A 224,973-nucleotide genomic window follows, 5' to 3' on the forward strand; every position below is an offset into this window, starting at 1 on the left:
TCCGCGACAGAAAACACTGGAACTCCGCCAATCTCCAGCCGATGGATCCAGTGACGCTCGGCCTGACGTCGCAGATCGACCTCGACATGGAAATCAACCGCGCCTCGCGCGGCCGCGAGCAGGCGCAGCCGGTCGGCGATACGCTGCTGCCGGCCGCCTTGACCGAACGGCTGGTGCCGGCGCCGGAAAAGCCGAAGGACGAGGACCGCGAACTCGACGCCAACGCCGTCTTCGCCAAGCTTTCGGCGCTGAAGTCGAAGGACAAGGATACGGACGAAGAGGAATAGAGGTCTCGCATCCAAAACAAAAAGCCCGCTTTCAAGCGGGCTTTTTTGCGATCTTCCGTGTCAGCTTCGCGCCGCCCGGTCCGGTGCCATGCCGTAGTGCTCGCTGCGTTCCACCGCGCGGTAGAAATCGGCGAGCTGCTTGCCGCGCTCCGGCTTGAAGGTGCGGCCGGCGATGACCACCGAGGCGATGCGGTCGATGCGGAAGGCGCGGAAATCGCCGCGCATCTCGCACCAGGCGACCAAGGTCCACACCTTGCCCCAGAACCACAGGCCGAGCGGGCGGATGTCGCGCGCGGTGCTGCGGCCGGCCTCATCCGAATAGTCGATGGTCAGCACCTGACGTTTCTCGATGGACCGCTCAATCAGGTCGATGGCTTCGCGGGCGGCGTCGCTTACCACCCACATCGGCGTGTGGATCTCGGTGCGGGCGATGCGGTCCTTTTCGGCGTCGGGCAGCACGGCGCCGATCTTGACCAGCGCCTCGTCGGCGGCTCGCGCCATGGCCGCGCCGCCAAAGGCGCGCACCATGCGGGCGCCGGCGACCAGCGCGACGATCTCGTCACGCGTGAACATCAGCGGCGGAAGGTCGAAACCCTCCCTCATCATGTAGCCGACACCGGCCTCGCCGTCGATCGGCACGCCGGTCGACTGCAGGTCGGCGATGTCGCGATAGATGGTCCGCTCGGAAACCTCGAGCCACGTGCCCAGCTTCTGGGCGGTGACCAGACGGCCACCGCGCAGGTGCTGCACGATCTGGAAGAGCCTGTCGGCGCGGCGCATCGTATGGTCCCTCGGCGTCTATTGCTCCAGCCCTTCGCGCTTGCGCTGCGCGGCGACGGAGGCCGCGCCGAAGGACAGTTTCCTCGTTGTCGGCGTGCTTGCGTCGAGCACCCGCCAGAACGGCGCAATGTCGCCCAGCGCCATGCCACGCTCAAGATCCTCGTTGGCGGCCTCGGCGACGGTACGCAGATGATAGCCGATGGTGACCGGACATGTCACCTCGGCACTGTGCTCGATGGCGAGCGCCATGCGCAAAGCCCGGATATCCATGTCCATGCCTTCGGGGATGGCGCGGATGAATGCATCGACCTGGCGAGTTGTAGGAACCAGCATCGGCTGGCCTTCGACGACATCAGCGATGGTGCGTGGCGACGGTGTTATGCCGTTGATGCCAGGCGTGTTCAGCCTGTCGGTCCAGCTTTTCATCGATCGTCCTCTCGGCCGTCCGTCTCTGACGGCCATCCCACTATGGCACGAGCCTCCTGACACCATACTGTCAGGAGGCTTCAGCATGCCTGTTTAAGCTCATCGCCGGGCCGCATCCAAACGCCGGGCAGAAAGATTGCCTCAGTTGCCGCCATTGTGGCGGTCGCCATACATGTCCGGCCAGCCAATATCCTTGCGGATGTCCGCCGGCAGGGTGTTCATGAAACGCTGGGTGCGGATCTCATTGCGCATCGTCCGGATCTTGCCGACATAGTGCTGCACGCTACGCAGAATGGTAAAACCGTTCATGGCTGGTCTCCTCTCTTTCGATGCAGGCACTATCGCACACCCCTACTGACAGCAGTCTGTCAGGAGGGTGCGGCTCTCATGACCGGCGTTCCAATTTGTCCACCGAAGTGATCGAACAGTACTGAAAAGAGGCGTGCCGCGGTGGAAAGACCGCGATCGCGGAGCCGCTTTGACAGCCAGCCGCGATGCTGATCAAAGGCTGCATGTCGAAACTTCTCGCGCTCGTCATCATCGCCATGATGGTCATCCAGCTCATCAAGCCGCTCGGCTGGCCGGGGCTGAAGCGGCGCAGCGATTTCTGGAAGCTGGCGCTGTTGGCTATGGCCGCGATTTCGATTACGGCGGTGCTCGGACACTGGACGTAATGCATGTCGCGCAAAAGTGTGCAGCGGTTTTGCGCCAACGACATACATAAAACAAAGAACCTAAAGCGCGTCGCATGAGGCCAATCGAACGCGACGCGCTTTAGTGCCGGCAGCCGCTACGCGACGCCCGGTTCGTTGGCGAGCACCAAGCCGGCCAGATGTTCCGCCCAGGCGCGGTAGCCGGCTTCCGAAGCATGAAATCCATCCGACGCAAAGCCGGCCTCGGCGTCAGTGATCGGCAGGCGGGGCGCCGGTATGGCGCCGCGCTCGAGGCAAAGGCGCTCGCCCATCCGGTTCATCTCGCCGGCGCGGATCTCGAGGATCTTGCCGAGCAGCGGCGGCATTGCCGGCGCCCGGGTGAACTCCAGCACCGGCGACCACACCACGCGCGCCTCCGGCCATTTGGCGCGCAGCGCGTAGAGCAGGCCGCCAAAATCGCGCTTGAAGCGCGGTACCGAATGAAAATTCTTGGTGTCGTTGGTGCCGATGGCGAGCACGATATGCGTCCACGGATCGGCCGACAGATTGGGCAGCACATGATCGCGGATCTGGCCAGAGGTTGCCGAGTTGAAGCCGGCTGCCCGCCAGCGCACGGTGCGGCCGGTGCGTTGCGCAATTAGAACGGCCAGTTGCGCGGCCAATCCGTTTTCGGAATTGCCGATGCCGACTGAGGCGGCGGAGGAATCGCCGAGCACCAGCAGCGAGATTGCCGGCGCCTGGCCTGATATCTCGTGCATGACCGGACCTTGTGCCGGCAGCATGCGGGTGGTGCGGCGACGCACGCCAAGTCCTTGCCAGACATAGACCGGAAAGGCGAGCCAGGTGAGAAGGGTCGGAAAGCGCCGCATGGCAAATCCCTTTTAGGGCACAGCGAACAGCACTTAGCGCATGTTGCACTGAAGGTGAACGACCTTGCAGCGACAGCCTGTCGCCTCAATGGCAGCAGTCATGCGTCCCGGATTGGTCTTCATACTCGTCATGCAGCCGCACCCAGTCGGCGAGGCTATGATGCGGCCCGGTTTCGTTGCGGCCTTTCGGCGTCAGGTCGAGATAGTGATAGGCGCCGATCAGCGGATCGCCGCCTCTGGAGCGCGAGATGAAAGTCAGGAAGATGTCGCCTTTCTCGTCGCGATAGAACACGCTGGTGCCGGGAAGGTCCTTCGATCTCCGCGCGCGCCGCTCGAAATTGTAGGTCGTGTCGCCGGCCGCGATCTGCTTGTCGGTGAATGACACCTGCATATCGAAGTTGAAGTCCGAGGCGTAGGACGACACCCAGTCGAATTTCCAGCCCATGCGCTGCTTGTAGGGCAGAAGCTCGGCCAGCGGCGCCCGCGCCACCACGACAAGCGAAACATCGTGGTGCCTGAGATGCTGGTTGGCGCCGTCGATGTGGTCGGCAAGGAACGAGCAGCCCTCGCAACGATAATCGGCGCCCGGCCCGAACATGAAATGGTAGACGATCAACTGGCTGTTGCCGCCAAACAGGTCGGGCAGTTTCTTTGGCCCTTGCTCGGTCTCGAAGACGTAGTCCTTGCGGATCTTCAGCCATGGCAATTCGCGGCGTTCGGCGGCGACGCGGTCGCGAAAGCGCGTCAATTCCTTTTCGCGCGCCAGATGCGCCTTGTGCGCCTGAAACCAGTCTTCCTGCGAAACGGTCTTGTTGTTTGGCATAGGTCTGCTCCTCTTTTCACGGAGGACGTTCGGCAGCGAGGAATGCCGACACCGAGCTGCATTTCAGTTGCGAGAAAATTGCAGCCCTTGCTGCTTTCAAGCAAAACCCGGGCACGTGGCCCGGGTCGGGAGAAACGCAAGATGGATTCGGTTAAGCGGCTTGCTCCAGCGACGGCTGCCATTGTCCAAGCGCTGCCAGATGGTTCATGTGGGCGCGATGGGCGAAGGCGGCCTGCGCGGCGGCGACGTTCGCCGCCTTGCCGCTCCAGGCCTTCTGCGGAGCGGCCTGCAAGGCGCGGCCGTAGGAGAAGGTCAGCTTCCACGGATGCGGGCCGATGGCGTTGATGGCGTTGAGGTTGGCGGTCGCTTGCTCGTCCGATTGTCCGCCCGAAAGGAAGGCGATGCCTCCGATCGCGGCTGGCACCGTCTCGCGGAACAGTTTTATCGTCCTTTCGGCGACCTCGTCGGGGCTGCTGACCTTGCCCGATTTCTTGCCGGCGAGAACCATGTTTGGCTTCAGGATGGTGCCTTCGAGGACGACGCGGGCCGCATAGAGCTCGGTGTATAGCTTTGTCAGTGTCGCCTTGCTGATCTCGTAGCAAGTGTCGATGTCATGAGCGCCGTCCATCAGCACCTCCGGCTCGACGATCGGCACGATGCCGGCTTCCTGGCAAAGCGCGGCGTAACGGGCGAGCGCATGGGCATTCGAGCCGATCGAGGTGGCGGAAGGCACCCCCTTGGCAACATCGATGTCGATTACCGCGCGCCATTTGGCAAAGCGGGCGCCAAGCTTGTAATAGTCGGCGAGGCGTTCGCGCAGGCCGTCCAGGCCTTCGGTGATGGTATCGCCGGGAAATCTTGCCAGAGGCTTGGCGCCGGCGTCGACCTTGATGCCGGGAATGGCGCCTGATGCCTTGATGATGTCGACCAGCGGCGTGCCGTCGGCGGCCTTCTGGTGGATGGTCTCGTCATAGAGGATAACGCCGGAAATGTACTTGGTCATTGCATCGCTGGCGCGGAACATCATCTCGCGATAGTCGCGGCGGCTGTCGGCGGTCGACTCGACGCCGATGACGTCGAAGCGCTTCTTGATAGTGCCGGAGCTCTCGTCGGCAGCCAGCAGGCCCTTGCCGTTGGCCACCATCGCGGCGGCAATGTCCTCGAGACGTTCGCTCATCGTGCTTCTCCTGAAAGAATTGACCCGTACCCAGCAGACCACCAGAGCAACGCAGGTTCAAGTCGAACCCTTTCGTCGGAGAAGCGCGAATCGATTGAAAATCGCGAGCGCACTGCTTCGCGCTGTTATTAACGCCGCGCTCAGCGCTTCAAGACGTCGACGCCGGGCAAGGGCTTGCCTTCCATCCATTCGAGGAAAGCGCCGCCGGCCGTCGAGACATAGGTGAAATCATCGCTGACGCCGGCATGGTTGAGGGCGGCCACCGTATCGCCGCCGCCGGCCACCGAGACCAGCCTGCCGGCCTTGGTGCGCGCTGCCGCGTGCCTGGCCGTCGCCACCGTCGCATGGTCGAACGGCTCGATCTCGAAGGCACCGAGCGGCCCGTTCCAGACCAGCGTCGCGGCACGGTCGATCCATTCGGCAATGGTTTTCACGGTTTTCGCGCCGACATCGAGGATCATGCCATCGGCTGGTACGTCTGCTATGGCGACGGTCTCGCTTGCGGCACCGGCCTTGAACTCCCTGGCGACAACGCCGTCAGCGGGCAGGATGATGGCGCAGCCGGCCTCGGCCGCCTCGATCATGATCTGCTTGGCGGTGGTCGCGAGATCGTGCTCGCACAAGGATTTCCCGACGTCGGTGCCGCGTGCCGCGAGAAACGTGTTGGCCATGCCGCCGCCGATGACCAGCGCGTCGACCTTCTTCACCAGGTTCATCAACAAGTCGATCTTGGTCGAGACCTTGGCCCCGCCGACAATGGCGACAACCGGGCGGACGGGATTGCCGAGGCCCTTTTCCAGCGCATCGAGCTCGGCCTGCATGGTGCGCCCGGCGAAGGCCGGCAGCACGTGCGCCAGCCCTTCCGTCGACGAATGGGCGCGGTGCGCAGCGGAGAAGGCGTCGTTGACGAAGATGTCGCCGTTGGCGGCGAGCTTTTCGGTGAAGGCCGGGTCGTTCTTCTCCTCGGCTTTGTAGAAGCGGGTGTTCTCGAGCAGCAGCACATCGCCGCTTTCCATGGCGGCGACGGCGCTCGCGGCCTTGTCGCCGATGCAGTCGGTGGCAAAGCCAACCGGACGGCCGAGCACGTCCGCCGTCGCCTTGGCGATCGGCTCGAGCGAGAATTCCGGCGCCGGTCCATCTTTGGGACGACCGAAATGTGCAAGCAGGATGACCTTGGCGCCCTTGCCGGACAGCTCGGCGATGGTCGGTACAATGCGCTCGATGCGGGTGGCGTCGGTGACCTTGCCCTCAGTGACGGGAACGTTGAGGTCGACACGCACCAGCACACGCTTGCCGCTGATATTGCCGATGTCGTCCAGTGTCTTGAAGTCGGCCATGCTGATCCCTTTCGCGAAAAATCGCGGGGACCTTACCCCGCATCAACGACGATGCAAGACCTGCCTGACGGTTCTGCTTAAGGGTTCACGGAAAATGTGATCGCGTGTCGAAGATGAAGCGCCCAGCGGGAGCGAGATGGGCAGCAATGGCGCGAAACGCGCCGACATATGGCTTTACCGGTTGCGCACCACAATGCATGCGCCGCCGACACTGTGCAGCTTCTGGCAAATATCGTCGGCCTTGGCTTTGGTGTCGGCGCCGATCCGCACCGCATAGATGCCGCGCCTGCCGATCGGTGTGCGCACCCGGCTGACCACCGGATTGCGACCGCTGAGCAAGGCTGGAAACCGCCGTTTCACATTGCTCCACTGATTGAGCGCCGCGGCGCGGCGGAAATTGCCGGCCACCTGCACGCCCCATGGCTTGATGTTGATCGACGACATCGGCACGGTTCTGGACATGATCACCGGCAGCGTGCGGCAGGCGGCAGCGAAGCTCGCCTTCTTGTCGAGCGGCCGGATGACGCCGGCATACGCGGCATCGGTGAACCTGTCGGCCGGCTCGCCCATGACGTCCAAAACGTAGCTTTCGGTCTCCATCGGCAAGAAGCCGCCGGAATTCAGCCAGCGCGTCACCCGGCTCTCGCCGGCATTGTATGCGGCTGCGGCGAGGCCCAGATTGCCAAAGCCGGTCTTCATTTCGGCGAGGTATTTTGCCGAGGCCGGGATAGCCTGCTCGATATCGAACGAATTGGCGAGCCCGCGCATCTTGGCGGTACCCGGCATGAATTGGGCGATACCCTCCGCACCGACGGGGCTGACCGCATTGGGATCGAAGCGACTCTCCTTCCAGATCAGCCGGGCAAAGAAATCCCGGGGCAGGCCGTTCTGGTCGGCATGCGTCTCGATAAGATCGCAAACTCGATCGATCAGCTTCTGCTTGGCCGGCCGCGGCGGATCGGCCTGGACGGCCGTCGCCCAGCCCAGCCCGCAAATGACAGCCAGCGTCGCCCCAAGCAAACGCCGCATCGAACTACTCCGCCGCGGCTTTGCCGTGTTGCCCAAACCGCCGTTCGATGTAGTCGGAAACCATTTTCTCGAAATCCGCGGCAATCGACGGGCCGCGCAGCGTCGCCGCCTTCTTGCCGTCGACGAATACCGGGGCGGTCGGCGTCTCGCCGGTGCCGGGCAGCGAAATGCCGATATCGGCATGTTTGGATTCGCCCGGACCGTTGACGATGCAACCCATCACCGCGACCTTGAGGTTCTCGACGCCGGGATATTGTTCGCGCCACACCGGCATGTTCTTGCGCAGGTCGGCCTGGATGTTCTGGGCAAGCTCCTGGAACACGGTCGAGGTCGTGCGGCCGCAGCCCGGGCAGGCGGCGACGATCGGCACGAACTGCCGGAAGCCCATGGTCTGCAACAGCTCCTGCGACACCTGCACTTCGCGTGTGCGGTCGCCGTTCGGCTCCGGCGTCAGCGAGATGCGGATGGTGTCGCCGATGCCTTGCTGGAGAAGGATGCCCATCGCAGCCGATGATGCGACAATGCCTTTCGAGCCCATGCCGGCCTCGGTCAGGCCGAGGTGCAGCGCATGGTTGGAACGGGTGGCAAGCTCGGTGTAGACGGCGATCAGATCCTGCACGCCGCTGACCTTGGCCGAGAGGATGATTTTCTCGCGCGCAAGGCCAATCTCTTCGGCCATTTCGGCCGACAGGATCGCCGACTGCACGATCGCTTCGCGCGTCACTTCCTGCGCGGTCAGCGGAAAGCCTTGGGCCTGGTTGTCGTCCATCAGCCGGGTCAGCAGCTCCTGGTCGAGCGAACCCCAGTTGACACCGATGCGCACCGGCTTGTCGTATCGGATAGCCATCTCGACGATCGCCGCGAACTGCCGATCCCTCTTGTCCTTGAAACCGACATTGCCGGGGTTGATGCGGTACTTGGCCAAGGCCTCGGCGCAGGCCGGATGATCGGCCAGGAGCTTGTGGCCGATGTAATGGAAATCGCCGACCAGCGGCACGTCGATCCCGAGCCGCTCCAGTCGCTCGCGGATGGCCGGCACAGCGGCAGCGCTTTCGTCGCGGTCGACCGTTATGCGCACGATCTCGGAGCCGGCGCGATGCAGCGCCGCCACTTGCGCCACCGTCTGGTCGACATCGGCCGTGTCGGTGTTGGTCATCGACTGGACGACGACTGGGGCGCCGCCGCCGACCATCACGCCGCCGACGTCGACACCGACCGACCTGCGGCGCGGGAAGGGTGAGGAAAAATATCCGGTCATGCCGGCTGCCTTTAATCTTGAAGGTCCGGGCATGAGGTGGAGGAGCAAAGATGGCTTGTCAATGGCGACTGGCGCGCAGACCTAGCAAATCGGAAATGGCAAGACGGCAGCTTGCCGCAAATCCATAAGCGTTTCCGGCAGCATAGAGACATGCCACCGGAAAGAAATCGCGCGCCAGGCGGCGCAGCTAGTCCTGGATGGGCGTCAATGCGTCGTCGGTTTCGCCTTCAGTTTTTCAATCTCGTCCTTGAGCGCCAGCTTGCGCCGCTTGAGATTCACGATTTCGAGGTCGTCTACCGACGGATGGGTCATCGCATCGTCGATTTCGCGTTCGATGTCGCCGTGTTTCCGCTGCAGCTCATCAAGATGGGATGCAAGAGACATGATTGGTTCTCCCTTTCATGGTTTCCTCGGATTGCAGCCGTCATGGCACGTCCACCGCAGGCTCGCTTCTGTGACGGCATAATGACAGTGTGCCACCATCGCGCACCGATGTCGAATGCTGCGTGGTAGCATTCCACGACAATATGAAATGTGGTATGGGCTGCGCGCCGGTGCAAGAAGACCCCCGGTCCCGCCCAATCAGGCCCATAGTTTGGGCGCCGCAGACGTGCAGACGGTAAAAATGTCCGATCAGGAACAGGCAGATATCCGCCTCGAATATTCCCGGCTGAAGCAGGAACACGCCGATTTCGACGCGGCCATCAATGCGATGATCGCCATGAATTGCGACCCGCTGCAGATCCAGCGCATGAAGAAAAAGAAGCTTTTCCTGAAGGACAGGCTGATGGCGCTGGAAGACAAGATCATTCCAGACATTATCGCTTGAACGGACGCCGGCGCTGGCCTGCTGGAAAGGCGGCCTATGCCGCGATCGAAAGCCGCGCGGCGCGCTCGAGCAACAGCTCTATCAGGTCATCGGTCTTTTCGGTCGAGGTATCGATGGGAACCACCAGGCACATCGTCGCCTCGACCCTGCCCGGCGCCGAAAAGACCGGCGCGGCCAGGCATTTCGTGTAGGCATCGACAAGGCCGGAGGTGACGCAGTAGCCGGCCGACTTGGCCACCGCGATATCGGCTATGAAATCGTCGAGCTGCAACCTGCGGCCGTCCGGCAGTGCGAGGTCGTCTTCCGAGACCATATCCTCGATCGCTGCCCTTTCGAAGCCGGCGAGGAGCAGTCGCCCGGAAGCTGTCCAGGGGAGCGGTATTTGCAGACCCGTCGCCGAGCTGATCCTGAATGGCCTGGTTCCCGGGCTTGAATGGACGATGGTGTAGCGGCCGCTTTGCAGCATGCACAGCTCCGAGGTCTCGCCGGTCTCGCGTGACAGATGGTCGACTTCCTGGCGCCCTCGCCTGAGCAGGTCGTTGCCCCGCACATAGTCCATTCCGTAGAGATAGAGCTTCTTTCCAAAATAGACCCGATTGCCGTCTCCGGCCATCTCCAGCAGGCCTGCGTCAACCAGCGAGCGCACCAGCGTATAGGTCGTCGACCGCGGTGCATTCACCCCTCTGGCAAGATCGCCAATGCCGATCGCGCGCTGGGTCGCGTGAAGAAACTCCAGAATCTGGAGGACCCGGTTGAGGCCCTTCTCCCGAGAACCCGAGTTCTTGTCTTCGTCCAGACCGGCGTCCGGTCGAGCGGCCAAGGCATTGCCTTCTTGCATTATCGATTCCTGATGTTAATCTGTCTTGTACAGAGTACAGGCGTCCTTTGTAAGGGACAAGGACGTCAGTTGCAACCGATGCCTGCGCTGCTGGTCCAACGGGGAACACAACACGAAGGAGGTCGCCGTGAACGACACATCCAAAAGGCGTGAATTTCTGAAACTGGGAATGGCCGGGCTTGCAACGGCCGGAGTGATGAGTGCCGCCACTGCGGTCGATGTCCAGAAAGCTGCGGCCCAGGCAGCGCCTGACAGCCTGCTGCGCACCGTTCTCGAGCGCGGCAAGGTGATCGTCGGCACCGGCAGCACCAACGCGCCCTGGCACTTCGAGAACGATGCCGGCGAACTGGTGGGCATGGACATCACCATGGGTCGCATTCTCGCCAAGGGGCTTTTCGACGATCCGACCAAAGTCGAATTCGTAATGCAGGATCCGGCCCAGCGCATTCCGAACGTGACCACCAACAAGGTCGACATCACCATCCAGTTCATGACCATGACCGCCCAGCGCTCGCAGCTGATCCACTTCTCCAGGCCCTACTATGTCGAAGGCATCGCCTTGCTGACCCTTCCGAACGCCGAGAATAAGACCTTCGACAAGCTGCTTGCCGCCGGTTCGGCGACCCGGATTTCCATCCTGCAAAACGTCGATGCCGAGGCAAACGTGCGCATCGTCCTGCCGGAGGCGCAGGTGATGCAGATAGATACGCAGGCCAACGTGCTGCAGGCACTGGAATCGAAACGATCCGACGCCGCCGCCGTCGATCTGTCGACGGTCCGCTGGCTCGCCTCGCGCAATCCGGACAAATACTTCGATGCCGGCAAGAGTTGGTTCTCGATGCTTTATGGTGCCGCACTGCGGCAGGGCGACCTCGACTGGCTGACCTTCGTCAACCAGACCTTCGCTATCGCCATGTTCGGCCATGAAACGGCACTCTACGACGCTGCGTTCAAGGATTATTTCGGACAGGAGCCGCCGGCCCGCCATCCCGGATTCCCGGTTATCTGATCCATCAGGCGGAAGGATGCCTCCGGCGCCCTTCCGCCTCGTTCCCGGACTGTCGGCACTAAGCAGGACGCATGGGCTATACCCTCAACTTCAACCTGATCTGGCGGCATTTCGACAAGCTCTGGGGCGGGCTGCTGCTCAGCCTTGAGCTGGCCGTCATCTCTATCGCGCTCGGCATCGTCATCGGGCTGCTTCTGGCGGTCTGGTACGTGTCGGCCGGGCGAGCGGTGCGGACCGTCATCGCGGGCTATGTCGAATTCATCCGCAACGTGCCGCTGATCCTGCTCGTCTACCTGGTCTTCTACGGCCTGCCGACCGTGGTCGATATCGCCTACAGCGCGCAAACCTCGTTCATTGCCACGCTGTCGCTCTACAGCGGCGCCTATCTGGTCGAGGTGTTCCGCTCCGGGCTCGAGGCGGTGCCGCGCGGACAACTCGACGCCGGCAAGGCGATTGGCCTGACCCCTTGGCAGAGACTGCTCCATGTACGCTTGCCGACGATGCTGCGCATAACGCTGCCGGCGCTTTCCAACACTTTCATATCGCTCTTCAAGGACACGTCGGTGGCGTCGGTCATCTCGGTACCCGAGCTCACCTATGGCGCCCAGTGGATCAACTTCAACACCTTCCGCATTGTCGAGGTCTATCTGGTGGTGACTGCGATGTACCTGTTGACCGGCTACGCGCTGCTTTTCGCGCTGCGGCTGGTCGAGCGCCGGTTCAAGGCGGCGCGCTGACATGCTGAGCCAGATCATCTATGCCTTGCCGTTCCTCGCCGAAGGCTTTGCCGTAACCTTGTGGGTGTCGCTGCTGGTTGTGGTGCTATCGCTTATCGCCGGCGTGCTGATGGGTGTCGGCCTCGTCTATGGTCCGGCTCCGCTGCGCTGGGCAGTGCGCGTCTTCAGCGACACCATACGCGGCATTCCGATCCTGGTGCTGATCTTCTTCGTCTATTACGGCCTGCCCGCGGTGGGACTGCATCTTGAGTCCTTTTGGGCGGCCGTACTCGCCCTCACCCTCTTCAAGACCGCACAAGTCGTCGAGTATCTCAGGGGCGCCGTCGGCTCGATTCCCAAGGGTCAGTCCGAGGCGGCGATGGCGATCGGGCTGACCTTCCGCCAGCGGCTGGCCTACGTCATTTTTCCGCAAGCGTTCAGGCGCTTCCTGCCGCCCTGGATCAACGGCGTCACCGACGCGGTGAAAGGCAGCGCGCTGGTCTCGCTGCTCGGCATCACCGACCTGATGCAAGCGATCAACCAGGTCATCGGCCGCACCTATGAGGCGATGCCGCTCTACATCCTCGGCGCGCTCGTCTACTTCGCCGTCAACTACGCCCTCTCCTTGGCCAGCCGGCGGCTGGAGCGGCGTTTCTCCTTCATCCGGGAATAACAAGATGTCCAAAGCCTCGCACGCAAATCCGGCGCTTCTCGATATCTCCGAGGTCTCCAAAGCCTTTGGATCCGTCGAGGTCCTGCGCTCGGTCAGCCTCAAGGTGACGCGCGGCGAGGTGGTGACGGTCATCGGCCCATCCGGCAGCGGCAAGACCACCCTGCTGCGCTGCGTCAATTTCCTGGAGAGCTATGATAACGGCTCGATCCGTATCGACGGTAAAGAGGTCGGCTACCGCGAGGCGGGAACACGCCAGCGACGCAGCGAGCGCGACCTTGCGGCGATGCGCGCCGAGACCGGAATGGTGTTCCAGAGCTTCAATCTGTTTCCGCATTTGACTGCGACCGGCAACATCATGCTCGGCCTGCGCAAGGTGCGCGGCAAGAGCAATGCCGAGGCCCGCACCATTGCCGAGCACTGGCTCGGCCGGGTCGGGCTCGCCCACAAGGCCGACAGTCTGCCGGCCGAGCTTTCCGGCGGCCAGCAGCAGCGCGTCGGCATCGCCCGCGCCGTGGCGATGGAGCCGAAGATCCTGCTCCTCGACGAGATAACCTCGGCGCTCGACCCCGAACTGGTTGGCGAGGTGCTCGAGGTCGTACGTAGTCTGGCCGAAGACGGCATGACGATGCTGATGGTCACGCACGAGATGGCTTTTGCACGCGACGCATCGAGCCGCATCGTTTTCATGGCGGATGGCGGCGTCAGTGCCGTCGGACCTCCCGCCGAGATTCTGGCTGCGGACTTCGACAATGAACGCCTTCGCAGCTTCCTGGCGCGGTTTCGCGCCTCGCATTTTTGACACCGGACGGCGAAAGCTGTCGCAAGGAGCTTTTATGACGCCTTACATCCGGCTCGCGGAATTGGGCCTGACGCTGCCCGAGCCGCCGAAGCCCATCGCCAACTTCGTCACCTATGCCGAGAGCGGACGGCTGATCTTCCTCTCCGGCCAGGGGCCGTTGCGCGCTGATGGCGCGCTCTGCACCGGCAAGGTTGGCGAGGATGTCTCCGTGGAGGAGGCCTATGGGCATGCCCGTCTCACCGGCCTGAACCTGCTCGCCGTCATGCATGCCGCGGCCGGCGACCTCGGCCGCATCGTGCGCGTCGTCAAGCTGCTTGGCTTTGTCAATGCAACGCCGACATTCAGCGAGCACCCCAAGGTGGTGAATGGCTGTTCCGATCTTTTCGCGGCCGTCTTTGATACGCTTGGCGGACACGCCCGTTCCGCGATCGGTGTCGGCTCGCTGCCGGGCAACATCACAGTTGAAATCGAGGCGGTCGTCGAGATCGCCGCCTGAAAACAGGATCTACAGAGATGACGACCTATTCCGCTGACCGTTCCAATACGACAATCCGCGAACGGCTCGGCCTTCGCCCGATCATTAATGTTTCCGGAACGATGACGGCGCTCGGCGCTTCGATCATCGTGCCGGAAGCGATTGCCGCAATGTCGGAAATCGCCTCGCAATGGGTCGAGATGGACGATCTGCAGCGCGCCGCAAGCACGGTGATTGCACGCCTCACCGGCGGCGAGGCCGGCTTTATCACCGCATGCTGCGCCAGCGGCATAACCATGGCGATTGCCGGCGCGATGACCGGAACCAGCCTTCTTGCGATCGAGCGGCTGCCGGACGACACCGAGGGCCTCAAATCGGAGGTCATCGTCCAGCTTGGCCACATCGTCAATTATGGCGCGCCGATCGACCAGTCGATCCGGCTTGCCGGAGCCAAGGCAGTGCCCGCCGGCACGGTCAGCGTTACGCAGGACTATCATGTAGGCGAGGCGATCCAGGACCGGACGGCGGCAGCCCTCTACGTCGTCGCGCACCACACCGTGCAATACGGCATGCTCTCGCTCGAAGAGTTCTGCGAGATCTGCCACGCCAAGGGCGTGCCGGTGATCGTCGACGCCGCCTCGGAATACGATTTGCGCGGCTTTCTGGCGCGCGGCGCCGACATTGTCGTCTATAGCGGGCACAAATTTCTCTCAGGGCCGACAAGCGGCATCGTTGCCGGCCGCAAGGATCTGGTGCGGGCCGCCTATCTCCAGAACCGCGGCGTTGCGCGCGCCATGAAGGTCGGCAAGGAGAGCATTGCCGGCACCATGGCGGCCCTGGAAGCCTGGGAACGGCGCGACCATGCCGGCATCCGCCAGCGGGAAGAAGCCGCACTGCATCTGTGGCAAACCGCATTGCAGGGCCTGCCCGGCATCGCAGCAAACATCATTCCCGATCCGACCGGAAATCCTCTCGAGCGCCTGCAGGTGTTTGTTGCGCCCGAAAGCCGGTTCACCGCCGCCGGGCTGGCCTCGGCACTGGCGGCGGGTTCGCCCCCCATTATCGTTCGCAACCACGAGGTCGAGCGCGGCCACTTCTTCCTTGATCCGTGCAATCTGCACCCCGGCGAGGCGGAGATCGTCGCCGAGCGCCTGCGGGCGGTGTTGAGCGCTGCTGAGCGGCCCGCGGATGCGATGAAGTCCGCTCGCAAGCAGTCTGCCGGGGCTTTGCGCTGGCCGGATTAGGTAGCGATGGCGCCATTCGCCCGAGTGCGGGACGCTCCTATCCTTGCGGCTCCCCTCGATTTCCGCTAATGCGCGCGTTTGCCGCCGGGGAGCAGAAGCTTGGACAATCACCGCGCCGACGTCGCCATCATCATGGGCAGCCAGTCCGACTGGGCGACGATGCGCCACGCCGCCGAAACGCTTGAGGCGCTTGGCATTCCGCACAAGCGGCTGATCGTCTCGGCCCACCGCACTCCCGACCGGCTCTATGACTTCGCCAAGGGCGCCAAGGGCGCCGGCTACAAGGTGATCATCGCCGGTGCCGGCGGTGCGGCGCATCTGCCGGGCATGACGGCAGCGATGACGCCACTGCCGGTGTTCGGCGTGCCGGTGGAATCGAAGACGCTGTCCGGCCAGGATTCGCTGCTATCCATCGTGCAGATGCCGGCCGGCATTCCGGTCGGCACTTTGGCCATCGGCAAGGCCGGCGCTGCCAACGCTGCCCTTCTGGCTGCCGCGGTGCTGGCACTGAGCGACGAAAAGCTTGCCGCCCGGCTGGATAGTTGGCGCGCCGCACAGACCGCCAAGGTGGCCGCCGAGCCCGTGGACACGCCGTGAGCCTGCCCGCCGGATCGACCATCGGCATCATTGGCGGCGGCCAGCTCGGCCGCATGCTGGCGATGGCCGCGGCCCGCCTCGGCTACCGCATCGTCGTGCTGGAGCCGCAGCCAGACTGCCCGGCGGCACAGGTCGCCAACCGGCAGATCGTCGCCGCCTACGACGACGCGGCCGCGCTCGGCGAGCTGGCTGCGGCCAGTGCCGTCGTTACTTACGAATTCGAGAACGTTCCGGTTGCGGCCGCCGCGGCACTTGCCACCACGGTCCCGGTCTATCCGCCGGCACGCGCACTGGAAGTGGCTCAGGACCGGCTGGCGGAAAAGAAATTCCTCAACGGCATCGGCATACCGACCGCGGATTTCAGCCCCGTCGACAATGACGAGGAACTGACGGCCGCGCTGAAAAAGTTCAACGGCAGCGGCATATTGAAGACGCGCCGGATGGGCTATGACGGCAAGGGCCAGCGTGTCTTCCGCAACATGGAAACAGGCGGCTTTGCCGGCACTTGCGAGGCGATGGGCAACGTGCCGTTGATCCTGGAATCATTCGTCGCCTTCGAGCGCGAGATTTCGGTGATCGCCGCGCGCGGCATCGACGGTTCGCTCGCCGCCTACGATCCGGCCTGGAATGTCCATCGCAACGGTATTCTTCACAGTTCGACGCTGCCGGCCGGGGTGAAGTCCGACACGGCGGCTGCGGCTCAAACGGCGGCGGCCGAGATACTTGCAGCGCTCGACTATGTTGGCGTCATCGGCGTCGAATTCTTTGTCCTGGCCGACGGTTCGCTGCTGGCCAACGAGATTGCGCCGCGCGTCCACAATTCCGGCCACTGGACGGAGGCCGCCTGCACCATCTCGCAATTCGAGCAGCACATCCGCGCCGTCGCCGGCCTGCCGCTGGGAAATCCCGCACGGCAGTTCGACTGCGTCATGGAAAACCTGATCGGCGACGACATCCGGCGCGTTCCTGAACTTCTCGCCGAGCCCGATCTGATGCTGCACCTCTATGGCAAGGCCGAGGCGCGGCCCGGCCGCAAGATGGGCCATTTCACGCGCGTGAGCCGCCGCAGCTAGAGCATGATCCCGAAAAGTGGAATCCGGTTTTCGGGAACGATCATGCTCAAACAAAAGTTAGAACCTACGCTTACTGGATGTCGCCGCTCTCGTCCTCGTCGGGGCTGGCGCAGCTCACATCGCCTTCCGCGCAGGTCGAATCGGCGGTGAGCTGTTTGGTGCGGTCGTCGGTCAGCCGCGTCAGGCATTCCGATATCAGCATCGGATAGATCGAGCCGCCTTCGCTGTCCGCGGCGGAATAGCTGCATTCCGCGTCGCGAAAGGCGATCCACGCGCGCTGCGCCGTCTGCAACAGCTTCCTGGCTTTTGCATCGCTTGCGCTGATGAGCTCTTGGTAGGCCTTGTTGAGTTTGGCGTCGGCGGATTTGTAGTCCGCGTCGGCGCAGATGTTCATCATCTGCTGGCTGTCGTCGTTGCGGTCGCATTCCTGCGCATGGGCAACAGAACCTGCCGCAAGGACGGCAAGACAGGCGGACACAAGAATTCGGCGCATGATGATCTCCAATTCGCAACCGCATCATTCCAGCCGTCTCAAGCCCGCGCAATGCCGCAAGGCGCCGTTGGCGGGTATTTCGATGATACGAAACGGTCCGTATCGTTTAGGCAACGCGCTTGCGGTTGACACGGGCAAGGCTCCTCGTCTATGAGCCACGCACAGTTCAAAGGCGCGTCTGTGGGCGCGCCTTAATAGTTCGGCCCGGGACCGGGCCCAGACCGACGGGCAAGACCATGAAGATCAAGAATTCGCTCAAGGCGTTGAAGGCGCGTCACCGCGACAACCAGCTGGTTCGTCGCAAGGGCCGCGTCTACATCATCAACAAGACCGCTCCGCGCTACAAGGCGCGCCAGGGTTGAGTTTTTGACCGGAGGCTGCGCGCCTCCGTGCGCATGATACGCCTCTCACGCTAAATTCAGTTGACGATCCGGCGTCGGGGGCTAGATTCCCGCGATGCGGATTCTTTTTGCATTTTTCACGGCTTTCTTCGTTTCCAGCGCTGTCTCGCTGCCGGCGTGGGCTGAAGATCCGACAGCAAATCGGCCGACAGCACCTCCGGTTGTGATGACGAAACAGGCGCGGCTCGATCAGCTGTTTGCCGATCTCAAGCGCGAACGCAACGAAAAGGCGGCCGAGCGCATCGCCGGGCGCATCGGCAGCGAGTGGTCCCAGTCGGGCAGTGCCTCGATCGACCTGATGATGCAATGGTCGCAAAAGGCGACTGAAAACCAGAAATTCGATGTTGCGCTCGATTTCCTCGATCAGGTGGTAACCCTGCAGCCGACCTATGCGGAAGGCTGGAACCGGCGCGCCACGGTTCATTTCATGATGAAGAACTACGGGAAGTCGATGTCGGACATCGACCGTACCCTGCAGCTCGAACCACGCCATTTCGGCGCGCTTTCCGGCCTGGCCCAGATCATGGCCGAAACCGGCCACAAGCAGTCGGCGCTCGAGGCCTGGCAGCGCGTTCTCGGCATCTATCCGATGATGCGCAGCGCCCAGGACCAGGTCGCCGCACTTTCCGAAGAGCTTGCCGGCGAAGGCATTTGAGACCAGTAAGGGAATAGGGGAGTAAGGCAGTATGTGAGTGGTGTAGATGCACTCCGGAACACATCCCCTACTCCCCTACTCCCCTATCGGCCCGATCTATGCCGCTTGCTTCCGTGACGAGTTTCTCCACAAGGGCGGCGGCCGGCATCTCCCGCAGCTTCGCAACGCCCTGCCCGGCCCAAATAGGCAAGAAGTCAGCCCGCTTGCTTTCATCCTTTGCCATTGAAAGCGGCATGACCAGACTCGCCTGTAGCGGAAACGCCAGCGCAGCATCTTCCTCACCAGCCATTTCCATCACAAACCGGTTGCGCACCACGCGCGCTGGGCGGCCAGTGAAGCAGCGAGTCACCGACGTGCTCTCGTCGTTGGCCGAGCGCAATGCTACGCGATAGACTGGCTGCACATTGGCTTCAGGACAGGCCAGGAAAGCCGTGCCGATCTGCACACCAGATGCACCAAGTGCAAAGCTGGCAGCAATGCCGCGACCGTCGAAGATACCGCCGGCAGCAATTACAGGCACCCGCACGGCATCAACAATCTGTGGTACGAGGGCCATAGTGCCGGCTGTGCCGATAGCAGGGTCGCCAGTGAATGTGCCGCGATGCCCACCCGCCTCGTATCCCTGCGCGATAATGGCGTCCACCCCTCCTGCCTCAAGCTGGCGCGCTTCCGAGACGGTGGTAGCCGAACACAAGACAGTACAGCCGGCCGCTTTCAACTGCTGCACAATTGCGGTGTCGGGTAGGCCGAAGTGGAAGCTGACCACCTTCGGGCGCAGCTCGAGCACAATTTCGAGACGCTCACGATCGAAGGTGGGGAAGGGCTCGCCCGGCTCGGGTACCGGTCCGAGGCCGACCTCCTCATAGCGGCCGCGAAGGCGGTCGCGCATACTTTGGGCTGCCGCATCATCGCGTGCCGGCGGCGGGTGCGCAAAGAAGTTGACGTTGATCGGACGATTGGTGGCGTGCTGCGTCGCCGTGAGCTGCTCGCGGATAGCCTCCGCAGGCAGAATACCGCATCCGAGCGAGCCTAGTGCCCCGGCATTGCTGACTGCCGCCGCGAGTTCCGGTGTGGTGATGCCGCTCATCGGCGCCTGGATTATCGGGTGTTCAATGCCGAGGAGTTCCAGAAGATCAGTGCGCATCCACATTGGATCACCCTCCTCTTTCTCCCAGGAGAGATTACCTTAACTGACTTCCAGCTCAAGTCGGATAGGGCCTTCGAACCGCTTCACGGCCGGCCACAGGCTGATGCAAGCTGGCGGAGTTCGGCGTCGATCCTAACCCGACTGCGGTCGACGCGCCGGGCTGGCGCCGCGTTTACGACGCGCCATGCAGCCGGCCCATCCGGCAGCCGCAGCCGACATTAGCGGCCGACTTCCGATCCGACATAGGCGATGCGCAGCATGTTGGTCGAGCCCGGCGTCCTCAGCGGCACGCCGGCCGTGATGATGACGCGGTCGCCGGGCTTGCCGAAGCCTTCGTCCAAAGCGATGCGGCAGGCGCGATCGACCATATCGTCGAGGTCGATGGCATCGGGAGAAACGACGCAATGCGTGCCCCACAGCAGCGACAGCCGCCGCGCCGTGTTGAGGATCGGCGACAGCGCCACGATCGGCACCTGCGGCCGCTCGCGCGCGGCGCGCAAGCCGGTTGTGCCGGACGCGGTATAGGTGATGATCGCCGACAGCTTAAGCGTCTCGGCTATTTCGCGGGCGGCGAGCGAGATGGCGTCGGCTCCCGTCGCTTCCGGTTCCGAGCGCTGCGCGTTGATGATGCCGGCATAGGTCGGGTCGGTTTCGACCTTGGTGGCGATCCGGTTCATCATCGCCACCGCCTCGACCGGATAGGCGCCGGCGGCGGACTCCGCCGAAAGCATTATCGCGTCGGCGCCTTCAAACACGGCGATCGAAACGTCCGACACCTCGGCGCGTGTCGGCACCGGCGCGGTGATCATCGATTCCAGCATCTGCGTGGCGACCACCACCGGCTTGCCGGCACGGCGCGCGGCGCGAGTGATCTGCTTCTGGATGCCAGGCACGGCTTCGAGCGGCATCTCGACGCCGAGATCGCCGCGGGCAACCATCAGCGCATCCGAAAGTTCAATGATCTCGGCCAGCCGGGCGACGGCCTGCGGCTTTTCGATCTTGGCCATGATCAGCGCCCGGCCGCGTGCGATCTTGCGTGCTTCGGCCAGGTCCTCGGGCCGCTGCACGAAGGACAGTGCCACCCAGTCGACGCCGGTCGCCAGAACCGCGTCGAGATCCCGGCGGTCCTTTTCCGTCAGCGCTCCGACCGGCAGGTCGGTGTCGGGCAGGCTGACGCCCTTCTTGTCGGAAATGATCGTGCCGGCGACGACGGTGCAGACGATCGCCTTGCCGTTGCTGCTGACCGCCTTGAGCTCGAGCTTGCCGTCGTCGATCAGCAGGCGATGACCAGCCTCGACCGAACGCAGGATTTCAGGATGCGGCAGGTAGACCCTCGTCGAATTGCCGGGTTCGGGATTGTCGTCGAGCGTGAAGGTCTGACCGACGGTCAGCACCTCTTTGCCGTTGGCGAACTTGCCGACGCGCAGCTTTGGCCCTTGCAGGTCTGCGAGAACGCCGATCGGCCGGCCGACCGCCTCCTCGACGGCACGAATACGGCCGACGAGCGTACGCATCAATTCATGGTCGGTGTGGCTCATATTGATGCGGAACACGTCGGCGCCGGCTTCGAACAGCTTCTTCAGCATCTCCTCGGACGAGGAGGCCGGACCGATGGTGGCGAGGATCTTGACCTTGCGGCTGCGTCTCATTGACTGTTTGTTCCCGGGGCGGCTGGAGCGCCATCCGTTGCGGGCTCGTCAGTCAGCTGGACCATCCAGCTTGCCTGCTCGCCCGTGTCATATTCCTGGAATCCGGCGCGCTGAAAGCCTCGGGCGACGCAATCGGTAACGCCGGCGATCTTGAACTCTTTTTCGGCCACGCACATGTTGATCGGGCCATCCCAGCGTCCGCCGCGCTCGGCGTCTTCTGCATAAAGATAGTAAAACCTTGATGACAACGGTCCCTCGATCAGCGTCTTGCAACTCGATCCTTCGATGTGCCACCAGCCTTCGGTGATCCAGCCGGCTTTGGCGCGATAGCCGATGCCGACGCCGACCAGGTTCTGCGTGGCATTGCAGACGCGGAAATCGGCGCGTGCCGGCGAGGCCGAAATCACCACAAAAAGGCCCATGGCCGGTATCAGGAGCGGCATGGCCAAGGCATGGCGCACACGCAGCCTGCCGGCGAAACCCATCCCGAAACCCCTCAAGAACCACATTTGCATCTCTCAACGCCCCTTTTCGGAAAAGTCCGTACGCATGTCAACGCGCCGATCTGTCCAATCCAATCGATTTAGAAGGCTCTGGCGCGCTTACGGTCGCCCCTGCTCAGTTTTTTGGCAGAAACCGTGGCCAAACAACGGCATTGCGCGAGCGTTCTCTTCGTGGAATGACGGTACCACCCTCCCCGGAAGCCAGCGAACAGACCTTTCCCGCCAATGACCCGATCCACAGTTTTCGCGCCTTTCGACATCGTCGAAGGCGATCGCAAGCGCGGCATGGTGCTTTTGGCCGATCACGCCCGCCGCGACCTGCCGGAGGAGTATGGCAGCCTCGGCCTGCCCGCGGCGGAGTTCGACCGCCACATCGCCTACGACATCGGCGTCGAGACTGTAACCCGCGAACTCGCAAGTCTGCTCGGCGTTCCGGCGGTGCTTGCCAATTTTTCGCGACTGCTGATCGACCCCAATCGCGGCGAGGACGATCCAACGCTGATTCGCCAGCTCTATGACGGCACCGTCATCCCGGGAAATTATCCCATGGCGCCGGAGGAACGCGAAAGACGGCTGGATCGCTTTTACCGCCCCTATCATGACGCCGTCGGCGCCATGATCGCCTCGGTGGCGCAAGCGTCAGCGCAGGCGCCCTTCATCTTTTCGGTGCATTCCTTCACACCGACCATGCAGGGCTTCGTGCGGCCGTGGCATGTCGGCATATTATGGGATCTCGACGATCGCGTTGCGCGGCCGCTGATCGACATGCTCGCCGAGGACAAGAGCCTCGTCGTCGGCGACAACGAACCCTATGACGGCGCACTGCGCGGCGATACCATGTTCAGGCACGCTATCGTCAACGGCTTTGCCCATGCGCTTATCGAGATCCGCCAGGACCTGATCGCCGACCGGAAGGGTGCGCTCGCCTGGGCCGAACGGCTGGCGCCGATCGTTGACGCGATAGATCGACGTGCCGATATACATGCAGTGAAAATATTCGGCTCGCGCACCGGGCCGGCATGATGGAGGCCAAGGAGGCCAACAAGCCATGACCGAACTCAGCGACGTACAAAAGCGCGATTTCGAAGCCGCTGCCTTCCGCCGGCTGGTCGCGCATCTGCGCGAGCGTTCCGACGTGCAGAACATCGACCTGATGAACCTCGCCGGCTTCTGCCGCAACTGCCTGTCCAACTGGTACCGCGATGCGGCGCAAGCCGAGGGTGTCGAACTCAGCAAGGACCAGTCGCGCGAGATCATCTACGGCATGGCCTATGCCGAGTGGCAGGCACTGAACCAGATCGAGGCCTCCGATGCCAAGAAGGCCGAGTTCGAGGCAAGACGCCCCAGGGACCACTAGAGCAATTCCAGGAAAAGTGTGAACGGTTTTCCGTCCGGAATTGCGTCAAGACAAAAGGATGGAACGGTTCGGCGTTTCCGTGAAACGATGAACCGTTCCAGGTCACAATCCATCGCACTGAACGACCTTCACGAATGGTTTTTGCCCCAAATGGGAGGACTGCCGTGCCTAAGATCGACGTCGCCGACGTACCCGGACGCAAGGGCTCATCCTATCCACCTCCGTTCGATGCACCCTGTGCCGAACGCGTGCGGCAGCGGCTGGGCAACGCCGGCGGGCTCACCGACTTCGGCATCAATCTCATGCGCCTGCCGCCGGGCAACTGGTCGAGCCAGCGCCACTGGCATTCGCACGAAGACGAGTTCGTCTACGTGCTCGAAGGCGAGCTGACGCTCGTCGAAGATGCCGGCGAGACGGTGCTGCGCGCGGGTGATTGCGCGGCCTTTCCGAAAGGCTCCGGCAACGGCCATCACATGATCAACAAATCGGGCGCAGTTGCGATCTATCTCGAAGTTGGTTCGCGTTGGCCCGCCGACGTAACCACCTGCTCCGACATCGACATGATGAGCACCAACGCTGACGGCCGGTTTGTGCACAAGGATGGCGCGCCTTATCCCGAGCCGTAGAGATTTTGGAGTGGACCACCGAGGTGGTTGGCCGACACGAGAGGACGTAGTGTCCACCGGCGCCTTGTGGCGCCGTCTGGTCCAAGCACTTTCGGCGAAGAGCGCTTGACTGTGAATTGAATCGATCTAATTTGCCGCGCAAAGCCATTTCCGGACCGGATTCTACCCGATGGACGCGCAGAAAATCACGCAAATCGCGATTCGTGGACGCTGGGCCGTGGCCGGCATCTTCCTCGCCAACGGCTTCCTGACCGGCAGCTGGGCGCCGCAGATCCCGGTGTTCCTGACCCGGCTGGACATCAGCAAATTCACGCTCGGCCTGCTGATCCTGTTGTTCGGCGCCGGCGCCGTCACCGCCATGACCTGGTGCGGCCATCTGATCTCGAAGCATGGCTCGCGCACCGTGCTGCGCTGGTTCGGACTTGCCGGCAGCTTCGGTCTTTTGATGGTGGCTCTGGCCCCCAATGTGCCCCTGGCGGCCATCGCCATGTTCATCTTCGGCGGTTCGATCGGCGGCATGGACGTCGCCATGAACGCCAATGCGGTGGCGGTGGAACGGCGGCTGTCCCGCGCCATCATGTCGTCCTCGCACGGTTTCTGGAGCCTTGGCGGTTTCGCAGGCGGCGCTTTGGGCGGTTTCGCCATCCAGAACTATGGTCATCTCGCGCATGCGACGATGGTGACGGCGCTTGCCTTTGCTGTCATCGCGGTAGCGATCCGCTACCTGATCGCCGAGGACAAGCATCCGGTCGCCGAGCATCACAAATTCGCCCTGCCGGCAAACCCGCTTGTCTATCTGGTCGGGCTGATGGCGCTGCTGACGATGATCTCCGAAGGCGCGGTGCTCGACTGGGCAGCGCTGTATCTCAGGCAGGAGCTCGGCGCCGATCTTGCTATCGCAGGCCTGGCCTATGCCGCCTTTTCCGGCGTCATGGCCGTCATGCGCTTTCTCGGCGATGGCGTCCGCAACCGTTTCGGTGCCGTTACGACGCTGCGCGCGTCGGCGCTTGCCGCTGCAGCCGGCATGCTGGTGGCCGGGCTGGCTCCCTCGCCGTGGCTGGCCATTGCCGCCTTTGCCTTTTGCGGCCTGGGTATTGCCAATATGGTGCCGATCATCTTTTCGGCCGGCGGCAACCAGGAGGGCATGGCGCCCGGCACCGGCATGAGCGTCGTCACCACAATGGGTTACTCAGGCATCCTGGTGGCGCCTTCGGCGATCGGCTTCATCGCCGAACACTCGAGCTTCGGCCCGATCTTCGTCGCTCTGTCCGGGTTGCTGATAGTCGTGCTGTTGATGGCCGGGCTCGCTCACCGCGCCGAATTTGCTGCCGAGCCTGCACCGGCTGAATAGCGCTTGAACTGTTCGTAGAGGAAATCCGCGACGCGGCGGATGCGGACGCTGGTACGCACGTCGCGGTGCATGGCCAGCCACACCGGCAGCGTCGGCAGCGGGAGGTCCGGCAGCACGATTTCCACCAGTGCATCGCGCTCGGCCAGCGGCTGCTGGCCAAAGCCGATGCCGTTTCCCGCCCGCAGTGCCTCCCACAAAACTATGTGGTTGTCGGTCCTGAAGCGGAAGGCATTGCGGTTGAGCGGAACCCCGAATTGAGCGAAGCCGCGAATGATTTCATCGCTGCGATCGAAGCCGACCAGATCGTGCTCGGCAAGATCGCGGGCCTCGCGCGGACGGCCACGCCGGTCGAGATAGGATTTTGCCGCGCAGGCGCGGAGCGGAATGTCGGTCACCTTGCGCGCGACCAGTTCATTCTGCGCCGGCTTGACCATGCGGATGGCAATGTCGGCGTCGCGACGCAGCAGATTCTCGACCTGGTTCGAAGCGACGATCTCAACCTCGATGCCGGGTTCCTCGACGGCAAGCCGCGCCGTCATCTCGGGTAGCACATAGGCCGCCACCACCTCGCTGGCGGCAATGCGCACCGTGCCCTCGATCGCTTCGACCGATCCCAGGGCCAGCAGCGAAAATGCGCTCGCCTGCTCGCTCACCGCGCGGCCCCGTTCAAAAAGCGTGCTGCCCGCTTCCGTGAGCGCATAGCCGCGCCGCCCGCGCCGGAACAAGGTGACGCCGAGCGCCTGCTCCAGCTCGGCGATGTGGCGGCCGAGTGTCGGCTGGCTTGCGGCAAGCTTTCGCGCGGCGGCCGACAGGCTCCCGGTCTCCGCCACCGTGACGAAACTCTTGATCAGGTTCCAGTCTATATCCATTCAAAATTGAATATCAGACCGCCAGCTTTCGTCAATTTCCATTCGTTTGCGAGGAGATCATATTGGGTCATACGCAAACATGGAGACAAACAATGACCAAGATGGCAATTCTCGGCGCCAATGGCCGGCTCGGCCGCACGGTGGCCAAGGCCTTCATTAATGCCGGCTACGATGTCCGTGCCGTCACCCGCAGCGGCAAGGTGCCGGCGGAACTCAAAGGCGCCACGGCGATCGCCGGCGACGCGCTCGACCGTGCTGCGCTGATCCGCGCGACCGAAGGCGTCGATATCATTTTCAACGGCCTCAACCCGCTCTACACCGACTGGAGCAAATGCCTGCCGATGGCCGAGAATGTGATGGCTGCCTGCCGGGCGAATGGCGCACTGCATCTCTTCCCGGGCACCGTCTACAATTACGGCTCGCCGATGCCGGCGGTGATCGCCGAGGACACGCCGTTTCGTCCGACGACGGAAAAGGGCCGCATCCGCGTTGCCATGGAAGACCTGTTTCGCCGCGAGGCCGACGCGGGTCGGGTGCGCACCATCCTGCTGCGCGCCGGTGACTTCTTCGGCGGCACCGGCAGCGGATCGTGGTTCGATCTGGTCGTTGCCGCCAAGATGACCAAGGGCGTCTATACCGCCCCAGGGCCGGTCGATCTCGTGCATGAATGGGCCTATCTACCCGACCTGGCCAAGGCTTTCGTCGGACTGGCCGACAATCTCGACAAGCTCGGCTCCTACGAGGCGCTGAACTTTCCCGGCCATGCGGTGACCGATCTGGAGATCAAGGCGGCCGCTGAGAAGGCGCTCGGGCGCACGTTGAAACTGACGTCGATGCCGTGGTGGGTGCTGCGTGCCGGCAGCCCATTTGTGGCGATGTGGCGCGAGATCGTTTCGATGTCCTATCTCCGCTTCGAGCCGCACCGGCTGGTTTCAGGCAGGCTTGAAGGCATTATCGGTGCGATCCCCCACACGCCGCTGGAAAATGCAGTGTCGGAAGCGCTTGAAGACATCGGTATCGCCACGGTGAAGGCAGCGCAGAAGCAATCTGAAAAAAGGCGGATGGCCTGACGGTCATCCGCCGCTTGTCGGGGACCAATGATTGCGGTCAGATCCGGCCCATCAACAGCAGCACCAGGACAACGATCAGGATGACGCCGACGATGCCGGATGGTCCGTAACCCCAGGACCGCGAATGCGGCCACGCCGGAACCGCGCCAATCAGGATAAGAATAAGGATAATGATGAGAATGGTGCTTATCGTCATCAGAAAATCCTCGCTTTGAGGTTGCAATGACGGAACAATGCAGAAGGCCGCCCATTGTTCCCGGGCGGCCTTTGCTTGATCAGGACGGCGATTCAGCCTCTATTCGGCGGCCTTCGGGAAGGCGATCGCCGGTTCGGCGCCCAGATCGGCCTCCAGGCCTTCCGAGGAGATCTCGGCCTTGCCGCGCCCGAACAGGCGACTGAACCAGCCCCGACGCGCACTGGGTTTTACTTTGGCGCGGGTGAACACCATCAGCATTGACGGCGTCACCACCAGCGTCAGCACGGTGGCGAAGGACAGGCCGAAGACGATCGCCGACGACAGCGAAATCCACCATTGCGTCGACGGCGCGTTGATCGTGGTCTCGTGATGGAAGATTTCGAGGCCGAGGCCGAAAGCGATCGGCAGCACGCCGAGGATCGCCGACACCGCCGTCAGCACCACCGGGCGGGCACGTTCGCGGCAGGTCTGCAGAACGGCTTCGTATTTGTCCCAGCCCTCTTCGCGCAACCGGTCATAGGTGTCGATCAGCACGATGTTGTTGTTCACCACCACGCCGGCCAGCGCGATGACACCGATGCCCGACATGACGATGCCGAATGCCTCTCCCGTCAGCAGCAGCCCTAGGAACACGCCGATCGTCGCCATGACCACGCAGGACAGCACCAGCCAGACGCTGGTGAACTTGTTGAACTGCGCCAGAAGCACAATGAAGATCAGGAAGATCGCGGCACCGAAGGCTTTGCTGAGGAAGGCCCCGGCCTCCGCGCTGTCCTCATTGGAACCGGCAAGCTTCCAGCGAATGCCGCTGCCGAGGTTCATGTCGGCGACAGCTTTGGTGACCTCCTGCTGGACGGCAGCCACCTGGGCGCCGGCAGCGACGTTGGCCTGGACGACCACCGTTCGCGCGCCGTCGATGCGATTGAGGATACCGACCGTCGGCTCCGGCTTGCGTACGACGAAGTTCGAGATCGGCACCGAGCCTTGCGCGGTCTGAACCCTGAGTTCGTCGAGCGTCGACAGCGTGCGCCGATCCTCGGGCAGGCGCAGTCTGATGTCGACGGCATCGTCGGCGCCGGCGGGGCGGTACTCGCTGAGCTTCAGCCCGTTGGTCACCAGTTGGACCACCGTTCCGACCGCGGTCGGGCTGATGCCGTACTGCGCCGCCTTGGCGCGATCGACCTCGAGCGCCCAATCGACGCCGGGCGGCGCCAGGCCATCGGAAATATCGATGACGCCGGGCACCTTGGCAATGCGCGCGGCGACGGCGCGGGCCTTGTCGTCAAGACCCTTCGGATCGACGGCCGAAAGCCTGATCTGGATCGGCTTGCCGGTAGGCGGGCCGGCTTCCGGCACGCGAACCTCGACGTCGACACCGGGAATGCCGGCCATCACGCCGCGCAGTTCGTCGAGGATTGAGTTCGCCGATTTGCGCTCGCGCCAGTCGACGAATTCATACTGGATCACGCCGACCACGTCTTCCGGAACGTCCTGGCCGCCGCCCTGCGTCTTGCCGACACGGGTATAGACAGACTTCACGCCCGGCCAGCCGAGCAGCCGATTTTCCGCCGTCTTGGTGGCCGCGTCCATTTCGGCAAGCGAAAGATTGCCGCGGGCGTGGACATAGAGCAGGCCGTAGTCAGGCTCGACATTCGGGAAGAATTCGACGCCGGCGCCGAATTTCGAATAGGCGTAGCCCACGCCAAACAACAGCGCGACGGTAAGGACAAGCACGGTGATGGGATAATGCACCGCCTGCTTGACCACGGCCATGTACCAGCCGTCGCGATTGTCGTCGGGGTGATGAGCCGGCGCCTTGGCAAATATGGCGCCCAGCGTCGGCGCGAAGACCAGCGCATAGAGCATCGAGGCCGAGAGCGTCACGATCAACGTGATCGGCATGTATTTCATGAAATCGCCGATGATGCCCGGCCAGAACAACAGCGGCGAGAAGGCGGCAATGCGCGTCATCGTCGCGGCGATGACCGGGCCGGCCATGCGCTTGGCCGCAAGCGCGAACGCCTGTTCCTTCGGCATGCCCTCGCTCATGCGTCGCTCGGCGAATTCGGTGACGATGATAGCGTCGTCGACCAGCATGCCGACCGCCAGGATGAGGCTGAACAGCACGATCATGTTGATCGTGTAGCCCATCATCGCCAGCAACAGGATGCCGATCAGGAAGGATGAGGGGATGGCCAATCCGATCAGTAGCGAGGCACGGCCAGACAGCGCGTAGAGAATGACGATGAACACCAGGATGACGGCGATCATCACGTGGTTCTGAAGGTCGCCGAGCAACTGGTTCACGAAGACGGACTTGTCTTGCGTGTAGGTGACGTGCATGCCCTCCGGCATCGTCTTGATGAAGGCGTCGGACACCTCCCTGACCTTGCCAATCGTATCGATCAGGTTGGAGCCGATGCGCTTCTTCACCTCGATGGCAATCGCCGGCTTGCCGTCCAGGCGGGTAACCGTCTCGGCGTCCTTGAAGGTCGAGCGGATGGTGGCGATATCCTTGGCCTGCACCACCGCGTTGGGGCCGGCGACGACCGGAAGCGCCGCCACATCTTCTGGTGTCTCGATAAGCGAGGGCACCTTGACTGCGTATTTGCCCTCGGATCCTTCGATGTTGCCGGCGGCGACAAGACTGTTGGAAGCGCCGACCGCACCGATCAACTGGTCGAGCTGCAGCCCGTAGGACGAAAGTTTCATCGGATCGATGACCACTTCGACGAGGTCGTCGCGCGCACCCTGCAATGAGCCCTCGAGCACGCCAGGCACTTCCTCGATGCGGTCGCGCAGCTCGCGCGCCGCCGCCGTCAGCACGCGCTCGGGCACCTCGCCCGACAGCGTCACGACCAGGACGGGGAACTCGGAGATGTTGACCTCGGAGACCACGGGCTCCTCAGCCGCTTGCGGCAGGTCGGCCTTGCCGTCCTGCACCTTGCTGCGCGTGTCCTGCAGCGCAGTGGCGAGATCCGTCTGTGGCTGGAATTCGACCAGCACATAACCGCCGCCCTGGAAGGCGGCCGAGCGCATCTCCTTGAGGCCCTTCAGGCTCTTCAGCTTGGCTTCCATCGGCCGCAGCAGGAGGCGTTCGGAGTCTTCCGGCGAGATGCCCTGATAGATCAGGCTGACATACATCATCGGAATCGGAACGTCGGGTTCCGCTTCCTTCGGCGTCGACTGGTAGGCGACCGCACCGGCAAGGATGAGAAAGACCAGGACCGCAATGGTCAGCCGGGCATTGCTGATTGCAAGTTTGACGATGTCCATGATTACTGCGTCCCGGTCGTCGCTTCGCCCAACAGCTTTTGAATGGTCGCCTGGTCGGCCTCGACCGGCTTGACCACTTCGCCTTCCTTCACCAGCTCCTGGCCAGCGACGATGATGCGGGCGTCGGCCGGAATGCCGCCGAGCACCAGGCCGGTCGGCGTGTCGTCGACCAGGTCGATCGGGAAGAACACGACCTTGTCATCCTTGTCGACGGCGCGGATGCCGAGGTCGCCCTTGTCGCCGAGCGTCACCACCGATCGCGGCAGCATCACGGCGTCGGTCGGCTGGGCGCTGAGCGCAATTTCTGCCGTCATGCCGGCCGGTACGGACCCATCGGCATTGGGGATAGCGACTTCAACCCGGAAGGTACGGGTTGCCGAAGATGCATCCCGGCTGATGTAGCGCACCGTACCCTTGACGGTCTGGCCACTGACCAGGCGCACATTGGCTTCGTCACCGATCTTCAGATAGCCGAGATCGCGCTCGCTGACTTCGCCGCGGGCGATCACCGGATCGAGCTTCAGAATGGTCGCCACCTCGCCGCCCTGCATGACGGAACTGCCAAGCTCCACCGGGACCCGGTCGATGACACCGTCGAAGGGCGCCTTCACCTCGTTGCGGTCGAGTTCGGCTTGCGCGGCGTCCAGTTGCGACTTGGCCAGCGTCAGGTTGGAACGGGCCGTATCGAGCTGCAGCGTCGGCAGATTGCCGGTTTTCATCAACCGCAGGGCCGCAGCCAGCTCGGCCTCACGTTGCACGACAAGCTGCTTGGCGTTGTCGACCGCCGAGATTTTTTCCTCGGCGGCAAGCATCAGGATCAGGTCGCCGGTCTTGACGTGCTGACCCTGCTTGACCGGCAGCTTGTCGATGACGCCGGCGACGCGTGTCGCCAGGACCGCGCGCTTGTCGGCTTCGGTCAGTCCGGAAATGCGGATAGCGCGCGCATAGATGCGCCGCGGCGGGGTTATGATCGCGACCGTCCGCAAGGCCGCTTTGGGCTGTTCTGCCTCGGCAGTCCCCGGCTTGGCAGCCCCCTGTTCGCCAGTTTGGGGCTTGCCTGAGTCGGCGGCCTTGGGCTGCTCGACCTCTCCTGCCTTGGGCTTGTTGTCGGCGGACGCGCTGCCGACGGACGAGAATTCGCCTGTCGCCATCCAGCCGGCGAACCCGATGAGCACAACAATGGCTGCAAGCTTGTGAAACCTGAATTTCGGCATCGTCATTTTTTCCAGTGCGCGGGGTTCGGCCAGGCCGCATCTTCTACTTGGGGCGCGTCGCCGATATGGGTGCGCGCGAGGCCGTATTCAAATTGCCGTGATCGGCGAAGCGCGCTTCTACCTTAAAGTTGCGTCGCAATATAGTCAGAAAAGTTGATGGATTGTTGCTTTGTCCGCAAAGATGCGGCTGCAGCATCGGCTGTTGATCGCCAAAACAGCGGTATGGCAGCAAGTGTCAGGATGATTGGACAGATTGCGATGTCATCTGCTTTGCGGGGGAGCCAGAACAATTCCAGGAAAAGTGTGAAACGGTTTTCCGTCCGGAATTGCGTCAAAAAAGATAGAGCGGTTCGGCGTTTCCGTGAAACGGTAAATCGTTCTAGGCCGGACGGCGGGCGGCCTCGGGCTGCTTGCGCGCCGCAAGAAACTCCTTGACCCGCCGGCCCGGCGCCGGCCCGCGCACCGGCTTCAAGCCGTCGTCGAGCTCGCCGGACAGATCGATCGTCGGCCGCTTGCCGACGGCGTCGTAATTTTCTTCCAGCCAATCACTGGCTGCGGTGCGGCCGAGGTCACGCAGATAGGCAAGGAACGCCCATTCGGCATTGACCTTGGACGATGCCGACAGATCCTTGAACGCTTCGTCGGCATCGATGCGGTGCATGCGGATGTCGCGATATTCGCCGTGCGGCAATCGGCCGGCGGCGATCAGTTCCTTGACGAAGGCGATCGAGCGGAATTCGCGCAACAGCCCGGCATTGAAGGTGATCTCGTCGATGCGGTTCTGGATCTCATTGGCGCTCTTCGGCGTCCCTTCGCGGACCACCGGATTGATCTGCACCAAAAGCACGTCCTCAGTGGCCGCCGTCTTGAAGAACGGGAACAGTGCCGGGTTGCCGCCATAGCCGCCATCCCAATAGGGCACGCCCTTGATCTCGACGGCGCGGAACAATTGCGGCAGGCAGGCCGACGCCATTACCGTGTCGAGGTCGATCTCGCCGTCCGAGAAGACACGCAACTGGCCGGTCTCGACATTGGTCGCGGAAATGAACAGTTCCATCGACTTGCAGGCGCGCACATTGTCGAAATCGATCTCACGTTCGACCACATCGCGCAGCGGATTGATGGCGAGCGGATTGGCGACATAGGGCGAAAATACCCGCGACATCGTATCGAACAGGAAATAGCCGGGCGTGTTCTCGATCGACCAATTGCCCCAGGCGACGTCCCACGGCATGCGCTGCACTGGGCTGAAGCGGCCCTTTGCCGCCACCGCACGCCAGAAATCATCAAGTTTCCGCCGTGCGCCCTCGACGCCGCCGCGAACGAAGCCGTCGGCCAGCGCGACGGCATTCATGGCGCCGGCGCTGGTGCCCGAAACCGCCGTTATATCGAGGCGCCCGTCCTCGAGCAGCCGATCGAGCACGCCCCAGGAAAACGCCCCGTGCGAACCCCCGCCTTGCAGCGCGATGTTGATCTTCTTTGGCTCCTCCGCCTTGCCGTTTTTCGGCATGGCGTGACCCTTGACCGCTGGACGGCTCACTGAGCGGTCCAGCCGCCATCGACAGAGATGTGCGTGCCGTTGATCTGCGCTGCCGCATCCGAGCACAGGAACACTGCCGCCGCCGCAACCTGCTCGACGGTGACGAACTCCTTGGTCGGCTGCTTTTCGAGCATGACCTCGCGGACCACAGTCTCGCGGTCCATCTTGTTGGCCTTCATCTGGTCGGGGATCTGCGCCTCGACCAGCGGCGTCAGCACATAGCCGGGACAAATGGCATTGCAGGTGATCTTGTCGCGCGCCAGTTCCAGGGCGACCGTCTTGGTCAGGCCCATAATGCCGTGCTTGGCCGAGACATAGGCCGACTTGAACGGCGAGGCCACCAGCCCATGGGCCGAGGCGACGTTGACGATCCGGCCGCCACCGGCCTGTTTCATCAACGGGATGGCGGCGGCGATGGTGTGGAAGGCCGATGACAGGTTGATGGCGATGATCGCATCCCACTTCTCGATCGGGAAGCTTTCCACCGGCGCGACATGCTGGATGCCGGCATTGTTGACCAGGATGTCGACCGAGCCGAATGTCTCGGCTGCCTTCATGACCAGAGCCCGGCACTCGGCCGGCTTCGACATGTCAGCCTTGACATAGGCGGTCTGGACCTTGTGGTGTTTCGCAATTGCGTCGGCGATGGCGTGGTCGTCGGCGGTGTCGGAAAAGGAATTGACGACGATGTTGCAGCCTTCGGCCGCGAGCGCGTGGGCAATGGCCAGGCCGATGCCCGAGGTGGAACCGGTGACGATGGCGGTTTTTCTGGCGGTCAAGGCGGCTTATTCCTTTCGAGGCGGGCTCCCGCGGAACCATGCTGCACTGCAGCATATAGGCTCTCTGCCACCCAAGAACAGCGGATGTGTGGAGCAATGACATGAAATTTTTGTCATGAGGACCTCTCTCACCTTGACGAGAGAGTGTCTGGCACCGGCTGTAGCGGGGCCGGTTTCCGCAAAGCATGCGGGGGAAAATCCTTAGGCGACGAGGTCCGGCACCGGCCCGATATAGCGCGACTGCGGCCGGATCAGCCGTCCGCTCGTCTGCTGCTCGCGGGCGTGGGCGATCCAGCCGGCGACGCGCCCGGCAGCAAAGACATTGGTGAACGCCTCTTTCGGAAAGCCCGCGGCCTCCAGCAGAAGTGCTGTGAAGAACTCGACATTGGTCTGGAGCGAGCGCGACGGCTTGGCGATGCGAAGCACTTCAAGCGCCGCTTGCTCCACGCTTTCGGCAAACGCCAGCCGGTGGCCGGCTTCGCCCTCGGCGCCGAGTTGCCGCACCACCGCTTTCAGCACGTCGGCACGCGGATCGCGCACACGGTAGATGCGATGCCCGAAGCCCATGATGCGGCGGCCGCGCGCGATCTCGTCGCGCAGCCAGATGGCGGCGTCGCCATGCGCCTCTATCGCATCCAGCATCTCGATCACCGGACCTGGCGCGCCGCCATGCAGCGGCCCCTTGAGCGCTCCGAGTCCGGCCAGCACCGCCGAAGTAAGCCCCGCCTGCGTCGAGGCGACCACGCGCGTGGCGAAGGTCGATGCGTTGAGGCCATGGTCGCAAACCGTCACAAGATAGGTATCGAGCGCTTTCGCCAACTTCGGCGAGGCCGCCATGCCGGTCAGCATCCGCAGCATGTCGGCGGCATGATCGGCCTTGCGATCAGGCGCAATTGGGCTTTCGCCGCGCTGCAAGCGCAGCAAGGCCGGCGTCAGCACGGCAGGTGCCGCAACCAGCCTGAGCGCGTCCGGCAATTTGTCGCCGTCCGGCAGTAGGGCAATGCCGGCGCGCATCGCGCTGTAGATATCGAGGGATGCGAGAAACGGCAGCAAGGGTTCGATCCGCTCGAACACTTCACTGCGCGCCCGGCCGATCGCTTTCGCCAGCTCCTTTTCGCCGGGAAGATCGTCGAAAGAGCCGTCGAACAGCAGCCGAACCACGTCGGCGTATTTCCAGCGGCCTGCCAGTTCCGGCAACGAATGGCCCCGGATGGTCAGGCGGCCGCCAAGACCGTCGACATCGGAGAGCACCGTTTCTGCCACCACCACATCATCGAGCCCATTCGCCATTGGTTTTCTCCTTGACCCTTTCCGGGTCGTAGATAAGGGTTGGCGGCTGGACCATCAATCTTGATCAACCGAATCAACGTGCCAGGTTTACATGACTGAGTGGCTGACGCGGGACGAAGCCCTGGAGCGCCTCAAGGTGCGCGCCCAGACGCTCTATGCCTATGTCAGCCGCGGACGCATCGGCATGCGGCCGGATCGGGCCGACCCACGCCGCAGCCAGTATCGCGCCGACGACATCGCGGCGCTGGCGAGCCGCCGGGCGCGCGGCCGAAATCCCCAGGCAATCGCCGAAAGTGCAATTGCCTGGGGTGAGCCGGCGATCGCCACCACGATCTCGACCGTTTTGCACGGCCGCCTCGTCTATCGTGGCCAGGATGCGGTTGCACTCTGCGAGACTGCCACGCTGGAGCAGACGGCAAACCTGCTTTGGGCATCTGACGCACCAGTGTCGTTCGTGTCGGCGAGCCGCCATGGCAACGGCGCAACTGGCCGGCCGGCTGCCTTCGCGGAATTGGCCGCGTTGGCGGCCAAGGGCCGGCCTTCGCTCGGCCGCAGGGCGGCTTCGCTCAACCACGATGCGGCCGGCGCCATCGCCGCTCTGGCCCAGGCGCTCGGCGCGGTTCGCGGAATCGGTGCCGTGCACGAACGACTGGCGCAGGGCTGGTCCCTCGATGCAGCCGGCGCAGACTTGATCCGCCGCTCGCTGGTGCTGTTGGCCGATCACGAACTGAACGCATCGACCTTCGCCGCGCGGGTCGCCGCGTCCACCGGTGCACCTGTTTCGGCCTGCCTGCTTGCTGGCCTCGCCACGCTCTCCGGTCCGCGCCATGGCGGCGCCGCGGAGGCGGTCATGATGCTGGCGGAGGATGCGCAGAGATTGGGGCCGGATGCGGCTGTCGGACGCTGGCTCGGTCACGACAGGCCACTGCCCGGATTTGGCCATCCGCTTTATCCCGACGGCGATCCGCGTGCGGAACCGTTGCTGGCCGCGATCGATGTCGATGATGGGCTGTTACGGCTTTGCGATGCGGCCTTTGCGGCAACGGGCATGCGCCCGAACGTCGATTTCGCCTTGGCCGCGCTGACGCGCAGCCTCCGTTTGCCGTCCGATGCGCCGTTTCGCTTGTTTGCGCTCGGCCGCAGCATCGGCTGGGCCGCGCATGCCGTGGAGCAGGTGACAAGCAGCGGCCTGATCAGACCACGCGCCCGCTACCAGGGACCGCTGCCGGAGTTCCATTAGCTGGCGACGCAATCGCGGGCCCTTTTTTTGGGTGCTGGCGGATTAAGCTTTAGATGGAATGGTCATCCGGCTCATGAAAAGTCGGAGAGCCCGCTGCGCGGCCAGGGCTGGCGGCTCGGACGGATGCCATTCCCGGAAATGACCATCGATCGCCATGCGTGCCAACCCATAAACGAGTGCACGCGCGGCAAGCACAAGATGATCAAAGTCGGTGCCGGGAGCAAGCCGACCCTGTTGTTGCGCTTGCGTCAGCAAGTCGATCATCGTCCGCCGAATAGCCTCATTCTGATCACGAAGGCTGTCCGACCCTTCAAAATCAATCAGGGTTCGGGAACTGATGATCTGGAAATGCGTGGGGTTGCTAATTGCCCATTCCAGATAGCCTTGTCCGATTGCTTCGAAGGCCTCAATGGGATCTGCGCTGTCGATTTTCGACCGCGCCTTGGCAACGGCCTTTGTCAGCCGATCCATGGCCTGTTCGGCGACCGCGGTGAGCAGCGCTGTTTTCGATCGAAAATGCCGGAATGGCGCGCCGGGCGAAACGCCGGCACGTTTTGCGGCCTCGCGTACGGACACATGCTCGGCTCCCCGCTCCTCGATGATCTCCACGGTTGCCGTGATCAAGGCCTCGACGAGATTGCCGTGATGGTATCGCTTGGCATCTCCGGCTTCGTCGGAATCAGTTGTCTTGGTCATCTCAGTCAAATAGCACGAGAGCGGAATGTAATCACTGATTATTTCCCTTGTGTTCGAGCGCTGCGTATGTAATCAATGTTTACATCGCAACGGAGGTTACCATGTTTCGCATCACCGCAACGACTGCCCTCGCTTTCTCCTTATTGTCGCTCGTATCTGCCGAGGCCGAGGATCGGCCCACCCTGGAAGTCGTCTGGCCGACGGCGGGTTCAGTTGTCGAACTGGGCAATTCTCCTGAGAAGGCGATAGGCGTTGTCGTCAGGAGCAACTTCAGGCTGCTCACTGCGGGTGAGTGCGGGGAAATCAAGCAATGCGGCCACGTGCATATGAAGATCGATCCCAACGGAGACACCTGCAACATCCCCGGCAAGCCGTACAACAGCATGAACAGCGACTTTGGCGGTGATCTTATCAAGGCCCGTTTCGGCCATTGCCCGGATGCCGCCGGCAGACACGTGATCGGCGTGCTTCTTGCCGATGATCATCACCGGCCCATTCTAGTAGACGGCAAACCTGTTACCGCTCTGGTGACGGTGACCACGAAATAGGGCATGCCACGAAATAGAGCGTGCCACAAAATAGAGCGTGGATGACATCTTCACCTTCGAGGCGAAGATGTTTTCTGACACAGGCCTGCTGAGGGAAATTTTGGGCCGGCGCTTCGCCGGCCGGCAGTCACGACATCGTGTCGAGCTTGCGCTGCATCGCGGCGATCTGCTCCTTCAGCTCCTGAAGGTCGTCCGGTTTTTCCGGTGTTTCTTTCCTGGCCTGTTCGGCCGGTGCTGCTGCCGGCGCAGACCCCGCAGGCGGGAACGGCGTGAACAGCCGCATGGCGTTCTGGAACATTTCCATGTTACGCCGAGTCTGCTCCTCCAGCACCTTGATCGGCGTCGCGATCTTCATCATGTCCATCGGCGACTTGCCGAGGGCATCTTTCATTTGCTCGCGAAAGCGTTCCTGCTCCTTCGAGAAGGCCAGCATCGACTGTTCGAGAAAGCTTGGCACGATCATCTGCATCTGGTCGCCGTAGTAGGCGATGAGCTGACGCAGGAACGGGATCGGCAGCATGTTCTGCCCGTCCTTGTTCTCCAGCTCGAAGATGATCTGGGTCAGCACCGGATGCGTGATGTCGTCGCCGGTCTTGGCGTCCTGGACAGTAAAGTCCTCGCCTTTTTTGACCATTTCTGCGAGATCCTCGAGCGTCACATAGGTGCTGGTGCCCGTATTGTAGAGACGGCGATTGGCATATTTCTTGATAACAATAGGTTCGTCTTTCGCGGCCATCTGCATCCTCCCCGGACACCGGCCGGCTTAAGTAAGCCGCCGGTAACGATTGCGCCTTGTTAAAGGATATGCGCAAAAGCGTCATGAATCCAAGCTGTTTGTGCAGTGCGGGAACATTTTATGCTGCGCAGCACGGATGGGCCGTCATCGCAGCGACGCGCGGCCTGCTTGCCGCGGAGGAACGCCATGCCCATTTCGGGTTTGACTCGGGTTGTGGAAAGGGCAAGAAAAGTCCCCGACGGCACCCGAAATCGCTCCCCGAAAGTCTGGAGAAGAACATGTCCGCTTCCAACGCCATCGTTGTCGCCAGTGCGGCGCGCACGCCTGTCGGCTCCTTCAACGGCGCCTTCGCCAACACGCCAGCTCATGAACTGGGTGCCGTCGCCGTCAGGGAAGCGCTTGCCCGCGCCGGCGTCGACGGCAAGGAGGTGGACGAGGTCATTCTCGGCCAGATCCTGACCGCGGCTCAAGGGCAGAACCCGGCGCGGCAGGCGGCCATGGCCGCCGGCGTGCCGCAGGAGGCGACCTCCTGGGGCCTGAACCAGCTCTGCGGCTCCGGCCTGCGCGCCATCGCGCTCGGCATGCAGCAGATCGCCCAGGGCGATGCAAAAATCATCGTTGCCGGCGGCCAGGAATCGATGTCGATGGCTCCGCATGCGCAGCATCTGCGCGGTGGCGTCAAGATGGGCGATTTCAAGCTGATCGACACCATGATCAAGGACGGCCTGACCGATGCCTTCTATGGTTATCATATGGGCAACACGGCGGAGAACGTCGCCCGCCAGTTCCAAATCACCCGCGACGACCAGGACCAGTTCGCACTGGCTTCCCAGAACAAGGCCGAGGCTGCGCAGAAAGGCGGAAAATTCAACGACGAGATCGTTGCCTTCACAGTCAAGGGCAGGAAGGGCGACACGATAGTCGACCAGGACGAGTACATCCGCCATGGCGCGACGATCGACGCCATGACCAAGCTCAAGCCCGCCTTCGACAAAGACGGCACGGTGACAGCGGCCAATGCTTCCGGCATCAATGACGGCGCCGCCGCCGTGGTGCTGATGACCGAAGCGGAAGCCGCAAGGCGCGGCATCACGCCGCTGGTGCGTATCGTTTCCTGGGCGACCGCCGGCGTTGACCCGCAGATCATGGGGACGGGACCGATCCCCTCCTCGCGCAAGGCGCTGGCCAAGGCCGGCTGGTCGGTCGGCGACCTCGATCTGGTCGAAGCCAACGAGGCCTTCGCCGCGCAGGCCTGCGCCGTCAACAAGGACATGGGCTGGGACCCGTCCATCGTCAACGTCAATGGCGGCGCCATCGCCATCGGCCATCCGGTCGGCGCCTCGGGCGCCCGCATCTTCAACACGCTGGTCTACGAAATGCGTCGCAGAAGTGCCAAGAAAGGTCTTGCCACGCTGTGCATCGGCGGCGGCATGGGCGTTGCCATGTGCGTGGAAGCATTGTGATGAGATAAGCGATACGAATAGGATACTGGCGCAAAGCGAGTAGGGAATAGAGGGCAAACCCTACCGCTTCAACGCTCAGTCATCTGCATTGCCCGGGAGGACACATGACAAAGGTTGCAATCGTCACAGGCGGGTCGCGCGGCATCGGCGCGGCGATATCGGTCGCCTTGAAAAGCGCCGGCTATTCGGTTGCCGCAAACTACGCCGGCAATGAGGAAGCGGCAGCAAAGTTCAAGGCAGCGACCGGCATCCCGGTCTACAAATGGTCGGTTGCCGACTACGAGGCCTGCGCTGCCGGCATCAAACAGGTAGAGGCCGATCTCGGTCCCGTATCGGTGCTGGTCAACAATGCAGGCATCACGCGCGACGCGATGTTCCACAAGATGACGCGCGAGCAATGGAAAGAGGTCCTCGACACCAACCTTTCCGGCGTCTTCAACATGACGCATCCGTTGTGGGGCGGCATGCGCGACCGCAAATTCGGCCGCGTCATCACCATCTCCTCGATCAATGGCCAGAAAGGGCAGGTCGGCCAGGTCAATTATTCGGCCTCGAAGGCCGGCGATATCGGCTTCACCAAGGCGTTGGCCCAGGAAGGCGCGCGCGCCGGCATCACCGTCAACGTCATCTGCCCCGGCTACATCGCCACCGAGATGGTCAAAGCGATGGACGAGAAGGTGCTCAACGAGCGTGTCCTTCCGCAGATCCCGGTCGGCCGTCTCGGCGAGCCGGAGGAGATCGCGCGCTGCGTCGTCTTCCTCGCTTCCGACGATGCCGGGTTCATCACCGGCTCGACAATATCAGCCAATGGCGGGCAGTACATCGCCTGACCGTTTATCTTTACGTTGAGATAGATACGCGCTTGGACGAACGGGCCTGCAAAACGGCCCGTTTCTATAGCGGTCTTCCCGTTGCAAGATCTCGATTCAGCACGCTGCCCCAATCCGGCACGCAAAGGTTAACGGCCGCTGCCCAGCCTGTGCAAAAACTGCCCGGCAGCCTGTGGATTCTCGGTGGAAAAGCTGTTCACAACACAACATGTTGCGGTGAACAAACCAAGAAACTTTGCCTATCGCTGATTCGTCGCCGATTCGTTCCGGCTTTGAGCGGAACGTTAACGGCGAGAGCCGAAAACACCCTCGAAATGATTAAAGCGGATTAGGAAACATCAATAATTTCATAATGTTGGGCGAAGCAGATTGGCCGGCCACGATCATTCACCGGCAAAGGTTAACGGTGGTGCTCGTTTGAATGCCGCCTGCATGAATCGGGCCAGTTTCTGTGATTCAGCATGTGGTGAGACTCGCCGGCAGAAATCCCAGATGTAGCCGTGAACAAAACCTGAATCAGCGCGAGTCAGTGATTCGTCGCTGATTCGTTCCAGACTCGTTCCAACTGTTAATCGGGAACAGATTTCTGGCTTCGAACCGACCAATCAGCCTGCCCTCGGCACATTCCGCTTTCGCTTCGCGCCCGAAATCCTTATGTGTCGCCTGTCATACGCGGCCAATATGGGCGCGCTCCCGACAATGCGAGGCAGAGAGCCTTATTTCCAGGCCGATGAACATCCATCCGAAACACATTGAACCGCTGATCCTGTCGGGTCGAGACGTGACGGCCGTGCTCGGCCCGACCAATACCGGCAAGACCCATCTCGCCATCGAACGCATGGTGGCGCATGAGAGCGGCGTCATCGGCCTACCGCTCAGGCTGCTTGCCCGCGAGGTCTATACGCGCGTCTGCGAGAAGGTCGGCGCCCATAAGGTTGCGCTCATCACCGGCGAGGAAAAGATCCAGCCGGCGGGCGCGAAATACTCGGTCTGCACGGTGGAAGCGATGCCGCGCGAGACCGACGCCGCCTTCGTTGCCATCGACGAGGTCCAGCTCGCTGGCGATCTCGAACGCGGCCACATCTTCACCGATCGCATCCTGCATCTGCGCGGCCGCCAGGAGACGCTGCTGCTGGGTGCGGCCACCATGCACGGCATTCTGCAGCGCCTGCTGCGGGGCGTGTCGGTGGTGACCCGGCCACGGCTGTCGCATCTTGCCTATGCCGGCTCGAAGAAGCTGACCCGCCTGCCGCGGCGCACCGCGATCGTCGCCTTCTCGGCCGACGAGGTCTATGCCATCGCCGAGCTGATCCGCCGCCAGCAGGGCGGTGCCGCCGTCGTGCTCGGCGCGCTCAGCCCGCGCACCCGCAACGCCCAGGTGGCGCTGTTCCAGTCGGGCGATGTCGACTACCTCGTCGCCACCGACGCCATCGGCATGGGCCTCAACCTCGACCTCGACCACGTCGCCTTCGCCCAGAATCGCAAATTCGACGGCTACCAGTACCGCAACCTGACCGCGGCCGAGCTCGGCCAGATTGCCGGCCGTGCCGGCCGGCATCTGCGCGACGGCACCTTCGGCGTCACCGGCCAGGTCGATCCGCTGGATGAGGAATTGGTCAAGAAGATCGAGGCGCATGATTTCGATCCGGTGAAAGTGCTGCAGTGGCGTACCGCGCATTTCGATTTCGCCAACCTCGATGCGCTGAAGCGCTCGATGGAGACCAACGCCCCGGTCGAAGGCCTGACGCGCGCACTGCCGGCCGTGGACGCGCAGGCGCTCGAGCATCTGTCGCGCGACGAGGACATCCGGGCACTCACCACCGACGCCAGGCGGGTGGCGCTGCTGTGGGAAGCCTGCGCGCTGCCCGACTACAGGAAGATCGCGCCGGCCCAGCACGCCGACTTGATCGCCTCCATCTACATGGACCTTGCCAGGCACGGCCATGTCGACGAGAACTACATGGCCGAGCAGGTGCGCCGCGCCGACACCACTGAAGGCGATATCGACACGCTATCGCACAGGATTGCCCAGATCCGCACATGGACCTTCGTTTCCAACCGGCCCGGCTGGCTGGCCGATCGGGCACACTGGCAGGAAAAGACGCGCGAAATCGAAGACAGATTGTCGGATGCGCTGCATGAGCGGTTGACGAAACGTTTTGTAGACCGCAGGACTTCCGTCCTCATGCGGCGCCTTAGAGAAAACACGATGCCTGAAGCCGAAATCAGCCCAACCGGAACCGTCCTCGTCGAAGGCCATCACGTCGGCGAGTTGCAGGGTTTCCGCTTCACCGCCGACCAGAGCGCCGGCGGCGAGGACGCCAAGGCGGTGCGGGCGGCGGCGCAGAAGGCGCTTGCCGCCGAGTTCGAGGCGCGGGCCGAACGCTTCGGCGCCTCGGCCAATGGCGACATCGCGCTGGGTTCGGATGGCACGCTGCGCTGGATCGGCGCGCCGATCGGCACGCTGGTCGCTGGCGAAGACGCTTTGAAGCCGCGTCTCGTTCTGCTCGCCGACGAGCAACTCACCGGCCCGGCCCGCGACAAGGTTGCGGCGCGCGCCGAGCGCTTCGTCAATTTCCAGATCGAATCCCTGCTGAAGCCGCTGGTCGATCTCAAGAATGCCGAGCAGATCACCGGCATCGGCCGCGGCATCGCTTTCCAGCTCGTCGAGCATTTCGGCCTCATCAACCGTCGCGACATCGCCGACGAGATGAAGTCGCTCGACCAGGAGGGCCGCGCGGCGCTTCGCCGTCTCGGCGTGCGCTTCGGCGCCTACCATGTCTTCGTGCCGGCGCTGATCAAGCCGGCGCCGGCCGGGTTGATAACGCTGCTGTGGGCGCTGAGAAACGACGGCAAGGACAAGCCCGGCTTCGGCGATGTCGTTCACGCACTGGCCTCCGGCCGCACCTCGGTGGTCATCGATCCAACCTTCGACAAGACTTTCTACAAGCTGGCGGGCTACCGCAATCTTGGCCGGCGTGCTGTACGCGTCGATATTCTCGAACGGCTGGCCGACCTGATCCGGCCGGCGACCAACTGGAAGCCGGGCCTCGGACCTCGCCCCGACGGCGCCTATGACGGTCAGTCCTTCATGGTGACGCCGCCGATGATGTCGATCCTCGGCGCCACCGCCGACGACATGGAAGAAATCCTGAAGGGGCTCGGCTATCGCGCCGATGCCAAGCCGGCGGCCGAGGTCAAGGCGCGGCTCGAAGCACAGGACAATGCCGTGCGTGAAGCGGCCGCTGCAAAGCAGGCGGCGGAAGAGGCAACGCGAGCCGAGCAGGCGAGGATGGCGGAAGCAGCTGCCGCGGCAGAGCCGCCGGCGGAGGTTTCGGCGGAGGCTTCGGAGCCTGTGTCGGATGCGGCTCCTGTTGCGGAGGCGGCCGAAGCCGTGACCGAAGCGGCGGCAGAGCCTGTCGCGGAAGACCAGCCGGAAGCTCCAGCCCCTGAAGCTGCGGCAGAAGTCACGCAAGAGACCCAGCCCGCCGCCGAAGCGGCTGCAGAACCAGCGGCTGAGCCAAGGACGGAACTTGGGGCGGAAACTGAGGCTACGGCACCGGCAGAGCCGCCGGTTTCCGACACTATGGAAGCATCGCCGGCCGAACCTGCAGCAACGGCGGAAGCCGTCGCCGGCGAAGCTGCCCCAGAAGCCGAGGAGCCAAAACCTGTGCTGTTGTGGCGGCAGGGTCGTTTCGACCAGCGCCCGCGTCATCGCCAGCATGACAACCGCCCCCGGGACAATCATCGGGACGGTCGCGCGCGCAATGGTCAAGCTGCGCCGGACGGCCGCAGCGATGCGCCGGTAGATGCCGGCGGGCAACCGACGCCGGGCGACCGGCCCGCCCGTCAAGGGCGCCACGATCAGCGCGACGGCGCCGGCAAGCCACGCTTCGACCGCAGCAAGTTCAAGCCCAAGCCGCAAGGCGAGGCGGCAGAGCAGCGCGCCGGCAAGCCGCAAGGCGAACGCCTCGACCGGCGCGAAAACCGGCCCGACTGGAAGGCTGGACGGCAGGACGGCAAAGGCGGCGCCCAAGGCGCAAAGCCCGCCTTCCAGCCAAAGCCGCGTGAGGAACGCCCGGTCCGCTTCGATCCGGACTCGCCCTTTGCCAAGCTCGCCGCGTTACGCGACCAGCTGAAGAAGTAAGCTGTTCGTCCGATGGTCACTGATGCCCGCCAGCGCATCGACAAGTGGCTGTTCTTCTCGCGCGCGGTAAAATCACGCACGCTGGCAGCCAAGCTGGTCGTCACCGGACGCGTCCGCATCAATCGCGACAAAGCAGCGCAGGCATCCGATACGGTCCGGCCGGGTGACGTTGTGACCATCACGCTCGAGCGGCGGATCTTCGTCTGGAAAGTCCTTGGCACCGGCGCACGGCGCGGCCCGGCCGAAGAAGCCCGCCTGCTTTACGAGGACATGTCGCCGCCCCCCGCGCCCAAGGGCGAGGCGCTTCCGGATGCGGTGCCGCCGTTGCGCGAGGCCGGCAGCGGTCGCCCGACGAAGAAGGAACGCCGCCAGACCGACCACCTGCTCGGCGACGATTGAGCAAGGTCGAACTTCCGCTTTGCCGGGCCTCTGGAATTCCATTCCGGAAACCCCGGCACCGCTGGGCAAGGGCTGCCCTTGCCAGCGGCGGACAAAGGCGTTACCTCACCAAAAAAGCCCAACAAAATGGGACGTCCCGGAGCCGACCAATGACCTATGTCGTGACCGACAATTGCATAAAATGCAAATACATGGACTGCATCGAGGTCTGTCCGGTCGACTGTTTCTACGAAGGTGAGAACATGCTCGTCATCCACCCGGACGAGTGCATCGACTGCGGCGTCTGCGAACCGGAATGCCCGGCCGACGCGATCAAGCCCGACACCGAGTCGGGCCTCGACAAATGGCTGCAGATCAACACCGAATATGCCGATAAATGGCCCAACATCACCGCCAAGAAGGAGCCCCCGGCCGACGCCAAATCCTTCGACGGGGAAGCTGGCAAATTCGAGAAATATTTCTCCCCGGAGCCCGGCGAAGGCGATTAACGAGAGCGCTGATTGCGGCAGCCTGACGCGGCGTAACAGACGTGATACATTAACGGCCTTGACGGGCGGCGATGGCGCATGGCCTTCGCGCGTGCAGCAAAACCTTGATTCTTCCGACTTTTTGTGTTATATCAGCCCAACATGCCGGTGACACAACGTCGATTTATGGCGCAAACGCCCCAAATCACTGAAAGGTGAATTTCTCAATCCGGACCAGAGCGATCTGGGGCAGGCGGTCGCAATGTTGCGATTTGCCGGTCCTGGCCTTCCGGTGAGTTCATCGTTGTGTGGCTAAGGACCGGTCACCTCGGTCGCACGAGTTCGGGCCGGCACGATGCCGGTACCACAACAAGGAGTTCAGGGCGTAATGGCAACGATCACCCCGCAGAAGAAGTCCACCGCAGCGCGCCACGGTTTCAAGACCGGCGAGTACATCGTCTATCCGGCGCATGGTGTCGGCCAGATCGTCTCGATCGATGAGCAGGAAGTCGCGGGCCACAAGCTGGAACTGTTCGTCATCGACTTCCAGAAGGACAAGATGCGCCTCAAGGTGCCAGTCGCCAAGGCGACCTCGATCGGCATGCGCAAGCTATCGGAAGAGGATTATGTCGAGCGCGCGCTGAAGGTCGTGCAGGGCCGCGCCCGCGTCAAGCGCACCATGTGGTCGCGCCGCGCCCAGGAATATGATGCCAAGATCAACTCCGGCGATCTGATCTCGATCTCGGAAGTGGTGCGCGACCTCTATCGCGCTGACAACCAGCCGGAGCAGTCCTATTCCGAGCGCCAGCTCTACGAGGCGGCCCTCGACCGCATGGCCCGCGAGATCGCGGCCGTCAACCGCATGTCGGAGACCGAAGCGGTGCGCCTCATCGAGGTGAACCTCAACAAGGGCCCCAAGCGCGGGGCCAAGGCCGACAACGAGGAAGCCGAGCAGGAAGAAGCCGCCTGAGCCTTTTCGCTTTCGAATTCAGAAAACCCGGCCTCACGCCGGGTTTTTTATTTTTGGGATCGGCGAATGCATATCTAACCTTCGCCACCGCCCTCCCTTTCCGCCTCCTGCTTCAGCGTCGCGATGAACCGCTTGGTCCGCTGGCGCTCCGGGTTGCTGAACAGCACCGCAGCCGGTCCTTGTTCGACGATGTTGCCGGCATCGAGGAACACCACTTCCCGCGCGATCTTGGAGGCGAGCCGCAGATCATGCGTCGCCATCACCATGGTCGTGCCCTCGCTGGCGAGCTTGCCGAGCACGTCGACCACCTCTTGCGCCAGTTCCGGATCGAGTGCAGAGGTCGGCTCGTCGCAGAGCAGCACTTTCGGCGACGGCGCCAGCGCCCGGGCAATCGCCACGCGCTGCTGCTGGCCGCCTGACAGCGTCGCCGGCCAGGCGTCGGCCTTGTGCGCCATGCCGACCTTTTCGAGCAGGACGAGCGCCCGTTCGCGCGCCCTTTCCTTGGGCCATTTCAGCACCGTCACCAGCCCCTCCATGATGTTCTCGATCGCGGTGCGATGCGGAAACAGCTGGAAATTCTGGAACACCATGCCGGTCTGCAGCCGCAGCCGCTGGATATCCCTGGTCGAGACCCTGCCGCCGGGGTGGAATTCGAGTGCATCGTCGCCGATTCGCACCGTGCCTGAAGTCGGCAGCTCGAGCAGGTTGATGCAGCGCAAAAGCGTACTTTTCCCGCCGCCCGATGGCCCGACAAGCGCGGTGACGCTACCTTCCTCGATGGTGACGGTCACACCCTTCAGCACCAAATTGTCGCCGAAACGCTTTTCGATGTTGGTGAGGCCGATCATGCGCGCGCCTCCAGGAAGCCACCATAGCGGTTAAGCCGCGTTTCCAATCGGGCCTGCAAGGCCGACAGCACGGAGCTCATGACCAGGTAGAGAGCCGCTGCCTCGACATAGAGGATCAGCGGCTCATAGGTGGTGGCGACAATGCGCTGCGCCGCCTGGAACATCTCGGGCACGGTAATGGCGGCGGCGAGCGATGTATCCTTGACCAGTGAGATGAAGGTGTTGGACAGCGGCGGCACGGCGACGCGCCCCGCCTGTGGAAGAATGGTGCGCCGCATTGCCTGGGCCCAGGTCATGCCGATCGAATAGGCCGCTTCCCACTGGCCCTTCGGCACCGAACCAATGACGGCGCGGATGATTTCCGACGAATATGCGCCGATGTTCAAGGTAAAGCCGATCAGTGCTGCCGGAAAAGCGTCGAGCAGGATGCCGACCGATGGCAGGCCGTAGAAGATAAGGAACAGTTGCACGAGAAGCGGCGTGCCGCGGAAGATCCAGACATAGAAGCGGACCACGGCGACCAGCGGTTTGGGACCGAACAGCCGGACAAGCGCCACGACCAGGCCGAGGACAAGACCGAATGCAAACGACAGCAGCGTCAACGGCACGGTGAAGATCAGTGCAGCCCACAGCAGCGTAGGCAGGGATTCCAGCATCAATTGCAGCCAGTGCGGCACGAAGCCTCCTCCTTGCCAGATTGCCGTCGCTCATATCACGCGAAAGCGGCGGGCCGTCAAAGACAGCTCGCCGCGACATGAACGACGCGGGCCGGCATTCGGCCCACGCGAGAAAAGCCGTTTACTTCGAAACGTCCTGGCCGAAATAGGTATCGGCGATTTTCTGGTAGGTACCGTCGGCCTTGATGTCGGCCAGCGCCTTATTGATGGCGGCCACCAGTTCCGGATCGCCCTTGCGCACGATGACGCCGGAATAGTCGGCGTTTTCTTCCTGCGCGGCAATCTTCACATTGGCGTCGGGCTTGTGCTTCTTGAAGTCGAGGAAGGACAGGCTGTCGTTGATGGTGGCGTCGGCGCGGCCGGTGAGAAGAAGCTGGATCGACTGGTCGAAGCCGTCGGTGCCGACGAGCTCAGCGCCATTGGTTTCAGCCAGCTTGCCGAAATTCGAGGTCAGCGACTGCGCCGCCTTCTTGCCCTTGAGATCGGCGAAACCCTTGATGTCGGTGTTGTCGCCGCGCACGATCAGCACCGCCTTGGAGGCGATGTAAGGATCGGAGAAATCATATTTGGCCTTGCGCGCCTCGGTGATGCCGACCTCGTTGATGACGGCATCGTAGCGGTTGGCGTCGAGACCGGCGATCAGCCCGTCCCATTTGCCTTCGAGGAACTGGGCTTTGACGCCGAGGCGCTCGGCGATGGCCCGGGCGATCTCGACGTCGAAGCCGACCAGCGCGCCGGAAGCATCATGATAGGTGAAGGGCGCATAGGTTCCTTCCGTGCCGACCTTGAAGACGCCGGACTGCTTGATCTGGTCGAGATTGGCGCCGGCATGACCGGCGGCGATTGCCAGAACCTGCAGCGTTCCGGCGATAATGAGCGATTTGAGCCATTTCATTTTTCTGTGATCCCGTCCTTGGCCGATGTCCGGCGTCGTTGCGAGTGCCGGAAAATGACAGATGCGCGATGCCAAAATAAGAAACTAAATTTCAAAAATCTCGCGCCCTTGAAATCCCATTCTCAACCAACACCTCCCGGCGCCACCCGGCTGAGTCAAGGCCGATGGCGAATCGCCTGGAACAGCGCAATCGGCATGACAGTCCGGGGGAACATTCCCCCGCATCGCACGTTCTTGGCTGTTGTAGGGCGCGGCGCCGCCATTTCAACCATCGGCGCCAACTCACGATTCAGCGATCGCACCGCAACGCCTGAAGCAGGAGCGCGGCATGATGCAAGACAGTGCAGGACGGACCATGGTTCGCGCGGCGATGAAAGCCCCTTACCTGGAGCGCGACGAAGAGCATCTCCTGGCGCTGCGCTGGAAGGAGAACAATGACCAGCACGCGCTGCACCGCATCACCGTCGCCCATATGCGGCTGGTCATTTCTATGGCGTCGCGGTTCCGCCACTACGGCCTTCCCCTGGGCGATCTGATCCAGGAAGGCCATGTCGGGCTGCTGGAGGCCGCGGCCCGTTTCGAGCCCGAGCGCGAGGTGCGGTTCTCGACCTATGCGACATGGTGGATCCGCGCCTCGATGCAGGATTATATCCTGCGCAACTGGTCGATCGTGCGCGGCGGCACCAGCTCGGCGCAAAAGGCGCTGTTCTTCAACCTGCGGCGCCTACGCGCCCGCCTGGCAAAAGGCGCCGAGCAGACGTCGAATGCCACGCTTTACCGCGAAGTGTCGGCGGCTCTCGGCGTTTCCGAGGCCGATGTGGCGATGATGGATTCCCGCCTTTCGGCACCCGACAGCTCGCTCAACACGCCGCTTGCCGACGATGCGGGCGCAACCGAGCGGATGGAGTTCCTGGTTTCGGATGACCCGCTGCCCGACGAGGTCGTCGGCGACACGATCGATGTCGAACGCCGCTCTGTCTGGCTGAAGACGGCGCTCGGCGCGCTCAATGCGCGAGAACTCAGGATTATCGAGGAGCGCCGGCTGAGCGACGAGGGCGCGACGCTCGAAGCGCTCGGCGAGACGCTCGGCATCTCCAAGGAACGTGTCCGGCAGATCGAGGCGCGCGCCATGGAAAAGCTCAAGGCGGCGCTGGTGAAGCAGAACCCGGAATTTCTCGCAGCCTGAATCGCGTCGGCTGCTATTTGTCGGTGACGATCTTGACCTTGTCGCCGGCCGAAACGGCGGCACCCGGCGACAGCGCGTTGAGCACCCTGAACAAATCCAGCTTGCGGTCGACGCCGACCATCTGTGCGGCCAGGGAGCCCATTGTCTGGCCGGGCTGCACCGTGACGATGCGGATACGCAGCGGCTTCAACGCCGCCTTCTCGGCAGCACTCAGGATGCGGAACGAGCCGCTGACGGAGCGCGCCACCGTGCTCAGCGAGGTGCTGGCCGAAGGCGCCGCGGTCAGCAAGCGGTAGACCTGGCCGCCGGCGCGGATCACCGCAATATCGAATTGCCAGCCATCGGCGCCGGCATGCGCGGTTGCCGCTTCGTTGCCGTTGATCGTTTCCTGGCGCACGCTGCTGTCGTCGAGGCCGGCAACCCAGCCGCTGCGGATGTAGTCGGTCAGCGAGCGGCCCTTGTCGATCGAAACGCCGTCGAAGCGGATCGCGATGTCGCCCGGGCCTGTCGCCGTCACCGCCGCTGCCGAATTGTCGATGATGAAGCCGTTGGGCACCGAGAACGACACGCCGAGGCCAGGATGCAGGAAAGTTTCGCCGCGCACATAGCCTTCCTCCGGTGTGTCGCCGTAAAGCAGCCCGTCTACGCCGGAAAGGAATGAATCGCGATCGCGCGACCCGACACCGGGCGCGCCGAACTGGCGGGCGTGGCGCTGCGCGAGGTCGATACGCTGCGGCGTGTTGGGGTGCGTCGCCAGGAAGTCGAGGCTGGCGTCGGTGGCGCCGCTGATCGAGCGGAAATCGGTATAGGCCGACATCGACTGCAAGAAGCGGCCGGCAGCGTAGGGATCGAAACCGGCTTCGCCGATCGATTTGATGCCGATGGCGTCGGCCTCCAGCTCCTGATTGCGCGAGAACTGGGCCAGCCTCAGCTTGCCGCGGATCAGCGCCGCCTTGGCCGTCGGGTTGTCGCCGAGCACATCCGAAACGACCTTGGTCGCCAACCCCTCTTCGGCTTCCAGCTGCTGGCGCTGCAGGCCGTGATTGGCCGTAACATGGCCCATTTCATGCGCAATGACGGCGGCAAGCTCGGCTGAATCGTTGGCCAAGGCAAGCAGGCCCCGGGTGATGTAGAGATAGCCGCCCGGCAGCGCGAAGGCATTGACGTTGGGCGAGTTGAGGATGGTGATGCGGTAGGTCTGGGTCGGGTTGGCCGACACTACGGTCAGTCTGCCGACGATCTTGGCCACCATGCGCTCGAGCTTGGGGTCGGAATATTCTCCGCCATAGGTGGCGAGGATGCGCGGGTGCTGCGCCTTCGCCAGTTGGGCGAGCTTGCCGTTGGCGGCGACGTTGTCGACCGTGATCGGCTTGTCTGAGGGCTGAAAGCCTGATTCCTGCACGTCGGGAGGCGTGAACATCTGGCAGCTTGCCAGCGCCACGGCAAGACCGGCCAGCGCCAGAAAGCGCGCCAGCGGTTTCACCCTCCGATTGTCGATGCCGGTCGGCAGATCGGCTTCCTTTCAAGTCCTGGCACGTGACCGCGAAAATCGGGCGCGATTTCCGGAAGCATCACGCGCAAAATCAAGTGCTACGGCGTCCGACAGATACGAGGCAGCAAGGGCAAATCACGGTCTAAGCCGGACCAGCTCCTGGCGGACCTAGCCACACTACCTCGACCATGGCAAGCAAGCGCCGCTTCGCCTTCCGCCGGTTTGACCATAAATTATGTCCGCTTCCGGGCAACATCTCGTGATCCAGCCGCAAACGGACCCGAGCCGATATAGCGTCGGAATGCCTCCGGTCCAGCCCCGACGAAAAAATCGGCCGCGGTGCCCGTCGCGGCAACCGTGCCACCATCCAGGAAAACCATGTTTTGCCCGATACGGCGCGCATCGTCCGGCTGGTGCGTGACGAATAGCACCGTCATGCGCTGCTCCGAATGGACGTCGGCGACCAGGTCGAGCATGTCGTCGCGCAGTGCCGGTCCGAGCGAAGCGAACGGCTCGTCGAGCAACAACACCGGCCGGTCGCGCACCAGGACCCGAGCGAGCGCGACGCGCTGCCGCTCACCGCCGGAGAGTTCGCGCGGCAGCCGGCTTTCCTTGCCGGCAAGGCCGACGCGCTTCAGCGCTGCGGCGATTGCGGCGCGGTCAGCCTCGCTCAGCATGAGCGAAGGCGAGCGGCCGAGCCCGACATTCTGCTCGAGGGACAGATGGGCAAACAGGTTGTTTTCCTGGAACACCATCGATACCGGCCGCGCTGATGGCGGCGCAGTGCTGACGTCGGCGCCGCCGATGAGCACGCGGCCTGACCGCGGCGCCTCGAAACCGGCCACCAGATTGAGCAGCGTCGACTTTCCCGAACCGCTCGGCCCCATGATGGCAGTGATTTCCGACGCCGGGAAATCGACATCGAATATAAGCGGCATTTCACCATAGCTGAACGAGACATTATCGAGCCGCACGGCCGCGCCTTTTTCGACCGAAATCGACCGTTCCGGGCTGATCGGCATCATGATTTCTCCCTCCTTCCCAGCCAGTCCGCGGTCAGCACAAGCGCCAGGCAGACAAGGCCGAGCAGCAGCGCCAGGCCGGCCGCATCCTCGGTGCGGTAGCTGCCCATGCGCGCCAGCAACAGATAGGGCAATGTCTGCACGGAATCGCTGCCGAACAGCGCAATGACGCCGAGATCACCGAGCGACAGCGCCATGGCGAAGGCGAAGCCGGTGGCGAGCGGCCGCCGCAGCGACGGCCAGTCGACCAGACGCAACCGGTTCCAGCCCGAGATGCCCAGCTGTGCACAGAGCCGTTCGTGGCGTTCGCTCGCCGCGTCATAGGCGGGGCGGATGGCGCGGATGGCGAACGGCATCGCCATCACCGCATTGACCACAACCACCATGACAGGGGCGATCGCAAAGACATCGCTGACGCTGCGCAGGAGCAGGAACCAGCCGGCACCGATGACGATGGGCGGCACCACCAGGACGAACCCCGCACCGGTGTCGGCCAGGTGTTCGAGCAGCGTCCGCCTGCCGGTCCGCCGGGTGAGCGCCAGCGCCCGGCGCGCCATAACCAGCGACAGCGACAACGCCAAGGAGAGCAGCGCCGATAGGAGGGAGAGCACGGCACTGGTCGCCGTCGCTTGCCGCACCGCGCTCTCGCCGGCCAGGCGGCCGAGATCGGCGCCAAGCCCGGCCGACAGCGTAGCCGCCATCGGTCCGGCGACAAACAGCAGTGCCAGCCCGATCACCAGTGCGTTCAGCACGGTCTCGGCCGCACCGGCTGAAAAATACCGGCGCGGGGCTACCGGCAAATTGGCGTCGCCGGTCATATTGGCGCCAAGCCGCGTTAGTGCCAGCACGACGACGAAGGTCAGGGCAATCTGCAACAAGGTCAGCGTCACCGCCCGCGCCGGGTCGAAGTCGAAACGCAGCGCCTGGTATATAGCAACCTCCAGCGTCGTCGCGCGCGGCCCGCCGCCGAGCGTAAGCACGATGGTGAAGGAGGTGATGCACAGCATGAAAACGAGCCCGGCAACGCCCGGCAGGGCCGCACGCAACGCCGGCCATTCGATCAGCCGGAAGGCCGGCGCAGCACCCATGCCAAGCTGGCTCGCCAGCCGCCATTGGTTAGCCGGCACCGTCTGCAACGCTTCCAGGAACAGTCGCGTTGCCAGCGGCAGGTTGAAAAAGACGTGGGCGACGAGAATACCCGATAGGCCATAGATGCCGGGCCAGTTCTGGCCGCCAATCGCACCGAGCAAGCCGGCGAAATACCCGGCGCGGCCATAGAGTGCCAAGACACCGAGTGCGGCAACAATGGCCGGCAGCGCCAGCGGCACGGCGAAAAGCTGCAGGACAAAGCCTCGCCCGAAAAACTGTGGATGCCGCGACAGCGCGCGCGCGACGAACAGCGCCGGTGCGACGGAGAGCAGGGTCGACAACAGAGCCTGCCAGAGCGTGAAGCGGGCAACACGGAGGAGATAGGAATCAAAGGCGGAGGCGGCGCCCGACAGGTCGCGCATGGCTTCGACGACGAGCCCGGCGAATGCCCCGCCGATCAGCAGCGCGATGGCGGCGAGCGCGACGATACCGGCAGCGACGCGGGTATCCGATGATGGCGCGCGTTGCACGCTAGACCACCAGATTCGAGATTCTTAGCGAGGATTGCGTTCCTTCGCGCGCCCCTCTGTCCTGCCGGACATCTCCCCCACATGGGGAGAGATTGGCAGGTTCAGCGCTCCGCTCATTCCGGCAATGTCGGAGATTGGCGAAAGCCGGCATGACGGCCAATCTCCCTCCTTGTGGGGGAGATGTCCGGCAGGACAGAGGGGGGCGCCGTAGGGCGATCATCTTTCTATCCGAGCTACTTGCTCATCACCGCCAGCCACTCGTCGACCCAGGCCTTGCGATTTGCGGCGACCTCTTCCGAGCTGAACAGCAAGGTTTTGGTCGGTTTGACGAGCTTGTCGAACGCCGGATTGAGCGGCTTGTCGGTTTTGCCGGCCGGGAACATCCAGTTGGTTTCGGGAATGACGTCCTGGAATTTCGGCCCGGTCATAAAGGCGATGAACTTTTCCGCCAGCGGGTTCTTCGCGCCCTTGGTGGTGATCCCAGCGACCTCGATCTGCAGATATTCGCCTTCCTCGAAGGACGCCGCCTGGTAGCGCGAGGTGTTTTCGGCAACCATGTGGTAGGCTGGCGAAGTGGTATAGGACAGCACCATCGGCGCCTCACCCTTGGTGAACAGGCCGTAGGCCTCGCTCCAGCCCGGCGTCACCGTCAGCACCTTTGCCTTGAGTTTGGCCCAGGCTTCCGGCGCCTTGTCGCCATAGACCGACTTGACCCACAACAGCAGGCCAAGGCCCGGCGTCGAGGTGCGTGGATCCTGGATGACGATTTTGTCGCCGGCATCGCCCTCGACCAATTCCCTGAGGCTCTTCGGCGGGCTCTTCAGTTTTTCGCTATCGTAGACGATAGCGAAATAGCCATAGTCGAACGGCACGAAGATATCGTCGCTCCAGCCACCCGGCACACTGACGTCCGTCACGGCGCCATGCGGCGAAAACAGGCCGGTTGCCTTGGCGTCCGCCGTCAAATTGGTATCGAGGCCAAGCACGATATCGGCCTTGGTCGCGGCCCCTTCCAGCTTCACACGGTTGAGCAGTGCCACGCCGTCGGCGACCGAGACGAATTCGACGACGCAGCTGCACTCGGCCTCGAAGGCCTTCTTCACCGCCGGTCCCGGACCCCAATCGGCGGTGAAGCTTTCATAGGTATAGACGGTCAGCTTATCCTGTGCCGATGCCTGCCCCGGTAGGGCAAGCACGGATGCCGCAAGCAGGATAATCGAGACAAGAGCGTGGAAAAAACTGCGCATCGGCGCCTCCTTCGTTCGCGTTGAAAGGAATTGAGGCGTCGGGCTGTCCGAAACGTCTAATCCCTCCGCCGGTACAAACCGGATCAGGTTCAGCGGGTTGGCAGTCTTGCCTCTCAGCCGGTCCGCGAAGATCGCGTCCGGCACCCCGTTAGAGCGTTTCGACACATAGGCCCGGCCGAAGTGCTGCGCAAGCGGAAGTTTGCCGGGCATCCAAAGCGCGGCGTCCTGTTTCATCTGCCGTTTCATCTTCCGTTTCCGGGGCAGGGCTGGTAAGGGCCACGAGATATGAGCACATTCACCATCCTGCTTGGCGGCGATCTCATCCGTACGCCGCTGCTCGACCGCCAGGTCGAAGGCTCCCGCGTCATCGCTGCCGATGCCGGTATCGGCCATGCCCTTATGCTGGGCCTGATGCCGGAACTCTGGGTCGGCGATTTCGATTCCGTGCCTGCCGATTTGCCGGAGGATCTGGCCGCCGTGCCACGGCAGGTGTTTCCCGCCGAAAAGGACAAGACCGACGGTGAACTCGCTATCGCCGCCGCGCTCGAACGCGGTGCGACCAGCCTTGTGCTCGCAGGCGCCTTCGGCGGCAAACGCACCGACCACATCTTCCTGCATTTGGCGCTCAGCGTCCGGCTGGCGGAAGGCGGAACGGAAGTGCTTTTGACCAGCGGCGCACAGGAAGGCATTCCTTTGCTGCCTGGAAAGACTGGCTTCGATTATGTCGACGGTACGCTGTTTTCGGTGCTCGGCTTTTCGGATCTCGCCGGCCTGACAGTCACCGGCGCCAAATGGCCGCTCGCCCATGTCGAGGTTGCCTTCGGCTCGTCGCTGACCATTTCCAACGAGGTCAAGGGCCGGCTGGAAATCGCGCTGGCCAGCGGCCGCGCGCTGCTGCTCGCGCATCCTTTTCCCCTACCTGAAAGCTGACATGGCGCCGCCGCTTCTCAATCTCGACGGGATAAAGCTGACCTTTGGCGGCGCGCCGCTGCTCGACGGTGCCGCCCTGACGGCGTCAGCTGGCGACAAGATCGCCCTGGTCGGGCGCAACGGCTCTGGCAAGTCGACGCTCCTCAAGATCGCTGCCGGGCTGATCGAACCGCAGGACGGCGAAGTCTTCCGCCAGCCCTCGGCGACCGTGCGCTATTTGCCGCAAATGCCCGACATGGACGGTTTTGCGACCGTTCGCGCCTATGTCGAGGCGGGGCTCGGGCCCGCCGATGATCCCTACCGCGCCACCTATCTGATGGAGCATCTCGGCCTGACCGGCGAGGAACGGCCGAACGACCTCTCCGGGGGCGAGGCGCGGCGCGCGGCACTCGCCCGCGTCATGGCGCCCGAGCCCGACATTCTTCTCCTCGATGAACCGACCAATCATCTTGACCTTTCGGTTATCGAATGGCTGGAGGAGGAGCTTGCCCGCACCTCCTCGGCCCTGGTCGTCATCTCGCATGACCGCCGTTTTCTCGAACGCGTGTCACGCGCCACAATTTGGCTCGACCGCGGCCAGACCCGCCGTCTCGATAAGGGCTTTGCCTATTTCGAGGAATGGCGCGACACGGTGTTGGAGGAGGAAGAGCGCGAGCAGCACAAGCTCGGCCGCCAGATCGTGCGCGAGGAGCACTGGCTGCGCTATGGCGTGACGGCAAGGCGCAAGCGCAACATGCGCCGGCTCGGTGAGTTGCAGACCATGCGCCAGCGCTTTCGCGGTCATCGTGGCGCCGAGGGTGCGGCGACGATGACAGCCAGCGACGCCGCCGAATCCGGCAAGCTGGTGATTGAGGCCAAGAACATCGAGAAGAGCTTTGGCGATCTGACCGTGGTCAAGGGATTCTCGACACGCATCCAGCGCGGCGATCGCGTCGGTCTGGTCGGGCCGAACGGCGCCGGCAAGACGACGCTATTGAAGATGCTGACCGGCGAATTGAAGCCGGACGCAGGCACGGTGCGGCTCGGCACCAACCTGGAGATCGCCACGCTCGACCAGAAGCGCGAGGCCGTCGATCCGCAGGAGACACTGGCGCAGTATCTCACCGACGGGCGCGGCGAGAACCTTGTCATCAATGGCGAACAGCGCCACGTCGTCTCTTACATGAAGGACTTCCTGTTCAAGCCGGAACAGGCGCGCACGCCGGTGCGCGAGCTTTCGGGCGGCGAGCGGGCACGGCTTATCCTCGCCCGCGTTTTGGCGCGGCCGGCAAACCTGCTTGTGCTCGACGAGCCGACCAACGATCTCGACATGGAGACACTGGAGCTGCTGCAGGAACTGGTCGCCGGCTTTGCCGGCACGGTGATCCTGGTCAGCCACGATCGCGATTTCCTCGACCGCACGGTGACCAGCATCATCGCGCCGGATGGCGACGGCCGCTGGATCGAATATGCCGGCGGCTATTCCGATATGCTGGCGCAGCGCGGCGGCACCAGGCTGGACGACCGCAAGGCGCGGCCGAAGGCAGAGACCGGCGAGGCGACGGCGGCAAGCAGGAGCGAAGCGGCCGCTAGCGGGGGCCCGGCCAAGAAACTGTCGTTCAAGCAGAAATTCGCGCTGGAAACCTTACCCAAGAAGATCGAGGCGGTGTCGGCCTCGATCTCGCGGCTGGAGAACAACATCGCCGATCCGGCCTATTATGAGCGCGACCCGGCGTCGTTCCAGAAGACGATTGCCGCGCTCGACAAGGAGCGCGCCATGCTGGAAGCGCTCGAAGAGGAATGGCTGGAACTCGAGATGCTGCGCGAAGAGATGGAGGGGTGAGAGGTTGAATGCACGCTCATATGCGCCTACATTATGCGCATAAATGGGAGCGGCTCATGCCTCGATCGAATCCAAAAACCCAAAGAAAGTCGGTTAATACATCGATCGACTCCGGATTGATCGAGGACGCCAAGGCGTTGGGCATCAATATATCCCGCGCTGCAGAAGAGGGTATCGCCAAGGCGATTTCGGCCGAAAAAACCCGGCGATGGCAGGAGGAAAACAAGGAAGCGATCGAGAGTTCCAATGACTATGTCAGGCGCAACGGCTTGCCTCTGGCCAAGCACCGGCTGTTTTGATGGCGCGTTATGATTTCTACCAGAGTGCCGAAGGCGACGGTTATCTTCTCGATGTCCAGTCCGACCTTCTGGGACGGCTCGACACTAAGGTAGTCGTCCCGCTGATGCCGGCCAATAAGGCCCCAGTGCCGGGCCGCCGGCTAAATCCTATCTTCACAATCAACGGTAAGGACCATGTCATGGTCACTCAATTCATGTCAGCCTTGATGACATCTGAATTGCCCATTGCCGAAGGAAACCTTTCTCGCCATCACGACGACATCGTGAGCGCACTCTACATGTTGTTCCAAGGCTTCTGAGCCAAAGAGGGGTTGGGCTGGTGAGCGGCCTCAACCCGCTGTCTTTGTCTGCCAGGCCTTCAGCGCCTCGTCGAACACCTTCTCGCCCGGAATGCCCTTTTCCATCGTCAGCAGCGCCCGCCGCCCGGTCTTGTAGACGACCGGCACGTCGATCCAGTCCTGGCCCCTGAGCAAGGTCAGATTGGCGTCTTCATCTGCCTTGGTATCGTTGAGCGCAACCAGGAAGAAACCGTCGGCGATCTTGGCCGGGATGCCGATCAGCGGGCTGCCGGCATCCTGCTCGGAGCCCTTCATGGCGACACGCAGGATGTTGTCGACGCCGCCGCCCTCGAAGCCGTCAGGCGTCAGGAAGATCATCTCGATGATATGGCTGGCCGGCAGTGTCTGGTCGGTGTTGCGACGGATCGTCATGCGCAACTGGATATCCTTGCCTGGAATGGTCGCCTCGGCGCGGATCGCCGGCTCGGGCGGCAGGTCGCCGCCGGGCGATTCCTGCACCAGTGACCAGACGATATTGCCGGGCTCGGCCGAGCCTTGAGCGGTGCTGGTGCGCTCCTCGTAGAAGATCGCTTTCTGGCCGACGGCCAGCGCGGCTTCCGGCGGAACTACCGTCGGTGCCGCTGCCGCCACGGGCGGTGTGGCGGCCGCTGCAGGCGCTGGCGGGACAGCTGCAGCATCGGCCGGCGCTGCCGCCCCGTTGGCGGGCGGCGTTGCGGGAGTTGGTGCAGCGGACCCGTCGACTGCTGGAGCATTGGCCGTGGCTTGCGCGTCTGTGGGCGCGGCCGGTGCCGGCGCGGCGGGTACCGGGCTGGTCGGCGTTTGTGCGGCCGACGGCGGCGTGGTCAGCGCGGCGACGGATTCGCCTTCGCCGATGCCCGCCTGCCCGGCCGCGGGGCCGGGATCGACCTCGTGGCCTTCGGGCGTCAGGCGCTGCGTGAACTTCGCGCCTTCGCCGGCCTCCGTCGGAGGCGCGGCGGCCGGGACGGCCGCATCGGCCACCGGCTTGGCCGGGGCTGGCTTTACCAGCGGTTCGGTGGCGACGGTTTTGGTCCCGTCGAGGCCGAGCATGCTGCCGAACGCATCCTTGTTCAGCCACATGCCGTAACCGCCACCGGCAATGACCAGCAAGGCGACGGCAGCGGCAATCACACCGCCATAGCTGCGCCTGCGCTCGGCAGGATGGAGCCGCTGGAACCTGTCCTCCGCGGGGTCGCCGTCGTTGGAAAAGTCATCGCCCCGAAAAACCCCGTCTTGGTCATCGGCTGTCGGAAGATCCATGTCGGACGGCGGCGGACCAGCGCGCTCCTGAGAAAGAGTGACGGGCTGCGGCTTTTGCCAGTTCGGCGCCGCCTTGGCGGGCGTGGGCTGCCATGCCGGCCCAGTCTGTGCCGGCCCAGTCTGTGCCGGCCCGGTCTTTGCCGGCTCGGTCTTGGCCGGCTCGGTTTTGGCCGGCTGGCGGACATGGCTGGGCTGGTTCTTGTTGCGGTCGATGGAGGAGAAGATGTCCTCCAGCTCCGCCAGCGGATCGGATGCCGGCGCCGGTTTGCCATACTCTCGCTCAATGCTTGCGATGGCATCTTCGAGTGCACGCTTCTGCCTGGCGACGTCCGACGGCGCAAGCGGTGGATCGCGTTCGGCAATCTTCTTTGCAATCGTCGAACGGGCCTTGTCGTAGACCCTGGCGCGCACCTCCGCCGACGGCTCGCCGAGATTGTCGAGCGTCTTTTTCAGAACAGAAACAAAATCTACCATGCTTCAGTCGACCTGCATTTTGTTTCTGGGCCGGCCCCCGCAAATCAGCCGCAATGCCCGGAAAGGCTGAGAAACTAGTCTTGAAACGGATCGGTCACAAGTATCGTGTCGTCCCGTTCAGGGCTGGTGGAAAGGAGTGCGACCGGCGCGCCGATCAGCTCTTCGATGTAGCGGACGTACTTCACCGCCTGGGCCGGCAGGTCGTTCCAGCTGCGCGCGCCGGCGGTGGTGCCTTTCCACCCCTCCAGCGTCTCGTAGACCGGTTCGACGCGCGCCTGCGCGCCCTGGCTGGCCGGCAGGTAATCGATCGCCTCGCCGTCGAGGCGGTAGCCGGTGCAGACCTTGATCTCGTCCAGCCCATCGAGCACATCGAGCTTGGTCAGCGCAATGCCCTTGATGCCGTTGACGGCGACAGCCTGGCGGACCAGCACGGCATCGAACCAGCCGCAGCGGCGCTTGCGGCCGGTGACGACGCCGAATTCATGGCCGCGCGTGCCCAGGAACTCGCCGATCTCGTTCTTCTGTTCGGTTGGAAACGGGCCTTCGCCAACGCGCGTCGTGTAGGCCTTGGTGATGCCGAGCACATAGCCGATGGCGCCCGGGCCGACGCCGGATCCAGCGGCGGCCTGGCCGGCAACCGTATTGGAGGAGGTAACGAACGGATAGGTGCCATGGTCGATGTCGAGCAGCGTGCCTTGCGCGCCTTCGAACAGGATGCGCTCGCCGGCGCGGCGCTTGTCATCGAGGATTTTCCAGACCCGGTCCATATAGGGCAGAATCTCGTCGGCGACCGAGATCAGCTCGCTCATGATCGCCTCATGCGTGACCTCGGCATGGCCGAGCCCACGGCGCAGCGCATTGTGGTGCGTCAGCAGCCTGTCGACCTTCAAGGGCAGCGTTTCCAAATCCGCCAAATCCATCACCCTGACCGCGCGTCGGCCCACCTTGTCTTCGTAGGCCGGACCGATGCCGCGACGGGTCGTGCCAATCTTCGTTCCGGAATTGGAAGCGGCGTCCTCGCGAAATCCGTCCAGCTCCCGGTGCAGCGACAGGATAAGCGCGGTGTTTTCGGCTATTTTCAGGCGGTCCGGCGTCACCTCGACGCCCTGCGCCTTCAATTTCGCCACCTCCGCGACGAAAGCGTGCGGATCGAAGACGACGCCATTGCCGATGATCGACAGCTTGCCTTGCCGCACCACGCCGGACGGCAGCAGCGACAGCTTGTAGACCTTGCCATCGACGACCAGCGTATGGCCGGCATTGTGGCCGCCCTGGAAGCGCACGACAACGTCGGCGCGCTCGGACAACCAGTCGACGATCTTGCCTTTGCCCTCATCGCCCCATTGCGAGCCGACGACCACCACATTGGCCATGCTTCTTTTCCCTTGAGATGCCGCGCCAGGCAGCTTGAAACGGTTCGAAACGACAGGCCTCTATAGCGTCAAGACCGGGCGAGCGCGACCATTCTTTGCCGCCCAAAACGCTCCGAGGCACAACAATTTTCGCCTTTGACATCATTTACTTGCGCGAGCTGCCGCAATAGGCCCGCATCGACCGCGCATTTCTCTCCGCCTGGCCGGGACTTCACGATGCATCGAGCCGCCTATCTGTTCCTGCTGTTCACCACCTTGCTGTGGGGCGGCAACTCCGTGGCGGGGAAGCTGGCGGTCGGTCATATCTCGCCGATGACGCTGGTCTTCCTGCGTTGGCTGCTGGCGGTTCTGATCTTGCTGCCGATCGGCTGGGCAACGCTGCGCCAAGATTGGCCGGTGGTGCGCAGGCACTGGTTGCTGCTTGGCGGACTCGGCGCTTGCGGCTTCGCCTTCTTCAACACGATCTTCTACACGGCGCTTAACTACACCACGGCAATCAACGTCTCGATCGAGCAGGCGGCGATCCCGATCGTCATCATCATCGCCAATTTCGTGTTCTTTCGCCTGCGCGTCAACGGCGTGCAGATCATCGGCGTCGTGCTGACCATCGCCGGCGTCGCGGTGACGGCGAGCCATGGCGATCCACGCCAGCTTCTCAGGCTGGATCTCAACTTCGGCGACGCCATCATGCTGATCGCCGTACTTTGCTACTCCTTCTATTCGGTGGGGTTGCGGCTGAAGCCAGTCATCCGCTGGCAGAGCCTGATGCTGGCGCTGTCGGTTGCCGCACTCATCACATCGCTGCCTTTCTTCCTGTGGGAGATTGCCGTCGGCAAGGTCATCGTCCCCGATGCGCGCGGCTGGGCGGTCGCGTTCTATACCGCCATAGGTGCCTCGGTCATATCGCAGATCTTCTATATCAGGGGCAACGAGCTGATCGGCGCGAACCGGGCCGGCCTGTTCATCAACCTGGTGCCGATCTTCGGTACGCTGCTGTCGGTGCTGATCGTCGGCGAGACATTCCAGCTCTATCAGGCGCTGGCGCTCGCGCTGGTGCTCAGCGGCATCAGCCTCGCCGAATACAGCGGACGGAAGATGGCGATATCCGCCGCTGAATGAAGTCGCTTGCCGCGACGTTTCACTGCGGTCCATCAACGACCGTGGAAGCGCCCCGCGTGCTGCTGCACACGGGGCGACCGAATTTCAGGCCGCGCCGACGTCGAAGTGCAGCCGCTTGGCGGAGTCGATCGACTTGTGCGAGCGCACCTGCGCCAACACCTTTTCCGGGAACGGCGCATCGAGATAGAGCAATGCGATGGCATCGCCGCCCGGCCGGTTGCGGCCGAGCTGGAAATTGGCGATGTTGACGCCGTTCTCGCCGCAGACCGTGCCGAGCAGGCCGATGATCCCAGGCGCATCGGCATTCGTCGTGTAGAGCATGTGCTGGCCGACCTCGGCGTCGAGATTGATGCCCTTGATCTGGATGAAGCGCGGTTTGCCATCCGAGAAGCAGGTGCCGGCGATCGAGCGTGTCCTATGCTCGGTCTTGACCGTGAGCTTGATATAGCCGTCGAACACGCCGGATTTGTCGCGCTTGACCTCGGCGACGATGATGCCGCGCTCCTTCACCATGATCGGCGCCGACACCATGTTGACGTCGGAGACCTGCGGCCGGATCAGCCCGGCAAGGGTGGCGCTGATCAGCGCGCGCGTGTTCATCGTCGCGGTCGAGCCGTCGAACAGTATCTCGACCTCCTTGATTGGATCCTCGGTGACCTGGCCGACAAAGGCGCCGAGCACTTCGGCAAGCTTGACGAAAGGTTTCAGCCGCGGCGCCTCTTCGGCGGTGATCGACGGCATGTTGATGGCGTTGGAAACGGCGCCCTTGATCAGATAGTCGGACATCTGCTCGGCGACATGAAGGGCGACATTCTCCTGCGCTTCGGTGGTCGACGCGCCGAGATGCGGCGTCGCCACGACATTCTCCATGCCGAACAGTTCATTATACTCCGCCGGTTCGACCTCGAACACGTCGATGCCGGCGCCTGCCACCTTGCCGCTTTTCAGTGCCGCGATCAGGTCGGCCTCGACGACCAGCCCGCCACGCGCGCAATTGATGATGCGCACACCCGTCTTCATTTTGGCGATCGCCGCGGCATCGATGATGTTGCGCGTCTTGTCGGTGAGCGGTGTGTGCAGCGTGATGAAGTCGGCGCGGGCGAACAGCTCGTCGAGTTCGACCTTTTCGACGCCGAGCTCCTCGGCGCGGCTGTCCGACAGGAACGGATCGAAGGCGATGACATGCATCTTCAGGCCGACGCCGCGCGTAGCGACGATCGAGCCAATATTGCCGCAGCCGATGATGCCCAGCGTCTTGCCGGTGATCTCGACACCCATGAAGCGGTTCTTTTCCCATTTGCCGGCATGGGTCGAGGCGTTGGCCTCCGGTATCTGGCGGGCCAGCGCGAAGACCATGGCGATCGCATGCTCGGCAGTGGTGATCGAATTGCCGAAGGGCGTGTTCATCACGATGATGCCCTTGCGGCTCGCCGCCGGGATGTCGACATTGTCGACGCCGATGCCGGCGCGGCCCACGACCTTCAGCCTGGTCGCGGCGTTGATCAGCTTCTCCGTGACCTTTGTCGCCGAGCGGATGGCCAGCCCATCATACTGGTCGATCACCTCGAGCAGTTTTTCCTTATCCTTGCCGAGATCCGGCAAATAGTCGACGTCAATGCCGCGATCCCTGAAGATCTGCACGGCGGTGGTGGAAAGTTTATCCGAGACGAGAACGCGAGGCATTGGCTTGGTCCTTTGCGATTGGCGTCCCTCCTTGAGGGGAGGGTCGGCGCGAAGCGCCGGGGTGGGGTCGGTGCGGCCGGATGCGGCCGAATCTTTCTGGATGGTGGATCGTTGAGCTCGTGTCGTTGAGCGGGTGGAGGCGGCCCCACCCGGCCCTTCGGGCCACCCTCCCCTCGAGGGGGAGGGATCAGGCCGCCGCTTTGAGCGACGCCTTTTGCGCGGCAAAGGCCCAGTCCAGCCAAGGCAGCAGCGCCTCGAGGTCGGAGGCCTCGACCGTCGCGCCGCACCAGATGCGCAGGCCGGGCGGTGCGTCGCGATAGGCGCCGATGTCATAGGCGACGCCTTCCTTGTCGAGCACCGAGACAATTGCCTTGGCGAACGCGGCCTGTCCGTCGGCGTCGAGTGCCGCGACATCCGGATCGGTGAAGGAAAGGCATACCGATGTGTTCGAGCGCGTCGCCGGGTCGGCTGCAAGATGGCCGAGCCAGGAAGATTTCCGGACAAAGCCATCGAGCACGGCGGCATTGGCGTCGGCACGGGCGATCAGCGCATCGAGGCCGCCGATCGACTTCGCCCAATGCAGCGCATCGAGATAGTCCTCGACGCACAGCATCGACGGCGTGTTGATAGTCTCGCCCTTGAAGATGCCCTCGATCAGCTTACCGCCGGAAGTGAGGCGGAAGATCTTCGGCAGTGGCCAGGCCGGCTTGTAGCTTTCCAGGCGTTCGACGGCGCGCGGGCTGAGGATCAGCATGCCATGCGCGCCCTCACCGCCCAGCACCTTCTGCCAGGAGAAGGTGACGACGTCGAGTTTCTGAAAATCGAGCTTTTGCGCAAAGGCCGCCGAAGTGGCGTCGCAAATGGTCAGGCCCTTGCGGGTGGCCGGGATGAAATCGCCGTTCGGCACGCGCACGCCCGACGTCGTGCCGTTCCAGGTGAAGACCACGTCGCGGTCGAAGTCTATTTTGGTCAGGTCGGGCAGTGCCCCGTAGTCGGCCTCTAACCTGCGCACATCGGCAAGCCTCAGCTGCTTGACCACATCGGTGACCCAGCCGGAGCCGAAGCTCTCCCAGGCGACCATGTCGACGCCGCGTTCGCCGAGCAGCGACCACAGCGCCATTTCGACCGCGCCGGTGTCCGAGGCCGGCACGATGCCGATGCGATAGTCTGCCGGAACCTGGAGGATTTCCCGCGTCAGATCGATCGCTTGTTCGAGCTTGGTCTTGCCGATCTTGGCACGGTGCGAGCGCCCGAGCGCGGCATTTTTGAGCGCCTCGACCGACCAGCCGGGGCGTTTTGCACAGGGACCTGAGGAAAAATTGGGATTTGCCGGACGGAATCCGGGCTTCGTATGCGTCGTCATCGTGGTCTATCCTTCCAGATAGTGGCCCCTCGTTGGGGAGGGGTGGCCCACGAACGGCGATATGCGTTCAGGCTTTCGGCGTCAAGGGGAAAGTTTTTGTCGCTGTCAGGATATTGCCAGCGCCCGGGGCAAAAATGCGAACGGCGGGCCTACGACCCGCCATTGTTAACGCCTCGGCTTCGATCGAGCCTACCAGAGGTCGTAGCGTAGTCCGACTTTGACTTGATGATTGTTGATTCCTTTGCGGATCGGAAAAGAAGTCAGGCTCTCCGCAGTCACATATTCGGCGTCTGGCGCGGAAAAATACTGATAGCCCAGATCGACTGAGACGTTCTTGGACACTTGGTAGGCAAGGCCGGCATTCAGCGTGTAGGCGAAGGAGTATTGGGTCTTGTTGTCACGCAGGACGAAATCGTCGGCGGGGTTGGCGTTGTCCGTGAAGTAGCTCGCCGAGAGGCGACGCTTGCTCTGGACGACACCGATACCAGCGCCGAGATAAGGTGTGATTCCGACATAGGTGCCAAGGTCGACATAGCCATTGAGTATGCCTGAGAAGGCATAGTTCTTCAGGGTCGCCGATGCCACGGTCGATCCGTCGTTATAGCCGACGTCGATCTTGTTGCCGGGAAGATAGCCGACATTGAGATCGGCGCGCAGATAGTCGTTGAAATGGTAGCCAAAGCCTATGCTGGCGAAGATGGGATCTTCCTTTTCGTCGAAGCTCGCGGGCGTGAAGGCGAAATCCTCATCCTTGAAGCTCTTCTGCACCAGATAGGAGACATCGCCGCGCAGATACCATCCCGAGCCAACCTCGACCGGTACATAGTCGGGCGCCTGGTCGACATAGACCGGCGGATCGTAATCGGCGCCAAGCGCCGGCGTCAGTGGCATCAGGACGACTGCTGCAAGCGCCAGTGCTACAGGCGATTTGATTGTCATGGTCCCCGGCTCCTGAACTTGGCGCATTCGCGATCGCGCGCGCCGTTTCAGAGAGCATTGTTAACCATAGTGGTTAAATGCGGGTTAAGGATAACAAGGCGTTAGCAATTGATTTGATCCGTTTTCGCTCCTCGAGCTGGACGGTATTACAGAGCAACGCAGCATCTTTAGGCAGCCAAACGAAACCGCCCGGCAGAAGCCGGGCGGTCGACGAATTCTTCGATTTCGAAGCGACTACTTCGTGTAGACGGGCTCGGGTTCCGGAACATAGGGCTCGGGGGGCGGAGCACAGTCCGACCTGCCGAACTGGTAGCGCAGGCCGCCGCGCACTTCGTGCACGTTGATGCCTCGGTCATAACCTGGGCCGACATTGCTATCCGAAGCATATTCGAACATCTTGCCGCCGTTGATGTGGCTGAAGCGGTAGCCGACATCGAGCTTTACGCGGTCGGTCAGGCAGTAGGATGCGCCCGCCATGGCGGCATATGCAAAACGCCAGCCCTTACCGCCATGATGCTCGAACTCGCCGTCATCGTCGACGTTGTGCAGTTCATCCCACTTGACCCAGGCGCCGCCGATGCCGGCGCCGACATAAGGTGTGACGCCATGCCAGGTGCCGATATCGACATAGGCGTTGGCCAAGAGCAGCAGCGCCGAATAGGACGAGGTGTCGACGGATGTGCACGGGGTTTGTAATACGCCGCAGAAGCCGTTGGTCGAGCCGCGGAATTTGGATTTGCTCATCCAGTCCAAGGTGAGATCGGTGCGGAAATGCTCGTCGATCTGGTAACCAACACCGGCGCCGGCCGAGAAGGCGCCATCCAGCTTGCCTGTATCGAACTTGCCGGGATTCTGGGGCGCTACACCGTAGGTGGTATAGTCGCCACCGCGAAACTTCGACCAGTGATAGTCGATATCGCCGCGGATATACCAGCCACCATACTCGGCCGGTGGCTCGTAGGCGATCGGTGGCGGCGCCTCCTCGACCACGGGCGGCTCGACGAAATCGGCGGCGAATGCCGGCCCGACGCCGGCAAACAGCGCGGCCAGGAGAGCCATTCTTGCTGTGTTGAACATGCTTATCACCCCTGAGAACCCTCGAACGGCGAACGCGCCCGAAATATGATTGACCTCAGTTGTGGATAATGAATCGGAAAGGTTAAAAGGCGTTTAACCGTATCGATTAACCACGAATCTCTAAAATCCGAGGATTCTGGCGGCCGTTGCTGTAGCAGGACTGACAGGCAATCCAACAAAAAGCCCGCCTGCAAGGCGGGCTTTTGAACTGATGTTGGAGGGAGATCAGGCGGCGCTGCGCGTTTCCGAAATGACCTCGACGATGTCGTTGACCACGGACTCGACAAGTTGGGGGTCGTCGCCCTCCGCCATGACACGGATGAGCGGCTCCGTGCCGGATGGCCGGATGACCAGGCGCCCGGCCTTGCCGAGGCGATGGCGTGCATCTTCGATCGCTGCCTTGACCGGCGCCTCCTCCAGCGGCTTGCCGCCGGAAATATGCACGTTCTTCAACAGCTGCGGCACCGGCTCGAACTTCTTCGACAATTCGCTGACCGGCCGGTTCTGCCGCTTGATGCAGGCGAGCACCTGGAGCGCCGAGACGAGGCCGTCGCCGGTGGTCGAGAAATCGGACAGCACGATGTGACCCGACTGTTCGCCCCCGACATTGAGCCCATGGGCACGCATGTGCTCGACGACATAGCGGTCGCCGACCTTGGTGCGATGCAACTGCAGGTTCATGTCGCCGAGGAAGCGTTCGAGGCCGAGATTGGACATCACCGTCGAGACGACGCCGCCGCCGGCCAGCCGTCCGCTCTGGTGCCAGGATTCGGCGATCAGCGCCATGATCTGGTCGCCATCGACGATCGCGCCGTTCTCGTCGACAATGACGACGCGGTCGGCATCGCCGTCGAGCGCTATGCCGATATCGGCGCGCACCTCGTGCACCTTCTTTTGCAGGCCGGCCGGATGGGTCGAGCCGCATTCCTTGTTGATGTTGAAGCCGTTGGGCTCGACATTGATGGCAACGACCTCGGCGCCGAGTTCCCATAGCGCGTCGGGCGCCACCTTGTAGGCGGCGCCATTGGCGCAATCGACGACGATGCGCAGGCCCGACAGCGACATCGAGCGCGGCAGCGTGCGCTTGGCGAATTCAATATAGCGGTCATGCACGCCGTCGACGCGTTTGGCGCGGCCGAGCCCATCAGAATCGGCAAGCGCCAGTTCGATATCCTTGTCGAGCATCCCCTCGATACGCTCCTCGATCTCATCGGACAGCTTGTAGCCATCGGGGCCGAACAGCTTGATGCCATTGTCGTAATAGGGGTTGTGCGAGGCAGAGATCATCACCCCTATATCGGCGCGCAGCGAGCGCACCAGCATTGCAACCGCTGGCGTCGGGATCGGGCCGAGCAGGAAGACATCCATGCCGGCGGCGCACAGGCCCGACACCATCGCGTTCTCGATCATGTAGCCGGAAAGCCTGGTATCCTTGCCGAGCACGACGCGGTGGCGGTGGCTGCCGCGCTGGAACGAGAGGCCGGCGGCCATGCCGACCCTCATGGCGACCTCCGCCGTCATTGGAAATTTGTTGGCGCGCCCACGAATGCCGTCCGTACCGAAATAATGTCCTGCCATGCTAGCCAGCTTCCCGATGGTTCTTTCCGAACATCTCATGCCATAAAATCGGCCGAGCTCTGTCATCACATTGTATGATTATGGACGACCAATCCTTAGAAAATTGTTGTCTTGTGTGTTTTGCGTCACGCTAGTGTGTTGATTTTCAAGTTTCGAGCCCTTGTTGCGGCAGCAGCATCAGAAACGTCAACCTCAAACCTCATCTGGATCCTTTGGTTTGTGACAGTGTGGCCTTGAACCCGAATCCGCATCGCGCTGCTTCAGACAGAGATAGGCTCAGGTCCGTCGCACCCGCCGATTTGACTGCCTGTCATGCGACGCAGTGTACTCGCTGGGAACGAGCCATATGCGCGCTCTCCGTGCAATGCACCCGGACGAACTTGGCTGGGAAACAGTCCCGGCAACGAATTCATCACCTTAAAGAAAAGAATGCACTTCTAAATTGTCTCTACGCTACTTAGCATCTGGCGCAACCAGCCGTTGAGCGCTATTGCTGCACTGGGACATATCATGAACCGCCATAGGGAGAAAACGCATGCTCATCCATCGACTTGCCACTTTGACGGGCCTTGCCGTCGCGACCTTATTCCTGGCGGCGCCTGCCAATGCGCTGACCATGGCCGAGTGCAGCACCAAGTATAACGCGGCCAAGGATGCGGGAACGCTTGGCGGGCAGAACTGGAACCAGTTCCGCAAGGCCCAATGCGGCACCGATGCCACCGCCGCTACGACCGATCCCGCCCCAGCCAAAGCCACGGCCAAGGCCGCCGACACCACCAAGGCAGCCGCCGGCGACGATGCGGCGCCTGGGCTGACGGCGAAGGAGTGCAGCACCAAGTACCAGGCGGCAAAAGCCGCCGGCACGCTGAACGGCATGAAGTGGAACGATTTCCGCAAGACCCAGTGCGCCGCCGACGCGACGGCAGCCGCACAACCCGCCGCCACGACCAAGGCTGCGGCAGCCACCGCCGACGACGCTGCGCCGGGCCTGACGGCCAAGGAATGCAGCACCAAATACCAGGCCGCCAAGGCTGCCGGCACGCTCAACGGCATGAAATGGAACGATTTCCGCAAGAGTGAATGCGCCGCCGGCGCAACTGCAGCGGCACAACCTGCCGCGGCACCTGCCAAGGTGACGACAGCTGCCGCGACCGATACCGCCAAAGGCCTCAGCATGGCTGATTGCAGCGCCAAATATCAGGCCGCCAAGTCCGGCAATACTTTGAACGGCATGAAGTGGAACGACTTCCGCAAGAGCCAATGCGGCGCCGGCGCAGCCGACGACGACGACACCCTGCCGGCTCCCGATGCGAAGTACACCGGCGATCCGCAAGCGCCGACCATCACCGCCCCCCAGGGCGTGAAATTCCCGACGGCGATCTCCAAGAAATACGCTACCGAGACCCCGGCCAAGGGCCGCATGCACACCTGCCTCGACCTGTACTACGCCAACAAGGACGCCAACACGCTGGGCGGCCTCAGGTGGATCCAGAAGGGCGGCGGCTTCTACAGCCTCTGCAACGCCAAGCTGAAGAGCTGACCGACGCCATCATCCGACGACATGAGCCCGCGAGCCGCAAGGTTCGCGGGCTTTTTTGTTGTTGCATGCTGCCGCGCGTTCAGAAGAGGCGGCATCCGCGCGCAGTCGGCCGCCGCTCTAGCGATCTCCCCCCTCGTGGGGGAGATGTCCGGTAGGGCAGAGAGGGGCGCTGTCCCGCCGACATCGATGGTCGGCAGCACGCGCCACGTTTGGTCGAAGGAGCCTGAAACAAAAAACCCGCCTCGGTAGGCGGGTCGTCGGCGCCAATCAGCACCATACCGAGATTAGTAGCATAGCTGCCGGCACAAAGCAAGAACAAAATATGTCGCGGCCGGTAGAAAACTGCGAATTTCCTTCACCGCCGCGCCTTGTCGATCTTCTCGAAGTCGTCAACGAGGACGATAGAAGGCCGCGTTCCCCCGCGCCCCTCTCTGTCCTGCCGGACATCTCCCCCACGAGGGGGGAGATTGGCCGTCACCGTCACTTTCACCAATTTCCAGCGATGCAGGAAGGGTCGCATTCCCCAAAGAAAACGCCGCGGTCAGAGCCGCGGCGTTTCGAAGTCGTCTCTCCTGGGCCGGAGCCTAGCTTGACGGCTGGGGTTCCATGCCGCCTTCGGGCTCGGGGCCCTTCTTGCGGCGGCCGGACTTCGGCACGGCCGAGCCGCGGCTCGGCGGCGTGTCGTCGCCGAGGTCGCGTGCGGGCTTATTGCCGGCGATCAGCTGCTTGATCTCCTCGCCGGACAGCGTCTCGTATTCGAGCAGGCCTTGCGCCAACGCGATCCATTCCTTCTTCTTCTTGGTCAGGATGGACCTTGCCGTCGAATAGGCCTCGTCGATCAGCCGGCGCACTTCGGCGTCGATGATCTGCGCCGTCTCTTCCGAGATATTCTGCGTGCGCGCCACCGAATGGCCGAGGAACACCTCCTCCTGGTTGTCGCCATAGGCGACATGGCCGAGCTTGTCGGAGAAGCCCCAGCGCGTCACCATGGCGCGCGCCAGCTTGGTCGCCTGCTCGATATCGGAGGAGGCGCCCGAGGTGATGTTCTCCTTGCCGAACTTGAACTCCTCGGCGACACGGCCGCCCATCATGATGGCGAGGCGCGAGATCATGTATTTGTAGCTCATCGAATAGCGGTCGCCTTCCGGCAGCTGCATGACCATGCCGAGTGCCCGGCCGCGCGGGATGATGGTCGCCTTGTGCAGCGGATCGGCCGACGGCACGTTGAGCGCCAGGATGGCATGGCCGGCCTCGTGATAGGCGGTCAGTTCCTTCTCGGCCTGCGTCATCGCCGACGAGCGGCGCTCGGCGCCCATCATGATCTTGTCCTTGGCGTCCTCGAATTCGGCCATGGTGACGAGGCGTTTGTTGCGCCGCGCCGCCATCAGGGCGGACTCGTTGACCAGGTTCATCAGGTCGGCGCCGGAAAAGCCCGGCGTGCCGCGTGCGATCACCTTGAGGTCGACATTGGGCGCCAGCGGCACGTTGCGCACATGCACCTTCAGGATCTTCTCGCGGCCGACGATGTCGGGGTTCGGCACCACCACCTGGCGATCGAAGCGGCCCGGCCTGAGCAGCGCCGGATCGAGCACGTCGGGCCGGTTGGTGGCGGCGATCAGGATGATGCTTTCGTTAGATTCGAAGCCATCCATCTCGACCAGCAGCTGGTTCAGCGTCTGCTCGCGCTCGTCATTGCCGCCGCCGAGGCCGGCACCGCGATGGCGGCCGACGGCATCGATTTCGTCGATGAAGATGATGCAAGGGGCGTTCTTCTTGGCCTGGTCGAACATGTCGCGGACGCGGCTTGCACCGACGCCGACGAACATCTCGACGAAATCCGAGCCCGAAATGGTGAAGAACGGCACGTTGGCTTCACCGGCGACCGAGCGGGCGAGCAGCGTCTTGCCGGTTCCGGGAGGACCGACGAGCAGCACGCCGCGCGGGATCTTGCCGCCGAGCCGCTGGAATTTCTGCGGGTCGCGCAGGAACTCGACGATCTCTTCCAGATCTTCCTTGGCTTCGTCGACGCCGGCGACGTCCTGGAAGGTGACGCGGCCATGCGCTTCGGTCAACAGCTTCGCCTTCGACTTGCCGAAGCCCATGGCGCGGCCGGAACCGGACTGCATCTGGCGCATGAAGAATATCCAGACGCCGAGGATGAGGATCATCGGCAGCCAGGAGATCAGGGTGCCGAACAGCGAATTGGAGCCGTCGGATTCAGGACGCGCATTAATGGTGACGTTCTTGTCCTGCAACCGCGAAACCAGCGACGGGTCCCCGGGCGAATAGGTCTGGAAGCCGTTGGAGCTGTCCGTGTAGTTGCCGGAGATACGGGCGCCGGCGATGGTCACCGACTTGATCCGTCCCGCCGCGACCTCCTGTAGGAACTGCGAATAGGGGACATCGCTCGAGGCTCCACGCGTCTGCGGCGTCTGGAAAAGATTGAAGAGAGCGATGAGCAGGACCGCTATGATCGCCCAGAGCGCGAGGTTGCGATAATTTGGATTCATCAATTGTCCCGTTGGCGCCCGCTGGGCGGACGCACGTCGTGAGAGGAAACTTGGCCCTAACATAGGGAGAGCGTCTCCCCTTGCCAAGCATAACAGCAGGTCTCGGTTAAGCTTTCGCCCGTGGTAGGCCGGCACTGTGGCCGCCGAATGGCGCGGCTGGAACCGGCGCCGCGCCAAGCAACGCGGCGACGGCATCGGCCGGCGCCAGATCGAAGGACGGCAGGAAACGGGCGAAGGGCGCGACTGCCGGATATGCGGCGACCGCCGCCGGCATCGGGCTTTCCTCAGGCAAACCCGGGCCTTGCCCAGGCAGACCAAGGCATTCGCCATCCCGCCACAGCGCCGGTTCGGCGGCCAAGGCGGCACGCACAAGGCTTGCCGGCGTGCCATGCCCGGCAATTGCCCGCTTTGCGGCAAGAGCCGCCCCGAGCGGTGCTACCAACAGCGGCGCGATCAACAATGCACCTGAACTGTCGCCCAATGTGATCCGTCTGCGGCCGTCCCAAAGGGCATTGTCGGAAACCGCAACAGCGGGCGGCAGATCGCGCAACTCACGATGCAGAAAGATGCCGGTGCGCCGGGCATCGACCACGCTCCGCGACAATGTGGCACAAAGCGCCCCGGTGCGGAGCCGGTCGAAAAGGGCTTCGCTGCGGGCCTGGTCGGGAAGGAAGGCGGTACCGCCGGTCGCCGCCAGCAGGATGCGCAGCGCATAAATAGCCGCCCGGCTGTCGGCGCCCGTCGCAAAATCCCGGTCGAGGCGGACGAGGCCGGCGGCTGGCCTCGAGGCCAAGCCGCGGATCAGCATGGCCGCGCGCTGTCCTAACTGCTCACGCTCCACCGCCGCCTTTCTGGCCAGCGCCATCGTTTCAGCCATGCGAAGCGCATCGTCGCCTTCAACAAGTGCTGCGCGGACGCGCGGGCGCTCGAAAGCAGTGTCGGCATTGGTCGGGTCCTCGACCCAAGCGACCTGTTCGCGCCGGAGGAATTCGCGCAGCGCCGCACGCCGCACGCCGAGCAGCGGCCGCACGATCCAGTACCGCCAGTCGTAGAGGGTTGCCGGCGCCATGCCGGCAAGGCCCCGCGGCCTCTCCTCACTTGGCACCTCGTCACGCGCTTGCCGCATCAGCACGGTCTCGGCCTGGTCGTCGGCGGTGTGGCCGGTCAGGATCAGCCCGACGCCTGCCGCTTCGGCGGCCTCGGCGAGCAGCCGGTATCGGGCTTCGCGCGCGGCGGCGGGCAGGCCGGTCGCTGGTTTGTGCCCCGACCAGACGACGATGCGATGGGCAATGCCGCGCGCCGCGCACAGCCTGGCCACGGCTTGCGCTTCCGCTGCCGCTTGCGGCCGCAATTGGTGATCGATCGTCACCGCCAGCAATTTCGTTGCCGGTGCGGTACGGTCGAGATGGGCTTTGAGGAGGAGGAGAAGGGCGGTCGAGTCGCTGCCGCCGGACACGGCCACAACAGCGCCGTTGGAAAAGTCGATCCGCGAAAAATCCGAAAGATCAGGCTCGGTGTCGAGCGTCATGCATGTCGCCCAAAAGTGGGCCCGGTTTTGGGGCAACGACGTGCAACAGAAAAACTAGCACGCCGCGAGTGCCCTTTCCTGCTTGACCCGCTCCTTGAGCGCGCCGGAAATATCGGGGTAGCGCTTGCCGATCTCGCTGAAGGTGGCACAGGCCACGTCGCGCTGCTTCAGCCCGACCAGTGAGACGCCGAGCTTCAGCAGCATGTCTGGCGCTTTCTTGGCCTTGGGATAGTCCTTGCTGGCTGCGAGGAAAGTCTCGGCCGCATCGCGGTATTTCTGCTGGCCGAGCAGCGATTCACCGAGCCAGTAATGCGCGTCCGCCGCTTTGGCGTCCCGGGGAAACCGAGCGATATGGTCGCGGAAGCCCTGTTCGGCGGTGCTGTAGTCGCCCGACAGGATGAACTGGTAAGAGTTGCGGTAAAGCTCCTCCGGGTCGTTGGTCGAGGGGAGTGCCGCGACCACCGTATCGTCGGATTTGCCGGCCTTGTTGCCGGCTGCGTTGGCGCCGTTGGCTGGGGCCGTATTCTGCTCCGGCGCGTTCGCCTGCGCATTGCCGTCGGCTTCGACGACATTGCCGTTTTTGTCGACGGTGATGGTGCCGAACGTCTTGGGCGGCGCGCCGGGGATCAGCTTGCCGGGATCGCCGTTGGGCGATTCGACGATGACGTCCTCGACGCTCTTGTCGCCGGCTGGCGGCGTGTCGGCAGCGGCCGGAGCCTGCGTTGCAGGCGCCTCCGCCACGTTACTGTCGCCGTTGGGGTTGTCGCTGTTGGGCGCCGCCTCGGACTTCTTCTGCTCGGCCGGCTGCTGCGCGCCTTGCGGACCGCCTTCCAACTGCTGGAAGCGGAATTCGTTGTCTTCCTGCTGCTTGCGGATCTGCTCCTGCATCTGCAGGACCTGGAAGTTGAGTTCCTCGATCTTGCCGTTCATCTGCCGGAGCTGTTCCTCCAGCGCCGGAGTGCCGGTGCCATCCTGTTGCGCGAGTTGAACCTGATCCGGCTTTTTCTTTTCACCGAAAATGCCGGGCAGTTTGATCGTCGGCAGATGGAAGGAAAAGCCGCTTTCCGATGACTGCTCGGTGCCGCTTGCCCCGTCAGCAAGTGCCGCGATACTTGATACGAGCAGCAGCGCAAGCGTGCCGCTCAAGACCGATCTGAAATGCATGTGCCTCTCGCCGTGAAACCGTTGTTGCGCGCCTCTCACTCGAAGTAGACCAGCCAACTGGGACTAGCCAGACGCTCTCGGCTCTTAACAGGACGTGAGACTTCGGCCAAATTTTGTTTGGAGCGGGCAGATATGAAAAAGGCGGCCCTTTGGCCGCCTTTCGCACCAAGTGTTGCATTTATGCCGATCAGGAGCCGGCGCCGCCCAGCGTGGTGACGGCGCGGCGGTTCTGCGACCAGCAGGAGATGTCGTCGCAAACCGCGACCGGACGCTCCTTGCCGTAGGAAATGGTCTTCAGGCGCTGCGCCGAAACGCCCTTGGCGACCAGGAAGTCGCGCGTGGCGGCAGCACGGCGGGCGCCGAGCGCCAGATTGTATTCGCGTGTGCCGCGCTCGTCGGCATGGCCTTCGATGACGATGGCATACTGCTTGTACTGGTTCAGCCACTGCGCCTGGCGCGACAGCGTCGTCTGCGCATCAGCGCGGATCGAGGATGAATCGGTGTCGAAGAAGATGCGGTCGCCGATGTTGACGGTGAAGTCCTGGGCCGACCCGGGCGTTGCCGCGCCGGCGCCGTTGAGGCCGAGATCGGCGGCGCTGTTCGGCGTCTTCTTCGAGGCGCAACCGGTAATCGCGAGCATCGCGACCAGCGCGATCATGACCGGGTTTGTGGTAAGTGCTGCGATACGGCCCATGCCGCCTCTCCTTCGCAATTCGAGTGATTTCATTGATCGTCCAGTAACCACGTTTGGGTTAACCGGCGCTCAAGAAACACGGTTAAAATTTGGTTTCGGCTGCCGTCCACAACCGTTCTGCCGAGGGCTACTCAAGGGCGACAATGAGCGCGGACCGTAGGCGGAAATGCGGCCAAAACATGAAAAAGAGGGAATTGAAGAATTGAAGAGTTGAGGAATTGAGGAAAGAGATCACCTCAGCTTCTCTCTGAGATTGACCAGCATTCCGTAGATGCGGGCATAGGATTGCAACCAGTCGTCGCGTTGCACCTGTGTGATATACTCGAGGTCGAACGCATACGAAATCCACGTTTCCACTTCACTGCATGACCCTATGGCCATCGAAATGAAGCGTGCGAATTCGGGCTTGGAGCGGGTCTGTTTGGCAAAACCCTCAGCCAAATTGGCGCAGATCGCCTTGCTGGAACGACGTAGTTGATCGGCGAGCGCGTATTGCTCCATTTTCGGAAAAGCAAGCGTGGCTCTGTGTACCCCAAGGGAAACCGCATAGGCGCGCTTATAGACTTCCAAATCCCTCGCGTGCTCGATGTAGGCCCCCTGGCTTCTCCATTCTTCAGTTTTTCAACTCGTCAGTTCGTCAATTCCTCAGTTCCTCTATTCGAGCAGCGGCGACCAGGCCGGATCCGAGGCGAAGTTCGCCGTCGGGATCGACTGTTCGTTGCGGCCGGTGAGATCGACCGAAACAAGTTTTGGTCCGCCATTGGAATCGCGGAAGAACATCAGCACCCGGCCGTTGGGCGCCCAGGTCGGGCCTTCCTGCTGAAAGCCGGTGGACAGGATGCGCTCGCCCGAACCGTCGGTGCGCATGACGCCGATCTGGAATTCGCCGCCGGTCTGCTTGGTGAAGGCGATGAGATCGCCGCGCGGCGACCACACCGGCGTCGAATAGACGCCGTCGCCGAACGAGATGCGGGTCTGGCCCGAGCCGTCGGCGCCCATCACATAGATCTGCGCGCGGCCGCCGCGGTCCGACGTGAACACCACCTTGCTGCCGTCAGGCGAGTAGGATGGCGAGGTATCGATGGCGGTCGAATTGGTGAGCCTGGTCGTCGAGCGGCTTCTCAGGTCCATGGCGAAGATGTTGGAATTTCCGTCGTCGCGCAGAAGACTCATGATCACCTTCTGGCCGTCCGGCGAAAAGCGCGGCGCAAACGTCATGCCGGGGAAATTGCCGACCAGCTCGCGCTGCCCCGTCTCGATCTGCAGCAGGTACACCCGCGGCTGACCGCTCTCGTAGGACATATAGGTGATTTCCTGCCGGTTCGGCGAGAAGCGCGGCGTCAGCACGATCGACTTGCCGTTCGAGAGATAGCGGACGTTGGCGCCGTCCTGGTCCATGATGGCAAGCCGCTTCTTACGCGCATTCTTGGCGCCGGACTCGTCGATGAAGACGACGCGGGTGTCGAAATAGCCCTTCTCGCCGGTCAGCCGTTCGTAGATGGCGTCGGCGATGATGTGGGCGACGCGCCTGGTATTGGCGTCGTTGGCGAAGAACTGTTCGCCCGACATCTGCTGGCCGGCAAAGGTGTCCCACAGCCGGTACTGGGCGCGGACACGGCCGTCAGCCTCCTTGCCGACACTGCCGGTGACCAGCGCCTGCGCATTGATCACCTTCCAGTCCTCGAAGCGCGGCGTGGCATCCGGGTTCGAGATCTTTTCGATGAAAGCGCTTTTGTCGATCGGCGCGAACAGGCCGGAGCGTTTCAGGTCGGCACTGACGATGCCGGAAATCTCGGCGCCGAGTGCATCGCCACCCTGGAAATCGGTAATGGCGATCGGCAACGGCTCGACATTACCCTTGTTGACGTTGAGCTCAACGAGCGCCCGCGCCGGCAAGGTGGCGGCGGCAGTCATGCCCAGCGCCATCGCTACGATCATCAGGAGCGGCTTGAGGATGGATTTCATGTCTTCTCGCTTTTCTTCGCTGACTCTGTGGGCGCCGGGCCTAAAGGCCGAGCATCTCCCTGGGGTCGAAAGTGACCCGAACGTCGGACCAGATGTCTTGCTTGCCCGCGGGAACTTGCAAGCCGGCCACATCGCATTTCTGAACCGCGCGCACTGCACTTTCGTCAAACGGGCGGTTTCCGCTCGACTTTTCAACGCTCGGCCGGCCATCCAACTTGCCGGAGGCGTCCAGATTAAACCGGACCACGACGACGAAATTTTCCGAGCCCTCGAGCCCTGCCGGAAGCGTCCAGCAACCACCAAGCTGGGCTTCCAATGCCCCCTGCTCCGATTTCGAAAGCTTCTGGCCCTGATCCTTGTCGCCGCCGAGCGAAGACTGTTGGGTCGAGCGCTTGGCGCCGCCACCGGCCGGCTTCCGCTTGTCGAGCAGAGCCGAAATCTCGTCGGCGTTGAACTGCTTGTCGTCCGATTTCGGCTTGGACGAGGTTTCCTTGACCGGCTTGTCGGCGTCCTTGCGCTCCGGCGCCTTGGCGCTTTCGGCCTGGGCCGGCTGCGGCTTCGGCCGAGCCTCGGGTGCTGGCGCCGAGTCCGGAAGCTGCGCCTCCTCGGTTGGCGGTTGCTTGGCAATCGCCTCGGCGACGGCATCCGGCTTGACCTCGGGCTGCGGATCGATCGCGGCAGTCTTGTCCTGCGGCGGCGTGGGCGTCGGCTCCTTGGCCGGCGTCGGCTTGGGCTCGGTCTGCTTGACCGGTTCGGGCTTGACCTCCTCCTTCGGCTGCGGCACCGGCGCTACCTCCGTAGCGGGAATAGGCTTCGGCTGCTCCTTCGGCTTCGGCACGTCCTCAGGCTTGGGCTTTTCGACCGGCGTCGGCGCGGGTGGCGGAGCCGCCGTCATATCGACTGGCTGGGGCTTGGGCTCAGGTGTCGGCGGCTTGTCGGTGTCGACGCTGTTATCGCCGATTTTCTGGGCATCGGGAAGGATGTCGGGACGCTGCGTCGGCAGCGGCGCCGGCTTGTCGTGCATCACAGCCTTCTTGTCGCCTTGCAGGATCTGCGCCGTCGCTTCCATCGGCACGATCTCGACCGACACCGATTCCGCATCAGACGCGGGCATCGCGGGCGGCGAGGACAACGTGAACAGGCCGAAGGCCAGCGCCACCGTATGCAAGATCACCGATGTGGTGAGGCCGGTCCGCATGTTCTTGTCTACTGATCCTGTTCCTGCAGTGACAGGAGACTCATGTTCTTGTAGCCAGCGGCTTGGACATAGCCCATGACCTTCAGAGCCGCTCCATAATTGGTTGCCTTGTCGGCGCGAACGAAAATGCGCTCGTCATAGCCGGTCTTCGAAATCGCCTGCAGCTTTGCCACCAGTTCCTCGATCGGGATCTCGGTTTCCTGAATGAAAATCTGGCCGGCGGCATTGATTGATAGGGTAATCGGTTGCGTGTCGGCCGCAATCGGCTTGGCCTGAGTTTCCGGCAGATCGACCGGAACGCCGACCGTCAGCAACGGCGCCGCGACCATGAAGATGATCAGCAGCACCAGCATCACGTCGACCATCGGCGTGACGTTGATCTCCGATATCAGGGCGTGATGGCGGCCGCGCCGCCTGTGGCCGCGCCCGCCGCGTCCTCCGCCACCTGCGCTTACGGACATTCCCATGATCGTTCCTCAGGCCTTCTGCACGACTTTTTCATCGATTTGGCGCGAGAGTATGGCGGAGAACTCATCCGCGAACCCTTCCATGCGCACCGCGATCTTGCTCGCGTCGGACGACAGCTTGTTGTAGGCGATGACGGCAGGGATGGCGGCGAGCAGGCCGATGGCCGTCGCCAGCAGCGCCTCGGCGATGCCGGGCGCGACCACCGACAGGCTGGTGTTCTTCGACGCGGCGATCGCCTGGAACGAGGTCATGATGCCGATAACCGTGCCGAACAGGCCGATAAAGGGCGCCGCCGAGCCGGTGGTGGCGAGAAAGCCGAGCCGCCCTTCCAGCTTTTCCATCTCGCGGGTCAGCGCTAGATCCATGGCCTTGTCGATGCGGGTCTGCAGGCCGAGCGGCGATTTCGCGCCCTTCTCGAAGCTCTTCTTCCATTCGCGCATGGCGGCGACGAAGATCGCGCTCATGCCGGTCGTCTTGCGGTCGGCGAGCGTGCGGTAAAGTTCTTCCAGCGACTGTCCCGACCAGAACACCTGTTCGAAGCGATTGAGCGCCAGCCGCATGCGGGCATAGGCGACGAGCTTGTCGACGATGATCGCCCAGGTCCAGATCGAGGCGCAGAGCAGCCCGATCATGACCAGCTTGACCACCCAACCGGCCTGCATGAACAAGGCCCAAATCGATAAATGCGCGCCCGGTTCGGCGAGAGCGATGTTTTCCATGTTACGTCCTTAAAGATTTTCCGGGCGTGGCTGGCGGCTGGCCCATGGGCATCCCTTGTGGTCCGTTCGCGTTAAGCTGGCGGAATAACCCCAAATGCACCGTTGGCGGCCTTTTCGGGGCAAATATTGGTGAAAGGAAGGCGCTTGGATTCTCCCAATCTTAACCAATCCCTTCATGGACCGTTATGGTTAAGGATGGGTTAGGACGTACAGCGCGGCGCATTGCCGCGCCCCGACGAGCCGCCGGCGGTCCTGGCCCCCTAACCGAGAGCTCCGGGATCGTCCGCCTCTGAACCCTTATTTGCGCGTTCTGGGCATGAAGGCTGCGATCCAGTCCTTGGGAAAGCGCCGCGGCCGTCCGTTGTCGCCGACGATCGCCGCTTCGACCCGCGCCTCGACCAGCACTTCGCTGCCGCGCTTCAATTGCTGCGCCATGACGATCCGCGCACCGGAAATCTCGTCGGTGCGCGTATCGATGGTCAGGATGTCGTCCATGCGGGCCGAACCGCGGAAATCGATTTCCATGCGCCGCACCACCCAGACTATTTTCTCGCCATGTTTGCCCTCGGCAAGCTCGGTGTGGTGGACGCCGGCCAGGCGCAGATAATCGGAACGGCCGCGCTCGAAGAACTCGAGATAGCGCGCGTGGTAGACGACGCCGGAAAAATCGGTGTCTGCATAATAGACCCGCGCCATCAATCGATGGCCGAATTCCGTCAGCGCGCCGGAAAGCCCGGCGGACAATGCCGATTCACGGTGATCGTCCATTGCTGTCCTTTTGGCCCGACGGGCCCTGTTTTAAGCAACACCTGTTTTGCGCATAGACCGGCGATGATCAAGACCTGGAGGGCTGGGCCGGGGAACTGCCCGCACCGAAGCCATAAGCAGCGGAACTTACGGTTCTTCCTGGAACAGGCTGATCTGCTGCTGCGCCAGGTCCTTCGGCGCGTCGAGGCCGAGATGCCGCCAGGCATTGGCCGCCAGCACGCGGCCGCGCGGGGTACGCATGATGAAGCCTTGCTGGATCAGAAAGGGTTCGATGATGTCCTCGATGGCATCGCGTGGCTCGGAAAGCCCGGCAGCGATTGTCTCGATGCCGACCGGCCCGCCGCCGAAATTCCGGGCGATCATCGACAGATAACGGCGGTCGAGCGCGTCGAGGCCGAGCCCGTCGACCTCCAGCCGCGTCAGCGCCTCGTCGGCGACCTTGCGGTCGACATGACCGTCGCCGGCAACGCTGGCGAAGTCGCGCACCCGGCGCAACAGCCGGCCGGCGATGCGCGGCGTGCCGCGCGCCCGCCGGGCGATCTCCAAGGCACCGTCGTCGCCGAGCGGCATGGCAAGGATGCGGGCGCCGCGCCGCACGATCTGCTCGAGTTCCTCGACGGAATAGAAATTGAGCCTGACCGGAATGCCGAAGCGGTCGCGCAGCGGGTTGGTCAACAGGCCGAGCCGGGTGGTGGCGGCGACGAGCGTGAAGCGGGCAAGGTCGATCTTGACCGAGCGCGCCGCCGGCCCCTCGCCGATGATCAGGTCGAGCTGGAAATCCTCCATCGCCGGATAGAGGATTTCCTCGACCGCCGGGTTGAGCCGGTGGATCTCGTCGATGAACAGCACGTCGCGGTCTTCGAGGTTGGTGAGCAGCGCCGCCAGATCACCGGCCTTGGCGATGACCGGACCCGAGGTCGAGCGGAAATTGACGCCGAGCTCGCGCGCCATGATTTGCGCCAGCGTCGTCTTGCCGAGGCCGGGCGGGCCGACGAACAGCACATGGTCGAGCGCTTCGCTGCGCCCCTTGGCGGCTTCGATGAAGACTTTGAGATTGGCCCGCACCGCCGCCTGGCCGACAAAGTCGCCAAGCGTCTGCGGCCGCAAGGTCTGCTCGGCGTCCTCGCCGCGTCTGTCGGGAGCAATGAGGCGTGGCGAAAGGCTCATGCGAGCAGTTCCATACCGGCAATGGACCTTGCAGCCCGCTGGTCGAACGTGACCGTATGCGAGCAACCGAAATTTCGATTGTGCTCGGCTATCAGCGCATCAGCAAAGTCGACCTGGCTCGAATTCGATCGTTCGAGCGCGATCACGATGGCATCGAAATCCTCAAACACCAGCGTCTTGATCTTGAGCAATCTCTGGATCGCGGCCAGTATTTGCTCCTTTGGCTGCCGGTAACGCGAAAGCAGTGACCAACTGAATTCCACCAGCACAATCAAACTCACAAACCCGAGCTTGTCGCCGCTGAGGCTCTTACCGAAGGCGAGAGCCTTGGCCTGTTGCTCGGCATCATCGTTCAGCATCATTCGAAGCAGAACGTTGGTATCGATACCTATCGACGTCACGCGTCGCCCTCTTTTCCGCCCTGTGGCTTGTCACCAATAACGTGCTGGCCTACGGCCTCCCTCACAGCCGCATCGATCTCTTCCAGGGAAGCGGGACCGCCGGGTGGATCGCCGAGAAATCCGGCTAGGTCGGCGAAGTCGAGATTGCGCGGCGTCCCGACCAAATAGCCATCCATCACCGTCCAGGCGATCGTGTCGCCCGTCTTGAGCGACAAGGCGTCGCGGACGTCCTTTGGAATCGTGAGCTGTCCCTTGGAGGTCAGACTGGCATATGCGCCCATATTCTTACTCTTGAAAAAAATTCTTACCGATCAGATAGTAGTTGGAATTTCACTTTCCAGCAACGTCTCAGCGTGCCAGCTCCTTCAGCCCGAAGCGGATCAGCTTCGACGCGTCCGCCTCTTCGCCTGCCGTCTTCAGCGCCGCCGCCACTGCATTGGCGGCGGTGTCGCGCGAATAGCCGAGATTGACCAGCGCCGAGACGGCATCGGTGATCGGCGCCGAGGCGACGCCCTCGCCGAGCTCCTGCTTCAGGCCGATGGTGCCGGAGGCAGTGCCCGCATAGGCCGGCGCCTTGTTCTTCAATTCGGTGACGATGCGCTCCGCCACCTTCTTGCCGACGCCCGGCGCACGGCTGACCATGGCGATATCGCGCAACGCAATCGCATTGGCGAGATCGGTCGGCGCCAGCGTCGACAGGATTGCCAGCGCCACCTTGGCGCCGACGCCTTGCACATTGTTCATCAACAGCCGGAACCATTCGCGCTCCAGCACCGACTGGAACCCATAGAGCCGCAGCATGTCCTCGCGCACATAGGTCTCGATGAACAGCACCACCGCCTCGCCGGGCTGCGGCAATGCGGCCAGCGTGCGCGCCGAGCAATAGGCGACATAGCCGACGCCATGCACGTCGACGATGCAGAAATCCTCGTCGATCTCGTCCAGCGTGCCTTTTAGCTTGCCGATCATTTGAGCGTGCCGATCATGCCGGGTGGGTTTCCGGAGAGATGATATCGAGGTCCGGGAAATAGCCGCGATAGCGCGCAGCATTGCGCGTCAGTAGCCGATGTCCCGCAATGACTGCGTGGGCGCCGATAAAGAAATCCGGCAAGGTTCGTTCGCGAATGCCGCCGGCGCGGCGATAGCGCGAGTGCGTGACACCGGCGAGGAAGGCTGCTTCCCACGGCAGGAATTCGCGATCCATCTTGAGCATGTCGACTGCTTGGCGAAGGGCCTGTTCCGTTGCAATCAACGGCGCGAGCTCGGACCAGACGATTGCATTGATTACGAGTGCGCCGTCGCGCCGGCATGCGGTAATCGCGGATGCCGACCATTTCGTCTCCCGTCCGGCAGGACCCCAAACGTCGATCAGGACATTTGTGTCAATCAATGTCGAGATCTTCACGTGGGCCCCTCAGCCATTCCACATATTCATCCGCCGTCATGCCTCCCAGATCCAGCGTACCGGCCATACGGCCGAGCATCTGGCTGAATCTGCGCGAGGCTTCCTCCTCCGACACGTTTTCGTCGACGGCTATGACACGAGCCCCGTCCTGGGTGGGGACGAATTCCACCTCCGAGCCCGGGCCGACACCCAGATGATCCCGTATTTCCTTCGGGATGGTCACTTGGCCCTTGGTGGTAACGCGCATGGTAATACCTCGTTGGTATTACTTATTGCCCACTGGAGAACAAGTCAAGAACAACCTTATCCGGCCAGCATCGCCATCCTGTAGGCGATGCTCTGCCGGTGATGTGCGTGACAGATGGCGATGGCCAGCGCATCGGCGGCGTCGTCGGTGTCGAAAGTCGCCTTCGGCATCAGCACCTTGACCATCATATGGATCTGCTTCTTGTCGCCATGGCCGACGCCGATCACCGCCTTCTTGACGGCGTTGGGCGCATATTCGGCAACGGCAAGGCCGGCGCGCGCCGGCACCAGCATGGCGATGCCGCGTGCCTGGCCGAGTTTCAGCGTCGCCGCGGCATCCTTGTTGACGAAGGTCTGCTCGACCGCCGCCTCGTGCGGCATCGTGGCATGCAGGATCTCGGCAAGCCCGTCATGCAATTGGCAAAGACGCACCGCCAGCGCCGCCTTGTCGTCGGACCGTACTGTGCCGGAAGCGACGAAGCGCAGCGAATTGCCAAGGCTTTCGACGATGCCCCAGCCGGTGCGCCTAAGCCCCGGATCGATGCCGATGATGCGAATCGCTTCCCCCATCCGCCAAGTCTACCTTCGGCGGGCAGCGATGCCAGCGAAATGTGAACAAACCAGAAACGGGGCTCGTGATGTCCACAAAGCCTCTGAGACCGTTTCGAAAGGTCGCTCCGGCGAGTCATATGGTGGTGGTTTCGGGAACCGGAGCGCAGCGGACATTTGGGTCCGTGAGCCCACGCGTGATCCCGAGGGGATCATGCGCAATCAAAGTGCTGCAGCGTCCTTTGCGCGTCCAAAAGGACGCGGCGCTGCAGGTAAGCGGAGAAAACGCCGCCAGATGGCCGCTGGAGTAGAGTTTCCAAACGGTCTCTCAGCCGCGGGCGAAAGCCGTGTTGAGCAACGTGATCTGGTCGGAGACCGGATTGAGGCGACGGCTCGACTGAGGCACCTCGGCGAGGCCGCCATAGATCTCCTCGTCCATGCGGCGCACCAGCGCCTGCAGGCGCAGCGAGCGGTTGACGAGGTCGACGAAATCCGTCGGCAGCTCGGCCCAGCCGGGCGCCTCGTCATGCGCGGAGGCGGTGTCGAGACGCACCTTGGATTTTTCGGAAGCCACCTGATCGCGGGTCATCTCGCCGGAATTCGCCGCCCGCTGCAAAAGCAGCCACGAGGCGACCTGCATCAGCCTGGTGGTCAGCCGCATCGACTCGGCCGCATAAAGCGTCGCCGCCAGCCTCGACAGCTTCTTGGCCTCGGCGCGGCCCTTGCCGTCGAGATATTCGGCCGCCTGCTCGACCAAGCCCATGCCTTCCTGATAGAGCGGCTTGAAGGATTGGGAGAAAACCCGGCGCTCCGCCAGCTTGATGGTGTTCGCGCTCGCCTTCGAAGGCTCGTTCATCGCTGCGCCCCTGCACTTGCCTGACAGCCGGCCGATTCGGCTCTTGGCCGCCATATCCGGCAGCCTAAACGACTGAAGCTTGAAAATGCGCTTCGCTGCCGGCGAAGGCAAGCACATGTTTAACAAACGGTTAACGGCCGCATTTGGCCCAAGGGGCTCCATACCGGCGAACAAAAAAAGAGCCGCGGATAAGGCGGCTCTCAGGAGTTTAACAGGGAGGCGTCAAACAAAGTGGCTCCAACCACTCGGTAAGAATCCAGATCACTGGATGGACATAGTAAACGCCTGTAAAGCTTAACAAAGCCTTAACGCAGGGCATATTTTTCGATCAAGCGCCCAGCATCTGTGCCGTAACAGCACAGCTGGCCGGCTAAGCCGCCGCTCTCACCACCGGCTGGAAGTGGGGGCGACGCGCTTGCGCCACGGTTCCTCCAGATCGTGACCGACATACCGAAACAGACTCCGCTCGCCGCGCGACATCGTTCCGAAACAGGCGCCGCGCTAAACGCCCGCTCCTCGCAACGAGGCGGAGCAAAATTGCGCTCCGGCAATCATGAAAATTTCTCAAGGAGCGAACAATGGACTGGTACTCGGCCGTTAAATTTCTGCACATCGTCTCGGCGATCCTCTGGGTCGGCGGCGGCTTCACCCTGATGCTGCTTGCGGTACGCGCCGACCGCGCTGGAAACGTCGAAGGCATGTTGCAGGCGATGCGCGCCACTGGCGAGCTCGGTAACCGGTTCGTCGCGCCGATATCGATGCTGACATTGCTCTTCGGCCTCATCATGTGCGGCTTCTGGGTCGGCTTTTCCGATTTGTGGGTGCTGATCGGCCTTGCCGGTTATGCGACGACCTTCTGCATCGGCATGTTCGTCTTCAAGCCGACTGCCGACCGCATGGCAGGCATGATCGCCAAGGATGGCGTGACGCCGGCGGTGCTTGCCCAGGGCCAGCGCGTCCTCAATGCCGCGCGCTTCGACTATTCGGTGATGCTGATGATCATCGCGGACATGGTGCTGAAGCCGACACTGCACGACATCACCATTCTTGGCTGCATGGCGTTCGTGCTGGCAACCGGCGCTGCTCTCGCGCTTGGCAGGACGCGGCCGCTGCTGCCGAGTGCCGCCTGAGGTTTAAGGAATCCGGCGGCGGCCGCCTGGGGCCGCCGTCTTACAGAAGGCCGGCGATGCCGTCCCACAGAAGCTTGACCGCGACGACCGCCACGGTCGCATAGGTGAAGGGATAGAACAGCTCCGGCCGCATCCGCCGCACCAGCCAGGCGCCGGCGATTGTCGACAGCGGCGCCAGCGGCATCAGCACCGCCGACGCGGTCAAATTGGTGGTGTCGAACTGGCCGAGCGCGAAATAGGGGATGAGCTTCAGTGCATTGGTGACGGCGAAGAAGATCGCCGCGGTGCCGGACAGCACCTTCGGATCCAGCCTGATCGGCAACGCATAGACCTGAAAAGGCGGGCCGCCGACATGGGCGACGAAGCTGGTGAACCCGGCAACGGTACCCCAGAAGCCGGCGGCAACGCGGTTGGGCTCCGCCGCGTGGCCGGCACCGTGGCGGAGTTGCAAATAGAGCCAGCGCAGCACGAAGATCAGGGCGACCGCGCCGACGATCAGCCGGACCATCTCTTCGGTTACAAGTGCCGCCGTCAGCCAGCCAAGGGCAATGCCGATCACGGCACCCGGCATCATGTCGGCCAGCATCTTGCGGTCGAAGATACCCCACCATGTCCACACCGAGACAATGTCCATCAGGCACAGAATTGGCAGAAGAATTGCGGCAGCCTGAACCGGCGGCATGGTCAGCGCCATCAATGGCACGCCGACAAAGCCGACGGCGCCGCCGAAGCCGCCTTTCGACAGGCCGACGAGGATGACGGCCGGCATGGCCGCGGCATAGAACCAGGGATCGATGAGCAGGCCTGACATGGGGAAAGGAGGCTGGAGGGAAAGTTGAACTCTGGAATAGACCAGAAATGGCCAGACCGCGACCGCAAATACGTGGGCCACGCCACCGGAGCCCGTCACATATTTGGCATGTCGAGCGGCGGCGGGCGTCTCCGGATCGGCTGCGCCTTGATGATGGCGGTGCTGGTTTCGGCCTTGTCGGCGATGCGGTCGAGAATCCCGTCGAGCTCGCCGATCGAGCGGACGAACAGCCGGGCGACGAAGCAGTCATCGCCCGTCACCTTGTCGCATTCGCCGAATTCCGGGATTTCCTCGATCAGCTTCTGGACGATGTGCAGCTTACCGGGCAACGGCCGGATGCGAACGATCGCCTGCAAGGCGTAGCCGAGCGCCTGCGGATCGATGTCGATGGTGAATGCGCGAATGACGCCGCGATCCTCAAGCCGCCGAAGCCGCTCCGAAACGCTTGGCGACGACAACCCGACCTGCAGCGCCAGTTCCTTCAGCGAGGTCCGTGAATCCCTGACCAGGATATCGAGGAGCTTTCTATCGAGCTCGTCCAGCATTTTACAATTCCAAGAAAAAGCCGATGTTTACCTAATTAAATTAGGTTCGTTCTGCATATCACCAGCTACAAGTCATGGAAAGGCCCATATCTGCCGTGGGATTATAGAATCTCAACGGGTTTCGGGAGCATCCATGGACAACACGGTACGCGGCACGATCGAAATGACTGCGGCGATGGCGATCCTCGGCACGATCGGCTGGTTCGTCGTCCTGTCCGGCCAACCCATCATGGACGTGGTGTTCTGGCGCTGCGCCTTCGGTGCGGTAACGCTGCTGGTTATCTGCACGGCGCTGGGACTGCTGCGCGGCAGGCTGTCGCTTCGCATTGTCGCGATCGCGGCTCTCGGCGGTGCTGCCATCGTTATCAACTGGCTGCTGCTGTTCAGCGCGTTTTCCCGCGCGTCGATCTCGATCGCCACGGCTGTCTACAATACGCAACCCTTCATGCTGGTCGGTTTTGGCGCGCTCTTCTTCTCCGAACGGCTGACGGTGACCAAGCTGACCTGGCTCGGCATCGCCTTCGCCGGCATGCTGCTGATCGTGCAGGCCGCGCCCGATGCAGGCGATCATGGTACGGATTACTTTACCGGCATTGCGATGGCGCTGGCCGCGGCTTTCTTCTGGGCCGTTGCGGCTATCGTCACCAAGAAGCTCAAAGGCACGCCGCCGCACCTGATCGCCCTGATCCAGGTCTGCGTCGGCGTTCTCATGCTGGCACCTTTCGCCAATCTCACCCACCTTCCCGCCGATGCGCGGAGCTGGGTCATGCTGGCGACGCTCGGCATCGTCCATACCGGCCTGATGTACATCCTCATGTACGGCGCCATCCAGAAACTGCCGACGCATCTGCAGGGGTCGCTGTCCTTCATCTATCCAGTCGTCGCCATCCTCGTCGACGTCGTCGCCTTCGGCCACCGGCTGCATCCGGCGCAGATCGCCGGCGCCGCCGCCATCCTGGTCGCCGCCGCCGGCATGAACCTCGGCTGGTCGCTTTGGAAATCGAAAGTGCCTGCGTAGAGCCCGCAAGCGACCAGGCGAGGAGAATTTCGGCCAACGGTAGTCATGCGCCGAGCCCCGATAGATCTAGCCGGCAATCGTGATCCCCCTGCCGCCTGTTCAATCCCCGCACTTTGCTCTATGCCGCAATGCAACCATCTTCGCCCGGCATAGGCGATAACCGGGACCGAACACCAATGAATGACGCAACGCCCCCCAACCGCTGCCGTATCGTGTTGATCGCGCCGCCGAACGTGCCGGCCGAGCGCATCGCCGCAGCCTTCGACGGCGGTGACGTCGCCTCGCTGATCCTGCCGGAAAACGGCATGGACGAGGCCGCCTTCCAGGCCTTTGCCGAGCAGATCGTGCCGGTGGCGCAAGCGGCCGGCATTGCCGTCATCATTGCTGGCGACACCCGCATCGCCGGCCGCGTCCAGGCCGACGGCATCCATGTCGAGGTCGGCAAGGACGAGCTCGCCGAAACGATCGAACACTTCCAGGCCAGGATGATGGTCGGCACCGGCGGCGCCAAGACCCGCGACGACGCGCTGGAACTTGGCGAGGTCAGGCCCGATTATATTTTCTTCGGTCGCTTCGGCTACGACAACAAGCCGGAGCCGCATCCCCGCAACCTGTCGCTCGGGCAATGGTGGGCGGACGTGATCCAGATCCCTTGCATCGTCATGGCCGGATCCGATCTTGCCTCGGTGGAAGCTGTCGCCGCCACCGGTGCCGAATTCGTGGCGCTTTCCAGCGCGGTTTTCGCCGGCGACGTCGATCCGAAGACGGCGGTTGCCACCGCCAACGCGGTGCTCGACGAAACCGCACCGCGCTTCGAGGACTGACGTGCTCTCTCGGACGATCCTTTTCAGCGCTTTTCTCGCAACGGCCGTAACCCAGGCGATAGCGGCGGAACCCGTTCCGCTGCCGCAGCCGAGGCCGGATTCCAGCGAGCCTGCCGACAAGCCGTTTCTCCCACCATTGCCGCAGCCCGCCACCACGGCCCCTTTGCCGTCGGCCGATACCATCAACCCCGACCGCTTCGGCGCAAAACCGTCCGACGCCGCCTACGGCGCCTTTCAGCGCGGCCTCTACAAGACGGCCTACAACCTTGCGATTTCCCGTGCTCAAAACGGCGATCCGGCGGCACAGACGCTGGTGGCCGAGATATTGTCGCGCGGCCTCGGCGTGCCGGTCGACGCGGCAGGGGCGGCGAAGTGGTATGCGCTTGCCGCCGAGCAGGGCATCCCGGAATCGCAATTCCAGTATGCGCTGATGCTGCTCGATGGCCGCTACGTCAAAAAGGACGAGAAGGAGGCCTATGCGCTGATGCAGGCCGCCGCCGAAGCCGGCAACCGCCTGGCGCAGTTTAATTTTGCCCAGATGATGGTCGAACAGGAGCCCGGCGATGCCGGTATTGCCAAAGCCATATCCTATTACGAGCGCGCCGCCGCGACCGGGCTTGCCGACGCACAATATGCGATGGCACAGGTCTACGCCAATGGCGCCGGCGGCAAGCCGCGCGACGATGTCCGCGCCCGCGGCCTGCTGGCACAGGCTGCGCGGCAGAACTACGACACGGCGCAGATCGATCTCGCCACCTGGATGATCGAGGGGCGCGGCGGCGCCCGCGACCTGAAATCGGGCTTTAACTGGATGAAGCAGGCCGCAGAAGGCGGCAACGTCGCCGCCCAGAACCGTCTCGCCAAGCTCTACATGAACGGCATCGGCACCGATCCGGATCTGATCCTCGCCGGCGCCTGGTATGTTGTCGCCCGCCGCGCTGGGCTCATCGACCAAGAGATGGACGATTTCCTGCAGGGCCTGACCGACGAGCAGACGCAGCAGGCGCTGCAACGGGCCAATCGCCTGCCCTGACTGTGATCTCGCGACTCATTGCACCCGGACTCGCAAGCGCGAGGCTCATTGCGTATGATCGAGCACGACCTTGCCGAAGGGCGAGCCGTGTTCAAGGTACCGAAAGGCTTCGGCGGCCTGGGTCCACGGTACGACCCGGTCGATCACCGGTCTCAATCGGTTGACGACAATGGCGCGGTTCATCGCCTCGAAGGATTCGCGTGAGCCCACCGGTATGCCTCGCGCCCTGACCTGCCGGCGGAAGATGTCGAGCGGGTTGATGGCGCCGTCACTGCCGCCGAGATAGCCGATGACGTTGATCTGGGCGCCGCGCGCCGCTGCCCTCAGCGATTGTGTAAAACTCTGCGGTCCGCCAACCTCGATGATATGGTCGGCGCCGCGCCCATCCGTCAATCCCAACACGGCCGATGCCCAGTCGGGGACGCTGCGATAGTTCACGGCATCATGCGCGCCCAGTTGCTTTGCCCGTGCAAGTTTCTCGTCGCTGCTCGACGTCACGATGACGCGCGCCCCGGCAGCGGCGGCGAATTGCATCGCAAACAAGGAAACGCCGCCGGTGCCGAGACAAAGTACGGTGTCGCCGGGCTTGACGCTGCCCTCTGTAAACAGCGCGTGCCATGCCGTCACGCCGGCGCAGGGCAGCGTCGCCGCCTCGAAGTCGCTCAGATTGGCCGGCGCCAGCACCGCCGCCTGTTCATCGAGCCGAGCAAATTCGCTGAGCAGCCCGTCGATCGGGCCGCCACGTTGATAGGAGGGCTCGGCCATCGCGAAACTGCCGCCGACCCAGCGCTGCCAGAACGTGCCGCAGACCCGGTCGCCGATCTGGAACCTGCTGACCTCGGCGCCGACGGCTACGACTTCGCCGACGCCGTCCGACAGCGGCACCAGCGGCAATGCAAACTTCGTGTGATAGCTGCCGCGGACGATCTCGGCATCGCGGTAGTTCAGCGCCGTCGCCTTCACCTTCACAATCATCTCTTGGCGCCCTGGTTCAGGCATCGGCCGCTCGACCATTCTGAGATTCTCGAGGCCGCCCGGGCTCTGCAATTCGATCGCTTTCATCGTGTTCCTTCTCTGCTGGTCCTGCCGGAGGAAAATCGCTTGCCATCCATCGGATTTCAAATTCATAATGTTCAGCATAATTATGCCTCTCTGACATGTTCAGGTGTCTTGTGCTCGAAGAACTGAAAACACTGGCCCTCTTTGCCGAGGAGGGTTCGATTCAGAAGGTGGCTCGACGCCTGCCGTTGACGCAGCCGGCCGTCACCCGCCAGATCCAGCGGCTGGAGGAGATGCTCGGCACGGAATTGCTCGACCGCCGGCTAAAGCCGTCGCGACTGACCCCGGCCGGCGTAGAGGTGCTGGCACGCGGCAAGGACATTCTCGCCGCCGTCGACGCGCTGCGATCATTCGCCAGGGGCAACGAGCCGGAGGGTCTGCTGCGGCTCGGCCTCGCCCATGGACTTTGCGACAAAGCCGTGGCCGCCGCCATTGCTGATGCCGTGGCGCGGTTTCCGAAGGTTTCGCTGCGTCTGAAGAGCGGTTGGAGCCTTGAGCTGGCCGACCAGCACAAGCGCGGACAGCTCGACCTCGCCTTCATCCTGGACGGCGGCAATTCCAAAACTGGCGACGGCGTTGTCGGAACCGAGCCCCTCGCCATCATCGCCGCCGAAAACACCGGCCGGCAAGCCGACGTCAAGACCATGCCCTGGGTTCTCAGTCCTGAACCTTGCGACGCGCGCCGGCGGCTGGCGGCTGCCCTTGCCGAGGGCGGCCACAGGTTGATGGTCGGCGCCGAGATTCAGGACAGCGCGCTGCAGATCGACTGGGTTCGTCGAGGCCAAGGCCTTGGCCTGCTGCCCAAGCGGCTGCTGCAGGAAAAGCTGCCGGAGGGCATTGCCCTGGTCGACGCTCCCGGCCTCGAGCTGTCGCTGCGAATTGTCGTCTTGCGTTCGCCGCACCTGCATCTTTTAACAGAGGTAGCCGACGCCATGAGCGCGGCCGTAACCGCCATCGTCAGGACGGACTGAGGCTGCCGCGCCGCGCTGCCGGGCGAGCTTCGTTCCCGCTTCATCGGAAGGCGCTCCTTGCCTCTGCTAGCGATTTGTGGTCTTGGAGGCGCCAAATTGCCCTTTGCGGCGATCATCTCATTTCCGGATCACCTCACCATGGCCAAGATCAATGGCAACGAAATCCGTCCCGGCAACGTCATCGAGCATGATGGCGGCCTTTGGGTGGCGGTCAGGACCAACACCGTCAAGCCCGGCAAGGGCGGCGCCTACAACCAGGTCGAACTCAAGAACCTGATCAACGGCACCAAGCTCAACGAGCGCTTCCGTTCGGCCGAGACGGTCGAGCAGATCCGGCTCGATCTGAAGGATTTTTCCTTCCTCTACGAGCAGGGCGACGCGCTGGTGTTCATGGACACCGAAAGCTACGAGCAGCTCGAATTGCAAAAGGAGTTCGTCGGCGATCGCGCCGCCTTCCTGCAGGACGGCATGATGGTGACGGTCCAGCTCTATGACGAAAGGCCGATCGGCATTTCGCTGCCCGACCAGGTGACGCTGACCATCACCGAGGCCGACCCGGTGGTGAGGGGCCAGACGGCAGCCTCGTCCTACAAGCCGGCGATACTCGAAAATGGCATCCGTGTGCTGGTGCCGCCGTTCATCGGCTCGGGCGAGCGTATCATCGTCGATACCAACGAAATCACTTACGTACGCCGCGCCGACTAAGGCGTGATCCCGAAAAGTGGCAGACTTTTTGGATAGGATCACGCGTCAAAGCAGATAGGCGCAGCGACAGGAAGAAGAGCAATGGCGCGTTCCGCGATCCTCAATGTCATGGTCCAGGCCGCAATGAAGGCCGGCCGCTCGCTGTCGCGCGACTTCGGCGAAGTGCAGAACCTGCAGGTCTCGATGAAGGGGCCGGGCGACTATGTCAGCCAGGCCGACCGCAAGGCCGAAGACATCGTCTTTGCCGAACTGTCCAAGGCGCGGCCCGGCTACGCCTTCCTGATGGAGGAACGCGGCGTGATCGAGGGCGACGACGGCCAGCACCGCTGGATCGTCGATCCGCTCGACGGCACCACCAATTTCCTGCACGGCATCCCGCTGTTCGCGATCTCGATCGCGCTGGAGCGCCAAGGCCAGATCGTCGCCGGCGTCATCTACAATCCGGCGATGGACGAGCTCTACACCGCCGAGCGTGGCGGCGGCGCCTTCATGAACGATCGACGGTTGCGCGTCGCCGGCCGCACCAAGCTGGTCGATGCGGTGATCGGCTGCGGCGTGCCGCATCTCGGGCGTGGCCAGCACGGCAATTTCCTTGTCGAGTTGCGCAATGTCATGGCCGAGGTCTCGGGCGTGCGCAGCCTCGGCTCCGCCTCGCTCGATCTCGCCTACGTCGCCGCCGGCCGCATGGACGGTTTTTGGGAAATCGGCCTGTCGGCCTGGGATATTGCCGCCGGCATGTTGCTGATCCGCGAGGCGGGCGGCTTCGTCTCCGATTTTGCCGGCGGCCAGGACATGCTGACCGCCGGTTCGGTGGTTGCCGGCAACGAACTCATGCAACGCGCGCTGTTGAAGACGGTGAAGAAGCCGCTCCCAGCGCGCTGATGTAGTCGCGCCGCGCTGAAGCGCCGCAGTCGCAAAACCGCAACCAAAGCTTGAAATACTGTCCCGCGGCCGCCCAGATAAGGCGACGCAGGATCATCGATGACGAACAGCCGGCCCACATCCCAGAGCGAATTATCCCAGCTCGACATCCCCTTCATGGGGCGCTGGCATTACTCGCGCGCCGAGATCATCGCCGACGGTATCGTCCACGCCGTGGGCATCGTGCTGGCGATCTCTGCCGGCTCGACGTTGCTGGCACTGGCCGCCTATCGGACCGGCCCCGGCGAATATGTCGCCGCCGCCTTCTATGTGGTCTCGCTGCTCACCGTGCTGTCGGTTTCGCTGGCCTATAATCTGTGGCCGGTATCGTCGCCGGCGAAATGGATATTGCGGCGCTTCGACCATGCGGCGATCTACCTGCTGATCGCTGCGACCTACACGCCGTTCCTTGCCCAGCTCGGCGGCTCGCCGCTGGCTGTTTCGATGATCGTCCTGGTTTGGATCGCCGCGACGGTCGGCATCGCCATCAAGGTCTTTCTCCCCGGCCGTTTCGACCGGCTGGCAATCGTGTTCTATCTCGCCATCGGCTGGAGCGGCATCGTTCTGGTGGAGCCGCTCCTACGGACGCTGCCGGCGACATCGATCGCCCTCATCGTTGCCGGCGGCATCGTCTATTCCTGTGGCGTGATCTTCTTCGCCTGGAAAGGCCTGCGCTTCCACAATGCGCTGTGGCACGGCTTTGTCGTCACCGGCGCCGGCCTGCATCTGGCCGCCATGGTCGACTGCCTGGTCATTAACCGGCTTTGACCTCCGGTCGCGGACAGTGGCAATATTGCCAAGCGCCATTCAATTTCGTCACAATTCCGTTTAGAGTCGCAAACACAATGTGATCGGCGGCGATGGCATCGGAAACGGGGCACGGATGACTTTACTCAGATCCTTCGGCATGGGCAGGCGCTCCGACGTTCTGATCTACGACCCGCACAAATTGTCGAGCCCGCAGGTCTTTCTGCTGACCATGGTGATCTTTCTGTTCATCGTGGCCTTTATCGCCGCCATCCTGACCCGCCAGATCTCGACCGCCTTCGTCACCAATCCCGGCCTCAACGGCCTGATCATCGGCGTGCTGGCGGTCGGCATCCTGCTGGCCTTCGTCCAGGTCGGCCGGTTGTTCCGCGAGGTGCGCTGGGTCAATTCGTTCCGCGCCGGTTCCGAAACCACCGAACCCGTGCTGCTGGCGCCGATGAAGGCGATGATCGGCCGCTCCTCGACGATTGCCTTCTCGACCAGTTCGATGCGCACCATGCTGGATTCGATCGCCACCCGCCTCGACGAAAGCCGCGACACCTCGCGCTACCTTGTCGGGCTGCTGGTGTTCCTCGGCCTGCTCGGCACCTTCTGGGGCCTGCTCAACACGATCGGCTCGATCCGCGAAACCATCGAGTCGCTCGATCCCGGCACCGGCGACGCAGCGGCCGTGCTCGAATCCCTGAAGCAGGGGCTTTCCGCCCCTTTGGCCGGCATGGGCACCGCTTTCTCGTCGTCTCTGTTCGGCCTGTCCGGCTCGCTGGTGCTCGGCTTCCTCGACCTGCAGGCCGGCCGCGCCCAGACGCGCTTCTATACCGAGCTCGAGAACTGGCTGTCCTCGGTCACCGACCTGTCCTCCGACATCGTCGTTGCCGACGCGGCCAAGAGCGAACCCTCCGATGAAATCCGTCTGTTGTCGGAAAAGCTGCGCACCCTGCAGGAGAATGGCGGCGGCGCCAATCCGCGCGTCGCCACCGCCATGGCCAATCTCGCCGACGGCATTTCTGGCCTGGTCAAGAACATGCGCTCGGAACAGCAGATCATGCGCGACTGGGTCGAGGCCCAGTCCGACGAGCAGAAGGCGATGCGCAACACCCTGGAGAAGATCGCCGACGCCTTGAAGAAACCTGGAGTGCATTGACGTGGCGTTGGCACGAGGCCGGCGCTCCGACCGCCGCATCGATTACTGGCCGGGCTTCGTCGATGCGCTGTCGACGCTGCTGTTGGCGATCATGTTCCTGCTCACGGTTTTCGTGCTGGCGCAGTTCCTGCTCGGCCGCGAGATCTCCGGCAAGGACACGGTGCTCAACCGCCTCAACTCCCAGATCAATGAGTTGACCCAGCTCCTGGCGCTGGAGCGCTCGACGACGCAGGACAAGGAGGACACCCTTGCCAATTTGCAGGCCTCGCTGTCTGCATCGGAGGCGGAAAAGAGCCGGCTCGAACAATTGCTGGCGCAAGGCGCTGGCGCCGGCGACGCCGCCAACCAGCGCGCAACGGCACTTTCCGGCGAGCTCGACAGCCAGCGCCAGATCAGTCAACAGGCACTGAGCCAGGTTGAAATCCTCAACCAGCAGATCGCGGCGCTACGCAGGCAGATCGGAGCGCTCGAAGAAGCGCTCAACGTGTCCGAAACGCGCGATCGCGAGTCCAACACCAAGATTGCCGATCTCGGCCGCCGCCTCAACGTCGCGCTGGCGCAACGCGTGCAGGAACTGAACCGCTACCGCTCCGATTTCTTCGGCCGCTTACGTGAAATTCTCGCCGACCGCGAGAACATCCGCATCGTCGGCGACCGCTTCGTCTTCCAGTCGGAAGTGCTTTTCCCGACCGGCTCCGAAGTGATCAACGATGCCGGCAAGGTCGAAATGAAGAAGCTCGCCGATGCCATCATCGAATTGCAGAAGGAGATCCCGCCGGAGATCAACTGGGTGCTGCGCGTCGACGGCCACACCGACAACAAGCCGCTCTCCGGCACCGGCCGCTACCGCGACAATTGGGAATTGTCGACGGCGCGCTCGACATCGGTGGTCAAGTTCCTGATCGAGAACGGCGTGCCGGCCAACCGGCTGGTCGCGGCCGGCTTCGGCGAATTCCAGCCGCTCGACCCCGCCGATACCGAAGAGGCGCGCAACAAGAACCGCCGCATCGAGCTGAAGCTGACCGAGCGGTGATCTGCAAGCCTTTGGCTCGTTACATGCACCGGATCGAGCCGCCTCAAGTCGGCGGCATCTAGGGCACTGGTGCGGCAGCCGCAAGAGCTGAAAAAATTACCTTTTTTTAATTACACTTTGCCGCCACCGCCTTTTAGCCTTGGTCTGGGCCGAGAACCGCCGGCGGTGGAACCGCTCATCGCGACGCGACGGAACCTGACGGCCCGCGGCCGGAAGGCAGGAAAACCCAACCATCGCCTTCCCCAGTAAAGGAGACGCAACCATGCGCTTCTTCGCTCCCAGGAACCTCAGGACTGCTACGCTCGCCACACTTCTCCTCGCCGTTCCGTTTGCTGGCGCTTACGCCGGCCCGCGTGAGACGGCCTTGATCAATCAGATCCAGAGCGTGGAGACGGGTATCCAGGGCGCCATCCGGGCGAACAAGCTCGAGCCGGGCGAGGCGCGTGACTTGCGCACGCAGGTCGCTCAACTCGATCGGGCCGCCCAGAGGGCCGCGCGCGAGGGAACGATGCCGAGCACGCAACATCAGCAGTTGCTGGCGCAGCTCGACGATGTCAGCCAAAAGCTACGCGCTGATACCGGCAGTGCCTTCCTCATCGGCAACGGCGGCGATGGCGGATACTATCCTAACGGCTACGGCCCAAACTATCCAGGCGGCTGAGATCGGCCGCAGCGCCCGGCGCTGTGGCAATTGATTTTGCGTATGATCCTTTTCCAGTTTTCGGTTCAGGGATCATGCGCTAGCACAACGCCAACGCAATCAGCGCCAGCATTGCCGGCACTGTCTGGATGAACAGGATTTTACGGCCCGCCGTCGCCGCGCCGTAGAGGCCGGCGACGGCGACGCAGAGCAGGAAGAAGACTTTGAACTGGAAACCGGCTTCGCCGAGGTAAAGCCCCCAGATCAGCCCAGCTGCGAGAAAACCGTTGTAAAGTCCCTGATTGGCCGCAAGCACTTTCGAGGCACTGGCGAATTCCGGCGTCAGCTTGAATACCATGTGACCGCGCGGCGTGTCCCACAGCACCATCTCCAGATAGACGATGCAGAGGTGGATCACGGCCACCAGCCCGACCAGTACATTGGCGATCATGTTTCGTCTCCCCCATTGCGGTCTGCCGCCGCCAACGACATTGATCACGCACGCCACCGCTTCCGCAAGATGCCTTTCGGCCGTTGCGGCCGGCAGTCGATGCATCGGTCGCAGACGGTTTTCAGGGGTTGCCAACACTTTTCCATTGGTATCTTTTCCCGCCGTCAAATCAGCGGAACCCACCATGTCCTTTCAAAATCTCGACGACCTCGGCCACAAGCTCGAAGCGCTGGAACATGCCCTCGCCATTCTCGGCGCCGACGAGGCGACCCATATGGCGGTCGGCGGCGGCGAGAAGCGCGCAGAGGCAATGTCGGCGCTTGCCGGCATGCACCACGCCCAGGCGACTGCGCCGGAGATTGCCGATTGGATCGCGGCGGCCGAGCAGGAGGCGTTGAACGAAGAGCAGCAGGCCGCGGTCAGGGAGTTCCGCCGGCAATACACCAACCTGACCTGCCTGCCGGTCGAGTTCGTCGAGCGCCAGACGACTGTGCGCATGCGCTCCGAGCAACTCTGGCGCGACCTGCGCGCCAAGAACGACTGGGCCGGCTTCCTGCCGGCGCTCGAAGGCGTCGTGGCGCTGGTGCGCGAGGAGGCGACATTTCGCGCCGAGGTGCTCGGGCTCGAGCCTTATGACGCGCTGATGGAGCAATATGACCCGGGCAATCGCACCGCCGACATCACGCCTTTATTTGCTGAGTTGAAGACTTTCTTGAAAGGCTTCGTACCGGAGGCACTTGCCGTGCAGGAGGAGCGGCTGGCGAAACATCCGCTGAAGCCGCTTTCCGGCAGCTACCCCTTGGACAAGCAGCGCGAGCTCGGCCTCGCCATGATGGCCGCAGTCGGCTTCGACCTCACCCACGGCTCGCTGTCGGTTTCGCACCATCCCTTCTGCGGCGGTGTGCCGAGCGACGTGCGCATAACCACCCGCTACAAGACCTCGGATTTCCTGTCGGCGCTGATGGGCGTGCTGCACGAGACCGGCCATGCGCTGTACGAGCAGAACCTGCCGAAGGCGTGGGCGCACTGGCCACTCGGCAGAGCGCGCGGCATGGCGGTGCATGAAAGCCAGAGCCTGTTCGTCGAAAAGCAGATCGGCCGCAATCCAGAATTCTGGCGCTGGGCACTGCCGGTGGTCGAAAGACACCTTGGTGAGAGCTGGACGATCGACGACATCCTGCCGCATGTGCACCGGGTCGAGCGCGGTCTGATTCGCGTCGATGCCGACGAGGTCACCTACCCGCTGCATGTCATCCTGCGCTACGAGCTGGAGCAGGAGCTTGTCTCGGGGCGGCTGGAAGCAGCCGACCTGCCCGAGGCCTGGGATGCCAAGATGCGCGATTATCTCGGCCTGTCGACATCAGACAATCCGGCTGATGGTCCGATGCAGGACGTCCACTGGCCGGGTGCCGCCTTCGGCTATTTCCCCTCCTACACGCTGGGCGCCATGATGGCGGCGCAGCAATGGGCGGCGCTGACCAGAGATCATCCTTCAGCCGACGAAGACCTCGCCAAGGGAGATTTCGCCGCGATCAACGACTGGCGCCGCAAAAGGATCTGGTCGCAAGGCTCGCGCTGGTCGACGCCGGAACTGCTCGAACGCGCCACCGGCGAAAAGCTCAATGCCGTGCATTTCACCGATCACCTGAAGAAGCGGTACGGTAACTGAGTCGCTTCGTCTGTTCCTGGTTCTTGCTGCGGTGACCGCAGAAATCCGCGAAACTGGCCTTTACTTTGGTGGGAAAGCCTCTGAAAAAGGAGTTCTTCCAAGTTGGGCGAGCGTAGATGTCTGCCTGTTACAGTTTTCATGGGATGAAGTCTTTCTGGCCCCGCTTGGTATTTTTCATCTTGTTGATCGGCCTGAGTTCTCCGGCCATGTCCGACGACATGGTTCTCAAGGGCCCCGCGGAAAGCTGGGTAACGCAGGTTGATACTCCGGCTGCCGATCCCACCCGATCGGATCAAATCAAGAATGGCGTTTCATGGCTGCTCTCGGACGACCAGATCAAGCATCGCGCCGGCGGCTATGTCGAGTACTCGCGCACAGTCTATAGAATCGTTGACCGTCCCGGGCTGGATCGGGGCGCGAGTATCGATCTGCAATTCGATCCGTCCCGGCACAAGGTCACGCTCAACCATCTTCACATCATCCGCGACGGCGCCGTTTTGGACCGGCTGGAAGACGTCGAATTCGACATCTTCCGCAGGGAAAGAGATGCCGAGAAAGGCGTCTTCGACGGCTGGCTGACAGCACATGTCAACATCGATGACGTGCGCGCCGGCGACATCGTTGATTACGGATCGACCTATGAGATAACGCCGCTCGTCGGCAAGGATCTCTTCTTCAAGAATTTCTCCACCGAATGGGAAGAGCCGGTAGCGCTTATCCGCACGAGCATCATTTGGCCTTCGGGCCAGCCGCTCGAGACCAAGACAAGGGGGACCCAACTCAAGCCTTCGATCTCGTCGACAGGGCCGGACACGACCTATCTGTGGGAAATTCCAAACCCGAAACCGGTCAATGTCGAGGACAACCTGCCCGTGACATATCCAGGCTGGGGCTCTATCGATGTCGCATCGACCGCGAATTGGCAAAGTGTGGTCGATGCTGTTGCGCCCTATTACAAGCCAGCGACCGTTTTTCCCTCGGCTTTTGCCGCAAAGCTCGACGACATCGCACTGCGGCATCCCGTGCCCGAAGACCGGATGGTCGAGGCAATGCGGTTGGTGCAGGACCAGATCCGCTATGTAAGCCTGTCGATGGGTGCCGGTTCCTACATTCCGCGTGATCCCGCGACCGTCATCCTGAGCGGGTTTGGTGACTGCAAGGACAAGGCACTGCTGCTGGTTTCTTCGCTTGTGCGGCTTGGCATTGCTGCCGAGGTTGCCCTGGCCGATCTCGACGAAGGGCGGGCCCTGGACCAGCATCTGCCGGCGCTTCGCGATTTCGACCATGCCATCGTCAAGGCGAGGATCGGAACAAAGACATATTGGCTGGATGCTACCGACTATCTTCAGGGCGGCAAGGCGCCCAATCTCGCACAGTCGGACTACGGCTTCGCGCTGCCGCTTTCCAGCACCGGCGGATTGGAGAAGATGCCGAGTCCTGTGCTTACCAGCCCATCGATCCAGATCGCCGAGGACTTCGATTTTCCGCGGAAACCGGGCGATCCCCTCGTGCTGACGGTCTTCTCGACATATCAGGACGCCGATGCCGATTGGATGCGCGGCAATTTGGCCAGCCGGTCGCTGAGCGAGGTGTCGGACGCCTACCTGAAATACTACAACAAGCAATATCCGGGCATCCAAACCGTCGCCAAGCCGGAAATCGTGGATCGCCGCGACGACAACATAGTGAGCGTGAAGGAAAGTTATCGCTTGCCGGCAGAGGCGCTGGCGGCCAACGATCTGGCAAAGAATTTCCCGATCCGCGCGGCCGATCTCGGCAACAACTCTCTTCCAACCCCGACAATCGTCGACCGAACCGGGCCCGTCTCCATCGGCCCCCAGTTCTACCGGCGTCACAAGATAACGGTGCGCAACCTCAAGGCGAGGTTTTCCGGCGAGTCGATGAAAAACGTCGTGACGCCCTATCTGTCTCTCAAGGCGTCCTGGTCCAACACGCCCACCGAATTTCAAGTCGAATGGAACTTTCAGAGCCTGGCAACTGAAGTGCCGGCCAAGGCGATTGCCGACTATCTGAAAACCGTCGATGACGTCGCGGACGAAATCCGGTGGCAGTACGATTTTACCTATGAAGAGCCGCCTGCCGATGTGCAGCTCAGCGATCCGGCAAAGGAGCAGCGCCAGACCGTCGCCAGCATGCTTTTGTTGTCGTTGCTTGTCGGCGTTCCCCTGTTCATCGCCTATCGACGCGGCAAACGCCGAGCTTTCGGTAGCTGAAGAATCCCAGCGGTCGCTGGGGGACCTACTCGGCCGCGCCCCTGAAGGCATTCGCCCCGGTTTCGAACTGCAGCTTGGCCAGCCGCGCATAGATGCCGCCCTTGGCGACCAGGCTCTGATGCGTGCCTTCCTCGACGATGCGGCCGCCATCCATGACCAGGATGCGATCGGCCTTCAGCACGGTTGCCAGCCGATGGGCGATGACGATCGTGGTACGCCCCTGCATCAGCCGGTCGAGCGCCGTCTGCACCAGCGTCTCGCTTTCGGCATCGAGTGCCGAGGTCGCCTCGTCGAGCAGAAGGATCGGCGCATCGCGCAAAATGGCGCGGGCGATCGCCACGCGCTGGCGCTGGCCGCCCGACAGCGTCACCCCGCGCTCGCCGACCTGGCTGTCATAGCCCTTTTCGAGTTTCAGGATGAACTCGTCGGCAAGCGCGTCTTTCGCCGCCGCCTCGATCTCGGCCTGGCTGGCGCCAGGCCGGCCAAAGCCGATATTGTCGCGCGCGCTTGCGGCAAAGATGGTGACATCCTGCGGCACGATGGCTATGCGCGCGCGGATCGCGGCCGGATCGGCCTCGCGCAGATCGACTCCGTCGATGACGATCCTACCGGCTTCCGGATCGTAGAAGCGCAGAAGCAGCGAAAACACGGTGCTCTTGCCGGCGCCGGATGGTCCGACGATCGCCACCGTCTCGCCGGGTTTGACCTGAAAGCTGAGGCCATGGACGGCGGCGCGGTCGGGCCGGGCCGGATAGGAGAAGGAGACATCGTCGAAGCTGATCGCGCCTCTCGCCTTTGCCGGCAGCGGCTTCGGATCGGCGGGCGCCTGGATCGCGGGTTTCTCGGCCAGGATCTCGGTCAGCCGTTCGGCAGCGCCTGCTGCCTGGGACAGTTCGCCCCAGACCTCCGACAAGGCGCCGAGCGCGCCAGCAGCGAACACCGAATAGAGCAGGAATTGGCCAAGCGTACCTGGCGACAGCGTGCCGTCGAGCACGTCGCGCGAACCGAACCACAGCACCGCCACCACCGAGGAAAAGATCATGAAGATGGCGAAGAAGGTGAGAAAGGAGCGGGCAAAGATCGAGGCCCGCGCCGCTTCGAACGCTGCTTCCACGGCGGATGAAAAATACCCGGTGACAAGCTTCTCGTTGGTGAAGGCCTGCAGGGTGCGGACCGCGCCGATCTGCTCGCTGGCATAGGCGGTGGCATTGGCCAGAGTATCCTGCGCCAGCCGTGACTTGCGCCGCACCGAGCGGCCGAAGGCGACCAGCGGCAGCACGATTAACGGAATGGCCGCGATGACCAGGCCGGACAGTTTTGGGCTGGTGAAGACCATCATCGCCACGGCGCCAAGGCCGAGGATGACGTTGCGCAAAGCCACCGAGGCGGTAGCACCCACGGCCGATTTGACCTGTGTCGTGTCGGCGGCGAGCCGCGAGACGATCTCGCCCGACTGGGCCGTGTCGAAGAAGGAGGGCGACAGCGTCGTGACGTGGGCAAAGACATCGCGGCGGATATCGGCAACGACGCGCTCGCCCAGCGTGATGACGAAATAGTAGCGGCTGGCAGACGCCGCCGCCAGCACGGCGGCCATCACCACCAGCATGGCGAAATATTCGGCAATGAAGCTGGAATCGGAAGCGGAAAAGCCGTGATCGATCATCCGCCGCACGGCCAGTGGCAGCGCCAGCGTCGTCGCCGCCGCGACGGCCAGCGAGATGATCGCGCCGATGACCATTTTGCGGTAATGGGTGATGTAGGGAAACAGGCGCTGCAGCGGCCTCAGCGAGCGCCTGCGCTCGTCTGCATCGCCGCTGATGTTCGCCATGACCGTGTCCTTTGGCCTTTTGAGGTTTGCGCCATCAATATGCGCTTGCCGCGGCCTTGTGATTCAATTCCGGCTGATGTATAGGCTCGCCGACCGTTTTAGAAGCCGTGGCTCCTCAATAGCTGCGGCTTCGAGTTTTAAAAAGGGGCGCATCGACGCAGGCTTCAGCCCGTCGGCAGCACCCGGCAAGCCAGGAACAGAACCATGAAGACCGACATCCATCCCGACTACCACACCATCAAGGTCGTCATGACCGACGGCACCGAATACATGACCCGTTCGACCTGGGGCAAGGAAGGCGATACGATGAACCTCGATATCGACCCGACGACCCATCCGGCCTGGACCGGCGGCCAGCAGACCCTGCTCGACCGCGGCGGCCGCCTGTCGAAGTTCAAGAAGCGCTTCGAAGGTTTTGGCCTGTAAGGTCGAAGAACGCTCAAGCCGCATTGGCTGCCTGCAGATAAAAAACCCGCCCTTGTGGCGGGTTTTTTATTCAGCGGATCGTCGCGCGAACGAAATCGCCCTTGATGACGATCGAGGGTTTGGCGCCGGCGGTGTTGGGAAGCGAACTGTCGACGAAGGACGCCAATGCTGTCACCGAATAGCTGATCGGAACCTGCTGGCCGAAGGACAGCGTGGCATCCAGCGCCTTGCCGGCAATCGCGATGTTTTCGTCCTGCCGGATGCTGCCATAGAAGAGATTGACCTTCAGCGCCTCGCCCTTGAGATCGATGCTCGAAGCATGCCCGTCGAGTGAAACATCGGCGGCCTTGCCCGCGATGGCGATAGTAGAGAAATTCCCCGCCATGTTGGCTTGCAGCGCCGCTTGGTCGATCGACACGGAACTCTCGGGTTGGATGTTGGCGTTGATCTCGACCACGCAGTCCGAAGGATCCAGCCACGAGGAGGGAGCAACATCGATGCGTAGCGTCGAGGCCACCAGCTTCATGTCGCTGGCGGAACGGCAGTCACTGGCGAACCAACTCGAATACCAGCTCGCAAACCAGCCTTCACGGCGGCCGCTGATCGTCGCGTGGTAGGGTGCCGCGGACGAAGTGGTGAGCTTGACGGAACTGGCTTCGCCGGTGATGACGACGGCGCTCACCCCGACGAGATCGAGCGTCTTGGAGGCCTCACCGGTCGCCGGCGATGCCAGGGCAACGCCGGCAAAAGGCAGCAAGACGAGAATTGCGGATTTCATCATTGTCTCCGATCATGTTGGGCGGTCGCGACTGGACCGTGGCGTTGTCGAGATGATCTGAAACGTCGATTTCCGCGACCTTGATCGCGATCCGGGACGACCGCGAACGCAATCCGGGTCATTGTCGGCCGCTGCCCGCTTTGGAACCACGCTTGCGATCATGATCTTCATTCCCCTGCCATTCGTCGTTGCCCTGTTGCTGGTCATCCTGCTCGTGCAGATGGTCCGCCGAAACGAGGCCGATCTGCGTGAAAACATCGCCTTCATGCTGCTGATCGCCGCCTATGCCTTGCAGTCGGTGCTGATCGGCATTCGCTGGGGTTATGATGTCAGGGCAATCATGCCGTTCCAGTCGGTCCTGGCGACACTGATCGCACCCCTTGCCTGGATAGCCTTCAGCGGTTTGACGAAGGAACCGTCCGCGCATCGCCTGGCATCACTCTGGCCGCATTTGCTGCCGGCCTGCCTGGTTGTCCTGCTCCTGATCTTCTGGCGCGAGCCGGTCGGGCCGGTGATCATCCTCGTTTTCCTGTCCTATGGCGCCGCCCTTCTTTGGCTGGCGCTGGCCGGTCCGGATGTTCTTGTCGAATCGCGTCTCGACGGCGTCTTGCGGTCCTACCGATCGCTGTTGGTGACGGCGCTGGCGATCCTTGCATCGCCGGTCACCGACATCATCATCAGCTTCGACCTCGAATGGACAGGTGGCACTCATTCCGGCGCGGTGATTGCCGCCGCCAACGTCCTAGCGCTGATGCTGCTCGGCAGCGCGGCCGCTGTTGCCAGCGAAACCGCTGCTTCCGACGAAGAGGAAGTGGATGTGTCGCACGCCCAAACCACGCCACGGGTGACCAGCGAAGATTCCGCGGTCGCGGCGGCGGTCGACGCGCTGATGACATCGAAATATCTCTACAAGGATGTCGATCTCAACCTCGGGCGCATCGCCAGGCGGCTCGGCCTCCCCGCACGGCAAGTGTCATCGGCGGTCAATCGCGTCCACGGATCGAGCGTATCCCAATACGTCAACGGCAGGAGGATCGATGAGGCCCGCCGCTTGCTCGCCGCGACCGACGAACCGATCACCCGCATCATGCTCGACCCCGGTTTCCTCAGCAAATCGAACTTCAACCGTGAGTTCCTGCGCATCACCGGCCTGAGCCCGAAGGCATGGCGGCGGAAGTATCGGCCGCCGAAGGGCACGATGCCGGCCATCTCCTTGCCAGGCAAGGGAAAATGAATGCGCGCGGCGCCGGTCAGGCGCCGAGCAACTCTCGCAGAGCCATCCGCTTGTAGGCCGCAACCAGCCTGTCACCCTCTTGCCGGTCGACCGAAATCGCAAGCCGCATTGCGGCCTCGCCCATCTGCCAGATGAGAAATGCCGTGGTTTCCAGCGCTTCCGGATCGGCGGACGGCCGCAACCGCTTCAGCACCGTGGTGAGGAATTCGGCGTTGGCCCGGCTGTCGGCAAGCTCAAGCTCGCGCAATGCTTTGTCGGCCTGTGTCCCCGACCAGATGTCGCGCATCACCGGCTCGGCCAGGAATAACCGGTAGTAGATATCCACCAGCTCCGAAAACGCCTGGCGCAAGCCGTCGGCGTCACTGACGTCGGCAAGTGCCGCCGCGATGCAGGCCTGGCTTTCGGCGGTGTAGCGTTCGGCCAGCGCCCAAATGATTGCCCGCTTGTCCGGGAAGAACTGGTAGAGCGAGCCGATCGACACGCCAGCCCTCTCGGCCACCTCGCCCATGCGCATCGCATCGCTGCCTTGCTCGGCGATCAGCGCCGACGCTGCGGCCAGCATGCGCTCGACCCGCTCGCGGCTACGCTGCTGGCTCGGCGTTCGGCGCGGCGATGCGATCTGGCCATCCTGTGAATCCGATACGGCAGAGCCTTCCATCACTGTCTCCAGGCGAACAATCAACAAATTGGCTTGACTCGCAAAATACGAGGGTTTATCACGTTTGGCAAATGTGAGGATTGCTCACATTTGCAAACTGAGGAAAATCGACATGAACCCTACTGTAACGAAACCAACTTTGATCCTCGGCGGCACCGGCAAGACCGGCCGCCGTCTCGCCGAGCGGCTGACGGCGCGGGGCCTGCCGGTGCAGATCGGCTCGCGCTCGGGTACGCCGCCCTTCGACTGGGAAAATAGCACGACCTGGGAACCCGCGCTTGATGGTGTCGGCGCCGTCTACATCAGCTACTATCCTGATCTTGCGGTGCCCGGCGCGGCCGACACGGTCGGCGCCTTCTCTCGTCTTGCCGTGGAGTGTGGTGTGCGTCGGCTGGTACTGCTGTCGGGGCGCGGCGAAACGGAAGCACAGCGCGCCGAAGAGATGCTCAAAGCTTCAGGCGCCGATTGGACGATCCTGCGCTGCGCCTGGTTTTCCCAGAACTTCAGTGAAGGCTTCCTCGTCGAATCTTTGCAGGAGGGCGAGGTGGCGTTGCCTGTCGGCAGTGTGGGCGAACCATTTGTGGATGCCGACGATATCGCGGAGGCCGCCTTTACCGTGCTAACCCAGCAAGGACATGTCGGAGAGCTCTATGAGCTGACCGGGCCGCGGCTGCTGAGCTTTGCCGACGCGGTCGCCGAGATCGGCAGGGCCGCCGGCCGCGACATTCGTTTCAAGCGGGTTTCCTATGCCGAGTTCACCACCGCCATCGCCGAGCACGAGTTGCCGGCAGAGTTCGCCTGGCTGCTCAACGAGCTGTTCACCGAAGTGCTCGACGGCCGCAACGAAACGCTGACCGACGGCGTCCAGCGCGTGCTCGGCCGCGCCCCAAAAGACTTTTCCACCTACGCAACCGAAACCGCCGCCACGGGCATCTGGAGTGACTGACATGATCATGAAACTGCTTCCCACCCTCACCTTCGTCGCTGCCATTGGCTCAGGCGTTGTCGGCGGCGTTTTCTTCGCCTTCTCCAACTTTATCATGCCGGCGCTCGCCCGCTTGCCTGCCGGAGGCGGCATCGCCGCCATGAATTCGATCAACATCACCGTGATTACGCCGGCATTCATGACCGCGCTATTCGGCACCGGGCTGGTCTGTCTTGTGCTTGCCGCCGGCGCTCTTATCGGCTGGAGCCAGCCGGGCGCGTTCTGGCTTCTCGCCGGCGCCCTGATCTATCTCGTCGGCAACCCGATCGTGACGATGATGTTCAACGTGCCGCTCAACAACGCCCTGGCCGCCGTCGATCCGGCAAGCGCCAACGGCGCCGCGGTATGGGCCACTTATCTCAAGGACTGGGTGATGTGGAACCATGTCCGCACCATCACCGCCATCGTGGCGCTGGGCTGTTTTATCTTCGCGTGGCGGTGAATGCCGGGGCAAGAAGACCCTCAGGCAGGGTCCTTCGACTTATGACCCTTGCGATCGGCATGGCCGAGATCGCGATCCGGATCGATGACGTCGCGAACCAGTTGCTTGAGTTTTGCGGCGTCGGGAAAACCGCCGTCACGTTTGCGGTCCCAGACCAGCGTGTCATTGCAGGAAATGGTGAAGATGCCGCCGGTGCCGGGCACCAGCGCCACTTCGCCGAGATCGGTGCCGAAGGTGGACAGCAGCTCCTGCGCCATCCAGCCGGCCCTGAGCAGCCACAGGCACTGCGTGCAATAGGTGATGCGGACTGTAGGCAGCGCGTGTTGGGTCATGCCGCGCTGAGCTTCGCCAAGGTCTCCTCGTCGACCTCGAAATTGGCGTAGACGCTCTGCACGTCGTCGTCATCTTCAAGCGTCGCGACCAGCTTCATCAGCGATTGTGCCCGCTCCTCGTCGACCGCGATATTGGTCTGCGGCTTCCAGATCGGCTTCACCGATTCAGCCTCGCCGAGCGCGCCTTCCAGCGCCTTCGACACCTCGCCGAGATTCTCGAAGGCGCAGTAGATCGTGTGGCCTTCCTCGTCCGACTGGACGTCGTCGGCGCCGGCCTCGATCGCCGCGTCCATCACCTTTTCGGCGCTGCCGGCCGATGCCGGATAGTAGATCTCGCCGACGCGGTCCCACATGAACGACACCGAGCCGGTCTCGCCCATCGCCCCGCCGGCCTTGGTGAAGGCAGCGCGCACATTCGACGCCGAGCGGTTGCGGTTATCGGTCAGCGCCTCGACGATCAGCGCGACGCCGCCCGGCCCATAACCCTCGTAGCGCACGGCCTCGTAGGTCTCGGCATCGCCCATCGACGCCTTGTTGATGGCGCGCTGGATGTTGTCCTTCGGCATCGACACCGCCTTGGCGTTCTGCACCGCAAGGCGCAGGCGAGGGTTCATCGATGGATCGGGCGTGCCGCTCTTGGCGGCGACGGTGATTTCGCGCGCCAGCTTGGAAAACATTTTCGATCGCACCGCATCCTGACGGCCCTTGCGGTGCATGATGTTCTTGAACTGTGAATGGCCAGCCATGGCACCCCTGTCGTCTTCTCGGCTAGAGCATCCGCGGCCTGGTGAACCACCCGGCGCCTTGCAAAGTGCTCGAATTCAAAATCTCAGAACGTCCTGCTGCGTCCGGACGGACGTACGGCGCTCTATGTCGGAATGGCCGGCTTATAGATAAATCGGCTCAATTCGTCCAGCCGCGCCGTGGCAGACGACACGCAAGGGCTTGAGACCCGAAAAGGCAGGCTTCGGCGGCCGTTCACCCCTCCAGATCGGACTTCAGCCGGTCGAGAATGCTGATCGCGTGCGTGGCATATTGGCTGATCCAGCGGTCGTGGATGTGCTTGATCGGCAGCGCGTTGAGATGGTTCCAACGCTCGCGGCCCTCGCGCCGCGCCACGACCATGTCGGCCTCCTCCAGCACTTTCAGATGCAGCATGATCGTGCAGCGGTCCATGTCGGGGAAGGCATCGCACAACATGCCGGTGGTCTGCGGCGCATCCTTCAGCCGGTCCAGCAACTCACGCCGGCGCGGATGCGCCAGCGCCTTGAAAACATTGTCGTCCTGCGAATGGCTTGACATGTTAGGTTTCTATAACATATCGTTGAGCCATTCAAGGAAGGAGCTGTGGATATGTCTCTTGGATTCAGGGTTTCGGGCCGCATCGGCAGACCTGTCGCCGAAGTCTTCGACGCGGTCGTCAATCCGAAGAAGCTTAGCGGCTATTTCACTACGATCGGCGGCGCCAGCGCGCCGCTGGTGGCTGGTGCCGGTGTTGTCTGGTGGGGCAAGGTCCCCGTCGAGGTCGACGAAGTGATCAAGGACAGCCGCATCGTGCTGCACTGGGACGCCTCCGATGCCGACGGCAAGCCAGCCTACAAGACCCGCATCGAGATGAATTTCGAACCGCTCGATGATGGCGGCACCTTTGTCACCATCGCCGAGACCGGCTGGCGCGAGGACGCGGTCGGCCTGAAGAAGTCCTATCTCAATTGCGAGGGCTGGTCGCAGATGCTGGCCTGCATGAAGGCCTATGTCGAATACGGCATCAATCTGCGCGACGGCTATTATCGCAGCGAGATGAAGGGCGAGCCGGCCAACGAGAACAACATCTGAAAAACCACCAAGATGACGGAGGCCTGCGATGAAGCAAGTGACGCCATTTCTGATGTTCGAGGGCAAGGCCGAAGAGGCAATGACCTTCTATTGCGAGACGATCCCCGACAGCAGCGTCCTTGACGTCACACGTTACGGCTCCGGCGAAGACGGCCCGGAAGGGACGGTCAAGCTGGCGCGCGTGTCCATAAGCGGTCTGGAAGTGATGGTCTACAACAGCCCCGTGCACCATGCCTTCACATTCACGCCGTCGGTCTCGCTGTATGTGGATTGCTCCACGGAGGCAGAGCTGAACGGCATTGTCGAGGCCCTGGCCAAGGACGGCAAATTTCTGATGCCGCTGGACAATTATGGTTTCAGCCGCCGGTTTGCATGGCTCAACGACAGGTACGGAGTCTCCTGGCAAATCAATTTGGCATAGCGGGTTCTGGACCGAACCGGCCAATCGAACCTGAACACGGGAATGGAGCCAGCAAATGACCGCGAAGATCAGCGGCGGCATCAACATCGCCATGAAAGTGCCGCCACATCAATACCAGGCAACGATCGCCTTCTATCGCGACGTCATCGGCCTGAAGCCATTCACGGCCAAGGCGCCCGCTATCGGCTTTGAACTCGGTCCCAATCGCCTGTGGATCGACGAGGCGCCGATGCTTAGTCAGGCCGAGGTCTGGCTGGAACTGTTCACCGATGATTTTCCAGGCGCGGCGGACCATCTCGCCAAGGCCGGCGTCGTGCGCTGCGACGCCATCGAGGCACTGGGTGAAGGCTTTCGCGGCGGCTGGATCACCAACCCGGCCAACATCATTCACCTCGTGCGCGAACCCGATGCGTGGTGAACCGGGGCGGCGCCGTGGAAAGGAGGACGCTATGGAAATCCGTGAAACACCGACCGCCGAAGCCGGCATGCTGATAAGGCGGCCGGTCGCCGACGTATTCGAAGCCTTCGTCGATCCGGCGATCACGACAAAATTCTGGTTCACCCATGGCAGCGACAGGTTGGACAGCGGCAAGGAAATCCGTTGGGAATGGTACATGTATGGCGTCTCAACGACGGTCAGCGTCAGTGAGATCGTCGAAAACAAGAAGATCGTCATGCAATGGAGCGATCCACCGACCACGGTGGTGTGGACCTTCACCGAGATGCCGGGCGGCACGACCTTTGTCGAGGTCCGCAATTTTGGCTTTGCCGGCAGCGGCGACGAGCAGATCAAGCAGGCGATCGACTCGACGGGCGGCTTTGCGCTGGTGCTCGCCGGCGCCAAGGCGTGGCTCGAGCAAGGCCTGACGCTTGGCCTGACCGGCGACCGCCATCCGAAGGGTTTGCCGGCGCAATAAGGTCAGCCGCGGTGGGCCATCCTCAGTGCCCGCCGCCCTTTGCCTTCTTCCGCCGCCGCGCCAGCATGTTGAGCCCTTCGACCAGTGCCGAAAACCCCATAGCAGCGTAGATGTAGCCTTTCGGCACGTGGTAACCCATGCCGTCGGCGATCAGCGTCATGCCGATCATCAGCAGGAACCCTAGCGCCAGCATGACGATGCTGGGGTTCCTGGCGATGAAATCGGCCAGCGGCCCGGCCGCCAGCATCATCACGCTCACCGCCACGATCACCGCGATGTACATGATCGCGATTTCGTCGGTCATGCCGACGGCGGTGATGATCGAGTCGATCGAGAAGACGAGGTCGAGCAGCAATATCTGGAAAATGGCGCCGGCCAGCGACAGCTGCAGTGTTTCGCCCATCATCGTGTCCTGGTGATCATCGAGATCGACCGTGTGGTGGATCTCCTTGGTCGCCTTCCAGACGAGGAACAGGCCGCCGGCAATCAGGATCAGGTCGCGCCATGAAAAGCCGTGGCCGAAGGCGGTGAATATCGGCATCGTCAACTGGACGATGATCGAGATGGTGGCCAGCAGGATCAGCCGCATCACCAGCGCGGCGGAGATGCCGAGCCGCCGGGCGCGGGCTCGCTGCGCTACCGGCAATTTGTTGGTCAAAATCGAGATGAAGATCAGATTGTCGATGCCGAGCACGACCTCCAGCACGATCAGCGTCAGCAGCGCGACCCATGCCGTCGGGTCGGAGACAAAGGCGAAATGCGGCGCCAGGAATTCGACTAGCTGCATGGAGGTCGTCCCCTCTACGATCTAGAGCAGTTTCGCCGGCAATTGGGTATTGCAAGCGTCCATATCAATGTCACGACCAGAAGGAAGGAGCCGTTTCCTCCAGCCGCGGGCCGCGGCGAAACGGCGCGATCCGTTCAGTCAGGCCGCTACGGTCGGAAATGTCGACGCCGACGCCGCACAATGTCGCCGGTCCGGTCGACGCCTCGAAACGGCCTTTCGGCACCTTGGACAAAAACCGGTTGAGCGGCTCCTCCTTGTCCATGCCGAGCGAGGAATCGTAATCGCCGCACATGCCGGCATCGGAAATATAACCGGTGCCGCCATTGAGGATCTGGTGATCGCCGGTCGGCTGATGCGTGTGGGTGCCGACAACAAGGCTGGCACGGCCGTCGACGAAATGGGCGAAGCACATTTTTTCCGAGGTCGCCTCGGCATGGAAATCGATGACGATCGCATCGGCCTGCTCGCCAAGCGGACAAGCGGCAAGTTCGCGCTCGCCGGCCTGGAACGGATCGTCGAGCTCGGGATGCATGAACACCCGGCCCATGATGTTGGCGACCAGCACGCGCGCGCCGTTCCTGGCGATGTAGACGCCTGAGCCGCGCCCCGGCGTGCCTTTCGGGAAGTTGGACGGACGCAGGAAGCGTTCCTCGCGCGGCGCGAAAATCAGCGCATCGCGTTGGTCCCAGACATGGTTGCCGGTGGTGACGACATCGGCGCCGGCCGAGATCGTCTCGCGAAAAATCTCCTCGGTGATGCCGAAGCCGCCGGCGGCGTTCTCGCCATTGACGATGACGAAGTCGAGTTTGAAATCCGAGATCAGGCCGGGCAGTTGTTCCCACACCGCCGTACGTCCTGTCTTGCCGACCATGTCGCCGAGAAAGAGAAGTCTCATATAAGCGTGATCCTGAACTGAAGGTCAGCGAAGCAAAAAGCTGCATGACTTTCGGAAAAGACCATGCGTCCAGGAACTTATCTACAATTTCGGCGCGAACAGGCGCAACCCGCTCTCGGTGAGTATTTCCGGAATGATCACGTCATGCGGCTCGTCCGGCACCAGGGCCACCTCCTGGCAGTCGAAGGCAATGCCGATCAGCCGCGGCTGCTGTCCGTTGTCGGCCAGCCGCGCGATCGCCCGGTCGTAATAGCCGGCGCCGTAACCGATGCGGTGGCCGCGCGCATCGAAGGCGGCAAGCGGCACCAGCATCACCTGCGGATCGAGTACCTCGGCTTCCTCATGCGGCCCGACGGTGCCGAAGCCCATGTCGATCATTGGCGCGCCGCGCACCAGTTCGCGAAAAACGATGGTGGTCTTGTCGAGAATGGCCGGCAGGCAGAGCCTCGCGCCCTTCTCGCGCAAGGCAAACATCAGCGGCCGGACGTCGACTTCCGAGCGCATCGGCCAGAAGCCTGAGACGATCTGGCCCGGCTCGACGGTGATCTGGTCGCGCGCCGTCTCGGCCATTTCGAGTGCTGCCTCCACACGCCAGAACGGATCGAGCGCATCGCGGCGCCCGAGGGCTTGGTTGCGAAGATTTTTTTTCAGGTCTTTTGAGGAGGTCATGGAGCCAGGATAGAAAAAGTCGGATCTGGACGGGGTTTTGGGAGCGACGTTTCCTACCGCATGGCCCACTGAAATGTGAGTGACGATCCACACAACCGGTGGAGAGAGCGATCCCGGGAACCTACAAAGTAGGTGGGCGCCGTATGAGAAAACCCACGGGTCTTCCCAGGGACAGCTCCCTAGGGATCATTAAGGCCCCGGGGAAAATGTTCTCCTGCCGGGAAGCGCAGACCGTCCCCGCCAATATAGGCAGACGGCAGGCCCAGCGCCAGAGAGACGACACGCTTCGAGTCTTAAATCGACGCAGAACCCCTCAACGAGGTCAGCGCCGGCAAAATCCCCGCTTCGCCAGCAGCGCCTTGCACACCGAAGGCCGCGTCCTTAGGGTCGCGCGATGAACCCGGGAGCAAAAATGCGTTTCGAAGGCACGGCAGCCTATGTTGCCGACAAGGATCTGATGGTGGCGGTCAACGCGGCGATCGCGCTGGAGCGGCCGTTGCTGGTCAAGGGCGAGCCCGGCACCGGCAAGACCGAACTTGCCCGCCAGGTGGCGGCAGCGCTCGGTCTGGATCTGATCGAATGGCACGTCAAATCGACCACGCGGGCGCAGCAGGGTCTCTATGAATACGATGCCGTCTCGCGGCTGCGCGACAGCCAGCTCGGCGACGAGCGCTTCAACGACATTCGCAATTACATCAAGCGCGGCAAATTATGGAATGCCTTTGCCGCCGGCAAGAAAGTCGTGCTTCTGATCGACGAGATCGACAAGGCCGATATCGAGTTCCCCAACGATCTGTTGCAGGAATTGGATAGGATGGAGTTCTTCGTCTACGAGACCGGCGAGACCATCCGCGCCACCGTCCGGCCGATCGTCATCATCACCTCCAACAACGAGAAGGAATTGCCGGACGCCTTCCTGCGCCGCTGCTTCTTCCACTACATCCGCTTCCCCGACGTCGACACTTTGCACAAAATCGTCGACGTGCATTATCCCGGCATCAAGCAGAAACTGGTGCGAGCGGCATTGACCCAGTTCTATGAGATCCGCGATGTGCCCGGCCTGAAGAAGAAGCCGTCGACCTCCGAGGCACTCGACTGGATCCGCCTGCTGGTCGCCGACGACATCGCGCCCGAGGACCTGCGCGCCGACCCGAAGAATGCGTTGCCGAAACTGCATGGCGCGTTGCTGAAGAACGAACAGGACGTGCATCTGTTCGAGCGCCTGGCCTTCATGGCGAGACGGCAGGGGTGAGGGGCTGGTCAGTCGGAAGCCGACGAAAGCCCTCGGACAGCGGTTTCCCGTCGCTGGACCGTTGCCCTTGGTCAGGGACGGAGGCAGCTTCGGGTTGCCGAGTTCAGAGGGAAATGAAATGACCGAGATCACCGTCCGCCCATTGGCGCAATCCGACCATGCCGATTGGCGGCGTCTGTGGACCGCCTATCTCACCTTCTACGAAACCAAGTTGCCGGAAGCGGTTTACGCCGTCACCTGGAAGCGGCTGTTCACGGCGGGCGAGTTCGAGCCGAAAGGCTTCATCGCCACCCTCGACGGCAAGGCCGTCGGCCTGACGCACTATCTCTACCATCGCTCCTGCTGGTCGGAGATAAACAACTGCTATCTGCAGGACCTGTTTGCCGACCCCGATGTGCGCGGCAAGGGCGTCGGCGCCGCCCTGATCGAAGCGGTCAGGCAGGAAGCCGGCAAGATCGGCGTCAAGAACGTCTACTGGATGACGCACGAGACCAACACCACCGCACGCAAGCTCTACGACCATGTGGCGCGCAGGACCGGCTTCATCGAGTATGATCTGCTGTAGACCGTGAGATGTTCATCCCCTTCTTCCTCGAACTGAAGGCAGCGCGGGTTCCGGTCTCGCTCCGCGAATATCTGTCGCTGCTGGAGGGGCTGGAGGCCGGGCTGGTCGACTATGATGTTGAGGGCTTTTACTATCTCGCCCGCGCCGCTCTGGTGAAGGACGAGCGCCACATCGACCGCTTCGACCAGGTCTTTTCGCACATCTTCAAAGGTGTCGAGGCGCGGGCTGGCGAAAACCCGGTCGATGTCGCAAACATCCCGGAGGAATGGCTGCGGAGGCTCGCCGAAAAGCACCTGACCGATGAGGAGAAGAAGCTGGTCGAGGCGCTGGGCGGCTTCGAAAAGCTGATGGCGAGGCTGAAGAAGCGGCTGGAGGAGCAAAAGGGCCGACATCAGGGCGGTTCGAAATGGATCGGCACCGGCGGCACCTCGCCCTTCGGCGCCTATGGCTACAATCCCGAAGGCGTGCGCATCGGCCAGCACGAAAGCCGCAACCGCCGCGCGGTAAAAGTCTGGGACAAACGCGAGTTCAGGAACTTCGACGATGCCGTCGAACTCGGCACCCGCAACATCAAGGTCGCGCTGAAGCGCTTGCGCCGCTGGGTGCGCGAAGGCGCCGAAGAGGAATTCGACCTGCCAGGGACCATCCACGCCACCGCCGAGCACGGATATCTCGACGTTAAGACACAACCCGAACGTCGCAATGCGGTCAAGCTGCTGATGTTCTTCGATGTCGGCGGCTCGATGGACGACCACATCAGGAGCGTCGAGGAGCTATTTTCGGCTGCCCGCGCCGAATTCCGCCAGCTCGAATATTTCTATTTCCACAACTGCCTCTACGAGGGCGTGTGGAAGGACAATCGCCGCCGCCATGCCGAGGTGATTCCGACCTTCGATCTCCTGCATAAATATGGCCCCGACTACAAGGTGATCGTCGTCGGCGACGCCTCGATGAGCCCCTACGAGATCGCCCATCCCGGCGGCTCGGTCGAGCACTGGAACAAGGAGGCCGGCGCCGTCTGGCTTGGGCGGTTGCTGCAGCAATGGCCAAATGCCATATGGCTCAACCCGGAAGCCGAGAAGAACTGGGGTTTTACCCATTCGATTGCCATGATCCGCGATATTTTTGACGGCCGCATGTTTCCACTGACGCTCGCCGGCCTCGAAGCCGCGACGAAGCAACTTTCAAGGAAGCACTGAATGGATCCACGCAAAACAGGAAGGTCGACCTGTTTCCTTTGCCTGCAATGCGGTGTCCAGTTCGCGGCGACAGCGACGCCGCCGCGACATTGCCCGATCTGCGAGGACGAGCGGCAATATGTGCGTTGGGAGGGCCAGGCCTGGACCACGCCGGAAGAGCTCGCCGCCGGCCATCGGCTCGCGATGAGAGACGACGCCGGCGTGCTCGCCTTCGGCATCGAGCCGCGCTTCGCCATCGGCCAGCGGGCATTGCTGGCGCAAACGCCGCACGGCGATGTGCTGTGGGACTGCATTTCGATGGTCAGCGACGAGGCGGTGGCCGAGATCAACCGCCGGGGCGGCCTCGCCGCGATCGCCATTTCCCACTGCCATTATTATTCGGCAATGGTCGAGTGGAGCGAGGCGTTTGGCGGCGTGCCGATTTATCTGCACGCCGATGATTGTCAGTGGATCATGCGGCCGCATCCGGCGATCATCAGCTGGCAAGGCGAGACGCGCGCCATAAACCCGTCGCTGACGCTCATCCGCTGCGGCGGCCACTTTGCCGGTGGCCAGGTGCTGCACTGGAAGCGCGACGGCGGCAATGCCATCCTGGCCGGCGACATCGTGCAGGTGACGCCGACTCGCCGCCATCTCAGCTTCATGTACAGCTACCCGAACTACATCCCGCTCAACGCTTCGAAAGTGCTCGGCATCAAGGCCGCGCTGGAGCCTTTCGCGTTCGACCATATCTATGGCGCGTGGTGGAACCAGAACGTCATCGGAGATGCAAAGGCGGCATTTTCAGCATCGGTTGCGCGCTATCTCGCCGCCATCGCCTGAGGAATTCTTCGCGACAGGATAGAAATACGGGCAAACGCGGTAACAAATCCCTATTTCAGGCGAAGTTGGGAAGGCAACCCAAATAGCGACCTAAGCTAAGAGGAAAAAATGGACAGCCACACCTACCCCGTTACCCGCACCGACGCCGAATGGCGCGCCCGGCTGACGCCTGAGCAATATGCGGTGATGCGCAACCACGACACCGAGCGGCCGGGAAGCTGCGCCCTGCTGCACGAGAAGCGCGCCGGCACCTTCTCCTGCGTCGGCTGCGACCAACCCTTGTTTGAATCCAAGCTGAAATTCGAGAGCGGCACCGGCTGGCCGAGCTTCAACGACCCGGTGCCGGGTTCGCTCGAGACTACTGTCGACCGCAGCTACGGCATGGTCCGCACCGAATGCCATTGCGCCCGCTGCGGCAGCCATCTCGGCCACGTCTTCGAGGACGGCCCGCCGCCGACCGGCCTGCGCTATTGCATCAACGGCGTGGCGCTCAAATTCGAGCCGGCCGCCTGATCGTCAGGCCACGACCACCAGGATCAGCCACAACGTGGCGCCAAGCGTCATCAGCGAGGCCTTGGCGCCACTTGATTTTCCGGCAGTTCGCCAAACGGCAAAAGTCAGGAAGATGTTGTAGGGCACCGGCGCGAAATGCACCGCCAGAACCAGCGCAAGCGGCAACTTCAGCCCGAGCAGAATGAGCGCCGCCACCGATGACGCGACGTTGATCGCTGTGCCGACAACAACCAGGTCGCGCCAGAACAGCCGATCGAGCGGCACGCCGCCGAGCCAGCGTGAGCGGAAGAAGGCGGCAACGCGCGACATGATCGTCATCGATCCACCGGCTCCCTCGCTCTGCTCACCAGCGCAACCCTTCCACACGGATTGCGTCTGGAAACCCTGCTTTATTCCTGACCCAGAACTTCGGCAATCGCGCGCTCGAAACGCGAGGCTTCCGTCACCAGCCAGTCGGTCATCGCCGGCCAATTGTCTTCGGCAAAACAATTCACCCGCCACATCGAATTGATGCCGAGGCCGTCGCAACTTTGTTCTGGCCTGAGCTTCAGCCTGTCTTCGATGGCCGGCTGGAACGGCTTCAGCCGCGACCAGGCTTGCGTGGCACCGAACTTCTCGTTGCGGCCGAAGAAGACGCCGACATGATTCTGCGCAGGCGCGACGTACATGGAAAGGACCAATGCGAAGTCGGGCAGCCCACGCTGCCAGAACCACGGTCCACGCCTCGCCAGCAGAGCCCTTTCATCCGGATGCCGTTCCGCGAACAGCGTCCAGAAGCTGCGTTGGCGGAATTCAGAGGCGCGGCGGGCGCCAAAATCGAATTCGCTCATGGTTCGAACCGTCGAGGGGCGCCGCAACCGGCGCCCAAGGCTGTTATCGGCCTACACCATTCCAAGCGCGGCCTTGTACAGATCGAGGATGGACTCCTCTTCCTGCCGCTCGGCCTGGTCCTTCTTGCGCAGCCGGATGATCGACCGCATCGCCTTGGTGTCAAATCCGGTGCCCTTGGCCTCGGCGAACACTTCCTTGATGTCGTCGGCAATCGTCTTCTTCTCTTCCTCGAGCCGCTCGATGCGTTCGATGAAGGCGCGCAGCTGGCCGGCGGCAACAGTCTGGCTGGTTTCGGTGATGTCGTCGGCCATATTCTTCACTCCGCGTCGTTTCTCGCCGCGACTCACGGGGACCCGAGCGGCGAATTGCAGCGGTTCGATGCCCGACCGGGCGCGGCGGGTCAAGGTGCTATCGATGCGGCATGAAGGGGCTGCTGCCAGGCGCCGACAAGGCTCTCTGATGCCGGCCTATTTCACCCGAACGCGATCAGCAGATCCTTGGCATCGATCTGGTCGCCGGCCTTGACCAGCACCTCGGCGATGGTGCCGTCGCGTTCGGCATGCAACGCCGTTTCCATCTTCATCGCTTCGATCGACAGCAGCACGTCGCCGGCCTTCACCGCCTGGCCGGCAGCGACCACAAGCGCCGAGACGACGCCAGGCATCGGCGCGCCGACATGCGCCTCATTGCCCGGCTCCGCCTTGCGCCGTGCCTTGGCAGCGGAGGCGCCATGCGCCCGGTCCGGCACCTTCACCCGGCGCGGCTGGCCGTTGAGCTCGAAGAACACGGTGACCATGCCCTTTTCGTCGACATCGCCCATGGCAAGGCAGCGCACCACCAGCGTCTTGCCTTTTTCGATGTCGACGAAAATCTCGTCTTCCGGCTTCATGCCGTAGAAATAGGTCGGCGTCGGCAGCACGCTGACCGGCCCGTAGGTCTCCTGCGCGGCGGCGAAATCCGAAAACACCTTCGGATACATCAGCCACGACGCGAACTCGAACTCACTGAGCTTGCGCTCGAGCTTTTCCTCGACCTCCCTGCGGCTGGCCGTGAGGTCCGCCGCCTTGAGCAGCGAACCCGGCCGCACCGTGATCGGCTTTTCGCCCTTCAGCACCTTCTTCTGCAATGGCTTTGGCCAGCCGCCCGGCGACTGGCCGAGGTCGCCGCGCAACATCGACACCACAGAATCCGGGAAGGCGATGTCCCGCGCCGGATTCTCGACGTCGGCGACGGTCAGGTCCTGGCTGACCATCATCAGCGCCATGTCGCCGACGACCTTGGACGACGGCGTCACCTTGACGATATCGCCGAACATCAGATTGACGTCGTGATAGGTCTGCGCCACTTCGTGCCAGCGCGTCTCCAGCCCAAGCGAGCGCGCCTGTTCCTTGAGGTTGGTGAACTGCCCGCCAGGCATTTCGTGCAGATAGACCTCCGATGCTGGCCCCTTCAGGTCGCTTTCGAAGGCGGCGTACTGGTTGCGCACCGCCTCCCAGTAGAACGAGATATTCCTGATCCATTGCGGGTCGAGGCCCGGATCGCGCTCGGTGCCCTTCAGCGCCTCGACGATCGAACCCAGGCATGGCTGCGAGGTGTTGCCAGATAGCGAATCCATCGCCGCGTCGATGCCGTCGACACCGCTCTCCACCGCTGCCAGCACGGTGGCCGCCGACAGGCCGGATGTGTCGTGCGTGTGGAAGTGGATCGGCAGGTCTGTCGCCTCGCGCAGTGCCTTGAACAGCACGCGGGCAGCACTCGGCTTTAGAAGCCCCGCCATGTCCTTGACGGCAATGATATGGGCGCCCGCCGCCTGCAATTCGCTGGCCAGGCCGACATAGTATTTCAGATCGTATTTCGCCCGCGCCGGATCGAGTATGTCGCCGGTATAGCAGATCGCCGCTTCGATCAGCTTGCCCTCGGCGCCGACCGCATCCATGGCCACACGCATGTTCTCGACCCAGTTCAGGCAGTCGAACACGCGGAACAGGTCGATGCCGCCAGCAGCGGCCTGGTGGACGAAATGCTGGACGACGTTGTCGGGATAGTTGGTATAGCCAACGCCGTTGGCGCCACGCAGAAGCATCTGCAGCAGAAGATTGGGTGCTGCCTCGCGCACCAGCGACAGCCGCTCCCATGGATCTTCGGTGAGGAAGCGCATGGCGACGTCGAATGTTGCGCCGCCCCAGCATTCGAGTGACAAAAGCTGCGGCAGAGCGCGCGCATAGGTGCCGGCGATGCCGGCGATGTCATAGGTGCGCACACGCGTCGCGAGCAAGGATTGATGCCCGTCGCGCATTGTCGTGTCGGTGACCAGCACCTCTTTTTGCTCGCGCATCCACGCCGCGAATTTCTCCGGCCCGAGCACGTCGAGCTTCTGCTTGCTGCCGTCAGGCACATTGCCGTTGAGATATGGCACCACCGGTGGCGCCGCATCTGCTTTTGGCTGCGGCCGGCCGCGCGTCTCGGGATGGCCATTGACCGAAACGTCGGCAAGATAGTTGAGCAGCTTGGTCGCGCGGTCCTGCCGCTTCACGCTGGCGAACAGTTCCGGCGTCGTGTCGATGAACTTGGTGGTGTAGGAATTGTCGGCGAAGCTCCGGTGATTGATGATCGCCTCGAGAAAGGTGAGATTGGTCGCCACGCCCCGGATTCGGAATTCGCGCAACGCCCGGTTCATGCGGGCGATGGTCTCGGCCGGCGTCGGCGCCCACGCCGTCACCTTTTCCAGCAATGGATCGTAGAAGCGGGTGATGACCGCGCCCGAATAGGCGGTGCCCCCATCAAGGCGGATGCCGAAGCCGGTGGCGCCGCGATAGGCGGTGATGCGGCCATAGTCGGGGATGAAATTATGCTCGGGGTCTTCAGTGGTGATGCGGCACTGCAGCGCGTGCCCGTTGAGCCTGATGTCCTTCTGCGTCGGCACGCCCGATTCCGCCGTGCCGATGGCAAAGCCGTCGAGTATGTGGATCTGTGCTTTGACGATGTCGATGCCGGTCACTTGTTCGGTGACGGTGTGCTCGACCTGGATGCGCGGATTGACCTCGATGAAATAGAATTTTCCGGTATCGGCATCCTGCAGGAACTCGACCGTGCCGGCGCCGATATAGCTGGTTTCGCGCGCGATCCTCAGCGCATAGGCGCAAAGCTCCTCGCGCTGCGACATTTCGAGATAGGGAGCCGGCGCCCGCTCGACCACTTTCTGGTTGCGGCGCTGGATCGAACAATCGCGCTCGAACAGATGCACCGCATTGCCATGCGTGTCGCCCAGCACCTGCACCTCGACATGGCGGGCGCGCTCGATCAGCTTCTCGAGATAGACCTCGTCCTTGCCGAAAGCCGCCTTCGCCTCACGCTTGCCTTCCATCACCTCGCGGGCGAGATCGGCCTCGGAGCGGATGGCGCGCATGCCGCGGCCGCCGCCGCCCCAAGATGCCTTGAGCATCACCGGGTAGCCGATCGTCCTGGCGAGTTCCTTCACCGCCGCCATGTCGTCCGGCAAGGGATCGGTGGCGGGAATTACCGGCACACCGACTTCGATTGCGAGATTGCGGGCGGCGACCTTGTTGCCCAGCCTGCGCATCGTATCCGGCTTTGGCCCGATGAAGATGATGCCGGCCGTGGCGCAGGCCTCGGCGAATTCCGGGCTCTCCGACAGCAGGCCGTAGCCTGGATGGATGGCATCGGCGCCCGAAAGCCTGGCGACGCGGATAACCTCCTCGATCGACAGATAGCTTTCGATCGGCCCCATATCCCTGGTCAGGTGCGGCCCGCGCCCGACCTGGTAGCTTTCGTCGGCCTTGAAGCGATGCAGGGAGTATTTGTCTTCCTCCGCCCAGATCGCCACGGTTTTGAGGCCGAGTTCATTAGCCGCGCGGAAGACGCGGATGGCAATTTCGGAGCGGTTGGCGACAAGGATCTTCGAGATTGCCAAGGACAGGGCTCCGGACACGGGGAAGGGAACTGCCGGACATGATTAGCGCGAAAATGCTGCAGTGCAAACAAAATCGGGCAGCGGCTAAACCGATTTAAATCAACTCGATGCCGTCAAAACGGAAATGCCCGGCGCAAGCGCCGGGCATCTCCAAAATTATCGTCGTCGACAGGCTTACATCTTCTGGATGTAGGTGTACTTGCCGTCGTCGCCCTTCTTCCACTCGTACATGACGTAGCCGGGCAACGTCGGATCGCCCTTCGCGTCATAGGAGAGGTCGCCCAGAACGGTCTTGAACGGACCCTTCTCATGCAGCGCCTTGGCAACTTCCTGCGGGTCGTTCGACTTGGCAACGGTGGCTGCTTCGGCGATCGCCTGCATGGCGGCGTAGGAGTAAAGCGTGTAGGCCTCCGGTTCGAAGCCCTGCGCGCGGAACTTCTCGACGAGTTCCTTGTTCGTCGGGATCAGACGCGGATCCGGGCCGAACGTGTTCAGCGTGCCCGCAACTGCGTCGCCAGCGATCGAGGCCAGCTCGTTCGACACGATGCCGTCGCCGGAAACCAGCGTCGCCTTGAGGCCCTGGTCAGCCGCCTGGCGGATGATCAGGCCGGCTTCGGTGTGCAGGCCACCCCAATAGATGATGGAAACGCCGGCTTCCTTCATCTTGGCGATCAGCGCCGAGAAGTCCTTGTCGCCGACATTGACGCCTTCGTACATGACTTCCGTCAGGCCGGCTGCGTTCATCGCCTTCTTGGTCTCATCGGCAAGGCCCTGGCCGTAGGTCGTCTTGTCGTGGATGACCGCGATCTTGGCATCCTTGAAGTTCGCCGCGAGATAGGCGCCGGCGATGCTGCCCTGCTGGTCGTCACGTCCGCAGGTGCGGAACGTGTTCCACATGCCGCGTTCGGTGAACTTCGGATTGGTCGCGGCCGGCGTGATCTCGAGGATGCCGTTTTCCGCGTAGACTTCCGACGCCGGGATCGAGACGCCCGAGTTGAAGTGGCCAACCACGAACTTGACGCCGTCGCCGACGAACTTGTTGGCGACCGAGATGCCCTGCTTCGGATCGGAGACGTCGTCGCCGACCGAGAGCTTGATCTGCTCGCCATTGATGCCACCGGCCGCATTGATGTCGGCGACGGCCTGTTCGGCACCCTTCTGCAGCTGCGCGCCGAAGGCGGCATTCGGACCGGTGATCGGACCGGCGACGCCAACCAGGACGTCAGCCCACGCGCTGCCGCTGAACGCGATCAGCGCGGTCAGGGCGACGGCGGACAAAAGTGATTTTTTCATGTAAAACGCTCCCATTTACGGAGTGGGCGTTGGATGATGCTTTCATGCGATGCCCACTTTTACTCGCAGAAAACGTACTTTGCCGATTTTCAGGCACTTGTCACGCCGATTCATCCCCGAAACGGCGTTAATCATGAACGTCAACCTTTCGGCTTCCAGCTCAAAACCGATGCTCTTTCATAGAGCCAATTATACTGTGTCACCATCTGGTTTGTGCGCGTGTATTGATAGCCGATGAAGCCCAATATCATCAGTACGATCGTATCCACGATATAGTAATGCAGCGAGAACATCGTGCCGCCGAACAGCGCGTGATGAATGAACCTTACGCCAATGCCAAGGCCGAGCATGTAGGCGAACAATTGGAGGAAGCTGCGCCATGTCTGGGCGCTGGCCTTGCCGGTCATCCATGCCGCCCAGCCGCCGAGCAGGCAGGTGACGAAGAAGAACTGCCAGATCGAGGGTTCCTCGTAGAGAATGCCCTGCATGATGAAGTCTCCTGAACTCAGTGGTGGCCGCCTTCGAGATAGGCGGCGCGCACTTCCGGATTGGCGAGCAGCTCCTTGCCGGTGCCGCTCATCGTCACATTGCCGTTGACCATGACATAGCCGCGCGTCGCGAGCTTCAGCGCGCCGAAGGCGTTCTGCTCGACCAGGAACACTGTCAGCCCTTGGGTCCGGTTCAACTCGCGGATGGCGTCGAAGATCTGCTTCACGATCAGCGGCGCCAGGCCGAGCGACGGCTCGTCGAGCAGGAGCAGCTTCGGCCGTGCCATCAGCGCACGCCCGATCGACAGCATCTGCTGTTCGCCGCCCGACAGGGTGCCGCCGCGCTGGGCGATGCGTTCCTTCAGGCGCGGAAACAGCGTGAACACCTTCTCGACGTCCTCGTCGTAATGCTTGAGGCCGTCGAGGCTGGCGCCCATCTGCAGGTTTTCCATCACCGTCATGCGCGGGAAGATGCGCCGGCCCTCCGGCGACTGGGCGATCCGCATGCGCGCGATCTCATGCGTTGGCATCTGGGTAATATCGGTGCCGGCGAAGGTGATCGTGCCCGCCCGGGCCCGCGGAGCACCAAAAATGGTCATCATCAGCGTCGACTTGCCGGCGCCGTTGGCGCCGATCAGCGCCACGATCTCGCCCTGCCTGACGGTGACGTCGACACCGTTCAGCGCCCTGATGTTGCCGTAGTAGGTCTGGACGCCTTTGATATCGAGCAGCGTTGTGCCGGCCATCACTTGCGCCCTCCGCGCTTGCCCGCAGGTGCGGCAGCAGTCTTGCCGGCAACTGTTTTCGCAGTTTTCCCGGAAGCGTGGCTCGTTTCCACTTTCCCGGCGTCGACGCGGCGCGAAAATTCCGTCTCCTTGCCGGCGGCGAGAAGCTTGGCCTGACCAACCCAGTCCTCACGGGCGATGCGTCCGTCGAAGGCGAGATAGGCCTCGACGGCCGCGACGTCGGCTTTCTTCCATGCCGCGATCTGGTCGAAATGGAAGATGCCGTGCTGGTTAAGCTTCTTCTCGTTGACCGTGCCGATGCCCTTGATGCGGGTCAGATTGTCGGCCTCGCCGCCACGTGGCGCTGTGAGCCGGTTCGAAACGCCCGCGACCTTCGACTTGGCCGGCGCCTTAGCCGTGGAGGGTTTCGCGGTCGGCTTAGCTGCAGCGGGTTCCGCCTTGGCCGGGGGAGCGGCGGCTTGCGCTGCTGCCTTGCTTGCCGCGGCACTCGACTTTGCATCGAACTGCCCGGCTTTCGAGGCGCCTTTCGACACGGTCACGCGCTCGCCCTCGCTGTGGCCGATCGTATCGGTCACCGGTCCGGCGAGATACGAAGACGATGTGCCTGGGCCGTGCGCGGAATCGGGACCGGTGTCCAATTGCTCGATGACGTCCTCGTCGCCGACTTCGGTCAGTACCGTCTCGACTTCCTCGTCTTCGACGCCGAGATAGGCAGCGATGACGCGCGGGTCCGTGCGTACCGAATGCGGGCTGCCGTCCGATATCTTGCGCCCGTATTCGAGCACCACGACGTGGTCGGAAATCTGCATGACCACCGCCATGTCGTGCTCGATCAGCAGGATCGAGGTGCCGGTGTTGTCTTTGATGTCCATCAGCAGCGCGTTGAGCGCCATTGATTCTTTCGGATTGAGGCCGGCAGCCGGCTCGTCGAGGCAGAGCAACTCCGGACCCGTGCACATCGCCCGCGCGATCTCGAGGCGTCGTTGCGCGCCATAGGGCAGGTCGCCGGCCGGGTCGTCGGCACGGTCGACGAGATCGGCCTTCTCCAGCCAGTGCCTGGCCAGTTCGACCGACTCGGCCGATGCCTTCCGGTAGCCGCTGAAGCCGAACAGGCCGAGCACGGTGTAGCCGGACGCCTTCATCAGCTTGTTGTGCTGGGCTACCAGCAGGTTCTCGAGCAGCGTCATGCCCGAGAACAGGCGGATGTTCTGAAAGGTGCGCGCCACCTTGGCGCGTGCCGGGATTTCATGGTTCGGCAGGCGTTCGAGCAGATAGCTCGAGCCGTCGCGCCTATTGAGCGTGAGCATGCCTTCCGACGGTTTGTAGAAACCGGTGATGCAATTGAACACCGTGGTCTTGCCGGCGCCGTTCGGTCCGATCAGCGCGGTGATCTCGCCGCGCTTGGCCTGGAAGGAGAGATCGCCGATGGCGACCAGACCGCCGAATTTCATCGACAGATGGTCGACCTGCAGGATGGCATCGTTCATGGGAGATGGGTTCGTATCACTCATCAGCCGTGGCCTTCCTTGGTGAAGGAGCCGGATACGGCCTTGCTCTTCTTGAGGAAGGCTGTCGGTTCACGGCTGCCGACGAAGCCGCGCGGCTTCCACAGCATGACGATGACCATGGCCATGCCGAATAAAAGCATGCGGTAGAGTTCCGGGGTGAAGTCGGGGCCGAAGACCTGCTTCAGGAAATCGAGTTCGCGCAGCACCTCCGTGCCGCCGATCATCACCATGGCGGCGACGGCGATGCCAACCAGCGAACCCATGCCGCCAAGCACGACCATAGCCAGAATGATGGCCGACTCCAGGAAGATGAAGGATTCGGGGCTGACGAAACCTTGCCGTGCCGCGAAGAACGAGCCGGCGAAGCCGCCGAACATGGCGCCGGTGGCAAAGGCAGTGAGCTTGGTGGTGGTGGTGTTGATGCCGAGCGAGCGGCAGGCGATCTCATCCTCGCGCAGCGCTTCCCAGGCGCGGCCGACAGGCATGCGCCTTAGCCTTATCGTGACGAAGGCGGTGAGCAGGCAGAGCCCCAGGATCAGATAGTAGAGGAATATCTTGTAGTAGGCGCTCGATGTGGCGATATCCAACACCTTGGCGATATAATTCGGATCCGAAACGTTGAACGTCATCAGGCCGAAAAAGGTGACCTTGGGGATGCCGGAGATGCCGGCCGAGCCGTTCGTAACCTCGCGCCAATTGATCAGCACGAGACGAATGATCTCGCCGAAGGCAAGCGTCACGATCGCCAGATAATCGCCGCGCAGACGTAGCACCGGAAACCCGAGCAATACCCCCCAGAAGGCGGCCATGGCGCCGGCGGCGGGCAGCAGGATCCAGAACGACAGGCCAAAATGCGTGCCGAGCAGCGCATAGGCATAGGCGCCGACCGCGTAGAAGGCGACGTAGCCGAGATCGAGCAGGCCGGCGAGGCCGACGACGATGTTCAGCCCCCAGGCCAGCATCACATAGATCAGGATCTGGATGCCGAAATTGTCGACCCATTTCAGTGAACCCTGGAACCCGCCGGCCATCGACCCTGCGTACACGGCAAGCACCGCCACGACGATGATCGGGTAGAGCGCCAGTGCGGTTATGCCCAACGCCGAGAAATGGGCGAGGATGAAGGTGCGGAAATAGAACAGCACCGAGGCCAGCGCATAGATGATCGCCAGCGCCCGCGCGAAGCGCGCATAACCGGCGAGACCCGGCCCCAGCAAACCATCGAGCGAGCCGGCCAGCAGCGCCAGCACAGCCACTACGACGACGGCAGCAATGAAATACGGCAACCGGAAGAACCGCGTCGCCACGCTTTCCGGCAACAGCCCCGTGGCGATGTCGGCAATCTTCTGGTTGGCCAGGAAGGGCTGGCCGTAGGCAACGTAGAGAAAGCGGCCGAGCATGGTGGCGATCACCACGGCGGCGAGCAGGCCCCAGCGCTGTACGAGGATCAGCTCGTTGGAGATGTTCTGATCGGTCCGCAGGCCGATGAACAGCACGAACAGGCCGAGCGCGATGGCACCAGCATAAAGCGCCTCGCGCGTGGCGCGTTGCACTGGGGTGGCGACGACGCCGCGCTCCGGAGATACAGTGACCGCCATGACCTCAGACCTTTTCGACTTCTGGCCGGCCCAATATGCCGGAAGGCAGGAAGATCAGGACGATCGCCAGGATGGAGAAGGCGGCGACGTCCTTGTAGTCGATCGAGAAATAAGCCGACCACATGCTTTCGATGAAGCCGATCATCAGCCCGCCGAGCACGGCGCCGGGCAGCGAGCCGATGCCGCCGAGCACCGCCGCGGTGAACGCCTTCACGCCGGGCGTGAAACCGTCGGAGAAGGCGATGACGCCGTAATACATCAGGAACAGCGTGCCGGCGACGGCAGCAAGGGCCGCACCCATGACGAAGGTGATCGAGATGGTGCGGTCGACGTCGATGCCAAGCAACGCCGCCATCTTGCGGTCCTGCTCGCATGCCCTTTGCGCCCGGCCCAGTGAGGTCTTGTTGACCAAATACCAGAACAGCGCCAGCAGCAGCGCGGTGACGATGACGATGATGATCTGCTTCAGCGATACGCTGATGCCCTCGATGTTGTAGACCGTGGACACCATCGGCGGGATCGGCTTGTTGCGCGGCCCTTGCGTCACCTGGACGAAGTTCGACAGGGCGATCGACATGCCGATCGCGGTGATCAGCGGCGCCAGCCGGAACGAACCGCGCAAAGGCCGGTAGGCCACCTTCTCGATCGTCCAATTATACAGGCTGGTCAGCAGCATCGCGACGATCATCATGATCAGCAGCGCGATCACCACCGGCAAGGAATAGAACAATGCGCCGAGAATGAGGAAAACGATGAGGGCGGTGAATGCCCCGACCATGAAGATGTCGCCATGGGCAAAATTGATCATGCCGATGATGCCGTAGACCATCGTATAGCCGATCGCTATCAGCCCATAGATCGATCCCAGCGTCAGCCCATTGATAAGCTGCTGGACAAAATACTGCATGCTGTCGTGGCTCCCCTGGAATGTCGCCCATGCAGACGCATTCCTTTTCGTATTTCCCCTAGTCGTAAAGTTTCGAGCCCGGATTGCAACGTGATTTTTCGATGGCTATGCGTGTTTTCGCCGCACGCCGTCCGATTGCCCGTTTTATTCCCGTCCGGCCCCTGGACCATCGCGGACCCTACCATTGGCCTAACGCAATGTCTTTGACGATTCAACCGCACCATGCGCCTCGTTTCGAAGAAATCGCCGTCAAAATAAGTTGATGAGCGGGATCGTTGCGTCGTTGATCGCAATCCGTTTACGCTCTCTTTTTTCCCCTGCGTCAGCGTTTTTTCTATTTGACGACGAAGCCGTGCGCGAACGGGTCGCGGTCGTCGATGAAGATCGTGTTCAATCCGGTCATCCGTGCCCAGCCGCCGATCGACGGAATGATCGCCGGCTTGCCGGCGACGGTGACCTCTTTTTCCACCCTGCCCTTGAACAGCGAGCCGATGATCGATTCATGGACGAAGTCGTCGCCAACCCCAAGCTTGCCCTTGGCGTGAAGCTGCGCCATCCGCGCCGAGGTGCCGGTGCCGCAGGGCGAGCGGTCGATCGCCTTGTCGCCGTAGAAGACGGCGTTGCGGGCATCGGCTTGCGGGTTGGTCGGCGCACCGGTCCACAATATGTGCGACAGCTTGTCGATGCCGGGATTCTCCGGGTGGACGAAGGAATATTTCTCGTTGAGCCGCTGCCGCACCACCGGGCTCCAGGCGATCAGCTCGCCCGCCGAATGGTCGGCCATGTCGCGATAGTTCGTTTGCGGTTCGACGATGGCGTAGAAATTGCCGCCATAGGCGACATCGACGCTGATCTCGCCGAGCCCGGGGCATTCGACCGTCAGTCCCTCGGCATAGAGGAAGGACGGCACATTGGTGATGCGCACCTCCTCGACATAGTCGCCGACCTGCTTGTACTCGGCGACGACCAGGCCCGCCGGCGTATCCAGCCTGAGCACGCCCGGCGTCTTCGGCTTGATCAGCCCATGTTCGACGGCAAAGGTCACAGTGCCGATTGTGCCGTGGCCGCACATCGGCAGACAGCCGGAGGTTTCGATGAACAGGATGGCGATGTCGCAATCCTCGCGCGTCGGCGGATAGAGGATCGAGCCGGACATCACGTCATGGCCGCGCGGCTCGAACATCAGCCCGGTGCGGATCCAGTCATATTCGGCCAGGAAATGCGCTCGCCGCTCCATCATCGTCGAGCCGTTGAGCAGCGGTCCGCCGCCGGCGACCAGCCGCACCGGATTGCCGCAGGTGTGGCCGTCTATGCAGAAGAAGGAATTCTTGGCCATGCCGGCTCCCAACTGAATGTCTTCGATCTCAAAACCGTTGCGGACTGAACGGACCGAGATCGAGCGATGGACTCTGCCCGAGAACGAGCTCACGGATCAAGCGTCCGGTCGCCGCGGCCTGGGTCAGGCCGAGATGACCATGGCCGAAGCCATACACCACCGACGGCGTTTTTTGCGACCGCCCGATCACCGACAACGAATCCGGCAGCGACGGCCGGAACCCCATCCATTCGCGGCCATTGGCCGGATCCAGCCCTGGCAGGAATTTTTGCGCCTTTTCGAGCAGTGCTTTCGAGCGCGCATAATTGGGCGGCCTTTCGAGGCCGCCGAGCTCGACCGCGCCACCGACGCGCAGGCCGGTCTCGAGCGGCGTGATGACAAAGCCATGCCCGGAGAAGATCAATTGCCGCTTTACGTCGAACGCAGTCTTCGGCAGCGTCGTGTTGTAGCCACGCTCGGTCTCCAGCGGGATGCCGTCGCCGAGATGTCTCGCCAGCAGATGCGACCAGGCCCCGGCAGCGATGACGACATGCTTTGCCCGACGCGTCGTACCGTCGGCCATGGTCAGGATCGCGTCGCCCTGTCCCGCCTCGATACGCTCGATCCGGGCCTTTTCGAACCCCGCGCCCAACCTCTCGGCATAGGCCCATAAGGCCTTTCCAAGCAGCTTGGGGTCGGCGACGGTCTTCCACCCCGGCACGAACGTGCCCCTGGCGAAGCGCGGCGACAGGCCGGGCTGCAAGGCGGCGAGAGCGCTGCCTTCGACATGGTTGAAGCCGATGCCGAAGCGCTGCCTTGCCGCCCAGCCGGGCAGCGACGCCTTGAACTCGGCCTCGCTTTCGTAGAGTTCGAGCGAGCCGTCCTCGTGCAGCATCGGCCGTGTGCCGGAACGGTCGAGCAAGCCCATCCATTCCGCCTCGGCGAGCTTCATCATCCCGGCCTGCGCGGCAAGGCCGGCTTCATAGCGGTCGCTTCGGCCGGCCCGCCAGAAGCGGACCAGCCAAGGCAACAGCTTCGGCAAATAGGCGGGCGGAATGCTGAGCGGGCCGAGCGGGTCGGCGAGCCATTTCGGCAGCTGCCTGATCATGCCCTTGTGGGCGAGCGGCAGCACGTCGGAGAAGGCAAAGGCAGCGGCATTGCCGGAGCTGGTTTCCTCGCAGATCCCCGTCCGATCGAAGATCGTGACGTTTCGCCCCGCCTCGGCCAGAAAGGCGGCGGCGCAGATGCCGATGATGCCGCCACCAATGATGGCAACATCGAGCGTAGCATCATCATTCATTGCCATGCGCCGCGCTGCACATCTGCAAATAGCCTCAAAGTGACTGGATCAGAATGTCGGCAGCTCTGGCCGCACCGCCAGCGCATCCCTGACGATCTTTTCGACAGCCTTGCGGCGCTCGCCCGACAATGGCTGGCGCGGCATGCGCACCCGGTCATTGGTATCGATGGCGAAGACTTCCGCGAGCTTGATGTTCTGCACCAGATAGGTCGATACGTCGAGATCGAGCAGCGGCCGGAACCAGCGGTAGATCTTCAGCGCCTCCTCACGGCGGCCCTGTCTCATCAGCTGGTAGATAGCGACCGTCTCGCGCGGGAACGCGGTGACCAGGCCCGCCACCCAGCCGATAGCGCCGACCGACAGCGCCTCGAAGGCGAGATTGTCGACGCCGGTGAACAAATCGTAGCGGTCGCCGAGGCGGTTGATGATCTCGGTCGAGCGGCGGATATCGTCGGAGGACTCCTTGATGGCGACGAAGCGCTGGTCCTTCGCCAGTTCCTCCATCTGGTCGACGGTGACGTCGACGCGGTAGGCAAACCGGTTGGAGTAGATCATCACCGGCAGGTCGCCGGCCGCGGCGACGGCGCTGAGTGCCGCGACTGTCTCCTCGGCATTGGTATGGTAGATCGGGCTCGGCACCACCATCAAACCGTTGGCGCCTTCTTTTGCGGCGCGGCGCGCGATCGTCGCCGCCTCGCGTGTGCCGGCTTCGTTGACCGTCAACAGCACCGGTTTGTTGCCGGCGATCTTCTGCGCGGTCTTCAGCACCTCGATCTTTTCGTCATGCGACAGCATCGGTCCTTCGCCAAGCGAGCCACAGACGATGATGCCGTCGCAGCCGGCCTCCATCTGCAGCGCAAAGCAGCGCTCCATCTCGGCATGGTCGAGGCGATCATCCTCGGTGAATTTGGTCGTAACGGCGGGGAAAACTCCGGCCCACATGTCGGTTGCTCCATCTGATATATCAGTCGTATATTTCTTAAGAAGCCGGCTGTCAACGTTGAATCTGATATGATATATCAAAAATATATCAGGAGACGCCGCATTGGTATATGACAACCCAGGCTCCGAGCCGGCGACTGCGAAGGCCTACCGCAGGCTCGAGCATATGATCGTAACGCTCGAACTGGCGCCCGCGAGCTTCATCACCGAGGGGGCGCTGATCGACAGGCTCGGCCTTGGCCGCACCCCGGTGCGCGAAGCGATCCAGCGGCTGGCCTGGGAGGGGCTGCTCGAGGTCCGGCCGCGTGCCGGCATTGCCATTGCCCCGCTTCACCCTGGCGACTGGCTGCGCGTCCTCGACGCCCGCCGCGGCGTCGAGGTCGTGCTTGCCCGCTCGGCCGCCCGCTTCGTCACCCGCGAGGCCGCCGACCTGTTTCATGACGCAGCGCTGGCCATGCAAAAGGCCGTGATTTCGGAAAATGTTCTTTGCTTCATCCAAGCCGACAAGGCGCTTGATGAGGCGCTGGCGCTGGCTGCAGACAACCCGTTCGCGGCGCGCCTGGCGGCGCCCTTGCAAACCCACAGCCGCCGCTTCTGGTTCCGCTACAAGGCCGATACCGGCTTGGCCGAATCCGCCGAGCACCATGTCGCATTGATCCGCTCGATCCTCGCCGGCGACGAAGAGGCCGCGGCCAAGGACGCCAAGCGGCTGATGGCGTTGCTGCGCGGCCACGCTGAGGCAGCTGCTACGCGCTGACGCCGCCCGCTCCCTCATGAGTTTTGGCCGGGCAGGGCCTCCACGCTTTCCCAATTTTCGCCGGCTGCGACAATGCAGCTTCTGCCGGCGACGTCGGTCACGATGACCGTCCAGCTTCCGCTATCGGCGACAAAAACTTCCATGACCGCCTCCTGACCGATCAGTCCGAGAGCAAACTGTCTTTCCTGGAAATTCTCGGCCAGGTGGGCGACGAGGTCGCCATGTTCAACGCAGTATTGATATTGGGCGCTTGCGGCATTCGTACCCACCGCGAATAAGCCAGCAAAAGCTACGGTCTTCACCCATCCTAACAGCGATTTGCGTGCCATAGGGCACCTCCTTTGCCATCACGATCCGGCAAAGGGAGGTGATTGACGGCCTCATTTTGCCGGAGCGATCCAGGCCGGTTCCGACGTCATCATCGCGTCGCTCCTTTCCGTGTTCCGGTCTGCCGCCAGCGGGAACGATTCTGGATGTTCTCGCTATGTTCCATATATGGTATCGCTAACGAAAAATAGCAAGCCGTGCGCGCCTCAAGCGGGCGCGGGGAGATCCGTTTCAAGGTCGCCGAGAATAAGGCCGCAGCCCGGCTGTCGTGCCGAGGCTGCGGCCAGGTGAATAGGAAAGGCCTACTTCAGGTACCGGGCAGCGCCGCTATCGTCATCGCGCTCTCCCAGCCTTCGCCGACTGAAATCACGCAGCTTTGACCTTTTGTATCGCTGGCGAGGATGGTCCAGGTGCCCTTGTCGGAAACGAAGACTTCAAGCACCACATTCGGATTGACGACGCCAACCGCGCTCGGGTTTTCATGAAACTTCTCGCCGAGCGCCTTGACCATATCGGCGCGTGCCGCGCATTGCTCGGCAGCCATTGCCGGGATGGCGGAAAGCGCCGCCGTTGCCGCGCAAGCTATGATCGCCATGAGACGTGTCATCTGACATCTCCTTTGCGCCGGACGATATCCCCCGGAGCCGTCACCAGCGCCGTTGGTTGATCTGCCAGCTCCTCCTTCGCGGCAGGACTGCAACCTAAGAGGATTGCTGCCTTCTTGGTTCCATCACATTCGTGTTCATGCCGATGAAGACGGCGACAAAAAAGGCCCGGGCTCCAAGCCCGGGCCTTTTCTTGCTTTCTGCGATTTGGATCAGTTCACCGTCGGGATGACGAACTCGGCGCCGTCCTTCACACCGGCCCGCGCGCCCGCAGCCGAAGCGAGGACGCGCAGACAGGAAACCGTCCGGCTAATTCATCGTCGGGATGACGAACTCGGCGCCGTCCTTCACGCCGGACGGCCAGCGCGACGTCACAGTCTTGGTCTTGGTGTAGAAGCGGAACGCGTCCGGCCCGTGCTGGTTGAGGTCGCCGAACGAGGACGCCTTCCAGCCGCCAAACGTATAGTAGGCGATCGGCACCGGGATCGGCACGTTGATGCCGACCATGCCGACCTGGACTCGTGAGGCGAAGTCCCGCGCCGCATCGCCGTCGCGGGTGAAGATGGCGACGCCATTGCCCATCTCGTGCTCGTTGGCAAGCTTGATGGCGTTTTCGTAAGTCGGCGCGCGCACCACCGACAGCACCGGCCCAAAGATCTCTTCCTTGTAAATGCGCATGTCGGCAGTCACGTTGTCGAACAGGCAGCCGCCCATATAGTAGCCGTTCTCGTAGCCCTGCATGGAAAAGCCGCGGCCATCGACCACCAGCTTGGCGCCTTCCTTGACGCCGGTGTCGACATAGGATTTGACCCGCTCCAGCGCCTGCGCCGTGACCAGAGGGCCGAAATCGGCGGAAGAATCCGTCGACGGACCGACCTTCAGGCTCTCGACGCGCGGCACCAGTTTTTCCATTAGCCGGTTGGCGGTGTCGTTGCCGACCGGGACGGCCACCGAGATCGCCATGCAGCGCTCGCCGGCCGAGCCGTAGCCGGCGCCGATCAGCGCGTCGACGGTCTGGTCCATGTCGGCATCGGGCATGATGATCATGTGGTTCTTGGCGCCGCCGAAGCACTGCACGCGCTTGCCGGCCGCGCAGCCGCGCGAATAGATGTACTGGGCGATCGGTGTCGAGCCGACGAAACCGATAGCCTTGATGTCGGGATCGTCGAGGATGGCGTCGACCACTTCCTTGTCGCCGTTGACGACATTGAGGATGCCCGCCGGCAGGCCGGCCTCGATGAACAGTTCGGCAATCCGCATCGGCACGCCCGGATCGCGCTCCGACGGCTTGAGGATGTAGGCATTGCCGCAGGCGATGGCCGGCGCGATCTTCCATAACGGGATCATCGCTGGAAAATTGAACGGCGTGATGCCGGCGACGACGCCGAGCGGCTGGCGCATCGAATAGACGTCGATGCCGGGGCCGGCGCCATCGGTGAACTCGCCCTTCATCATATGCGGCGCACCGATGCAGACCTCGACCACTTCGAGGCCACGCTGGATGTCGCCCTTGGCGTCGGCGACGGTCTTGCCGTGTTCGCGCGCCAATATCTCGGCCAGCGCATCATACTCCTTGGCGACCAGCTCGAGGAACCGCATCAAGACGCGCACGCGCCGCTGCGGGTTGGTTGCCGCCCAGCCGGGCTGTGCCGCCTTGGCGTTTTCGACCGCTGCGCGCAATTCCGCCTGCGAAGCCAACGCCACCGTGCCACGCACCGTGCCGTCCATCGGCTGCATGACGTCCTGCTTGCGGCCGCTGGTTCCGGCGACACGCTTGCCGCCGATGAAATGACCGTATTCGATCATGGTCTCTCTCCCTGGTTCGTGATGAGGCATTGTCCGCCTTTGCGGGAGCGATGGCAACGCGAGTGAAAACGCAACCGTTGTGCAGAAAATAGATAGCGGCGCGCGATTGTGCATCAAATGGCGCAAATGGTAGGGAGTGTACTCCTATCGCTTGGATTGCTGAGTTGAGTTTCTTCACACCCCCCTGTGTCCTGCCGGACATCTCCCCCGCAAGGGGGGAGATTGGCGACTTCGGCCTTACCGCCCTTTTTGCGACGTTGGAGATTGGCGAAAGCCGACCGGACATCCGATCTCCCCCCTTGCGGGGGAGATGGCCGGCAGGCCAGAGGGGGGTGGGCGGGAACACGGCGCTCTTTATCGAAACGGACCATCCCCATGAACTGGGATGACGTTCGCATCTTCCTTGCCGTGGCGCGCGCCGGCCAGATCCTCGGCGCCGCCAGGCGGTTGGAGCTCAATCACGCGACCGTCTCGCGCCGCATTGCCGCCCTCGAGGATGCATTCAGGACAAAACTGTTTCGCCGGCTTACCACCGGCAGCGAGCTGACGCCGGCAGGCGAACGTTTCCTCGAAATCGCCGAACGCATGGAGGGCGACATGATCGCCGCGCGCTCGACCGTTTCAGGCGAAGGCGACGACGTTTCGGGCACCGTGCGCATCGGCGCGCCGGACGGTTTTGGCGTCGCCTTCCTGGCCAGGCGCCTCGGCGCGCTGACCGCTCTGCACCGTGAACTCACCATCCAGCTGGTGCCGGTACCGCGCTCCTTCTCGTTATCCCGGCGCGAGGCCGACATTGCCATCACCGTCGAACGGCCGACGGAAGGCCGGCTGGTGGCGGGAAAGCTGGTCGACTACACGCTCGGCCTGTTCGCGTCGCGGGCCTACGCCGACACGCATGGCCTGCCCGGAAGCGCCGCCGAGCTGGGCCAGCACACGCTGATCGGCTACGTGCCGGACCTGATCGTCAGTCCCTCGCTCGACTACGCGGCCGAATTCAGCGCCGACTGGCGCACCAGCTTCGCCATTTCCTCAGCGCTCGGCCAGGCCGAAGCGGTGCGTTCCGGCGCCGGCATCGGCATACTGCACACCTTCGTTGCCCACTCGATGCCGGAGTTGGTGCCTCTCGATATCGTCGCACCCATCCGCCGCGCCTACTGGCTGGTCTATCATGAATCGGTCAGGCCGCTGCGCCGCGTTCAGATCGTCGCGAGCTTCATCACCAAGGCCGTCGAACGGGATCGGGGATTGTTCGCGTGAGATCTATCGGCCGCTGGCTGTCTTAGCTGCTGGGGGTCTTACTTGGCGTATCGTCCCGGCCCGAGATCGCCGACGTCGATGTCTGGCACCCGGCTGGAGATGATGTCGGCCAGAACCTTGGCCGAGCCGCAGGCCATGGTCCAGCCGAGCGTGCCGTGGCCGGTATTGAGATAGAGATTGGAGAAATCGGTGCGCCCGATCAGCGGCGGCCCGTCCGGCGTCATCGGCCGCAGCCCGCACCAGAAGGTGGCCGACCGCATGTCGCCGCCGCCCGCGAAAAGGTCGCCGACCGAATGTTCGAGCGTGCGGCGCCGCGATTCGTGCAGCCGCATGTCGAAGCCGGAGATTTCCGCCGTGCCGCCGACCCGGATACGGTCGCCGAGGCGGGTGATCGCCACCTTGTAGCTCTCGTCCATCACCGTCGACACCGGCGCGGCGGCGGCGTCCTTGATCGGCAGGGTGATCGAATAGCCCTTGACCGGGTAGACCGGGATGGGCCGCTTCAGCATGCGCATGAACCGCGCCGAATAGCTGCCCATCGCCATCACATAGGCGTCAGCGACCATCCAGCCCTTGCTGGTGCTGATGTTGGTGATGCGATCGCGCTTCTTGACGACGCGCCGTATCTCCGTGTCGTATTCGAAGGTGACGCCGCGTGCCGCGCAAAGCTCCGCAAGCCTGTCGGTGAACATCTTGCAGTCGCCGGTTTCGTCGCCGGGCAACCGCAGGCCACCGACGAATTTCTCGCGCACGCCAGCCAGCGCGGGCTCGGCAGCAATGCAGCCGTCGGGGTCGAGGACCTCATAAGGGACGCCATAGGTCTTCAGCACCTCGACATCGCCGCCGACGCCATCGAGCTGCTTTTGCGTTCGGAAAAGCTGCAGCGTACCCTTGGCGCGCTCGTCATAGGCGATGCCGGTCGCCTCGCGCAGCGCCTTCAGCGTGTCGCGGCTGTATTCGGCCAGCGGCACCATGCGCGCCTTGTTCAGCGCGTAGCGTTCAGCCGTGCAATTGCGCAGCATCTTGACCAGCCATATCCACATATGCGGATCGAGCGCCGGCCGCACCACCAGCGGACCATGCTTCATCAACAGCCATTTGACGGCCTTCAGCGGAACGCCGGGCCCGGCCCAGGGCGAGGCATAGCCGGGCGAGATCTCGCCGGCATTGGCAAAGCTGGTTTCCAGCGCCGGGCCTTTCTGGCGGTCGATCACCGTCACCTGATGGCCGGCCTCGGCAAGAAAATAGGCGGTGGTGACCCCGATCACACCGCCGCCCAGCACGAAGATCTTCATCGCTTAGTTCTCCGCAACGGCGTCTCGTCAGGGTTCGGGTCCGGGATCATCGCCGCCTTCTGTCTGCCGGATTCTGCGGCGTCCGCCAAGTGCCGATGCTGAGGGAAACGACATGCGTGAGGACAACAAGCTTGCGTCCTAGCCATTCACATAGCGCCGGTGGAAGCGGTGGCCGAGGCTGGTCAAGACCTCATAGCCGATGGTGCCGGCCTGGCCGGCTACCTGGTCCACGGTCTGCGACGACGGCTCGATCAGTTCGACGAGGTCGCCGGCCTTCAGCTTGCCGGGCGGCAATGCGGAAATGTCAAGGATGATCGAATCCATCGAAACCCGGCCGATGAAGGGCAGCCGCACATTTTCGAACCAGGCAGCGGAAGCGGCGCGTCGATGCCAGCCATCGCCGTAGCCGAGCGAAATCGTCGCCGCGGCAAGCGGGGCCTTGGTGTGGAAAGTGTGGCCGTAGCCGACACCGGCGCCGGCCTCCAGCATCCGCGTCTGGATGACCTTGGCTTGCAATCGCACCACCGGCAGCATCGGGTTGTCCTTCGCCGGCGTCGGATTGATGCCATAGAGAGCGGCACCCGGACGAACGAGGTCGTAGTGATAGCGCTGCCCGAGAAAAATGCCTGATGAATTGGCAAGCGACGCCGGCGCTCCCGGCAGCATCCGGCGCAGCCGTTCGAATTCCAGCCGTTGCTGCTCGTTGGCCGGTTGCTCGGGTTCGTCGGCGCAGGCGAGATGGCTCATCACGAAGGTCAGTTCGACACCATCGAAAGCCTGCGGATCCTGCGCGATGGCTTTCACCTCCTCGGGCGCCATGCCGAGCCGCGACATGCCGCTGTCGACCTGGACGGCGGCAGGCAATTTATGGCCCACCCGCCCGGCCATCTCGCGCCATACCGCAAGTTGGCTGGCGCTGTTGACGACAGTGCAAAGCCCCGCCGCAACCGCTTCCCGTTCCGCACCTGGCGGAATGCCGTTCAGCACGTAGATGGCCGGGTCTGAGCCGAGCGCCTTGCGCAGCAAGACGCCGCCGGCCAAATGCGCGACGAAGAAAATATCACAGCCTTCAGCCATCAGCGCCGCCGCCACCGGCGCCGCGCCAATCCCGTAACCGTCGGCCTTGACCACTCCGGCACAGCTGACGCCGCCCAGACGCGCCTTCAGCCGCCGGTAATTCTCACGGACGGCGCCAAGATCGACGGTCAGGATCGCCCCCGCCGCCGCTTCGCTGATCGGCTCACTCGGGGCGCCGGCCTGCGGTAGAGAGACGGTCTGCGGAAGGGATTTGCTGGAGATGTCGGTCATGCCGACCTGTTTTAGCGGAAGGCCGGCGGCTACGCCACCAGGTGCCGGAACGCTGCCACCACGTCTTCGTAGACCTTGCGCTTGAACGGCACGATCAGACCGGGCAGTTCCAGCATCGGCCGCCACGCCCACCGGTCGAACTCGGCCTTGTGGCCACCCGGCGGCGGATTGATTTCGATCTCGCTTTCGTCACCGTGGAAGCGGAAGGCAAACCATTTCTGCGTTTGGCCGCGATATCGTCCCTTGAAGGCGACGCCGACCAGATGGGCCGGCAGGTCGTATTTGATCCAGTGCGGCGCCTCGGCCAGCAGCGACACCGAGCGCATGCCGGTCTCTTCGTAAAGCTCGCGCTCCGCCGCGGGCAGCGGCTCCTCGCCATCGTCTATGCCGCCCTGTGGCATCTGCCAGAGCTGCGTGGTTCCAGCGAATTCGCTGTCCGGCTCGGCAATGCGATGGCCGACCCAGACCATGCCATCGCCATTGAGGACCATCACCCCTACGCAGGGCCGGTAGGGCAGTGTCTCGGCGTCAACGAGCTTGTTCTTTGCCATGTCAGCCTTTTTCCGGATCTATGGCCACCGCCGAAATCGGCACGATCTCGATGCCGCGCTTCTTGGCCTCGGTCACCCAGGACGACACGGTATCGACTGTCAGGTCGAAGGCCGAGCCGATGCCGACGGCAAAGCCTTTCGCCCGTGCCGTCGCTTCCAGCCCATCCAGTTTCTTCAATATGGCGCCGCGGTCCTGCACCGCGTCGATCGCCGTATCGCCGCCGACGAACGGCACGCCGTCCTTCAGCGCCAATTCGGATGCCAGGCTGCGCGCCGACGAACCGTCGTCGACATAGGCCAGACCACGCTTGCCAAGCTCGGCCATCAACGGCCCCATCGCCGTCGCGTCGGCCGAAAAGCGGGCGCCCATATAGTTCATGACGCCGGTGTAGTTGGTCGTTCGCGACAGCGCCCAGCGTAAATTCTTCAAATTCTCGTCCGGCGCCGCTGCCACGGTCAGCGTGTTACGGCCGGGGTTGACGTTCGGATAGTCGAACGGCTCGAGCGGCACCTGCATGATGACCTCATGGCCGCCTTGCCGCGCCACCTGCATCCAGCGGCCGATGCTGTTGCCTTGCGGCGCGAAGGCCAGCGTCACTTCCGCCGGCAGCTTGGCGATGGCTGCCTGCGTGCCGGTCTGCGACACGGCAAGCCCGCCGATGACGAGCGCCACGCGTGCACCGCGTGCGCCGGACCACGGCCGCGCATAGACATCGAACGGGCGCCGGCCGTCGGCGGCGCGGATCGGCAGCGGACCGGTCTCGCTGGCCTCGATCAGCGCCTTGTCGGGAATGTGCGCGATCCTGAGGTTCTGGCCGATCGTCGAAGGGTCGCGGATGACAATGGCCGCCTTGGGCGGACCGTCGCCCTCTTCGGTCTGGACATGGATGATCTGCGGACCGCCCATCTTCCCGCTTGTCGTTTGTTCGCCCGTCTTCTGTTCGCTTGCGTTGCTTGGCGCTTCCGTTGCGGGCGTCGCCTTGGCCGGCGCCGCGGCGGGATCCGCCGCTGCCGGCATCTTCGGCGTCGAAACGGCGACTTCTTGCGGCTTGCGGAACGGCTTGTCGCGCAAGGCGATCGCGCCGGAAACGCCGACCACGGCCAGCACGACAAGCGCGGCCGCGACTGCACCGGCGCTGATCCCGCTGCCTGCGCGCGGCGGCCGGATCGCCTGTCCGAGAGGTCGTTCTATGTCCTTGCCGATATCAGCCAAGCCCGCACCCCCGGCGCGCATCTCCGAAGTGGAACCTCCGGAGGCGCAAATCCAAAATGTCGGCGCGTCCCCTCGCTTCACTGGACGCGCAGCATGCCGGCCACGGCCCCGAATCAAACTGCCGGAGCCTCGCGGCCCCGGCAGCATCGCATCGCTTCGCTCAGGCAGCCAGACCTGTTTGGCCCGGCTTGCCCTTACTGGTTCAACACGGCCTTTTGCGGATTCGGCGGGAACGCCGGATCGGTCTTCTGGCCGCGCAGCAGCTGCTCGGCATAGATGAGCTGCAAATCGTCCTTTGGCTCCGGCGGCACATAGGCTGCCGAGCCCGAACCGGTCGTGCCTTCGTCGGCGCCCTTGATATGGCCCTTGAGGTCCGATTCGCCGCGCGTCAGGTCCCTGCCCTGCAGTTCCGCCGGCAGCGGCTGGTCGACCTTGATATCGGGCGTGATGCCCTTGCCCTGGATCGACTTGCCGGACGGCGTGTAATAGAGCGCCGTCGTCAGCCGCAGCGCCCCGTTCTCGCCAAGCGGAATGATGGTCTGCACCGAACCCTTGCCGAAGGACTGCGTGCCGACCACCGTGGCGCGGCGCAGATCCTGCAGCGCGCCGGCAACGATTTCCGAGGCACTGGCCGAGCCGCCATTGACGAGCACGATCAGCGGCTTGCCGCCGATGTCGTCGCCGGCCCGCGCGTCGAAGCGGGTGACGTCCTTCGGATCGCGGCCGCGCGTCGAGACGATCTCGCCACGGTCGAGGAAGGCATCCGACACACTCACCGCCTGGTCGAGCAAACCGCCCGGATTGAGGCGCAGGTCGAGCACGTAACCCTTGAGCTTGTCGTTCGGCACCTGCTTCTTGATGGTGTCGATGGCATTCTCGAGGTCGTCATAGGTCTTTTCGGTAAAGGAGGTGATCTTCATGTAGCCGATGTCGTTTTCGACCCGGAACTTCACCGCCTTTACCTTGATGATGTCGCGCACGACCGTCAGTTCGATCGGCTTGTCGGCGCCCTGGCGCAGGATGGTGAGCTTGATCGGTGTGTTGACCAGCCCGCGCATCTTCTCGACGGCGTCGTTGAGGGTCAGGCCGCGAACCTCCTCGCCGTCGATCTTGGCGATATAGTCGCCGGCGAGCACGCCAGCCTTGGCGGCCGGCGTATCGTCGATCGGCGTGATCACCTTGACCAAGTCGTTCTCCATGGTGACCTCGATGCCGAGGCCGCCGAACTCGCCCTTGGTCTGCACGCGCATGTCCTGCGCTTCTTCGGCATTCATGTAGGAGGAGTGCGGGTCGAGCGAGGACAGCATGCCGTTAATGGCATTTTCGACCAGCGATTTGTCGTCCGGCGGCGTCACATAATTCGCCCGCACCCGCTCGAAGATATCGCCGAAGATCGCCAGTTGCTTATAGGTCTCGGAGCCCGCAGCCTTCGCCGTCGAGCCGGGCGCGCCATAGACCAGGCTCATCGCCGATGCACCCATCAGCGCACCGGCAAACAGAAGCGACAGTTTCCGCATCATTCACGTCCTTCCAGAAAAACGGTCCGCCCACCATGGGGCCGGATCGACGGGTTTTCCATCCTTGCGGAACTCGACATAGAGCTCCGGCGTGGCATTTCCATTCTTCGATGCCGAGGTGCTCGCCACCCGGGCCTCTCCCATCGCGCCGACCGGCTCACCTGCGAGCACCGACTGGCCAGACGCGACGCTGATTCTGCTCATCCCCGCTAGGACGACATGATAGCCGTCACCCGCATTCAGGATCAAGAGTTGACCGTAAGAGCGGAAAGGCCCCGCATAAAGCACGTTTCCATCCGCCGGCGCTGTGACGATGGCTCCCGATTGTGTCGCAACCATGTCACCGAGCATCACCGCGCCGTTACCGTCGTTGGCCCCGAAGCGCCGCTTGATCCTGCCGGTGACCGGCAGCGCGATCTGCCCTTGAAGCGCGGAAAACGGCGCAGCAGCGGTGAGCCTGTTGCTCTCCGGCACCGGCAGCGAGGCCAGTTCCGTTGGCGCCGGGGCCGATGCCGGGCCCTTGTCGGCGTCCACCGTCTTTTGCTCGGCTGCCTTGGCCGCATCCGCCGCCTTGCGGGCCCTGTCGGCCTCGAGCGATGCGATCAGCTCTTTCAGGCTGCCGGCCTTGGCCGCCAGCGTCGCGGACCGTTGCTTTTCGGCGGCCAGCGCGGTTTGCGTATCGGCGGCGAGCTTCTGCTTGGCTTCGAGCAGCATGCCGAGCCGCTTTTTTTCCGCCGCCTGCTCGCCGACCGCTGCCGTCAGCCGCGCCCGCTCGGCCTCGATCGAGGCCGTCACCCGCGACTGCTCTTTGAGATCGGCCAGCAACATGTCGGTCTGCTGGCGCAGTTCCGGCACCACGGCACCGAGCAGGATGGCGCTGCGCACCGACGACAATGCGTCCTCCGGCTTGACCAGGATCGCCGGCGGCGGATTGAGCCCCATGCGCTGCAGCGCGCCGAGCACTTCGGCCAGAACGTCACGTCTGGCGGCCAGTGAGGCGCGTATCTTCTGCTCCTGCGCCTTCAGCCCTTCCAGCTTGCCGCCAATGTCCTCGATGTCCTGGCCGAGCTTCTGCTCGGTCATCGCCGACTGGATCAGTGCCGCGGTGATCGAGGCATGGTCCTTCTTGACCGCCGCTATGTCGGCGGCGAGCTTGGCCAGCCGCTCGGACGACAGCGTGATCTCTTTCGATACCTTTTCGTATTCGGCGCGGCTCTGGTCCGGGTCCGGCGCCAGGTCGAGCGTGTTCTCAGCCCGCGCGATCCCGAGCGAAACCACGATCACCGCCGCTGCGATGCCGTAGCGCACGCGCCAGGAGCCCGTTCGTGATTTCCAGTCTTCAGACATTGAAGCCCAACTCTATGCGCGGCTTCGTTAACGAACCATCAACCATGTTCGAGCCCGGCCGCCATCCGCAAACCCCTATGAGCCCAAACTGTCGATGAGCATTGGGGCAGAAATCCGGGCGGCTGGCGTCAATTCGCTGATCGAACCGGCTTCATGAACGATGGTAGGGGTGGCCGGAAAGGATCGTGGCCGCCCTGTAAAGCTGCTCGCCCAGCATGACGCGGACCAGCTGATGCGGCCAGGTCAGCGCGCCGAGCGACACCGTCAGATCAGCCAAGTCACGCAGCGACTGGTCATGGCCGTCGGCGCCGCCAATGGCGATCACCAGCGCCTTGCGCCCGCCATCGCGCAGCAAGCTTATGCGGCCGGCGAAATCCTCGGAGGAAAGGTTCTTGCCGCGCTCATCCAGCAGCATCAGCGCCGTGCCCGGTTGCAAGTGCGTCTGCAGCTTCTGGCCTTCCTCGCGCCGGCGCTCATTGGCCGTCTGCGCGCGGCCTTCGGCAATCTCGGCGATCCCGGCGAATTCGAGGCCTACGGCAGGGCCGCTCTTGGCGAAACGCTCGAAATAGCGGTCGGCCAACTGCTTCTCGGGGCCGGCTTTCATTCGGCCCACGGCATGAACGGTAATCTTCATCCCTGCCTCGGAGAGCCGCTGATGCGTGTCGCACAACGACGTGCATCAAGACGAATACGGCTCAGTGGAGGGTCTCTTCCTCAAGATCCGGCGCCTGCCACATCTTTTCGAGATTGTAGAAGTCGCGGACCTCGGGACGGAAGACATGGACGATGATGTCGCCCGAATCGATCAGGACCCAGTCGGCGCCAGCCAGCCCCTCGACGCGCGCCGTGCCGAGCCCGGCATCCTTGAGCGCCTTGAGGAGATGATCGGCGACAGCCGAGACATGACGGTGCGATCGGCCCGACGCGACGACCATGTAGTCGCCGAGGCTCGATTTCCCCTGAATGTCGATTGAGACGATGTTTTCGGCCTTGGAGTCTTCCAGACTGGCAAGGACTGTCTTGATGGCGCGGGACACGGCGTCGTTTACGCTGATCCCGGCCGGCGAAGGCACGATGTCGGCCTTCTTCCGCAGTGCTGTTCTCAGTGTATTTCCTTTCGCAGCAAGAACAACCAAATCACCTTTCAAATCAGGTGACACTGCTTAGATAGGCAGAGTTAGGTTGCAGTTTCAAGACACCGCTCGCAAGCAGACGCCCGGTAACGGCCGAATATGCGGCTTTTCCGGGCCAGAAATTCGGAACCGCCTCGCCCCGCAGCGGTTATCGGCTCATCCACGAACCGGAATCCCGACATGCCGATCGATCCTCAGAACGCCCTCCTCACCGTGCAATCCGGCCTGGCGCAACTCAGCACGCTGATCGTCTCCTACTCGCTTTCGGCGGTCGGCGCCGTCATCCTGCTGGTCATCGGCTACATCGTCGCCGGCCTCGCCGAACGTTCGATCTATGCCGGCCTCGGCCACGTTCACGGCTTCGACGAGCTCCGCCATTTCTTCTCGCAGGTCGTCCGCTACGCCATCCTCGGGCTTGTCGTGATCATGGTTCTCGGCCAGTTCGGCGTGCAGACGGCTTCGATCATTGCCGCCATCGGTGCCGCCGGCCTGGCCATCGGTCTGGCGCTGCAAGGCACGCTGCAGAACATTGCCGCTGGCATCATGCTGCTGGCGCTGCGGCCGTTCCACATCGGCGAATATGTTGAGGTCGGCGCCATATCCGGTACCGTCGAGGAGATCGGGCTGTTTGCAACAACGCTGAGGACGGTCGAAGGTGTCTACGTGCTTGCACCTAACTCGACCCTGTGGAACCAGCCGGTCCGCAATTTCACCCGCAATGGTGTGCGCCGCGGCGACATCACGCTCAGCATCGGCTCGTGGAACGACATCGATTTCGCGCAAAAGACCATGCTCGGTGTCGCCGCCGCCGACCGGCGCGTCAGGCGGCAGCCGGCGCCGATCGCCTTTGTCGCGACTGTCGGGGACAGCACCGTCGCCATCACCTTGCGCTACTGGACGGCGGCTGCCGATTTCTTCGCCGCCCAGATCGACCTCACCAAGAGTGTCAAGCAGGCGTTCGATGCCGAAGGCCTTTCAATTCCGGCGCCGGCGCCGCAAGCGCCGCAGCCGGAGGCCTCAGCCACGCAGCAATAGAGCATTTGAAGCCAGCCCGCAGATGGCCCTCAAAGCTCTCCGCGCCCGCGCTGATCTTCGGGCGCGAAGGCGAGATCGACAGGCAACGGCGCCTGCGCCGTCATCGGCGCGAAACTGCCGGTCTCGGTGGCGGGCACGGGCCGCACCATGCCGACGCGCCAGAGAACGAACAAGCAGTAGGCGGCGGCAATGACGATTGCCACATAGATGAAGGCCTGCGTGCCATAGATGGCGGAAAGCCCGGTCACAATGCCGGGCACGACGAAGCCGGACAGCGACCAGGCAAACAAGAGCGAGCTCGACAGCGCCACCATGTCGTCCTTGCCGGCGCGGTCGCCAGCATGGGCGCTGGCCAGCGAATAGATCGATTCCGAGGCGCCGTCCCAGACCACGTAGATGACGAGCAGCGTCGCCAGAGCGCCACCGTCGAAACCCAGTGCAAACAGGCCCGCCGCGGCGGCAAGCGCCGACGCCGCGATCAGCACAAAGCGCCGGTCGGTGCGGTCGGAAATCCAGCCGAGGGGAATCTGCAGGATCAGCGTGCCGACCGGCATTGCCGAAAGCAGCAAGGCGACGTCGGCCTGGCTGTAGCCTCTGGCGGTGGCATGGATTGGCGCAAAACCCGAAATCGTCATCGACAGGCCGCCGACGGCAAGCATGCCGGCAACGCCGACCGGCGAGATTCGCCAGGCGCGGCCGAGCGCCACCGACGCCGCTTGCGGCGCCGGTGGCTGCGCGAGCCGCGTCAGCCCGACGGGAAGGATCGACAGCGCGGTGAAGGCAATGCCGATCAGCGGCGCATCGGCCGCGCGGATATCGATCAACGCCAGCGTCGAATAGCCGACGCCGAGTCCGGCGACATAGGCAACGTAGAAGATAGCCATGACCCGGCCGCGGATGGCGTTTGCGACGACATCGTTCAGCCAGCTCTGCGCGACAATGAACAGGCCGCATATGGCAAAGCCGTAGAGCGCCCGTGCAGCGATCCATGGCAATGGGTGCGGCCCGGCGCCGACCGCGGCGTTGGACAGCACGATCAGCGCCGACAGTACCATGAACACGCGGGCATGGCCGACACGCCGCACCAGCGGCCCGGTCAGGATGCAGCCAGCGAGGCCGCCAGCCGAAAGGCCGGTGACGATCAGCCCTGCCCAAGTCGGATCGAAGCCCTCGGCGCCGAGCCGGACTGGGATATAGGCGAACATGAGCCCATTGCCGACGGCGATCAGCGCCATCGACAAGAGGATGCTGGCAATGGCGATCGAGGGCGCCGGCTGCCCTAGACCGTTCTTGTCCTGGTCGCGCTCGAGAATCGTCATGACCGAGGATCGCCCATCAAGCAGGTCAAGGCAGCGGCAAATGCGACATGGCTGGACTTGCCTTCCGCCCGCTCAGCCCTTTGCCACATTGCGGATCGCGCTCGACGACAGCGACGAACGCGGGCCGTGGATGAAGGTCCAGGCCGGCGCGTTCATGCGGGCGAGCCGCGGTGCGTCGCCTTCGTCGACGCGGGCATAGTCGAAAGTCTTGGCGACCACGGACGACAGGAACGACAGCGTCGCACCTGGCCGGTCGACCACCGCGATCGGGAACGTCATCACGATACGGCGCCAGCGCTGCCAGCGGTGGAAGTCGCGAAGCGAATCGGCCCCCATGATCCAGACGAAATCGACGCCGGGGTTACGCGCCTTGACCAACGCCAGCGTGTCGGCGGTGAAGCGGACGTGGTGGGCCGCCTCGAAGGCGGTGACCTTGATCTTCGGGTTCTTGGCGATCTTTTCAGACAGCTGCAGCCGCTCGGCCAGCGGCGCAAGTTCACCAGCGTTCTTGAGCGGATTGCCGGGCGTCACCATCCACCACAGCTGGTCGAGAGCAAGGCGTCTGAGCGCGATCTCGGCGACCAGCGCATGCCCGGCGTGCGGCGGATTGAACGAACCGCCAAACAGCCCGACCGCCACGCCTTTCCCGGCATGCGGCATCTTGAGGTAACGGGAGGATATGGCATGTTCGGACAAGGCAAGCATGCGTCAGGCACCCCCCTCTGCCCTGCCGGGCATCTCCCCCTCAAGGGGGGAGATTGTCAGCTTCAATGACAGCTTGAATTCTGCCCGCCCGGCAATTGGCGAAATCGCGAACGAGAGCTGATCTCCCCCCTTGAGCGGGAGATGTCCGGCAGGACAGAGGGGGGTGGCTGGGCGCAAGGCTTCAGGTTCTTTGAACACAAAGCTTCAAGGCCTCACCTGTCCCGACCCGCGTACACGATATTTGAACGACGTCAGTTGCTCGACGCCGACCGGTCCGCGGGCATGCATCTTGCCGGTGGCGATGCCGATTTCGGCGCCCATGCCGAATTCGCCGCCATCGGCAAACTGGGTCGAGGCGTTGTGCAGAAGGATCGCCGAATCGACCTCGTTGAAGAACCGGTCGACCGCTGTGGCGTCCTCGGCGACGATCGCCTCGGTGTGATGCGAGGAGAACGTCTCGATATGCTCGATCGCGCCGCCAATGCCGTCGACCAGCTTCACAGCGATGATCGCGTCGAGATATTCGGTCACCCAGTCTGCATCGGTCGCGGGCTGGGCATCGGCATAAAGCCTCAGCACCTCGGCATCGGCATGGATCTCGCATCCTGCCGCCCGTAGGGCCTCGAGGATCGGCACCAGGTGCGTGACGGCGACGGCACGGTCGACCAGCAGCGTCTCGGCAGCGCCGCACACCCCGGTGCGCCGCATCTTGGCATTGACCGCGATCTTGACCGCCATGTCGAGATCAGCCGATCGGTCGATATAGAGATGGCAGATGCCCTCGAGATGGGCGAAGACCGGCACCCGCGCCTCCTTCTGCACACGCTCGACCAGGCTGCGGCCGCCGCGCGGAATGATGACCTCGAGATTGCCGGAAAGCCCTTTCAGCATTTCGCCGACGGCGGCGCGATCGGTGGTCGGCACCAATTGTATGGCATCCTCCGGCAGCCCGGCTGCCTTCAGCCCCTCGACCAGGCAGGCATGGATCGCGGCGGAAGAATTCGCTGAATCCGAGCCGCCGCGCAGGATCACCGGATTGCCCGCCTTGAGGCAGAGCGCACCGGCATCGGCGGTCACGTTCGGCCGGCTCTCATAGATGACGCCGATGACGCCTAGCGGCGTGCGCACCCGTTCGATGTGCAACCCGTTCGGCCGGTCCCATCCAGCAATGATTTCGCCGATTGGGTCGCGCAACTCGGCGATCTCGCTGATGCCGTCTGCCATGGCGCGGATGCGGACGGGATCGAGCTTCAGCCGATCCATCGACGCTGCCGATAGGCCAGCCTCCTCGCCATTTCTGATGTCGATTGCGTTGGCGTCGAGGATATCCTGCTCATGCCGAAGGATCGCCTGAGCCATGCCGACCAGCGCCTTGTGCTTGCGCTCGGCCGCTGCGATGGCCAGCGGTCGGGCCGCGGCATGCGCGCGGCGGCCGATATCGGCCATCAGCGCGACGGTGTCATCCCGGGATTTTTCATGCAGCGTCAGCATGGCTCATCCTCCGCTATGTAACCTGGTCACCGACTACTTGCTCACCACCGGCATGGCTCACCACAAGGTCGTCGCGGTGGATCATCGCCGAACGCGCCTCGTAGCCGAGCACGGTTTCGATCTCGGTCGTCTTCAGCCCAGCGATCCTTACGGCATCGGCGGCATCATAGGCAACCAGCCCGCGCGCTATCTCGCGGCCCTCGGGCGACAGGATCGCCACCGTGTCGCCACGCGCAAAATTGCCGCTGACCAATTTGACGCCGGCCGGCAGCAGCGACTTGCCGGAGAGCAGCGCGCCGATGGCGCCGGCATCGACGGTCAGCCGGCCAGCCGGTTCGAGCTGCCCGGCGATCCAGGTCTTGTAACCTTTGACCGGGCTGCTGCTCGGCCGGAAGAAGGTGGCGCGCTCGCCGCGCTCGATTGCCAGCAGCGGCGACAGCCGCGTGCCTGATGTGATGATCATGGCGGTGCCGGCGGCGGTTGCAATCTTGCCGGCATCGAGCTTGGTGCGCATGCCGCCGCGCGACAATTCCGAAGCGGCGGCACCCGCCATCGCCTCAATGTCGGGGGTGATGCGGTCGACGATCGGAATGAACCGAGCGTGCGGGTCACGCGCAGGCGGTGCCGTGTAGAGCCCGTCAATGTCGGAGAGCAGCACCAAAAGGTCGGCGCCCATCATGGTGGCGACGCGCGCCGCCAGCCGGTCGTTATCGCCATAACGGATTTCGGAGGTGGCCACCGTATCGTTCTCGTTGATGACCGGCACCGCCTTCATCTTGAGCAGCGTCGAGATCGTCGCCCGCGCGTTGAGATAACGGCGGCGCTCTTCCGTGTCGCCGAGCGTCAACAGGATCTGGCCCGATTTCAAACCATTCTTGCCGAGCGCATCCGACCAGGCGCCGGCCAAGGCGATCTGCCCGACGGCGGCCGCCGCCTGGCTCTCCTCGAGCTTCAGCGCCCGCTTGCCGAGGCCGAGGATGGTGCGGCCAAGTGCAATCGCACCGGAAGACACAACGAGAATTTCGGCGCCGCCATTGGCCAGCACGGCGATGTCGTCGGCAAGCGAGGCCAGCCAGTCGCGCTTCAGGCCCGTCGTGCGGTCGACAAGCAGCGCCGAGCCGACCTTGACGGCAATGCGCCGATAATTTTTCAGCGATTGCGCGGCCATGGCTATGCGTTCCAGCGCGTCTCGACCGGCGCAGCGACAGCTTCGCGCGCCTTCGCCACCACAGCCATCAGCGCGCGCAACACCGCCTCGACGCCCTCGCCGGTGACCGCCGAAAGCAGCATCGGCGCGCGGCCGGCGGCGCGTTTCAGCGAGGCGGCCTTCTTTTTGCGTGCGTCGGCATCGAGTATGTCGACCTGCGAAAGAGCGACGATCTCGACCTTGTCGGTCAGCCCGTTGCCATAGGCGTCGAGTTCGGCACGCACGGTCTTGTAGGCCTTGCCCGGATTTTCTTCCTGCGCCGAGACGAGGTGCAGAAGGACGCGCGTGCGTTCGACATGGCCGAGAAAGCGGTCACCGATGCCGACGCCTTCATGCGCGCCTTCGATCAGGCCGGGAATGTCGGCAATGACGAATTCGCGCCCGTCGATGCGGGCCACGCCAAGGCCCGGATGCAGCGTGGTGAAGGGATAGTCGGCGATCTTCGGCTTGGCCGCGGTGACGGCCGCCAGGAAGGTCGACTTGCCGGCATTGGGCAGCCCGACCAGGCCGGCATCGGCGATCAGCTTCAGCCTGAGCCAGATATTGAGCTCTTCGCCCGGCAGTCCGGGGTTGGCGCGGCGCGGCGCCTGGTTGGTCGAGGTCTTGAAATGCTGGTTGCCGAAGCCGCCATTGCCGCCCTTGGCCAAAAGGAAGCGCTGGCCGACGACCGTCAGATCGCAGATCAGCGTCTCATTGTCCTCGGCAAAGACCTGTGTTCCGGCCGGCACTTTCAGCGTCACGTCGGCACCCTTGGCGCCGGTCATGTTGCGGCCCATGCCGTGCGTCCCGGTCTTGGCCTTGAAATGCTGCTGGTAGCGATAGTCGATCAGCGTGTTTAGTCCGTCGACCGCCTCCACCCAGACATCGCCGCCGCGGCCGCCGTCGCCGCCGTCCGGGCCGCCGAACTCGATGAACTTTTCGCGCCGGAACGACACCGAACCGGCGCCGCCGTCGCCGGAGCGGATGTAGACCTTGGCTTGATCGAGAAATTTCATCGGATTGTATGGTTTCTGCTATTGGCTTTGCGGGATTGCTCTAAAGCAAGGCGGGTCGAAGGGCGAGGGCCGTTTTTGCTACTGTAACGTCGCGCGTATCTCTGGACGCGTAGCATTTGGTTGACCCTTGCCGAAAATCGATCTTCGGCTTTCCAAGCGCGAGATGTCGGAATGAAGCTGGTAACTTACAATATCCACTACGGCATCGGCCTCGACGGCCGCTATGATGTCGGTCGCATCGCCGATGCGGTGCGCGGCGCCGACGTGATCGCGCTGCAGGAGGTCACCCGCGCCAACCCGAAGAATGGCGGCCGCGACATGGTGGCCGAGTTCGGCGAGGCGCTGCCCGACTATTTTGCCGTCTACGGCAGCAATTTCGAAGCCGACGCCGGATCGCGCCTGGAGAACGGCCGCGCCATCACGACCACCTTCCAGCTCGGCAACATGGTGCTGTCGAGAACGCCGATCCATCTGTCGCGCAATCTCCTTTTGCCGCGCAGCCGCAGTTTCGAGGCGATGAACTTCCAGCGCGGCGCGCTGGAGGCGCTGATCGAAACGCCGCTTGGCTTCGTCCGCTTCTATTCCACTCATCTCGACCATCGCAGCCCGGTCGAACGCCTGAGCCAGATCCGCTTTCTGCGCGAACGCCTGTTGAACTACCCGCTCGAGGGCGGTGGGCTCTCCGGCGTCGCCGAGATCGGCTTACCGGACTTGCCTTGTCCCGAAGCCTTCGTCGTCATGGGCGACTTCAACATGCTCGCCGGATCGCCGGAACACGTCGAACTCGCCGGCCAGCCTGACCATGAATTCGGCATGCCGGTGACCGCCGACCTCGCCGTCGATGCCGCCGCGCGCCTCGGCGCGGCCGGCGCCGATCTCGTCACCTGGGTCGACCCCAAGCGGCCGGGCGATGCCAGCCGCCACAAGCGCATCGACTACATCTTCACCAGCGCCTCGCTTACCAAATCGCTGAGGCGCCTGTGGGTCGACCGGCAAGCGGCCGGTTCGGATCACTTGCCGGTCTGGGTCGAGATGGCGTGAGCCGCATCCATCAAAAATGCACCCAATTCCTGAGGCTGGTCCATGTCTTGCGATCGAGGCGGTAGCGCTCGACCGGCACCTGGCCGGCAACGATCGAATTCAGCATGCCCTGGCCGGCATACTGGAAGCCGCATTTGTGGATGACCCGGCGCGAGGCCGGATTGATCACCCGCGTCGAGGCGTGCAGCACCTGGATCGTGGTTCTCTGGAAGGCAAGGTCGACCAGTGCGTGCGCTGCCTCCGTCGCGTAGCCGCGTTTCCAGTACGGCTCGCCGATCCAATAGCCGAGCTCCAGCCCGCGATCCGTGGTGTTGAGCCCGGCACAGCCGACGAAGGTCTCGGTGCCGGCCAGCGTCAACGCATAGGCGATTCCGGCCCGGCGCGATGCCGTCATAGCCAGGAAAGCGCGTGCCTCGGCCTCGCCATAGGGATGCGGCATGCGGGCCAGCATTTCCGCGACATGGCGGTTATCGGCGAGCGCCACCAATTGCTCGATGTCGCTTTCACGCGGGGCCCGCATGACCAGCCGCTCGGTGACCAGGACCGGGCAATCTATCGCGTAACTTTCGTCTTCTGTCGCTTCCGCTTCGGCAACCATGTCAGTCCTCCAGGCAAGAAAAAGGGGAGATGGAAACCCATCTCCCCTGATCCATTTCCTGGCTTGGCCAGACACCGGTCCCGAGATGGGTGCCGGTGTTCTCTTGCGGAACCGGCTACTCCGCTGCCTTCGTCATCGGGTTCACCGATACGTAGGTTCGGCCATTGGCTTTTTTGTTGAAGGTGACTGCGCCAGCTTCCAGCGCAAACAGCGTGTGGTCCGTGCCAATGCCGACATTGGTGCCGGGATGCCACGTCGTGCCACGCTGACGAATGATGATGTTGCCTGGAATCACGGCTTCGCCGCCGAATTTCTTCACGCCGAGCCGCTTGGAATGGGAGTCGCGACCATTGCGCGACGATCCGCCAGCTTTCTTGTGTGCCATCTAACTACTCCGATGCGCCGCGAGGCGCCTAAACGATCTTATGAACGCGTTCGCGTTCCGTTTCAAGTCCGATCCGGCGACGATTGCGCCAGTTCGTTCTACTTCTTCGCCAATTCCTTGGCCTGCTCGCGCCAGTCCTTGATCTGGTCGGCGCTGAACGGCATGTGCTCGTCGATCTTGGCGACATCCTTGTCGGACAGCTTGGCGATCTGGGCGAAGGTGGTGATGCCCTGTTCGTTGAGCTGGCCGGCGGCAACCGGGCCGATGCCCTTGATCACCGTCAGATCGTCCGGCTCGCCCTTCGGCGCCTTGAACAACGGCGCGGCGGCTTCGGCAGCCTTGTCCCCGGTCGTCTCGGCCTTGCCTTCCTTCTTCGGCGCAGCCTCTGCCTTGGCTGCGGCCTTCGGCGCAGCTTCAGCCTTCGCCTCGGTCTTGGCGGCAACTTCGGCCTTCGCTTCGGTCTTGGCGGCGGTCTTCTTCGCCGGCTTGGCGCCACCCAGCAGGATCTCGGCGATCCTGACAGTGGTCAAAAGCTGGCGATGGCCGATCTTCCGGCGCGAATTCTGCCGGCGACGCTTCTTGAAGGCGATGACCGTGCGGTTCTTGCCCTGCTCGACGACTTCGGCGGTGACCATCGCACCATCGACGAACGGCGCGCCGAACGTGACGTTCTCGCCTTCGCCATGCGCGAGCACATTGCCGATTTCGACGATGTCGCCGACATTGGCTTCGAGTTTTTCGATCTTCAGGAGATCGTTGGCGGCAACGCGATACTGCTTGCCGCCCGTTTTGATGACTGCGAACATTTTTTGCCTTTCGCTGTTCGGTCGGCCTTGATGAACCGCCTGAGGCGGTTCGGCCGTCTTTTTGTCAGTCTGCGGGTTCAAAAAACAAGCGGCGCGGAAGATCCCTCCACGCCGATTGCGCGCTGTCCCTAACCGAAGGTTCGGCTTGAGTCAAGGCAAGCGCCGCGGGCAAGCTGCGAATGGGCTGAGCCCAGTCCGGCAAACATGGAACATCGGGCACCGCAGCTTTGAACGCAGCACGGACGGGAACCTGCGGCGCCGGGGCAGATTGGCCCTTGTAACCTGCCTGTCCAGCCGTTATCTAGTGCGCCGCGCCGGCAACGGCGGACCATGACCGCGGAGAGGTGGCAGAGTGGTCGAATGCACCGCACTCGAAATGCGGCATGGGTGCAAGCCCATCGGGGGTTCGAATCCCTCCCTCTCCGCCAGTGATCCTAATTTCATTTTTTGATTTTTGCCTGCCGAACTCAGCCATAAATGCTCGTGAAGCCGCGGAGCTCAATTGCAGCCCGGCGTTAACCCTTGGCCCGCTAGGTCGTTGACCAAGCAACCGAGCGGTGTTGCGGAAGGTTGTCGGTTCGCAATGTGGGTCAAGCGAGCGTCAGCTGGATCGTGTATTTGGTGATCGACCCGTCGCGAACCTACCCACGACCTCATCGAGCACATGGAACGGAGCAAGAAACCACTTTCGTGGTCGCATTGGATGGTGCTGGGTTCTGTTGCGAGCAGTTCCTGATCAAAACGCGGTGACTTGTGTCTGGGGCGTCAAGTCCACCAAAAATCAGCGAGCGATGCACTAACTGCTGGAGTGCGCCCCGCCTTCGACGTATAAATGGCGCTACATTCCGGGAGGAAGAGCCATGAATGCAGTGCCTCAATGGCGGCTCGCAGGCGACTGGTTCGACATCTGCAGCTGCGACATCCCTTGCCCTTGCGAGTTCGCCCAGCGGCCGACCGGCAATCACTGCCAGGGCGTGCTCGCCTGGCATGTACGCGAGGGTCAGTATGGCGACGTGAAGCTCGACGGCCTGTCGCTGGTGGCGCTCGGCGAGTTCGAAGGCAATCTATGGGCCGGCGAGGCAAAGGCCGTGATGGGCATGTACCTCGACGAGAAGGCGAACGAGCGGCAACGTGAAGCCCTGCAGGCGATCTTCGGCGGGCAGGCTGGCGGCTGGCCGGCGGGTTTTGCCGCCAACATCGGCGAGATGCGTGGCATGGAGTTCGTGCCGATCACTTTCGAGGTGGCGGGCGACCTTGCCACCTGGCGGGTCGAGATTCCTGGCCTCGTCGTCGGGCATGCGGAAGCGCTTTCAGGTCCCACAACACCACCCGGCAAGCGGGTGCAGACGATCAACCCGCCGGGCTCGGAGGTCGGCCCGGGCCAGGTTGCCACCTGGGGGCGTTCGGTCGAGGTGAGCACCAAAGGCTTCGGGCTCGACTGGACGGGCACGGCGCGCTCGAGCAAACACATTCCGTTCGACTGGACCGGCCCGAACTAGGACGTGCCGATGCCTGACGCGTTCCCCGGGAAATCGTCGCGGCTCCGGAATTTGCGTGGCATGCCGCTCGGCCTTCTCGCATCGCTCGTCGTGCTAACAGCGGCGGCGTGGGCGCTGACCCTCAGCATGGATATGCCTATGGGCATTGCGGTGCGCGGCGGGATGGAGGGTATGGAAGGCATGGCCGGCATGGCGATGGCCGGAATTGCCGCCGACGGCTGGTCACTCGCCGGCGCCGCCGCCTTTCTTGCTGTATGGACGGTGATGATGGCTGCCATGATGCTGCCGGCGGCCGCGCCCATGATCTTTATGTTCGCGGCGGCGCAGGCCATGCGCGAACAGCACGTTGCCATCCCGACGTGGATATTCGTCGCGGGTTACATGCTCGTCTGGGCGGCGGCGGGCCTTCTCGTGTATGTCCTGGTCCAGTTCGGAAGCGAGTTTGCGACCAGCCTCGATCCGCCTCAGCGTTCGAAATGGGCGCCGCTCGCGCTCGGTATCACGCTTGGCGTCGCCGGACTCTACCAATTCACGACCCTCAAGCACATTTGCCTCAGCCATTGCCGTTCGCCGCTCGCTTTCGTTGCGCAGCATTGGCGCGACGGGCGGGTTGGCGCACTCGAGATGGGGCTGCGGCACGGGCTCTATTGCTTTGGTTGCTGCTGGGCGCTGTTTGCCGTGCTGGTCGCGGTGGGCATCATGAGCGTCGCCTGGATGCTGCTGTTGACGCTGGTCGTCTTCGTCGAGAAGCTGCTGCAGCGCGGCCGCCGCTTCGAAGTTGCTTTGGGCATTGCGCTGATGGCCCTCGGGATCGCTGTATCGTTCGGCGCGATCGAGATGCCTTGGATGAGCGGCTAGCCCCCAGCCGGGTGGTGAAATTCCAAACATATCGGTCCTTAAGGATAAGGGCGGGTCGTTGTGTTTGGCGAACCGATACTAGCAGCTGGCAGCCCTCTGATCGGGTCGGTGATGGCTCAAGATGGCGGGCTATGCAGCCTTCCGCCGCAATTGGCTCACACTCAGCCACACCGCCGAAACCAGGAAGTAGAGGGCGCCTACTGCGGCATAGCCGGCCACGTTGGTGATGGATGGCGGCATCGGCATCCGCGCCTGCGCGATGAAAAACGTGCCTGCCAGTGCTGATTGCCCTCCGCTCAGGATCATCGCCCACTGCGCGCCAGAGCTCTTCCAACGGCGGACCGCGGTGCCGAGTTGAAGCAGGCCAGACAGGATCGCCCATAGGCCGAACACCCCGAGCACCCAATTCATGCTCATCTTCAGCGCAACAACGACCGCGAGCGTTGTCGCCACACTGACCACGACGTTGATGGTCTGGGTGCGATTCTGTCCCAATCCTCCGCTGCGCGATGCGTCGACAAAATTGGCGAGGGCATCCCATGCAGGATAAGCCACGAGCAAAACCGCCGCCACCACCCCGGAATTCTGTCCCACTGTAAAGGCAGCCGCCACCCAGACAGCCGAGACCGCCGTTCGTGCGAAGTAATAGAGCTTGAGCCATTGTTCCTGGCTGGCGCGGGAAAGATCGCTATTGTGAACCGTCATTGGATGTCCTTTCGACTAGTAGGAAGGGCTCTCGACGAACGTCGCAGAGCCGTTACGGCGATGGTTATTTGAGGTCTTAGGATTGTATCTGGAGGGAACGCGGAGCGAGCCGCTCCAGGAGCGGGCGTGTCACGACGGCGAATATCTTCGGATCGCCATAGGCCCGTGCCGAAAGCATCGCGCCGTGGACAGTCGCCATGAACGCTTCAGCCTCGGCACGAGGGGTACCCATCAGTTGGAATCGGCCGAGCCGCGCACCGCGCTCCAGCACGGATGTCAGCCAAGCCGACAGGGAGCGGAAATGCGCCCGGACCTCAAGGCCAACTTCCTCGGGCAGCACGGGGAGTTCGCTTGCCAACAGCGCGCAGATACAAAACGGAGCGCTGGCATCCGCGATGCAGACTTCCCAATAGCCAGCGTAGTCCTGAAGCTGTTCGAGCGGATCGGAGACCTGAAGTTCGAGATTCGCCATCCCCGCTTCAGCTTCTTCCCGATACCGCGCAACCAGCGTTCGGACCAGATCGACCTTGCTTGGGAAATGGTGATGGATGCTCGCCTTACGAATCCCGACCACATCAGCGATGTCGGCATAACTGAAACCGTTGTAGCCGCCAGCGACGATCAGAGAACGCGCACAAGCCAGGATGTCGTCGGAGGTAGTAGACACGTTGCCCATGCCCTTACCTACCTTCTGGTAGGATGGCAGTCAAGCCCTCTTGCAACGCAACGACCAAAGCGAGAGCAGTAGCGTGGAATTGGGTGGCTATGGCGCAGACGTCATTCGATGTTCCTTGTGTCTCGGCCGCCATCAATTCAAAAAAGCGCCGAGTGTTTGTCGATCGAAGTAGCCGTCCCACTTCGAGGAGAAGGCGACACCCTTCGGCCGACCGGATCATCGCAATCGCCGCGCGGCACTAGGCGTTTGCACCGACTGCGCTATCTCCCCATCGTTAGCCTTGTTCTATCGCTGGTTGAAGATGGGAGGTTTCCATGGATCGGCGACTATTTTTGACAGGAATGTTTGGCATTGCCGGGGCCGCGGCCCTTGCAAGCACGGTTCGGCCAATCAACGCAGTGGCCGGCGTTCCAACTGCCAGAAACGGCATTCTCGATGAACTCGAGGCGCCGGACGTCGAGACCTTCGACGACGATACTCAAGCAGAGTTGCAACCAGTCTATCATCGCCGGTGGCACCGGCCGCGCCGGCGCCGCCGGCGTGCTTGGAGAAGGGTCTGTCGCGTTTACTGGCGGAATGGCTATCGGCGCAGGCGGTGCTTCCGCAGGCGCGTCTGGGTCTGGTTTCGATTCTAGCAATTGGCCGGCTTGAACCCTGGCCATCGCGGCCGGGGTTTTCGCCTCAGGCGACCGTTAGCGCCCTTAGAGAGTTTGTCTGACGGCGCGCCGGAGGAGGCTGACGGTGTTTGCAGGTTTCAGAGCCACCAGCTTGCGACTGGACTATACGACCATTTTCGCAAGGGTCGGTGGCACCGGTCCGCCGCTGCTGCTTCTTCACGGTTTTCCAGAGACGCATCTGATGTGGAGGGATATCGCCGCAGCCTTGGCGCCCCGCTTCACGGTGGTCGCCGCCGACCTTCGAGGCTATGGCCAAAGCGGATGCCCGGTTTCCTCTGCCGATCATAGCCAATACGCCAAGCGCGCCATGGCCGGCGACATGGTTCAAGCCATGAAGCAGCTGGGGTTTGAGCGGTTCATGGTTGCCGGGCATGATCGCGGCGGGCGGGTTGCCTATCGCCTGGCGCTCGACCATCCCGACAAAGTGCTCAAAATCGCCGTCCTCGACATCGTCCCCACCGCCGCAACATGGGATCGGGCGGATGCCAGACTGGCGCTCGGCTTCTGGCCCTGGAGCCTGCTTGCCCAGCCGGAGCCCCTGCCGGAACGTCTGATCGGCGCGGCTCCCGATGCAGTCGTCGACGATGCAATAACGCAATGGGGATCGTCGACGAAAATGGTCTCCAAAGAGGTCAGGGACGCCTATGTTGATGCGCTTCGCGATCCCGCGCATATTCATGCGATCTGCGAAGAGTATCGCGCCGCTGCGACGATCGATCGTGAACATGACGCGCTGAACCAGGCAAACGGTCGTCGCATCGAGTGCCCGCTAATGGCGCTATGGAGTGGCGAAGGCGCCCTGGAGAACTGGTATGCGCAAGAAGGCGGGCCGCTGGCTATCTGGAGGAAATGGGCTGACAGAGTGGAAGGACGCGCTGTCCAAGGCGGGCACTTTTTCCCAGAAGAGCACCCCGACACGATAGCAGCGGTTCTCTCGGAATTCTTCGAGGACAAATAGGACGGTCAGGACAGAGGGTTGTAGAGGTCACATGCTTCAGTTACGCGGAACCTCGGGAGTGCTTCGCGGCCCCAGGTCGAGCATCCTCCGATATTCGTCTGTCCGGCATCAACGTGCTTGATAAGAGAATGAAGCCGATCTCCATGGCCACGCCTGTGATATGCAGCCTGATGTTTGTCGGAAGTTGTGCATCGCCTTTGCCTGCATCCTTTGATGCTGCGAAATACGACAAGATGAGTTGCGTCGAGCTCAACGTGGCGATCGGCACGGTCGCTGACGAGATGTCGGCCACAGCCATCGCTCGCGGCAAAGTCGTCCACACCAACATTCCGGATTGGCTGTGGGGAGGGCAGCGTGTCGCCTCGACCGTCGCTGCCCGCCAGAGCGCGAAGATCGAGCGCTTGCGGCAGCAGGAGGCTGCGATTGCGGCGGCGAGACGAAGCAGGTGCTGATTGCGTCACTGAAGTGGGTCTTCAGCCCGCCACACCGGACTGATGCGCAGCGATCGCGCCGAGGAATATCTCGCCGAAATCCTTGAGCTTGGCGGCGCCGACGCCGTTGACCGCGGCGAAGGCGTCCAGATCACGCGGGCAGCGTTCGGCCATATCGATCAGCGTACGATCCGAAAAGATCACGAAGGCCGGCACTTGGCGTTCCCGGGCAAGACGCAGCCGTACCGCCTTGAGCGCGGCCAGCAGCGCCGAATCCAGACCTTCCGTGCCTGCTGCGGTATCCACAGGACGTATCTTGCCTCGCGATGACTGGCGCGCGTCCACGCGATACCGGAATGAAGCCTCGCCCCGGGCGAGTTCACGGCCTTTCTCGGCGACGGCGAGGCCGCCATGGCCGGCTGAGTCCAATGTCAGGAACCCTCCCGCGACGAGTTGGCGAAGCAGCGATAGCAAGAGACTCTTCTTATGCGCCACACCGGTGCCGAAGCTGGCAAGCCTGTGGTGGTTCCTGGCCAGGACCTTCTCGGTCTCATGGCCGAGCAGGACATCGACAACGTGGGCAGCGCCAAAGCGCTCGCCGGTCTGTGTGATCGCTGCCAGGATGATCCGCGCCTCGGCGTCGCCATCCGCATGCGGCGCCTGGTCGAGGCAGTTGTCGCAATTGCCGCAAGGCGAAGCACTTTCGCCGAAATAGCCAAGCAGGATCTGGCGGCGGCACTGCGCCGTCTCGCAATAGCCGATCAACGTATCGAGCCGGCCATGCGCGCGCCTCTTGTGCTCCGCCGGTGCGCCCTCGTCGTCGATGAAAAGCCGGCGCATACGGATGTCGCCGAGACCGAAGAGCATATGCGCCTCGGCCGCCCGCCCGTCGCGGCCCGCCCGCCCGATTTCCTGATAGTAGGCTTCCAAGCTGCCCGGCAGGTCGGTGTGGAAGACATAGGCGACGTCCGGCTTGTCGATCCCCATGCCGAAGGCGATGGTCGCCACCATCACCACCCCGGACAAGGTCATGAAAGCGTTTTGATTCGCTTCACGCGCGTCCTTGCTCATGCCGGCATGATAGGCGAGCGCGCGTACGCCGTTCCGCTCGAGGAACGCCGCCATCTCTTCGGTCTTTTTGCGCGACAGGCAATAGACGATCCCGCTTCGGCCGGCATGGCGCTGCACGAAATTCAGCAATTGGCGCTTGCTGTCCTGCTTGGGCTCGATGCTTAGCTTGATGTTCGGTCGGTCGAAGCCGAGCACCACGGTATCGACGCGCCCGTCGAACAGTTGCGCGGCAATGTCGGTGCGCGTCGTCTCGTCCGCAGTCGCCGTCAGCGCAATGATCGGCACATCGGGGAAGATGCCGCGCAGCCGCGACAATTCTTCGTATTCGCGCCGGAACGCCGGTCCCCATTGCGAGATGCAATGTGCCTCGTCGATGGCGATCAGCCGGACATCGAGCTTGGTCAACGCCTCGAGCATCCGCGGGGTCATCAGCCGCTCCGGCGCAAGATAGAGCAGCCGTGTCTGCCCTGCCGCGACGCGGCGCCATGCAGCGACATTGGCATCGCGGTCGAGCGAGGAATTGATCGTATCGGCCGCCACACCGGCAAGGCGCAATGCGGCGACCTGGTCCTGCATCAGCGCTACCAGCGGCGAAACGACAATGGTGAGCCCGCCCAGCACCAGCGCCGGGACCTGGTAGCAGAGCGATTTGCCCGCACCCGTCGGCATGACGGCCAGTACATGATGCCCGGCCAGCAGCGCCTCCATCACGGCCGCCTGGCCGAGACGAAAATCATCGAAGCCGAAGACATCCTTCAGGACGCGCCGCTTGGAATCCTCTGCCGGGATGCTCGCCGCAATCTGCATTACAGAACTTTCGGGGATACGACCTGCCGAAATTCCCCGGCGAATCGCCGGGTGATTGCCTGGACAGCAGATTCGAACATTTATCGACCCCTCTGGTCCCGTCCTCGGCACCGCCTGAAGCGAACTTCTCTCTCATTGGCCGATATCAAACCGTCGTTCCAGCCCCTATTCGCCTTGGCTGTGAATATCGCGCCGCCTCGGAGCGGTTAATCCTATCTTCACCATCATTCGGCAGGTTCAGGTTCTGCGGTGATGTTTTGAGTACCGCGGCGCCACAAGCGCCCAGGCAACACGCCCGCGTCTCTCCGGAGGCGCGGGTTTTTCGTTCCGAGAACTGACAGCCTGATCTTCGGGCCCGCAGCTCAGTCGAGGAAATCGGCGCGGGGCGGCGTAAAGTTGTCGACCAGTCGTCCCGCCTCCAGTGCCTTGACGCCATGGACCAGGTTGGAAGGAACGATGAAGCTGCTTCCGGTTTCCAAGATCTCGGTCCTGCCGTCGATGGTGACCTCGAAGCGGCCTTCGGCGACGTAGCTCGCCTGGACATGCGGATGCGAATGCAGCGCGCCGACGCCGCCCTTGTCGAAACCGAACTCGACCATCATCAGCTCGTCCGTGTGCAGGAGCACGCGCCGGCGGTTGCCATCCGGCGTCGGCGTCCACGCACCCTCGCCGGCATGCGAGAAGATCTTGGTTCCGGTCATCGCCAAACTCTCATCTTTTGTTGTTCATCGCGCCAGCCAGCCGCCATCCACCGGCACCACCGCGCCGTGCATATAGTTCGACGCCGGCGCCAGCAGGAAGACGGCTGCGTCGCCGATGTCTTCCGGCGCGCCCCAGCGCCCGGCCGGAATGCGCGCCAGGATCGAAGCGCTGCGGTCGGGATCGGCACGCAGCGCCTCGGTGTTGTTGGTCTCGATATAGCCTGGCGCAATGCCGTTGACGTTGATGCCCTTTGCCGCCCATTCGCAGGCGAGCAGTCGGGTGATGCCGAGCACGCCATGTTTGGAGGCGGTGTAGGAGGCGACACGGATGCCACCCTGAAAACTCAGCACCGAAGCGATGTTGACGATCTTGCCACGCCGTCCCGGGTCGGCAAGCACGCGCCTGGCAAAACTCTGGCTGAGGAAGAACACCGTCTTGAGGTTGACGCCGATGACGTCGTCCCAGTCGGCTTCGGTCAAGTCGACCGCATCGGCACGCCGGATGATGCCGGCATTGTTGACCAGGCCGTCGAGCGGCCCCGTATCGTCCCAGACGCGGTCAAGCATCGCCTGGGCGGCGGCATCATCGCCAAGGTCGCAGCGGACCGCCTCGAAGCGTCCGCCGGCCGCCGCAATCTTCTCCGCCGTCTCGTCCATCGCCGAGCGACCGACGCCGACGACCGCGCCGCCGGCACGCGCGATCGACACGGCGATGCCCTGGCCGATGCCGGTATTGGCGCCGGTGACGAGGATACGCTTGCCGGCAAGGCTGAAGGCCGCGAGGTCGCTCACTTGAGCTCCTCCATCGCCACCAGGTCGACATCGGTATAGTCGACATTGTCGCCGGCCATCGCCCAGATGAAGGCGTAGTTCGAGGTGCCGGCGCCCGAATGGATCGACCATCCCGGCGACAGCACCGCCTCCTCGTTGCGCACGACGAGATGACGCGTTTCGTCCGGTTCGCCCATGAAGTGAAACACCCGCGCCGTCTCCGGCAGGTCGAAATAGAGATAGGCCTCCATGCGCCGGTCATGCACATGGCATGGCATGGTGTTCCAGACCGAACCAGGGGCAAGCTGGGTCATGCCGACGACCAGCTGACAGGTCTTCACGCCATCGGCATGGATGAACTGAAAGATCGAGCGTTCGTTGGAGGTCGCCTGGCTGCCGAGATCAAGCCGCTTGGCATCGCCGATGCGGATCAGCCGGTTGGGATGGCTCTGATGCGCCGGCGCGCTGAGCAGGTAGAACTTAGCCGGCTCAGCCGGATTGGTCGCAGCGAACGATACCTCATCCGTGCCCATGCCGAGATAGAGCATGTCGCGCGCCTGCAGCTCGTAGGATTGACCGCCGGCTGTCACGACGCCTGCACCGGCGATGTTGACGATGATAATCTCACGGCGGTCGAGAAAATTCTTGGTCCCGGTTGGCTTGATCGCCCGCAGCGGCAGCGGCGCGCCGGCGGGCATGGCACCACCGACGATCATGCGGTCGTAGTGGGTGTAGGTCAGGCTGATACGGCCTGGCTGGAACAAGTCCTCGATCAGGAAATTGTGACGCAGTTCGTCCGTACCCATCGCCGCGGCAGAAACAGGATCGATGGCGAAGCGCGAGGTAAAATCCGTGTGATTGTCGGTGTGATTCATTGCTGTCCCATGGAGCTGCCTCAATTGCTTATTCAGTTGCCGCGGCCTTGACCGAGTCGGCATAAAACACCTGGCGCGCGTGCAGGCGCTCGCGATAGCGCTGCTGGCTGGCACCGAGATGCGCGCGCATCGCCTCCCGTGCCGCCTCGGCATCGCCTGCCGAGATGGCATTAAGGATCATCAGGTGTTCGCGCTGCAGGCCGCGCTGGTAGGCGTCGGACTGCGCGAATTCGGTCGACCAGGGCGAGGTCACATCGCAAGGGATGGCGCGCCGGCCGAGCACATCGAGCATCTCGACATAGAACGGATTGTTGGTGGCGCTGGCGATTGCGCGGTGGAAGGCGAGGTCGGCCGGTCCCGTCGGCTCGCTGTTGAGGAGCAGCCGTTCGAACTCGAAGAAGGCTTCCTGGATCGCCGCTTCCTGTGCGGCGTTACGGCGAAGGGCGGCGAGCCCGGCGGATTCGATCTCGATCGCCAACCTGACTTCGAGCACGTTGAGGGCAATTGAATCCTTGCTGCCCATCTCCGCTGCCAGAGCCCCGAACGCTGTCGAGATATGCTCGGTGACAAAGACGCCGGCGCCTTGGCGCGGCTCGACCAGGCCGTCCGCGGCAAGCTTGGCCAGCGCCTCGCGTATCACGGTGCGGCTGACCCCGAAGGTTTCAGTCAACTGGCCCTCGGTCGGCAGCTTTTGCCCAGGCTGGATCTCGCCCGCCTGCAACTGCTTGCGGATCGCCGCGACGACGGTTTCCGAAAGCTTCGGTCTTCGTTCGACGCGGAGCCCGACTGCGGTGTCCGATGCCATGTCGCAACCCTATTTGAAGACGCTCGGCAGCCATAGCGAAATGGCTGGAATGTAAGTGACGAGCGCCAGCACCACGAGGCCTGCGCCATAGAACGGCCAGATCGAGCGCATCGATTCCCAGACGGATATCTTGCCCACTGCGCACGCCACGAACTGCACTGCGCCCACCGGCGGCGTGTTCAGCCCGATGCCGAAATTGAGGATCATGATGACGCCGAAATGCACCGGATCGACGCCGTAGGCCTGCGCCACGGGCAGGAAGATCGGCGTGCAAATGATGATCGTCGGCCCCATGTCCATGAACGTGCCGAGGAACAGCATCAAGAGGTTGAGCAGCAGAAGCACGACCAGCGGATCGTCCGAGATCGCGTTCATGGAGGCTATCAGCGCTGCCGGTACTTTCAGGAAGGCCATCAGCCACGAGAATGCCGCCGCCATGCCGATGATAAGCAGCACCATGGCCGTGGTGCGCACGGCGCCATGGGTGGCATGAACGAACCCTTCCCAGGTCATCTGCCGGTAAACGAAGACAGTCACGAGCAGCGCATAGATGACGGCGATACAGGAACTCTCGGTGGCCGTGAAGACGCCCGATCGTACGCCGCCGAAGATGATCGCGATCAGCAGCAGGCCGGGCACCGCGACGGCGAAAAGATGCGCGACCGCGGTGAAGCCCGGAAACGGCTCGGTCGGATAGCCGCGGGAGCGCGCCACGAAATAAGCGGTGACCATCAGTGACAGGGCCAGCAGCAGGCCCGGGATGATGCCGGCCGTGAACAGATCGGCGATGGAGATCTTTCCGCCTGCCGAGATCGCGTAGATGATCATGTTGTGCGACGGCGGCAGCAGCAGCGCGATCAGCGCCGCCATCGACGTGACGTTGACGGCGTAGTCCGCTCCATATCCACGCGCCTTCATCTGCGGGATCATCAGGCCGCCCACCGCGGCTGCCTCCGCCACCGCGGAGCCCGAAATGCCGCCGAATAGTGTAGCGGTCGCGATGTTGACCTGCCCGAGGCCGCCGCGCAAATGGCCGACGAGCGAGCCGGCGAAGGCAACGATCTTGCTGGCGATGCCGCCGCGCACCATCAAGTCGCCGGCGTAGATGAAAAACGGAATGGCCAGCAGCGAAAAGACGCTCATGCCGGAATTCAGGCGCTGGAAGACGATCAGCGGCGGCAGGCCCATATAGAGGACGGTGGCCAGGCTTGCGACGCCGAGGCAGAAAGCGATCGGCGTGCCGATAAGCATCAGCAGGGTGAAGACGCCGAAGAGAATCCACAGTTCCATGGCGTCAGACCTTCACGTTGGCGGTGTCGAGTTCGGCTGCGACTTCGGCCGGCGGCAATTCATCGAGGGCATCGTCGATCGGCGCGCCGGAGAGGCGAAGCACGATGCGCTCCAGCGTGAAGAGCACGATGAGCGCGCCTCCCGCGACAAGCGGGACATAGTCCCAGCCCCCCGATATGCCGAGTGACGGCAAGACAGAGCCCCAGGTCAATGCGACCAGCTGGCTGCCATACCAGATCATGCCGATGCCGAAGGCGAGCGCGACGAGGTCCGAAATCATCCGCAGCCAGCGCTTGCCGCCTTTTGGCAGCACGTAGAGCAGGACGTCGAAGCCGAGATGATAGTTCTCGCGCACGCCGACGGCAGCGCCGAGGAAAATGAACCAGCTCATCAGCATCACCGAGCCCGGCTCGGTCCAGCTCGGCGAACGATTCAGAACATAGCGGCCGAACACTTGCCAGGCGACGAAGGCGGTCATCAGCACCAGCCCGATGCCGGCGATCGACAGCGCCGCCGTGCTGACGCGCGACATCACTTGCGCGACGCCGGACAGGAGCGGTCTTGGTTTTAGGCTGGAAGTCACCGGTTTTCTCCGCAAGAGGACGGCGGCGCGGGATGTCCGCGCCGCCGCTTGATCACTGCACGGCCTTGATGGCTTCGACCATGGCCTTCAGCTTGTCGTCCTTGACGTGCTTCTCGTAGACCGGGCCCATCGCGTCGATGAAGGGCTGCTTATCCGGCGTCGTGATCTGCGAACCGGCCGCCTCGACCTTGGCGCGCGATTCCTTGACCTTGGCGGTCCACAGCTCGCGCTGCTTGGCGACGCTCTCCTTGGCGGCCGCTTTGAAGATCGCCTGGTCTTCCGGCGTCAGCTTGTCCGAGCTCGACTTCGCCATGACGAAGGCTTCCGGCACCATCGTGTGCTCGTCGAGCGAATAGTATTTGGCGACTTCCGCGTGCTTGGCGGTGTCGTAGCTCGGAAAATTGTTCTCCGCACCGTCGATCACCCCGGTCTCGATCGCCGAATACACCTCGCCATACGGCATCGGCGTCGCGTTGGCGCCGAGTGCCGCCACCATATCGACGAAGATGTCGGACTGGATGACGCGGAACTTCATGCCGGCCATGTCGGCTACAGTGTTGATCGGCTTCTTCGAATTGTAGAAGGAGCGCGAGCCGCCATCGTAAAAGGCGAGCAGCACCAGCCCGACCTGGTCGAACGCCGCCGCGATCTGGTCGCCGATCGCCCCGTCCATGACCTTGTGCATATGGTCTTCCGAACGGAAGATGTAGGGCAGCGAGGGTACGGTGGTCTCCGGGATGAGCCCGTTGAACGGCGCCATCGAGACGCGGTTGAGATCGATCACGCCGGTGCGCACCTGCTCGATCGTGTCCTTTTCCTCGCCGAGTTGCGCGGAAGGATAGAGTTCGACCACATAGCGGCCGGCCGTGCGCTCTTTCACGAGCTCGCCGAAATATTTGACCGCCTCGACCGTCGGATAGCCGTCCGGGTGTGTGTCAGACGAGCGCAGGACCGTCTGGGCGCTTGCCGTTCCGGCCAGCAGTGCGGCGGCAAGTAGCGTAGCTCCCGCCCGTCTTGAAAAATGCAGCATTGGTTTCCTCCCGTTTGAACGATGGCGGCAAGCGCCGTTAGAGCCGGTACGCCTTTTTCGCGAGCGTATAGGCAAGTTCCTGCGCCAGCTCGTGCGCCTCGTCCTCGCCGAGCCGATGCTCGGCGACGAGACGCGCCAGATATGCGCAATCGACCCGGCGCGCGACATCATGGCGGGCCGGTATGGATGGAAAGGCGCGGGTGTCGTCGTTGAAACCGACGGTGTTGTAGAAACCGGCCGTTTCGGTGGTCATCTCGCGGAACCGGCGCATGCCTTCGGGGCTGTCGTGGAACCACCAGGCCGGCCCGAGCTTCAATGCCGGGTAGACACCGGCGAGCGGCGCCAGCTCGCGCGCATAGCTGGTCTCGTCGAGGGTGAACAGGATGATGGTGAGATCGCGCTCCAGCCCGACACAGTCGAGCAGCGGCTTCAACGCCGTCACATAATCGGTTCGAGTCGGGATATCGAAGCCTTTGTCCCTGCCGAACTTCTGAAAGACAGCCGGCGAATGATTGCGCCAGGAGCCGGGATGGATTTGCAGGACCAGCCCGTCGTCACGGCTCATCTTGGCCATCTCGGTCAGCATCTGGGCGCGAAACAGCTTTCGCTCGCGCTCGTCGTTCGAGCCCCGGCGGATGCGGTTGAACAGCTCCTCGGCGGCGGCATCCGAGAGATTGGCGGTTTCGGCCGTCGGATGGCCGTGATCGGAGGAAGTCGCGCCAAAGCTCTTGAAGAAGGCGCGCCGCTGGCGATGCGCATCGAGATAGCCGGCCCAATTGCCGGTGTCGCAGCCGGTGATCTCGCCAAGCCGGTCGAGATTGGCCGAAAAGCCTTCGAAGTCGGGATCGACGATCGCATCCGGCCGATAGGCGGTGACGACGCGGCCCTCCCAGCCGCTGTCGCGGATCATCTGGTGCCATCTGAGATCGTCGAGCGCGCCTTCGGTCGTCGCGATGACCTCAATGTTGAAGCGCTCGAACAGCGCTCGCGGGCGAAAATTCTCCCACTGCAGCAGCGTCGCGATCGTGTCGTAGTGGCGGTCGGCCGTCTTGGCATTCAGCGGCTCGTCGATACCAAACAGATGGGCGAGCACATGGTCGAACCACAGCCGGGTCGGCGTGCCGCGGAACAGGTAATAATGCTCGGCGAAGCGCCGCCAGATCGTTCTGCCGTCGGTTTCCACCGGCGAACCGTCAAGTGTCGGCACGCCAAGCTCCTCAAGCCGAACGCCCTGGCTGAACAGCATGCGGAAAATGTAGTGGTCCGGTACGATCAGCAACTGCGCCGGATCGGGAAACGCCTCGTTGAGCGCATACCAGCGCGGATCGGTGTGGCCGTGCGGGCTGACGATCGGCAGGTCCTTGACCGCGGCGTAGAGATCGCGGGCCAGCGAAAGCGGGCGCGCCTCGGCGGCAAACAGCAAGTCCGGATCCGTCAATGCGGCCACGTAAATCCTCCCAATCCGGACATCGGTAGGGTTGGAAAGAAATAATGTCAACATACAAAAAATGGGTTGTTGTATGATGACTTTTCGTCGGCCATTGCCCATTGTGCGTGACGGCAACGGGTGTTACGCCGCCTGCCAACAGTGACCCAGCAACCTCGATCAGACACGCCGCGCAATGACCAATAGACGCCTTTCCAACAGCACGCTGAAGGCACTGCCGGCTTCGGTCGCGGTTCCCCGCTACGACCGCGGCGCTATTGCGCCAGGCATCGTCCATCTCGGCGTCGGCGCGTTCCACCGCGCCCACCAGGCGGCCTATGTCGACGACTGTCTGGCGGCTGGAGAGACAGGCTGGGGCATTGTCGGCGTGTCCTTGCGCAGTCCAGACACGCGCGATGCACTGGCGCCGCAGGATGGCCTCTACACACTGGCGATCAGGAGCAGCGTCGAAGAAGAGCTGCGCGTCGTCGGTTCGATCCTGTCGCTGCTGGTGGCGCCGGAAGATCCGGCTGCGGTGCTCGCCGCTCTGACCGATCCGCTCACCCGTATCGTCACGCTGACGATCACCGAAAAGGCCTATCTGAGGGCAGCCGGCGGCGGACTGGACAATACCCACCCCGACATCGTCCATGATCTGGCTAACCCGCAAATGCCACGAACGGCGCATGGTTTCCTGACGGAGGCGCTGTCGCGCCGCCGTGCCACCGGCATCCAGCCTTTCACCGTGCTCTGCTGCGACAACCTTCCGGCCAATGGCGCCACGCTGCACCGCCTGCTGGTCGAATTCGCCGCACTGCGCGATGCCAGGCTCGCCACTTCAGGCGATGCCAGGCTCGCCGCACACATCGCCGACGGCGTCGCCTTTCCGTCGAGCATGGTCGACCGCATCGTGCCGGCGACCACCGATGCCGACCGGGCGCGTATCGCCGTCGAGCTCGGCGTCGAGGATGCCTGGCCGGTGATGACCGAGCCGTTCTGCCAATGGGTGGTCGAGGACGACTTTCCGGCGGGCAGGCCGGCCTGGGAAAAGTTCGGCGTCACCATGGTCGGCGACGTCGGGCCGTTCGAGGACATGAAGCTGCGGCTGCTCAACGGCTCGCATTCGGCAATCGCCTATCTCGGCCTGCTCAGCGGCTACGACACGGTCGACCGCGCCTTTGCCGATCCGGCGATCCGGCAATTCGTCGACGGCTTGTGGGCCGAGGCGATCCCGACGCTGCCGCCGGACGCCGGGCTCGATACGGCCGGCTACACGGCCCAGCTCGCCGAACGTTACTCGAACACGGCGCTGGCCCATCGCACGGCGCAGATCGCCAATGACGGCAGCCAGAAACTGCCACAGCGCATCGTCGCCTCGGCCGTCGAGCGGCTGAGTGCCGGTGATCCCCCAGCCCATCTGATGCTGGTGGTGGCCGCCTGGATCGCCGCTTGCGAGGCGCGCGGCAAGACCTTGCCCGAAGCCCATTTCACCGACCCGATCGACACTCGGCTTACGGCGCTCGGCAGCCGGCCGGCTGATGAAGCTGTGACAGCGATGTTCGATCTCGCCGGCTTCGCCAGGGACCATTCCCAGCGCATGACACTGATTGATCTGACGACAGCCCATCTCGAGCGCCTGCGGCGGGGCGGGCCTGCCGCTGCCTTGGCGGCGCTTGGCATAGGGAGTGAGAAGCCATGAGACAGACTTGGCGCTGGTTCGGGCCCAACGACCCGGTGACGCTTGCCCATGTCCGTCAGGCCGGCGCCGTCGGCATCGTCAGCGCGCTGCATCACCTCAATGACGGCCGCGCCTGGCCGGCGGACGAGATCGCCAGGCGCAAGGCAGAGATCCAGGCAGCAGGCCTGACCTGGGACGTGGTCGAGAGCATCGTCGTCCACGAGGACATCAAGACCCGCAGTGGCGACTGGCGCACCCTGATCGACAATTATAAGGCCTCGATCCGCGCCGTCGCTGCCGCCGGCATCAACACCATCTGCTATAATTTCATGGCGATCACCGACTGGACGCGCACCGACCTCGACTATCCGATGCCGCATGGCGGCACGGCGCTGCGCTTCGATGTCGTCGAGCTCTGCGCCTATGACGTCTTCATCCTCGAGCGAAAACGGGCGGAGGCCGATCACCCGCCGGCCCGTGTCGAGGCGGCGCGTGTGCGGCTGCAAGGCATGAGCGAAAGCGACAAGGCGAGACTGGAGCTCAACCTGATCGGCTGGGTGCCGGCGCGCGAATTCATCTTCGATCGAGCGAGCTTCCGCCGCGCCCTCGACCTCTACAAGGACGTCTCTACCGAAGGACTGCGCGAAAACCTGTTTGCCTTCCTGCGCGAGATCGTGCCGGTTGCCGAAGAGGCCGGCGTCAGGATGGCGATCCACCCCGACGATCCGCCTTTTTCGTTGTTCGGCCTGCCGCGCATCGTTTCCAAGGCAGCCGATGCCCGCGCGCTGCTCGACGCCGTCGCTTCGCCGGCTAACGGACTGACACTGTGTACCGGCTCCTACGGCGCGAGCGCGCAGAACGATCTGCCGGCAATGGCGAAGGCTTTCGCCGAGAACATCCATTTCGCCCATCTGCGCAATGTCACCAAGGAGCCCGACGGCTCCTTCCACGAAGCCGAGCACCTCGACGGCGACACCGACATGGTGGCGGTCGTGTCGGCGCTGATTGGCGAGGAGCGGCGGCGCAAGGCGGCAGGCAGGGCGGACTGGCAGATTCCGATGCGTCCGGACCATGGCCATGCCATTGTCGACGACATCGGCAAGAAGGTGAACCCCGGCTATTCCTGCATCGGCCGCCTGAAGGGCCTCGCCGAACTGCGCGGCGTCATGCGCGCCGTGGAAGCGCTGACGGTGTGAGCTATTTGCCTGACGGATCCAATACTTGCCGGGAAGAATAGTCGACGCCTTTAGAATTCCAGAACAGCCGCACGGCCTTGCCGACCAGATTTTCACTGGGAATAAACCCGACGCTGAATCGGCTGTCGGAGGAATTGTCCCGATTGTCGCCAAGTGCAAAATAGTGGCCTGCGGCACGATCCACGAGTTCGTGTTGTCCCCGATGGATGAATCTGTCAGGTTGAGAACGGTGTAGGACACGCCCTCTGGCAAAGTTTCACGTTGAAGTTTGACTGGATCGGGGAACTCTTCGGACGAAAAAGAGCCGATATCCTCGAGCCCCACCGCTACCTCGTTGATGTAAAGCATCCCGTCGATGATCTGGATCTTTTCGCCCGGAAAGCCGACGATCCGCTGGATGTAGTTCACGCTCGGATCGGGCGGGAACTTGAATGCCACCACATCTCCCCTTTTGGGTTCCGCGCCCAATAGGCGCCCGTCAAATGAGAGCACGTTGAAGGGCACGCTGTAGCGACTGTAGCCGTATGCGGATTTGGACACGAAGAGATAGTCGCCCTCCCGCAACGTCGGCGTCATGCTGCCAGACGAGATCGAAAACGATTGGAACACCAACGAGCGGATTACAAACGCAGCCACGATGGAGGCGTAAAACGCCAACACGAACACCGACACCCCTTGCGCATACCATTTGTCCGGCTTGAACCGATGCGCAAAGGGAACAACGAGCGTCGCCCACAGGATCATCAAGCCGATACCCGAAAAGTTGCCCGCCGCCGCAAGATCCATGCCCGGCACCACCGGAATTCCGATGTAGCAAAGCGCGATGCTGACAGCACTGATCACAAACAGGCTTATGACAGCCAGTTTGCCAGCGCCAATCCATAGAAATCCGCCAAACGGGCCGCCAAGGGCCGACACCAGGGCCGTCGACCATCTGGATCGCGAGACTGTTTCTTGTTGCACTGTTTGTTCTGTCATCGGCCCCCCACGCCAAGGCAGCCTGACTGTTCACCAAATAAAAAAGCGAGGCAAGCCTCGCTTTCTCGACGCCGAACTGATCCTTCGCGTTAAGCCGGCAGGATGGCGCCTTCAAGCGTGGTGAGCTGGTTAAGGAACTGCTCGGCCTTGCTGCGGGTCTGGTCGTCCTTGGCGTCGGCGGCGTCTTCCCTCGCCTCCTGGATGCGGCGGGCAAGCTCGGCGCGGTCGATGTCGCCGACGGCCACAGCCGATTCCGCCAGCAGCGTGCAGCCGGCCGGAACGATGTCGGCAAAGCCGCCGAACACCACGTAGCGTTCTTCCTTGCCGGAAGCGGTCTTCAACGTGACGACGCCCGGCTTGATCGTGGTCATGACCGGTGCGTGATGCGCCATCACGGTCATTTCGCCCTCGGCGCCTGGGATGACGACGGATTCGACCTGCTCGGAAACCAAGAGGCGCTCCGGCGAGACCAGTTCGAACTTGAAAGCTTCAGGCATGATCAATTTAGCGAATAGGGAATAGTAAGTAGCGAGTAGTGAAGAAACTCGTCCGGCTCATAGACCCCTATTCGCTACTCCCTATTCGCTATTCGCTTTGGCTTACGCCGCTTCAGCCGCCAGGCGCTGTGCCTTCTCGACCGCTTCCTCGATGCCGCCGACCATGTAGAAGGCGGCCTCCGGCAGGTGGTCGTAATCGCCGTTGCAAAGGCCCTTGAAGCCCTTGATGGTGTCGGCGAGGTCGACCAACTTGCCCGGCGCGCCGGTGAACACTTCGGCGACGAAGAAGGGCTGCGACAGGAAGCGCTCGATCTTGCGGGCGCGGGCAACCGTCTGCTTGTCCTCTTCCGACAGCTCGTCCATGCCCAGGATGGCGATGATGTCCTGCAGCGACTTGTAACGCTGAAGGATCGACTGCACCTGGCGCGCGACCTGGTAGTGCTCCTCGCCGACAACCATCGGGTCGAGCATGCGCGAAGTCGAATCGAGCGGATCGACCGCCGGATAGATGCCCTTTTCCGAAATCGCGCGGTTGAGCACGGTCGTCGCGTCGAGGTGGGCGAATGAAGTCGCCGGTGCCGGGTCGGTCAAATCGTCGGCCGGTACATAGATCGCCTGCACCGAGGTGATCGAACCCTTGGTCGTCGTGGTGATACGCTCCTGCAGCGCGCCCATGTCGGTGGCCAGCGTCGGCTGGTAGCCCACGGCCGAAGGAATGCGGCCGAGCAGCGCCGACACTTCCGAGCCCGCCTGCGTGAAGCGGAAGATGTTGTCGACGAAGAACAGCACGTCCTGGCCCTGGTCGCGGAAGTATTCGGCAACCGTCAGGCCGGTCAGGCCGACGCGCGCGCGCGCGCCCGGCGGCTCGTTCATCTGGCCATAGACGAGCGCGGCCTTGGAGCCTTCGCCGCCGCCCTTCTTGTTGACGCCGGACTCGATGAACTCGTGATAGAGGTCGTTGCCTTCGCGGGTGCGCTCGCCGACGCCGGCGAACACCGAGAAGCCGCCATGCGCCTTGGCGACGTTGTTGATCAGTTCCTGGATCAGCACCGTCTTGCCGACGCCGGCGCCGCCGAACAGGCCGATCTTGCCGCCGCGGGCATAGGGGGCCAGCAGGTCGAGCACCTTGATGCCGGTGACCAGGATCTGCGCTTCCGTCGACTGCTCGACATAGGTCGGCGCCGGCTGGTGGATCGAGCGCATCTCGATGCCGTCGACCGGGCCTGCCTCGTCGACCGGCTCGCCGATGACGTTGATGATGCGACCGAGCATGCCAGGGCCGACCGGCACGGTGATCGGCGCGCCGGTGTCATAGACGTCCTGGCCGCGAACCAGACCTTCGGTGGAGTCCATGGCGATGCAGCGTACGGTGTTTTCGCCGAGATGCTGGGCCACTTCGAGCACCAGGCGATTGCCGACATTGATCGTCTCAATCGCGTTCAGGATCGCCGGCAGATGTTCGCCGAACTGCACGTCGACAACAGCGCCGATGACCTGGCGAACCTTGCCCGCCAAGCCGGTTTTCTTGATGGTAGCGGCCGGCGTATTCACGGCGGCGGCCTTGGTTGCTGCCGCCTTCTTGGCCGGAGCGGCCTTTGCTGCCGCCGGAGCCTTTGCTGGTGCCGCGGCCTTAGGGGCTGCCGTCTTCGGGGTCGCTGCTTTCGCCATCGTCTTTACCCTTTTCGTCTCTTTGTTTCTCACACGCTTGAGGTCGATGACCTCCTTGGGAGCGTGCCTAGAGCGCCTCGGCGCCCGAAATGATTTCGATCAATTCCTTGGTGATCTGCGCCTGCCGCTGGCGGTTGTAGGTGATCGACAATTTGTTGATCATGTCGCCGGCATTGCGCGTCGCATTGTCCATGGCGCTCATCTTGGCGCCCATCTCGCCGGCCGCATTCTCGAGCAGCGCGCGGAAGACCTGCACGGAGATGTTGCGCGGGATGAGATCGGAGAGGATTTCGCCCGGCTCCGGCTCGTATTCGTAGACAGCGCTGCCACCATCCTTCGCTTCAGCAGCATCCGAAACCACGCCCGCCGGGATAATTTGCTGCGCTGTCGGGATCTGGCTGATCACCGACTTGAACTGCGAATAGAACAGCGTGCAGATGTCGAAGCCGCCTTCGTTGAACAGGTGGATCACCTTCTTGGCGATGGCATCGGCATTGACGAAGCCCAGCGTCTTGACCTCGCGCAGATCGACACGCTCGATGATCAGCGCCCCGTAGTCGCGGCGCAATATGTCGAACCCCTTCTTGCCGACGCAGATGATCTTGACCTGCTTGCCGTCGGCCAGAAGCTTGCGGATGTGGTCGCGGGCAAAGCGGGCGATCTGCGAATTGAAGCCACCGCACAGGCCGCGTTCGGCCGTGCAGACGACAAGCAGATGCACGTCGTCCTTGCCGGTGCCGGTCATCAGCGCCGGGGCATCGCCGCCACCGCCGATCGCCTGGGTGATGTTGGCCAGCACCGCGCCCATGCGCTCCGAATAGGGACGCGCCGCTTCAGCCGCTTCCTGCGCGCGGCGCAGTTTCGCCGCGGCGACCATCTGCATCGCCTTGGTGATCTTCTGCGTCGCCTTGACCGAGGCGATACGGTTACGAAGGTCTTTTAACGAAGGCATGCTTCAAACCTGATCCCGTCCGGCCCAGTCAAGCAAAGGTCTTGGCGAAGGCGTCGATCTCTGCCTTCAGCCTGGCGCGCAGATCGTCGGACAGCGCCTTCTCCTTGCGGATGCCGTCGAGCACGTCCTTGCCGGCCGAGCGCATGTGCGACAACAGCCCCTGCTCGAACTTGCCGACCTGGTTGATCGCCAGCTTGTCGAGATAGCCGTTGACGCCGGCGAAGATCACCGCGACCTGCTCCTCGACCTTGAGCGGCGAGAATTGCGGCTGCTTCAAAAGCTCGGTCAGGCGCGAGCCGCGATTGAGCAGGCGCTGCGTGGCGGCGTCGAGATCGGAGCCGAACTGCGCGAAAGCAGCCATTTCGCGGTACTGCGCGAGCTCGCCCTTGATCGACCCGGCAACCTGCTTCATCGCCTTGATCTGCGCCGAAGAGCCGACGCGCGACACCGACAGACCGACATTGACCGCAGGACGGACGCCCTGGAAGAACAGATTGGTTTCCAGGAAGATCTGGCCGTCGGTGATCGAGATGACGTTGGTCGGGATATAGGCCGACACGTCGTTGGCCTGCGTCTCGATGATCGGCAGCGCCGTCAGCGACCCGCCGCCATTGTCGTCGTTGAGCTTGGCGGCGCGCTCGAGCAGGCGCGAGTGCAGGTAGAAAACGTCGCCCGGATAGGCCTCGCGGCCCGGAGGACGGCGCAGCAGCAGCGACATCTGGCGATAGGCGACGGCCTGCTTCGACAGATCGTCATAGCTGATCAGCGCGTGCATGCCGTTGTCGCGGAAATATTCGCCCATGGTGCAGGCGGTGAACGGCGCCAGGAACTGCATCGGCGCCGGATCAGACGCGGTCGCAGCGATGATGATCGAATAGTCGAGCGCGCCGCGCTCTTCCAGCACCTTGACGAACTGCGCCACGGTCGAGCGCTTCTGGCCGACGGCGACATAGACGCAGTACAGCTTTTCCTTCTCCGGGCCGTTGTCGTGCACCGATTTCTGGTTGAGCATGGTGTCGAGGATGATCGCGGTCTTGCCGGTCTGGCGGTCGCCGATGACCAGCTCGCGCTGGCCGCGGCCGACCGGGATCAGCGCGTCGATGGCCTTGAGGCCGGTCGACATCGGCTCGTTCACCGATTTGCGCGGGATGATGCCGGGCGCCTTGACGTCGACGCGCTTGCGTTCGGTGGCCTGGATCGGGCCCTTGCCGTCGATCGGGTTGCCGAGCGCATCGACGACGCGGCCGAGCAGGCCCATGCCGACAGGCGCGTCGACGATGGCGCCGGTGCGCTTGACGGTATCGCCTTCCTTGATGTCACGGTCGGCGCCGAAGATAACGACGCCGACATTGTCGGCTTCGAGGTTGAGCGCCATGCCGCGGATGCCGCCGGGGAACTCGACCATCTCGCCGGCCTGGACATTGTCGAGGCCATAGACGCGGGCGATGCCGTCACCGACGGACAGCACCTGGCCGACTTCGGAGACCTCGGCCTCCTTGCCGAAATTCTTGATCTGGTCTTTCAGAATTGCGGAAATTTCCGCGGCGCGGATGTCCATCAGCCGACCTCTTTCAGTGCAAGCTTGAGCGAATTGAGTTTGGTTTTGAGCGACGTATCGATCTGGCGCGAGCCGATCCTGACCACCAGCCCGCCGAGCAGCGACGGATCGACGGTGACGGTGATCGCCACATCCTTGCCGGCGACGCTTTTCAGCGCCGCTTTCAGCTCGGTTTCCTGGGCAGGCGTCAGCGCATGCGCCGAGGTGACCTCGGCGGCGGTCTCGCCGCGGTGTTCGGCGGCGATCTGGCGGAACGCCTTGATCATTCCTGGCACGGCGAAAAGCCGGCGGTTCTGGGCAACGACGCGCAGGAAATTGCCAGTGAGGCCCGTGATCCCCGCTCTGTCGGCGATCGCGGCGATCGCCTTGGCCTGGTCTTCGCTGGAGAAAACCGGGCTCCTGATCAGCCGCGAAAGGTCAGCGCTGCCTTCGAGCATCGCTTCGAAACTGTTGAGGTCGGTCTCGACGCTGGCCACCGAATTGGCCTGCAGCGCGAGTTCGAACAGCGAACCCGCATAGCGTTCTGCGACACCTGAGATTGGCGATGACGATTGGGCCACGGACCGTCTTTTCTCTTGTCTGACAGGCCGCAGATTGTTGGCGCGAGCAAAAACTCTGGCTAAATCTTTGACCTTACTGCATTTTTCCAAGCACGGAGGCGCGGCTTCCGCTATCCCCGGTCGAAAGTCGATTGCCGTCTAGCACAGGCATTTTCAGACCGCAATGCGTCGTCCGGCATGGTTTTCAGGCACTATTGTCGCATCCGCTCGCCGAGTTCAGCAACCAACCCCGGATTGCTCTGTGATTCAAGGCAAAAAGCCGAAGGCGAACGCAAGCGGCAGCGCCGCCAGCACCAGCTCGACGACGATGGATGCCCAGTTGAACGGCGTATTGGCGCCGTCCGACATCATCGACAGCAGCCGGCCGAAGGCGGTGAATAGCCAGGAGAAGCCGAGCGCCATGTAGAGCAGCGGCTGCGCCAAGAGGATGCAGCACAGGCTGACGCCGAGATAGAAGCCCGACATCCGGCCGCGCCCCTCGGCGATCGCCGCTGCCTTCTCCGGTCTGACCTGCAGCCGCAGGATGCGGAACGCCAGCTGTGGAGCCAGGAATAGCAACAGGCCGAGCAATAGAGTCGCGACCGCGCTCGACCATGCCAGCCACTCGCCCTGGCTCATCGGCCATGGAAACGCAAATTCCATCCTTGTCCCCTCGTAAATGGATATTCAAAATTTCGGGCATTCTAGCGAAGCAACTGACATGCGCCAGATGGGCCGTCGGCAATTTGCAGGGCGCGTCAGCTCAACGCGAGCGCGACCGTTGTCTCGACCGGGCTAACAGGACGTTAAACAATGGGCTGTTTTTTTCTGCACAATTCCTATATTGTGACTACATGAGACCACAAGGGGTTCCGCGCATGAAGACGATGCAACTGCGAGAGGCAAAGGCCAGCCTTTCCGCGCTCGTGGAGGCCGCTGAGAACGGTGAGCCCACGGTTATCACCAAGCACGGCAAGCCCGCAGTCATGGTGGTGCCAATCGGTGAGGGACGGAAACTTTATCCGCAGAACAGCCAAAAAGACTTCGTGGATTTCCTGCTTCGGTATCCAGGCGGCATCGAGCTTGAGCGAAACGAATCGCCGTCGTGGGAAGTGGAGTTTTGACCGGCTATCTGCTTGATACGTCTTTTCTCTCGGCATTTGCACCTGGTCGGCCTCTGCTTCCGTCACACGTGCAGAACTGGGTTGCTGTACAAGGAGAACGCGGCTCTTGGCAGCTCTCGTCGATCGTCATCTTGGAGGTGGAACGAGGAATCGCGAAACTGAAGCGGGCGGGCGGGCATATGAAGGCGGAGCGCATCAATGAGTGGTTCGAAAGGTTGCTTCTAGAGTTCAACCAGCGCATCCTTCCCATCGATTTAGCAATCGCGCGAGAAGCCGGAAAACTGGAAGACGCCACTATCGCCAGAGGCGCCAATCCGGGACTGGCGGACATTCTGATCGCAGCTACCGCCCGTTTGCACGGCCTGTCAGTTTTGACGGCCAACACCCGGCATTTTGCGATTCTCGACGTGCCTTACCTGAACCCATTCACCGAACGCGTCTCGAAAGGGTAATTCGACACCTTACAAAAAGCTTTGCGGGTCGATATCGACCTGGACCCGCACCGAGGCCCTTATCTTCGGTCCCTCGGCCAGCATGGTGCGGATGAACCCTTGCATGTCGGCGCGCCGCTCGCCCTGGATCAGTAGGCGAAAGCGATGGCGGCCGCCGATCAATGACAGCGGCGCCTCGGCCGGGCCGAGCACGAACAGCTCGGTGGCTTGCGGCGCGGCACGGCGCAGGCCGCGGGCGTGCCCTTCGGCTTCCGCCCGGGTCGCCGCGCTGACGATGACGCCGGCGAGCCGGCCGAAGGGCGGCAGCCCCGCCCGCTCGCGTTCGGCGATCTCGCGCTCGTAGAAGGCCTCGGCATCGCCGGAGACGATCGCCCGCATCACCGGGTGGTCGGGCTGGAAGGTCTGCAGCAGTCCAAGGCTCTTCTTGCCGGTGCGGCCGGCGCGGCCGGTCACCTGGCTGAGCAGTTGGAAGGTGCGCTCGGCGGCGCGCGGGTCGCCATTGGCCAGGCCGAGATCGGCATCGACGACACCGACGAGCGTCATGTTGGGGAAATTGTGGCCCTTGGCGACGAGTTGCGTGCCGATGACGATGTCGGCCTCGCCATTGGCTATGGCTTCGAGCTCGAGCCGCAGCCGCCGCACGCCGCCCATCAGGTCGGACGACAGTACGATGGTGCGGGCATCAGGGAAATGCGCGACGACCTCCTCGGCGATGCGCTCTACGCCCGGCCCGCAGGCGACCAGATGATCGAGCGTGCCACATTCCGGGCAGGCCTCGGGCCGGCGTTCATTGTGCCCGCAATGGTGGCAGACGAGCTGACCGCGAAAGCGGTGCTCGACCAGCCAGGCCGAGCAGACCGGACAGCCGAAGCGGTGGCCACAGACCCGGCAGAGCGTCAGCGGCGCATAGCCGCGCCGGTTGAGAAACAGCAGCGACTGTTCCTTTCTTTCCAGCGTCTGCCGTATATGGCCGAGCAGTACAGGCGACAGGAAGCCGCCGCGTGCAGGCGGCGCACGGCGCATGTCGATCGTCTTGAGATCGGGAAGTGCCGCCTCGGCAAAGCGCGCCGAAAGCACCGCCCTGCTGTAGCGGCCCTGGCTGGCATTGACCCGGCTTTCGACCGACGGTGTCGCCGAGGCGAGCACGACCGGAAACCCGCCGATATGGCCGCGCACCACGGCCATGTCGCGCGCGTTGTAAAAGACGCGATCCTCCTGCTTGTAGGCGGGGTCGTGCTCTTCGTCGACGACAATCAGCCCAAGCTCCCTGAACGGCAGGAACAGCGCCGAGCGCGCGCCTGCGACCACGCGCACGCCGCCTTCCGCCACCTGCCGCCAGACCTTTTCGCGCATTCTTGGCGGCAGGTCCGAGTGCCACTCCGCCGGCTTGGCGCCGAACCGCTCCTGAAAGCGTTCGAGGAAGGCGTGGGTCAGCGCGATTTCCGGCAGCAGGATCAACACTTGCGTGCCGCGATCGAGCGCGGCCGCAACCGCCTCGAAATAGACCTCCGTCTTGCCGGATCCGGTTACACCGTCGAGCAGGGTGACGCCGAATATGCCGGCCGCGACATTGGCGCGCAGCATCTCGGCGGCATCGCTCTGGTCGGGCATCAGTGCCGGCGCGGCGTAGCCGGGATCGGGTGCTGCGACCACCGGCCGCGGCGGGATCATCACCGTCTCGAATACCCCCTGCGCCCTCAGCCCGTCCACCACCGTCGACGACACGCCTGCCGCATGCGCCAGGCCCGACCGCGTCCAGGCGAGCCCACCTTCGGCCGTTTCCAGCACGCGCGTCCTCGCCTCCGTCATCCGGTCGGGCTTGGCGAAGGTGCGCTGCAGCCCTTCGATCCACGGCTCCGGATCGAACGCCTCCGGCGCCCTGAGCAGCATGCGCGCCACCATGCCGGGCGGCGACAGCGTGTACTGCGCCACCCAATCGACAAAACGCCGCATCGCGCGGTCGATCGGCGGGCAGTCGAAAACCTGCTCGATCGGCCGCAATTTCTTCGCGTCGACCTTTTCGACGGCGCCGTCCCAGACGATGCCGGCGACCTGGCGGGGCCCAAGCGGAACGCGCACGATCGAGCCCGGCACCACGCGCATGCCAGCCGGCACAGCATAGGTGTAGGGGCGCTCAGCAGGCACTGGGACCAGCACCGGTGCGGCCGCGACAAAGGGCGAATCTTCGATCATGAGGCGTGACCTTGCCCCGACTTTGGTCTAGATCAAAGTCCGACCCCGAATGTGCATGACCTGCACATGAAAAATCTTCAGGAGATCGCCATGAAATTTTTTGTCGACACCGCCGATGTCAAGGAAATCCGTGAGCTGAACGATTTGGGGCTGCTCGACGGCGTAACCACCAATCCGTCGCTGATCCTGAAATCGGGCGGCAAGATCGCCGACGTCACCAGAGAGATCTGCGAGATCGTCAAGGGACCGGTCTCAGCCGAAGTCGTTGCCACCGAGTACAAGGATATGATGGCGGAGGCCAAGATCCTGGCCAGGATCGCCGACAATGTCTGCATCAAGGTGCCGCTGACGCTCGACGGCCTGAGAGCCTGCAAGGACATCCGGTCGGACGGCCGCATGGTCAACGTCACGCTGTGCTTCTCGGCCACCCAGGCGCTGCTCGCCGCCAAGGCCGGCGCCTCCTTCATCTCGCCCTTCGTCGGCCGCATCGACGACAGCGGTTGGGACGGCATGGAACTGATTGCCGATATCCGCACCATCTACGACAATTATGATTTCCAGACCGAAATCCTGACCGCTTCTGTGCGCACGGTGAACCATGTCAAACAGGCGGCACTGATCGGCGCCGACGTCATCACCGCCCCGCCGGCGACGCTCAAGGCGCTGGTCAAGCACCCGCTGACCGACAAGGGCCTGGAGCAGTTCCTCGCCGACTGGGCAAAGACCGGCCAGAAGATCGGCTGAAGCGAAATATCCTACGTCGAACAAAAAAGGCCGAGCAATCGGCCTTTTGCAGATAGCGCAATCCGCCACAGACGGAGCGCTTCAATCCCAGGATGGAAAGACCTAGCTTGCCGCCGGCTTGACGTGCTTGACCAGATCCTGGGCGATCGACAGCCGCAGCACATCCGCCAGTTCGCGCGCCGCGCGGTTCTCGGCGTCGATCTGGGCCCGATATGACGCGAATTCCTGGCGCGGCCTATCGTATGAGGACGGGATCGAGCGCTTGCCCCGCGCTATGACCGTGCCGGTCTTGGCATCGCTGAGCACATAGTTGGCGGTCAGCGTCACTGTGCCGGCGGTCGGCTCGTCCTCGTCCGTCGTGACCTGCTCGATTGCCGCCGATTCGACGAGTTCGGAGACGCCGAGATCAAGCGAATAGACCGGCGAAGCAGGCTCGCCGGCGCCCTGGCCGAGCGCGAAGATCAGATTGTTGCGGACCTGCTGGGCGTAGCGGGTCTTGACCGGCTTGACCGAGATCGATGCCAGTTCGGCAGCAGCGCCGACCTGAGAGCCGGCGATCAGCGGCGCGCTTGAATAGAGCGGCCGCACCGTGCAGGCGGAAACCAGCGCCACCGAAGCGAGCAGCCCGTAGAGCATGATACGGCGCGGCGTCAGCTCCGCTTTTTTCGGATCAGGCAACAACATTGACGATCCTCTGCGGCACGATGATCACCTTGCGCGGTGCCTTACCTTCGAGCGCTTTCTGCACGAAGTCGAGAGCCAGAACCGCTTTTTCGACCGCACCTTGGTCCGCGTCGCGGGCAATTGTCAAATCGCCGCGCTTCTTGCCGTTGACCTGGACCGGCAGCACGATCTCGGCGTCGACGACAAGCGAGGGATCGTAGTCCGGCCAGGGCCGTTCGGCGACAAGGTCGGTGCCGCCGAGCGTCTGCCAGCACTCCTCGGCCAGATGCGGCATGACCGGCGCGATCAGGTGCACCAGGATCTCAACGGCTTCACGGCAGGCCGCTTGGAGCGCCGGACCGGCCTTGCCTTCGGCTGCCTCGTTGAGCGGTACGGTCAAGGCATTGGCGAGCTCATAGATACGGGCGATGGCACGGTTGAAGGCGAGCTTTTCAATATCCTCGCCGACAGACTTGAGGATCTTGTGCGCGGCCTTGGACACTGTTCCGGCCTCGCCGTCCTTCGCCGCCTCTGGCCGAACTCCGGCGAGCGAATCGGCAGCCGTCAACACCAGCCGCCAGATGCGCTGGATGAAGCGATGCGCGCCGGCCGCACCCTCGTCGGTCCATTCGACATCGCGTTCGGGCGGCGAGTCCGACAGCATGAACCAGCGCGCCGTATCGGCGCCGTAGCCGTCGGTGATCTCTTCCGGGCTAACGGTATTCTTCTTCGACTTCGACATTTTTTCGAGCGGACCGATCACCGCCTCTTCGCCAGTGGCGATTTCGAAGGCGCGGCGCTTGCCGTCGGCGTCCTCCAGCCTGACCTCGCTCGGCGCAAGCCAGCGGCCGTTCGAGGCGCCGCCAACCCGATAGGTCTCGTGCACCACCATGCCTTGCGTGAACAGGCCCCTGAACGGCTCGGCGAGATCGACATGGCCGGTCTCGCGCATGGCGCGGGTGAAGAAGCGCGAATAGAGCAGGTGCAAAATGGCGTGCTCGATGCCGCCAATATACTGGTCGACCGGCAGCCATTCAGTCGCGGCCTTGGGATCGGTCGGATCGTTGGCCCAGGGCGCGGTGAAGCGCGCGAAATACCACGACGAATCGACGAACGTGTCCATCGTGTCGGTTTCGCGCCGCGCATCCTTGCCGCAACGCGGGCATTTGACGTGCCGCCATGTCGAATGACGGTCGAGCGGATTGCCCGGCCGGTCGAACTCGATATCGTCAGGCAGCCTGACCGGCAGGTCGGCTTTCGGCACCGGCACAACGCCGCAATCCTCGCAATGGATCATCGGGATCGGGCAGCCCCAATAGCGCTGGCGCGAAATGCCCCAGTCGCGCAGGCGGAAATTCACCTTGCGCTCGGCCATCGGCCGGTTGCCGATGGTCTTCTGTTCGAGCAGCTTCGCCACCTCGTCGAATGCCTGATCCGGCTTCATGCCGTCGAGGAAGCGCGAATTGATCATCACGCCGTCGCCGACATAGGCCTCGTCGATGATCTGGAAGCTTCCTTGATTCTCGCCTTCCGGCATCACCACTGGAATGACCGGCAGGCCGTATTTGTTGGCGAAGTCGAGGTCGCGCTGGTCACCGGACGGGCAGCCGAAAACGGCGCCGGTGCCGTAGTCCATCAGCACGAAATTGGCGACGTAGACGGGCAGCGTCCACTTCTCGTCGAACGGATGGACGACGCGGATGCCGGTATCGAAGCCCTTCTTCTCGGCCGTCTCCAGGGCCGCCACCGACGTGCCCATGTGGCGGACCTCGTCGATGAACTTTGCCAGCGCCGGATTGTCTTCGGCCGCCTTTTTGGCCAGCGGATGGTCGGCCGCAATCGCCATGAAGGAGGCGCCGAAGATGGTGTCGGGCCTTGTCGTATAGACTTCGAGCTCATGCTCGCCGGCGACTGGCTTGGCCAGCGGCCAGCGGATCAGCAGGCCTTCAGAACGGCCGATCCAGTTCGCCTGCATCAGCTTCACTTTTTCCGGCCAATCGTCGAGCTGGTCGAGCGAATCCAGCAGATCCTGCGCATAGTCGGTGATCTTGAAGAACCATTGCGTCAGCTCGCGCTGTTCCACCAGCGCGCCCGAGCGCCAGCCGCGCCCGTCGATGACCTGCTCGTTGGCAAGCACCGTCATGTCCTCCGGATCCCAGTTGACCTTGGAGGATTTGCGCGTCACCAGGCCCTTCTCGACGAAATCGAGGAACAGCATCTGCTGGCGGTGGTAATAATCGACATCGCAGGTAGCGAACTCGCGTGCCCAATCGAGCGACAGGCCCATGACCTTGAGTTGCTCGCGCATGGCAGCGATGTTCTGATAGGTCCAGTCCTTGGGATGGACCTTGTTCTGCATTGCTGCGTTTTCGGCTGGCATGCCAAAGGCATCCCAGCCCATCGGGTGCAGCACGTTGAAACCCTTGGCCCGCTTGTAGCGTGCCACCACGTCGCCCATCGTATAGTTGCGGGTATGGCCGATATGGATGCGCCCCGACGGATATGGGAACATCTCCAGCACGTAGTATTTCGGGCGCGGGTCGTCGTTGTCGGCTTCGAACAGCTTCTTGGCGTCCCAGGCGTTCTGCCATTTGGGCTCTGACGCGCGCGGATTGTATCGTTCGGTTGCCATCGGGTGTTTTTCACTTAAAAGCATGCGCGAGCCGCCGGACAATGCCCGGGCGGCTCAGGAAATGTCGTCGCGGTGTTCACCATGGATTACCGGACCCGTCAACTGCGGCGATCCGGCGAAAAGCCAAACACAGGCAGGATATAGGCATGGCGAGCGCCGTCGAACAGCTTTTCACCGTCAAAGCAAGGATCGCCACTGCCGAGCGCGAGGCCGGGGCGGTGACGCTGGTTGCGGTCTCGAAAACCTTCGATGCCACCGATATCCGTCCGGTTATCGAGGCCGGCCAGCGCGTCTTCGGCGAGAACCGCGTCCAGGAGGCGCAAGCCAAGTGGCCGGCGCTGAAGGAAGCTTTCCCCGACATCGAGCTGCACCTGATCGGGCCGTTGCAATCGAACAAGGCAAAGGAAGCGGTGGCATTGTTCGACGTCATCGAAACCGTCGACCGTGAAAAGATCGCCGCCGAACTCGCCAAGGAAATCGCCAGGCGGGGCCGGTCACCAAGGCTGTATGTCCAGGTCAACACCGGCTCGGAGCCGCAAAAGGCCGGCATCGAGCCGCGCGAGGCCGTCGCCTTCGTGGCCCGCTGCCGCTCGGTTCACGCCCTCGCCATCGAAGGGCTGATGTGCATTCCGCCGGCGGACGAGAACCCCGGTCCGCATTTCGCGCTGCTAGAAAAGCTTGGGCTTGAGGCCGGCGTTGACAAGCTCTCTATGGGCATGTCCGGCGACTACGAAACGGCGATCGCCTTCGGCGCGACCAGTGTCAGGGTTGGATCGGCGATTTTCGGCGCCAGATGAGGCGCAGCCGGCCTTAGGCCACAGGCTGACGCTGACTATGCCAGCAATAGAAACGGAACGTTTCGTTCCTATATGGTTCGAGTTATCCCAAAGCCTCTGGAGCCACCATGCGTTACAATCAACTTGGAAATACGGGGATGTTCGTCTCCGAACTTTGCCTCGGTACGATGACATTCGGCGCGGCCGGCGAGAATGCCCAATGGGGCCTGATCGCCAGCCTCGACCAGGAGGGCGTCGACGAGATCGTCGCCCGCTCGCTCGCCGCCGGCGTCAATTTCTTCGACACGGCGGATGTCTATTCCTTCGGCGCCTCGGAACGGCTTCTCGGCCAGTCGCTGAGAAATCTCGGCGTCAATCGGCAGGACGTGATCATCGCCACCAAGGTTCACGGCGCCATGGGCGGCGGCCCGAACCAGCGCGGTTCTTCGCGCGGCCATATCATGGATTCGATCGAAGGTAGCCTCGAACGGCTGCAGCTGGACCATATCGATCTCTATCAGCTGCACGGCACCGACACGGTCACGCCGATAGACGAAACGCTGCGGGCGCTCGACGACCTGGTTGCCGCTGGCAAGGTCCGCTATGTCGGCGTCTCGAACTGGCAGGCCTGGCGCATCGCCAAGGCGTTGGGTATTGCCGAGCGCAAGGGCTTTGCCCGTTTCGAAACCGTCCAATCGTATTACTCGATCGCTGGCCGCGATCTCGAGCGCGAGATCGTGCCGCTGCTCAACGACGAGAAGCTCGGGCTGATGGTCTGGTCGCCGATGGCTGGCGGACTGCTCTCGGGCAAGTACGGACCCGGTGCCCCCGGCAATGGCGAAGGTCGCCGCGCCAGCTTCAATTTCCCGCCGGTCAATGAGGACCGTGCCTGGGCAGCGGTCGCCGTCATGCGCGAGATCGCCGCTAAGCACGGCGTCAGCGTCGCCACGGTGGCGCTCGGCTTTGTCCTGGCCAAACCGTTCGTGATGAGCGTCATCATCGGCGCCAGCCGCATGGACCAGCTGGAACAGAACCTTGCGGCAACCGAGTTGAAGCTCGATGCCGACGATCTTGCTCGTCTCGACGAAGTCAGCGCGCTCCCGCCCGAATATCCGGGCTGGATGCTCGAACGCCAGGCGGCGGGCCGCAGGCCGGCGCCGTTCACGCCAAAGAAGTAGTTCCTTGTCGACGTGACATTTCGGCAGCCAAATTCGGGAGCCAAGTGGCTCCCGAATGCCTTCCGCTTCAGCCCAGCCGCGCGGTTTCGGCCAGGAAATCTAAAATGGCCCGTACCCGCGCCGGCAAATGCTTGCCTTGGCCGACATAAACCGCATGGGTCAGTTCCTCGTCGCCGGGGTTGAACTCTTCCAGCAGCGGCAGCAGCCGGCCGGCGGCAATGTCGGCCTCCACGTGCCAGCGTGCCAGCCGGGCGATGCCCGCCCCTGAGAGCGCCATCAACCGCATCGCCTCGCCGTCGCCGACCAGCGTGTTTCCAACGATCGATATGGTGATCGGCTTGCCGGCCGCGTCGACAAAAGGCCAGCCCTCGACGTGGCGCACGAAGCAGAAGCCCATCCGGTTGTGACGATCGAGATCGGCGGGCGTCTTGGGTGTGCCACGCGCTTCGAGATACGATGGCGCGGCAACGACGACCACCCGGCTCTGCCCGAGCTTGCGCGCCACTAGCCGTGATTCGCCGAGCGGGCCGGCACGTATGGCGACGTCGGCGCGCTCCTCCATCAGGTCGATAACACTGTCGGTCAACACCAGATCGACCGAGATTTCGGGGTATCGTTCTAGAAAACGCGGCAAAAGCGGGATCAGCCGGTGCTGCCCGAAAGGCACGTAGCTATTGATCCGCAGCCGGCCACGCGGCGCGGCGCCCGCCGCTGCCTCGCGCTCGGCTACCGCCATGTCGGCCAGGATGCGCACGCCGCTGTCGAAGAAGGCCGCCCCTTCCGGTGTCAGTCGCAGCTTGCGCGTCGAGCGGATGACCAGCCGGGCGCCAAGACGCCCCTCCAACCGCGCGATCAGCTTGCTAACCGCCGACGGGCTCATGCGCAGCGCACGTGCAGCGGCCGAAAAGCTGCCGGCCTCGACGACGCGGACGAACACTTCGATCTCGCCGGAGCGGTTGATGTCGGGCCTGGCCATTGGTGAATCTATTTCACAGGCAATGTGCCCTAGGCAAGGCTGGTTCACAGTTCGGTGCATCACGATCTTTCGGGCCGGGCGTGAGAGGACACGGCGCCCGTCGTCGAAACTGGCCGTCATCGAAGTGGGAACCGCCATGCCTCTTGCTCTCTACGCTCTTGCCGCCGGCGCCTTCGGTATTGGCGTCACCGAATTCGTCATCATGGGCCTGCTGCTCGACGTCAGCACCGATCTCGGCGTCTCGATCTCAGCTGCCGGTCAACTGATTTCCGGCTATGCGCTGGGCGTCGTCATCGGCGCGCCGCTGCTGACGATCGCCACCGGCCGGTGGCCGCGCAAGACCGTGCTTCTGGCGCTGATGGCAATCTTCACGCTAGGCAACCTCGCGTGCGCGCTGGCCCCAGACTACTGGACGCTGATGGGTGCGCGCGTGCTCACCGCCTTCGCCCACGGCACCTTCTTCGGCGTCGGCTCGGTCGTGGCGACCGGGCTGGTGGCGCCCAACAAGAAGGCATCGGCGATCGCCCTGATGTTCACCGGCCTGACCATCGCCAACATCCTCGGCGTCCCCTTCGGAACATGGCTCGGCCAGGCCTTCGGCTGGCGCGCGACCTTCTGGGCGGTGACCCTGGTCGGCATGGTCGCTTTCGCCATCATCCTGCTGCTGGTGCCGCGCAGCCAGACAGCGCCTGAGCAAAGCAATTTGCGCGCCGATCTCGCCGTGCTCGGCCGCACGCCCGTCCTGCTTGGCTTTGCCACCACCGTGCTCGGCTATGCCGGCGTCTTCGCCGTCTTCACCTACATCGCCCCGTTGCTGACCGAGATCACCGGTTTTGAGGAAGCAGCGGTGTCGCCGATCCTGCTGGTCTTCGGCGGCGGCCTCATCGCCGGCAACCTCGCTGGCGGCAAGTTCGCCGACCGCTGGCTGGTGCCTTCCGTTCTCGGCAGTCTCGTCGTGCTGGCGCTGGTGCTCGGCACCATGACCTTCGCCCTGCACAGCCAGGTTATGGCCGTCATCTATGTCGGCCTGCTCGGCGCCGCCGCCTTCGCCACCGTGGCGCCGCTGCAGATGTGGGTACTGGAAAAGGCACAAGGCGCCGGCCAGAGCCTCGCCTCGTCCTTCAACATCGCCGCCTTCAATCTCGGCAATGCGGCCGGCGCCTGGCTCGGGGGCGGGGTCATCGCCCATGGCCCCGGCCTCGGTGCCGTCACCTGGGTCGCGGCCCTGCTGCCGCTCTCGGCGCTTTCCGTGGCAGCGCTGGCGCTACGCCTCGATCGCCCAACGCTCGGTGAACCGGCACCCGCTCGCTCGTAGCAACTCGAAGAACCCTTGTACACCATAGGAGAAACAGATGGATTATCGAAATCTTGGCGCATCGGGCCTGAAAGTCCCGGCGCTCTCGTTCGGCGCTGGAACCTTCGGCGGGTCAGGGCCGCTGTTCGGCGCCTGGGGCAACAGCGATGCGACGGAAGCCCGGCGGCTGGTCGACATCTGCCTGGAGGCGGGCGTCAACCTGTTCGACACCGCCGACGTCTATTCGAATGGCGCTTCCGAACAGGTGCTCGGCGAAGCGATGAAGGGCCGCCGCGATGCCGTGCTGATCTCGACAAAGACCTCGCTGCCGATGGGCGACGGTCCCAACGACGCCGGCTCGTCCCGCTCGCGCCTCATCAAGGCCGTCGAGGACGCACTGAGGCGTCTTGGCACCGACTACATCGACCTGCTGCAGCTGCACGCGTTCGACGCCGCAACACCGATCGAGGAGGTGCTATCGACGCTGGATAGGCTCGTGCGCGCCGGAAAGCTGCGTTATGTCGGCGTTTCCAATTTTTCCGGCTGGCAAGTGATGAAGTCGCTCGGCCTGGCGGACAGATACGGCTATCCCCGATACGTCGCCCACCAGGTCTATTATTCGCTGGTCGGGCGCGATTATGAATGGGAGTTGATGCCGCTCGGCCTCGACCAGGGCGTCGGTGCGCTGGTGTGGAGCCCGCTCGGCTGGGGCCGCCTGACCGGCAAGATCCGCCGTGGCCAGAAGCTGCCCGAGAAAAGCCGGCTGCACGACACGGCAAGCTTCGGACCGCCCGTCGACGACGAGCATCTCTATCGGGTCGTCGACGCGCTTGATGTTGTCGCCGAGGAAACCGGCAAGACCATACCGCAGATCGCCATCAATTGGCTGCTGCAGCGGCCGACCGTCGCCTCCGTCATCATCGGCGCGCGCAACGAGGAGCAGTTGCGCCAGAATCTCGGCGCCGTCGGATGGTCACTGACCCCGGATCAGATGAAAATCTTGGACACGGCAAGCGAGGTCACCGCACCCTACCCGTATTTTCCCTATCGCCGGCAGGAGGGTTTTGCCCGGCTGAACCCGCCCGCCGTCTGACGCTCCAAAAGCTGGGCGGCGGCTCCCAGGCTGCCGCCCGCGTGCTTTAATGCAGCACGAACTCGCCGTCGACCTTGCGCCATTCGTTCGGCGCGATCAGCTTCTGGTGCGTGTAGCTGACTGAATGCAGCGGGCCTTCGAGCTTGGCCTGCCAGAACTCGATGAAGCGGATAAGCACCGGAAATTTCGGGGCGATGTCGTAATCCTGCCAGATGAAGCTCTGCAGCAGATGCGGATGATCGGGAAAGTGATAAAGAATCTTGGCCGTGGTCAAGCCATAGCCCTTGAGCATCAGGTCCATTTCGGAATGGTCGCGCATTGCGGTCCCCTGGTTGATTCTCTTTCCTCCCAGCCTGAAATTGTGCACCCCATTTGCTTAATCGTCTATTGATATTTCTGCGGTCGAGCCAGATTTCTGCCGCAAAAACATGCGGTTAGCAGCCGTCTCGCTAGAGTGCTGACACCACCCGGGAAGGGACCTGCGGCATCCCGCCGCGCAAATCCAACGTCTAATGTTGCCGTCATCGCCGAACTGTTAATAATGCGCGCGAATTCGCGGCCGCAACGCTGCGATCCTGCCGGCAGTCAAGCCGGCGGTTTGGTTTCGGGAGGAAGGCGAAGAAATGTCCGATGTTCATGTCCATCGCGTCCAGCCGGCGTGGAAGAAGAACGCGCTGATCGACAATGACACCTACCTGAAATGGTACGCCGACAGCGTCAAGAGCCCGGACAAGTTCTGGGGCAAGCACGGCAGGCGCATCGACTGGTTCAAGCCGTACAGCAAGGTCAAGAACACGTCCTTCGACGGCAAGGTCTCAATCAAATGGTTCGAGGATGGCCAGACCAACGTTTCCTGGAACTGCATCGACCGGCATCTGAAGAAGCGCGGCGAACAGACCGCCATCATCTGGGAAGGCGACAATCCCTACGACGACAGGAAGATCACCTATAACGGGCTTTACAGACATGTCTGCCGCCTCGCCAATGTGATGAAGAAGCACGGCGTCAAGAAGGGCGACCGCGTCACCATCTACATGCCGATGATCCCGGAGGCCGCCTATGCGATGCTCGCCTGCACGCGCATCGGCGCCATTCATTCGGTGGTCTTCGGCGGCTTTTCGCCGGACGCGCTGGCCGGACGCATCGACGACTGCAAGTCGACCTTCCTCATCACCGCCGACGAAGGCCTGCGCGGCGGCAAGCCGATCCCGCTGAAGGAGAACACCGACAAGGCGATCGAGATCGCCGCCAAGGCCGGAACGAAAGTCGAAAAGGTCTTGGTAGTACGCCGCACCGGCGGCAAGACCGGCTGGGCCGCCGGGCGCGATGTCTGGTACCATGACGAGGTCGCGACGGTTAAGGCCGAATGCAAGCCCGAGAAGATGAACGCCGAGGATCCGCTGTTCATCCTCTACACGTCGGGCTCGACCGGCAAGCCGAAAGGCGTGCTGCACACCACCGCCGGCTATCTCGTCTATGTCTCGATGACCCACCAATATGTCTTCGACTATCACGACGGGGACGTCTACTGGTGCACCGCCGATGTCGGCTGGGTCACCGGCCACAGCTACATCGTCTACGGGCCGCTCGCCAACGGCGCCACCACGCTGATGTTCGAAGGCGTGCCGAATTACCCGTCGCAGTCGCGTTTCTGGGACGTGATCGACAAGCACAAGGTCAACATCTTTTACACCGCGCCGACGGCGCTGCGCGCGCTGATGGGCGCCGGCGACGCCCATGTCACCAAGACGTCGCGCAAGTCGCTGCGCGTGCTCGGCACCGTCGGCGAGCCAATCAATCCAGAAGCCTGGGAATGGTATTTCAACGTTGTCGGCAACGGCAAGGTGCCGATCGTCGATACCTGGTGGCAGACCGAGACCGGCGGCATCATGATCACGCCGGTTCCGGGCGCCACCCACCTCAAGGCGGGCTCGGCGACGCGGCCCTTCTTTGGCGTCAACCCGCAGCTGGTTGATGGTGACGGCAAGGTGCTGGAGGGTGAAGCCAGCGGCAATCTTTGTATTGCCGACTCATGGCCGGGCCAGATGCGCACCGTCTATGGCGATCACGACCGCTTCGTGCAGACCTATTTCTCGACCTACAAGGGCAGGTACTTCACCGGCGACGGCTGCCGCCGCGATGCTGACGGCTACTACTGGATCACCGGCCGCGTCGACGACGTCATCAACGTCTCCGGCCACCGCATGGGCACCGCCGAGGTCGAATCGGCGCTGGTTTCGCATGAGAAGGTCTCGGAAGCGGCCGTCGTCGGCTACCCGCACGATATCAAGGGCCAGGGCATCTACTGCTATGTCACGCTGATGGCCGGCGAGACGCCAAGCGAGGAATTGCGCCAGGAGCTCGTCGCCCATGTCCGCAAGGAGATCGGCGCCATCGCTTCGCCCGACAAGATCCAGTTCGCGCCCGGCCTGCCGAAGACCCGTTCCGGCAAGATCATGCGGCGCATTCTGCGCAAGATCGCCGAGGACGATTTTGCCGCGCTCGGCGACACCTCGACGCTGGCCGATCCGGCGGTCGTCGACGACCTGATCGCCAATCGGCAGAACAAGAAGAGCTGATGCAAGCCATATTGGGTGCCGTCACCGAGCTTTGGCGCTATCCCGCGAGCTCGCTCGCCGGCGAGCGCCAGCAGGCGATCTCGGTCGCCCGGCATACCGTTGAAGGCGACCGCCTGTTTGGTCTTATCGACACGTCGAACAATGAAATCGCACGGCCGGACCGCGAAGTGAAATGGCACAAGGTGCCCCGCATCCGAACCCGGCTGTCGCCGGCCGGCGCACTGGAGGTTGCGGTCCCGGATGGCGACTGGCTAGCCGCACCGGGCGCTGATAGCGACCGCGCCATTTCCGCCTATCTCGGCTTTGCGGCCTCCATCCGGCCGTTCCGCCGCGAGAATACTACACCGGGATACGCCGGTCCCCTGCTGGCGGAACGCTATGTCAAAGCCCCCATTCATCTGCTGACCACCGCTTCGCTGGCGCAGTTGAAGTTGCTGCATCCAGACGGCACCGCCGACCCGCGCCGCTTCCGCCCCAACATCGTCGTCGACATGCCGAAGATCGAGGGGTCATTCCCCGAAACCGAATGGATCGGGCGCAAGCTGGCGATCGGCGACCTGCTCCTGACCATCTCCGAGCCGTGCCGCCGCTGCGGCTTCACCATCATTGGCCAGGACGGGTTCGACCACGACCCGGCAATCCTGCGCAGCCTGGTCCGCCACAACGCCCATAATTTCGGCGTCTACTGCACTGTCGATCGACCGGCCCGCGTCGAGATCGGCGCCACGATGCGTCTCCTGTAGCTATTAGTATAAATCCGCCCGCGTCGGCGGCAGGCCGCTTGGGCCGCGCGCGCGCCTGGTGGCGACGGTCTGGAAAATCTGCGCCGAGGCGCGTTCGAAGGTAATCGAGCAGCCGGTGAGATAAAGCAGCCAGAGCCGCGCCTTGGATTCGCCGACCTCGGCGATGGCCTCGTCAAAGCGTGCGTGGAGGCGCTCGGCCCATAGCCGGCAGGTGCGCGCATAGTGCTCGCGCAAGTTTTCGACGTCATAAATGAGGAAGCCGTGCGCCTCGAGATTGCCGAGCGTCATGCCGATCGTATCGAGTTCGCCGCCCGGAAAAATGTATTTGATCAGCGCTTTGAATTCCGGCCCCTTGCGCAGCGTCTTCTTCATGCTGCCCTTGTCGCGGCGGGTGATGGCATGGTGCAGATAGATGCCGCCGGGTTTGAGCAGGCGATGGATGGTCGAAAAATAGGCGGCATGGTTGGCAAGCCCCAGATGTTCGAACATGCCGATCGACGAGATCTTGTCGAAGGAACCGGACAGCTCGGCATAGGACTTTATCTCGATGGTGATGCGATCCTCCAGCCCCTCAGCGCGGATGCGTTCGCGGGCGAACTCGGTCTGTGCCTCCGATAGCGAAACGCCGTGGCCGACGACGCCATAATTCTTCACGGCATGGATGAGCATCGCTCCCCAGCCGCAGCCGATGTCGAGCAATCTGTCGCCGGGCTTCAGCCGAAGCTTGCGGCAGATATGGTCGAGCTTGTCTCTCTGCGCCTGATCGATATCGTTGGCGAAGTCCTTGAAGTAGCCGCAGCTATAGACCATGCGCTCGTCGAGGAAGAGCCGGTAGAATGCGTTGGAAATGTCGTAGTGATGCTGGATCGCCTCCTTGCTCGAACCGCTGACGTAAGGATTGCGGCCGGAAAGATCGGTTCGCGCCGTCATCTGTTTTCGCGAAAACAGCACCGCCGGCAGGTCGCGCAGGATCGCCAGCTTCGGCAGTGTCTTGAGCTTCGTCCTGAGCTTGCCGTGCGTGGGCAAGGCATAGAAATCGAACAGCGATCCGTCTTCGACGTCGACCGCCTTGGCAATCCACATCTCGATCAGCGTCGATAAAGAGGGCCGACGTACGATCTGCCAGACGATGTCCTGGTCGTTGATGGTGAGCACCGGGCCGGCAGCCGGGCCGATCCGCTCGCCCGTCCACAGCCTCACCGCAAAACCCGGCTTCATCGTTTCGATGACCGTCCGAACAATCCGGGCCGCTCTCTCGGCTGCCTCCATCCCCGTCCTCCCTTACCCGGCAAAATAGTGGCCCGGAACAATAGCGGCCCGATCTTGCCTGCCAGATCGGCCGGCCGCAAGCCGCCTGGGTGCGCAAGCACGCTTGTTCAGGATTTTTGGATGCCGCGCCTTGCCATTTCCCGGGTGACACCCCATCATGGGGGAGTGTTCAACAAATCGAAAGGAGGTGATCCGATGTCGAGTGATTTCGTTTTCCAGAACGTGGCCTCAGCGGATTGCACTTTCGGGAAGCAGTCTTCCCGTTAAGGCGCGAGATGCGCGGCTGGCGACCAGTGTCGCCGCCAGGAGCCGCGCCATGGACGGAAACACGGAAGGCCGCCGACTTCGCAAGAAGCGGCGGCCTTTTCCTTTGGGCTGTTGTCCCCTATCTGGTTACGGTCAACATCTCGACGTTGCGCGCTATATCCTGGAAAGCCTGGTTGAGTTCGGTTCCATTGGCCGCCTGATAAAAGTGCTTGATCTTGGCGGTGTCCGGGCTGGCGCAATCCTGGAGCGTCGCCTTGGCATTCGTTTCGTTTAGGTCAAACCCAATGGTGAATATCTCAATGCCCTTGTTGCGCATGGCAGCGCAGAGTGTCTTGGCGGCCGTGCGGGTCGGCTCCTTACCGGCGTCATTGTAAACGTCGCTCACCGTGCTCGCATCGAAGTAGGATAGGTTGAATTCGCCGTCGGTCATCAGGATCGCGATTTTGGCGACCTTTTTTGGATCCATCTTGGCCGGCCGTTGCGAAGTCCTCATGATGCTACCCCAGTTCTCCGACAGCATGTACCAGGTCCACTGCACGCCGATATGGCCGGCGGTGCCGCCGGATGCGACGAAATTCTTGATGACCGTCTTGAGCGCCGTCGCATCCGCCGTCAGCGGCATCAGCGTGGCGGCCGGGCAGGCGGCGGTGCCGGTTTGCCAAGCGAAGGACGACAGCAGGTAGTCGCGGTTGACCATGCTGGCGTCGGGGCCCGCGTCCGAATATTGATAGATCCCCTTGCGTTCGGTGGCGCAATTGTCCGGACGGATGAAGCCCGAGATATATTGCACGGCGTCATTGGCCGGCGCCTGTTTGCGTTGGCTGGTGCTGGTTTCCACATAGACGCTGCTGGGCGCAAGTGTACCCGCATTCACCGAATTTGCGTAAGGCACGATGGCAACCCGCACTCGTGGCTTGGAGGGGTCCTGACCGCCCAGGAAACTGTCGACGGCATTCGCCGCAGCCGTCCGCAGATCGATGATTTTCTGGCCGGCCATCGACCCGGTCACATCGAGCATCATTGCGACTTCGATCTGCTTGTCCGAATAGAGCGCCATCGTCGATGCGGGAACGCTTTGCATGCCACTCGTGCCGAAAAGCGGGAAATAGTAGCTGACATTGACATGGACATCCGCCTGAACCGTGTTTGCAGTCCGGTCGACGGTCAGCTTGTCGAGAACGATCTGGTTGTCCTGCAGGATACCCGCCGTGCTGTTGGCATCGAGAAAGGCCTGCACCGATTTGCTGGCGTCGGCCTCGCTGATGACGCCGGTTGTCAGGTCGCGCGCCGTCGAGGTGACCGCAGCGTCGACGACGCCTTGCAGGCTCGATTTCACATTGTAGAGTTGGGACACGTTGACGGCAAAGCCGACACTCAGCGCCAGCACCGAGCTGATTATACCAAACAGCACCGCGAAATTTCCGCTGCGATCCCCGGCAAAGCCGCCGATCGCCTGAACAAGACCCCCGAAACGCTGCATTCCTTCCGCCTCCATCGCCACAGCCTGCAGCTGTCCGAAGGCGCATTGCAGGAATCCGGCCGGATCGCGCCGCCAGGCGCGAGAAAGCGAGCGGCTCTCGCTCAGGCCATTGTTTCCAAACGGTTTCAAGCGACGGCAAGGTAAACAGCCGGTAAATGAAAGTCGCGTCAGCGCGGCTTTGTTGACAAAGCGCTTACCATGATCAGGCTCGCAATTCAGGACGACTGGACTGCGTCCCAATCCGGTACAGACGAGATGTATCGAACCGGTTCAGCACGACCGCGGTAGCGGGAGATGGAAATCTGGACTGTGAAAGGACTATGCCAGCATCCGTGCGCTGACGGTCTTGTCGACGCCGCGATAGGGCGGCTTGAAGAGATTGCCTTCCTGCTCGTGCGTCCAGACCTTGAACCGGCTGAGTCGATGCGGGCCGAAACTATGCAGCAGCGGCACGTCGGTGGCGTCACGGCCGCGCGCTATGACGACGCGGCCGATCCTCGGCACATTGTGGCGAGGATCGAACGTGTACCATCTGCCGCCGAGGAACACTTCCACCCACGCCGAGAAATCCATCGGCGCCGGATCGGCGGGCACGCCGATATCGCCGAGATAGCCGTTCACGTAACGGGCCGGGATATTCATGCAGCGGCACAGCGTGATCGCCAGATGGGCAAAGTCGCGGCAGACGCCGACGCGCTCCTCATGCGCCTGCGCCGCCGTGCGGGTCGGGCGCGCATAGCCGTAGCCAAAGGACAGGCGGTTGTGGACATAGTCGACGATCGCCTGCACCCGCGCCCAACCCGGCGGAAGCTGGCCGAAAAGTTGCCAGGCGAGATCGCTGAGATGATCGGTCTCGCAGTAACGGCTGCCAAGCAGATAGCCGAGCACCTCGTCCGGCAATTCCGCGACCGGGACTTCCCCGGCCAGCGTGTTGACCTCGTCCGTCTCGCCACCGTCCTCGATCACCGCGTCATAGAGGATGCGAAAGCTTCCTGCCGGCGCCGTGAAGCGGCGGCAGCTATTGCCGAAAAGATCGTGGTAGACCCTGGTCGGCACGGATGGCGACGTCAGTACGCGCGTCTGCCGCTTGATGTCTGTCTGACGATCCCCGTGGATGTCGAGCAATGAAACGACCGGCGTTGGTGCAACGCATTCAATGCCAATTTCATAGCCGAGCCGAATCAGCATCGCCCTCCCCTGCGATCGTCATGGAAGATAGTGCTGGTCAACGCAGGAGAGTGCGCGCGGTTCCTTGCGAACGTCGAAAACGAGGTCTCGCGGCTTCCCATACGGACGCGGCAACGTTACGGTCGATCGATATGCTCCCTTCGAAATAATCCTTCCAAGATGACCCCGGGAAAACCGATGTTTGCAGGCAGAAAATTCGCGGCCTTCCTGTTCGATATGGACGGCACGATTCTCAATTCGATTGCCGCGGCGGAAAGGGTCTGGGCAGCCTGGGCGCACCGGCAAGGTCTTGACGTCGCTGCATTCCTGCCGACCATCCACGGCGTGCGGGCGATCGAGACCATCGGCCGGCTGGCGCTCCCAGGGATCGATCCTGCCCGCGAAGCCGATGCGCTTTTGCAGGCCGAAGCAGCCGACGTCGAAGGCATCCACCCGATTACCGGCGCCGCGGCATTCCTGGCGTCGCTGCCGCCCGGGAGCTGGGCGATCGCCACTTCGGCGCCCCGTGAACTCGCTCTGCTGCGCCTGCAGGCCGCCGGCATTCCGGCTCCCGCCGTGATCGTTGCGGCAGAGGATGTCTCCCGCGGCAAGCCGGCGCCCGACTGCTTCCGGCTGGCGGCCGAACGGCTCGGCGTCGACGTGCGCGATTGCCTCGTCTTCGAAGACGCACCGGCAGGCATAGCAGCAGCCGAGGCCGCGGGCGCCGCGGTCGTCGTGATCAGCGCCACGCACCGGCATCCGTTGGAGACGCCGCATGCCGCCATCGCCGGCTATGACGCGATCGGCGTCGCCGTCGATGCCAGCGGCTGGATTGCCATCGAAGCGGAGCGGGCCGCCCAGCCTGCTTAGCTGGTACCCTGCTTAGCCAGCACCCTGCCTGGGCTAAAAGTCGCTGGTCAGGCCCTTGACCTCCCAGTCGCCGTAGCGGCCGGGTTCCTTGCCGCCGCGCCCACCGATCTCCCTCGGCAGCGTGGCTTCCTTCTCGTGATATTGCTCCCGCCGGGCCTCGGCCTCGGCCAAGGCGCGCCGGGCTGCCGGCGTCAGTGGCTTGTGCGGCGAGCCGTTAGCATGCGTTTGGCTGGTTTTGTCGATCATGCGATCTTCCGCTAGATTGAAACAGGCCCCGATTGAAACGGGAACCGCTGTTTCCCATCATATAGCGATGGGCCCACAAGGATCGACCCCCTTGTTGGGCCAGAACGGAGCAGACGATGAACACCCTTCGCACCGCCATGCTTTTGGCCGCAATGACGGCCCTGTTCATGGGTGTCGGCTATCTGGTCGGCGGATCCGGCGGCATGATGATCGCCTTGCTGATCGCCGCCGGCACCAATTTGTTCAGCTATTGGAACGCCGACAAGATGGTGCTGTCGATGCACCGTGCGATCGAGGTCAACGAAAGCAACGCGCCCGAATATTACGCCATCGTGAAGGGTCTCGCGCAACGCGCCGGCCTGCCGATGCCGAGAACCTATCTCATCGACAATCCTCAGCCCAATGCCTTCGCCACCGGCCGCAATCCGCAAAATGCCGCTGTCGCCGCCAGCACCGGCCTGCTCGAGCAGCTCTCACATGAAGAAGTCGCGGCGGTGATGGCGCATGAGCTTGCCCATGTGCAGCACCGCGACACGCTGACCATGACGATCGTCGCGACCTTTGCCGGCGCAATTTCGATGCTCGGCAATTTCGCTTTCTTCTTCGGCGGCAACCGCGACAACAACAATTCCTTCGGCATCGTCGGCGTGCTGGTGGCGATGATCGTCGCGCCCCTGGCCGCCATGATCGTGCAGATGGCGGTGAGCCGCACCCGCGAATACGAGGCCGACCGGCGCGGGGCCGAAATCTGTGGACACCCGCTGTGGCTCGCCTCGGCACTTGACAAGATCGCGCGGGGCGCCGAACGCATCCGCAACCCGGATGCCGAGCGCAATCCGGCAACCGCCCATCTCTTCATCATCAATCCTCTTTCCGGCGAGCGCATGGACAGTTTGTTTTCCACTCACCCGAGCACAGAAAACCGCATCGCCGCATTGCAGAGGATGGCGAGCGAGATGGCCGGCGCACCCGAAGCGGCCGCGACGCCAAAGCCGGCGCCGGAAGGGACCGGGCAGCAGCCGTCGGGTCCGTGGGACAGGGCCGCCCGGCCCGAGAGGCCGCCTGAGCCGGCCAAGCCGAGACCCAATCCCTGGGGACGCAATCCGACCGGACCCAAAGGTCCGGGGTCGTGAGCGCAGCACAACGCCGGCACGCAATTCCAGGTGATCGCGAGCACAATTCGGGCAGCGAGGCCGTAGCCGGTCTCGCCGCGCGCAAGGCAGCCGCGCGCCTGCTTGCCGCCGTCATCGACGCGAGGACGCCGCTCGACGGGCTGACCGACCATGAAAACGGCCATCCGCAATACAAGGCGCTCGACCTGCGCGACCGCGCCCTGGTACGCGCCATTCTGGTCACCGCCCTGCGCTACCGCATGACCATATCAGGCCTTTTGGCCCGCCGCCTGGAAAAGCCGCTGCCGCCCAACGCCACTGCGCTTTCGCACATCTTGCATGTAGCGGCGGCACAGATCCTGTTCCTCGATGTTCCCGACAGCGCCGCCGTCGACCTCGCCGTCACCCACGCCAAGTCCGATCCGCGCACGGCGCGCTTTTCCGGCCTCGTCAACGGCGTGCTGCGTACGCTGGCGCGGTCCAAGCAGGACGAGCTCGCGACCGCAATTGCCGCAACCGACGAGGCACCAAAATGGTTTTCCGACCGTTTGAAAACGGTCTACGGCCTCGACAAGGCCAGGCAGATACTGCTCGCCCACCGCCATGAGGCGCCGGTCGACTTCTCGGTCAAGTCGGACCCGGCGCTGTGGGCCGAACGGCTCGGCGGCTTCGTCTTACCGACCGGCACGGTGCGGGTCGAGAAGCTCAGCGCTTCCGTGACCGAACTGCCCGGCTTTGGGGAAGGCGCCTGGTGGGTTCAGGATGCAGCGGCCAGCCTGCCGGCCCGGCTGTTCGGCGACATCAATTGTTTGCGAATCGCCGACCTCTGCGCCGCGCCGGGCGGCAAGACCGCCCAGCTGATCCTCGCCGGCGCCCATGTCACTGCGCTCGACATGTCCAGAACGCGGCTGGCACGGCTGACGCAGAACCTCGAAAGGCTCGGCTTGGCCGCGGAGATCGTCGAGGCCGATCTGCTCAAATACGAGCCGAAGAACCGCTTCGACGCCGTCCTCCTCGACGCACCTTGCTCTTCGACCGGCACGGTGCGGCGGCATCCCGACGTTCCCTGGACGAAGACGGCGGTCGACGTCGAAAAATTGGCCGACCTGCAACGCCGGCTGCTTGCCCGCGCCATCACCTTGGTCAAGCCTGGCGGTCGCATCGTCTTTTCCAACTGTTCGCTCGATCCGCTGGAAGGCGAAGAGCTCTATCGCGACTTTCTCGCCGGCAATGCGGAGATCATCGACGACCCGCTTCGGCCGGGCGAGATTGCCGGCATCGACCCATTCCTGACGCCGCAAGGCACGTTGCGCACCACGCCTGCCGATCTGGAGCTTGGCTCACCGGCGCGTTCCGGGCTGGACGGTTTCTTTGCCGCCCGCATGCGCAGAGCCGGCTAAGGGCCGATCTTGAAGCGCCATCCGACTTCTTGGGGCGAGGAGGCATGGAAAACAGGCTGAACGGCCCCACTGCCGCGGAATTCGCCTTCGCACAAGTTCTTGAATCATATAAACTTGTGCTTGGGTGAGGACGATCAGGAGGGGTTTTGGCAATCGCTGCCGGTAACACGACGCGTCTGTGGACGCTTGTCGCGAGGGAGTTCTGGCGCAAGACGCGCCGACGCTTGCGTGCCGGGCCACTCTATCGCTGGCGTTACTCCGGCCGCACGCCGGAGCGCGTCCTGATTGCCCCGCCGGACCTGCGACTCGCCGATCCTCAGATCGCACTCGAGATCTATTACGGCCGCTATCCGCTTTCGGGGCATCTGGTCGAGACCGGCGGCAAATCGCCCTTCCAGATCGACGTGCCCAATCCCGGCTGGCAAAAGACGCTGCACGGCTTTCGCTGGCTGCGCCATATGCGTGCCGCGGGTACGGAACTCGCCGCCGCCAACGCGCGGGCGTTGGTTTCCGACTGGATTGCAATCCATGGCAGCCATATTTCCGGCGTCGCCTGGGAGCCCGGCACGACGGCCAAGCGTGTCATTGCCTGGCTGCAGCATTCCTCGATCGTGTTGCAGGGCGCCGAGTTTCCGTTCTACCGTGCGTTCCTGAAATCGCTTGCCGTCCAGATCCGCTATCTGCGCGCCATGGTGCGCGAGATGCCGGACGGCAAGGACAGGCTGCGCGCCCGCATTGCGCTGGCCTTTGCCGCTTTGTCGCTGCCGGCGCCGGCCTCGGCGCTGCGCGGTGCCACCCGCAATCTCGCCGAGGAGCTCGACCGCCAGATCCTGCCTGACGGCGGCCATATCTCGCGTAATCCGATGACCGTGCTTGAAATCCTCGCCGACCTTCTGCCGTTGCGCCAGACATACGCCAATCAGGCCGAGACACCGCCGGCCGCCCTGATCGGCGCCATCGACCGGATGCTGCCGGCACTGCGCTTCTTTCGCCATCAGGATGGCAGCCTTGCCCGCTTCAACGGCATGGGCGCCACCATCCACGACCGCATCGCCAGCATCCTGCATCACGACGACACCGCCGGCGCACCACTGCTGCACGCGCCGCATTCGGGTTATGAGCGCCTGTCGATGGGTGGTGTCACGGTGATCGCCGATACCGGCCCGCCGCCGCCCGTCGACGTGTCCAATGCTGCTCACGCCGGATGCCTCGCCTTCGAATTGTCGTCGGGCCGCCAGCATTATATCGTCAATGCCGGCATAGACACCTATGGTGCCGCCGAGTTCCGGCCGCTTGCCCGCGCCACCGCCGCCCACTCCACCGCTACCATCAACGACACGTCGTCGGCGCGCTTCAACCACTCCTTGCGCGTCAACGACCTGCTCGGCACGCCTTTGATAGGCGGGCCGCAGCATGTGCCTTGCAAGCGCACCGACCAGAAGGGCAGCCAGGGCTTCATCGCCCGCCATGACGGCTATGTGGCGCGCTTCGGCTTCCTGCATGAGCGCGAGCTGAAATTGTCGACCGAGGGCAATGTGCTTGCCGGCAGGGACCGCTTCCTGCGGCCGGGCGGCGCTTCTATCCGCAACAATGGCCGTGATTTCGTTACAGTGCGTTTCCATGTCCATCCCGACATAAACGTGCTCCAGGATGAGCATGACCGTCTGGTGCTGACCGCCGACCACGCCGACACCTGGGTGTTTACCTCCACCGAAGTGGCACCCGAGGTCGAGGAATCGATCTATTTCGCCGGGCTTGGCGGCCCACGCCGCAGCCGCCAGATCGTGCTTGCCTTCAAGGCCTCGGAGATTCCCGAGGTCCATTGGCAATTAACGCGGACAATTATCGCCGGCCGTCAGGAAAAAGCTGAAGCTGGTGGCAACGGCAGACACTGATCAAGCCTTGCGGCTTGATTTCCGGGCCTCATATGCTACGGCCCGCGGACGCTCTCCAACCACACGTGGAAAGGCCGCCAGCCCATGGCCGTCGCCGCCAAGAATATTCCCGCGCCCGACCTTGTACCCATCCGTCGCGCGCTGCTCTCCGTCTTCGACAAGACCGGCCTGATCGATTTCGCCAGGGCGCTGGCTTCGGCCGGCGTCGAGCTGGTCTCGACCGGCGGCACGGCAAAGGCCCTCGCCGATGCGGGCATGGCGGTGCGCGACGTATCCGAGCTCACCGGCTTTCCCGAGATCATGGACGGGCGCGTCAAGACGCTGCACCCGTCGGTGCATGGTGCACTGCTTGGCGTGCGCGACGATCCAGAGCACGCCGCGGCGATGCGCGACCACGGCATCGAGCCGATCGATCTCGTCGTCTCCAATCTTTATCCGTTCGAAGAGGTGCGCCGCTCCGGCGCCGACTACGCGGCGATCGTCGAGAACATCGACATCGGCGGCCCGGCGATGATCCGTGCCTCTGCCAAGAACCACGCTTATGTCGGCATCGTCACCGACCCTGACGACTATGCCTCGGTGCTCAACGCGCTGGAGATGAATTTCGGCTCGTTGTCGCTGGATTTCCGCAAGAAGTTGGCAGCCAAGGCCTTTGCCCGCACCGCCAGCTACGATGCGGCGATCTCGGGATGGTTCGCCGAGGCGCTGGAGATCGAGCATCCGACATGGCGCGCCTTCGGCGGCAGGCTGCAGTCGGTGATGCGCTACGGCGAAAACCCGCATCAGGGCGCCGGCTTCTATGTCAACGGCGACAGGCGGCCGGGCGTCGCCACGGCACGCCAGCTTCAGGGCAAGCAGCTTTCCTACAACAACATCAACGATACCGACGCCGCCTTCGAGCTGGTCGGCGAGTTCGATCCGACCCGCTCCGCAGCGGTAGCCATCATCAAGCACGCCAACCCGTGCGGCGTCGCCGAAGGCGCTTCGCTGCAAGCGGCCTATGCCAAGGCGCTGGCCTGCGACCCTGTCTCGGCCTACGGCGGCATCGTCGCCATGAACCGTATCCTCGATGCCGCAGCCGCCGAAGAGATCGTCAAGACCTTTACCGAAGTGATCATCGCACCGGAGGCGTCCGATGATGCAATCCGCATCATTGGCGTCAAGAAGAATCTACGCCTGCTGGTCACCGGCGGCCTGCCCGACCCGCGCGCGGCGGGCCTTGGCTTGAAATCGGTTGCTGGCGGCTTGCTCGTCCAGGGCCGCGACAATGCGGTGGTGGATGACCTCGAGCTGAAGGTGGTGACCCGGCGCGCTCCGACGCCGGCCGAAATGGCCAATCTGAAATTCGCCTTTCGCGTGGCAAAGCACGTCAAGTCGAACGCGATCGTCTATGCCAGGGACGGCGCCACCGTCGGCATCGGCGCCGGCCAGATGAGCCGTGTCGATTCCTCGCGCATCGCCGCGCGCAAGGCGCTCGACGCGGCCGACGCTGCCGGTCTGACGGAGCCTTTGACCAAGGGCTCGGTCGTCGCCTCGGATGCCTTTTTCCCGTTCGCGGATGGGCTTTTGTCGGCAATCGAAGCCGGCGCCACCGCCGTCATCCAGCCCGGCGGCTCGATGCGCGACGACGACGTCATCGCCGCCGCCGACGCTCACGGCATTGCCATGGTCTTCACCGGAGTGAGGCACTTCCGGCATTGAACTCCCTCCCCCCTGTGGGAGAAGGGAAGAGCAGCTCACTCCGCCGGCCGATCCGCCGGATAGGGCGTGCCGATCAGGATCGCCATGCCTGCGCCGAGGAACAGCACGATCGCCGCCATTCCGAGCCGCGCCGAGCCGCTGGCCAGGGTGATCGTGGCCACCATGAAGGGCGCTGCAAAACTTGTTGCCCGACCGGCCAGCGCATAGATGCCGAAATAGCGGCCGGATTCGGCTGCGGAGACGCTGCGCGCCATGTAGGAGCGCGACGATGCCTGCACCGGCCCGAAGGCAAGCCCGATCAGCAGGCCGTAGAAAATGTAGGCTTTTTCCGCCGCCGTGCCGAACAGTCCGCCGCCGTCCAGTCCGGGCATCACCCAGGCGCCGAACAGCGTATAGCCCGGGCCGGTCGAGACGATGCCGATCGTGGCAATGCTCAGCATGACCAGCGAAATCATCACTATGGTCTTGGAACCCAGTGCAGTGTCGAGGCGTGCGGCAACCACGCAGCCGACGACGGCAACGACGTTGAGGATGATGCCGAACAGGCCGATCTCTGTGATCGACCAATGGAACATTGCCGCCGCAAACGTTCCGCCCAGCGCCAGCAGCGCGTTGACGCCGTCCTGATAGATCATGCGGGCGACGAGAAAGCGAAAAATACCGCTGCGCTTGCTTACTTCGGCTAGCGTCGACTTCAGTTCCGACAGGCCCTCGCGCACCGCCGGCCCGATTGGAATGCCTTTGATCGCATCAGGCGTGAAAAAGAACATCGGCAGGATGAACAGGAAATACCAGGCCGCCGACAACGGTCCGGTGGCGCGCGCGTCCTCGCCGAGCCTGGGGTCAAGGCCGAAGATCGGGTCGAGCCCGACGACGGTCTTGCCGGTTTCAGGCGAGCCGGCCATGACGGTAACGACGAAGATTAGCGCGATCATGCCACCGAGATAGCCGAGCCCCCAAGCCATGTTCGAGATCCTGCCGATGTCGCTCTTCGGCACCAGGCGCGGCATCATCGAGTCATTGAACACGGTCGAGAATTCAGCCGCGACCGATGCCAGCGAGAACAACGCCACGACCAGAAAAAGGTTGGAGCCGGGCGCGGCGAACCACAGCAAGGTGAGGCTGGTGATCTTGACCGCGGCGAAGAAGGCTATCCACGGTTTGCGTGGTCCGGTCTGATCGGCGATCGAGCCGAGGATCGGCGACAAAACGGCGATGACGAGGCCGGCGGCGGCAATGCCGTAGCCCCAGGCCGCTTGCCCCGTCTCCGGATTGCTGGCCATGCGCGAGACGAAATAAGGACCGAAGATGAAGGTGGTGACGACCGTGAAGAACGGCTGGGCCGCCCAGTCGAACAGCATCCATCCCCAGATGCCGCGTCCCGACGCACGCTGCACTGCGATCTCAGCCATGTCCCCTCCGCTGGAGCTTGCTCCGTGCCGATCGAATCGGCATGATGCTCCGTCTTGTTGTTGAGCACGATCTTGTCCAAAAGCCGATCGTTACGTTCGCGATCATGCTCCGGCGCCCCAAAGCAGCGCGCCGTTCGCTCTATAGCGCAGTTCTTCCCGGCAATACCGCGCGATGTGAAGACGTCTCACAGCGCCGTCAGATCACTCATCAGGCCGGACGCCACCGACAGCCGGGACACGGTGATGTCGCCGCCCTCGGTCAGAGCCTGCAGCCGCTCGCGGATGCGTCCGACCCGTTCGCCGCCGGCCTCCAGCCATGCTGTCACCGGATCCGCCGCCTCGGCATGACTGGTGAGTGCCGCCACGGCGATGCCGCGCCTGGCCGCGCCGATCGTGTCGGTGGCGCGGAAAAGCGCCAGTTGATCATAATAATCCGAGGGCGTGATCGAGCGCGCCGCATCTTCGACGCGCGGGATGCGGAAGACATCGCTGACTGCAAAAAACGCCTTGGCGGCAGCGACGATGCTGGCATTTGCCGTCCGCGCCGTCAGCGCAATGTCGGGGATGAGCTCCGCCACATCGGTCAACGCCAGTTGCTCGGCAAGGCTCTCGGGCGCGCCGCCCTTCGACAGGCCGTGCCGCCGCTCCTCGATCCGCTCGCGAGAGAAGGCCGGCAGCAGCGAAACGAGCTTCGGCTCCAGCGCCTTGCGCGCATCCTGCAACTCGGCGATCCGCTGCCCGAGCGGTGCGGTGCCGGTATCGTTCTTCAGGTACCAGCCGCTGGTCACATAGATCAGCCGGCTGACCGCCTGATAGAGGTCGAGCTGGATCTGTCCGTCGATCTGGTTGTCGAGCGCGTCGATCTGCCGGTAGAGCGCCGGCAGCGCAAAGCCATCCCGCACCACGGCGAAGGTGCGCACGACATCGGCGGCACTGCGGCCAGTCGCTTCCTGCAGCCTGTTGACGAAGGACGGGCCGCCGCGATTGACCAGATCATTGGCGACGACACGGGCGATGATCTCGCGGCGCAGCCGATGGCCGTGGATTTCTCCCGCATATTTCTTCGCCATGCGATCGGGGAAATAGCCCATCAGATCACGGTCGAAATGCGGATCGTCCGGCACGTCGCTGGCGACGATATCGGAAAACAGCACGATCTTGGCATAGGCGAGCAGCACGCCGAGCTCGGCCCGGGTCAGCGGCTCACCGCGCGTCTCGCGCTCGGCAAAGGCCGCCGGCGACGGCAGCGCCTCGACGGCACGGTCGAGCAGTCCGCGCGCCTCCAGCGCCGCCATGAAGCGGCTCTGATGGGCGATGTCGGCGAGCCCGCGCTTACGGGCAAGGGACAGCGCCAGCGTCTGCTGGTAATTGTTGGACAGCACCAGGGCGCTGACCTCATCGGTCATCTCGGCCAGCAATTTGTTGCGCGCCGGCCGGGTCAGCGATCCCTTGCGCATGGCGGAAGCCAGCGCGATCTTGATGTTGACCTCGACGTCGGAGCAATTCACGCCGCCCGAATTGTCGATCGCATCTGAGTTGCAGCGGCCGCCATTCAATCCGAATTCGATGCGCGCCCGCTGCGTGACGCCGAGATTGGCCCCCTCACCGATGACCTTGGCACGCAAGTCGAGCGCGGTGATGCGGATCGCGTCATTGGCACGGTCGCCGACGTCCTGGTTGGTCTCGCCCGATGCCCTGACATAGGTGCCGATGCCGCCAAACCACAAAAGGTCTGCCGGCGCCTTGAGAATGGCACTCATGATCTCGACTGGCGTGGCCGTTGTCTTGCCGAGGCCGATCGCCGCAGCCGCGGGCGCCGGCAAGGTGATCGACTTCTGGCTGCGCGAGACGATGATGCCGCCCTCCGACAGCTTCGTCTTGTCGTAATCCTGCCAGCTTGAACGGGCGAGAGCGAACATACGCCGGCGCTCGGCCATCGAAGCCGCCATGTCGGGATCGGGATCGATGAAGATGTCGCGATGATCAAAGGCGGCGATCAGCCGGGTCTGCTCCGACAGCAGCATGCCGTTGCCGAACACGTCGCCCGACATGTCGCCGACGCCGACGACAGTGAACGGCGTGGTTTGGATGTCGCGGTTCATCTCGCGGAAATGCCGCTTGACTGCTTCCCAGGCGCCCTTCGCGGTGATGCCCATCTTCTTGTGGTCGTATCCGGCCGAACCGCCGCTGGCGAAAGCGTCGTCGAGCCAGAAGCCGTGCCTTTCGCTTATGGCGTTGGCGGTGTCCGAGAAGGTCGCCGTTCCCTTGTCCGCGGCGACGACGAAATACGGATCATCCTGATCGCGCCGCACCACGCCGGCTGGCGGGATGACGCCGTCCAGGCCGATATTGTCGGTGATCGACAACAGGCTGGAAACGTAATTCTTGTAGGCGGCCGTGCCGGCCTCGAAAATGGCGTCGCGCCCGGCGCTCATCGGCAGCTTTTTCGGGTAGAAGCCGCCCTTGGCGCCAACGGGCACGATCACCGCATTCTTGACCTGCTGTGCCTTGACCAGGCCGAGCACCTCGGTGCGATAGTCCTGGGCACGGTCCGACCAGCGCAGGCCGCCGCGCGCGACCGGGCCGAAGCGCAGATGCACGCCCTCGACCTCGGAGCCGTAGACGAAGATCTCGCGCCATGGCCGCGGCGCCGGCAGCCCGTCGACCGATTGCGAATCGAGCTTGATCGCCAGTGATTGGCCCTTCTCTTTCGTATCGGCAACGAAATGATTGGTGCGCAGCGAGGCTTCGATCAGGTTCAGATAACGGCGGATGATGGTGTCGTCGTCGATGTTGGGAACGTCTTCCAGCGCATCCGTGATCTTGGCCTTCAGATGTTTGGCCTGAACGACGCCTTCCGTCTCAGCCGTCGGGCCGAGGCGGGCGACGAACAGCGCATGCAGTCCGCGGGCGATCTCGGAATAGCGGTTGAGTGCGGCGGCGATGAAATCCTGGCTCTGCGGGATACCGGCCTGCTGCAGATAGCGGCCATAGGCGCGCAGGACGGTGATCTCGCCCGACCACAGGCCTGCGGTCTGGGCGAGGCCGTTATAGCCGTCATTGTCGACATTGCCGCGCCAGACGGAAAGGAACGCGTCCTCGAACAGCGCGCCGCCATTGCCGAGGTCGATCGGCCTGCCGTAGCTGTTCTCAAGTTCCATATCGTGGATGAAGACCATGCCGGATTGATTGTCGCCGACCTCGAAAGTACGCTCGCTGATGACGCGAAAACCGATGTTTTCCAGCACGGGCACGCGCCGCGACAGCGCCACCGGGCTGCCATGGTGATAGATCTTCAACGCCGCCTGATGCGGCTTCTGGACGGCGTGACGGTAATAGTCGATGGCGATCGGATTCGACGCATCGAGCCTGGCGATGCGCCCGGCATCGGCCAGCGCCACGGCCGGCGGGAAACTGTCGCGATAACTTTCCGAAAAGCGCGAGGCGATGGCCGTGAGTCTCGCTTCGGCGCCGGTCTCGGTCGCGGTCTCGCGCAGTGCATCGTCCCAGGTCCGTACGATGTCGCGAATCGCCGCCTCGATCGTCGCCTGCTCGACCTTCGGCGTCTTGCCGCCGGAGCGGCCGATGATGAAATGGACGCGCGCCAGCCCGCCTTCCGGGAAGGCCGGATAATAGGCCGACAGCCGGCCTTCGAAGACGGTCTTCAGATAGGTGCCGATCTTCTCGCGCACGACGCTGTCGTAGCGGTCGCGCGGCACGAAGACGAGCACGGAGACGAAGCGGTCGAACTGGTCGACACGCACCAATGCCCTGACGCGCGGCCGCTCGATCAAGCCCAGTATGGCTTCGGCATGCTTGCGCAGGATCGGCACCGGAACCTGGAACAACTCGTCGCGCGGATAGCTCTCCAGCACGTTGATCAATGCTTTGCCTGAGTGGTCGCCGGGATTGAAGCCGGATTTGGCAATGACGGTTTCGGCCTTCGAGCGCAGATAGGGGATTTTCATCACCGAGCGCGTATAGGCAGTCGAGGTGAACAGTCCGACGATGCGCAGCTCGCCCGAAAGCACCCCTTTGCCGGTGTAGGTCTTGACGCCGATGTAGTCGAGGTAGATGCGGCGGTGCACCGATGACTTGGCGTTGGCCTTGGTGACGATCAGCGGTTCCGGCCCATGCAGGAAGGCGCGGATTTCCGGCGTCGTGCTCACCGCTTCGGTGCCACGCCTGAGCACCAGCACGTCGGGATCGGAAAGGATGCCGAGGCCGGGCTTTTCGGCACGCTCGAGCATGCCGCTCTTCTCGCCGCCGGTGTATTTGAATTCACGCATGCCTAGAAAGGTGAAATTGTCGTCGCGCAGCCATTCGAGGAAGGCGATCGCCTCGGTGACATGGGCCTTGTCGAGCGGCACCGGCGAGTAGCGGAATTCCGAGATCGCCTGGTCGAGGCGGGCAAGCATCGGCTTCCAGTCGATGACGGCGGCGCGCACCTGACCGAGCAGCTTCGTCAGGCGTGCGGAAAGGCCTTCGGCCTGCTCGGCCGAAAGGCGGCCGATATGGACATGGATGACGCTCAGCCGGTCATGGCTGTGCTCGCCCTTGGCATAACCGCCATCGCCGAGGATTTCCTCGACGCCGTTCTTGCCGTGCCTGACCACGATGACCGGGTGGGTAACCAGCAGCGGCTCGCCGGCGCTCTCTGTAATCTCACCGAGGACGGAATCGAACAGGAACGGCATGTTGTCGTTGACGACGGTGATCACCGTCATCGGCCGGCCCTGGCGGACGACACCCGAATCGACGTCTATGGCAACGACGCAGTCGTCCTTCTTGTGCCGGGCGACAGCGCGACCGGCGAGTTCGGCAGCGCGTTCGAGATCGATGACGTCGTAGGCGGCGACATCTTCGGCCGGAGCTCGGGCCAGCAAGTAGTCGGCAAGCCTGCCGGGCTTTTCGCTGCCCTTGGCCGGACTCATCTTTTTCAACTGGCTTGCGGATTTCAGGCCGGCCATGAGCTAATTCCCTCCCGTCATGTTTTTACAACTATCGTAGCAGATGACGGGTATTTGGCGACAAAGGTTTGACGGCTTGCGACGAAATGTCGGAATTCACCGGCAGCCTGGCGGAAAACGAGGAGAAATCCCCTATGACAGACAAAATCACCGCGCTTGACCTCGCACCGGCGGAGCTGAGCGAAGCGACCAACGCCTATTTCGCCAAATGCCGGGAGAAGCTCGGCCTCGTTCCCAATGTGCTGCTCGCCTACGCCTTCGACGAGAAGAAGCTGCGCGCTTTCACCGACATGTACAATGATTTGATGCTGGGTGAATCCGGCCTGTCGAAGCTGGAGCGAGAGATGATCGCGGTGGTCGTCTCATCGGTCAACCATTGCTATTATTGCCTGGTTGCACATGGCGCGGCGGTGCGCCAGCTTTCCGGCGACCCGGCCTTCGGCGAGATGATGGTGATGAATTTTCGCGCCGCCGAGCTGTCAGACAGGCAGCGCGCCATGCTCGAATTCGCGGTGAAGCTGACCGAGCAGCCGGCAAAGATCGTCGCAGCCGACCGGGCGGCGCTGCGGCAAGTGGGCTTTTCCGACCGCGACATCTGGGATATCGCCTCGACTGCCGCGTTCTTCAACATGTCGAACCGGCTGGCATCGGCGATCGATATGCGGCCGAACGATGAATATCACGCGATGGCGCGATAGGGCACCGCGGTCGTATATATTAGCTACATCGCATTCTCGTTGCTTGTTTGCCGGTTTGGTCCGATGATCGGCATGCGGCATGACCGCATGCCGGTTCGATGCCGCCGATCAAAGGAGGAGAACATGGCGAAATTTCTCTACGTCTATCACGGCTCGGGCAAGATGCCGACCGAGGAGGCCGAACGGAAGGCAGCGATGGATGCCTGGAACGGCTGGTACGGCAAGCTTGGCTCAGCCGTGGTCGACGGTGGCAATCCAGTCGGCATGTCGAAGACCCTGCTGCCCGGCGGCAAGGTCGAGAACAATGGCGGCAGCAATCCAACCGCCGGTTACACCATCATCGAAGCGAAAGACATCGACGATGCCGTCGGCAAAGCCAAGGATTGTCCTATCCTGACGGACCCGGGTTTCAGCGTCGAGATCGCACCGATAATTGAAATGGGTTGACGCGCCGGCTCAGGACCGCGCCGCGATCGCCGCCGCAGCGCCGGCCATGGTGCCGGCGCTGATGCGGTTGGCGATCTTCATCGCCCGCTTGCTCCTCAAGAGCTTGCGCGCCTGCGATGCGGCGAGCACCCATGTCAAATCGATGGCGACCAGCACCACGGCCATGGTCGCCGTCAGCTCGACCCAGCCGATCACGCGGACTGAACCGAGATCGATGATGGTCGGCAGCAGCGCCAGATAGAACATCATGATCTTGGGGTTGCCGAGCGTCACCGCCATGCCGGCAAAGAACAGTCTGACGGGCGAATCGTCGCGCGGCAGCGAGCCTTCTTTTGCCTCGACCGGTGCCGTCCACATCTTCCAGGCAAGCCAGGCGAGATAGACGACGCCAACCCATTTCACGACGACAAAGGCGAAGTGGAACGTCTGCGCCACCACGGCGAGGCCAAACACCGCCAGTGACAGCCAGATCGCTTCGCCAATCCACATGGCAAGCAGGAACGGAAACACGTCGCGAAACCCTTTTGCGATGACCCGCGCCACAAGTGCGGCAATCGACGGGCCCGGCGAGCCGGCGGCAACAAGCAGGGCGCCGGCAAAAATCAGAAGCGACGTGAAATGCATGACGCGGATCTCGTTAGAAACTTTTGGAGTCATTCAACATAACCCAACTGTTCCGACGACGGTAGCGTCTACCGAAAGAAGGCTTGTCGGCTGGGCACCTCGCGGCTAGAAATGTCGTCCCGACATCATTTGGAGCTTCACTTTGCCTACGTAACCGCCGGTCTCGCCAACTCCCCCAACACAGAGCAGGGCGTCGCAGTCGCGGCGCCTGTTTTCACATCATGTGTTCCTCAGGGTGGCGGTTCGAGACCGGTTTGGCACTGCTGAACCGCTGTCGCGCACAATCACCCGCGACGCTTATTTCCAACTGCCGCAGTCTCTCGCCACGCCGTGCCCGCAGGGGCATCTCGACATCGCCGATCTGACGAACTTCCCGACGGGAAGGGCTTTTCGGCATGCCTTCGATACTGCGTATCCGCTGGGCGATCGCGCCCAAGACCGCACCGCGACCTCACCTCAACTGCAATCGCTGCGGCGGCCTGAAAGCCTATCGCTGCAGCGGCAAATTCCGGGTCAATGCTAATGGCAAACGCATTGATGCCTGGTTGATCTACCGGTGCATCGATTGCGACAATTCCTGGAATTTCGGCATTCTGGAGCGCTGCAATCGCCGCGACATCGAGCCGGCCCTGCTGCAGGCGCTCGAATGCAACGATCCGGTCCTGGCGCGGCGCCATGCTTTCGATATTGCCGCATTGCGAAGCAGGATCGGGCGCGTCGAGGAATTTCCTGAAGCCGCCGTTCATAAGCAGGTGCTCGGGGACAGGCCGGAAAACACCGCCGGCCTCGAACTCCAGCTCGAAATGCCGACAGCGCTGCGGCTCGACCGGTTGCTCGCCAACGAACTCGGTATCTCGCGATCGCGGCTTCAGGTTTGGGAAGAGAAGCGATTGCTGGCCGTTGGTCCGGACGGGGCCAAAGCCTTGCGCAGGCCAGCCCGAGCGGGAACGGCGATCCGCATCGACCTGTCTAGTAATCCAGACCGGGACGGCATTATCGCGGCTGCCGGCGGGTAAGATAGAGGGAGGAAGCACGCACGTGCTCCCTCCCTCATAATGGCTGAGAAAAGTGGCTTACGCCGCGCCGACCACTTTCGCCGACTTCTCGAAACGCTTGCGCTCGTTCGGGTCGAGATAGAGCTTGCGCAGGCGGATGGTTTTCGGCGTCACTTCGACCAGCTCGTCGTCCTGGATCCAGGCCAGCGCGCGTTCCAGCGTCATGCGGATCGGCGGCGTCAGCTTCACTGCCTCGTCCTTGCCGGCGGCGCGGATGTTCGTCAGCTTCTTGCCCTTGAGCACGTTGACTTCGAGGTCGTTGTCCCTGGAATGGATGCCGATGATCATGCCCTGATAGACCTTGACGCCGGGGTCGATGACCATCGGGCCGCGGTCTTCCAGGTTCCACATGGCATAGGCCACCGATTCACCCTGTTCGTTGGAGATCAGCACGCCGTTGGTGCGGCCCGGCAGCTCACCCTTGTAAGGCTCATAGGCATGGAACAGCCGGTTCATCACGGCGGTGCCGCGCGTGTCGGTCAGCAGTTCCGACTGGTAGCCGATCAGGCCGCGCGTCGGCGCGTGGAAAACGATGCGCTGGCGATTGCCGCCCGAAGGGCGCAGCTCGACCATCTCGGCCTTGCGCTCCGACATTTTTTGCACGACGACGCCGGCATGCTCCTCGTCAACGTCGATGACGACTTCCTCGACCGGCTCCAGCAATTCGCCGTTCTCGCCCTTCTGCATGACGACGCGCGGCCGCGACACGGCGATCTCAAAACCTTCGCGGCGCATCGTCTCGATCAGCACGGCCAGCTGCAATTCGCCGCGTCCGGAGACGAAGAACGAATCCTTGTCCGGCGATTCCTCGATCTTCAGCGCGACATTGCCTTCGGCCTCGCGCAGCAGGCGGTCCCGGATGACGCGGCTGGTCACCTTGTCGCCTTCGGTGCCCGCCAGCGGTGAATCGTTGACCAGGAACGACATCGTCACCGTCGGCGGATCGATAGGCTGCGCGTGCAGCGGCTCGGTCACCGACAGGTCGCAGAACGTGTCGGCGACGGTGCCTTTCGACAAGCCGGCGATGGCGACGATGTCGCCTGCCTGCGCTTCGTCGATGGGCTGGCGCTCGAGCCCGCGAAAAGCAAGGATCTTCGAGATGCGGCCGGTTTCGACCTGGGTGCCATCATGGTGCAGCACCTTGACCGCCTGGTTGGATTTCAGCGTGCCGGATTCGATACGGCCGGTGATGATGCGGCCGAGGAACGGATTGGCTTCCAGAATGGTGCCGATCATGCGGAACGGGCCAGGATGAACGGTCGGCGCCGGCACGTGCTTGATGACGAGGTCGAACAGCGGCGCCAGAGCCTGGTCCTTCGGACCTTCGGGGTTTTCGGAGACCCAGCCGTCACGGCCCGAACCGTAAAGGATCGGGAAGTCGAGCTGCTCGTCGGTCGCGTCAAGCGCGGCAAACAGGTCGAACACCTCGTTGACCACCTCGACGTGGCGAGCATCCGGCCGGTCGATCTTGTTGATGACGACGATCGGCTTCAGTCCGACCTTGAGCGCCTTGCCGACGACGAATTTGGTCTGCGGCATCGGCCCCTCGGCGGCGTCGACCAGCACGATGGCCGAATCCACCATCGACAGGATGCGCTCGACCTCACCGCCGAAGTCGGCGTGGCCGGGCGTGTCGACGATGTTGATGCGGGTGCCCTTCCAGTCGACCGAGGTCGCCTTGGCCAGGATGGTGATGCCGCGTTCCTTTTCGAGATCGTTCGAATCCATGGCGCGCTCGGCGACACGCTGGTTGTCGCGGAACGAGCCGGACTGTTTCAGGAGCTGATCGACGAGGGTGGTTTTTCCATGGTCGACGTGCGCGATGATCGCGATATTGCGGATTTTCATGTTTTGGTCTCGGGAGCGTTGCAGGCAGCAGGCCAAAAGGCGCTGCCTCTTTCGGTTGGGCGGCTCATACAGGGTTTTTCGCAATTGCGAAAGAGGAGGCGAGTCACCAAATAAAGTCACCAAATCTTAAATGTCTTGGTGTGAAGTGGAATTATTAACCAAGGCGGAACCTTTCATGGTCCGGGCAGTTCGAATTTCATGATCGACGCAGGCAGCAGATTCCGGCCGATTTTGGCATGTAGCGCACTCGCCGTCCTCCTCGCGGCAGGCGCGGCGCAGTCGGCCGCGTCGTTCAAGGAGACGCGGACTGCCCTGCCGTCCGACAAGCGGTCGGCGGAGCAGCTTTTTGCCGATGCTCCCGATGGCGTCGACCCGGTGGTGACCGGGCCAGTCAGCGCCGCCTTCAAGCAAAGGCAGCAAAATGCCGGATGCGACAGCGCCGTCTGGCCCAACATTCCCGTCGTCTGCTATCCCGATTGATACACGTCCTACCCTCGGGCTGGCCCGAGGATAATGGTGCAGTCGCTCACGCCGACCGCACCGGATCGAGCGTGACCTTGTAGAGTTCGCTGTCGTCGCGATCCATCAGCCGCACCGTCAGCTGCTCTGTAGCGCCATCGATATCGACAAGTCCGAAGAACTGCAGGCCGGCCGACGGCGGCAGGTTCTGACCCTGCTCGGCAGTCGGTGCCTTGATGAACTTCAGCTCCGGGCCGAAGGTCATGTCAAAACCATTCGGTCCGAACGTGCCTGAATGGATCGGACCCGAAACGAATTCCCAGAACGGATTGAAGTCCCGGAACTGCGCCTTGTCCGGATTGTAGTAATGCGCGGCCGTGTAATGCACGTCTGCGGTGAGCCAAACGGTATTGCTGATGCCCGCGTTCTTTATATAGCGAAGAAGGTCGGCAATTTCCAGCTCGCGCCCCTTGGCCGGGCCATTGTCGCCATTGCTGACTGCCTCGGCCCCGACCTTCTTGGTACCGTCATTCCAGACCACGAGGCCGAGCGGCATGTCGGCGGCGATGATTTTCCACGTCGCGTTGGAATTTGCCAGCTCACGCTTCAACCACTTAATCTGCTGTTCGCCGAGGATGCGCGATTGCGGCGTCATCGTCTCCTGCATACCCGGGCCGTTGGGGCCGCGGTAGGAACGCATGTCGAGGAAGAACACATCGAGCAGCGGCCCATAAGCGATCTTGCGGTAGACGCGGCCCGGCTCCGACAGTTCGTAGCGGATCGTCGTCATCTCGTGGAAGGCGCGCGCAGCACGTGCCGCCAGCACATGGATCGATTTTTCGGTGTAGCGGTCGTCGGCAGTCAGGTCCTTCGAGTCCGACCAGTTGTTAAGCACCTCATGGTCGTCCCACTGATAGAAAGTCGGGCAGATGGCACTGAGCGCAAGAACGTTCTTGTCCATCATGTTGTATTTCCACTGCGCCCGGTATTCGTCCAGCGTCTCGGCAACCTTGCGCTTTTCGTCGATCAGCACTGTGTTTTTCCACTTGTCGCCATTGGGCAGGTCGACCTCGTCCTTCATCGCACCATCGGCATAGACCGTATCGCCCGAATGCAGGAAGAAGTCGGGCGTGTGCTTGGCGATCGTGGCGTAGGTCTTCATGCCGGTCTCGTCGATGCCCCAGCCTTGGCCGGCGGTGTCGCCCGACCAGGCGAAACGAATGTCGCGCTTCGAGGCAGGTGCCGTGCGGAAGCGGCCGACGATCGGCTCCGAAACGGCGTTGATGTCGGCAAGATCGGCCGCGACCATGCGGTAGAAAATGTCCTGGTCGGAGGCGAGATCGGTAAGCAGCCGCTTCACCGTATAGTCGCTGGCCGGCGACGTATCGAGCGGCGCCAGGCGGACGGCATTGGCGAAATTTTCCGTCGACGACACTTCGAACATGACGCGCGACGGCCGGTCCGTGCGCGTCCAGACCATGCCGCTGGTCGCGTCGACATCGCCGGACTGAATGCCATGGGTGAAGGCCGGGCGCTGATTGGCGCGCGAGTAATAGGGAAGGGCGAGACCCGAGGCGCCGACCAGGCCAACGGCGCTGGCCGACGTGACGAAAGCGCGCCGCGTCATTGAAATCTTGTTCATGGCTGTCTCCTGGATGGCGTTGAACGTCGCCGCCAAGCTCCAGCTTCAATGTTTCAGGCACATTTCGAAACGATGAAGGTTTTCTGACATCAACAAGCGGGAAGGCTGGACCGCTCGGCGGCGAAGCTGTTGATCTCCCCCCTTGCGGGTCCCTTGCGGGGGAGATGGCCGGCAGGCCAGAGGGGGGCGCTGTCCCGCCGATGTACAAATCAGAAAGAAATCAGACGGAGCAGCGGAGTTTGGGCAGAACATTGCGTAAAGTCGGAGGCTGGCGAACCTTCGCGCCCCCTCTGCCCTGCCGGGCATCTCCCCCACGAGGGGGGAGATCGGCAATTTGGCCGACGGCATCTCCTGCAACGAGAAGCTATGCCGCCTGCGGTTCAGGATCGAACGCCGGGCGGCTGGTGTTGATCAGCAGCGAGATGCAGGCGGCGGCTATTGCCGTCATGCCGGCGATCAGGAAGGCAAGCTCGTAATTGCCCTGCAACTCACGCATAGTGCCACCGAAAAAGGCCGCTGTCGCTGCGCCGACTTGATGGCCGGCGACGATCCAGCCGAAGACGATCGGCCCGCTGCGGTCGCCGAACGCCTCGTTGGAAAGCCGCAACGTCGGCGGCACCGTGGCGATCCAGTCCAGTCCGTAAAATACTGCGAAGATGATCAGGCTGGTCGCCGAGAAGCCGGAATAGGGCAGATAGATCAGCGACAGGCCGCGAATGCCGTAATAGATGCCGAGCAGCTTGCGCGGGTCGAAACGGTCGGTGAGCCAGCCCGACAGCGTCGTGCCAATAAGATCGAAGATGCCCATCATCGAGAGCAGGCCTGCGGCCTGCACTTCGCCGATGCCCATATCGCCGCAAAAGGCGATCAGGTGCGTGCCGACCAACCCGTTGGTGGTGAAGCCGCAAACGAAGAAGGTGGCGAACAGGTACCAGAACACACGCGTACCGGCGGCGCGGCGCAACGTGCTCAGCGTATGCGCGAGGAAATTGCCTTGCGCGGCCGGCGGCGACGGCGGCACGTCGTCGGCCTCGGCACCGTAACGCACCATGCCAATCGCGGCCGGACGCTCCGGCACCAGCATGTAAACCAGCGGCACCAAGGCGGCGGTGGCCACGGCAATGGCAATGGCGACCGGCTTCCAGCCACCCGACTGGGCGAGCGAGGCGAGCAGCGGCAGGAAGACCAGCAGCCCGGTGGCGCTGGACGCCGACATCAGTCCCATCACCAGGCCGCGATTGGTCTTGAACCAGCGGTTGACGATGGTCGCGCCGAGCACGGTGGCGACGGCGCCCGAGCTGATGCCGGAAAACACGCCCCAGGTGAGGAGCAGATGCCACGGCTTGGTCATTAGTAGGCTGAGCGCAGTCGATCCCGACATCAACAGGAGCGCGGCAAGCAAGGTGCGGCGCAGCCCGATCCGCTCCATCAGCGCCGCGGCAAACGGCCCGGTCAGGCCATAGA

222 protein-coding genes, 1 tRNA gene, 1 other RNA gene, 1 pseudogene and 1 riboswitch (2 of these 226 running past the window's edge) are annotated in these 224,973 nt (G+C 63.1%); of the genes and pseudogenes, 89 read left to right on the forward strand and 136 right to left on the reverse strand.

Annotation, left to right across the window (positions count from 1 at the left end):
* Positions 1–287, forward strand: the 3' portion of a protein-coding gene (locus NKH37_RS03210; RefSeq protein WP_023720977.1) for a DUF1013 domain-containing protein. 409 nt of this gene lie to the left of the window's left edge; the window shows 287 of its 696 coding nt (coding positions 410–696); its start codon lies off the left edge, out of view; the stop codon is at positions 285–287.
* A 60-nt stretch (positions 288–347) separates the two neighbouring features.
* Here NKH37_RS03210 and NKH37_RS03215 read toward each other — a convergent pair whose 3' ends face one another.
* From NKH37_RS03215 to NKH37_RS03225, 3 genes are all read right to left on the reverse strand, one after another.
* On the reverse strand, positions 348–1,067 hold the full coding sequence (locus NKH37_RS03215) for a helix-turn-helix transcriptional regulator (RefSeq protein ID WP_353003811.1): 720 nt from the start codon (positions 1,065–1,067) through the stop codon (positions 348–350).
* Between the two features lie 18 nt (positions 1,068–1,085).
* Positions 1,086–1,493 (reverse strand): hypothetical protein, encoded by a 408-nt coding sequence (locus tag NKH37_RS03220; protein ID WP_352917719.1) that lies wholly within the window; start codon positions 1,491–1,493, stop codon positions 1,086–1,088.
* Between the two features lie 141 nt (positions 1,494–1,634).
* Positions 1,635–1,802: a hypothetical protein gene (locus tag NKH37_RS03225; protein ID WP_023720979.1), complete on the reverse strand. Its 168-nt coding sequence runs from the start codon at positions 1,800–1,802 to the stop codon at positions 1,635–1,637.
* 203 nt (positions 1,803–2,005) lie between these two features.
* Here NKH37_RS03225 and NKH37_RS03230 point away from each other — a divergent pair, with 203 nt between their 5' ends.
* The gene (locus NKH37_RS03230; RefSeq protein WP_008873884.1) at positions 2,006–2,167 is read left to right on the forward strand and encodes a hypothetical protein; all 162 of its coding nucleotides are present in this window, start codon (positions 2,006–2,008) and stop codon (positions 2,165–2,167) included.
* Between the two features lie 116 nt (positions 2,168–2,283).
* Here NKH37_RS03230 and NKH37_RS03235 read toward each other — a convergent pair whose 3' ends face one another.
* From NKH37_RS03235 to NKH37_RS03265, 7 genes are all read right to left on the reverse strand, one after another.
* Entirely contained in the window at positions 2,284–3,015 is a 732-nt protein-coding gene (locus NKH37_RS03235) for an SGNH/GDSL hydrolase family protein (RefSeq protein WP_023720980.1), read from the reverse strand.
* 85 nt (positions 3,016–3,100) lie between these two features.
* A complete protein-coding gene (locus tag NKH37_RS03240) occupies positions 3,101–3,838 on the reverse strand; it encodes a DUF899 domain-containing protein (protein WP_023720981.1) in 738 nt (245 codons plus the stop codon).
* 151 nt (positions 3,839–3,989) lie between these two features.
* Complete coding sequence (locus NKH37_RS03245) at positions 3,990–5,015, reverse strand: class I fructose-bisphosphate aldolase (protein WP_023720982.1); 1,026 nt, start codon at positions 5,013–5,015, stop codon at positions 3,990–3,992.
* A gap of 140 nt (positions 5,016–5,155) precedes the next feature.
* Positions 5,156–6,352, reverse strand: a complete 1,197-nt coding sequence (locus NKH37_RS03250) for a phosphoglycerate kinase (RefSeq protein ID WP_352999125.1) — start codon at positions 6,350–6,352, stop codon at positions 5,156–5,158.
* A gap of 174 nt (positions 6,353–6,526) precedes the next feature.
* Complete coding sequence (locus NKH37_RS03255; protein ID WP_352961795.1) at positions 6,527–7,381, reverse strand: lytic transglycosylase domain-containing protein; 855 nt, start codon at positions 7,379–7,381, stop codon at positions 6,527–6,529.
* 4 nt (positions 7,382–7,385) lie between these two features.
* Positions 7,386–8,639, reverse strand: a complete 1,254-nt coding sequence (gene ispG / locus NKH37_RS03260; protein WP_352480886.1) for a flavodoxin-dependent (E)-4-hydroxy-3-methylbut-2-enyl-diphosphate synthase — start codon at positions 8,637–8,639, stop codon at positions 7,386–7,388.
* Positions 8,640–8,843: 204 nt separating this feature from the next.
* Complete coding sequence (locus tag NKH37_RS03265) at positions 8,844–9,023, reverse strand: YdcH family protein (RefSeq protein WP_023678481.1); 180 nt, start codon at positions 9,021–9,023, stop codon at positions 8,844–8,846.
* A gap of 241 nt (positions 9,024–9,264) precedes the next feature.
* On the opposite strand from NKH37_RS03265, the gene NKH37_RS03270 reads away from it, so the two are divergent.
* Positions 9,265–9,468 carry a YdcH family protein gene (locus NKH37_RS03270; RefSeq protein WP_023678480.1) on the forward strand — a complete coding sequence of 68 codons (204 nt, stop codon included), beginning with the start codon at positions 9,265–9,267 and terminating at the stop codon, positions 9,466–9,468.
* Between the two features lie 34 nt (positions 9,469–9,502).
* On the opposite strand, the gene NKH37_RS03275 is transcribed toward NKH37_RS03270, so the two are convergent.
* A complete protein-coding gene (locus NKH37_RS03275; RefSeq protein ID WP_353003816.1) occupies positions 9,503–10,306 on the reverse strand; it encodes an IclR family transcriptional regulator in 804 nt (267 codons plus the stop codon).
* Positions 10,307–10,433: 127 nt separating this feature from the next.
* Here NKH37_RS03275 and NKH37_RS03280 point away from each other — a divergent pair, with 127 nt between their 5' ends.
* The 8 genes from NKH37_RS03280 (at position 10,434) to NKH37_RS03315 (ending at position 16,892) form a co-directional block, all read left to right on the forward strand.
* Entirely contained in the window at positions 10,434–11,315 is an 882-nt protein-coding gene (locus NKH37_RS03280) for a transporter substrate-binding protein (RefSeq protein WP_352917720.1), read from the forward strand.
* A gap of 71 nt (positions 11,316–11,386) precedes the next feature.
* Complete coding sequence (locus NKH37_RS03285; protein ID WP_352917721.1) at positions 11,387–12,052, forward strand: amino acid ABC transporter permease; 666 nt, start codon at positions 11,387–11,389, stop codon at positions 12,050–12,052.
* A gap of 1 nt (position 12,053) precedes the next feature.
* Positions 12,054–12,704, forward strand: coding sequence for an amino acid ABC transporter permease (locus NKH37_RS03290; RefSeq protein ID WP_352640167.1), 651 nt, complete (start codon positions 12,054–12,056; stop codon positions 12,702–12,704).
* A 4-nt stretch (positions 12,705–12,708) separates the two neighbouring features.
* On the forward strand, positions 12,709–13,503 hold the full coding sequence (locus NKH37_RS03295) for an amino acid ABC transporter ATP-binding protein (protein ID WP_352855444.1): 795 nt from the start codon (positions 12,709–12,711) through the stop codon (positions 13,501–13,503).
* Positions 13,504–13,537: 34 nt separating this feature from the next.
* A complete protein-coding gene (locus NKH37_RS03300) occupies positions 13,538–13,999 on the forward strand; it encodes a RidA family protein (RefSeq protein WP_023678474.1) in 462 nt (153 codons plus the stop codon).
* A gap of 17 nt (positions 14,000–14,016) precedes the next feature.
* The gene (locus NKH37_RS03305) at positions 14,017–15,222 is read left to right on the forward strand and encodes an aminotransferase class V-fold PLP-dependent enzyme (RefSeq protein WP_031194547.1); all 1,206 of its coding nucleotides are present in this window, start codon (positions 14,017–14,019) and stop codon (positions 15,220–15,222) included.
* 99 nt (positions 15,223–15,321) lie between these two features.
* Positions 15,322–15,819 carry a 5-(carboxyamino)imidazole ribonucleotide mutase gene (gene purE, locus NKH37_RS03310; protein ID WP_352961802.1) on the forward strand — a complete coding sequence of 166 codons (498 nt, stop codon included), beginning with the start codon at positions 15,322–15,324 and terminating at the stop codon, positions 15,817–15,819.
* Positions 15,816–16,892, forward strand: coding sequence for a 5-(carboxyamino)imidazole ribonucleotide synthase (locus NKH37_RS03315; protein ID WP_352640164.1), 1,077 nt, complete (start codon positions 15,816–15,818; stop codon positions 16,890–16,892). The genes purE and NKH37_RS03315 overlap by 4 nt, the downstream gene beginning before the upstream one ends.
* Before the next feature lie 70 nt (positions 16,893–16,962).
* On the opposite strand, the gene NKH37_RS03320 is transcribed toward NKH37_RS03315, so the two are convergent.
* Positions 16,963–17,385 (reverse strand): lysozyme inhibitor LprI family protein, encoded by a 423-nt coding sequence (locus NKH37_RS03320; RefSeq protein ID WP_023720994.1) that lies wholly within the window; start codon positions 17,383–17,385, stop codon positions 16,963–16,965.
* Between the two features lie 236 nt (positions 17,386–17,621).
* Between NKH37_RS03320 and ykgO the strand changes: the two genes are divergently transcribed.
* Together ykgO and NKH37_RS03330 are read left to right on the forward strand one after the other, a co-directional pair.
* The gene (ykgO, locus tag NKH37_RS03325) at positions 17,622–17,747 is read left to right on the forward strand and encodes a type B 50S ribosomal protein L36 (RefSeq protein ID WP_006327841.1); all 126 of its coding nucleotides are present in this window, start codon (positions 17,622–17,624) and stop codon (positions 17,745–17,747) included.
* A 94-nt stretch (positions 17,748–17,841) separates the two neighbouring features.
* On the forward strand, positions 17,842–18,441 hold the full coding sequence (locus NKH37_RS03330) for a tetratricopeptide repeat protein (protein WP_023720995.1): 600 nt from the start codon (positions 17,842–17,844) through the stop codon (positions 18,439–18,441).
* 67 nt (positions 18,442–18,508) lie between these two features.
* On the opposite strand, the gene NKH37_RS03335 is transcribed toward NKH37_RS03330, so the two are convergent.
* The 3 genes from NKH37_RS03335 to NKH37_RS03345 all read right to left on the reverse strand — a co-directional run bounded on the left by NKH37_RS03335 (position 18,509) and on the right by NKH37_RS03345 (position 21,680).
* A complete protein-coding gene (locus NKH37_RS03335) occupies positions 18,509–19,591 on the reverse strand; it encodes an NAD(P)H-dependent flavin oxidoreductase (protein WP_352788774.1) in 1,083 nt (360 codons plus the stop codon).
* Between the two features lie 215 nt (positions 19,592–19,806).
* Entirely contained in the window at positions 19,807–21,237 is a 1,431-nt protein-coding gene (gene pyk, locus NKH37_RS03340) for a pyruvate kinase (protein WP_352494178.1), read from the reverse strand.
* Complete coding sequence (locus NKH37_RS03345) at positions 21,234–21,680, reverse strand: DUF1036 domain-containing protein (protein WP_245278666.1); 447 nt, start codon at positions 21,678–21,680, stop codon at positions 21,234–21,236. Before NKH37_RS03345 ends, pyk begins: the two co-directional genes overlap by 4 nt.
* A gap of 285 nt (positions 21,681–21,965) precedes the next feature.
* Here NKH37_RS03345 and NKH37_RS03350 point away from each other — a divergent pair, with 285 nt between their 5' ends.
* The 4 genes from NKH37_RS03350 (at position 21,966) to NKH37_RS03365 (ending at position 25,074) form a co-directional block, all read left to right on the forward strand.
* On the forward strand, positions 21,966–22,763 hold the full coding sequence (locus NKH37_RS03350) for an N-formylglutamate amidohydrolase (RefSeq protein ID WP_023720999.1): 798 nt from the start codon (positions 21,966–21,968) through the stop codon (positions 22,761–22,763).
* 25 nt (positions 22,764–22,788) lie between these two features.
* A complete protein-coding gene (locus NKH37_RS03355; protein WP_023721000.1) occupies positions 22,789–23,097 on the forward strand; it encodes a DUF1244 domain-containing protein in 309 nt (102 codons plus the stop codon).
* 164 nt (positions 23,098–23,261) lie between these two features.
* Positions 23,262–23,723, forward strand: a complete 462-nt coding sequence (locus NKH37_RS03360) for a cupin domain-containing protein (protein ID WP_352480892.1) — start codon at positions 23,262–23,264, stop codon at positions 23,721–23,723.
* A gap of 169 nt (positions 23,724–23,892) precedes the next feature.
* Entirely contained in the window at positions 23,893–25,074 is a 1,182-nt protein-coding gene (locus tag NKH37_RS03365; RefSeq protein WP_352494176.1) for an MFS transporter, read from the forward strand.
* Here NKH37_RS03365 and NKH37_RS03370 read toward each other — a convergent pair.
* Positions 25,032–25,943, reverse strand: a complete 912-nt coding sequence (locus tag NKH37_RS03370) for a LysR family transcriptional regulator (RefSeq protein WP_023721003.1) — start codon at positions 25,941–25,943, stop codon at positions 25,032–25,034. The two genes, NKH37_RS03365 and NKH37_RS03370, sit on opposite strands and share 43 nt — an antisense overlap.
* Before the next feature lie 92 nt (positions 25,944–26,035).
* Between NKH37_RS03370 and NKH37_RS03375 the strand changes: the two genes are divergently transcribed.
* Positions 26,036–27,013 carry an SDR family oxidoreductase gene (locus tag NKH37_RS03375; protein WP_353003821.1) on the forward strand — a complete coding sequence of 326 codons (978 nt, stop codon included), beginning with the start codon at positions 26,036–26,038 and terminating at the stop codon, positions 27,011–27,013.
* Positions 27,014–27,050: 37 nt separating this feature from the next.
* On the opposite strand, the gene NKH37_RS03380 is transcribed toward NKH37_RS03375, so the two are convergent.
* From NKH37_RS03380 to NKH37_RS03405, 6 genes are all read right to left on the reverse strand, one after another.
* Positions 27,051–27,209, reverse strand: a complete 159-nt coding sequence (locus tag NKH37_RS03380; RefSeq protein WP_023678456.1) for a DUF3309 family protein — start codon at positions 27,207–27,209, stop codon at positions 27,051–27,053.
* Positions 27,210–27,308: 99 nt separating this feature from the next.
* Positions 27,309–30,485 (reverse strand): efflux RND transporter permease subunit, encoded by a 3,177-nt coding sequence (locus NKH37_RS03385; protein WP_352588277.1) that lies wholly within the window; start codon positions 30,483–30,485, stop codon positions 27,309–27,311.
* A gap of 2 nt (positions 30,486–30,487) precedes the next feature.
* Positions 30,488–31,699, reverse strand: coding sequence for an efflux RND transporter periplasmic adaptor subunit (locus tag NKH37_RS03390; protein WP_023721006.1), 1,212 nt, complete (start codon positions 31,697–31,699; stop codon positions 30,488–30,490).
* A 379-nt stretch (positions 31,700–32,078) separates the two neighbouring features.
* A complete protein-coding gene (locus NKH37_RS03395; RefSeq protein ID WP_023721007.1) occupies positions 32,079–33,209 on the reverse strand; it encodes a patatin-like phospholipase family protein in 1,131 nt (376 codons plus the stop codon).
* Positions 33,210–33,235: 26 nt separating this feature from the next.
* Complete coding sequence (locus NKH37_RS03400) at positions 33,236–34,018, reverse strand: 3-hydroxybutyrate dehydrogenase (RefSeq protein WP_023721008.1); 783 nt, start codon at positions 34,016–34,018, stop codon at positions 33,236–33,238.
* Positions 34,019–34,219: 201 nt separating this feature from the next.
* On the reverse strand, positions 34,220–35,308 hold the full coding sequence (locus tag NKH37_RS03405) for a citrate synthase/methylcitrate synthase (protein ID WP_352480894.1): 1,089 nt from the start codon (positions 35,306–35,308) through the stop codon (positions 34,220–34,222).
* Positions 35,309–35,399: 91 nt separating this feature from the next.
* Between NKH37_RS03405 and NKH37_RS03410 the strand changes: the two genes are divergently transcribed.
* Positions 35,400–36,548 carry a citrate synthase gene (locus NKH37_RS03410; protein ID WP_023721010.1) on the forward strand — a complete coding sequence of 383 codons (1,149 nt, stop codon included), beginning with the start codon at positions 35,400–35,402 and terminating at the stop codon, positions 36,546–36,548.
* A gap of 42 nt (positions 36,549–36,590) precedes the next feature.
* Here NKH37_RS03410 and NKH37_RS03415 read toward each other — a convergent pair whose 3' ends face one another.
* The gene (locus tag NKH37_RS03415) at positions 36,591–37,244 is read right to left on the reverse strand and encodes a TetR/AcrR family transcriptional regulator (RefSeq protein ID WP_352494173.1); all 654 of its coding nucleotides are present in this window, start codon (positions 37,242–37,244) and stop codon (positions 36,591–36,593) included.
* 101 nt (positions 37,245–37,345) lie between these two features.
* Here NKH37_RS03415 and NKH37_RS03420 point away from each other — a divergent pair, with 101 nt between their 5' ends.
* Positions 37,346–37,792 carry a hypothetical protein gene (locus tag NKH37_RS03420; RefSeq protein ID WP_023721012.1) on the forward strand — a complete coding sequence of 149 codons (447 nt, stop codon included), beginning with the start codon at positions 37,346–37,348 and terminating at the stop codon, positions 37,790–37,792.
* 127 nt (positions 37,793–37,919) lie between these two features.
* On the opposite strand, the gene phaR is transcribed toward NKH37_RS03420, so the two are convergent.
* Positions 37,920–38,528, reverse strand: a complete 609-nt coding sequence (gene phaR, locus NKH37_RS03425) for a polyhydroxyalkanoate synthesis repressor PhaR (protein WP_023721013.1) — start codon at positions 38,526–38,528, stop codon at positions 37,920–37,922.
* Between the two features lie 278 nt (positions 38,529–38,806).
* Between phaR and NKH37_RS03430 the strand changes: the two genes are divergently transcribed.
* The 7 genes from NKH37_RS03430 to NKH37_RS03460 all read left to right on the forward strand — a co-directional run bounded on the left by NKH37_RS03430 (position 38,807) and on the right by NKH37_RS03460 (position 46,804).
* Entirely contained in the window at positions 38,807–39,991 is a 1,185-nt protein-coding gene (locus NKH37_RS03430) for an acetyl-CoA C-acetyltransferase (protein WP_352480897.1), read from the forward strand.
* A gap of 104 nt (positions 39,992–40,095) precedes the next feature.
* Positions 40,096–40,821 carry an acetoacetyl-CoA reductase gene (gene phbB, locus NKH37_RS03435; RefSeq protein ID WP_023721015.1) on the forward strand — a complete coding sequence of 242 codons (726 nt, stop codon included), beginning with the start codon at positions 40,096–40,098 and terminating at the stop codon, positions 40,819–40,821.
* Positions 40,822–40,853: 32 nt separating this feature from the next.
* The gene (locus NKH37_RS03440) at positions 40,854–41,153 is read left to right on the forward strand and encodes a hypothetical protein (RefSeq protein WP_156948164.1); all 300 of its coding nucleotides are present in this window, start codon (positions 40,854–40,856) and stop codon (positions 41,151–41,153) included.
* Positions 41,154–41,551: 398 nt separating this feature from the next.
* Positions 41,552–44,968, forward strand: coding sequence for a helicase-related protein (locus NKH37_RS03445; RefSeq protein WP_353003822.1), 3,417 nt, complete (start codon positions 41,552–41,554; stop codon positions 44,966–44,968).
* Between the two features lie 12 nt (positions 44,969–44,980).
* A complete protein-coding gene (locus NKH37_RS03450) occupies positions 44,981–45,367 on the forward strand; it encodes an RNA-binding S4 domain-containing protein (protein WP_353003823.1) in 387 nt (128 codons plus the stop codon).
* A gap of 149 nt (positions 45,368–45,516) precedes the next feature.
* The gene (gene fdxA / locus NKH37_RS03455; RefSeq protein WP_023721018.1) at positions 45,517–45,855 is read left to right on the forward strand and encodes a ferredoxin FdxA; all 339 of its coding nucleotides are present in this window, start codon (positions 45,517–45,519) and stop codon (positions 45,853–45,855) included.
* 367 nt (positions 45,856–46,222) lie between these two features.
* Positions 46,223–46,804, forward strand: coding sequence for a CarD family transcriptional regulator (locus NKH37_RS03460; RefSeq protein WP_006327799.1), 582 nt, complete (start codon positions 46,223–46,225; stop codon positions 46,802–46,804).
* A 74-nt stretch (positions 46,805–46,878) separates the two neighbouring features.
* Here the strand turns inward: NKH37_RS03460 and NKH37_RS03465 are convergent, their stop codons facing one another.
* From NKH37_RS03465 to NKH37_RS03475, 3 genes are all read right to left on the reverse strand, one after another.
* Positions 46,879–47,652, reverse strand: coding sequence for an amino acid ABC transporter ATP-binding protein (locus NKH37_RS03465; protein WP_353003824.1), 774 nt, complete (start codon positions 47,650–47,652; stop codon positions 46,879–46,881).
* Entirely contained in the window at positions 47,649–48,329 is a 681-nt protein-coding gene (locus tag NKH37_RS03470) for an ABC transporter permease subunit (RefSeq protein WP_023721020.1), read from the reverse strand. Before NKH37_RS03470 ends, NKH37_RS03465 begins: the two co-directional genes overlap by 4 nt.
* Positions 48,330–48,450: 121 nt before the next feature.
* On the reverse strand, positions 48,451–49,224 hold the full coding sequence (locus NKH37_RS03475) for an amino acid ABC transporter substrate-binding protein (protein ID WP_023721021.1): 774 nt from the start codon (positions 49,222–49,224) through the stop codon (positions 48,451–48,453).
* Between the two features lie 328 nt (positions 49,225–49,552).
* On the opposite strand from NKH37_RS03475, the gene NKH37_RS03480 reads away from it, so the two are divergent.
* The gene (locus NKH37_RS03480; protein WP_353003825.1) at positions 49,553–50,410 is read left to right on the forward strand and encodes an RNA polymerase factor sigma-32; all 858 of its coding nucleotides are present in this window, start codon (positions 49,553–49,555) and stop codon (positions 50,408–50,410) included.
* A 13-nt stretch (positions 50,411–50,423) separates the two neighbouring features.
* Here NKH37_RS03480 and NKH37_RS03485 read toward each other — a convergent pair whose 3' ends face one another.
* The 4 genes from NKH37_RS03485 to thiB form a co-directional block, all read right to left on the reverse strand.
* Positions 50,424–51,893, reverse strand: coding sequence for a M48 family metalloprotease (locus NKH37_RS03485; protein WP_023721023.1), 1,470 nt, complete (start codon positions 51,891–51,893; stop codon positions 50,424–50,426).
* Positions 51,894–52,135: 242 nt separating this feature from the next.
* Positions 52,136–52,927, reverse strand: coding sequence for a thiamine ABC transporter ATP-binding protein (gene thiQ / locus NKH37_RS03490; RefSeq protein WP_353003827.1), 792 nt, complete (start codon positions 52,925–52,927; stop codon positions 52,136–52,138).
* Entirely contained in the window at positions 52,924–54,543 is a 1,620-nt protein-coding gene (gene thiP, locus NKH37_RS03495) for a thiamine/thiamine pyrophosphate ABC transporter permease (protein WP_352480902.1), read from the reverse strand. Before thiP ends, thiQ begins: the two co-directional genes overlap by 4 nt.
* Positions 54,544–54,776: 233 nt before the next feature.
* Positions 54,777–55,790 carry a thiamine ABC transporter substrate binding subunit gene (gene thiB / locus NKH37_RS03500; RefSeq protein WP_353003829.1) on the reverse strand — a complete coding sequence of 338 codons (1,014 nt, stop codon included), beginning with the start codon at positions 55,788–55,790 and terminating at the stop codon, positions 54,777–54,779.
* Positions 55,791–55,833: 43 nt separating this feature from the next.
* Positions 55,834–55,948: riboswitch (TPP riboswitch) on the reverse strand.
* Between the two features lie 127 nt (positions 55,949–56,075).
* Here thiB and NKH37_RS03505 point away from each other — a divergent pair.
* Genes NKH37_RS03505 through NKH37_RS03520 form a run of 4 tightly spaced genes read left to right on the forward strand, consistent with a single transcriptional unit; the run spans position 56,076 to position 59,140 of the window.
* Positions 56,076–56,720: a thiamine diphosphokinase gene (locus tag NKH37_RS03505; RefSeq protein WP_023721026.1), complete on the forward strand. Its 645-nt coding sequence runs from the start codon at positions 56,076–56,078 to the stop codon at positions 56,718–56,720.
* A 1-nt stretch (position 56,721) separates the two neighbouring features.
* Positions 56,722–58,542 (forward strand): ABC-F family ATP-binding cassette domain-containing protein, encoded by a 1,821-nt coding sequence (locus NKH37_RS03510; protein WP_353003831.1) that lies wholly within the window; start codon positions 56,722–56,724, stop codon positions 58,540–58,542.
* Positions 58,543–58,598: 56 nt separating this feature from the next.
* Complete coding sequence (locus tag NKH37_RS03515; protein WP_352480905.1) at positions 58,599–58,841, forward strand: type II toxin-antitoxin system CcdA family antitoxin; 243 nt, start codon at positions 58,599–58,601, stop codon at positions 58,839–58,841.
* The gene (locus NKH37_RS03520; RefSeq protein WP_353003832.1) at positions 58,841–59,140 is read left to right on the forward strand and encodes a CcdB family protein; all 300 of its coding nucleotides are present in this window, start codon (positions 58,841–58,843) and stop codon (positions 59,138–59,140) included. Before NKH37_RS03515 ends, NKH37_RS03520 begins: the two co-directional genes overlap by 1 nt.
* Positions 59,141–59,170: 30 nt before the next feature.
* Here the strand turns inward: NKH37_RS03520 and NKH37_RS03525 are convergent, their stop codons facing one another.
* The gene (locus tag NKH37_RS03525) at positions 59,171–60,892 is read right to left on the reverse strand and encodes a hypothetical protein (RefSeq protein WP_353003834.1); all 1,722 of its coding nucleotides are present in this window, start codon (positions 60,890–60,892) and stop codon (positions 59,171–59,173) included.
* A 74-nt stretch (positions 60,893–60,966) separates the two neighbouring features.
* Complete coding sequence (locus NKH37_RS03530) at positions 60,967–62,265, reverse strand: adenylosuccinate synthase (RefSeq protein ID WP_023680654.1); 1,299 nt, start codon at positions 62,263–62,265, stop codon at positions 60,967–60,969.
* A 216-nt stretch (positions 62,266–62,481) separates the two neighbouring features.
* On the opposite strand from NKH37_RS03530, the gene NKH37_RS03535 reads away from it, so the two are divergent.
* Positions 62,482–63,384, forward strand: a complete 903-nt coding sequence (locus NKH37_RS03535; protein WP_353039805.1) for a DMT family transporter — start codon at positions 62,482–62,484, stop codon at positions 63,382–63,384.
* An 84-nt stretch (positions 63,385–63,468) separates the two neighbouring features.
* Here the strand turns inward: NKH37_RS03535 and serA are convergent, their stop codons facing one another.
* The 5 genes from serA to glmM all read right to left on the reverse strand — a co-directional run bounded on the left by serA (position 63,469) and on the right by glmM (position 70,024).
* Complete coding sequence (gene serA / locus NKH37_RS03540; RefSeq protein WP_023719597.1) at positions 63,469–65,067, reverse strand: phosphoglycerate dehydrogenase; 1,599 nt, start codon at positions 65,065–65,067, stop codon at positions 63,469–63,471.
* A 187-nt stretch (positions 65,068–65,254) separates the two neighbouring features.
* On the reverse strand, positions 65,255–66,430 hold the full coding sequence (locus NKH37_RS03545) for a phosphoserine transaminase (protein WP_352480910.1): 1,176 nt from the start codon (positions 66,428–66,430) through the stop codon (positions 65,255–65,257).
* Between the two features lie 189 nt (positions 66,431–66,619).
* Positions 66,620–67,369: an outer membrane beta-barrel protein gene (locus NKH37_RS03550; RefSeq protein WP_353003837.1), complete on the reverse strand. Its 750-nt coding sequence runs from the start codon at positions 67,367–67,369 to the stop codon at positions 66,620–66,622.
* A 234-nt stretch (positions 67,370–67,603) separates the two neighbouring features.
* Positions 67,604–68,446 (reverse strand): outer membrane protein, encoded by an 843-nt coding sequence (locus NKH37_RS03555; protein WP_352857540.1) that lies wholly within the window; start codon positions 68,444–68,446, stop codon positions 67,604–67,606.
* A 225-nt stretch (positions 68,447–68,671) separates the two neighbouring features.
* The gene (gene glmM, locus NKH37_RS03560) at positions 68,672–70,024 is read right to left on the reverse strand and encodes a phosphoglucosamine mutase (RefSeq protein WP_352494163.1); all 1,353 of its coding nucleotides are present in this window, start codon (positions 70,022–70,024) and stop codon (positions 68,672–68,674) included.
* Between the two features lie 874 nt (positions 70,025–70,898).
* On the opposite strand from glmM, the gene NKH37_RS03565 reads away from it, so the two are divergent.
* Positions 70,899–71,564, forward strand: a complete 666-nt coding sequence (locus NKH37_RS03565; protein WP_502895838.1) for a hypothetical protein — start codon at positions 70,899–70,901, stop codon at positions 71,562–71,564.
* Between the two features lie 584 nt (positions 71,565–72,148).
* Here NKH37_RS03565 and ftsH read toward each other — a convergent pair.
* The 18 genes from ftsH to rcdA form a co-directional block, all read right to left on the reverse strand.
* Entirely contained in the window at positions 72,149–74,074 is a 1,926-nt protein-coding gene (gene ftsH, locus NKH37_RS03570) for an ATP-dependent zinc metalloprotease FtsH (RefSeq protein ID WP_023677989.1), read from the reverse strand.
* A gap of 106 nt (positions 74,075–74,180) precedes the next feature.
* Entirely contained in the window at positions 74,181–75,602 is a 1,422-nt protein-coding gene (gene tilS, locus NKH37_RS03575) for a tRNA lysidine(34) synthetase TilS (RefSeq protein WP_353003841.1), read from the reverse strand.
* A gap of 54 nt (positions 75,603–75,656) precedes the next feature.
* A complete protein-coding gene (ybgF, locus tag NKH37_RS03580) occupies positions 75,657–76,766 on the reverse strand; it encodes a tol-pal system protein YbgF (RefSeq protein ID WP_023719604.1) in 1,110 nt (369 codons plus the stop codon).
* 187 nt (positions 76,767–76,953) lie between these two features.
* A complete protein-coding gene (pal, locus tag NKH37_RS03585; RefSeq protein WP_023677992.1) occupies positions 76,954–77,460 on the reverse strand; it encodes a peptidoglycan-associated lipoprotein Pal in 507 nt (168 codons plus the stop codon).
* A gap of 231 nt (positions 77,461–77,691) precedes the next feature.
* Positions 77,692–78,030, reverse strand: coding sequence for a four helix bundle protein (locus NKH37_RS03590; protein ID WP_353003843.1), 339 nt, complete (start codon positions 78,028–78,030; stop codon positions 77,692–77,694).
* A gap of 84 nt (positions 78,031–78,114) precedes the next feature.
* Positions 78,115–79,398, reverse strand: coding sequence for a Tol-Pal system beta propeller repeat protein TolB (gene tolB / locus NKH37_RS03595; RefSeq protein WP_502895839.1), 1,284 nt, complete (start codon positions 79,396–79,398; stop codon positions 78,115–78,117).
* A 67-nt stretch (positions 79,399–79,465) separates the two neighbouring features.
* Complete coding sequence (tolA, locus tag NKH37_RS03600) at positions 79,466–80,623, reverse strand: cell envelope integrity protein TolA (RefSeq protein WP_353003844.1); 1,158 nt, start codon at positions 80,621–80,623, stop codon at positions 79,466–79,468.
* An 8-nt stretch (positions 80,624–80,631) separates the two neighbouring features.
* Entirely contained in the window at positions 80,632–81,090 is a 459-nt protein-coding gene (locus NKH37_RS03605; protein ID WP_352494160.1) for an ExbD/TolR family protein, read from the reverse strand.
* A 9-nt stretch (positions 81,091–81,099) separates the two neighbouring features.
* Positions 81,100–81,810 (reverse strand): protein TolQ, encoded by a 711-nt coding sequence (gene tolQ / locus NKH37_RS03610; protein ID WP_023719609.1) that lies wholly within the window; start codon positions 81,808–81,810, stop codon positions 81,100–81,102.
* A gap of 297 nt (positions 81,811–82,107) precedes the next feature.
* Entirely contained in the window at positions 82,108–82,578 is a 471-nt protein-coding gene (gene ybgC, locus NKH37_RS03615; protein WP_023719610.1) for a tol-pal system-associated acyl-CoA thioesterase, read from the reverse strand.
* A gap of 126 nt (positions 82,579–82,704) precedes the next feature.
* Entirely contained in the window at positions 82,705–83,745 is a 1,041-nt protein-coding gene (ruvB, locus tag NKH37_RS03620; RefSeq protein ID WP_023677999.1) for a Holliday junction branch migration DNA helicase RuvB, read from the reverse strand.
* Complete coding sequence (locus NKH37_RS03625) at positions 83,742–84,146, reverse strand: type II toxin-antitoxin system VapC family toxin (protein WP_353003846.1); 405 nt, start codon at positions 84,144–84,146, stop codon at positions 83,742–83,744. Before NKH37_RS03625 ends, ruvB begins: the two co-directional genes overlap by 4 nt.
* Positions 84,143–84,427, reverse strand: coding sequence for an AbrB/MazE/SpoVT family DNA-binding domain-containing protein (locus NKH37_RS03630; protein WP_353003848.1), 285 nt, complete (start codon positions 84,425–84,427; stop codon positions 84,143–84,145). The genes NKH37_RS03625 and NKH37_RS03630 overlap by 4 nt, the downstream gene beginning before the upstream one ends.
* Positions 84,428–84,494: 67 nt before the next feature.
* A complete protein-coding gene (ruvA, locus tag NKH37_RS03635; protein WP_353004154.1) occupies positions 84,495–85,115 on the reverse strand; it encodes a Holliday junction branch migration protein RuvA in 621 nt (206 codons plus the stop codon).
* 13 nt (positions 85,116–85,128) lie between these two features.
* Positions 85,129–85,551 (reverse strand): type II toxin-antitoxin system VapC family toxin, encoded by a 423-nt coding sequence (locus NKH37_RS03640; RefSeq protein WP_353040804.1) that lies wholly within the window; start codon positions 85,549–85,551, stop codon positions 85,129–85,131.
* Positions 85,529–85,798 carry an AbrB/MazE/SpoVT family DNA-binding domain-containing protein gene (locus tag NKH37_RS03645; RefSeq protein ID WP_353003850.1) on the reverse strand — a complete coding sequence of 90 codons (270 nt, stop codon included), beginning with the start codon at positions 85,796–85,798 and terminating at the stop codon, positions 85,529–85,531. The genes NKH37_RS03640 and NKH37_RS03645 overlap by 23 nt, the downstream gene beginning before the upstream one ends.
* A 56-nt stretch (positions 85,799–85,854) precedes the next feature.
* Positions 85,855–86,367, reverse strand: coding sequence for a crossover junction endodeoxyribonuclease RuvC (gene ruvC, locus NKH37_RS03650; protein ID WP_353003852.1), 513 nt, complete (start codon positions 86,365–86,367; stop codon positions 85,855–85,857).
* A gap of 307 nt (positions 86,368–86,674) precedes the next feature.
* Positions 86,675–87,202, reverse strand: coding sequence for a protease adaptor protein RcdA (rcdA, locus tag NKH37_RS03655; protein ID WP_023719617.1), 528 nt, complete (start codon positions 87,200–87,202; stop codon positions 86,675–86,677).
* A gap of 578 nt (positions 87,203–87,780) precedes the next feature.
* Here rcdA and NKH37_RS03660 point away from each other — a divergent pair.
* The gene (locus NKH37_RS03660) at positions 87,781–88,332 is read left to right on the forward strand and encodes a DUF2269 family protein (RefSeq protein ID WP_352588244.1); all 552 of its coding nucleotides are present in this window, start codon (positions 87,781–87,783) and stop codon (positions 88,330–88,332) included.
* 40 nt (positions 88,333–88,372) lie between these two features.
* Here NKH37_RS03660 and NKH37_RS03665 read toward each other — a convergent pair whose 3' ends face one another.
* Together NKH37_RS03665 and NKH37_RS03670 are read right to left on the reverse strand one after the other, a co-directional pair.
* Positions 88,373–89,143, reverse strand: coding sequence for a sulfite exporter TauE/SafE family protein (locus NKH37_RS03665; RefSeq protein ID WP_023719619.1), 771 nt, complete (start codon positions 89,141–89,143; stop codon positions 88,373–88,375).
* Between the two features lie 95 nt (positions 89,144–89,238).
* Positions 89,239–89,688, reverse strand: a complete 450-nt coding sequence (locus tag NKH37_RS03670; RefSeq protein WP_023719620.1) for an Lrp/AsnC family transcriptional regulator — start codon at positions 89,686–89,688, stop codon at positions 89,239–89,241.
* 133 nt (positions 89,689–89,821) lie between these two features.
* On the opposite strand from NKH37_RS03670, the gene NKH37_RS03675 reads away from it, so the two are divergent.
* The 3 genes from NKH37_RS03675 to NKH37_RS03685 all read left to right on the forward strand — a co-directional run bounded on the left by NKH37_RS03675 (position 89,822) and on the right by NKH37_RS03685 (position 92,563).
* Positions 89,822–90,706 carry a DMT family transporter gene (locus NKH37_RS03675; protein ID WP_023719621.1) on the forward strand — a complete coding sequence of 295 codons (885 nt, stop codon included), beginning with the start codon at positions 89,822–89,824 and terminating at the stop codon, positions 90,704–90,706.
* A 176-nt stretch (positions 90,707–90,882) separates the two neighbouring features.
* Positions 90,883–91,530 (forward strand): thiamine phosphate synthase, encoded by a 648-nt coding sequence (locus NKH37_RS03680; RefSeq protein WP_353003853.1) that lies wholly within the window; start codon positions 90,883–90,885, stop codon positions 91,528–91,530.
* A 1-nt stretch (position 91,531) separates the two neighbouring features.
* Positions 91,532–92,563, forward strand: a complete 1,032-nt coding sequence (locus tag NKH37_RS03685; protein ID WP_353040806.1) for a tetratricopeptide repeat protein — start codon at positions 91,532–91,534, stop codon at positions 92,561–92,563.
* A 45-nt stretch (positions 92,564–92,608) separates the two neighbouring features.
* On the opposite strand, the gene NKH37_RS03690 is transcribed toward NKH37_RS03685, so the two are convergent.
* Complete coding sequence (locus NKH37_RS03690; RefSeq protein ID WP_352815036.1) at positions 92,609–93,625, reverse strand: zinc-dependent alcohol dehydrogenase family protein; 1,017 nt, start codon at positions 93,623–93,625, stop codon at positions 92,609–92,611.
* 95 nt (positions 93,626–93,720) lie between these two features.
* Between NKH37_RS03690 and NKH37_RS03695 the strand changes: the two genes are divergently transcribed.
* From NKH37_RS03695 to NKH37_RS03725, 7 genes are all read left to right on the forward strand, one after another.
* The gene (locus tag NKH37_RS03695) at positions 93,721–94,593 is read left to right on the forward strand and encodes a LysR family transcriptional regulator (RefSeq protein WP_352480922.1); all 873 of its coding nucleotides are present in this window, start codon (positions 93,721–93,723) and stop codon (positions 94,591–94,593) included.
* Between the two features lie 138 nt (positions 94,594–94,731).
* Positions 94,732–95,298 carry an elongation factor P gene (gene efp, locus NKH37_RS03700; protein ID WP_023678016.1) on the forward strand — a complete coding sequence of 189 codons (567 nt, stop codon included), beginning with the start codon at positions 94,732–94,734 and terminating at the stop codon, positions 95,296–95,298.
* Positions 95,299–95,379: 81 nt separating this feature from the next.
* Positions 95,380–96,180: an inositol monophosphatase family protein gene (locus tag NKH37_RS03705; protein WP_023719626.1), complete on the forward strand. Its 801-nt coding sequence runs from the start codon at positions 95,380–95,382 to the stop codon at positions 96,178–96,180.
* Positions 96,181–96,279: 99 nt separating this feature from the next.
* Positions 96,280–96,987, forward strand: coding sequence for a PAQR family membrane homeostasis protein TrhA (gene trhA / locus NKH37_RS03710; RefSeq protein ID WP_352480923.1), 708 nt, complete (start codon positions 96,280–96,282; stop codon positions 96,985–96,987).
* A gap of 115 nt (positions 96,988–97,102) precedes the next feature.
* Positions 97,103–98,128 (forward strand): MotA/TolQ/ExbB proton channel family protein, encoded by a 1,026-nt coding sequence (locus tag NKH37_RS03715; protein ID WP_352849185.1) that lies wholly within the window; start codon positions 97,103–97,105, stop codon positions 98,126–98,128.
* Position 98,129: 1 nt separating this feature from the next.
* Positions 98,130–99,161, forward strand: coding sequence for a peptidoglycan -binding protein (locus tag NKH37_RS03720; RefSeq protein WP_352480924.1), 1,032 nt, complete (start codon positions 98,130–98,132; stop codon positions 99,159–99,161).
* 262 nt (positions 99,162–99,423) lie between these two features.
* Positions 99,424–99,822, forward strand: a complete 399-nt coding sequence (locus NKH37_RS03725; RefSeq protein ID WP_353003855.1) for a hypothetical protein — start codon at positions 99,424–99,426, stop codon at positions 99,820–99,822.
* A gap of 79 nt (positions 99,823–99,901) precedes the next feature.
* Here NKH37_RS03725 and NKH37_RS03730 read toward each other — a convergent pair whose 3' ends face one another.
* Positions 99,902–100,252 (reverse strand): DUF1304 domain-containing protein, encoded by a 351-nt coding sequence (locus NKH37_RS03730; RefSeq protein ID WP_023719631.1) that lies wholly within the window; start codon positions 100,250–100,252, stop codon positions 99,902–99,904.
* 184 nt (positions 100,253–100,436) lie between these two features.
* Here NKH37_RS03730 and NKH37_RS03735 point away from each other — a divergent pair, with 184 nt between their 5' ends.
* Positions 100,437–101,921, forward strand: coding sequence for a carboxypeptidase M32 (locus NKH37_RS03735; RefSeq protein WP_352884009.1), 1,485 nt, complete (start codon positions 100,437–100,439; stop codon positions 101,919–101,921).
* Positions 101,922–102,127: 206 nt separating this feature from the next.
* Entirely contained in the window at positions 102,128–104,155 is a 2,028-nt protein-coding gene (locus tag NKH37_RS03740; RefSeq protein ID WP_352845220.1) for a DUF3857 domain-containing protein, read from the forward strand.
* A 25-nt stretch (positions 104,156–104,180) separates the two neighbouring features.
* On the opposite strand, the gene NKH37_RS03745 is transcribed toward NKH37_RS03740, so the two are convergent.
* A complete protein-coding gene (locus NKH37_RS03745) occupies positions 104,181–105,983 on the reverse strand; it encodes an ABC transporter transmembrane domain-containing protein (protein WP_352480929.1) in 1,803 nt (600 codons plus the stop codon).
* Positions 105,984–106,187: 204 nt separating this feature from the next.
* On the opposite strand from NKH37_RS03745, the gene rpmE reads away from it, so the two are divergent.
* Positions 106,188–106,409 (forward strand): 50S ribosomal protein L31, encoded by a 222-nt coding sequence (gene rpmE, locus NKH37_RS03750; RefSeq protein ID WP_006327661.1) that lies wholly within the window; start codon positions 106,188–106,190, stop codon positions 106,407–106,409.
* 70 nt (positions 106,410–106,479) lie between these two features.
* On the opposite strand, the gene NKH37_RS03755 is transcribed toward rpmE, so the two are convergent.
* Complete coding sequence (locus NKH37_RS03755) at positions 106,480–107,187, reverse strand: hypothetical protein (RefSeq protein WP_352640134.1); 708 nt, start codon at positions 107,185–107,187, stop codon at positions 106,480–106,482.
* 160 nt (positions 107,188–107,347) lie between these two features.
* Here NKH37_RS03755 and NKH37_RS03760 point away from each other — a divergent pair, with 160 nt between their 5' ends.
* Positions 107,348–108,421 carry a helix-turn-helix domain-containing protein gene (locus NKH37_RS03760; protein WP_353040808.1) on the forward strand — a complete coding sequence of 358 codons (1,074 nt, stop codon included), beginning with the start codon at positions 107,348–107,350 and terminating at the stop codon, positions 108,419–108,421.
* 16 nt (positions 108,422–108,437) lie between these two features.
* Here NKH37_RS03760 and NKH37_RS03765 read toward each other — a convergent pair whose 3' ends face one another.
* A complete protein-coding gene (locus NKH37_RS03765) occupies positions 108,438–109,079 on the reverse strand; it encodes a TetR/AcrR family transcriptional regulator (protein WP_352480932.1) in 642 nt (213 codons plus the stop codon).
* Between the two features lie 112 nt (positions 109,080–109,191).
* On the opposite strand from NKH37_RS03765, the gene NKH37_RS03770 reads away from it, so the two are divergent.
* Positions 109,192–110,025, forward strand: coding sequence for a Rossmann-fold NAD(P)-binding domain-containing protein (locus tag NKH37_RS03770; RefSeq protein ID WP_353003862.1), 834 nt, complete (start codon positions 109,192–109,194; stop codon positions 110,023–110,025).
* Position 110,026: 1 nt separating this feature from the next.
* Positions 110,027–110,506 carry an anthrone oxygenase family protein gene (locus NKH37_RS03775; RefSeq protein ID WP_352480934.1) on the forward strand — a complete coding sequence of 160 codons (480 nt, stop codon included), beginning with the start codon at positions 110,027–110,029 and terminating at the stop codon, positions 110,504–110,506.
* Between the two features lie 20 nt (positions 110,507–110,526).
* Here NKH37_RS03775 and NKH37_RS03780 read toward each other — a convergent pair whose 3' ends face one another.
* The 3 genes from NKH37_RS03780 to NKH37_RS03790 all read right to left on the reverse strand — a co-directional run bounded on the left by NKH37_RS03780 (position 110,527) and on the right by NKH37_RS03790 (position 112,140).
* Entirely contained in the window at positions 110,527–110,838 is a 312-nt protein-coding gene (locus NKH37_RS03780) for an Rdx family protein (protein WP_352480935.1), read from the reverse strand.
* A complete protein-coding gene (locus NKH37_RS03785) occupies positions 110,835–111,584 on the reverse strand; it encodes a YebC/PmpR family DNA-binding transcriptional regulator (protein ID WP_023678028.1) in 750 nt (249 codons plus the stop codon). Before NKH37_RS03785 ends, NKH37_RS03780 begins: the two co-directional genes overlap by 4 nt.
* Positions 111,585–111,816: 232 nt before the next feature.
* Entirely contained in the window at positions 111,817–112,140 is a 324-nt protein-coding gene (locus NKH37_RS03790) for an ArsR/SmtB family transcription factor (RefSeq protein WP_352815026.1), read from the reverse strand.
* 51 nt (positions 112,141–112,191) lie between these two features.
* Between NKH37_RS03790 and NKH37_RS03795 the strand changes: the two genes are divergently transcribed.
* From NKH37_RS03795 to NKH37_RS03810, 4 genes are read left to right on the forward strand one after another with little or no spacing between them, the layout of a single operon-like run.
* The gene (locus tag NKH37_RS03795) at positions 112,192–112,674 is read left to right on the forward strand and encodes an SRPBCC domain-containing protein (protein WP_353003864.1); all 483 of its coding nucleotides are present in this window, start codon (positions 112,192–112,194) and stop codon (positions 112,672–112,674) included.
* 28 nt (positions 112,675–112,702) lie between these two features.
* Complete coding sequence (locus NKH37_RS03800; RefSeq protein ID WP_353003866.1) at positions 112,703–113,095, forward strand: VOC family protein; 393 nt, start codon at positions 112,703–112,705, stop codon at positions 113,093–113,095.
* A 55-nt stretch (positions 113,096–113,150) separates the two neighbouring features.
* Entirely contained in the window at positions 113,151–113,513 is a 363-nt protein-coding gene (locus NKH37_RS03805) for a hypothetical protein (protein ID WP_352640128.1), read from the forward strand.
* A gap of 31 nt (positions 113,514–113,544) precedes the next feature.
* Entirely contained in the window at positions 113,545–114,012 is a 468-nt protein-coding gene (locus NKH37_RS03810) for an SRPBCC family protein (protein ID WP_352850067.1), read from the forward strand.
* A gap of 22 nt (positions 114,013–114,034) precedes the next feature.
* Here the strand turns inward: NKH37_RS03810 and NKH37_RS03815 are convergent, their stop codons facing one another.
* The 4 genes from NKH37_RS03815 to ssrS form a co-directional block, all read right to left on the reverse strand.
* Positions 114,035–114,799 (reverse strand): TerC family protein, encoded by a 765-nt coding sequence (locus NKH37_RS03815; RefSeq protein WP_352494148.1) that lies wholly within the window; start codon positions 114,797–114,799, stop codon positions 114,035–114,037.
* 70 nt (positions 114,800–114,869) lie between these two features.
* A complete protein-coding gene (locus NKH37_RS03820) occupies positions 114,870–115,694 on the reverse strand; it encodes a TIGR00282 family metallophosphoesterase (protein ID WP_023678036.1) in 825 nt (274 codons plus the stop codon).
* Positions 115,695–115,775: 81 nt separating this feature from the next.
* A complete protein-coding gene (locus tag NKH37_RS03825; RefSeq protein ID WP_353003868.1) occupies positions 115,776–116,363 on the reverse strand; it encodes a 5-formyltetrahydrofolate cyclo-ligase in 588 nt (195 codons plus the stop codon).
* An 80-nt stretch (positions 116,364–116,443) separates the two neighbouring features.
* Positions 116,444–116,599, reverse strand: a non-coding RNA gene (gene ssrS / locus NKH37_RS03830) — 6S RNA.
* A gap of 176 nt (positions 116,600–116,775) precedes the next feature.
* Here ssrS and NKH37_RS03835 point away from each other — a divergent pair.
* From NKH37_RS03835 to msrB, 5 genes are all read left to right on the forward strand, one after another.
* Positions 116,776–117,615, forward strand: a complete 840-nt coding sequence (locus tag NKH37_RS03835) for an AAA family ATPase (RefSeq protein ID WP_023719646.1) — start codon at positions 116,776–116,778, stop codon at positions 117,613–117,615.
* A gap of 118 nt (positions 117,616–117,733) precedes the next feature.
* On the forward strand, positions 117,734–118,180 hold the full coding sequence (locus NKH37_RS03840; protein ID WP_023719647.1) for a GNAT family N-acetyltransferase: 447 nt from the start codon (positions 117,734–117,736) through the stop codon (positions 118,178–118,180).
* Between the two features lie 8 nt (positions 118,181–118,188).
* Positions 118,189–119,379 carry a vWA domain-containing protein gene (locus tag NKH37_RS03845; RefSeq protein WP_023719648.1) on the forward strand — a complete coding sequence of 397 codons (1,191 nt, stop codon included), beginning with the start codon at positions 118,189–118,191 and terminating at the stop codon, positions 119,377–119,379.
* Positions 119,380–120,201 (forward strand): MBL fold metallo-hydrolase, encoded by an 822-nt coding sequence (locus NKH37_RS03850; RefSeq protein ID WP_353003870.1) that lies wholly within the window; start codon positions 119,380–119,382, stop codon positions 120,199–120,201. It begins immediately after the preceding gene.
* Positions 120,202–120,309: 108 nt separating this feature from the next.
* On the forward strand, positions 120,310–120,714 hold the full coding sequence (msrB, locus tag NKH37_RS03855) for a peptide-methionine (R)-S-oxide reductase MsrB (RefSeq protein WP_353003872.1): 405 nt from the start codon (positions 120,310–120,312) through the stop codon (positions 120,712–120,714).
* A gap of 3 nt (positions 120,715–120,717) precedes the next feature.
* Here msrB and NKH37_RS03860 read toward each other — a convergent pair whose 3' ends face one another.
* From NKH37_RS03860 to NKH37_RS03920, 13 genes are all read right to left on the reverse strand, one after another.
* Positions 120,718–121,032, reverse strand: coding sequence for a hypothetical protein (locus NKH37_RS03860; protein ID WP_352480941.1), 315 nt, complete (start codon positions 121,030–121,032; stop codon positions 120,718–120,720).
* 71 nt (positions 121,033–121,103) lie between these two features.
* On the reverse strand, positions 121,104–121,544 hold the full coding sequence (locus NKH37_RS03865) for a hypothetical protein (RefSeq protein WP_023719652.1): 441 nt from the start codon (positions 121,542–121,544) through the stop codon (positions 121,104–121,106).
* 51 nt (positions 121,545–121,595) lie between these two features.
* Positions 121,596–121,856, reverse strand: a complete 261-nt coding sequence (locus tag NKH37_RS03870) for a DUF2312 domain-containing protein (protein ID WP_023719653.1) — start codon at positions 121,854–121,856, stop codon at positions 121,596–121,598.
* Between the two features lie 161 nt (positions 121,857–122,017).
* The gene (gene pyc / locus NKH37_RS03875) at positions 122,018–125,476 is read right to left on the reverse strand and encodes a pyruvate carboxylase (RefSeq protein ID WP_352894714.1); all 3,459 of its coding nucleotides are present in this window, start codon (positions 125,474–125,476) and stop codon (positions 122,018–122,020) included.
* A gap of 174 nt (positions 125,477–125,650) precedes the next feature.
* On the reverse strand, positions 125,651–126,769 hold the full coding sequence (locus NKH37_RS03880) for a branched-chain amino acid ABC transporter substrate-binding protein (RefSeq protein ID WP_023719655.1): 1,119 nt from the start codon (positions 126,767–126,769) through the stop codon (positions 125,651–125,653).
* Positions 126,770–126,909: 140 nt separating this feature from the next.
* Positions 126,910–127,257, reverse strand: coding sequence for a DUF6867 family protein (locus tag NKH37_RS03885; RefSeq protein WP_023719656.1), 348 nt, complete (start codon positions 127,255–127,257; stop codon positions 126,910–126,912).
* A 17-nt stretch (positions 127,258–127,274) separates the two neighbouring features.
* A complete protein-coding gene (locus NKH37_RS03890) occupies positions 127,275–128,003 on the reverse strand; it encodes an ABC transporter ATP-binding protein (protein ID WP_023719657.1) in 729 nt (242 codons plus the stop codon).
* Entirely contained in the window at positions 128,003–129,514 is a 1,512-nt protein-coding gene (locus NKH37_RS03895; protein WP_023719658.1) for an ATP-binding cassette domain-containing protein, read from the reverse strand. Before NKH37_RS03895 ends, NKH37_RS03890 begins: the two co-directional genes overlap by 1 nt.
* Entirely contained in the window at positions 129,514–131,109 is a 1,596-nt protein-coding gene (gene livM, locus NKH37_RS03900; protein WP_352480943.1) for a high-affinity branched-chain amino acid ABC transporter permease LivM, read from the reverse strand. The genes NKH37_RS03895 and livM overlap by 1 nt, the downstream gene beginning before the upstream one ends.
* 4 nt (positions 131,110–131,113) lie before the next feature.
* A complete protein-coding gene (locus tag NKH37_RS03905; protein WP_023719660.1) occupies positions 131,114–132,016 on the reverse strand; it encodes a branched-chain amino acid ABC transporter permease in 903 nt (300 codons plus the stop codon).
* Positions 132,017–132,350: 334 nt separating this feature from the next.
* Positions 132,351–133,352: a 4-hydroxyproline epimerase gene (locus NKH37_RS03910; protein ID WP_023719661.1), complete on the reverse strand. Its 1,002-nt coding sequence runs from the start codon at positions 133,350–133,352 to the stop codon at positions 132,351–132,353.
* A gap of 28 nt (positions 133,353–133,380) precedes the next feature.
* On the reverse strand, positions 133,381–134,631 hold the full coding sequence (locus NKH37_RS03915; protein ID WP_352815015.1) for an NAD(P)/FAD-dependent oxidoreductase: 1,251 nt from the start codon (positions 134,629–134,631) through the stop codon (positions 133,381–133,383).
* Positions 134,632–134,679: 48 nt separating this feature from the next.
* Positions 134,680–135,573, reverse strand: coding sequence for a dihydrodipicolinate synthase family protein (locus tag NKH37_RS03920; RefSeq protein ID WP_352999084.1), 894 nt, complete (start codon positions 135,571–135,573; stop codon positions 134,680–134,682).
* Positions 135,574–135,676: 103 nt separating this feature from the next.
* Here NKH37_RS03920 and NKH37_RS03925 point away from each other — a divergent pair, with 103 nt between their 5' ends.
* Positions 135,677–136,330, forward strand: coding sequence for a GntR family transcriptional regulator (locus NKH37_RS03925; protein ID WP_023719664.1), 654 nt, complete (start codon positions 135,677–135,679; stop codon positions 136,328–136,330).
* Positions 136,331–136,344: 14 nt separating this feature from the next.
* Here the strand turns inward: NKH37_RS03925 and NKH37_RS03930 are convergent, their stop codons facing one another.
* The 3 genes from NKH37_RS03930 to NKH37_RS03940 all read right to left on the reverse strand — a co-directional run bounded on the left by NKH37_RS03930 (position 136,345) and on the right by NKH37_RS03940 (position 139,068).
* On the reverse strand, positions 136,345–136,659 hold the full coding sequence (locus NKH37_RS03930) for a hypothetical protein (RefSeq protein WP_352480947.1): 315 nt from the start codon (positions 136,657–136,659) through the stop codon (positions 136,345–136,347).
* 305 nt (positions 136,660–136,964) lie between these two features.
* Positions 136,965–137,264 carry a hypothetical protein gene (locus tag NKH37_RS03935; protein ID WP_023719666.1) on the reverse strand — a complete coding sequence of 100 codons (300 nt, stop codon included), beginning with the start codon at positions 137,262–137,264 and terminating at the stop codon, positions 136,965–136,967.
* Between the two features lie 307 nt (positions 137,265–137,571).
* Positions 137,572–139,068: a CoA-acylating methylmalonate-semialdehyde dehydrogenase gene (locus NKH37_RS03940; protein ID WP_023719667.1), complete on the reverse strand. Its 1,497-nt coding sequence runs from the start codon at positions 139,066–139,068 to the stop codon at positions 137,572–137,574.
* Positions 139,069–139,443: 375 nt separating this feature from the next.
* On the opposite strand from NKH37_RS03940, the gene NKH37_RS03945 reads away from it, so the two are divergent.
* Positions 139,444–140,325, forward strand: coding sequence for a LysR family transcriptional regulator (locus tag NKH37_RS03945; RefSeq protein ID WP_352480948.1), 882 nt, complete (start codon positions 139,444–139,446; stop codon positions 140,323–140,325).
* A 38-nt stretch (positions 140,326–140,363) separates the two neighbouring features.
* Here the strand turns inward: NKH37_RS03945 and NKH37_RS03950 are convergent, their stop codons facing one another.
* The 8 genes from NKH37_RS03950 to rsfS form a co-directional block, all read right to left on the reverse strand.
* A complete protein-coding gene (locus tag NKH37_RS03950) occupies positions 140,364–141,620 on the reverse strand; it encodes a D-amino acid dehydrogenase (protein WP_352494141.1) in 1,257 nt (418 codons plus the stop codon).
* Positions 141,621–141,758: 138 nt separating this feature from the next.
* Positions 141,759–142,928, reverse strand: a complete 1,170-nt coding sequence (gene alr / locus NKH37_RS03955) for an alanine racemase (protein WP_353003875.1) — start codon at positions 142,926–142,928, stop codon at positions 141,759–141,761.
* 29 nt (positions 142,929–142,957) lie between these two features.
* Positions 142,958–143,479, reverse strand: a complete 522-nt coding sequence (locus NKH37_RS03960) for an RNA pyrophosphohydrolase (protein ID WP_352480951.1) — start codon at positions 143,477–143,479, stop codon at positions 142,958–142,960.
* Position 143,480: 1 nt separating this feature from the next.
* On the reverse strand, positions 143,481–144,692 hold the full coding sequence (locus tag NKH37_RS03965; RefSeq protein ID WP_353003876.1) for a divergent polysaccharide deacetylase family protein: 1,212 nt from the start codon (positions 144,690–144,692) through the stop codon (positions 143,481–143,483).
* 194 nt (positions 144,693–144,886) lie between these two features.
* Entirely contained in the window at positions 144,887–146,212 is a 1,326-nt protein-coding gene (locus tag NKH37_RS03970) for a S41 family peptidase (RefSeq protein ID WP_023719673.1), read from the reverse strand.
* Entirely contained in the window at positions 146,213–147,556 is a 1,344-nt protein-coding gene (locus NKH37_RS03975; RefSeq protein ID WP_352494137.1) for a murein hydrolase activator EnvC family protein, read from the reverse strand.
* Between the two features lie 151 nt (positions 147,557–147,707).
* On the reverse strand, positions 147,708–148,190 hold the full coding sequence (rlmH, locus tag NKH37_RS03980) for a 23S rRNA (pseudouridine(1915)-N(3))-methyltransferase RlmH (protein WP_023719675.1): 483 nt from the start codon (positions 148,188–148,190) through the stop codon (positions 147,708–147,710).
* 61 nt (positions 148,191–148,251) lie between these two features.
* Complete coding sequence (rsfS, locus tag NKH37_RS03985; RefSeq protein ID WP_023678068.1) at positions 148,252–148,629, reverse strand: ribosome silencing factor; 378 nt, start codon at positions 148,627–148,629, stop codon at positions 148,252–148,254.
* 240 nt (positions 148,630–148,869) lie between these two features.
* On the opposite strand from rsfS, the gene NKH37_RS03990 reads away from it, so the two are divergent.
* Complete coding sequence (locus NKH37_RS03990) at positions 148,870–149,724, forward strand: mechanosensitive ion channel family protein (RefSeq protein WP_353003878.1); 855 nt, start codon at positions 148,870–148,872, stop codon at positions 149,722–149,724.
* A 29-nt stretch (positions 149,725–149,753) separates the two neighbouring features.
* Here the strand turns inward: NKH37_RS03990 and NKH37_RS03995 are convergent, their stop codons facing one another.
* The 5 genes from NKH37_RS03995 to obgE all read right to left on the reverse strand — a co-directional run bounded on the left by NKH37_RS03995 (position 149,754) and on the right by obgE (position 155,441).
* Positions 149,754–151,043, reverse strand: coding sequence for an MFS transporter (locus NKH37_RS03995; protein WP_023719677.1), 1,290 nt, complete (start codon positions 151,041–151,043; stop codon positions 149,754–149,756).
* A gap of 72 nt (positions 151,044–151,115) precedes the next feature.
* Positions 151,116–151,703, reverse strand: a complete 588-nt coding sequence (locus tag NKH37_RS04000; RefSeq protein WP_031194203.1) for a nicotinate-nucleotide adenylyltransferase — start codon at positions 151,701–151,703, stop codon at positions 151,116–151,118.
* Positions 151,704–151,952: 249 nt separating this feature from the next.
* Positions 151,953–153,239, reverse strand: coding sequence for a glutamate-5-semialdehyde dehydrogenase (locus NKH37_RS04005; protein WP_352480953.1), 1,287 nt, complete (start codon positions 153,237–153,239; stop codon positions 151,953–151,955).
* Positions 153,240–153,252: 13 nt separating this feature from the next.
* The gene (gene proB, locus NKH37_RS04010; protein WP_353003880.1) at positions 153,253–154,407 is read right to left on the reverse strand and encodes a glutamate 5-kinase; all 1,155 of its coding nucleotides are present in this window, start codon (positions 154,405–154,407) and stop codon (positions 153,253–153,255) included.
* Between the two features lie 2 nt (positions 154,408–154,409).
* The gene (gene obgE / locus NKH37_RS04015; RefSeq protein ID WP_352480954.1) at positions 154,410–155,441 is read right to left on the reverse strand and encodes a GTPase ObgE; all 1,032 of its coding nucleotides are present in this window, start codon (positions 155,439–155,441) and stop codon (positions 154,410–154,412) included.
* A gap of 171 nt (positions 155,442–155,612) precedes the next feature.
* On the opposite strand from obgE, the gene NKH37_RS04020 reads away from it, so the two are divergent.
* Positions 155,613–156,482: an endonuclease/exonuclease/phosphatase family protein gene (locus tag NKH37_RS04020; RefSeq protein ID WP_353003882.1), complete on the forward strand. Its 870-nt coding sequence runs from the start codon at positions 155,613–155,615 to the stop codon at positions 156,480–156,482.
* Between the two features lie 10 nt (positions 156,483–156,492).
* On the opposite strand, the gene NKH37_RS04025 is transcribed toward NKH37_RS04020, so the two are convergent.
* The 3 genes from NKH37_RS04025 to NKH37_RS04035 all read right to left on the reverse strand — a co-directional run bounded on the left by NKH37_RS04025 (position 156,493) and on the right by NKH37_RS04035 (position 158,271).
* Positions 156,493–157,080, reverse strand: coding sequence for a GNAT family N-acetyltransferase (locus NKH37_RS04025; RefSeq protein ID WP_353003884.1), 588 nt, complete (start codon positions 157,078–157,080; stop codon positions 156,493–156,495).
* 115 nt (positions 157,081–157,195) lie between these two features.
* Positions 157,196–157,465, reverse strand: coding sequence for a 50S ribosomal protein L27 (gene rpmA, locus NKH37_RS04030; RefSeq protein WP_023678077.1), 270 nt, complete (start codon positions 157,463–157,465; stop codon positions 157,196–157,198).
* 98 nt (positions 157,466–157,563) lie between these two features.
* A complete protein-coding gene (locus tag NKH37_RS04035) occupies positions 157,564–158,271 on the reverse strand; it encodes a 50S ribosomal protein L21 (RefSeq protein WP_352480957.1) in 708 nt (235 codons plus the stop codon).
* Positions 158,272–158,609: 338 nt separating this feature from the next.
* Between NKH37_RS04035 and NKH37_RS04040 the strand changes: the two genes are divergently transcribed.
* The 3 genes from NKH37_RS04040 to NKH37_RS04050 all read left to right on the forward strand — a co-directional run bounded on the left by NKH37_RS04040 (position 158,610) and on the right by NKH37_RS04050 (position 160,628).
* Positions 158,610–158,699, forward strand: a tRNA-Ser gene (locus NKH37_RS04040).
* A gap of 432 nt (positions 158,700–159,131) precedes the next feature.
* The gene (locus tag NKH37_RS04045) at positions 159,132–159,770 is read left to right on the forward strand and encodes a DUF1326 domain-containing protein (protein WP_023719685.1); all 639 of its coding nucleotides are present in this window, start codon (positions 159,132–159,134) and stop codon (positions 159,768–159,770) included.
* 9 nt (positions 159,771–159,779) lie between these two features.
* On the forward strand, positions 159,780–160,628 hold the full coding sequence (locus NKH37_RS04050) for a DUF2182 domain-containing protein (protein ID WP_352787943.1): 849 nt from the start codon (positions 159,780–159,782) through the stop codon (positions 160,626–160,628).
* Positions 160,629–160,757: 129 nt separating this feature from the next.
* On the opposite strand, the gene NKH37_RS04055 is transcribed toward NKH37_RS04050, so the two are convergent.
* Both NKH37_RS04055 and NKH37_RS04060 read right to left on the reverse strand, forming a co-directional pair.
* Entirely contained in the window at positions 160,758–161,333 is a 576-nt protein-coding gene (locus tag NKH37_RS04055) for a DUF308 domain-containing protein (RefSeq protein WP_353003941.1), read from the reverse strand.
* 76 nt (positions 161,334–161,409) lie between these two features.
* Positions 161,410–162,009: a TetR/AcrR family transcriptional regulator gene (locus NKH37_RS04060; protein WP_023719688.1), complete on the reverse strand. Its 600-nt coding sequence runs from the start codon at positions 162,007–162,009 to the stop codon at positions 161,410–161,412.
* 741 nt (positions 162,010–162,750) lie between these two features.
* On the opposite strand from NKH37_RS04060, the gene NKH37_RS04065 reads away from it, so the two are divergent.
* Both NKH37_RS04065 and NKH37_RS04070 read left to right on the forward strand, forming a co-directional pair.
* On the forward strand, positions 162,751–163,644 hold the full coding sequence (locus tag NKH37_RS04065; RefSeq protein ID WP_023719689.1) for an alpha/beta fold hydrolase: 894 nt from the start codon (positions 162,751–162,753) through the stop codon (positions 163,642–163,644).
* A gap of 197 nt (positions 163,645–163,841) precedes the next feature.
* Positions 163,842–164,096: a hypothetical protein gene (locus tag NKH37_RS04070; RefSeq protein WP_245278615.1), complete on the forward strand. Its 255-nt coding sequence runs from the start codon at positions 163,842–163,844 to the stop codon at positions 164,094–164,096.
* Positions 164,097–164,117: 21 nt separating this feature from the next.
* Here the strand turns inward: NKH37_RS04070 and recQ are convergent, their stop codons facing one another.
* From recQ to uxaC, 9 genes are all read right to left on the reverse strand, one after another.
* Positions 164,118–165,953 carry a DNA helicase RecQ gene (gene recQ / locus NKH37_RS04075; RefSeq protein ID WP_353003942.1) on the reverse strand — a complete coding sequence of 612 codons (1,836 nt, stop codon included), beginning with the start codon at positions 165,951–165,953 and terminating at the stop codon, positions 164,118–164,120.
* Positions 165,954–166,315: 362 nt separating this feature from the next.
* Positions 166,316–166,654, reverse strand: a complete 339-nt coding sequence (locus NKH37_RS04080) for a cupin domain-containing protein (RefSeq protein WP_353003943.1) — start codon at positions 166,652–166,654, stop codon at positions 166,316–166,318.
* Positions 166,655–166,678: 24 nt separating this feature from the next.
* Positions 166,679–167,446, reverse strand: a complete 768-nt coding sequence (gene kduD, locus NKH37_RS04085; RefSeq protein WP_352845254.1) for a 2-dehydro-3-deoxy-D-gluconate 5-dehydrogenase KduD — start codon at positions 167,444–167,446, stop codon at positions 166,679–166,681.
* The gene (kduI, locus tag NKH37_RS04090) at positions 167,443–168,300 is read right to left on the reverse strand and encodes a 5-dehydro-4-deoxy-D-glucuronate isomerase (protein ID WP_353003945.1); all 858 of its coding nucleotides are present in this window, start codon (positions 168,298–168,300) and stop codon (positions 167,443–167,445) included. The genes kduD and kduI overlap by 4 nt, the downstream gene beginning before the upstream one ends.
* Before the next feature lie 28 nt (positions 168,301–168,328).
* Positions 168,329–169,105: a FadR/GntR family transcriptional regulator gene (locus NKH37_RS04095; protein WP_352480962.1), complete on the reverse strand. Its 777-nt coding sequence runs from the start codon at positions 169,103–169,105 to the stop codon at positions 168,329–168,331.
* Between the two features lie 9 nt (positions 169,106–169,114).
* Positions 169,115–170,395 (reverse strand): TRAP transporter large permease, encoded by a 1,281-nt coding sequence (locus NKH37_RS04100; protein WP_023719696.1) that lies wholly within the window; start codon positions 170,393–170,395, stop codon positions 169,115–169,117.
* A 4-nt stretch (positions 170,396–170,399) separates the two neighbouring features.
* Positions 170,400–170,927 (reverse strand): TRAP transporter small permease, encoded by a 528-nt coding sequence (locus tag NKH37_RS04105; protein ID WP_023719697.1) that lies wholly within the window; start codon positions 170,925–170,927, stop codon positions 170,400–170,402.
* A 103-nt stretch (positions 170,928–171,030) separates the two neighbouring features.
* The gene (locus tag NKH37_RS04110) at positions 171,031–172,008 is read right to left on the reverse strand and encodes a TRAP transporter substrate-binding protein (protein WP_353003947.1); all 978 of its coding nucleotides are present in this window, start codon (positions 172,006–172,008) and stop codon (positions 171,031–171,033) included.
* Positions 172,009–172,045: 37 nt separating this feature from the next.
* Positions 172,046–173,455: a glucuronate isomerase gene (uxaC, locus tag NKH37_RS04115; protein ID WP_352856406.1), complete on the reverse strand. Its 1,410-nt coding sequence runs from the start codon at positions 173,453–173,455 to the stop codon at positions 172,046–172,048.
* 175 nt (positions 173,456–173,630) lie between these two features.
* On the opposite strand from uxaC, the gene NKH37_RS04120 reads away from it, so the two are divergent.
* Positions 173,631–175,133, forward strand: a complete 1,503-nt coding sequence (locus NKH37_RS04120; RefSeq protein WP_023719700.1) for a mannitol dehydrogenase family protein — start codon at positions 173,631–173,633, stop codon at positions 175,131–175,133.
* Positions 175,130–176,308, forward strand: coding sequence for a mannonate dehydratase (gene uxuA, locus NKH37_RS04125; protein WP_353003949.1), 1,179 nt, complete (start codon positions 175,130–175,132; stop codon positions 176,306–176,308). Before NKH37_RS04120 ends, uxuA begins: the two co-directional genes overlap by 4 nt.
* A gap of 1 nt (position 176,309) precedes the next feature.
* Here uxuA and lepB (NKH37_RS34025) read toward each other — a convergent pair whose 3' ends face one another.
* The 8 genes and pseudogenes from lepB (NKH37_RS34025) to NKH37_RS04160 all read right to left on the reverse strand — a co-directional run bounded on the left by lepB (NKH37_RS34025) (position 176,310) and on the right by NKH37_RS04160 (position 183,163).
* Positions 176,310–176,492: a signal peptidase I gene (gene lepB / locus NKH37_RS34025; RefSeq protein ID WP_502905989.1), complete on the reverse strand. Its 183-nt coding sequence runs from the start codon at positions 176,490–176,492 to the stop codon at positions 176,310–176,312.
* Between the two features lie 95 nt (positions 176,493–176,587).
* A pseudogene (lepB, locus tag NKH37_RS34030) lies at positions 176,588–177,286 on the reverse strand (signal peptidase I); the annotation flags it as partial.
* Positions 177,287–177,375: 89 nt separating this feature from the next.
* Positions 177,376–177,783, reverse strand: a complete 408-nt coding sequence (locus NKH37_RS04135) for a F0F1 ATP synthase subunit epsilon (protein ID WP_023719703.1) — start codon at positions 177,781–177,783, stop codon at positions 177,376–177,378.
* Positions 177,784–177,885: 102 nt separating this feature from the next.
* Positions 177,886–179,451: a F0F1 ATP synthase subunit beta gene (atpD, locus tag NKH37_RS04140; RefSeq protein WP_352494126.1), complete on the reverse strand. Its 1,566-nt coding sequence runs from the start codon at positions 179,449–179,451 to the stop codon at positions 177,886–177,888.
* Positions 179,452–179,518: 67 nt separating this feature from the next.
* Positions 179,519–180,403 carry a F0F1 ATP synthase subunit gamma gene (locus NKH37_RS04145; RefSeq protein WP_023719705.1) on the reverse strand — a complete coding sequence of 295 codons (885 nt, stop codon included), beginning with the start codon at positions 180,401–180,403 and terminating at the stop codon, positions 179,519–179,521.
* A gap of 28 nt (positions 180,404–180,431) precedes the next feature.
* Positions 180,432–181,961, reverse strand: a complete 1,530-nt coding sequence (atpA, locus tag NKH37_RS04150) for a F0F1 ATP synthase subunit alpha (RefSeq protein ID WP_023719706.1) — start codon at positions 181,959–181,961, stop codon at positions 180,432–180,434.
* A complete protein-coding gene (locus NKH37_RS04155) occupies positions 181,961–182,521 on the reverse strand; it encodes a F0F1 ATP synthase subunit delta (protein ID WP_023719707.1) in 561 nt (186 codons plus the stop codon). Before NKH37_RS04155 ends, atpA begins: the two co-directional genes overlap by 1 nt.
* A gap of 246 nt (positions 182,522–182,767) precedes the next feature.
* On the reverse strand, positions 182,768–183,163 hold the full coding sequence (locus NKH37_RS04160; RefSeq protein ID WP_023719708.1) for an AGROH133_08824 family phage infection protein: 396 nt from the start codon (positions 183,161–183,163) through the stop codon (positions 182,768–182,770).
* Positions 183,164–183,378: 215 nt separating this feature from the next.
* On the opposite strand from NKH37_RS04160, the gene NKH37_RS04165 reads away from it, so the two are divergent.
* Positions 183,379–183,624 carry a type II toxin-antitoxin system Phd/YefM family antitoxin gene (locus NKH37_RS04165; protein WP_353040810.1) on the forward strand — a complete coding sequence of 82 codons (246 nt, stop codon included), beginning with the start codon at positions 183,379–183,381 and terminating at the stop codon, positions 183,622–183,624.
* On the forward strand, positions 183,621–184,076 hold the full coding sequence (locus tag NKH37_RS04170; RefSeq protein WP_023719710.1) for a type II toxin-antitoxin system VapC family toxin: 456 nt from the start codon (positions 183,621–183,623) through the stop codon (positions 184,074–184,076). The genes NKH37_RS04165 and NKH37_RS04170 overlap by 4 nt, the downstream gene beginning before the upstream one ends.
* 9 nt (positions 184,077–184,085) lie before the next feature.
* On the opposite strand, the gene NKH37_RS04175 is transcribed toward NKH37_RS04170, so the two are convergent.
* Positions 184,086–186,269 (reverse strand): primosomal protein N', encoded by a 2,184-nt coding sequence (locus NKH37_RS04175; protein WP_353003951.1) that lies wholly within the window; start codon positions 186,267–186,269, stop codon positions 184,086–184,088.
* A gap of 90 nt (positions 186,270–186,359) precedes the next feature.
* Here NKH37_RS04175 and fsa point away from each other — a divergent pair, with 90 nt between their 5' ends.
* Positions 186,360–187,013 carry a fructose-6-phosphate aldolase gene (gene fsa / locus NKH37_RS04180; protein ID WP_023719712.1) on the forward strand — a complete coding sequence of 218 codons (654 nt, stop codon included), beginning with the start codon at positions 186,360–186,362 and terminating at the stop codon, positions 187,011–187,013.
* 102 nt (positions 187,014–187,115) lie between these two features.
* On the opposite strand, the gene NKH37_RS04185 is transcribed toward fsa, so the two are convergent.
* Positions 187,116–187,697 carry an LPS assembly lipoprotein LptE gene (locus NKH37_RS04185; protein WP_353003954.1) on the reverse strand — a complete coding sequence of 194 codons (582 nt, stop codon included), beginning with the start codon at positions 187,695–187,697 and terminating at the stop codon, positions 187,116–187,118.
* Positions 187,684–190,308, reverse strand: coding sequence for a leucine--tRNA ligase (leuS, locus tag NKH37_RS04190; protein WP_352917759.1), 2,625 nt, complete (start codon positions 190,306–190,308; stop codon positions 187,684–187,686). The genes NKH37_RS04185 and leuS overlap by 14 nt, the downstream gene beginning before the upstream one ends.
* 146 nt (positions 190,309–190,454) lie before the next feature.
* On the opposite strand from leuS, the gene NKH37_RS04195 reads away from it, so the two are divergent.
* Both NKH37_RS04195 and NKH37_RS04200 read left to right on the forward strand, forming a co-directional pair.
* Positions 190,455–191,105, forward strand: a complete 651-nt coding sequence (locus tag NKH37_RS04195; RefSeq protein ID WP_352917760.1) for a YggS family pyridoxal phosphate-dependent enzyme — start codon at positions 190,455–190,457, stop codon at positions 191,103–191,105.
* A gap of 107 nt (positions 191,106–191,212) precedes the next feature.
* Entirely contained in the window at positions 191,213–192,262 is a 1,050-nt protein-coding gene (locus tag NKH37_RS04200; protein ID WP_352917761.1) for an aldo/keto reductase, read from the forward strand.
* Between the two features lie 67 nt (positions 192,263–192,329).
* Here NKH37_RS04200 and NKH37_RS04205 read toward each other — a convergent pair whose 3' ends face one another.
* Positions 192,330–193,238 (reverse strand): LysR family transcriptional regulator, encoded by a 909-nt coding sequence (locus NKH37_RS04205; RefSeq protein ID WP_353003958.1) that lies wholly within the window; start codon positions 193,236–193,238, stop codon positions 192,330–192,332.
* 136 nt (positions 193,239–193,374) lie between these two features.
* Between NKH37_RS04205 and NKH37_RS04210 the strand changes: the two genes are divergently transcribed.
* Entirely contained in the window at positions 193,375–194,553 is a 1,179-nt protein-coding gene (locus NKH37_RS04210) for an MFS transporter (protein ID WP_353003959.1), read from the forward strand.
* A gap of 37 nt (positions 194,554–194,590) precedes the next feature.
* Positions 194,591–195,625: an aldo/keto reductase gene (locus tag NKH37_RS04215; protein WP_023719719.1), complete on the forward strand. Its 1,035-nt coding sequence runs from the start codon at positions 194,591–194,593 to the stop codon at positions 195,623–195,625.
* A gap of 46 nt (positions 195,626–195,671) precedes the next feature.
* On the opposite strand, the gene NKH37_RS04220 is transcribed toward NKH37_RS04215, so the two are convergent.
* A complete protein-coding gene (locus NKH37_RS04220; protein ID WP_023719720.1) occupies positions 195,672–195,944 on the reverse strand; it encodes an usg protein in 273 nt (90 codons plus the stop codon).
* A gap of 304 nt (positions 195,945–196,248) precedes the next feature.
* On the opposite strand from NKH37_RS04220, the gene acs reads away from it, so the two are divergent.
* The gene (acs, locus tag NKH37_RS04225; protein ID WP_353003961.1) at positions 196,249–198,204 is read left to right on the forward strand and encodes an acetate--CoA ligase; all 1,956 of its coding nucleotides are present in this window, start codon (positions 196,249–196,251) and stop codon (positions 198,202–198,204) included.
* A complete protein-coding gene (locus NKH37_RS04230; RefSeq protein ID WP_023719722.1) occupies positions 198,204–198,947 on the forward strand; it encodes an MOSC domain-containing protein in 744 nt (247 codons plus the stop codon). Before acs ends, NKH37_RS04230 begins: the two co-directional genes overlap by 1 nt.
* A gap of 3 nt (positions 198,948–198,950) precedes the next feature.
* Here NKH37_RS04230 and NKH37_RS04235 read toward each other — a convergent pair whose 3' ends face one another.
* The 3 genes from NKH37_RS04235 to NKH37_RS04245 form a co-directional block, all read right to left on the reverse strand.
* Entirely contained in the window at positions 198,951–200,216 is a 1,266-nt protein-coding gene (locus NKH37_RS04235; RefSeq protein ID WP_023719723.1) for a class I SAM-dependent methyltransferase, read from the reverse strand.
* 385 nt (positions 200,217–200,601) lie between these two features.
* On the reverse strand, positions 200,602–201,963 hold the full coding sequence (locus tag NKH37_RS04240) for a pilus assembly protein (protein ID WP_023719724.1): 1,362 nt from the start codon (positions 201,961–201,963) through the stop codon (positions 200,602–200,604).
* A gap of 318 nt (positions 201,964–202,281) precedes the next feature.
* Positions 202,282–203,151: a transglutaminase-like domain-containing protein gene (locus tag NKH37_RS04245; RefSeq protein ID WP_353003962.1), complete on the reverse strand. Its 870-nt coding sequence runs from the start codon at positions 203,149–203,151 to the stop codon at positions 202,282–202,284.
* 177 nt (positions 203,152–203,328) lie between these two features.
* Between NKH37_RS04245 and NKH37_RS04250 the strand changes: the two genes are divergently transcribed.
* Positions 203,329–204,000, forward strand: a complete 672-nt coding sequence (locus NKH37_RS04250; protein ID WP_023719726.1) for an HAD-IA family hydrolase — start codon at positions 203,329–203,331, stop codon at positions 203,998–204,000.
* A 33-nt stretch (positions 204,001–204,033) separates the two neighbouring features.
* On the opposite strand, the gene NKH37_RS04255 is transcribed toward NKH37_RS04250, so the two are convergent.
* Complete coding sequence (locus tag NKH37_RS04255; protein ID WP_353003963.1) at positions 204,034–204,246, reverse strand: DUF1674 domain-containing protein; 213 nt, start codon at positions 204,244–204,246, stop codon at positions 204,034–204,036.
* Between the two features lie 116 nt (positions 204,247–204,362).
* Here NKH37_RS04255 and htpX point away from each other — a divergent pair, with 116 nt between their 5' ends.
* The 4 genes from htpX (at position 204,363) to purH (ending at position 210,354) form a co-directional block, all read left to right on the forward strand.
* Complete coding sequence (gene htpX / locus NKH37_RS04260) at positions 204,363–205,379, forward strand: zinc metalloprotease HtpX (RefSeq protein WP_353040813.1); 1,017 nt, start codon at positions 204,363–204,365, stop codon at positions 205,377–205,379.
* Positions 205,376–206,758: an RsmB/NOP family class I SAM-dependent RNA methyltransferase gene (locus NKH37_RS04265; protein ID WP_353040815.1), complete on the forward strand. Its 1,383-nt coding sequence runs from the start codon at positions 205,376–205,378 to the stop codon at positions 206,756–206,758. The genes htpX and NKH37_RS04265 overlap by 4 nt, the downstream gene beginning before the upstream one ends.
* A 146-nt stretch (positions 206,759–206,904) precedes the next feature.
* The gene (locus NKH37_RS04270) at positions 206,905–208,653 is read left to right on the forward strand and encodes a heparinase II/III family protein (RefSeq protein WP_352480969.1); all 1,749 of its coding nucleotides are present in this window, start codon (positions 206,905–206,907) and stop codon (positions 208,651–208,653) included.
* Positions 208,654–208,737: 84 nt separating this feature from the next.
* On the forward strand, positions 208,738–210,354 hold the full coding sequence (gene purH / locus NKH37_RS04275) for a bifunctional phosphoribosylaminoimidazolecarboxamide formyltransferase/IMP cyclohydrolase (protein WP_352480970.1): 1,617 nt from the start codon (positions 208,738–208,740) through the stop codon (positions 210,352–210,354).
* A 35-nt stretch (positions 210,355–210,389) separates the two neighbouring features.
* On the opposite strand, the gene NKH37_RS04280 is transcribed toward purH, so the two are convergent.
* Together NKH37_RS04280 and NKH37_RS04285 are read right to left on the reverse strand one after the other, a co-directional pair.
* Entirely contained in the window at positions 210,390–211,766 is a 1,377-nt protein-coding gene (locus NKH37_RS04280) for an MFS transporter (protein ID WP_353003966.1), read from the reverse strand.
* Positions 211,767–211,951: 185 nt separating this feature from the next.
* On the reverse strand, positions 211,952–216,736 hold the full coding sequence (locus tag NKH37_RS04285) for an NAD-glutamate dehydrogenase (protein ID WP_353003968.1): 4,785 nt from the start codon (positions 216,734–216,736) through the stop codon (positions 211,952–211,954).
* Positions 216,737–216,870: 134 nt separating this feature from the next.
* Between NKH37_RS04285 and NKH37_RS04290 the strand changes: the two genes are divergently transcribed.
* Complete coding sequence (locus NKH37_RS04290) at positions 216,871–217,434, forward strand: peroxidase-related enzyme (RefSeq protein WP_023719735.1); 564 nt, start codon at positions 216,871–216,873, stop codon at positions 217,432–217,434.
* Between the two features lie 123 nt (positions 217,435–217,557).
* Entirely contained in the window at positions 217,558–217,881 is a 324-nt protein-coding gene (locus NKH37_RS04295; protein WP_023678126.1) for a YciI family protein, read from the forward strand.
* Between the two features lie 9 nt (positions 217,882–217,890).
* Here the strand turns inward: NKH37_RS04295 and NKH37_RS04300 are convergent, their stop codons facing one another.
* Positions 217,891–218,505 (reverse strand): LysE family translocator, encoded by a 615-nt coding sequence (locus NKH37_RS04300; protein ID WP_023719736.1) that lies wholly within the window; start codon positions 218,503–218,505, stop codon positions 217,891–217,893.
* Between the two features lie 395 nt (positions 218,506–218,900).
* Here NKH37_RS04300 and NKH37_RS04305 point away from each other — a divergent pair, with 395 nt between their 5' ends.
* Complete coding sequence (locus NKH37_RS04305) at positions 218,901–219,521, forward strand: DUF1062 domain-containing protein (RefSeq protein ID WP_353003971.1); 621 nt, start codon at positions 218,901–218,903, stop codon at positions 219,519–219,521.
* Between the two features lie 57 nt (positions 219,522–219,578).
* Here the strand turns inward: NKH37_RS04305 and typA are convergent, their stop codons facing one another.
* On the reverse strand, positions 219,579–221,408 hold the full coding sequence (gene typA, locus NKH37_RS04310) for a translational GTPase TypA (protein ID WP_023719738.1): 1,830 nt from the start codon (positions 221,406–221,408) through the stop codon (positions 219,579–219,581).
* A 198-nt stretch (positions 221,409–221,606) separates the two neighbouring features.
* On the opposite strand from typA, the gene NKH37_RS04315 reads away from it, so the two are divergent.
* Positions 221,607–221,888, forward strand: coding sequence for a hypothetical protein (locus NKH37_RS04315; protein WP_353003973.1), 282 nt, complete (start codon positions 221,607–221,609; stop codon positions 221,886–221,888).
* Between the two features lie 46 nt (positions 221,889–221,934).
* Here NKH37_RS04315 and NKH37_RS04320 read toward each other — a convergent pair whose 3' ends face one another.
* Together NKH37_RS04320 and NKH37_RS04325 are read right to left on the reverse strand one after the other, a co-directional pair.
* The gene (locus NKH37_RS04320) at positions 221,935–223,509 is read right to left on the reverse strand and encodes an alkaline phosphatase D family protein (RefSeq protein ID WP_353003974.1); all 1,575 of its coding nucleotides are present in this window, start codon (positions 223,507–223,509) and stop codon (positions 221,935–221,937) included.
* 364 nt (positions 223,510–223,873) lie between these two features.
* Positions 223,874–224,973 carry the 3' portion of an MFS transporter gene (locus tag NKH37_RS04325; protein WP_352494109.1) on the reverse strand. Its footprint extends 184 nt past the window's final position, so 1,100 of the gene's 1,284 nt are visible here — the last part of the coding sequence; its start codon lies beyond the right edge, outside the window; the stop codon is at positions 223,874–223,876.

This window comes from Mesorhizobium sp. M1217 (genome assembly GCF_040318275.1).
In the GTDB taxonomy this organism is placed as follows: Bacteria; Pseudomonadota; Alphaproteobacteria; order Rhizobiales; family Rhizobiaceae; genus Mesorhizobium.

Bases quoted from the DNA above. Each gene is read 5' to 3' on its own strand.
- NKH37_RS03215 (WP_353003811.1), bottom strand. From the start codon at position 1,067: ATGCGCCGCGCCGACAGGCTCTTCCAGATCGTGCAGCACCTGCGCGGT.
- NKH37_RS03220 (WP_352917719.1), bottom strand. From the start codon at position 1,493: ATGAAAAGCTGGACCGACAGGCTGAACACGCCTGGCATCAACGGCATA.
- NKH37_RS03225 (WP_023720979.1), bottom strand. From the start codon at position 1,802: ATGAACGGTTTTACCATTCTGCGTAGCGTGCAGCACTATGTCGGCAAG.
- NKH37_RS03230 (WP_008873884.1), top strand. From the start codon at position 2,006: ATGTCGAAACTTCTCGCGCTCGTCATCATCGCCATGATGGTCATCCAG.
- NKH37_RS03235 (WP_023720980.1), bottom strand. From the start codon at position 3,015: ATGCGGCGCTTTCCGACCCTTCTCACCTGGCTCGCCTTTCCGGTCTAT.
- NKH37_RS03240 (WP_023720981.1), bottom strand. From the start codon at position 3,838: ATGCCAAACAACAAGACCGTTTCGCAGGAAGACTGGTTTCAGGCGCAC.
- NKH37_RS03245 (WP_023720982.1), bottom strand. From the start codon at position 5,015: ATGAGCGAACGTCTCGAGGACATTGCCGCCGCGATGGTGGCCAACGGC.
- NKH37_RS03250 (WP_352999125.1), bottom strand. From the start codon at position 6,352: ATGGCCGACTTCAAGACACTGGACGACATCGGCAATATCAGCGGCAAG.
- NKH37_RS03255 (WP_352961795.1), bottom strand. From the start codon at position 7,381: ATGCGGCGTTTGCTTGGGGCGACGCTGGCTGTCATTTGCGGGCTGGGC.
- ispG (WP_352480886.1), bottom strand. From the start codon at position 8,639: ATGACCGGATATTTTTCCTCACCCTTCCCGCGCCGCAGGTCGGTCGGT.
- NKH37_RS03265 (WP_023678481.1), bottom strand. From the start codon at position 9,023: ATGTCTCTTGCATCCCATCTTGATGAGCTGCAGCGGAAACACGGCGAC.
- NKH37_RS03270 (WP_023678480.1), top strand. From the start codon at position 9,265: ATGTCCGATCAGGAACAGGCAGATATCCGCCTCGAATATTCCCGGCTG.
- NKH37_RS03275 (WP_353003816.1), bottom strand. From the start codon at position 10,306: ATGCAAGAAGGCAATGCCTTGGCCGCTCGACCGGACGCCGGTCTGGAC.
- NKH37_RS03285 (WP_352917721.1), top strand. From the start codon at position 11,387: ATGGGCTATACCCTCAACTTCAACCTGATCTGGCGGCATTTCGACAAG.
- NKH37_RS03290 (WP_352640167.1), top strand. From the start codon at position 12,054: ATGCTGAGCCAGATCATCTATGCCTTGCCGTTCCTCGCCGAAGGCTTT.
- NKH37_RS03295 (WP_352855444.1), top strand. From the start codon at position 12,709: ATGTCCAAAGCCTCGCACGCAAATCCGGCGCTTCTCGATATCTCCGAG.
- NKH37_RS03300 (WP_023678474.1), top strand. From the start codon at position 13,538: ATGACGCCTTACATCCGGCTCGCGGAATTGGGCCTGACGCTGCCCGAG.
- NKH37_RS03305 (WP_031194547.1), top strand. From the start codon at position 14,017: ATGACGACCTATTCCGCTGACCGTTCCAATACGACAATCCGCGAACGG.
- NKH37_RS03320 (WP_023720994.1), bottom strand. From the start codon at position 17,385: ATGCGCCGAATTCTTGTGTCCGCCTGTCTTGCCGTCCTTGCGGCAGGT.
- ykgO (WP_006327841.1), top strand. From the start codon at position 17,622: ATGAAGATCAAGAATTCGCTCAAGGCGTTGAAGGCGCGTCACCGCGAC.
- NKH37_RS03330 (WP_023720995.1), top strand. From the start codon at position 17,842: ATGCGGATTCTTTTTGCATTTTTCACGGCTTTCTTCGTTTCCAGCGCT.
- NKH37_RS03335 (WP_352788774.1), bottom strand. From the start codon at position 19,591: ATGTGGATGCGCACTGATCTTCTGGAACTCCTCGGCATTGAACACCCG.
- pyk (WP_352494178.1), bottom strand. From the start codon at position 21,237: ATGAGACGCAGCCGCAAGGTCAAGATCCTCGCCACCATCGGTCCGGCC.
- NKH37_RS03345 (WP_245278666.1), bottom strand. From the start codon at position 21,680: ATGCCGCTCCTGATACCGGCCATGGGCCTTTTTGTGGTGATTTCGGCC.
- NKH37_RS03350 (WP_023720999.1), top strand. From the start codon at position 21,966: ATGACCCGATCCACAGTTTTCGCGCCTTTCGACATCGTCGAAGGCGAT.
- NKH37_RS03355 (WP_023721000.1), top strand. From the start codon at position 22,789: ATGACCGAACTCAGCGACGTACAAAAGCGCGATTTCGAAGCCGCTGCC.
- NKH37_RS03365 (WP_352494176.1), top strand. From the start codon at position 23,893: ATGGACGCGCAGAAAATCACGCAAATCGCGATTCGTGGACGCTGGGCC.
- NKH37_RS03370 (WP_023721003.1), bottom strand. From the start codon at position 25,943: ATGGATATAGACTGGAACCTGATCAAGAGTTTCGTCACGGTGGCGGAG.
- NKH37_RS03375 (WP_353003821.1), top strand. From the start codon at position 26,036: ATGACCAAGATGGCAATTCTCGGCGCCAATGGCCGGCTCGGCCGCACG.
- NKH37_RS03380 (WP_023678456.1), bottom strand. From the start codon at position 27,209: ATGACGATAAGCACCATTCTCATCATTATCCTTATTCTTATCCTGATT.
- NKH37_RS03385 (WP_352588277.1), bottom strand. From the start codon at position 30,485: ATGGACATCGTCAAACTTGCAATCAGCAATGCCCGGCTGACCATTGCG.
- NKH37_RS03390 (WP_023721006.1), bottom strand. From the start codon at position 31,699: ATGCCGAAATTCAGGTTTCACAAGCTTGCAGCCATTGTTGTGCTCATC.
- NKH37_RS03395 (WP_023721007.1), bottom strand. From the start codon at position 33,209: ATGCCGAAAAACGGCAAGGCGGAGGAGCCAAAGAAGATCAACATCGCG.
- NKH37_RS03405 (WP_352480894.1), bottom strand. From the start codon at position 35,308: ATGGCGAATGGGCTCGATGATGTGGTGGTGGCAGAAACGGTGCTCTCC.
- NKH37_RS03410 (WP_023721010.1), top strand. From the start codon at position 35,400: ATGACTGAGTGGCTGACGCGGGACGAAGCCCTGGAGCGCCTCAAGGTG.
- NKH37_RS03415 (WP_352494173.1), bottom strand. From the start codon at position 37,244: ATGACCAAGACAACTGATTCCGACGAAGCCGGAGATGCCAAGCGATAC.
- NKH37_RS03420 (WP_023721012.1), top strand. From the start codon at position 37,346: ATGTTTCGCATCACCGCAACGACTGCCCTCGCTTTCTCCTTATTGTCG.
- phaR (WP_023721013.1), bottom strand. From the start codon at position 38,528: ATGGCCGCGAAAGACGAACCTATTGTTATCAAGAAATATGCCAATCGC.
- NKH37_RS03430 (WP_352480897.1), top strand. From the start codon at position 38,807: ATGTCCGCTTCCAACGCCATCGTTGTCGCCAGTGCGGCGCGCACGCCT.
- phbB (WP_023721015.1), top strand. From the start codon at position 40,096: ATGACAAAGGTTGCAATCGTCACAGGCGGGTCGCGCGGCATCGGCGCG.
- NKH37_RS03445 (WP_353003822.1), top strand. From the start codon at position 41,552: ATGAACATCCATCCGAAACACATTGAACCGCTGATCCTGTCGGGTCGA.
- NKH37_RS03450 (WP_353003823.1), top strand. From the start codon at position 44,981: ATGGTCACTGATGCCCGCCAGCGCATCGACAAGTGGCTGTTCTTCTCG.
- fdxA (WP_023721018.1), top strand. From the start codon at position 45,517: ATGACCTATGTCGTGACCGACAATTGCATAAAATGCAAATACATGGAC.
- NKH37_RS03460 (WP_006327799.1), top strand. From the start codon at position 46,223: ATGGCAACGATCACCCCGCAGAAGAAGTCCACCGCAGCGCGCCACGGT.
- NKH37_RS03465 (WP_353003824.1), bottom strand. From the start codon at position 47,652: ATGATCGGCCTCACCAACATCGAAAAGCGTTTCGGCGACAATTTGGTG.
- NKH37_RS03475 (WP_023721021.1), bottom strand. From the start codon at position 49,224: ATGAAATGGCTCAAATCGCTCATTATCGCCGGAACGCTGCAGGTTCTG.
- NKH37_RS03480 (WP_353003825.1), top strand. From the start codon at position 49,553: ATGATGCAAGACAGTGCAGGACGGACCATGGTTCGCGCGGCGATGAAA.
- thiQ (WP_353003827.1), bottom strand. From the start codon at position 52,927: ATGATGCCGATCAGCCCGGAACGGTCGATTTCGGTCGAAAAAGGCGCG.
- thiB (WP_353003829.1), bottom strand. From the start codon at position 55,790: ATGCGCAGTTTTTTCCACGCTCTTGTCTCGATTATCCTGCTTGCGGCA.
- NKH37_RS03505 (WP_023721026.1), top strand. From the start codon at position 56,076: ATGAGCACATTCACCATCCTGCTTGGCGGCGATCTCATCCGTACGCCG.
- NKH37_RS03510 (WP_353003831.1), top strand. From the start codon at position 56,722: ATGGCGCCGCCGCTTCTCAATCTCGACGGGATAAAGCTGACCTTTGGC.
- NKH37_RS03515 (WP_352480905.1), top strand. From the start codon at position 58,599: ATGCCTCGATCGAATCCAAAAACCCAAAGAAAGTCGGTTAATACATCG.
- NKH37_RS03520 (WP_353003832.1), top strand. From the start codon at position 58,841: ATGGCGCGTTATGATTTCTACCAGAGTGCCGAAGGCGACGGTTATCTT.
- NKH37_RS03525 (WP_353003834.1), bottom strand. From the start codon at position 60,892: ATGGTAGATTTTGTTTCTGTTCTGAAAAAGACGCTCGACAATCTCGGC.
- NKH37_RS03530 (WP_023680654.1), bottom strand. From the start codon at position 62,265: ATGGCCAATGTGGTGGTCGTCGGCTCGCAATGGGGCGATGAGGGCAAA.
- NKH37_RS03535 (WP_353039805.1), top strand. From the start codon at position 62,482: ATGCATCGAGCCGCCTATCTGTTCCTGCTGTTCACCACCTTGCTGTGG.
- serA (WP_023719597.1), bottom strand. From the start codon at position 65,067: ATGCCTCGCGTTCTCGTCTCGGATAAACTTTCCACCACCGCCGTGCAG.
- NKH37_RS03545 (WP_352480910.1), bottom strand. From the start codon at position 66,430: ATGACGACGCATACGAAGCCCGGATTCCGTCCGGCAAATCCCAATTTT.
- NKH37_RS03550 (WP_353003837.1), bottom strand. From the start codon at position 67,369: ATGACAATCAAATCGCCTGTAGCACTGGCGCTTGCAGCAGTCGTCCTG.
- NKH37_RS03555 (WP_352857540.1), bottom strand. From the start codon at position 68,446: ATGTTCAACACAGCAAGAATGGCTCTCCTGGCCGCGCTGTTTGCCGGC.
- glmM (WP_352494163.1), bottom strand. From the start codon at position 70,024: ATGGCAGGACATTATTTCGGTACGGACGGCATTCGTGGGCGCGCCAAC.
- NKH37_RS03565 (WP_502895838.1), top strand. From the start codon at position 70,899: ATGAAGTGGAACGATTTCCGCAAGACCCAGTGCGCCGCCGACGCGACG.
- ftsH (WP_023677989.1), bottom strand. From the start codon at position 74,074: ATGAATCCAAATTATCGCAACCTCGCGCTCTGGGCGATCATAGCGGTC.
- tilS (WP_353003841.1), bottom strand. From the start codon at position 75,602: ATGACGCTCGACACCGAGCCTGATCTTTCGGATTTTTCGCGGATCGAC.
- ybgF (WP_023719604.1), bottom strand. From the start codon at position 76,766: ATGCATTTCAGATCGGTCTTGAGCGGCACGCTTGCGCTGCTGCTCGTA.
- pal (WP_023677992.1), bottom strand. From the start codon at position 77,460: ATGGGCCGTATCGCAGCACTTACCACAAACCCGGTCATGATCGCGCTG.
- tolB (WP_502895839.1), bottom strand. From the start codon at position 79,398: ATGATCGTAGCGATGGCGCTGGGCATGACTGCCGCCGCCACCTTGCCG.
- tolA (WP_353003844.1), bottom strand. From the start codon at position 80,623: ATGCGGACCGGCCTCACCACATCGGTGATCTTGCATACGGTGGCGCTG.
- NKH37_RS03605 (WP_352494160.1), bottom strand. From the start codon at position 81,090: ATGGGAATGTCCGTAAGCGCAGGTGGCGGAGGACGCGGCGGGCGCGGC.
- tolQ (WP_023719609.1), bottom strand. From the start codon at position 81,810: ATGGAAAACATCGCTCTCGCCGAACCGGGCGCGCATTTATCGATTTGG.
- ybgC (WP_023719610.1), bottom strand. From the start codon at position 82,578: ATGGACGATCACCGTGAATCGGCATTGTCCGCCGGGCTTTCCGGCGCG.
- ruvB (WP_023677999.1), bottom strand. From the start codon at position 83,745: ATGAGCCTTTCGCCACGCCTCATTGCTCCCGACAGACGCGGCGAGGAC.
- NKH37_RS03630 (WP_353003848.1), bottom strand. From the start codon at position 84,427: ATGGGCGCATATGCCAGTCTGACCTCCAAGGGACAGCTCACGATTCCA.
- ruvA (WP_353004154.1), bottom strand. From the start codon at position 85,115: ATGATCGGCAAGCTAAAAGGCACGCTGGACGAGATCGACGAGGATTTC.
- NKH37_RS03645 (WP_353003850.1), bottom strand. From the start codon at position 85,798: ATGCGCGTTACCACCAAGGGCCAAGTGACCATCCCGAAGGAAATACGG.
- ruvC (WP_353003852.1), bottom strand. From the start codon at position 86,367: ATGGGGGAAGCGATTCGCATCATCGGCATCGATCCGGGGCTTAGGCGC.
- rcdA (WP_023719617.1), bottom strand. From the start codon at position 87,202: ATGAACGAGCCTTCGAAGGCGAGCGCGAACACCATCAAGCTGGCGGAG.
- NKH37_RS03660 (WP_352588244.1), top strand. From the start codon at position 87,781: ATGGACTGGTACTCGGCCGTTAAATTTCTGCACATCGTCTCGGCGATC.
- NKH37_RS03665 (WP_023719619.1), bottom strand. From the start codon at position 89,143: ATGTCAGGCCTGCTCATCGATCCCTGGTTCTATGCCGCGGCCATGCCG.
- NKH37_RS03670 (WP_023719620.1), bottom strand. From the start codon at position 89,688: ATGCTGGACGAGCTCGATAGAAAGCTCCTCGATATCCTGGTCAGGGAT.
- NKH37_RS03675 (WP_023719621.1), top strand. From the start codon at position 89,822: ATGGACAACACGGTACGCGGCACGATCGAAATGACTGCGGCGATGGCG.
- NKH37_RS03680 (WP_353003853.1), top strand. From the start codon at position 90,883: ATGAATGACGCAACGCCCCCCAACCGCTGCCGTATCGTGTTGATCGCG.
- NKH37_RS03690 (WP_352815036.1), bottom strand. From the start codon at position 93,625: ATGAAAGCGATCGAATTGCAGAGCCCGGGCGGCCTCGAGAATCTCAGA.
- NKH37_RS03695 (WP_352480922.1), top strand. From the start codon at position 93,721: ATGTTCAGGTGTCTTGTGCTCGAAGAACTGAAAACACTGGCCCTCTTT.
- efp (WP_023678016.1), top strand. From the start codon at position 94,732: ATGGCCAAGATCAATGGCAACGAAATCCGTCCCGGCAACGTCATCGAG.
- NKH37_RS03705 (WP_023719626.1), top strand. From the start codon at position 95,380: ATGGCGCGTTCCGCGATCCTCAATGTCATGGTCCAGGCCGCAATGAAG.
- trhA (WP_352480923.1), top strand. From the start codon at position 96,280: ATGACGAACAGCCGGCCCACATCCCAGAGCGAATTATCCCAGCTCGAC.
- NKH37_RS03715 (WP_352849185.1), top strand. From the start codon at position 97,103: ATGACTTTACTCAGATCCTTCGGCATGGGCAGGCGCTCCGACGTTCTG.
- NKH37_RS03725 (WP_353003855.1), top strand. From the start codon at position 99,424: ATGCGCTTCTTCGCTCCCAGGAACCTCAGGACTGCTACGCTCGCCACA.
- NKH37_RS03730 (WP_023719631.1), bottom strand. From the start codon at position 100,252: ATGATCGCCAATGTACTGGTCGGGCTGGTGGCCGTGATCCACCTCTGC.
- NKH37_RS03735 (WP_352884009.1), top strand. From the start codon at position 100,437: ATGTCCTTTCAAAATCTCGACGACCTCGGCCACAAGCTCGAAGCGCTG.
- NKH37_RS03740 (WP_352845220.1), top strand. From the start codon at position 102,128: ATGTCCGACGACATGGTTCTCAAGGGCCCCGCGGAAAGCTGGGTAACG.
- NKH37_RS03745 (WP_352480929.1), bottom strand. From the start codon at position 105,983: ATGGCGAACATCAGCGGCGATGCAGACGAGCGCAGGCGCTCGCTGAGG.
- rpmE (WP_006327661.1), top strand. From the start codon at position 106,188: ATGAAGACCGACATCCATCCCGACTACCACACCATCAAGGTCGTCATG.
- NKH37_RS03755 (WP_352640134.1), bottom strand. From the start codon at position 107,187: ATGAAATCCGCAATTCTCGTCTTGCTGCCTTTTGCCGGCGTTGCCCTG.
- NKH37_RS03760 (WP_353040808.1), top strand. From the start codon at position 107,348: ATGATCTTCATTCCCCTGCCATTCGTCGTTGCCCTGTTGCTGGTCATC.
- NKH37_RS03765 (WP_352480932.1), bottom strand. From the start codon at position 109,079: ATGGAAGGCTCTGCCGTATCGGATTCACAGGATGGCCAGATCGCATCG.
- NKH37_RS03770 (WP_353003862.1), top strand. From the start codon at position 109,192: ATGAACCCTACTGTAACGAAACCAACTTTGATCCTCGGCGGCACCGGC.
- NKH37_RS03775 (WP_352480934.1), top strand. From the start codon at position 110,027: ATGATCATGAAACTGCTTCCCACCCTCACCTTCGTCGCTGCCATTGGC.
- NKH37_RS03780 (WP_352480935.1), bottom strand. From the start codon at position 110,838: ATGACCCAACACGCGCTGCCTACAGTCCGCATCACCTATTGCACGCAG.
- NKH37_RS03785 (WP_023678028.1), bottom strand. From the start codon at position 111,584: ATGGCTGGCCATTCACAGTTCAAGAACATCATGCACCGCAAGGGCCGT.
- NKH37_RS03790 (WP_352815026.1), bottom strand. From the start codon at position 112,140: ATGTCAAGCCATTCGCAGGACGACAATGTTTTCAAGGCGCTGGCGCAT.
- NKH37_RS03795 (WP_353003864.1), top strand. From the start codon at position 112,192: ATGTCTCTTGGATTCAGGGTTTCGGGCCGCATCGGCAGACCTGTCGCC.
- NKH37_RS03800 (WP_353003866.1), top strand. From the start codon at position 112,703: ATGAAGCAAGTGACGCCATTTCTGATGTTCGAGGGCAAGGCCGAAGAG.
- NKH37_RS03805 (WP_352640128.1), top strand. From the start codon at position 113,151: ATGACCGCGAAGATCAGCGGCGGCATCAACATCGCCATGAAAGTGCCG.
- NKH37_RS03810 (WP_352850067.1), top strand. From the start codon at position 113,545: ATGGAAATCCGTGAAACACCGACCGCCGAAGCCGGCATGCTGATAAGG.
- NKH37_RS03815 (WP_352494148.1), bottom strand. From the start codon at position 114,799: ATGCAGCTAGTCGAATTCCTGGCGCCGCATTTCGCCTTTGTCTCCGAC.
- NKH37_RS03820 (WP_023678036.1), bottom strand. From the start codon at position 115,694: ATGAGACTTCTCTTTCTCGGCGACATGGTCGGCAAGACAGGACGTACG.
- NKH37_RS03825 (WP_353003868.1), bottom strand. From the start codon at position 116,363: ATGACCTCCTCAAAAGACCTGAAAAAAAATCTTCGCAACCAAGCCCTC.
- NKH37_RS03835 (WP_023719646.1), top strand. From the start codon at position 116,776: ATGCGTTTCGAAGGCACGGCAGCCTATGTTGCCGACAAGGATCTGATG.
- NKH37_RS03840 (WP_023719647.1), top strand. From the start codon at position 117,734: ATGACCGAGATCACCGTCCGCCCATTGGCGCAATCCGACCATGCCGAT.
- NKH37_RS03845 (WP_023719648.1), top strand. From the start codon at position 118,189: ATGTTCATCCCCTTCTTCCTCGAACTGAAGGCAGCGCGGGTTCCGGTC.
- NKH37_RS03850 (WP_353003870.1), top strand. From the start codon at position 119,380: ATGGATCCACGCAAAACAGGAAGGTCGACCTGTTTCCTTTGCCTGCAA.
- msrB (WP_353003872.1), top strand. From the start codon at position 120,310: ATGGACAGCCACACCTACCCCGTTACCCGCACCGACGCCGAATGGCGC.
- NKH37_RS03860 (WP_352480941.1), bottom strand. From the start codon at position 121,032: ATGACGATCATGTCGCGCGTTGCCGCCTTCTTCCGCTCACGCTGGCTC.
- NKH37_RS03865 (WP_023719652.1), bottom strand. From the start codon at position 121,544: ATGAGCGAATTCGATTTTGGCGCCCGCCGCGCCTCTGAATTCCGCCAA.
- NKH37_RS03870 (WP_023719653.1), bottom strand. From the start codon at position 121,856: ATGGCCGACGACATCACCGAAACCAGCCAGACTGTTGCCGCCGGCCAG.
- NKH37_RS03880 (WP_023719655.1), bottom strand. From the start codon at position 126,769: ATGAAAAAATCACTTTTGTCCGCCGTCGCCCTGACCGCGCTGATCGCG.
- NKH37_RS03885 (WP_023719656.1), bottom strand. From the start codon at position 127,257: ATGCAGGGCATTCTCTACGAGGAACCCTCGATCTGGCAGTTCTTCTTC.
- NKH37_RS03890 (WP_023719657.1), bottom strand. From the start codon at position 128,003: ATGGCCGGCACAACGCTGCTCGATATCAAAGGCGTCCAGACCTACTAC.
- NKH37_RS03895 (WP_023719658.1), bottom strand. From the start codon at position 129,514: ATGAGTGATACGAACCCATCTCCCATGAACGATGCCATCCTGCAGGTC.
- livM (WP_352480943.1), bottom strand. From the start codon at position 131,109: ATGGCGGTCACTGTATCTCCGGAGCGCGGCGTCGTCGCCACCCCAGTG.
- NKH37_RS03905 (WP_023719660.1), bottom strand. From the start codon at position 132,016: ATGCAGTATTTTGTCCAGCAGCTTATCAATGGGCTGACGCTGGGATCG.
- NKH37_RS03910 (WP_023719661.1), bottom strand. From the start codon at position 133,352: ATGGCCAAGAATTCCTTCTTCTGCATAGACGGCCACACCTGCGGCAAT.
- NKH37_RS03915 (WP_352815015.1), bottom strand. From the start codon at position 134,631: ATGAATGATGATGCTACGCTCGATGTTGCCATCATTGGTGGCGGCATC.
- NKH37_RS03920 (WP_352999084.1), bottom strand. From the start codon at position 135,573: ATGTGGGCCGGAGTTTTCCCCGCCGTTACGACCAAATTCACCGAGGAT.
- NKH37_RS03930 (WP_352480947.1), bottom strand. From the start codon at position 136,659: ATGGCACGCAAATCGCTGTTAGGATGGGTGAAGACCGTAGCTTTTGCT.
- NKH37_RS03935 (WP_023719666.1), bottom strand. From the start codon at position 137,264: ATGACACGTCTCATGGCGATCATAGCTTGCGCGGCAACGGCGGCGCTT.
- NKH37_RS03940 (WP_023719667.1), bottom strand. From the start codon at position 139,068: ATGATCGAATACGGTCATTTCATCGGCGGCAAGCGTGTCGCCGGAACC.
- NKH37_RS03945 (WP_352480948.1), top strand. From the start codon at position 139,444: ATGAACTGGGATGACGTTCGCATCTTCCTTGCCGTGGCGCGCGCCGGC.
- NKH37_RS03950 (WP_352494141.1), bottom strand. From the start codon at position 141,620: ATGAAGATCTTCGTGCTGGGCGGCGGTGTGATCGGGGTCACCACCGCC.
- alr (WP_353003875.1), bottom strand. From the start codon at position 142,928: ATGACCGACATCTCCAGCAAATCCCTTCCGCAGACCGTCTCTCTACCG.
- NKH37_RS03960 (WP_352480951.1), bottom strand. From the start codon at position 143,479: ATGGCAAAGAACAAGCTCGTTGACGCCGAGACACTGCCCTACCGGCCC.
- NKH37_RS03970 (WP_023719673.1), bottom strand. From the start codon at position 146,212: ATGATGCGGAAACTGTCGCTTCTGTTTGCCGGTGCGCTGATGGGTGCA.
- NKH37_RS03975 (WP_352494137.1), bottom strand. From the start codon at position 147,556: ATGTCTGAAGACTGGAAATCACGAACGGGCTCCTGGCGCGTGCGCTAC.
- rlmH (WP_023719675.1), bottom strand. From the start codon at position 148,190: ATGAAGATTACCGTTCATGCCGTGGGCCGAATGAAAGCCGGCCCCGAG.
- NKH37_RS03990 (WP_353003878.1), top strand. From the start codon at position 148,870: ATGCCGATCGATCCTCAGAACGCCCTCCTCACCGTGCAATCCGGCCTG.
- NKH37_RS03995 (WP_023719677.1), bottom strand. From the start codon at position 151,043: ATGACGATTCTCGAGCGCGACCAGGACAAGAACGGTCTAGGGCAGCCG.
- NKH37_RS04000 (WP_031194203.1), bottom strand. From the start codon at position 151,703: ATGCCGCATGCCGGGAAAGGCGTGGCGGTCGGGCTGTTTGGCGGTTCG.
- NKH37_RS04005 (WP_352480953.1), bottom strand. From the start codon at position 153,239: ATGCTGACGCTGCATGAAAAATCCCGGGATGACACCGTCGCGCTGATG.
- proB (WP_353003880.1), bottom strand. From the start codon at position 154,407: ATGGCCGCGCAATCGCTGAAAAATTATCGGCGCATTGCCGTCAAGGTC.
- obgE (WP_352480954.1), bottom strand. From the start codon at position 155,441: ATGAAATTTCTCGATCAAGCCAAGGTCTACATCCGCTCCGGCGACGGC.
- NKH37_RS04020 (WP_353003882.1), top strand. From the start codon at position 155,613: ATGAAGCTGGTAACTTACAATATCCACTACGGCATCGGCCTCGACGGC.
- NKH37_RS04025 (WP_353003884.1), bottom strand. From the start codon at position 157,080: ATGGTTGCCGAAGCGGAAGCGACAGAAGACGAAAGTTACGCGATAGAT.
- rpmA (WP_023678077.1), bottom strand. From the start codon at position 157,465: ATGGCACACAAGAAAGCTGGCGGATCGTCGCGCAATGGTCGCGACTCC.
- NKH37_RS04035 (WP_352480957.1), bottom strand. From the start codon at position 158,271: ATGTTCGCAGTCATCAAAACGGGCGGCAAGCAGTATCGCGTTGCCGCC.
- NKH37_RS04045 (WP_023719685.1), top strand. From the start codon at position 159,132: ATGAATGCAGTGCCTCAATGGCGGCTCGCAGGCGACTGGTTCGACATC.
- NKH37_RS04050 (WP_352787943.1), top strand. From the start codon at position 159,780: ATGCCTGACGCGTTCCCCGGGAAATCGTCGCGGCTCCGGAATTTGCGT.
- NKH37_RS04055 (WP_353003941.1), bottom strand. From the start codon at position 161,333: ATGACGGTTCACAATAGCGATCTTTCCCGCGCCAGCCAGGAACAATGG.
- NKH37_RS04060 (WP_023719688.1), bottom strand. From the start codon at position 162,009: ATGGGCAACGTGTCTACTACCTCCGACGACATCCTGGCTTGTGCGCGT.
- recQ (WP_353003942.1), bottom strand. From the start codon at position 165,953: ATGCAGATTGCGGCGAGCATCCCGGCAGAGGATTCCAAGCGGCGCGTC.
- NKH37_RS04080 (WP_353003943.1), bottom strand. From the start codon at position 166,654: ATGACCGGAACCAAGATCTTCTCGCATGCCGGCGAGGGTGCGTGGACG.
- kduI (WP_353003945.1), bottom strand. From the start codon at position 168,300: ATGAATCACACCGACAATCACACGGATTTTACCTCGCGCTTCGCCATC.
- NKH37_RS04095 (WP_352480962.1), bottom strand. From the start codon at position 169,105: ATGGCATCGGACACCGCAGTCGGGCTCCGCGTCGAACGAAGACCGAAG.
- NKH37_RS04100 (WP_023719696.1), bottom strand. From the start codon at position 170,395: ATGGAACTGTGGATTCTCTTCGGCGTCTTCACCCTGCTGATGCTTATC.
- NKH37_RS04105 (WP_023719697.1), bottom strand. From the start codon at position 170,927: ATGTCGCGCGTCAGCACGGCGGCGCTGTCGATCGCCGGCATCGGGCTG.
- NKH37_RS04110 (WP_353003947.1), bottom strand. From the start codon at position 172,008: ATGCTGCATTTTTCAAGACGGGCGGGAGCTACGCTACTTGCCGCCGCA.
- NKH37_RS04120 (WP_023719700.1), top strand. From the start codon at position 173,631: ATGACCAATAGACGCCTTTCCAACAGCACGCTGAAGGCACTGCCGGCT.
- uxuA (WP_353003949.1), top strand. From the start codon at position 175,130: ATGAGACAGACTTGGCGCTGGTTCGGGCCCAACGACCCGGTGACGCTT.
- NKH37_RS04135 (WP_023719703.1), bottom strand. From the start codon at position 177,783: ATGCCTGAAGCTTTCAAGTTCGAACTGGTCTCGCCGGAGCGCCTCTTG.
- atpD (WP_352494126.1), bottom strand. From the start codon at position 179,451: ATGGCGAAAGCAGCGACCCCGAAGACGGCAGCCCCTAAGGCCGCGGCA.
- NKH37_RS04145 (WP_023719705.1), bottom strand. From the start codon at position 180,403: ATGCCTTCGTTAAAAGACCTTCGTAACCGTATCGCCTCGGTCAAGGCG.
- atpA (WP_023719706.1), bottom strand. From the start codon at position 181,961: ATGGACATCCGCGCCGCGGAAATTTCCGCAATTCTGAAAGACCAGATC.
- NKH37_RS04160 (WP_023719708.1), bottom strand. From the start codon at position 183,163: ATGGAATTTGCGTTTCCATGGCCGATGAGCCAGGGCGAGTGGCTGGCA.
- NKH37_RS04165 (WP_353040810.1), top strand. From the start codon at position 183,379: ATGAAGACGATGCAACTGCGAGAGGCAAAGGCCAGCCTTTCCGCGCTC.
- NKH37_RS04175 (WP_353003951.1), bottom strand. From the start codon at position 186,269: ATGATCGAAGATTCGCCCTTTGTCGCGGCCGCACCGGTGCTGGTCCCA.
- fsa (WP_023719712.1), top strand. From the start codon at position 186,360: ATGAAATTTTTTGTCGACACCGCCGATGTCAAGGAAATCCGTGAGCTG.
- NKH37_RS04185 (WP_353003954.1), bottom strand. From the start codon at position 187,697: ATGTTGTTGCCTGATCCGAAAAAAGCGGAGCTGACGCCGCGCCGTATC.
- leuS (WP_352917759.1), bottom strand. From the start codon at position 190,308: ATGGCAACCGAACGATACAATCCGCGCGCGTCAGAGCCCAAATGGCAG.
- NKH37_RS04195 (WP_352917760.1), top strand. From the start codon at position 190,455: ATGGCGAGCGCCGTCGAACAGCTTTTCACCGTCAAAGCAAGGATCGCC.
- NKH37_RS04200 (WP_352917761.1), top strand. From the start codon at position 191,213: ATGCGTTACAATCAACTTGGAAATACGGGGATGTTCGTCTCCGAACTT.
- NKH37_RS04205 (WP_353003958.1), bottom strand. From the start codon at position 193,238: ATGGCCAGGCCCGACATCAACCGCTCCGGCGAGATCGAAGTGTTCGTC.
- NKH37_RS04210 (WP_353003959.1), top strand. From the start codon at position 193,375: ATGCCTCTTGCTCTCTACGCTCTTGCCGCCGGCGCCTTCGGTATTGGC.
- NKH37_RS04215 (WP_023719719.1), top strand. From the start codon at position 194,591: ATGGATTATCGAAATCTTGGCGCATCGGGCCTGAAAGTCCCGGCGCTC.
- NKH37_RS04220 (WP_023719720.1), bottom strand. From the start codon at position 195,944: ATGCGCGACCATTCCGAAATGGACCTGATGCTCAAGGGCTATGGCTTG.
- acs (WP_353003961.1), top strand. From the start codon at position 196,249: ATGTCCGATGTTCATGTCCATCGCGTCCAGCCGGCGTGGAAGAAGAAC.
- NKH37_RS04230 (WP_023719722.1), top strand. From the start codon at position 198,204: ATGCAAGCCATATTGGGTGCCGTCACCGAGCTTTGGCGCTATCCCGCG.
- NKH37_RS04235 (WP_023719723.1), bottom strand. From the start codon at position 200,216: ATGGAGGCAGCCGAGAGAGCGGCCCGGATTGTTCGGACGGTCATCGAA.
- NKH37_RS04240 (WP_023719724.1), bottom strand. From the start codon at position 201,963: ATGCAGCGTTTCGGGGGTCTTGTTCAGGCGATCGGCGGCTTTGCCGGG.
- NKH37_RS04245 (WP_353003962.1), bottom strand. From the start codon at position 203,151: ATGCTGATTCGGCTCGGCTATGAAATTGGCATTGAATGCGTTGCACCA.
- NKH37_RS04250 (WP_023719726.1), top strand. From the start codon at position 203,329: ATGTTTGCAGGCAGAAAATTCGCGGCCTTCCTGTTCGATATGGACGGC.
- NKH37_RS04255 (WP_353003963.1), bottom strand. From the start codon at position 204,246: ATGATCGACAAAACCAGCCAAACGCATGCTAACGGCTCGCCGCACAAG.
- htpX (WP_353040813.1), top strand. From the start codon at position 204,363: ATGAACACCCTTCGCACCGCCATGCTTTTGGCCGCAATGACGGCCCTG.
- purH (WP_352480970.1), top strand. From the start codon at position 208,738: ATGGCCGTCGCCGCCAAGAATATTCCCGCGCCCGACCTTGTACCCATC.
- NKH37_RS04280 (WP_353003966.1), bottom strand. From the start codon at position 211,766: ATGGCTGAGATCGCAGTGCAGCGTGCGTCGGGACGCGGCATCTGGGGA.
- NKH37_RS04285 (WP_353003968.1), bottom strand. From the start codon at position 216,736: ATGGCCGGCCTGAAATCCGCAAGCCAGTTGAAAAAGATGAGTCCGGCC.
- NKH37_RS04290 (WP_023719735.1), top strand. From the start codon at position 216,871: ATGACAGACAAAATCACCGCGCTTGACCTCGCACCGGCGGAGCTGAGC.
- NKH37_RS04295 (WP_023678126.1), top strand. From the start codon at position 217,558: ATGGCGAAATTTCTCTACGTCTATCACGGCTCGGGCAAGATGCCGACC.
- NKH37_RS04300 (WP_023719736.1), bottom strand. From the start codon at position 218,505: ATGCATTTCACGTCGCTTCTGATTTTTGCCGGCGCCCTGCTTGTTGCC.
- NKH37_RS04305 (WP_353003971.1), top strand. From the start codon at position 218,901: ATGCCTTCGATACTGCGTATCCGCTGGGCGATCGCGCCCAAGACCGCA.
- typA (WP_023719738.1), bottom strand. From the start codon at position 221,408: ATGAAAATCCGCAATATCGCGATCATCGCGCACGTCGACCATGGAAAA.
- NKH37_RS04315 (WP_353003973.1), top strand. From the start codon at position 221,607: ATGATCGACGCAGGCAGCAGATTCCGGCCGATTTTGGCATGTAGCGCA.
- NKH37_RS04320 (WP_353003974.1), bottom strand. From the start codon at position 223,509: ATGAACAAGATTTCAATGACGCGGCGCGCTTTCGTCACGTCGGCCAGC.